General features: G+C 33.2%; 190 protein-coding genes, 18 pseudogenes, 1 riboswitch and 1 other annotated feature (2 of these 210 running past the window's edge). Of the genes and pseudogenes, 166 read left to right on the forward strand and 42 right to left on the reverse strand.

What is annotated here, in order from left to right; translation table 11 throughout:
* Together ACSG5Z_RS04450 and ACSG5Z_RS04455 are read left to right on the forward strand one after the other, a co-directional pair.
* Positions 1 to 902 carry the 3' portion of a C45 family autoproteolytic acyltransferase/hydrolase gene (locus tag ACSG5Z_RS04450; RefSeq protein WP_060488746.1) on the forward strand. 205 nt of this gene lie to the left of the window's left edge, so the window shows 902 of its 1,107 coding nt (coding positions 206-1,107); the start codon falls outside the window, past its left edge; the stop codon is at positions 900 to 902.
* 66 nt (positions 903 to 968) lie between these two features.
* Complete coding sequence (locus ACSG5Z_RS04455) at positions 969 to 1,232, forward strand: hypothetical protein (protein WP_435710758.1); 264 nt, start codon at positions 969 to 971, stop codon at positions 1,230 to 1,232.
* A 103-nt stretch (positions 1,233 to 1,335) separates the two neighbouring features.
* On the opposite strand, the gene ACSG5Z_RS04460 is transcribed toward ACSG5Z_RS04455, so the two are convergent.
* Positions 1,336 to 2,238, reverse strand: coding sequence for a LysR family transcriptional regulator (locus ACSG5Z_RS04460; RefSeq protein ID WP_435710759.1), 903 nt, complete (start codon positions 2,236 to 2,238; stop codon positions 1,336 to 1,338).
* Positions 2,239 to 2,501: 263 nt separating this feature from the next.
* Here ACSG5Z_RS04460 and ACSG5Z_RS04465 point away from each other — a divergent pair, with 263 nt between their 5' ends.
* From ACSG5Z_RS04465 to ACSG5Z_RS04485, 5 genes are all read left to right on the forward strand, one after another.
* Positions 2,502 to 3,188, forward strand: a complete 687-nt coding sequence (locus ACSG5Z_RS04465; RefSeq protein WP_435710760.1) for an MOSC domain-containing protein — start codon at positions 2,502 to 2,504, stop codon at positions 3,186 to 3,188.
* Positions 3,189 to 3,449: 261 nt separating this feature from the next.
* Positions 3,450 to 4,334 (forward strand): GNAT family N-acetyltransferase, encoded by an 885-nt coding sequence (locus ACSG5Z_RS04470; RefSeq protein WP_435710761.1) that lies wholly within the window; start codon positions 3,450 to 3,452, stop codon positions 4,332 to 4,334.
* Positions 4,335 to 4,367: 33 nt separating this feature from the next.
* A complete protein-coding gene (locus ACSG5Z_RS04475) occupies positions 4,368 to 4,964 on the forward strand; it encodes a DUF1349 domain-containing protein (RefSeq protein WP_435710762.1) in 597 nt (198 codons plus the stop codon).
* Between the two features lie 222 nt (positions 4,965 to 5,186).
* Positions 5,187 to 6,941 (forward strand): ABC transporter ATP-binding protein, encoded by a 1,755-nt coding sequence (locus ACSG5Z_RS04480; protein WP_435710763.1) that lies wholly within the window; start codon positions 5,187 to 5,189, stop codon positions 6,939 to 6,941.
* Entirely contained in the window at positions 6,934 to 8,730 is a 1,797-nt protein-coding gene (locus tag ACSG5Z_RS04485) for an ABC transporter ATP-binding protein (RefSeq protein ID WP_435710764.1), read from the forward strand. The genes ACSG5Z_RS04480 and ACSG5Z_RS04485 overlap by 8 nt, the downstream gene beginning before the upstream one ends.
* 107 nt (positions 8,731 to 8,837) lie before the next feature.
* Here ACSG5Z_RS04485 and ACSG5Z_RS04490 read toward each other — a convergent pair whose 3' ends face one another.
* Entirely contained in the window at positions 8,838 to 9,098 is a 261-nt protein-coding gene (locus ACSG5Z_RS04490) for a hypothetical protein (RefSeq protein WP_435710765.1), read from the reverse strand.
* 241 nt (positions 9,099 to 9,339) lie between these two features.
* Between ACSG5Z_RS04490 and ACSG5Z_RS04495 the strand changes: the two genes are divergently transcribed.
* Entirely contained in the window at positions 9,340 to 10,077 is a 738-nt protein-coding gene (locus ACSG5Z_RS04495; protein ID WP_098095006.1) for an N-acetylmuramoyl-L-alanine amidase, read from the forward strand.
* Between the two features lie 228 nt (positions 10,078 to 10,305).
* Here ACSG5Z_RS04495 and ACSG5Z_RS04500 read toward each other — a convergent pair whose 3' ends face one another.
* Positions 10,306 to 10,890, reverse strand: coding sequence for a LysE family transporter (locus tag ACSG5Z_RS04500; RefSeq protein WP_088063349.1), 585 nt, complete (start codon positions 10,888 to 10,890; stop codon positions 10,306 to 10,308).
* Positions 10,891 to 10,949: 59 nt separating this feature from the next.
* Here ACSG5Z_RS04500 and ACSG5Z_RS04505 point away from each other — a divergent pair, with 59 nt between their 5' ends.
* The gene (locus ACSG5Z_RS04505; RefSeq protein WP_435710766.1) at positions 10,950 to 11,564 is read left to right on the forward strand and encodes a helix-turn-helix domain-containing protein; all 615 of its coding nucleotides are present in this window, start codon (positions 10,950 to 10,952) and stop codon (positions 11,562 to 11,564) included.
* Positions 11,565 to 11,971: 407 nt separating this feature from the next.
* Here ACSG5Z_RS04505 and ACSG5Z_RS04510 read toward each other — a convergent pair whose 3' ends face one another.
* Positions 11,972 to 12,667, reverse strand: coding sequence for a BclA C-terminal domain-containing protein (locus tag ACSG5Z_RS04510; protein ID WP_435710767.1), 696 nt, complete (start codon positions 12,665 to 12,667; stop codon positions 11,972 to 11,974).
* Between the two features lie 210 nt (positions 12,668 to 12,877).
* Here ACSG5Z_RS04510 and ACSG5Z_RS04515 point away from each other — a divergent pair, with 210 nt between their 5' ends.
* Positions 12,878 to 13,816 (forward strand): DUF4183 domain-containing protein, encoded by a 939-nt coding sequence (locus ACSG5Z_RS04515; RefSeq protein WP_435710768.1) that lies wholly within the window; start codon positions 12,878 to 12,880, stop codon positions 13,814 to 13,816.
* Between the two features lie 65 nt (positions 13,817 to 13,881).
* Here the strand turns inward: ACSG5Z_RS04515 and ACSG5Z_RS04520 are convergent.
* Positions 13,882 to 14,159: pseudogene (locus ACSG5Z_RS04520) on the reverse strand (DUF4183 domain-containing protein).
* A gap of 485 nt (positions 14,160 to 14,644) precedes the next feature.
* Between ACSG5Z_RS04520 and ACSG5Z_RS04525 the strand changes: the two are divergent.
* Positions 14,645 to 14,947 (forward strand): annotated as a pseudogene (locus ACSG5Z_RS04525) (exosporium glycoprotein BclB-related protein); the annotation flags it as partial.
* 637 nt (positions 14,948 to 15,584) lie between these two features.
* Here ACSG5Z_RS04525 and ACSG5Z_RS04530 read toward each other — a convergent pair.
* Positions 15,585 to 16,217, reverse strand: a complete 633-nt coding sequence (locus ACSG5Z_RS04530; RefSeq protein ID WP_435710769.1) for a cupin domain-containing protein — start codon at positions 16,215 to 16,217, stop codon at positions 15,585 to 15,587.
* A gap of 225 nt (positions 16,218 to 16,442) precedes the next feature.
* Here ACSG5Z_RS04530 and ACSG5Z_RS04535 point away from each other — a divergent pair, with 225 nt between their 5' ends.
* The 3 genes from ACSG5Z_RS04535 (at position 16,443) to ACSG5Z_RS04545 (ending at position 20,298) form a co-directional block, all read left to right on the forward strand.
* Positions 16,443 to 17,975, forward strand: coding sequence for an SMI1/KNR4 family protein (locus ACSG5Z_RS04535; protein ID WP_435710770.1), 1,533 nt, complete (start codon positions 16,443 to 16,445; stop codon positions 17,973 to 17,975).
* A gap of 165 nt (positions 17,976 to 18,140) precedes the next feature.
* Positions 18,141 to 19,451: a phytoene desaturase family protein gene (locus tag ACSG5Z_RS04540; protein WP_435710771.1), complete on the forward strand. Its 1,311-nt coding sequence runs from the start codon at positions 18,141 to 18,143 to the stop codon at positions 19,449 to 19,451.
* Entirely contained in the window at positions 19,429 to 20,298 is an 870-nt protein-coding gene (locus ACSG5Z_RS04545) for a sigma-70 family RNA polymerase sigma factor (protein ID WP_435710772.1), read from the forward strand. The genes ACSG5Z_RS04540 and ACSG5Z_RS04545 overlap by 23 nt, the downstream gene beginning before the upstream one ends.
* A gap of 35 nt (positions 20,299 to 20,333) precedes the next feature.
* Here ACSG5Z_RS04545 and ACSG5Z_RS04550 read toward each other — a convergent pair whose 3' ends face one another.
* Entirely contained in the window at positions 20,334 to 20,492 is a 159-nt protein-coding gene (locus tag ACSG5Z_RS04550) for a hypothetical protein (RefSeq protein ID WP_001100983.1), read from the reverse strand.
* Positions 20,493 to 20,793: 301 nt separating this feature from the next.
* On the opposite strand from ACSG5Z_RS04550, the gene ACSG5Z_RS04555 reads away from it, so the two are divergent.
* The 3 genes from ACSG5Z_RS04555 to ACSG5Z_RS04565 all read left to right on the forward strand — a co-directional run bounded on the left by ACSG5Z_RS04555 (position 20,794) and on the right by ACSG5Z_RS04565 (position 23,672).
* The gene (locus tag ACSG5Z_RS04555) at positions 20,794 to 21,387 is read left to right on the forward strand and encodes an O-methyltransferase (RefSeq protein ID WP_435710773.1); all 594 of its coding nucleotides are present in this window, start codon (positions 20,794 to 20,796) and stop codon (positions 21,385 to 21,387) included.
* 314 nt (positions 21,388 to 21,701) lie between these two features.
* A complete protein-coding gene (locus ACSG5Z_RS04560; protein WP_000137411.1) occupies positions 21,702 to 22,814 on the forward strand; it encodes a toxic anion resistance protein in 1,113 nt (370 codons plus the stop codon).
* 24 nt (positions 22,815 to 22,838) lie between these two features.
* Positions 22,839 to 23,672: a DUF3974 domain-containing protein gene (locus ACSG5Z_RS04565; protein ID WP_000008384.1), complete on the forward strand. Its 834-nt coding sequence runs from the start codon at positions 22,839 to 22,841 to the stop codon at positions 23,670 to 23,672.
* Positions 23,673 to 23,729: 57 nt separating this feature from the next.
* Here ACSG5Z_RS04565 and ACSG5Z_RS04570 read toward each other — a convergent pair whose 3' ends face one another.
* Positions 23,730 to 25,289: a glycoside hydrolase family 10-like protein gene (locus tag ACSG5Z_RS04570; protein ID WP_435711255.1), complete on the reverse strand. Its 1,560-nt coding sequence runs from the start codon at positions 25,287 to 25,289 to the stop codon at positions 23,730 to 23,732.
* A 226-nt stretch (positions 25,290 to 25,515) separates the two neighbouring features.
* On the opposite strand from ACSG5Z_RS04570, the gene ACSG5Z_RS04575 reads away from it, so the two are divergent.
* The 10 genes from ACSG5Z_RS04575 (at position 25,516) to ACSG5Z_RS04620 (ending at position 35,130) form a co-directional block, all read left to right on the forward strand.
* Entirely contained in the window at positions 25,516 to 25,821 is a 306-nt protein-coding gene (locus ACSG5Z_RS04575; protein WP_435710774.1) for a PTS sugar transporter subunit IIB, read from the forward strand.
* Between the two features lie 11 nt (positions 25,822 to 25,832).
* A complete protein-coding gene (locus tag ACSG5Z_RS04580) occupies positions 25,833 to 27,116 on the forward strand; it encodes a PTS sugar transporter subunit IIC (RefSeq protein ID WP_435710775.1) in 1,284 nt (427 codons plus the stop codon).
* Between the two features lie 78 nt (positions 27,117 to 27,194).
* On the forward strand, positions 27,195 to 27,461 hold the full coding sequence (locus ACSG5Z_RS04585; protein ID WP_060488784.1) for a hypothetical protein: 267 nt from the start codon (positions 27,195 to 27,197) through the stop codon (positions 27,459 to 27,461).
* Between the two features lie 22 nt (positions 27,462 to 27,483).
* Positions 27,484 to 28,632: an anhydro-N-acetylmuramic acid kinase AnmK gene (anmK, locus tag ACSG5Z_RS04590; protein WP_262800843.1), complete on the forward strand. Its 1,149-nt coding sequence runs from the start codon at positions 27,484 to 27,486 to the stop codon at positions 28,630 to 28,632.
* An 18-nt stretch (positions 28,633 to 28,650) separates the two neighbouring features.
* Entirely contained in the window at positions 28,651 to 29,550 is a 900-nt protein-coding gene (locus tag ACSG5Z_RS04595) for a BadF/BadG/BcrA/BcrD ATPase family protein (protein ID WP_060488788.1), read from the forward strand.
* 134 nt (positions 29,551 to 29,684) lie between these two features.
* Positions 29,685 to 30,233 carry a glycerol-3-phosphate 1-O-acyltransferase PlsY gene (gene plsY, locus ACSG5Z_RS04600; protein WP_435710776.1) on the forward strand — a complete coding sequence of 183 codons (549 nt, stop codon included), beginning with the start codon at positions 29,685 to 29,687 and terminating at the stop codon, positions 30,231 to 30,233.
* A gap of 69 nt (positions 30,234 to 30,302) precedes the next feature.
* Positions 30,303 to 31,886, forward strand: a complete 1,584-nt coding sequence (locus ACSG5Z_RS04605; RefSeq protein ID WP_435710777.1) for an aminotransferase class V-fold PLP-dependent enzyme — start codon at positions 30,303 to 30,305, stop codon at positions 31,884 to 31,886.
* A gap of 86 nt (positions 31,887 to 31,972) precedes the next feature.
* Positions 31,973 to 32,974, forward strand: coding sequence for a bifunctional threonine ammonia-lyase/L-serine ammonia-lyase TdcB (gene tdcB / locus ACSG5Z_RS04610; RefSeq protein WP_435710778.1), 1,002 nt, complete (start codon positions 31,973 to 31,975; stop codon positions 32,972 to 32,974).
* Positions 32,975 to 33,215: 241 nt separating this feature from the next.
* Entirely contained in the window at positions 33,216 to 33,686 is a 471-nt protein-coding gene (locus ACSG5Z_RS04615) for a MarR family transcriptional regulator (RefSeq protein WP_060488795.1), read from the forward strand.
* Between the two features lie 208 nt (positions 33,687 to 33,894).
* Entirely contained in the window at positions 33,895 to 35,130 is a 1,236-nt protein-coding gene (locus ACSG5Z_RS04620) for an MFS transporter (RefSeq protein ID WP_435710779.1), read from the forward strand.
* Between the two features lie 273 nt (positions 35,131 to 35,403).
* On the opposite strand, the gene ACSG5Z_RS04625 is transcribed toward ACSG5Z_RS04620, so the two are convergent.
* On the reverse strand, positions 35,404 to 35,733 hold the full coding sequence (locus tag ACSG5Z_RS04625; RefSeq protein ID WP_435710780.1) for a YkvA family protein: 330 nt from the start codon (positions 35,731 to 35,733) through the stop codon (positions 35,404 to 35,406).
* 233 nt (positions 35,734 to 35,966) lie between these two features.
* Here ACSG5Z_RS04625 and ACSG5Z_RS04630 point away from each other — a divergent pair, with 233 nt between their 5' ends.
* Positions 35,967 to 36,653 carry an MBL fold metallo-hydrolase gene (locus ACSG5Z_RS04630; RefSeq protein ID WP_435710781.1) on the forward strand — a complete coding sequence of 229 codons (687 nt, stop codon included), beginning with the start codon at positions 35,967 to 35,969 and terminating at the stop codon, positions 36,651 to 36,653.
* 87 nt (positions 36,654 to 36,740) lie between these two features.
* Here ACSG5Z_RS04630 and ACSG5Z_RS04635 read toward each other — a convergent pair.
* A pseudogene (locus ACSG5Z_RS04635) lies at positions 36,741 to 36,923 on the reverse strand (hypothetical protein); the annotation flags it as partial.
* Between the two features lie 50 nt (positions 36,924 to 36,973).
* On the opposite strand from ACSG5Z_RS04635, the pseudogene ACSG5Z_RS04640 reads away from it, so the two are divergent.
* The 4 genes and pseudogenes from ACSG5Z_RS04640 (at position 36,974) to ACSG5Z_RS04655 (ending at position 39,543) form a co-directional block, all read left to right on the forward strand.
* Positions 36,974 to 37,242 (forward strand): annotated as a pseudogene (locus tag ACSG5Z_RS04640) (hypothetical protein).
* A 73-nt stretch (positions 37,243 to 37,315) separates the two neighbouring features.
* On the forward strand, positions 37,316 to 38,668 hold the full coding sequence (locus ACSG5Z_RS04645; protein WP_098146848.1) for a DEAD/DEAH box helicase: 1,353 nt from the start codon (positions 37,316 to 37,318) through the stop codon (positions 38,666 to 38,668).
* A 331-nt stretch (positions 38,669 to 38,999) separates the two neighbouring features.
* Positions 39,000 to 39,218 (forward strand): hypothetical protein, encoded by a 219-nt coding sequence (locus ACSG5Z_RS04650; RefSeq protein WP_088609928.1) that lies wholly within the window; start codon positions 39,000 to 39,002, stop codon positions 39,216 to 39,218.
* Between the two features lie 118 nt (positions 39,219 to 39,336).
* Positions 39,337 to 39,543, forward strand: coding sequence for a hypothetical protein (locus tag ACSG5Z_RS04655; RefSeq protein WP_435710782.1), 207 nt, complete (start codon positions 39,337 to 39,339; stop codon positions 39,541 to 39,543).
* Positions 39,544 to 40,499: 956 nt separating this feature from the next.
* Here the strand turns inward: ACSG5Z_RS04655 and exsF are convergent.
* Both exsF and ACSG5Z_RS04665 read right to left on the reverse strand, forming a co-directional pair.
* A complete protein-coding gene (gene exsF / locus ACSG5Z_RS04660) occupies positions 40,500 to 41,003 on the reverse strand; it encodes an exosporium protein ExsF (RefSeq protein WP_088609915.1) in 504 nt (167 codons plus the stop codon).
* 1,587 nt (positions 41,004 to 42,590) lie between these two features.
* A complete protein-coding gene (locus ACSG5Z_RS04665) occupies positions 42,591 to 42,767 on the reverse strand; it encodes a hypothetical protein (RefSeq protein WP_262751708.1) in 177 nt (58 codons plus the stop codon).
* 263 nt (positions 42,768 to 43,030) lie between these two features.
* Between ACSG5Z_RS04665 and ACSG5Z_RS04670 the strand changes: the two are divergent.
* The 4 genes and pseudogenes from ACSG5Z_RS04670 to ACSG5Z_RS04685 all read left to right on the forward strand — a co-directional run.
* A pseudogene (locus tag ACSG5Z_RS04670) lies at positions 43,031 to 43,114 on the forward strand (ABC transporter ATP-binding protein); the annotation flags it as partial.
* A gap of 98 nt (positions 43,115 to 43,212) precedes the next feature.
* Positions 43,213 to 43,923 (forward strand): class I SAM-dependent methyltransferase, encoded by a 711-nt coding sequence (locus ACSG5Z_RS04675; protein ID WP_137015542.1) that lies wholly within the window; start codon positions 43,213 to 43,215, stop codon positions 43,921 to 43,923.
* A 120-nt stretch (positions 43,924 to 44,043) separates the two neighbouring features.
* Positions 44,044 to 44,451 carry a VOC family protein gene (locus tag ACSG5Z_RS04680; RefSeq protein ID WP_088609911.1) on the forward strand — a complete coding sequence of 136 codons (408 nt, stop codon included), beginning with the start codon at positions 44,044 to 44,046 and terminating at the stop codon, positions 44,449 to 44,451.
* Positions 44,452 to 44,752: 301 nt separating this feature from the next.
* Positions 44,753 to 45,535: a class I SAM-dependent methyltransferase gene (locus ACSG5Z_RS04685; RefSeq protein ID WP_327970826.1), complete on the forward strand. Its 783-nt coding sequence runs from the start codon at positions 44,753 to 44,755 to the stop codon at positions 45,533 to 45,535.
* 176 nt (positions 45,536 to 45,711) lie between these two features.
* On the opposite strand, the gene ACSG5Z_RS04690 is transcribed toward ACSG5Z_RS04685, so the two are convergent.
* On the reverse strand, positions 45,712 to 47,397 hold the full coding sequence (locus ACSG5Z_RS04690) for an alpha-keto acid decarboxylase family protein (RefSeq protein ID WP_087986177.1): 1,686 nt from the start codon (positions 47,395 to 47,397) through the stop codon (positions 45,712 to 45,714).
* Positions 47,398 to 47,504: 107 nt separating this feature from the next.
* Between ACSG5Z_RS04690 and ACSG5Z_RS04695 the strand changes: the two genes are divergently transcribed.
* From ACSG5Z_RS04695 to spoIISB, 5 genes are all read left to right on the forward strand, one after another.
* Complete coding sequence (locus ACSG5Z_RS04695) at positions 47,505 to 47,987, forward strand: MarR family winged helix-turn-helix transcriptional regulator (RefSeq protein WP_435710783.1); 483 nt, start codon at positions 47,505 to 47,507, stop codon at positions 47,985 to 47,987.
* Positions 47,988 to 48,154: 167 nt separating this feature from the next.
* Positions 48,155 to 48,892, forward strand: a complete 738-nt coding sequence (gpmA, locus tag ACSG5Z_RS04700) for a 2,3-diphosphoglycerate-dependent phosphoglycerate mutase (protein WP_087986175.1) — start codon at positions 48,155 to 48,157, stop codon at positions 48,890 to 48,892.
* Positions 48,893 to 49,080: 188 nt separating this feature from the next.
* The gene (locus ACSG5Z_RS04705; RefSeq protein ID WP_435711256.1) at positions 49,081 to 49,818 is read left to right on the forward strand and encodes a type II toxin-antitoxin system SpoIISA family toxin; all 738 of its coding nucleotides are present in this window, start codon (positions 49,081 to 49,083) and stop codon (positions 49,816 to 49,818) included.
* A 112-nt stretch (positions 49,819 to 49,930) separates the two neighbouring features.
* Positions 49,931 to 50,056 (forward strand): hypothetical protein, encoded by a 126-nt coding sequence (locus ACSG5Z_RS04710; RefSeq protein WP_000588712.1) that lies wholly within the window; start codon positions 49,931 to 49,933, stop codon positions 50,054 to 50,056.
* A gap of 75 nt (positions 50,057 to 50,131) precedes the next feature.
* Positions 50,132 to 50,308 (forward strand): stage II sporulation protein SB, encoded by a 177-nt coding sequence (gene spoIISB, locus ACSG5Z_RS04715; RefSeq protein WP_046959435.1) that lies wholly within the window; start codon positions 50,132 to 50,134, stop codon positions 50,306 to 50,308.
* Between the two features lie 18 nt (positions 50,309 to 50,326).
* Here the strand turns inward: spoIISB and ACSG5Z_RS04720 are convergent.
* Positions 50,327 to 50,691: pseudogene (locus ACSG5Z_RS04720) on the reverse strand (YxeA family protein).
* 216 nt (positions 50,692 to 50,907) lie between these two features.
* Between ACSG5Z_RS04720 and pepD the strand changes: the two are divergent.
* Positions 50,908 to 52,377 (forward strand): beta-Ala-His dipeptidase, encoded by a 1,470-nt coding sequence (gene pepD / locus ACSG5Z_RS04725; protein ID WP_435710785.1) that lies wholly within the window; start codon positions 50,908 to 50,910, stop codon positions 52,375 to 52,377.
* Between the two features lie 585 nt (positions 52,378 to 52,962).
* Here the strand turns inward: pepD and ACSG5Z_RS04730 are convergent.
* Entirely contained in the window at positions 52,963 to 53,433 is a 471-nt protein-coding gene (locus ACSG5Z_RS04730; protein ID WP_098146841.1) for a DUF5065 family protein, read from the reverse strand.
* Positions 53,434 to 53,886: 453 nt separating this feature from the next.
* Here ACSG5Z_RS04730 and ACSG5Z_RS04735 point away from each other — a divergent pair, with 453 nt between their 5' ends.
* The 14 genes and pseudogenes from ACSG5Z_RS04735 to ACSG5Z_RS04800 all read left to right on the forward strand — a co-directional run bounded on the left by ACSG5Z_RS04735 (position 53,887) and on the right by ACSG5Z_RS04800 (position 93,403).
* A complete protein-coding gene (locus ACSG5Z_RS04735; protein WP_435710787.1) occupies positions 53,887 to 54,546 on the forward strand; it encodes a CatB-related O-acetyltransferase in 660 nt (219 codons plus the stop codon).
* 316 nt (positions 54,547 to 54,862) lie between these two features.
* Positions 54,863 to 56,176: a D-alanyl-D-alanine carboxypeptidase family protein gene (locus ACSG5Z_RS04740; RefSeq protein ID WP_435710788.1), complete on the forward strand. Its 1,314-nt coding sequence runs from the start codon at positions 54,863 to 54,865 to the stop codon at positions 56,174 to 56,176.
* Between the two features lie 503 nt (positions 56,177 to 56,679).
* The gene (locus ACSG5Z_RS04745; RefSeq protein ID WP_327970830.1) at positions 56,680 to 57,828 is read left to right on the forward strand and encodes an acyltransferase family protein; all 1,149 of its coding nucleotides are present in this window, start codon (positions 56,680 to 56,682) and stop codon (positions 57,826 to 57,828) included.
* Positions 57,829 to 58,184: 356 nt separating this feature from the next.
* On the forward strand, positions 58,185 to 58,775 hold the full coding sequence (locus ACSG5Z_RS04750; RefSeq protein ID WP_435710790.1) for an SGNH/GDSL hydrolase family protein: 591 nt from the start codon (positions 58,185 to 58,187) through the stop codon (positions 58,773 to 58,775).
* Between the two features lie 1,102 nt (positions 58,776 to 59,877).
* Positions 59,878 to 61,131 (forward strand): MFS transporter, encoded by a 1,254-nt coding sequence (locus tag ACSG5Z_RS04755; protein WP_000848289.1) that lies wholly within the window; start codon positions 59,878 to 59,880, stop codon positions 61,129 to 61,131.
* 13 nt (positions 61,132 to 61,144) lie between these two features.
* Complete coding sequence (locus ACSG5Z_RS04760) at positions 61,145 to 65,701, forward strand: non-ribosomal peptide synthetase (protein ID WP_435710793.1); 4,557 nt, start codon at positions 61,145 to 61,147, stop codon at positions 65,699 to 65,701.
* A gap of 2 nt (positions 65,702 to 65,703) precedes the next feature.
* Entirely contained in the window at positions 65,704 to 72,174 is a 6,471-nt protein-coding gene (locus ACSG5Z_RS04765) for a non-ribosomal peptide synthetase (RefSeq protein ID WP_435710795.1), read from the forward strand.
* Positions 72,171 to 87,053 (forward strand): non-ribosomal peptide synthetase, encoded by a 14,883-nt coding sequence (locus tag ACSG5Z_RS04770; RefSeq protein ID WP_435710797.1) that lies wholly within the window; start codon positions 72,171 to 72,173, stop codon positions 87,051 to 87,053. The genes ACSG5Z_RS04765 and ACSG5Z_RS04770 overlap by 4 nt, the downstream gene beginning before the upstream one ends.
* 362 nt (positions 87,054 to 87,415) lie before the next feature.
* The gene (locus ACSG5Z_RS04775; protein ID WP_097857222.1) at positions 87,416 to 88,120 is read left to right on the forward strand and encodes a 4'-phosphopantetheinyl transferase family protein; all 705 of its coding nucleotides are present in this window, start codon (positions 87,416 to 87,418) and stop codon (positions 88,118 to 88,120) included.
* Positions 88,107 to 88,829, forward strand: coding sequence for a thioesterase II family protein (locus ACSG5Z_RS04780; protein ID WP_060488842.1), 723 nt, complete (start codon positions 88,107 to 88,109; stop codon positions 88,827 to 88,829). The genes ACSG5Z_RS04775 and ACSG5Z_RS04780 overlap by 14 nt, the downstream gene beginning before the upstream one ends.
* A 189-nt stretch (positions 88,830 to 89,018) precedes the next feature.
* Positions 89,019 to 89,090 (forward strand): annotated as a pseudogene (locus ACSG5Z_RS04785) (SDR family oxidoreductase); the annotation flags it as partial.
* Positions 89,091 to 89,483: 393 nt separating this feature from the next.
* Positions 89,484 to 91,451 (forward strand): penicillin-binding transpeptidase domain-containing protein, encoded by a 1,968-nt coding sequence (locus ACSG5Z_RS04790; protein WP_435710800.1) that lies wholly within the window; start codon positions 89,484 to 89,486, stop codon positions 91,449 to 91,451.
* A gap of 601 nt (positions 91,452 to 92,052) precedes the next feature.
* Positions 92,053 to 92,586 (forward strand): RNA polymerase sigma factor, encoded by a 534-nt coding sequence (locus ACSG5Z_RS04795; protein ID WP_060488847.1) that lies wholly within the window; start codon positions 92,053 to 92,055, stop codon positions 92,584 to 92,586.
* A complete protein-coding gene (locus ACSG5Z_RS04800) occupies positions 92,576 to 93,403 on the forward strand; it encodes an SH3 domain-containing protein (protein ID WP_435710802.1) in 828 nt (275 codons plus the stop codon). The genes ACSG5Z_RS04795 and ACSG5Z_RS04800 overlap by 11 nt, the downstream gene beginning before the upstream one ends.
* A 46-nt stretch (positions 93,404 to 93,449) precedes the next feature.
* On the opposite strand, the gene ACSG5Z_RS04805 is transcribed toward ACSG5Z_RS04800, so the two are convergent.
* A complete protein-coding gene (locus ACSG5Z_RS04805; protein WP_435710804.1) occupies positions 93,450 to 95,171 on the reverse strand; it encodes a peptidoglycan D,D-transpeptidase FtsI family protein in 1,722 nt (573 codons plus the stop codon).
* Between the two features lie 349 nt (positions 95,172 to 95,520).
* Between ACSG5Z_RS04805 and ACSG5Z_RS04810 the strand changes: the two genes are divergently transcribed.
* Both ACSG5Z_RS04810 and bla read left to right on the forward strand, forming a co-directional pair.
* Positions 95,521 to 97,650 (forward strand): peptidoglycan D,D-transpeptidase FtsI family protein, encoded by a 2,130-nt coding sequence (locus ACSG5Z_RS04810; RefSeq protein ID WP_435710806.1) that lies wholly within the window; start codon positions 95,521 to 95,523, stop codon positions 97,648 to 97,650.
* A gap of 230 nt (positions 97,651 to 97,880) precedes the next feature.
* Positions 97,881 to 98,807: a class A beta-lactamase Bla1 gene (gene bla, locus ACSG5Z_RS04815; RefSeq protein ID WP_435711257.1), complete on the forward strand. Its 927-nt coding sequence runs from the start codon at positions 97,881 to 97,883 to the stop codon at positions 98,805 to 98,807.
* Positions 98,808 to 98,975: 168 nt separating this feature from the next.
* Here bla and ACSG5Z_RS04820 read toward each other — a convergent pair whose 3' ends face one another.
* Positions 98,976 to 99,965, reverse strand: coding sequence for a LacI family DNA-binding transcriptional regulator (locus ACSG5Z_RS04820; protein WP_106101782.1), 990 nt, complete (start codon positions 99,963 to 99,965; stop codon positions 98,976 to 98,978).
* A gap of 98 nt (positions 99,966 to 100,063) precedes the next feature.
* Here ACSG5Z_RS04820 and ACSG5Z_RS04825 point away from each other — a divergent pair, with 98 nt between their 5' ends.
* From ACSG5Z_RS04825 to ACSG5Z_RS04910, 18 genes and pseudogenes are all read left to right on the forward strand, one after another.
* On the forward strand, positions 100,064 to 101,389 hold the full coding sequence (locus ACSG5Z_RS04825) for a DegT/DnrJ/EryC1/StrS aminotransferase family protein (RefSeq protein WP_435710808.1): 1,326 nt from the start codon (positions 100,064 to 100,066) through the stop codon (positions 101,387 to 101,389).
* Positions 101,376 to 102,236 (forward strand): HAD-IIB family hydrolase, encoded by an 861-nt coding sequence (locus ACSG5Z_RS04830; RefSeq protein WP_435710810.1) that lies wholly within the window; start codon positions 101,376 to 101,378, stop codon positions 102,234 to 102,236. Before ACSG5Z_RS04825 ends, ACSG5Z_RS04830 begins: the two co-directional genes overlap by 14 nt.
* Positions 102,237 to 102,253: 17 nt before the next feature.
* Positions 102,254 to 103,303: a Gfo/Idh/MocA family protein gene (locus tag ACSG5Z_RS04835; RefSeq protein WP_435710811.1), complete on the forward strand. Its 1,050-nt coding sequence runs from the start codon at positions 102,254 to 102,256 to the stop codon at positions 103,301 to 103,303.
* Positions 103,304 to 103,377: 74 nt separating this feature from the next.
* The gene (locus tag ACSG5Z_RS04840) at positions 103,378 to 104,580 is read left to right on the forward strand and encodes an MFS transporter (protein WP_435710812.1); all 1,203 of its coding nucleotides are present in this window, start codon (positions 103,378 to 103,380) and stop codon (positions 104,578 to 104,580) included.
* A 39-nt stretch (positions 104,581 to 104,619) separates the two neighbouring features.
* A complete protein-coding gene (locus tag ACSG5Z_RS04845) occupies positions 104,620 to 105,201 on the forward strand; it encodes a TetR/AcrR family transcriptional regulator (protein ID WP_435711258.1) in 582 nt (193 codons plus the stop codon).
* An 8-nt stretch (positions 105,202 to 105,209) separates the two neighbouring features.
* Positions 105,210 to 105,854: an HXXEE domain-containing protein gene (locus ACSG5Z_RS04850; protein WP_087986153.1), complete on the forward strand. Its 645-nt coding sequence runs from the start codon at positions 105,210 to 105,212 to the stop codon at positions 105,852 to 105,854.
* Positions 105,855 to 106,388: 534 nt separating this feature from the next.
* The gene (locus ACSG5Z_RS04855) at positions 106,389 to 107,888 is read left to right on the forward strand and encodes a spore germination protein (protein ID WP_000802287.1); all 1,500 of its coding nucleotides are present in this window, start codon (positions 106,389 to 106,391) and stop codon (positions 107,886 to 107,888) included.
* Between the two features lie 20 nt (positions 107,889 to 107,908).
* Positions 107,909 to 108,991 carry a GerAB/ArcD/ProY family transporter gene (locus tag ACSG5Z_RS04860; RefSeq protein ID WP_097890995.1) on the forward strand — a complete coding sequence of 361 codons (1,083 nt, stop codon included), beginning with the start codon at positions 107,909 to 107,911 and terminating at the stop codon, positions 108,989 to 108,991.
* A pseudogene (locus ACSG5Z_RS04865) lies at positions 108,952 to 110,072 on the forward strand (Ger(x)C family spore germination protein). The gene ACSG5Z_RS04860 and the pseudogene ACSG5Z_RS04865 overlap by 40 nt, the downstream one beginning before the upstream one ends.
* Before the next feature lie 612 nt (positions 110,073 to 110,684).
* A pseudogene (locus ACSG5Z_RS04870) lies at positions 110,685 to 110,962 on the forward strand (IS4 family transposase); the annotation flags it as partial.
* Positions 110,963 to 111,133: 171 nt separating this feature from the next.
* Complete coding sequence (locus ACSG5Z_RS04875; RefSeq protein ID WP_435710814.1) at positions 111,134 to 112,804, forward strand: M4 family metallopeptidase; 1,671 nt, start codon at positions 111,134 to 111,136, stop codon at positions 112,802 to 112,804.
* Between the two features lie 630 nt (positions 112,805 to 113,434).
* Positions 113,435 to 114,634: an FAD/NAD(P)-binding oxidoreductase gene (locus ACSG5Z_RS04880; protein WP_327960893.1), complete on the forward strand. Its 1,200-nt coding sequence runs from the start codon at positions 113,435 to 113,437 to the stop codon at positions 114,632 to 114,634.
* 66 nt (positions 114,635 to 114,700) lie between these two features.
* Positions 114,701 to 116,137 (forward strand): MBL fold metallo-hydrolase, encoded by a 1,437-nt coding sequence (locus ACSG5Z_RS04885; RefSeq protein ID WP_435710816.1) that lies wholly within the window; start codon positions 114,701 to 114,703, stop codon positions 116,135 to 116,137.
* A gap of 115 nt (positions 116,138 to 116,252) precedes the next feature.
* Positions 116,253 to 116,516: pseudogene (locus tag ACSG5Z_RS04890) on the forward strand (metallophosphoesterase); the annotation flags it as partial.
* A gap of 207 nt (positions 116,517 to 116,723) precedes the next feature.
* Positions 116,724 to 116,975, forward strand: a complete 252-nt coding sequence (locus ACSG5Z_RS04895) for a hypothetical protein (RefSeq protein ID WP_000548621.1) — start codon at positions 116,724 to 116,726, stop codon at positions 116,973 to 116,975.
* 177 nt (positions 116,976 to 117,152) lie between these two features.
* Positions 117,153 to 117,878, forward strand: coding sequence for an ABC transporter ATP-binding protein (locus ACSG5Z_RS04900; RefSeq protein ID WP_048546950.1), 726 nt, complete (start codon positions 117,153 to 117,155; stop codon positions 117,876 to 117,878).
* Positions 117,875 to 118,894, forward strand: a complete 1,020-nt coding sequence (locus tag ACSG5Z_RS04905; RefSeq protein WP_435710822.1) for an ABC transporter permease — start codon at positions 117,875 to 117,877, stop codon at positions 118,892 to 118,894. Before ACSG5Z_RS04900 ends, ACSG5Z_RS04905 begins: the two co-directional genes overlap by 4 nt.
* A 24-nt stretch (positions 118,895 to 118,918) precedes the next feature.
* Positions 118,919 to 119,572 carry a TetR/AcrR family transcriptional regulator gene (locus ACSG5Z_RS04910; protein ID WP_060488911.1) on the forward strand — a complete coding sequence of 218 codons (654 nt, stop codon included), beginning with the start codon at positions 118,919 to 118,921 and terminating at the stop codon, positions 119,570 to 119,572.
* Positions 119,573 to 119,771: 199 nt separating this feature from the next.
* Here the strand turns inward: ACSG5Z_RS04910 and ACSG5Z_RS04915 are convergent, their stop codons facing one another.
* Together ACSG5Z_RS04915 and ACSG5Z_RS04920 are read right to left on the reverse strand one after the other, a co-directional pair.
* Entirely contained in the window at positions 119,772 to 120,071 is a 300-nt protein-coding gene (locus ACSG5Z_RS04915; protein ID WP_435710824.1) for a WGxxGxxG family protein, read from the reverse strand.
* A gap of 172 nt (positions 120,072 to 120,243) precedes the next feature.
* Positions 120,244 to 120,759: a DUF3231 family protein gene (locus ACSG5Z_RS04920; protein WP_000538613.1), complete on the reverse strand. Its 516-nt coding sequence runs from the start codon at positions 120,757 to 120,759 to the stop codon at positions 120,244 to 120,246.
* Positions 120,760 to 121,224: 465 nt separating this feature from the next.
* Here ACSG5Z_RS04920 and ACSG5Z_RS04925 point away from each other — a divergent pair, with 465 nt between their 5' ends.
* From ACSG5Z_RS04925 to ACSG5Z_RS04985, 13 genes are all read left to right on the forward strand, one after another.
* The gene (locus tag ACSG5Z_RS04925) at positions 121,225 to 122,193 is read left to right on the forward strand and encodes a YbgA family protein (RefSeq protein ID WP_087986147.1); all 969 of its coding nucleotides are present in this window, start codon (positions 121,225 to 121,227) and stop codon (positions 122,191 to 122,193) included.
* A gap of 216 nt (positions 122,194 to 122,409) precedes the next feature.
* Positions 122,410 to 123,555: an acyl-CoA dehydrogenase gene (locus tag ACSG5Z_RS04930; protein WP_000397260.1), complete on the forward strand. Its 1,146-nt coding sequence runs from the start codon at positions 122,410 to 122,412 to the stop codon at positions 123,553 to 123,555.
* A gap of 15 nt (positions 123,556 to 123,570) precedes the next feature.
* Positions 123,571 to 124,908, forward strand: coding sequence for an acetyl-CoA carboxylase biotin carboxylase subunit (locus ACSG5Z_RS04935; RefSeq protein WP_000486754.1), 1,338 nt, complete (start codon positions 123,571 to 123,573; stop codon positions 124,906 to 124,908).
* Positions 124,909 to 124,934: 26 nt separating this feature from the next.
* Positions 124,935 to 125,150, forward strand: a complete 216-nt coding sequence (locus ACSG5Z_RS04940) for an acetyl-CoA carboxylase biotin carboxyl carrier protein subunit (protein WP_435710828.1) — start codon at positions 124,935 to 124,937, stop codon at positions 125,148 to 125,150.
* A 21-nt stretch (positions 125,151 to 125,171) separates the two neighbouring features.
* Positions 125,172 to 126,083, forward strand: coding sequence for a hydroxymethylglutaryl-CoA lyase (gene mvaB, locus ACSG5Z_RS04945; protein ID WP_088063513.1), 912 nt, complete (start codon positions 125,172 to 125,174; stop codon positions 126,081 to 126,083).
* Between the two features lie 4 nt (positions 126,084 to 126,087).
* Positions 126,088 to 126,876, forward strand: a complete 789-nt coding sequence (locus ACSG5Z_RS04950; protein WP_048546966.1) for an enoyl-CoA hydratase — start codon at positions 126,088 to 126,090, stop codon at positions 126,874 to 126,876.
* A 2-nt stretch (positions 126,877 to 126,878) separates the two neighbouring features.
* On the forward strand, positions 126,879 to 128,420 hold the full coding sequence (locus ACSG5Z_RS04955) for an acyl-CoA carboxylase subunit beta (RefSeq protein WP_075306983.1): 1,542 nt from the start codon (positions 126,879 to 126,881) through the stop codon (positions 128,418 to 128,420).
* Between the two features lie 49 nt (positions 128,421 to 128,469).
* Positions 128,470 to 130,410, forward strand: a complete 1,941-nt coding sequence (locus ACSG5Z_RS04960; RefSeq protein ID WP_435710831.1) for an AMP-binding protein — start codon at positions 128,470 to 128,472, stop codon at positions 130,408 to 130,410.
* A 169-nt stretch (positions 130,411 to 130,579) separates the two neighbouring features.
* On the forward strand, positions 130,580 to 130,909 hold the full coding sequence (gene exsK / locus ACSG5Z_RS04965) for an exosporium protein ExsK (RefSeq protein WP_000535707.1): 330 nt from the start codon (positions 130,580 to 130,582) through the stop codon (positions 130,907 to 130,909).
* 120 nt (positions 130,910 to 131,029) lie between these two features.
* Positions 131,030 to 131,569 (forward strand): GNAT family N-acetyltransferase, encoded by a 540-nt coding sequence (locus ACSG5Z_RS04970; protein WP_060488925.1) that lies wholly within the window; start codon positions 131,030 to 131,032, stop codon positions 131,567 to 131,569.
* Between the two features lie 51 nt (positions 131,570 to 131,620).
* Entirely contained in the window at positions 131,621 to 132,181 is a 561-nt protein-coding gene (locus ACSG5Z_RS04975; protein ID WP_435710834.1) for a nucleoside/nucleotide kinase family protein, read from the forward strand.
* Entirely contained in the window at positions 132,174 to 132,914 is a 741-nt protein-coding gene (locus ACSG5Z_RS04980) for an alpha/beta fold hydrolase (RefSeq protein WP_435710835.1), read from the forward strand. Before ACSG5Z_RS04975 ends, ACSG5Z_RS04980 begins: the two co-directional genes overlap by 8 nt.
* 6 nt (positions 132,915 to 132,920) lie before the next feature.
* Positions 132,921 to 133,379 (forward strand): DinB family protein, encoded by a 459-nt coding sequence (locus ACSG5Z_RS04985; protein ID WP_060488931.1) that lies wholly within the window; start codon positions 132,921 to 132,923, stop codon positions 133,377 to 133,379.
* 58 nt (positions 133,380 to 133,437) lie between these two features.
* Here ACSG5Z_RS04985 and ACSG5Z_RS04990 read toward each other — a convergent pair whose 3' ends face one another.
* The 3 genes from ACSG5Z_RS04990 to ACSG5Z_RS05000 form a co-directional block, all read right to left on the reverse strand.
* Positions 133,438 to 134,454 (reverse strand): D-alanyl-D-alanine carboxypeptidase family protein, encoded by a 1,017-nt coding sequence (locus ACSG5Z_RS04990; protein ID WP_435710837.1) that lies wholly within the window; start codon positions 134,452 to 134,454, stop codon positions 133,438 to 133,440.
* Between the two features lie 180 nt (positions 134,455 to 134,634).
* Entirely contained in the window at positions 134,635 to 135,792 is a 1,158-nt protein-coding gene (locus tag ACSG5Z_RS04995; protein ID WP_060488935.1) for a sensor histidine kinase, read from the reverse strand.
* Positions 135,782 to 136,477: a response regulator transcription factor gene (locus tag ACSG5Z_RS05000; RefSeq protein ID WP_087986134.1), complete on the reverse strand. Its 696-nt coding sequence runs from the start codon at positions 136,475 to 136,477 to the stop codon at positions 135,782 to 135,784. The genes ACSG5Z_RS04995 and ACSG5Z_RS05000 overlap by 11 nt, the downstream gene beginning before the upstream one ends.
* 192 nt (positions 136,478 to 136,669) lie before the next feature.
* Here ACSG5Z_RS05000 and yqeK point away from each other — a divergent pair, with 192 nt between their 5' ends.
* The 7 genes from yqeK (at position 136,670) to ACSG5Z_RS05035 (ending at position 143,656) form a co-directional block, all read left to right on the forward strand.
* Positions 136,670 to 137,278 (forward strand): bis(5'-nucleosyl)-tetraphosphatase (symmetrical) YqeK, encoded by a 609-nt coding sequence (yqeK, locus tag ACSG5Z_RS05005; RefSeq protein ID WP_147788180.1) that lies wholly within the window; start codon positions 136,670 to 136,672, stop codon positions 137,276 to 137,278.
* Between the two features lie 13 nt (positions 137,279 to 137,291).
* Entirely contained in the window at positions 137,292 to 137,939 is a 648-nt protein-coding gene (locus ACSG5Z_RS05010; protein ID WP_149213283.1) for a DUF3885 domain-containing protein, read from the forward strand.
* Positions 137,940 to 137,965: 26 nt separating this feature from the next.
* Positions 137,966 to 138,703, forward strand: coding sequence for a 5'-methylthioadenosine/S-adenosylhomocysteine nucleosidase (gene mtnN, locus ACSG5Z_RS05015; protein WP_137015065.1), 738 nt, complete (start codon positions 137,966 to 137,968; stop codon positions 138,701 to 138,703).
* Positions 138,704 to 138,718: 15 nt separating this feature from the next.
* Positions 138,719 to 139,354 (forward strand): SDR family oxidoreductase, encoded by a 636-nt coding sequence (locus tag ACSG5Z_RS05020; protein ID WP_098133522.1) that lies wholly within the window; start codon positions 138,719 to 138,721, stop codon positions 139,352 to 139,354.
* Positions 139,355 to 139,443: 89 nt separating this feature from the next.
* Positions 139,444 to 140,292 carry a GNAT family N-acetyltransferase gene (locus ACSG5Z_RS05025; protein WP_435710841.1) on the forward strand — a complete coding sequence of 283 codons (849 nt, stop codon included), beginning with the start codon at positions 139,444 to 139,446 and terminating at the stop codon, positions 140,290 to 140,292.
* Between the two features lie 108 nt (positions 140,293 to 140,400).
* Positions 140,401 to 140,775: a hypothetical protein gene (locus ACSG5Z_RS05030; protein WP_087986129.1), complete on the forward strand. Its 375-nt coding sequence runs from the start codon at positions 140,401 to 140,403 to the stop codon at positions 140,773 to 140,775.
* A gap of 208 nt (positions 140,776 to 140,983) precedes the next feature.
* Positions 140,984 to 143,656: a M4 family metallopeptidase gene (locus tag ACSG5Z_RS05035; protein ID WP_435710842.1), complete on the forward strand. Its 2,673-nt coding sequence runs from the start codon at positions 140,984 to 140,986 to the stop codon at positions 143,654 to 143,656.
* A 291-nt stretch (positions 143,657 to 143,947) separates the two neighbouring features.
* Here the strand turns inward: ACSG5Z_RS05035 and ACSG5Z_RS05040 are convergent, their stop codons facing one another.
* Positions 143,948 to 145,174, reverse strand: a complete 1,227-nt coding sequence (locus ACSG5Z_RS05040; protein WP_435710844.1) for an AraC family transcriptional regulator — start codon at positions 145,172 to 145,174, stop codon at positions 143,948 to 143,950.
* A gap of 574 nt (positions 145,175 to 145,748) precedes the next feature.
* On the opposite strand from ACSG5Z_RS05040, the gene ACSG5Z_RS05045 reads away from it, so the two are divergent.
* The 7 genes and pseudogenes from ACSG5Z_RS05045 (at position 145,749) to ACSG5Z_RS05075 (ending at position 156,218) form a co-directional block, all read left to right on the forward strand.
* Positions 145,749 to 147,410 carry a SpaA isopeptide-forming pilin-related protein gene (locus ACSG5Z_RS05045; RefSeq protein ID WP_435710846.1) on the forward strand — a complete coding sequence of 554 codons (1,662 nt, stop codon included), beginning with the start codon at positions 145,749 to 145,751 and terminating at the stop codon, positions 147,408 to 147,410.
* A 92-nt stretch (positions 147,411 to 147,502) separates the two neighbouring features.
* A complete protein-coding gene (locus ACSG5Z_RS05050) occupies positions 147,503 to 148,306 on the forward strand; it encodes a class C sortase (protein ID WP_435710848.1) in 804 nt (267 codons plus the stop codon).
* A 153-nt stretch (positions 148,307 to 148,459) separates the two neighbouring features.
* Complete coding sequence (locus tag ACSG5Z_RS05055; RefSeq protein ID WP_435710850.1) at positions 148,460 to 150,694, forward strand: SpaA isopeptide-forming pilin-related protein; 2,235 nt, start codon at positions 148,460 to 148,462, stop codon at positions 150,692 to 150,694.
* A gap of 185 nt (positions 150,695 to 150,879) precedes the next feature.
* On the forward strand, positions 150,880 to 151,440 hold the full coding sequence (locus tag ACSG5Z_RS05060; RefSeq protein WP_435710852.1) for a class I SAM-dependent methyltransferase: 561 nt from the start codon (positions 150,880 to 150,882) through the stop codon (positions 151,438 to 151,440).
* A 270-nt stretch (positions 151,441 to 151,710) separates the two neighbouring features.
* Positions 151,711 to 152,190, forward strand: a complete 480-nt coding sequence (locus ACSG5Z_RS05065) for an SRPBCC family protein (protein WP_435710854.1) — start codon at positions 151,711 to 151,713, stop codon at positions 152,188 to 152,190.
* Positions 152,191 to 152,269: 79 nt separating this feature from the next.
* Positions 152,270 to 155,449 carry an ATP-binding cassette domain-containing protein gene (locus ACSG5Z_RS05070; protein ID WP_435710856.1) on the forward strand — a complete coding sequence of 1,060 codons (3,180 nt, stop codon included), beginning with the start codon at positions 152,270 to 152,272 and terminating at the stop codon, positions 155,447 to 155,449.
* 170 nt (positions 155,450 to 155,619) lie between these two features.
* A pseudogene (locus ACSG5Z_RS05075) lies at positions 155,620 to 156,218 on the forward strand (MerR family transcriptional regulator).
* Between the two features lie 201 nt (positions 156,219 to 156,419).
* Here ACSG5Z_RS05075 and ACSG5Z_RS05080 read toward each other — a convergent pair.
* Positions 156,420 to 157,646, reverse strand: a complete 1,227-nt coding sequence (locus ACSG5Z_RS05080; protein WP_435710857.1) for an MFS transporter — start codon at positions 157,644 to 157,646, stop codon at positions 156,420 to 156,422.
* 134 nt (positions 157,647 to 157,780) lie between these two features.
* Here ACSG5Z_RS05080 and ACSG5Z_RS05085 point away from each other — a divergent pair, with 134 nt between their 5' ends.
* The 5 genes and pseudogenes from ACSG5Z_RS05085 to ACSG5Z_RS05105 all read left to right on the forward strand — a co-directional run bounded on the left by ACSG5Z_RS05085 (position 157,781) and on the right by ACSG5Z_RS05105 (position 161,059).
* Positions 157,781 to 158,335: a D-glycero-alpha-D-manno-heptose-1,7-bisphosphate 7-phosphatase gene (locus ACSG5Z_RS05085; RefSeq protein WP_435710858.1), complete on the forward strand. Its 555-nt coding sequence runs from the start codon at positions 157,781 to 157,783 to the stop codon at positions 158,333 to 158,335.
* Positions 158,336 to 158,384: 49 nt separating this feature from the next.
* On the forward strand, positions 158,385 to 158,960 hold the full coding sequence (locus tag ACSG5Z_RS05090) for an NUDIX hydrolase (protein ID WP_435710860.1): 576 nt from the start codon (positions 158,385 to 158,387) through the stop codon (positions 158,958 to 158,960).
* Between the two features lie 66 nt (positions 158,961 to 159,026).
* A pseudogene (locus ACSG5Z_RS05095) lies at positions 159,027 to 159,189 on the forward strand (winged helix-turn-helix transcriptional regulator); the annotation flags it as partial.
* A gap of 116 nt (positions 159,190 to 159,305) precedes the next feature.
* Complete coding sequence (locus tag ACSG5Z_RS05100; protein WP_097857252.1) at positions 159,306 to 160,058, forward strand: class I SAM-dependent methyltransferase; 753 nt, start codon at positions 159,306 to 159,308, stop codon at positions 160,056 to 160,058.
* A gap of 206 nt (positions 160,059 to 160,264) precedes the next feature.
* Positions 160,265 to 161,059, forward strand: coding sequence for a VOC family protein (locus ACSG5Z_RS05105; protein ID WP_097857253.1), 795 nt, complete (start codon positions 160,265 to 160,267; stop codon positions 161,057 to 161,059).
* A gap of 102 nt (positions 161,060 to 161,161) precedes the next feature.
* Here the strand turns inward: ACSG5Z_RS05105 and ACSG5Z_RS05110 are convergent, their stop codons facing one another.
* Complete coding sequence (locus ACSG5Z_RS05110) at positions 161,162 to 162,109, reverse strand: phosphotransferase enzyme family protein (RefSeq protein WP_435710862.1); 948 nt, start codon at positions 162,107 to 162,109, stop codon at positions 161,162 to 161,164.
* A 192-nt stretch (positions 162,110 to 162,301) separates the two neighbouring features.
* Between ACSG5Z_RS05110 and ACSG5Z_RS05115 the strand changes: the two genes are divergently transcribed.
* On the forward strand, positions 162,302 to 163,396 hold the full coding sequence (locus ACSG5Z_RS05115) for a helix-turn-helix domain-containing protein (protein ID WP_435710864.1): 1,095 nt from the start codon (positions 162,302 to 162,304) through the stop codon (positions 163,394 to 163,396).
* Positions 163,397 to 163,410: 14 nt separating this feature from the next.
* On the opposite strand, the gene ACSG5Z_RS05120 is transcribed toward ACSG5Z_RS05115, so the two are convergent.
* A complete protein-coding gene (locus ACSG5Z_RS05120; protein WP_435710866.1) occupies positions 163,411 to 165,102 on the reverse strand; it encodes a M3 family oligoendopeptidase in 1,692 nt (563 codons plus the stop codon).
* A 190-nt stretch (positions 165,103 to 165,292) separates the two neighbouring features.
* Here ACSG5Z_RS05120 and ACSG5Z_RS05125 point away from each other — a divergent pair, with 190 nt between their 5' ends.
* The 9 genes and pseudogenes from ACSG5Z_RS05125 to ACSG5Z_RS05165 all read left to right on the forward strand — a co-directional run bounded on the left by ACSG5Z_RS05125 (position 165,293) and on the right by ACSG5Z_RS05165 (position 173,543).
* Positions 165,293 to 166,687, forward strand: a complete 1,395-nt coding sequence (locus ACSG5Z_RS05125; RefSeq protein ID WP_435710868.1) for an aminotransferase-like domain-containing protein — start codon at positions 165,293 to 165,295, stop codon at positions 166,685 to 166,687.
* Between the two features lie 85 nt (positions 166,688 to 166,772).
* Positions 166,773 to 167,087 (forward strand): annotated as a pseudogene (locus ACSG5Z_RS05130) (helix-turn-helix domain-containing protein); the annotation flags it as partial.
* 63 nt (positions 167,088 to 167,150) lie between these two features.
* The gene (locus ACSG5Z_RS05135; RefSeq protein WP_435710870.1) at positions 167,151 to 168,113 is read left to right on the forward strand and encodes a helix-turn-helix transcriptional regulator; all 963 of its coding nucleotides are present in this window, start codon (positions 167,151 to 167,153) and stop codon (positions 168,111 to 168,113) included.
* A gap of 74 nt (positions 168,114 to 168,187) precedes the next feature.
* A complete protein-coding gene (locus ACSG5Z_RS05140) occupies positions 168,188 to 168,820 on the forward strand; it encodes a type 1 glutamine amidotransferase family protein (RefSeq protein ID WP_435710871.1) in 633 nt (210 codons plus the stop codon).
* A gap of 368 nt (positions 168,821 to 169,188) precedes the next feature.
* Positions 169,189 to 169,392, forward strand: coding sequence for a hypothetical protein (locus ACSG5Z_RS05145; RefSeq protein WP_000538966.1), 204 nt, complete (start codon positions 169,189 to 169,191; stop codon positions 169,390 to 169,392).
* A gap of 490 nt (positions 169,393 to 169,882) precedes the next feature.
* Entirely contained in the window at positions 169,883 to 170,050 is a 168-nt protein-coding gene (locus tag ACSG5Z_RS05150) for a hypothetical protein (RefSeq protein WP_087985878.1), read from the forward strand.
* A gap of 213 nt (positions 170,051 to 170,263) precedes the next feature.
* Positions 170,264 to 170,761: a DUF421 domain-containing protein gene (locus ACSG5Z_RS05155; RefSeq protein WP_435710873.1), complete on the forward strand. Its 498-nt coding sequence runs from the start codon at positions 170,264 to 170,266 to the stop codon at positions 170,759 to 170,761.
* A gap of 238 nt (positions 170,762 to 170,999) precedes the next feature.
* A complete protein-coding gene (locus ACSG5Z_RS05160) occupies positions 171,000 to 171,629 on the forward strand; it encodes a class I SAM-dependent methyltransferase (RefSeq protein ID WP_435710875.1) in 630 nt (209 codons plus the stop codon).
* A 435-nt stretch (positions 171,630 to 172,064) separates the two neighbouring features.
* Positions 172,065 to 173,543, forward strand: a complete 1,479-nt coding sequence (locus tag ACSG5Z_RS05165) for a UDP-N-acetylmuramoyl-L-alanyl-D-glutamate--2,6-diaminopimelate ligase (protein WP_435710877.1) — start codon at positions 172,065 to 172,067, stop codon at positions 173,541 to 173,543.
* 155 nt (positions 173,544 to 173,698) lie between these two features.
* Here the strand turns inward: ACSG5Z_RS05165 and ACSG5Z_RS05170 are convergent, their stop codons facing one another.
* On the reverse strand, positions 173,699 to 174,400 hold the full coding sequence (locus tag ACSG5Z_RS05170) for a class I SAM-dependent methyltransferase (protein ID WP_435710879.1): 702 nt from the start codon (positions 174,398 to 174,400) through the stop codon (positions 173,699 to 173,701).
* Between the two features lie 231 nt (positions 174,401 to 174,631).
* Between ACSG5Z_RS05170 and ACSG5Z_RS05175 the strand changes: the two genes are divergently transcribed.
* Complete coding sequence (locus tag ACSG5Z_RS05175; RefSeq protein ID WP_033694550.1) at positions 174,632 to 174,802, forward strand: DUF2197 domain-containing protein; 171 nt, start codon at positions 174,632 to 174,634, stop codon at positions 174,800 to 174,802.
* Between the two features lie 66 nt (positions 174,803 to 174,868).
* Positions 174,869 to 175,126: a binding site (T-box leader), on the forward strand.
* A gap of 83 nt (positions 175,127 to 175,209) precedes the next feature.
* Positions 175,210 to 176,757 (forward strand): annotated as a pseudogene (gene lysS, locus ACSG5Z_RS05180) (lysine--tRNA ligase).
* Between the two features lie 51 nt (positions 176,758 to 176,808).
* Here the strand turns inward: lysS and ACSG5Z_RS05185 are convergent.
* Complete coding sequence (locus tag ACSG5Z_RS05185; RefSeq protein ID WP_435710882.1) at positions 176,809 to 177,237, reverse strand: cell wall hydrolase; 429 nt, start codon at positions 177,235 to 177,237, stop codon at positions 176,809 to 176,811.
* Between the two features lie 157 nt (positions 177,238 to 177,394).
* Here ACSG5Z_RS05185 and ACSG5Z_RS05190 point away from each other — a divergent pair, with 157 nt between their 5' ends.
* From ACSG5Z_RS05190 to ACSG5Z_RS05200, 3 genes are all read left to right on the forward strand, one after another.
* Positions 177,395 to 178,309, forward strand: coding sequence for an acetamidase/formamidase family protein (locus ACSG5Z_RS05190; RefSeq protein WP_435710884.1), 915 nt, complete (start codon positions 177,395 to 177,397; stop codon positions 178,307 to 178,309).
* 126 nt (positions 178,310 to 178,435) lie between these two features.
* Complete coding sequence (locus ACSG5Z_RS05195; protein WP_098857019.1) at positions 178,436 to 179,143, forward strand: response regulator transcription factor; 708 nt, start codon at positions 178,436 to 178,438, stop codon at positions 179,141 to 179,143.
* Positions 179,140 to 180,123, forward strand: a complete 984-nt coding sequence (locus tag ACSG5Z_RS05200; RefSeq protein WP_435710886.1) for a sensor histidine kinase — start codon at positions 179,140 to 179,142, stop codon at positions 180,121 to 180,123. The genes ACSG5Z_RS05195 and ACSG5Z_RS05200 overlap by 4 nt, the downstream gene beginning before the upstream one ends.
* 464 nt (positions 180,124 to 180,587) lie before the next feature.
* Here ACSG5Z_RS05200 and ACSG5Z_RS05205 read toward each other — a convergent pair whose 3' ends face one another.
* The gene (locus tag ACSG5Z_RS05205; RefSeq protein WP_327970866.1) at positions 180,588 to 181,214 is read right to left on the reverse strand and encodes a DUF6518 family protein; all 627 of its coding nucleotides are present in this window, start codon (positions 181,212 to 181,214) and stop codon (positions 180,588 to 180,590) included.
* Positions 181,215 to 181,780: 566 nt separating this feature from the next.
* Between ACSG5Z_RS05205 and abc-f the strand changes: the two genes are divergently transcribed.
* The 6 genes from abc-f (at position 181,781) to ACSG5Z_RS05235 (ending at position 188,671) form a co-directional block, all read left to right on the forward strand.
* A complete protein-coding gene (gene abc-f / locus ACSG5Z_RS05210) occupies positions 181,781 to 183,409 on the forward strand; it encodes a ribosomal protection-like ABC-F family protein (protein WP_435710888.1) in 1,629 nt (542 codons plus the stop codon).
* A gap of 20 nt (positions 183,410 to 183,429) precedes the next feature.
* Positions 183,430 to 184,023, forward strand: coding sequence for a GNAT family N-acetyltransferase (locus ACSG5Z_RS05215; protein WP_088092556.1), 594 nt, complete (start codon positions 183,430 to 183,432; stop codon positions 184,021 to 184,023).
* 417 nt (positions 184,024 to 184,440) lie between these two features.
* The gene (locus ACSG5Z_RS05220; protein ID WP_076537848.1) at positions 184,441 to 184,983 is read left to right on the forward strand and encodes a DUF3267 domain-containing protein; all 543 of its coding nucleotides are present in this window, start codon (positions 184,441 to 184,443) and stop codon (positions 184,981 to 184,983) included.
* A gap of 268 nt (positions 184,984 to 185,251) precedes the next feature.
* A complete protein-coding gene (locus ACSG5Z_RS05225; protein WP_060488493.1) occupies positions 185,252 to 186,022 on the forward strand; it encodes an ABC transporter ATP-binding protein in 771 nt (256 codons plus the stop codon).
* Positions 185,997 to 187,931, forward strand: a complete 1,935-nt coding sequence (locus ACSG5Z_RS05230) for an ABC transporter permease (RefSeq protein ID WP_435710892.1) — start codon at positions 185,997 to 185,999, stop codon at positions 187,929 to 187,931. Before ACSG5Z_RS05225 ends, ACSG5Z_RS05230 begins: the two co-directional genes overlap by 26 nt.
* A gap of 68 nt (positions 187,932 to 187,999) precedes the next feature.
* Positions 188,000 to 188,671, forward strand: coding sequence for a lipoprotein BA_5634 family protein (locus tag ACSG5Z_RS05235; RefSeq protein ID WP_435710894.1), 672 nt, complete (start codon positions 188,000 to 188,002; stop codon positions 188,669 to 188,671).
* Positions 188,672 to 188,779: 108 nt separating this feature from the next.
* Here the strand turns inward: ACSG5Z_RS05235 and ACSG5Z_RS05240 are convergent, their stop codons facing one another.
* Entirely contained in the window at positions 188,780 to 189,121 is a 342-nt protein-coding gene (locus ACSG5Z_RS05240) for a DUF3914 domain-containing protein (RefSeq protein WP_060488496.1), read from the reverse strand.
* A gap of 271 nt (positions 189,122 to 189,392) precedes the next feature.
* Between ACSG5Z_RS05240 and ACSG5Z_RS05245 the strand changes: the two genes are divergently transcribed.
* From ACSG5Z_RS05245 to ACSG5Z_RS05290, 10 genes are all read left to right on the forward strand, one after another.
* Positions 189,393 to 190,634: an esterase/lipase family protein gene (locus ACSG5Z_RS05245; RefSeq protein ID WP_435710896.1), complete on the forward strand. Its 1,242-nt coding sequence runs from the start codon at positions 189,393 to 189,395 to the stop codon at positions 190,632 to 190,634.
* 87 nt (positions 190,635 to 190,721) lie between these two features.
* On the forward strand, positions 190,722 to 191,765 hold the full coding sequence (locus tag ACSG5Z_RS05250) for a homoserine dehydrogenase (protein ID WP_435710898.1): 1,044 nt from the start codon (positions 190,722 to 190,724) through the stop codon (positions 191,763 to 191,765).
* Positions 191,766 to 191,925: 160 nt separating this feature from the next.
* Positions 191,926 to 193,374 (forward strand): MocR-like pyridoxine biosynthesis transcription factor PdxR, encoded by a 1,449-nt coding sequence (gene pdxR, locus ACSG5Z_RS05255; RefSeq protein WP_046959518.1) that lies wholly within the window; start codon positions 191,926 to 191,928, stop codon positions 193,372 to 193,374.
* A 4-nt stretch (positions 193,375 to 193,378) separates the two neighbouring features.
* Positions 193,379 to 194,293: a D-alanine--D-alanine ligase gene (gene ddlB, locus ACSG5Z_RS05260; protein ID WP_227557193.1), complete on the forward strand. Its 915-nt coding sequence runs from the start codon at positions 193,379 to 193,381 to the stop codon at positions 194,291 to 194,293.
* Positions 194,294 to 194,365: 72 nt separating this feature from the next.
* Positions 194,366 to 194,471: riboswitch (TPP riboswitch) on the forward strand.
* 122 nt (positions 194,472 to 194,593) lie between these two features.
* On the forward strand, positions 194,594 to 195,283 hold the full coding sequence (gene tenA, locus ACSG5Z_RS05265; RefSeq protein WP_147788020.1) for a thiaminase II: 690 nt from the start codon (positions 194,594 to 194,596) through the stop codon (positions 195,281 to 195,283).
* Between the two features lie 294 nt (positions 195,284 to 195,577).
* On the forward strand, positions 195,578 to 195,910 hold the full coding sequence (locus tag ACSG5Z_RS05270) for a heterocycloanthracin/sonorensin family bacteriocin (protein ID WP_088122212.1): 333 nt from the start codon (positions 195,578 to 195,580) through the stop codon (positions 195,908 to 195,910).
* Between the two features lie 368 nt (positions 195,911 to 196,278).
* Positions 196,279 to 196,758: a homoserine dehydrogenase gene (locus tag ACSG5Z_RS05275; RefSeq protein WP_189337236.1), complete on the forward strand. Its 480-nt coding sequence runs from the start codon at positions 196,279 to 196,281 to the stop codon at positions 196,756 to 196,758.
* A 254-nt stretch (positions 196,759 to 197,012) separates the two neighbouring features.
* Positions 197,013 to 197,138, forward strand: a complete 126-nt coding sequence (locus ACSG5Z_RS05280; protein WP_435710902.1) for a hypothetical protein — start codon at positions 197,013 to 197,015, stop codon at positions 197,136 to 197,138.
* Between the two features lie 619 nt (positions 197,139 to 197,757).
* The gene (locus ACSG5Z_RS05285; protein WP_170958655.1) at positions 197,758 to 197,934 is read left to right on the forward strand and encodes a DUF6877 family protein; all 177 of its coding nucleotides are present in this window, start codon (positions 197,758 to 197,760) and stop codon (positions 197,932 to 197,934) included.
* Positions 197,931 to 198,140, forward strand: a complete 210-nt coding sequence (locus tag ACSG5Z_RS05290) for a hypothetical protein (protein WP_052760572.1) — start codon at positions 197,931 to 197,933, stop codon at positions 198,138 to 198,140. Before ACSG5Z_RS05285 ends, ACSG5Z_RS05290 begins: the two co-directional genes overlap by 4 nt.
* A 498-nt stretch (positions 198,141 to 198,638) precedes the next feature.
* On the opposite strand, the gene ACSG5Z_RS05295 is transcribed toward ACSG5Z_RS05290, so the two are convergent.
* Complete coding sequence (locus ACSG5Z_RS05295; RefSeq protein ID WP_001123250.1) at positions 198,639 to 198,923, reverse strand: DUF4183 domain-containing protein; 285 nt, start codon at positions 198,921 to 198,923, stop codon at positions 198,639 to 198,641.
* Between the two features lie 210 nt (positions 198,924 to 199,133).
* Between ACSG5Z_RS05295 and ACSG5Z_RS05300 the strand changes: the two genes are divergently transcribed.
* The 9 genes and pseudogenes from ACSG5Z_RS05300 (at position 199,134) to ACSG5Z_RS05340 (ending at position 203,943) form a co-directional block, all read left to right on the forward strand.
* Positions 199,134 to 199,343, forward strand: coding sequence for a hypothetical protein (locus tag ACSG5Z_RS05300; protein WP_142315659.1), 210 nt, complete (start codon positions 199,134 to 199,136; stop codon positions 199,341 to 199,343).
* A 385-nt stretch (positions 199,344 to 199,728) separates the two neighbouring features.
* Entirely contained in the window at positions 199,729 to 200,325 is a 597-nt protein-coding gene (locus ACSG5Z_RS05305; RefSeq protein ID WP_088008789.1) for an ABC transporter permease, read from the forward strand.
* A gap of 405 nt (positions 200,326 to 200,730) precedes the next feature.
* Positions 200,731 to 200,883: a hypothetical protein gene (locus tag ACSG5Z_RS05310; RefSeq protein WP_189337235.1), complete on the forward strand. Its 153-nt coding sequence runs from the start codon at positions 200,731 to 200,733 to the stop codon at positions 200,881 to 200,883.
* A gap of 221 nt (positions 200,884 to 201,104) precedes the next feature.
* Complete coding sequence (locus ACSG5Z_RS05315; protein ID WP_098082210.1) at positions 201,105 to 201,299, forward strand: hypothetical protein; 195 nt, start codon at positions 201,105 to 201,107, stop codon at positions 201,297 to 201,299.
* A gap of 66 nt (positions 201,300 to 201,365) precedes the next feature.
* Entirely contained in the window at positions 201,366 to 201,470 is a 105-nt protein-coding gene (locus ACSG5Z_RS05320) for an IDEAL domain-containing protein (RefSeq protein WP_316250723.1), read from the forward strand.
* A 15-nt stretch (positions 201,471 to 201,485) separates the two neighbouring features.
* Positions 201,486 to 201,773 carry an AbrB/MazE/SpoVT family DNA-binding domain-containing protein gene (locus tag ACSG5Z_RS05325; protein WP_215563353.1) on the forward strand — a complete coding sequence of 96 codons (288 nt, stop codon included), beginning with the start codon at positions 201,486 to 201,488 and terminating at the stop codon, positions 201,771 to 201,773.
* Positions 201,755 to 202,054 carry a hypothetical protein gene (locus ACSG5Z_RS05330; protein WP_435710907.1) on the forward strand — a complete coding sequence of 100 codons (300 nt, stop codon included), beginning with the start codon at positions 201,755 to 201,757 and terminating at the stop codon, positions 202,052 to 202,054. Before ACSG5Z_RS05325 ends, ACSG5Z_RS05330 begins: the two co-directional genes overlap by 19 nt.
* Positions 202,055 to 202,774: 720 nt before the next feature.
* Positions 202,775 to 202,903, forward strand: a pseudogene (locus ACSG5Z_RS05335) (DUF1064 domain-containing protein); the annotation flags it as partial.
* Positions 202,904 to 203,643: 740 nt separating this feature from the next.
* Positions 203,644 to 203,943: a hypothetical protein gene (locus ACSG5Z_RS05340; protein ID WP_000060546.1), complete on the forward strand. Its 300-nt coding sequence runs from the start codon at positions 203,644 to 203,646 to the stop codon at positions 203,941 to 203,943.
* A gap of 109 nt (positions 203,944 to 204,052) precedes the next feature.
* On the opposite strand, the gene ACSG5Z_RS05345 is transcribed toward ACSG5Z_RS05340, so the two are convergent.
* The 4 genes from ACSG5Z_RS05345 to ACSG5Z_RS05360 form a co-directional block, all read right to left on the reverse strand.
* Positions 204,053 to 204,508, reverse strand: coding sequence for a MarR family winged helix-turn-helix transcriptional regulator (locus ACSG5Z_RS05345; RefSeq protein ID WP_000053894.1), 456 nt, complete (start codon positions 204,506 to 204,508; stop codon positions 204,053 to 204,055).
* A gap of 373 nt (positions 204,509 to 204,881) precedes the next feature.
* Positions 204,882 to 206,198: a BclA C-terminal domain-containing protein gene (locus ACSG5Z_RS05350; protein WP_435710909.1), complete on the reverse strand. Its 1,317-nt coding sequence runs from the start codon at positions 206,196 to 206,198 to the stop codon at positions 204,882 to 204,884.
* A gap of 1,146 nt (positions 206,199 to 207,344) precedes the next feature.
* Entirely contained in the window at positions 207,345 to 207,644 is a 300-nt protein-coding gene (locus ACSG5Z_RS05355) for a hypothetical protein (protein ID WP_097917075.1), read from the reverse strand.
* Between the two features lie 80 nt (positions 207,645 to 207,724).
* A complete protein-coding gene (locus ACSG5Z_RS05360; RefSeq protein ID WP_000807684.1) occupies positions 207,725 to 207,946 on the reverse strand; it encodes a hypothetical protein in 222 nt (73 codons plus the stop codon).
* A gap of 138 nt (positions 207,947 to 208,084) precedes the next feature.
* Here ACSG5Z_RS05360 and ACSG5Z_RS05365 point away from each other — a divergent pair, with 138 nt between their 5' ends.
* On the forward strand, positions 208,085 to 208,264 hold the full coding sequence (locus ACSG5Z_RS05365) for a hypothetical protein (protein ID WP_097890171.1): 180 nt from the start codon (positions 208,085 to 208,087) through the stop codon (positions 208,262 to 208,264).
* Positions 208,265 to 208,675: 411 nt separating this feature from the next.
* Here the strand turns inward: ACSG5Z_RS05365 and ACSG5Z_RS05370 are convergent, their stop codons facing one another.
* Together ACSG5Z_RS05370 and ACSG5Z_RS05375 are read right to left on the reverse strand one after the other, a co-directional pair.
* Positions 208,676 to 209,206 carry a GNAT family N-acetyltransferase gene (locus ACSG5Z_RS05370; RefSeq protein ID WP_097917074.1) on the reverse strand — a complete coding sequence of 177 codons (531 nt, stop codon included), beginning with the start codon at positions 209,204 to 209,206 and terminating at the stop codon, positions 208,676 to 208,678.
* Between the two features lie 611 nt (positions 209,207 to 209,817).
* Complete coding sequence (locus ACSG5Z_RS05375) at positions 209,818 to 210,543, reverse strand: glycosyltransferase family 2 protein (RefSeq protein ID WP_435710913.1); 726 nt, start codon at positions 210,541 to 210,543, stop codon at positions 209,818 to 209,820.
* A gap of 1,506 nt (positions 210,544 to 212,049) precedes the next feature.
* Between ACSG5Z_RS05375 and ACSG5Z_RS05380 the strand changes: the two genes are divergently transcribed.
* The 3 genes and pseudogenes from ACSG5Z_RS05380 to ACSG5Z_RS05390 all read left to right on the forward strand — a co-directional run bounded on the left by ACSG5Z_RS05380 (position 212,050) and on the right by ACSG5Z_RS05390 (position 214,672).
* Positions 212,050 to 213,384: an exosporium glycoprotein BclB-related protein gene (locus ACSG5Z_RS05380; RefSeq protein ID WP_435710915.1), complete on the forward strand. Its 1,335-nt coding sequence runs from the start codon at positions 212,050 to 212,052 to the stop codon at positions 213,382 to 213,384.
* A 334-nt stretch (positions 213,385 to 213,718) separates the two neighbouring features.
* Entirely contained in the window at positions 213,719 to 214,093 is a 375-nt protein-coding gene (locus tag ACSG5Z_RS05385; RefSeq protein ID WP_435710917.1) for an ArpU family phage packaging/lysis transcriptional regulator, read from the forward strand.
* 396 nt (positions 214,094 to 214,489) lie between these two features.
* Positions 214,490 to 214,672, forward strand: a pseudogene (locus ACSG5Z_RS05390) (hypothetical protein).
* Between the two features lie 305 nt (positions 214,673 to 214,977).
* On the opposite strand, the gene ACSG5Z_RS05395 reads toward ACSG5Z_RS05390, so the two are convergent.
* Positions 214,978 to 215,115: a DUF3956 domain-containing protein gene (locus tag ACSG5Z_RS05395; protein ID WP_000376554.1), complete on the reverse strand. Its 138-nt coding sequence runs from the start codon at positions 215,113 to 215,115 to the stop codon at positions 214,978 to 214,980.
* A 552-nt stretch (positions 215,116 to 215,667) separates the two neighbouring features.
* On the opposite strand from ACSG5Z_RS05395, the gene ACSG5Z_RS05400 reads away from it, so the two are divergent.
* On the forward strand, positions 215,668 to 216,345 hold the full coding sequence (locus tag ACSG5Z_RS05400) for a hypothetical protein (protein WP_435710921.1): 678 nt from the start codon (positions 215,668 to 215,670) through the stop codon (positions 216,343 to 216,345).
* A 39-nt stretch (positions 216,346 to 216,384) separates the two neighbouring features.
* Here the strand turns inward: ACSG5Z_RS05400 and ACSG5Z_RS05405 are convergent, their stop codons facing one another.
* Complete coding sequence (locus ACSG5Z_RS05405; RefSeq protein WP_435710923.1) at positions 216,385 to 216,834, reverse strand: hypothetical protein; 450 nt, start codon at positions 216,832 to 216,834, stop codon at positions 216,385 to 216,387.
* Between the two features lie 250 nt (positions 216,835 to 217,084).
* Here ACSG5Z_RS05405 and ACSG5Z_RS05410 point away from each other — a divergent pair.
* From ACSG5Z_RS05410 to ACSG5Z_RS05430, 5 genes and pseudogenes are all read left to right on the forward strand, one after another.
* Positions 217,085 to 217,345 (forward strand): annotated as a pseudogene (locus ACSG5Z_RS05410) (thiaminase II/PqqC family protein); the annotation flags it as partial.
* 304 nt (positions 217,346 to 217,649) lie between these two features.
* Entirely contained in the window at positions 217,650 to 220,037 is a 2,388-nt protein-coding gene (locus ACSG5Z_RS05415; protein ID WP_435710925.1) for an RNaseH domain-containing protein, read from the forward strand.
* Positions 220,038 to 220,246: 209 nt separating this feature from the next.
* Positions 220,247 to 221,020, forward strand: coding sequence for a DUF3959 family protein (locus ACSG5Z_RS05420; RefSeq protein WP_435710926.1), 774 nt, complete (start codon positions 220,247 to 220,249; stop codon positions 221,018 to 221,020).
* Between the two features lie 128 nt (positions 221,021 to 221,148).
* Positions 221,149 to 221,565, forward strand: coding sequence for a DUF3995 domain-containing protein (locus tag ACSG5Z_RS05425; RefSeq protein WP_060486846.1), 417 nt, complete (start codon positions 221,149 to 221,151; stop codon positions 221,563 to 221,565).
* 139 nt (positions 221,566 to 221,704) lie between these two features.
* On the forward strand, positions 221,705 to 221,908 hold the full coding sequence (locus tag ACSG5Z_RS05430; RefSeq protein WP_000878362.1) for a hypothetical protein: 204 nt from the start codon (positions 221,705 to 221,707) through the stop codon (positions 221,906 to 221,908).
* A 248-nt stretch (positions 221,909 to 222,156) separates the two neighbouring features.
* On the opposite strand, the gene ACSG5Z_RS05435 is transcribed toward ACSG5Z_RS05430, so the two are convergent.
* Positions 222,157 to 222,369 carry a hypothetical protein gene (locus tag ACSG5Z_RS05435; protein ID WP_048547123.1) on the reverse strand — a complete coding sequence of 71 codons (213 nt, stop codon included), beginning with the start codon at positions 222,367 to 222,369 and terminating at the stop codon, positions 222,157 to 222,159.
* A gap of 230 nt (positions 222,370 to 222,599) precedes the next feature.
* On the opposite strand from ACSG5Z_RS05435, the gene ACSG5Z_RS05440 reads away from it, so the two are divergent.
* The 6 genes from ACSG5Z_RS05440 (at position 222,600) to ACSG5Z_RS05465 (ending at position 227,950) form a co-directional block, all read left to right on the forward strand.
* Complete coding sequence (locus ACSG5Z_RS05440) at positions 222,600 to 223,604, forward strand: DUF1835 domain-containing protein (RefSeq protein ID WP_435710930.1); 1,005 nt, start codon at positions 222,600 to 222,602, stop codon at positions 223,602 to 223,604.
* A 149-nt stretch (positions 223,605 to 223,753) separates the two neighbouring features.
* The gene (locus tag ACSG5Z_RS05445; RefSeq protein ID WP_048547127.1) at positions 223,754 to 224,158 is read left to right on the forward strand and encodes a hypothetical protein; all 405 of its coding nucleotides are present in this window, start codon (positions 223,754 to 223,756) and stop codon (positions 224,156 to 224,158) included.
* A gap of 158 nt (positions 224,159 to 224,316) precedes the next feature.
* Positions 224,317 to 225,552, forward strand: coding sequence for a cytochrome P450 (cypA, locus tag ACSG5Z_RS05450; RefSeq protein ID WP_435710932.1), 1,236 nt, complete (start codon positions 224,317 to 224,319; stop codon positions 225,550 to 225,552).
* Positions 225,553 to 225,818: 266 nt separating this feature from the next.
* Positions 225,819 to 227,102, forward strand: coding sequence for an MFS transporter (locus tag ACSG5Z_RS05455; RefSeq protein ID WP_060486842.1), 1,284 nt, complete (start codon positions 225,819 to 225,821; stop codon positions 227,100 to 227,102).
* Positions 227,092 to 227,721, forward strand: coding sequence for a Vat family streptogramin A O-acetyltransferase (locus ACSG5Z_RS05460; RefSeq protein WP_060486841.1), 630 nt, complete (start codon positions 227,092 to 227,094; stop codon positions 227,719 to 227,721). Before ACSG5Z_RS05455 ends, ACSG5Z_RS05460 begins: the two co-directional genes overlap by 11 nt.
* Positions 227,722 to 227,794: 73 nt before the next feature.
* The gene (locus tag ACSG5Z_RS05465; protein WP_000046089.1) at positions 227,795 to 227,950 is read left to right on the forward strand and encodes a DUF1540 domain-containing protein; all 156 of its coding nucleotides are present in this window, start codon (positions 227,795 to 227,797) and stop codon (positions 227,948 to 227,950) included.
* A 104-nt stretch (positions 227,951 to 228,054) separates the two neighbouring features.
* On the opposite strand, the gene ACSG5Z_RS05470 is transcribed toward ACSG5Z_RS05465, so the two are convergent.
* A complete protein-coding gene (locus ACSG5Z_RS05470; protein WP_050567910.1) occupies positions 228,055 to 228,459 on the reverse strand; it encodes a PadR family transcriptional regulator in 405 nt (134 codons plus the stop codon).
* A 218-nt stretch (positions 228,460 to 228,677) separates the two neighbouring features.
* Positions 228,678 to 229,199, reverse strand: a complete 522-nt coding sequence (locus ACSG5Z_RS05475; protein WP_137015392.1) for a DinB family protein — start codon at positions 229,197 to 229,199, stop codon at positions 228,678 to 228,680.
* Between the two features lie 257 nt (positions 229,200 to 229,456).
* Between ACSG5Z_RS05475 and ACSG5Z_RS05480 the strand changes: the two genes are divergently transcribed.
* Together ACSG5Z_RS05480 and ACSG5Z_RS05485 are read left to right on the forward strand one after the other, a co-directional pair.
* Complete coding sequence (locus ACSG5Z_RS05480) at positions 229,457 to 229,759, forward strand: hypothetical protein (RefSeq protein ID WP_097857578.1); 303 nt, start codon at positions 229,457 to 229,459, stop codon at positions 229,757 to 229,759.
* 93 nt (positions 229,760 to 229,852) lie between these two features.
* Positions 229,853 to 230,686 (forward strand): annotated as a pseudogene (locus ACSG5Z_RS05485) (cytochrome P450) (its annotated part continues 33 nt past the right edge of the window); the annotation flags it as partial.

A 230,686-nucleotide genomic window follows, 5' to 3' on the forward strand; every position in this document is an offset into this window, starting at 1 on the left:
TTTGTGAAGTGTTGAAAATTCCTGCTAGAAATCTGATGTATTATTATCAAACACTATTAAAAGCAGGATGTAGTCATTGTGTCGTATTACCTAAAAAGACAGATTCAAAGCACACATATGTATTAAGAAATTATGATTTGTCACCAAAAATAGATGATATGCGTTTTTGCTCAACACATGTTGAAGGTGCATATGTGCATAGTGGCTTTTCTACTTTTTATTTCGGTCGAACAGAAGGAGTTAACGAGCATGGGTTATCTGTTACATTTTCAGCATGTGGTCAACCAGTAGGGAATATTGAAGGCTTACGAAAGCCAGTGTTAAGTGGTTTACAATGCTTTGCGGTAATTCGAGTATTATTGGAGAAATGTAAAAATGTGCAGGAGGCGATATCAATAGTTGATGAAATGCCAATTGCAAGTAATATTAATCTAATTGTAGCAGATCCTTTAGACGCAGCACGTATTGAAATATTTGACGGTTTTAAATCAATAACCACAATTGATGAGGAAAACCAAGATTTTATCGTATCAACAAATCATGCAATTAGTTTATCTGTTCAAAAATTGAATAATAGAAGATTAGAACAATCTACAAACAGATATTACACATTGTATGAACATTTAAATCGAAATGAACAAGTGAGCATGGATTCTTTAAAAGAATTAGTAGAAAGAGAGTATCCTACTGGGCTGACAGTACATAATTATGAAGAATGGTTTGGAACTTTACATTCTGTCTTATTTGATTTGCATAATCGTACAATGAATATTTGCTTCGGATCTCCACTATTCAACGACTGGTACTCATTGAAAGTTGGAGGAAGTCTTTCATTTTCTCAGGTAAATGTGAAATTTAATAATAAAACGTATACTGACTTTTGGAGAGAAGAACGCTATTAATTGATTCAAGAAGAATAAATGAGATAAAATGGTAATAGTAAGGTGTATGTACGGGAGGGATTGCCATTGCTAAAAGTAATGTTACCGATTGTTCTTATCTTATTTGTTGCCGTTTCAATGTATATTACTAATGAAAAAAGAAAAAAAGCAGGAGTAAAAGGATTGAAGAGTGCGTTAACTTCAATTTGTTTCTTTACACTAGCAATCTTAAATTTGCTTGCATATTGGTTTAACTTTGGCGGTATTTTTATTTGGTTAATTTCAATTGTTTTATTACTAGTCGGGGCATATTTTACGAAATATATTCCAATATCTAAAAAGGTACATTGAAATTTATTTGAGTTTAAAAGTTATGTTGTATTTTGTTTTGAAAAGAGATTATTCTACTAGAGCGTTGTGAAACGATTTCAATAGGATAATCTCTTTTGTTTGTTTAGCTTTGTAAAGAATGTACTGTTCTTTTTAGTTGCTCAATAAACTCTCGAGTTGCAGCACACATATATTTATCTTTTCTATAAATAAGGCCAATTTCTATTGTAGGAGTAGGATTTTCTATTTTAATAGCTCGAATGTTTTTATTTTGTAAAAAGTCTATATACGGTTTTGGTAACACTGTAATTCCCATTCCTTTTGAAACCATTTGGATTAAAGATTCCATCGTACTAATTTCTAAAATTGGTTTTGGTTTAAAGTTAAATTTTTGACAATGAGATGTAATTAGTTCGGTTAAAAAGAAATTTTTAGGTAAAAGAATTAAAGGGTAGTTCTGTAATTCAGCAATAGATACATGATTACGTTCAACTAATTGATGATTGGTTGGTACGACTAATGTAAGTTCACTTTTGTATAGAGAGGTAGAAATAATCTCCTTATCTTGCACCGGGAGAAATGTAATGCCAATATCTAGTTCATTTTGTAATAATTTTTCACGAATATCTCCGGTGCGAAGCCCTAATACAGAAAGTTCTATATTGGGATATAAATGATTAAAATTTAAAATAGCTGGTGGTAGTAAATAATTTACGACGGTTAACAAAGAGCCTATTGTTAAGGAACCTTGCTGTAATCCGTTTAAGTCTTGAATAGCGGAACGAGCTTGTTCAACTTCATGAAAAATGGTTTTACTATGTAATAATAAAATCCTTCCTGCGTCAGTTAAAGATATTTTTTTACCAATGCGATCGAAAAGCGGCAGTCCTATTTCATGTTCTAATGCACGTATTTGCTGACTTAGAGAAGGTTGTGAAATATTTAGTTTCTCAGCTGCTTTTGTGAAATGCAATTCTTTTGAAACAGCTAAAAAATATTCAAGTTGTCTTAATTCGATTGGAATCACCTCAAGTTTAATGATAGGTTATACCTATCATTATTATATAAATAATTGGATTGAACAATGATTTTGTTGAGCTTATAATCACTTTATTAGAGAGGGATTGAAAAGTTTTTGAAGTAAGGATAGATAAGTATCGGAGCAAGGATATTTGAGTGGTTATTACATTTGCTGACCTTTTGTCATTTTAAATGAAAAATAGACAGAGAGTTTGAAAGTATACATTAATCTATTGAAAAATTGTGGGGTAAGTAAGAGGAGCGATTAAGATGAATAAAGTATATGAGGTACTATCTTTAAATATAGGGTTACCAAAAGAGGTTACATACGGCGGAAAGGTAATTCATACAGGTATAAATAAGAAGCAAGTAAGGGAACCGGTGTTTTTATCCTTTTTAAAATTTAATGGAGATGGGCAAGCGGACTTAGTTCATCATGGTGGAGTAGATAAAGCAGTTTGTGTGTATTCTGGAGAACATTATAGATACTGGGAAAAAGAGTTGAATCAAGCCCTTGTATATGGAGCATTCGGAGAAAATATAACAATTAATTGTCTGTGTGAAGAGGATGTTTGTATTGGTGATACATTTCAAATTGGAGAAGCAATTGTACAAGTAACACAGCCAAGACAACCTTGTTTTAAATTAGCTAAGAAATACAATATTCCAAAGTTACCACTTTATTTTCAAGAAACAGGATATACAGGATTTTATTTTCGTGTATTAAAAGAAGGATGGGTATCACCTGTTGATACGTTAAAGTTAATAAAGTCTGATCCAAAAGGTGTTACAGTAGCATTTGCTAATCGTATTATGCATAAGGAAAAACAAAATATGGAAGGGCTAAAAAGGATCTTAGAAGTACATGCACTTTCTACAAGTTGGAGAAATACATTTGAAAAGCGAATGAGAGGAGGAGAAATTAATACGAGGGAGAGACTAGAAGGAAAAAAATAATAAAAAATATTTTTTTATAAATGGTGCATTTCTATGAGTAAAAACGAAGTAGAAAGCACTATTTTTATATAATAAACTTATTAATATTCAAAAATCTTAATATTGTTTTATTCGACTTATTTTCGAATAGTCAAAACATAAAATTAATTAGACTCTTTTTTTATATTTTATGATAGTATATTGATTGGTAAGACCTATTACATTAAGAGCAGGTTATATAACTAAATCTAATTTGATGGAATTAACGTATGGAGGGACAACATGGGGAATGTAGAAATTTTCGAAAAATTTCTTTTGGAAGAACCAAAAAGAGAGCAGTTATTTCCTTTATTTGAAGAAGTGTTTGGAATTACAATTCAAACATTGAATGATTTTTCAGAGAGAGGTTATTGGGATGATACATACAAAGCTTTATCATTTTTACATGACGATAAAGCGATTGCAAATGTTGCGGTATTTTCGCTACCATTGCTAGTAAATGGTGAAAGAATAAATGCAGCCGGCATTCAATCGGTAATGACTCACCCTGATTTTCGTAGACAAGGACTCATGACACAATTAATAAGTAAAATGATAGAAGAAATTGATAAGAAATGTGAATGTACATTATTATTTACGGAAAAACCTGAACTATATGCATCATTTGGGTTTAAAGTTGTGCAGGAGTATTTGATGACTATTCTATATGATAAAAAGAATAATAATGACTCCTTACTTAGAAAGTTAGATTATTATATGGAAGAGGATAGAAAGTTAATACATGAAACTATTGATAGTAGCCAAAGACTTTCAAATAATTTTTCAACATTAAACTTCCGTCCTTCGTTTTATTTGAATATGTATGATTTGGGATGGAATGAGAAATTGTATTATTCAGAGAAACTAGATGCTCTAATTGTGTATGAAGTAGATAATGAAAAGTTGAAATTATATGGAGTATTTGCACCAGTAATTCCAGTTTTAGATGAAATATGCGGAGAAATCGCTGAAAGATTTACAGAAATCGAATTTTACTTCTCACCAGATCAATTAGGGATTGAGGATGTACAATTTACAGAATTACAGTCTAATAAGTATTTAATGGTTCGAAGTAATAAAGAGTTAGATTTTAAAGGTTATAAATTCCCTGTATTAGCGGAGTTTTAAATGTTTGTATAAAGGCTTTATTATGGAGGAACTATGAATATATCGTATATACCTAAACATGTTGAGCAGCTCACTATAATGAATGTCCCTGAATATTATAAAATTAATGACAACCGGTCGTTTATTGTCCGTTCGAAAGCAGAAACAGATTTCTGGCTTAAAACACATTATGGTTTTGAAGTAATGAATGGTCATGTATTTTATAATGAAATGATGACAGACTTTCAAGCTGAAGTTCAATTGTGTATGAATCCAAATTCAAAATACGATCAAGCAGGTCTTTTTGTTATGATTTCGGAAAAGTGTTGGTTGAAAACTTCATTAGAGTATATTCCAGATGGCCCTTCTCATTTAGGAGCTGTCGTAACGAATAATGGATATTCTGATTGGTCAACACAAGACTTTCCAACAGAATTAGCTACCCAACAACTTCGTTTTCGAATTGTTCGTAAACATGGCGATTATATAATATATGTAAAAAATAGCTGTCAATGGGAACAAATAAGAATTGCTCATTTGATGGAGGATATAGGGAATGTGCCTGTTAAAATAGGTTTTTACACGTGTAGTCCTTCTAAAAACAATGGATTTGAGACTGAGTTTTTAGATTTTACAATTGAAGAGATATAGAGGAAAAACCGTATTCTTTCTACTTAAGAATACGGTTTTTCTATTTGCGTAATATAAAGCACATTTATTGACCGGAAAGTCATTAATGCTTATCATTTAATAATGTTAAATATTAATTTGCATAATATAATAGAAGTACTGGAAAAATCAAAAATTATATAGCTTAAGTAAGGAGGGTATGAATTATTAAATGGTAATTTCATAGGAAAAAGGAGATTAAGTATGAAATCATTTCGCAAATTATTACATTATTTAAAACCATACATGTTCTTCGCTATTATTGGACCACTATTTATGGTACTTGAGGTTGCGATGGACTTAATTCAACCGACTATTATGCAACATATTATTGATGTTGGGATAGCAAATCGTGATTTGAATTATGTAATAAAAATGGGGCTTCTTATGATAGGAGCTGCAGCACTCGGTTTAGTTGGAGGACTTGGGTGTATGATGTATTCTACAAAAGCAGCTGTTAATTTCGCTACAGACATACGAAAAGATGTATTTGCGAAAGTAGAAACATTTTCTAGTGAAAATCGTGATTCATTTGGAACTGGGAAATTATTAACGATTGTGACAAATGATATTACTTCTATTCAATCGGCGATGACGATGACATTACGTGTACTTGTTCGTGGTCCTTTGTTATTTATCGGAAGTATAATAATTGTTTTTGTAACAGCACGCGAGTTATTTCCTATATTACTTGTGGTTGTTCCAATTTTATTACTTGCGATTATATTCATTGCAAGTAAAGCGAGCGGAACGTTCAAAAAAGTGCAAGAAGCATTAGATAAAGTGAATACAAAGCTACAAGAAAATTTATCTGGAGTACGTGTTATTAAAGCGTATGTAAGACAAAAATATGAAATTACTCAGTTTGGAACTGTTAATACAAATTTAACGAAGATAAATATTCGAGCGGTGCAGCTTATTTCCATAATGATGCCAATCATTATGTTAGTTGTAAGCGGCGGGATTGTCGCAACATTATGGATTGGTGGAGAAAAAGTATTTGATGGAACGCTTCAAGTAGGAGCTATTTTAGCGTTTATAAACTATTTGAATATTATTTTAATGTCACTTATGTCTATAAGTATGGTATTTATGCAAATCGCGCGAGCATTTCCATCTGCGGATCGTGTACAGCAAGTTTTAAATACTGAGGTTGATATTATGAGTGAAACAAATGCGTTTGTACCTAAGCAAATCGAGGGAGAAATTGACTTTAAAAATGTTAGTTATAGTTACACGAAAAATAATGAATATGTTTTAAAAGATATTTCATTTAACATATGTAAAGGTGAAAAAGTAGGAATTATCGGTTCTACAGGAAGTGGTAAATCTACTTTAGCAAAACTGTTACCGCGTTTATACGATGTTGATCAAGGGGAAGTATGCATTGATGGAATAAATGTTAGAGCATACGATTTACAAAAACTTCGTGCTTCAATCGGGTTTGTACCTCAAAAGGCATTGTTGTTTTCAGGTAGCATAGAAGAGAACTTACGTTATGGTAAAGAAGATGCAACGAATGACGAACTGGAAGTAGCGGCTTCATCAGCTTGTGCGACTGAGTTTATTAACAAGTTGGAAGATTCATATCAATATCATTTAACACAAGGTGCGACGAATTTATCAGGTGGACAAAAACAACGTGTATCAATTGCAAGGGCACTTGTGAGAAAGCCATCCATTCTTATATTAGATGATTCTACATCAGCAGTTGATGCGAATTCGGAATCTAACATTCAATCGGCATTAAGAACAGAATATAAAGGAACAACAACATTATTAATCGCCTCTAAAATCTCATCTATAATAGATGCTGATAAAATTCTTGTTTTAGATAACGGTGAATTAGTTGGCGATGGTACACATGAAGAATTGTTAGAACAATGTGAGGTATATCAAGAAATCTATCTTTCCCAAGGTGGCAATTTACATAAAGAAGGTGGGAAAGAACATGCGTAATTTTCAAGGGCAATTTGCTAATAAAGGTGGGCGTAACGCGCCTAAAATGGGTGAAGCTAGAAACACTAAAGGAACTGTATTGCGAGTATGGAACTATATGGGGTATCAAAAGGCTGCTCTTACGTTCGTTATATTTTTAGTATTTATTACGACGTTACTTGGATTATTAGGTCCTTATTTAATGGGAGTAATTATAGATCAATATATTGTACCGAAAGATTTAAGTGGTACGGCGAGAATGTGTTTGTTACTTATCGCGATTTACGGTGTAACAGTATTGTTAACTTGGCTACAAACATTTGTCATGGTTAACGTTGCATTAAAAACAATACAAAAAATACGACAAGATATTTTTGAGAAAATCCAAACGCTTTCTTTACGGTTCTTTGATGTACGTTCTCAAGGGGATTTAATGAGCCGTGTTACAAATGATATAGATAATTTGAATCAAGCGTTGACGCAAAGTGTTGTACAAATTATTTCATCAGCATTAACCTTTATAGGTGTAACGATTGCGATGTTCGCATTAGATTGGATTTTAGCGATTGTTACTTTAATTACAGTACCTATTATGTTTTTCGTTACAAAAAAACTAGTTACTTATAGTGGTAAAAACTTTGCAAAGCGTCAACGAGATTTAGGAGAATTAAATGGTTTTATTGAGGAAGCTATAACAGGAGCGGATGTTACAACGTTATATGGGAAAGAAAAAGAAACCGTACAAAATTTCAATGAAATTAATGAACAATTAAGAGTTTCAGCTACGAAGGCGGATACATTTTCAGCTTTTATTTTTCCAAGTATGAACTTTATAAATAACTTAGGTATGGGGCTTGTAATTGGGACTGGTTCAGTTATGGTTTTAAATGGAATGACAACAGTAGGTGTCATTGCGGCTTTTATTAATTATTCTCGTCAATTCTCAAGACCACTCAGTCAATTCGCAACTTTAATGAATACAATTCAAGCGGCAGTTGCTGGTGGAGAACGTGTCTTTGAAATTATGGATGAAGTACCAGAAATTCAAAATAAAAAAGATGCATGCATTGTACAAAATTTACAAGGGCATGTTGCACTCGAGAATGTTTCATTTGGTTATGAGGAAAATAAAACGATTTTAAAAGAAGTGAGTCTTAAGGCACAGCCAGGGAAGACAATTGCTTTAGTTGGTCCAACTGGATCGGGCAAAACAACAATCATTAATTTGCTAACTCGCTTTTACGATATACAGCAAGGGCAAATTCATATCGATGGAAAAGATATAAAAGATTATGATATTAATTCGTTGCGGAGTAAAATAGGAGTAGTTTTACAAGATACGTACTTATTTGCTGGGACGATTATGGATAATATTCGTTATGGTCGATTAGATGCTAGTGATGATGAAGTAATCAATGCAGCTAAGGCAGCATCTGCACATTCTTTTATTAAACATTTACCGAATCAATATGAAACAAAAATTGCTTCAGAAGGATCGAATTTAAGTCAAGGACAAAAACAACTTCTTGCGATTGCGCGGGCGATTTTAGCAGATGCAGATATATTAATTCTCGACGAAGCAACATCAAATATTGATACGAGAACAGAATTGCAAATTCAAGAAGGACTAAATAATTTAATGAAAGGTCGAACAAGTTTTGTAATCGCTCATCGACTGAAAACGATTGAAAAAGCAGATCAAATTCTTGTTATAAAAGATGGAAGTATTTTGGAAAGAGGGAATCATGAATCTCTTATGGAAGATAGAGGGTTTTACTTTGATCTGTATACGAGTCAGTTTAAAATTTAATAAAAACTTTAATAAGGTGCGGTTTCTCCAGGAAGGAGCAACCGCATTTTTATATTTGTAAAGATAATTAAAAATATAGAGTTGGATTTTTTAAGATACATGAATTGTTAGCAAAAACTAGCAACTTCAGTGACAGGTGGAAGAAATAATTTACGTGGCATTGTAATAATCTCAAGAGCCATCTGAGCTGAATAGAGAAGTATTGGAGTTAATTCTAAAGCGTGAGTTAATAATAATATAAAGCTTGTTAGGATTGCAAAGCTCCCCCAAAAGAAATTTTTTGAAATGTTACGGAAATCTTTTATTAAGGAAAAGAAAGAAACAAATGCTGTAACAAAGAGAATCAAAAATTTATATTTATCAGCCATTAAACCCCTCCTAAAGAACAGTAGCTTATATTATAACGTATTTTTATATATTATAATAAAAAGATTTTTAAATAAATAGTTTTTATTTATGAGTCCTTTGTTTTAGAAAATAGATAATCTAGAATTAAAAATTTAAAAATAGATTAGTGCCCTTATTATTGTTTGCTGGAGCTTTACTGGATATTTGACCGGACAATAAGACGAGCTTTGAATATATTAATAAAAAAGGGGATGTTAAACAATGGCTAGATATAGTTTACATGGAGGTCACAATAGTATTGTACAGGGTGCAAATTATGGGAATCGGAAAGAACATATTATGGATCGCCAAGTTAAGGATGCAGTTGTTGCTAAATTAAGAGCATTAGGGCATACAGTTTATGATGATACTGATGAAGTAGGGACAACACAAGCGCAAAATTTAAATAACATTGTATCTAAAACAAACTCACATGATGTAGACTTAGTAGTTTCATTTCATTTAAACTCATATGATACGAATGCTAATGGTGTTGAAGTACTGTATTATGACCAACAAGCTTTATCAGCAAAGATAGCAGCGCAACTTTCAAAAGATATTGGCTGGTCAAATCGTGGCGCGAAGGAGCGAAAAGACCTTTATGTATTAGCGAATACGAAAGCACCTGCAATCTTAATTGAACTTGGATTTATCGATAATGAAGCAGATATGTCAAAATGGAATCCAGATAAGATTGCAAATTCAATTGTTTATGCGTTAACGGGGCAATCTGGTGGGACAACTCCGCCATCGAAAAAAAATATCATTCAATCAGGAGCTTTTTCACCGCATGAAACCCCCGATGTAATGGGAGCATTAACGTCACTAAAAATGACAGCTAACTTCATCTTACAATCGGATGGTCTAACATATTTTATCTCTGAACCAACTTCAGATGCGCAACTTAAAGGAATGACGGATTACCTTGATCGTAAAGGCTGGTGGTATGAAGTTAAGTAAAGATTTTAGTTTAGTGGAACAGAATATTTAAAAATCAATAGTCAAAAAAGAGGATTACTTATAATGAGTAATCCTCTTTTTATTTTATCTCGTATGAATAAGAGTAGATATAGAAGATTACCGCCTTAAAACTAAATAAGTAATGCATGTAAGCGGGAGGTTCATTTGGTATATCAGCTATATTTGTAAATCATACTTTTAAACAGAAATAAAATTTAGAGTTTGAATTTAATTGATTACAATTGAAAACGCACTAAAAACTAATAAAACGGCCATAATGATGTTAAAAGATTTAGTATGTTTTAATAAAAGTTTTTGGAACATGGAACCAAATAAGCTCCAACTAAATGTACTCATTAACCCGACTACACCTAGAAATAATGAGAAGAGTAGAAAACTTGAATATGAATTATAGTAAGGGAGAATAAAAGTTGACACTACAGTCAGGCCGAATAGTATCCCTTTAGGGTTAACAAACTGAAGAAAAATCCCCACTGTAAATAAGTTTTTATTATGTTTTTCATCGGAATCTGTACTAGTTTTACTAGTGAGTATTTTAAAAGCTAAATATAGCATATATGCTACACCTAAGATTTTTAAAGGGAATTCGATTATGGGTAGGATATTAATTAGTACAATATTAAAGAAGCTACATAAGGAGGTGAGGATGAAAAACCCGAAAGCTACTCCAAAACAAAATTGCATACTCCTTTTTAAACCATGTTGATTAGCGTATGTCATAGCTAAAAAATTGTTAGGACCGGGTGTGAAGCTACTTATAAAAACAAATAACAAAAAAGAAAATATAGGCATTTCAAAACCCCCTAATTATTTAGTGTATGTTATAATGACCGAAAAGAACAATATAACGTGTGCTCTTTATTATACATAACGGTCGTTATATTGTATATAGTGTAGGGGTGTTTCTTATGGAAGAAATTCAACTTATTTTGGCGAAAAATTTAAAAACAATACGAGAGAAAGAAAAAATGAGTTTGGAAAAGGTCTCGCAATTAACAGGTGTGAGTAAAACGATGATTGGACAAATTGAACGAGGGGAGTCAAGTCCAACATTAACAACGATATGGAAAATTGCTAATGGTTTGAAAGTGTCTTTTACTTCTTTAATCAATAATCCGCAACCAGATACGAAAGTTATTTTACGAAATGATGTTCAAGTATTATCAGAAGACAATGGGAAATATAAAGTGTATCCTTCTTTTCCTTTTCAAGATGATAGGAACTTTGAAATCTATACGGTTGAAATTGAAACAGAAGGAAAATTAAGTTCGGAAGGCCATAAAGAAGGGACCGAAGAATTTATAACGGTGTTTGAAGGGAAATTGATAATTGAAATAAATGATTGTCAATATACATTAAATAGCGGAGATGCAATTCGCTTTAAGGCGGATAGACCGCACTCTTATCATAATTCTGGAAGTACGCTAACTCGGTTAAGTATGACCATTTATTATCCAGCTGCATAAACTTACACTTGCATCAAGAATATAAAGAAATGTGTGTTGATAAACCATCTATAAGAGATGGTTTTATTTTTTAAAATTCATAAAAAAAGACACTCGTTTGAGTGTCGACATAGTATTGCTCTCGCGTATAGGATTGGAGTATGTTTCTCAAATACGTTTTGAGATGGTTCGCATTTTGGGAAACTGTCTTCTTATTCAATGTAACATTGGCAGGGAGAAGTGTAAATTGATAATGTATATACGGAAAATTTAGTATAGATGGTTATTACTATGAGTATAGTACAAATTGTTTTTATTGCTTAATCACTGTCGTGAAATTATTGAAATATTATTAGCTTTAGGAATGACGTAATAGTTACTACTTTAGCAGCTAAGAATGTTTATTATAAAAAAGAATGAATCATTTATTAATCGATTCGTATAATTGTTAAAGAGGCACCTGTTGAACCACCTCCAACTAAATTAACTATGGATAATACGCCGAATATTTGAAGGGAAATTGTATTACCAGCAATTAAATTGGTTATTAAATTATTATTATAGTTTGAAGTTGATATTGCGGGTGAAAAAATAGATCCGGGAAGTGGAGTCGAAGAGTTTAATAGTAGCCTTGTACCAGCAAGCAGAGAAGTTGTTGTATTAATTTGATAGGTTAAATAATATCTTCCAGTAACAGGAATTGTATATATATCATTTGTAGCGTTCACTGTAAAATTACCGAGACTTTGGTTATTAGAAAGTGGAATATTAGTTCCACCTAATATGACTGAGATGGGACCACCTAATGTATTATTAGCGAACATAGAGTTTGTTGTAATAATGGGTCCAATAATGCCTGTGGGTCCAGTAATGCCTGTGGGTCCAGTAATACCTGTGGGTCCAGTAATACCTGTGGGTCCAGTAATACCTGTGGGTCCAGTAATGCCTGTGGGTCCAGTAATACCTGTGGGTCCAGTAATGCCTGTGGGTCCAGTAATGCCTGTAGGACCGGTATTACCTGTGGGCCCAGTAGGACCTGTCAGTCTGTATGGAAGAATAATTTCAAGAGCCAGTGATAATAGTTCTTTTTTCATTTTTTCATCCTTATCTTGAATATAAATCACCTCATTTTTAAATTAGAACGTAACCGATTTAGTATTTTGAAATGGAACTATCATTTTATTATATTAATACTACTAGTTATAGCAACGGTAAAAAGTTTACTATATGTAAAAATCATTTGAGAATGAAAAAAGTAGTTATGAAATTCTTCTAAAATGATAGATGTATTATTTTGTTAAGTAGTAAACAAAAATGTGGAACGAGGTATTAAAGTGAAGCGAGAAAATAAATTATCAATAAATAAAGCTATGATAGAACCTGAAAACATTGGACCTACGTTTCCAGTTCTTCCCCCAATTTATATTCCAACGGGCCCAACGGGAATGACCGGTCCGACGGGTCCAACTGGTTTAACAGGATCACCGGGAGTAACAGGTCCAACTGGTTTAACAGGATCACCGGGAGTAACAGGTCCAACTGGTTTAACAGGATCACCGGGAGTAACAGGCCCGACGGGTTTAACGGGATCACCGGGAGTAACAGGCCCGACCGGTTTAACAGGATCACCGGGAGTAACAGGCCCGACGGGTTTAACGGGATCACCGGGAGTAACAGGCCCGACGGGTTTAACGGGATCACCGGGAGTAACAGGCCCGACGGGTTTAACGGGATCACCGGGAGTAACAGGTGCGACGGGTTTAACGGGATCACCGGGAGTAACAGGCCCGACGGGTTTAACGGGATCACCGGGAGTAACAGGTGCGACGGGTTTAACGGGATCACCGGGAGTAACAGGTCCAACTGGTTTAACAGGATCACCGGGAGTAACAGGCCCGACGGGTTTAACGGGATCACCGGGAGTAACAGGTCCAACTGGTTTAACAGGATCACCGGGAATAACAGGTGCGACTGGTTTAACAGGGGCAACGGGTCCAACTGGAGTTATTGGACCAATAACAACAACTAATTTATTATTTTACACTTTTGCAGATGGAGAGAGGCTTATATATACAGATTCAGATGGGATAGCTCTATATGGAACAACTCACATATTATCTCCTGATGAGGTTTCATATATTAATTTGTTTATTAATGGAATACTTCAGCCACAACCATTTTATCAGGTCAGTACAGGTCAGCTAACTTTATTGGATGATCAACCACCTTCGCAAGGTTCATCAATTATTTTGCAATTTATTATTATTAATTAAAAAAGACAGATTCTTAAATTAATAAAAAGAATCTGTCTTTTTGTTCTACATTAAAATAATTAACATTAAGTGACGATAAATTCGATTGTGATTGGAATTCCGCCGTCTAATGCATCTCCGCCAGGAATTGTAATAGCACCAGTTGGTCCAGTAGTAACACTGGAATTCACACTAGGTTGAAGAATGCCGTTTACATATAAGTTGTAATACGTAAAAGTGCAGTAGTACCGGCATCATTTAAACAAGCCGTTGCAGCAATTGCAAAAGCTACACCTGTTCCTGTTCCAGCTCCTAGTGTAGATGTAAATCTTCTAGATGCCATAAATGGTTGGATGATTGGCAATTAATTCTCACTCCCTAAATTATTTTTTGAACGAAGTATAGAATAACTTGTCCAATATATTGTATGAAAGTTTTTGATAATAGAAACGGCTTCACAATAATAGAGGGCACATAATTTTAGTAAAGGTATCATTGTTACTTATCTGAAAAGGTGGTGTTGTTACTTGTTGGTTATATGCTAATGTTTAGTTTTTATATTGAAATAAAAATGTGCTTTTGAACCTAAGAGATAAACGTGGAAAAATAAAATAAACTCTTAAGTTTAGGTGTTTAATCTAAGCAGTCAATTATTAAAAACATATAATTAATATGTGAGTCATGAACATAATTAAATAACGTTTTAAAGTTTAATTATCATTCATGTTTCCTATTTTAAGTGAATGAAACCTATGCACAATTTTTTAGCTCTTATAGTAGGAAAACACTCAAATATAAAATAAGTAAGAAGGAAATAAATGTCACATAATAATTGTTTTGGTCACAATAATTACGTCATTAGCAGGTTTCTTTAGTGCAACAGCTGCATTAGCTCCATTATCACCTGTTCAAGTGCAGATACAAATATTAACTGCACCTGCAGCAAGTAATACGTTTACAGTACAGGGCGCACCTCTATTATTAGCACCAGCATTTGCTGTAATAGCGATTGGTGCTACAGCATCGGGAATCATACCTGAAGCTATCCCAGTAGCTGCTGGAGATAAAATACTGTTATATGTTTCATTAACAGCAGCAAGTCCAATAGCTGCAGTAGCTGGATTTGTAAGTGCAGGTATTAATATCGTCTAACTTGTTACAATGGTTGTTTGAAATTTAAACTGACATTTGTATATAGCCCTTCCTAATTTTATTAGGAAGGGCTATATTTTATGGAAAGATTGGTGATAAATCAATTGAGAAATTACTCTTTGTTAAGTTGGTATAAAAAAATCAAAATTTATAATTTGTACTCTATTGTTTATGGAGTAAGTTATATCGTTTAAAAAATTACCAATAAACAAAAAAGATGAATTCTATTAAGAACAGAATTCATCCATTAAATAAACAGTGTACAAGGGAAAAAAGGTATTTATCGTGAGCGTTGAAATATTATTGTTCAAATTAGTAATAAACTATTTGTTTTTATTACAGTTGCATCCTTTTTTCTTTACATAGCCTTGCTCGGCTAAATCTCTTTGTGATTGGGAATTGGAAGATTGAGAATTCGAAGACTGAGAGGATGCTGATGAACTACTATTTTTATTATTAGAGTAGTTTTTTCGATAGTTATAATTACTCATAGTACTATCACCTCCAATTAAATATATAAATATTATATGTATGTACTCTATTAATTGTTACGAAAAAAATAGAAATGGAGATATACAATAAAAAATCTCCTGCGTATTTTCCGCGGAGATGAATAATTGTCTTTTCAGTATTTAAATTAATATCCCCAGTAAAGAGGGAAATAATATGAATCTTGGTAATATAAATTTTGTTGTGGATTAGGAGACTGAGTTGTTGGGTTTATCGTGCTGCGATTCTGATTACAGTTTGCTGGAGGACCAATTACTGTAGTGGATTGAATAGGGGATATTGCTTGTTTCCATTGTTGTTCATCGAGACAGTAAGTATGAGCCATCATATTAGCGGGGGTTAATCTTAAAATATCAGAACCAAAAATAACTTCTGGGGTTGGGGCATCGAAAATAGCTAATAAATGAGTACCATCTGCTGTAGCAATTTCATAATGCCACCACGCTTGTGGAATGTTGGCAACTTGCCCTGGTTTTATCGGTAAGTTTAATATTTGGTTTGTAAAAGGATTAAGTAAGGAAACAACAGCAGATCCTGAAATACAGTAAACAAGTTCAGCTGCATTTTGATGAATATGTGGCTCTACAACATTTCCTGTACTTAAATAGATATCTAATAAAGAAGTATTTTCTAAAGTATTTAATTGTTTTATGCTAAGTACGTTTATATAATTTTGGGCATCTTTCTTAAAAAAATTACTTTTATTTAAATCATGGGTGAAATTGGTTGAGGGGGAAGTGTAGTCGATATTAGAAGTCATTTGTATTACCCGCCTTTCTTATATTTTCATGCAATTTGAATTTAGGATATGAGTCTAGTTATTGAAATGTGAAAGCGTTGCTGCCCTTGGTTTGTAAAGTGATAAAAATGTTCATTTGAATGCACTATAATTACAAGAGTTTCATTGCGAAAAAAGGCGCTATTAATTACAATTAATGTAAAAGATAGCGCTTTTTTAATTTGGAGTACAAGGGGAGTGCAGAAAATGAACCATACTATTTTAAAAGAGTTGGAAGTTGAATTAAAAAATTACTTTCAACCGTTTTTGAATGCACCTGCAACAATAGAAGAAATTCAATATGCCGAAAGTGAAATGGGAATTGCGTTTCCAGATGAATTACGTAATCTTTATCTTGCACATAACGGTGAGGATAAATCAGGACCAGGGTTGTTTTTTGGTTTGCCATTTCTCTCGTTAGATGAAGTTTTGGATGAGTGGAGAATATGGAAAAGAATTGAAGAGGATGATTTTTTTAATTTTGATGCATTTTCAATACCAACAGAATATATTAAGGAAAGATATGTGAATCACAATTGGATACCTATTAGTAAAGATTATGGCGGTAACAATTTAGGAATAGATGTTGATCCGGATGAAAAGGGGAAAGTGGGACAAGTTATTAATTTTGGACGAGATGAAGAAGTGAAATATGTAATTGCAAATAGAATTTCAGATTTGTTACTATTTATTTTACAAACGCTAAAAAATAAAAATTTCACCATTCATCAAGAGGAAGATTATTTATATTGGAGTTATGGTGCTAATGATAATATACATTTTTTAGACGCTTTATTTAATATTGAATTACCTGTTTTACAGCCCCAATTTATATTTCAATCTGAAAATAACGTTAAAGATTGGTACGATAGTTTAGATGAGAATTGGAGATATATAGTGGGTGCATCTGAACGTGCAGACAGGTTTATTAGAGAGAAGAGATTATATTTAGGTGGAAAAGGGTTAGTAGATATTAGTCCATTACAGATGTGTACAGAAGTGAGAGAACTAATTTTATCCGGAAATGAAATTCGAGATTTAGCAGGATTAGAACGAATGAATTCTTTAAAGAAGTTATATTTAGTTAATAATCCGGTTCAAGATTTAACGCCAATCATACATCTAAAACACTTACAAGAAATGAATATAAAGAATACGAAGATAAATAATTTATCGGAACTTGTAGAAATGTCATCATTAAAAAAATTAAATATTACACATACTAGTATTCAAGATTTTTCGTTGCTACCGCAGTTTCAAAAATTAGAATCGCTTTCTGTACATATTTCAAATCGTGAGCAGCTCTATGCGATTTCGAAAGTAGATAATTTAAAGCATTTATATATTTTAGGTTTAGAGAATGTTAGTGAATTGGATTTGCTTGTTTTACAAAATTTAAATAAGTTAATCACAATTGAATTTGAAAATAGCATCATTGCTAATTTAAATTGTTTTCAACACAATGCGTCAATTCAAAATATAAAATTGACAGATACAAAGGTAAAGGATGGAGCGGCATTAGGTAAAATGAATGGGCTAAAGGAATTAGAATTAGATGGCGCAACAATTGATAACCTTGAAACGATTTGTTGTTCGCATTCATTAGAAATATTTACAGGAACGTTTGAACAATTTTTTATGTTAAAAGACTCGTTTGATAGAAATATAGATTTTTCAAAAATAATTGGAGGAATGAGTGAAGAAGAAAGTGAAATTTGGCACCAGCATGTAATTGATTAGAAAATAACATTATTATGTAAATAAGTTTGTTTGTAGAAGGTGAAACTGTTTGACAGTTGATACTGCAATAAAGTGGTTAGGTGAAATAAATTATGTGTAACTGAATGTCACATCCCCCCTTAATCGTTCGTCTTGTATGTAGAACGTATAAGGAGGGATTTTATTATGAAAAATTTTGATGTAGCAATTGTTGGTGGTGGGCTTGCTGGATTAACAGCATCTATATATTTAGCGAAAGCTGGAAGGAAAGTTATTGTATTAGAAAAGTCCAGTCACTTCGGCGGCCGAGGGATGACTATAAATAAAAACGGCATTTGTATGAATCTTGGTGCACATGCTTTATATAGAGGTGGAGAAGCGTTTATAACTTTTAATGAGCTAGGAGTAAACCTTCCAGGTGGAATCCCATCTACAAAAGCACATGGAATATGGAAAGGGGATATTTATAACATTCCAACAGATTTTCGCTCCATTTTATCAACACCGTTACTTTCATGGTCTGCAAAAGTACAGTTCGCTCGTCTTATGATTCATTTAGGAAACTTAGATGTAGGAAAAGTTCCGAAAATGAGCCTAACTACATGGGCAGAAAATGAAATTAAAGATCCAATGGTTCGAAATATATTTTATGCATTATGCCGAACGACAACATATACGTATGCTCCTACAATACAATTAGCATCTTCTGTACTAAAGCAAATACAGCTTTCTATGAAAGAAGGAGTACTTTATGTAGATGGTGGTTGGGAGACGATAATAACAAATTTAAGAGGAATAGCGAATACTAGTGGTGTACAATTTCTGGCTAAAAAGCATGTTTTAAAAATAGAGCATTGTGAAGGAAAACAAAGAATACATTGTTTTGACGATGAAGTATTTGAAGCAGGGGCAGTTATTGTAACAACTCCACCGAAAGAGGCATGTAAAATTATAAAAGGTACAGAAGGAACAAGTTTGCAAAAATGGAGTGAACAATCTATACAAGTGACTGTGGCAGCGTTAGATATCGGTTTAAAACAATTACCGAATCCTTTACATCATTTTGCATTGGGATTAGATCAACCTATATTTTTCACGAATCAATCGAGAGCAGCTAAATTAAGTGAAGATGGATCAATTGTAGTGAGTCTAATTAAATACCATAACCCTGTACTAGAACTGAATCATATTCAAGAAGAGAAAGAACAGTTAGAAAATATGATGGAGTTGTTACATCCGAATTGGAAAAGAGAAGTTGTTGCACAGCAATATTTACCGAAAATAACGGTAGTATATGATTTTCCTCATATTGACCGTGTTGAAAAACCAGGCCCTAACATACCTGGAATGCCAGGTGTTTATGTTGCAGGAGATTGGGCTGGGCATGATGAAATATTAGCTGATGCTGCGGTGGCAAGCGGAAAACGTGCAGCGTTACACATATTAAAGCAATCTGAAAGTGAGGCAGTTCATCATGGAAACGGAGCAATTATATGAAACGTATCAATCATTATTATTTTCGTTAGCATATAGAATCCTTGGGAGTGTTATGGATGCTGAAGATATCGTCCATGACGTATTTATATCACTTAATAATATGGAGGACGTTCAAACTATAGAAAATATGAGAGCCTATTTATGTAAAATGGTAACAAATCGCTCAATTGACAAATTACGTTCGGCAGCACATAAACGGAACGTATATGTTGGAATGTGGTTGCCAGAGCCATTTGTGGAAGAGGTTGATGATCCATCAGAGTCATTTGTAATGAAAGAATCAATTTCTACGGCATATTTATTACTTTTACAACAACTGTCTGAGGTAGAGAGAGTTGTTTTCATATTAAGAGAGGTTTTCAGTTATGAATACGAAGAAATCGCTTTAATTGTAGATAAGAGTAGTGCGAACTGCCGAAAAATCTTTCAACGTGCAAGGAAAAGTATTTTGGATAAGCCGAAGCAGTCAACATTAAGTACGAAGAAGATGGCTGCCTATGTGGAGAAATTTGTATCATCTTTGCAGTGTGGGGATGCGCAAGGCATGTTAGAAGTATTAAAAACAGATACAATATTAAAAGCTGATGGTGGTGGTAAAACTACAACTGCAATCCATCCAATCTATTCTGCAGATAGAATTATACGTTTATTCTTTGGAATTAGGAAGAAGTTCCCGGAAGAGTACAATGTTGATTATAAGATGGTAAATGGAGGCCCAGGTGTTATTGTTAAAGTAAATAATAAAGTGACTTATGTGCTTTCATTTACATTTGAGAATGAGAAAATCTCAAACATTTATATGATGGTTAATCCTGAAAAACTTATGCACTTAAATGTAATGGTATAAAAAAAGACGCATTTCTTTAGAAGTGCGTCTTTTTTTTATTTCTCTAACATTTCAAGAGGTACATCTTTTTCGCCTGCTACCTCAAATTTAATTTCCCCATCTTCTTCATAAATACGTGAAATAATCGGTATAGTAATCATTAATTTTTTATGCTGTTTTCGTTTTCGAGCAGCATCTAAGCTAATCACGTTCATTGTAAGCATCCTTTCTTCTAGAAATATATAAACAAAAGAAAATGCGTCCGGAAAGGGCGCTTAATTGAATTTGAAATACCGATTCATTTAATTGGGGTTTATATGATTTAACAACTGCAATTGAATTAAAAATAGTATGAATGGAATAATTGCACGTAGAAATTAACTTTACCAAAAAACGAAACAATATGCTATAAAAAATTCAAATCTTTGTCATATAACGAGAAAAAGGATTTCGTTTCGCATATAATGAAAGTAGACGGGCAGCAAGAGCTTTTTCATCATATTGCTTGGAAAGGCGATGAAAAGAATGGATACGTTAGATTCATTATTATTTCAACTTGAACAATATGGAGAAGAGCATGATCGAAACAAAAAAACACGGGAAGAAAAATTACGGAATATTTCTCGTGAGATGGGGCAATTTTTATCAATTTTAGTAAAAGGATGTAGCGCAAAAAGCATTTTAGAAATTGGAACTTCTAATGGTTATTCTACATTGTGGTTAGCTAGCGCGGTAGAAGAAACAAATGGAAATGTAACAACTGTAGAGCTTTCTTCAGAACGAGTTGGAGAGGCACTAGTCAATTTTGAAAAGGCAAACCTTTTACAAAGGATTGATGTTCATAATCAAGAAGCAGGGGCATTTTTAGATGTGCAACTAGATTATTCATTTGATTTTATTTTCCTAGATTCAGAGCGGACGCAATACATGTGGTGGCTTGAGCATATAAAACGCATTTTACAACCAAAGGGTTTTCTTGTTGTTGATAACGCAACCTCTCATGCAAGTGAATTAGCCGAGTTTAGAAAAATGATTGAAGAAGATGAAATGTTTGAAACGGTGTTATTGGCATTTCAAAATGGAGCATTTGTAGCGCTTAAGAAGAGTTAGGATTGAGCGTAATATAATTATCACATTGAAAAAGGATGTATGTCAAAAGATTGAGTACAGTAGGATGGGAAGGACGTAATTTATATACGTAACATACGAAGAATCCGCCTTCAGCATGTTGTTCTCTAGGTCTTAAGTCTGAGGAAAATAATGTTGAGAACAGGTATACTTATACTAAGAAACAGGGAATGACTGCATAAACAGGCATTTCTAAAAAAATCGATTTCAAGCAGTTAGAATGTATATGAAATACGATATAATAGATGAAATATAGTGCATATAAATTCGCACATATAAATAAAGGAGCGATTTTGTTGACTGAACTCGAGAAAAAAGAACCTGTATCCATTGTGAAAGATAATAATGTAGAAGTAGTAGTAGATACAGTTATAAAAGATCAAGAATTAGAGGAACTGAATAAAGAAGCTGATCTTTATGTACAAAAATTAAATAGCGAGCAAAATACGGATTTATCAAAAGTATTGTCACAGCTAGGAGATTTAGGGGATAAAGAGCAACAAGCAGCAGGACAAACGTTATCAGCATTAAAACGTCCTGTAACAGCGATGATGAATGGCAAGAATGAAGAAATTCCAAATACATTGTTAGAATTACGCAAAGTGGTATCAGAGCTTGATCCGAATTCATTAAAAGCAAGTGGTATGAAGAAAATTATGTTTAAAGTATTCAAGAAAAATCCACTTGAAACATACGTGCATAAATATCAATCTATAGATAAGCAAATTGAAGAGATTATAAGATCCCTTCTAATTGGTCGTGACAACTTACAAGAAGATACAGTTGGTCTTGAAATGCTTAAAGAACAATCGCACGATAAAATTCACGCTCTTGATAAACAAGTATACTTAGGAAGAAAACTCGCTGGTATGCTGGAAGCTGAGAAACAAAATCCAGAACGTCAAAGAGATATTCCATTAATTAACGATGCATTAGAAAAAATTCTAGTACGTACACGAAATATGCAGCAAGCGAAAAGTGTACTATTACAATCTATCGCATCTGTAGACATTATTAAGAAAAATAATGAAAAGTTAACAGAGGCAATTCGTAATGCAATTACGATGACGCAAAACGTTGTAACAGTTTCAGCTGCTATCCAGCTAGCGTTAACAAATCAGCGTAAAACAATTGATGCAGTGAATGCGACAAATGAAGCAATTGAATCAATGGTATTAAGTAACTCACAAGCATTAAAACAAAATACAGAAGAGACAACAAAACTTCTTGAAAATCCTGCTATTAGCATGGATAAATTACGTGAATCATTCCAAAATGTATTTGCTGCGATTGAAGCTTCTGAGAAATCATCAGAACGTATTATCGAGTCAAGTAAGAAGTTTGTAGTTGAATTAGACACATTTAATGATGAAATGAAACAAAAACTCATTCAGCGTCCAAGGAAATAACAGACTTTAAGAGGAGGTGAAAAAATGAGTTTCATTCAAACAGTATTAGTACTATTGGGTACATTGCTTTTAATCGCATTTACTGTCGTTGTTTTAGTTGTATATTTCGGACGTAAACTGTATTTTTCATGGACGAAACCATATAAAAGAGCACATGATTCTTTAGATAAGTTATCGAATAAATCATTACCGTTTCTACAAGAATTTACACAACACCCACTCTTTTATCGCTGGATTCGTACGGAAGGAAAGAAAGAACAATATACATTAAACACTCTTTTCTGTGCATCGGGTCAACGTACGAGAGAGCAAGTATTCTCAATGTTACCGAAAGAAAAACAGAAAAAAGTACATGTAATGGCAAAAACAACGAAAAAACTTACAAATGAAGATATTGATGTAGCGGCGATGAAAGTAAAAGATTTTTTAAGACAAGAAACGCAGCAAACAGTAAAACCATCAGACCTTTCATTTTATAAATTGTATTTTTATGATCGATATCCAGATGCATTAAATACAATTCAAACGTATAAACGCTCAATAAACCCTTCATTACAAAGAACGGTTGATGAAATTACAATTTCAGTATTAAATGCCTTGCCGTATTATCAGGAGCAACGTATGTTTGAACAACAACATAAACTTGAAACGTTCTTAATGAAAGATTTAACAGCGATGCTATCGTTAGTCGTACAATTACCACCTTCACAACGACCAGAAAAAGAAGAAGAATTAAAAATCTACTTGCAAAATTTCCAAAAAGAAATGGAAGTAGTCGAGCGAGATATTCGTGACTCGATTGATCACGATTTGAATGTGAAGATGAGAGCAGCGACTGAGAAGTTTAAAAATAAATAAATGAAAAGCGCCTTAAAGCTATAGTGCTTAGCTTTTAAGGCGTTTTTTTATTAGTTGTTATTTTGCTTTAACGGTTGTATGACTAGAAGCAACACTTTCATTATGCAATCGATCAACTGCAGTTACTACATATGTGTAGGTTTCTCCAGAAATAGCTGTTTTATCTACATAAATCTCTCCAAGTTTTGTTTTCCTTACAGTAGTAAGTAAATGTTTTGGATTTTGTATATCTACTTCATTTTTGCCATTCACACGGTAAATGGCGTAATAAGCAGAGTCATTCTCTCTATTATCAATGATACCTACTGCAATACCTTCATCTCTTGGAATAGCACCTTTTAAAGTCGGTTGTTTAGGTGGATCATGATCAAGCCAAGGCATAGGTGGGATTAATGCAGGATGTTTATATATGTCGTTTGTGAGTCTATCTTTAATGCCTAGAGGATTGTTATTAATATCTTTTAAGCTGAAATGCATACTACCTTTTATCTCAGGAGATAACCGGTTTAATGTAATTTGTCTTGGATATTCTTCAGGATCAGACCAAGCGGGGACAGAATTATTATTAATTTTATAGGCTGCCTGACCGATGTATAGGTGAATCGGTTTATTATGTGTTTCTTTTACCCACCAATCTACTAATATGTCATATGCAGCTGGTGTGAAATCAATATTCCAATATATTTGCGGTGTAATGTAATCAATATAACCTTTTTGTATCCATTCACGTGTATCAGCATAAAGGTCATCATAGTTTCTTTGGCCTGCAGTTGTGTTAGAGCCAGTTGGATCGTCAGCTATATTTCGCCATACGCCGAACGGACTTATGCCAAACTTTACGTATGATTTTTCTTGTTTTATAGCAGTATTTAAACCTTTGACAAGTTCATTTACATTGTCACGTCGCCAATCTTCTATATTTGTAAATTTACCGTTATTATATGCTTCGTACGTTTTTTGATCGGGGAATTGTTCGCCCGCTACTTTATATGGATAAAAATAATCATCCATATGCAACGCATCAATATCGTAATTTTGTACGATTTCTAAAGCACCTTCAGTTATAAACTTTTTCACTTCTGGAATACCAGGGTTGTAATATAATTTCTCGCCATAAGGTACAACCCAATCCGGATGTTGTTTTGCAGGGTGATTATTCGATAATCGATTTATATCGGTGTGATTCATCGTTATTCGATATGGATTAATCCATGCGTGGAATTCTATATTTCTTTTATGTGCTTCTTCAATCATAAATGCGAGTGGATCATATCCAGGGTCTTTTCCTTGTGTCCCCGTAATGTATTCAGACCAAGGACCGTAATTTGAAGGATAAAAAGCATCAGCAGTTGGTTTAATTTGTACAACGACTGCATTCATACCAGTGTTTTTTACATCGTCTAATAATCTAATAAATTCTTGCTTCTGATTTCCGACGGGTAAGCCAGTTTTAGAGGGCCAATCAATATTAAGAACAGATGCGATCCATACAGCACGTAATTCATATTTTTTATACGTAGTATTTACTTCAGCATAAGTAGAGTGAGGAGAAATGAAAGAGAAAGGAATAAAAAAGATGACGATACAACATATCACTAATAAACGTTTCATGATTATTTATACGCCTCCCTATTATATGGTTAGCTAATATGATATCCGAGGTGAGGTTGTACTTACAATTGAGAAAAATAAATATTGAAACATTAATTTAATAGGAAAAATATTTTTACTGAAATTCACTTTCAATATAACTAAATTCTTTTACTTCTTCATATGCTTGTTAGTAAAGTGAAACTTCCTTTCATCCGAAGGGGATAATTTATAAGTATAGGAGGATTAATAAATGAAGGTTTTATTCGTTTGTTCTGGAGGGATGTCCAGTGCAATTGTTGTAAACGCTTTAAAAAAAGAGGCGGAGAAAAAAGGTGTAAACATGGAAGTCCATGCCATTGGAACAAGTGAGATAGGGGAAGAAGTAAAGAATGGCTGGGACGTTGTAATGGTTGCACCTCAAGTAAGACATAGATTTGACTCTGTTAAAAAATTCGCAGAAGAGGAATCTATCCCGTGCGGTATCATACCGCCACAAGCATACACGCCGCTTGGCGGACCGACTTTATTAAAAACTGTAAATGATTTAATTAGTTAGGGGGAAGCGTTATGAATAAATTTGTCACGTTTCTTGATAGAAACTTATCTGGACCGATGGCAAGGCTTTCTGAACAGAGGCATTTACAAGCAATCCGTGATGGAGTTATTTCAGCGTTACCATTTATTATTGTAGGAAGTTTCTTTTTAATCGTAGCATTTCCACCATTACCGAAAGATAGTTTCATATCTGTTTGGGCATTAAAAAATCAAACAAGTATATTAATACCATATCGTTTAACGATGTTTATTATGTCTTTATATATAGCATTTGGAATAGGATATAATTTAGCGAAAAGTTATAAGCTAGATGCTTTATCAGGAGCACAGCTTGCAGTATGTTCATTACTATTAACATTAACGCCTGAATTAATTGATAAAAAAGGGTTTATGCTTCCGATGACAAATCTCGGGGGTCATGGATTATTCGTGACAATGATTGTTTCTATTTTATCAGTTGAGATATTAAGATTTTGTAAGACGAAAAATGTAATGATTAAAATGCCAGAACAAGTACCGCCGTCTGTTTCACGTTCGTTTGAAGCACTTATACCTGCTGCATTCGTTATTATTTTAATGAGTTTAGTAACTGTCGTTTTTAGTATTGATTTACATCATGTAGTTGATAAATTAGCGGCACCGTTAGTAAAAGCTGGTGATAGTTACTTCGGTGTAATCATTCCAGTATTTTTAATTACATTTTTTTGGTCATTCGGAATCCATGGTGTGTCGGTTGTTGGAACTGTTGCCCGGCCATTATGGGAAGTATATTTAGGGAAAAATGGTGAAGCAGTTGCTAGTGGCGCAAATCAGTTACCATTCATTTCACCAGAACCATTATACCAATGGTTTATATGGATTGGTGGTTCGGGCGCAACGCTAGGACTTGTATTAGCCATGATAGTATTTGGTAGATCGAAATATTCGAAAGCATTATCGAGAAGTTGTATTGTACCTGGTATTTTTAATATTAATGAACCTGTTATTTTTGGATTGCCAATCGTACTAAACCCAATATTAATTATCCCATTTATCATTACACCACTAGTAACAGCAACTATTGCATACTCAGCAACTGCGATGGGGTTTGTTACACCAACACATATAATGCCTCCATGGACATTACCAGCTCCAATTGGTGCATATTTAGCAACAGGTGGGGATTGGAGAGCGATTGTACTCGTATTTATAAACATAACAATATCATTCCTTATTTATTTACCATTCTTTAAAATGTACGATAAAAACATGCTTGAAATTGAGAAAAATGGTGATAGGGAATCTGTTAATCCGTAAGTTTTATATTTTATTTTTGAGTGATAGGCATTTTGTCTATCACTTCTTTCACATGAAGTCCGGAGAGGGTGAAATGGAATGAATATAAAATTTAGTTATAAAGGTGTATTTTTATTATTATTTGGAGTGATATGTGCAAATTTACTTTTTGTACCTTTATTAAGAATGCTAGATTTATCACAAATGCATAGTATATGGCTCGTTACAAGCATTGCGGCAAGTATTTTGCTTACAGTAGTTGTTTCTTTCATTGATGGATCGTTCGCATCGAAAGCTCAGTTGTTTTATAGATTTATATTATTTTCGATCGGTTGTACGTTTGTAACTTACATGATTGTTTTTTAGTAAATAGGAGGTCATGCATGTTATGTATATTGCAGGGATAATGTCCGGTACTTCGTTAGACGGAATAGATGTAGCACTCGTTCATATAGAAAGGAGTGGTGTAGGCTCTAAAGTTGAACTCATCCATTTTACTACTGTGTCATTTTATAATGATATGAAAAATGAGATCCAGCAGGCATTATCAATAGAAAATTCAAATGTACAACTCATATGCAGTTTAAATTTCAAACTCGGTTTATGCTTCGCAGGTGCAGTAAAGGAAGTTTGTAAAGAGGTCAATTTTCCTTTGAAACAATTAGATTTAATAGGTTCTCATGGACAAACGATTTATCATCAGCCAAAGCAAGATGGTAATATGATTCCTTCCACATTGCAAATTGGAGAACCAGCAGTTATAGCATATGAAACGAATACGACGGTTATTTCTAATTTTCGAACGATGGATATCGCAGCAGGGGGACAAGGTGCACCACTTGTACCATATTCGGAAATCATTTTGTATCGTCATCAAACTAAAAATAGACTACTACAAAATATTGGCGGGATCGGTAATGTTACCGTAATACCAAGTCACCTAAGTGATAAAAGCGTTATAGCTTTTGATACTGGTCCAGGTAATATGGTAATGGATGAAGTATGTCAAAGGCTATTTCAGTTGTCATATGATCAAAATGGTAAGATTGCAAAACAGGGAGTAGTTGTAGATGAAATTTTGACATATTGTATGAATCATCCATTTTTGAAAATGAATCCACCGAAATCAACTGGTAGAGAACAGTTTGGAGAAGAATTTGTCAGTGAGTTGTTGAAGCAGTATGAAAAGCATAGTAAAGAAAATATATTGACGACTGTCACGATGTTTACAGCAAGTTCAATCGTTCATCAGTATAAGGAGTTTATTCTGCCGTATTATGAAATCGATGAGGTGATTTTAGGCGGTGGTGGCAGTTATAATCGTACACTTGTTGAAATGATACGGTATGGATTGAAGGATGAAAAATGCGCCATATTCATTCAAGAAGATATAGGCTATTCTTCAGAGGCGAAAGAAGCAATCGCCTTTGCCATTTTAGCAAACGAAACGTATCATCGTAATCCGAGTAATGTGCCAAGTGCAACAGGTGCAAAGCAATCTGTTGTTTTAGGGAATATAACATTCCCTCCAATTTGAAGAGAATGAGGCGAACATATGAAATATATGATTGGAGTAGACGGCGGGGGAACAAAGACAGAAGCAATTGCATTTAATCAAGACGGAAGTGAACTTGAAAGGGCTACGAGTGGTTTTGGAAATATATTAATAGACTTTGAAGAAGCACTTTTTCATATTATGGAAGCGATTGATCAATGCCAGAGAGGGTTATTAAATGGGAATTGCGTTTGTATTTGTTTAGGATTAGCGGGCGTAAGTGGAGCAAATACGAATGAATTAACATTACGTCTAAAAAAGAAGTACGGAACACAAATTGAAGTTTTTAATGACGCAATGATTGCTCATGCAGCTGCTTTAAAAGGAAAGGATGGAATTTTAACAATTGGCGGTACAGGGGCGATTTGTTTAGGAAAGAAAGGAGAAGTGTACGAGTATAGCGGTGGATGGGGACATATTTTAGGAGATGAAGGAAGCGGATATTGGATTGCGTTACAAGGTTTAAAGAGAATGGCAAATCAATTTGATCAAGGAGTTCCACTTTGCCCATTAAGCTTAAGAATTCAAGAAGAGTTTCAACTTTTGACATCGTCTCATATAAAAAGACTAGTATATAGTTTTTCAAAAGATAAAGTTGCAGCAATCACACCATTCATTATTGAGGAAGCGAGAAATGGGAATGATGATGCACATGAAATTATGGTGCAAGCGGCTACGGAATTAACGAGAATTACGGTGAATATTTACAATAAGATGCAGTTTGATTTATCAACTTCAATTGCAGTAAGTGGCAGTATATTACGTTTCGTTCCTGAAATATATGCTGAATTTAAGAAATGCTGCGAGAAAAGTATGGGAGAAGTTATATTTGTATCACCATCAGAACTAGCAGTGAAAGGAACCTATTACTTAATGAAGAATTTATATTTTAATAAATAGCGGTATGAGAATTTTTGTATGATTTGTAAAAATATGATGTTAAAATGTATAAAGGGATGTAAAGTAAGAAAAGTACAATATACATAGTCATTGAATATTGTATAAGTACTCCCATGTAGAAAGTGAATGATTACATGATTAATAGTATACAATTTTTGTATTTGGTGGCTTCTTATTTATTTGGAAACATATTGACCGCTTATATAGTGACGAAATGGAAACATAATATTGATATTCGGCAGGAAGGAAGCGGCAATCCTGGCGCAAGAAATATGGGGCGCGTATATGGAAAAGGTTATTTCGTCGCTACATTTTTAGGTGATGCGATCAAAGGGGCAATCGTAGTTTCTATTGCAAAATACCTTTTTGAAGATTCTACATTTGTAATGTTAGCTTTACTGGCTGTTTTACTTGGACATATTTACCCGATTGTATTTAAAGGCAAGGGTGGAAAAGGGATTTCAACATTTATTGGAGGATTAATTGCATTTGATTATTTGATAGCGCTTACCCTTGTTGCTGTTTTCATTATATTTTATTTAATCTTTAAAGGATTTACTAAGCCAGGACTAATTACAATCGCTTGTTTACCAGTGTGCATGATTTTGTATTCTTACTCTATTGTTACGACTATTTTAAGTGCACTTATCATTGTACTTATTTTATATGTAAATCGAGAATGAAATGAACTTTTTATAAGTGGAGTTAATCTCCACTTATAATTTTTATTAAATACATAAAGGAGAGAAGGTATGGGGTTAATTTATAAAGTTGCTGATCAAGCTTGGGAATTTGAAAGTATACATAAGTTGAATTATAAAACATTTGTAGAAGAAATTCCGCAACATGAAGAAACGAAAGAGCGTGTTCGTATAGATCGTTTCCATGAAGAAAATACATATTTAATTTGTTTAGATGACGATAAGTTAGTAGGTATGGTTACTTTGCGAGGAAAACGACCATTCTCGTTAGACAATAAAATTCCAAATCTAGATTATTATTTGCAAGAACATGGAGAAAACGTATATGAAATTCGTTTACTTTCAGTAGAACGTGAATATAGAAATGGAAGAGCGTTGTTAGGTTTAATCCGCTTTTTACATCGTTATTTGCTTCTAAATGGATATGAATTGGCACTCATTTCTGCTACAACACGTGAACTACCTTTATATGAGCAAATGGGATTCAAATCTTTCCATACGTTAGTTGGTACAGAAGAAGCAGCCTTCCAACCAATGTATGTTACCCCTGCTATGTTTGAAGCATCGAGTGTTGGGGGAATTATGACGAAAGAATATACGTTTTTACCTGGTCCAGTAGATATTGAAGAAAATGTTCGAAAGGCATTTTCTACTAAGCCTATTTCGCATCGTTCTAAGTTATTTCAAGTGACGATGGACAATGTGAAAAAACGGTTACTTCACATGACAAAAGCTATGCATGTACAACTTATGTTAGGAACAGGGACGTTAGCAAATGATGCCATTGCTTTACAGTTACGTTCTTTAAAAGGGAAAGGACTAGTATTAACAAATGGGGAATTTGGTAATAGATTAGTTGGACATGCATCACGCGCGCAATTACATTTTGATATGTATAAAAAAGAAATGGGAGAACCGTTTATTTATACCGAATTAGAAAAAATAATGGGAACTGGAAATTATGAATGGCTTTGGTTTGTTCACCATGAAACATCAACTGGAATGTTAAATGATTTAGACAAGCTAAATGTTTTAAGTAAAAAGTATAATGTGAAGCTATGTGTAGATTGTATCAGTTCGATTGGAGCAATACCGATAGACTTGAAGGATGTATATTTTGCAAGCGGTGTTAGCGGAAAGGCAATTAAATCGTTTACTGGATTATCTTTCGTTTTTTATAATCATAATGTGAAAGTAAACGAGACATTACCGGCCTATATGGACGTTGGTATGTACGAAGAAAATGAAAGTATTCCATATTCTCATTCATGGAATTTAATTTATGCACTGCAAGAAGCATTAAAGAGATTTGAAGATGCAAAAGCATTTGAAAAAATAAACGAGACGTATGCATATATTGAACAAGCTATTACTAATATGGGTTTAAATCTTGTTTCACCTAAAGAACATGCCGCGCAAATTATAGTTACCATTCAATTAAATGAAAATCAGTCTTCTAAGGTGATTGGCGATGCGTTAGCGTTACAAGGATACATTGTTCATTATGAGTCATCGTATTTACAAAAGAATAATTGGATTCAAATTGCATGTTTAAATGATTATAAAGAACGCGATACAAAGAGGATGTTAAATTGTTTGCAAATGTGTATATTACAGAGTGGGGTACATATATAAAGACTTTTTCTTAATATAGATGGTTTCGTATAAAGGAGTTGCTACATACGAAAACTTAGGAATAGACCATTGGAAGAGGTGTTAGTATGATAACTAAAAAACTACCGTTACATATAGACGATATTAAAAAAGCCCAAACCATTTTAGACAGAAATGCTCGTAAAACGCCACTTGTAAAATCTTTTTATTTGACTAGTAAAACAGGCGGAGAAATTCACTTGAAATTAGAAAATATGCAATTAACGGGTTCTTTTAAATTTCGTGGTGCGTTTAATAAAATGTCACAGTTGACAGATCAAGAAAAAGAGAGAGGAGTAATTGCTTGTTCCGCTGGTAATCATGCGCAAGGAGTTGCTTTATCTGCTCATTTACTTGGTATTAAGAGTAAAATTGTGATGCCAATTTCTGCCCCTCAGGCGAAAGTTGAAGCAACTAGAGGATATGGATCAGATGTGATTTTATACGGTGAAACTTTTGATGATGCGAAGGCAAAATGTGAGGAGATAATAAGGGAAACAGGTGAAACATACTTACATCCATATGATAATGTAGAGGTAATGGCTGGTCAAGGTACAATTGGTTTGGATATTCTTGATGATATGTGGGATGTTGATACTGTCATTGTACCAATTGGCGGAGGTGGAATTATTTCTGGAATTGCTGTTGCATTAAAATCATTTAATCCATCCATTAATATTATTGGTGTCCAAGCAGACAATGTTCATGGGATGAAGGCATCTTATGACAAAGGTACGATTGTAGAACATTATGAGGCACCCACTATAGCAGATGGTTGCGCAGTTAAAATACCAGGCGATTTAACTTTTGAAGTAGTAAAAGAATTAGTAGATGATATTGTAACAGTATCAGAAGGTGAATTAGAAGTAGCGATGAAAGACTTATTACAACGTGGTAAAGCTGTTGTAGAAGGGGCTGGCGCATTAGCTACTGCTGCTCTACTTGCAGGGAAAGTGGATCCATATATTAAAGGGAAAAAGGTAGTCGCGGTTATATCTGGTGGAAACGTAGACTTGCAGCGCATTTCCAGTGTTTGTGAGCAATTTTTTGTAGCCAATGAAGTGAAATAGTATTTAAAAAACATAAATTTTATGAAAGAAGAGCTAAGAAAACTAGTCTTAGCTCTTACTTTTTGTCTAATGTGTAGTACAAGTTTTAATACACATGCCTTATTTTCCGTATAGTGAATTATTTTATTTAAGCGTCTATTTTCATTGATAACTCAAATAATTATATCAATATTGTCGAAACGGAAACAGAAATTTAATATAATGGTCTTAACGTATGAATGAGCGGTTAGGAGGATAGACCATGAATAAGGAAGAACAGGTCATGAACGGTTTCAGGGAATTATATAATAAGATGGTTTGGCTTAATAAGGATAAGATGGAAGTAGGTCTTAAAGGTTTTAAGTCTTCTGAAGTACATTGCATTGAATATATTGAAAACAATGCAGATTCTAACGTGACACAACTTGCAGAGGCTTTTTATGTGACTCGCGGTGCAATAAGTAGAATGACTAAGAAGCTCATAAAAAAAGGCCTTATCGAAAGTTACCAGAAATCAGAGAATAAAAAAGAAATCTATTTTAGGCTTACTGAACAAGGGAAAGAAATATATAAAATTCACGAAGAGTTGCACAAGGAGTTTCAAGAGCGGGATAAAGCTGTATTTGAGCAAGTAACCGAGTCAGAATTCGACAGTATAATTAGCTTCGTGGAAAAGTATAGTAGGCATTTGGATGCAGAAATAAAGAAACAAGGTATACATATTAAGTCGTAATAAAGTTGAAGCATTCGGGCATTAACGGGTAGTTAATCCCGAAAACGAACTTAATTGCTCGTTAATCCGGGATACATTTAAATAATAAAAAGGTAGCCTGCTCACAGTAAGGCTACCTTTTTATTATCGTATTTTTGTTGACTAATCAACAAAAAGGAGTTATTATTTTGTTGACTAAGCAACAAAATATTTTAAGAGGAGAAGTTAAATGTCTATATTTAGATCACAAAGTGAAAGTGAAACTGAAAAAAATATTGATAAACATGCTTTAATATTCGGCCTTATTTCTGTATTTCTTTGTGGAATAGGTTTCAGTATCATACTGCCTGTTGTTCCATTCTTAGTGCAGCCTTATATAAGTAGTACAGAAGAACAAGCTCTAGTTGTTACCCTACTGACCTCTGTTTATGCGGTTTGCGTATTTTTCGCTGCTCCTGTACTCGGAGCTTTGAGCGATAAATATGGCCGTCGTCCATTACTTTTAATATGCCTTTTCGGTTCTGCAATTGGGTACTTAGTTTTTGGTATAGGAGGGGCTTTATGGGTACTATTTGCTGGACGTATAATAGAAGGAATAACAGGCGGGAGCATCAGTACAATTTTTGCATATTTTGCAGATATCATTCCCTCAGAACAGAGAACGAAGTATTTTGGGTGGGTGAGTGCAGTGGTAGGTGCAGGAAACATTATCGGACCAACTCTTGGGGGATTACTTGCAAAGTTTGGTCATTCTGTACCTTTATATTTCGGAGCGTTCATAACTTTGTTAAATGTTTTATATGGAATCAAATATATGCCTGAGAGTCTTGACAAAAATAATAGGTTAAAAGAGATTAATGTTGTAAGTTTAAATCCTTTTGCACAGCTGGCAAACATACTTTCCATGAAAAACTTAAAATGGTTACTCATCTCAGCGTTTTTACTTTGGATACCTAACGGATCTTTACAAGCAATTTTCACACAATTTACGATGGATACTTTTAGCTGGAAGCCTGCACTAATCGGACTTATGTTTTCAATTATGGGCTTTCAAGATATCATTTCACAAGCTTTTATAATGCCAAAACTTTTGATCAAGCTTACTGATAAACAAATAGCAATACTTGGGATGGTTTCGGAGATTATTGGCTACAGTTTTATTGCAGCATCGGCTTTGTTTTCCTTATATCCTCTTCTTATCATTGGAATGTTAATGTTTGGCTTTGGTGATTCAATTTTCGGACCTTCATTTAATGGGATGCTCTCTAAGTCTGTTGATTCTAGTGAACAAGGAAGGATTCAAGGTGGTAGCCAATCTATTCAAGCTTTGGCAAGAATGATTGGGCCAATTATTGGAGGACAAATCTATGTATCACTTGGTCATGCCGCACCTGCTATTATGGGGATGATGCTTATAGTAGTGGCAATAGCAGTTTTGTATAGGGGGACGCATGTAACTGTATAAACTATCTCCACTAATATGGTCTTTCTTTATATAAGGATGTCTCTACGGGAATCTTTCCTGAATAAATTGAATAACAGATAAATATAAGAACAAATAATAGGGTGTCAGAACTTAGAAACAAGTACTGGCCCCTATTTGTTTACGGCTTGAGAGCTAAGAGAAATTAAGAATTTATTCTGTAATGCTCTCATGATGAAGGTTAAATAGAACTATCAATAATTAAAGTTAGCTTTTTTGAAAGTAAAAACCTAGGTAAATGACTAGATAGTTTCATTATGCTCGTGCTGAAGTAAATAATGACTCCATTTTTACTTTGCTCTTCTCACGAATTTCAGCATCTGCATGACGCATTACAAATTTATGCGCTATAGCGATTGCTAAAACATCATCTAATAAGCCAATCCCAATAATAGCAGCTATATCTGGAATGAAGTCGATTGTTAATACGTAATAGGATAAAGCGGCTAATATTATAAATTTCGCTTTAGTAGGTAACCCTTTTTTTCTCATTGTGTAGTATAAAATAATACTTTCATATACGCTAGATTTCCCAAGGTTTGTTGAGCTTTTTTTGAATTTTTTCCAAAGGGTCTGTTTCTCCATATAAACACTCCTTTTACAAAAACATAGATTTTTTAAAAGGATAGACAAAGAAGTAGTGAAATAATCAATTTTATTGTATATTTCCATAAAAATAGGAAATTACCTGTTCAAAATAATAGAATGTTGGTTATGTAACGACTTACAGTGTTTTGTTACATAAGTATGTACAGTAAAATGTATGTGGAGGATTTATTTATTATTAAAAATTGAATACCGGGTATGGGGGAAGAAAAATGAAGATAATAGAACTACCAATTGAATTTGAATTTAACGGGGCAAAACAATGTATTTATCCGAGCTTACTTATATTAAACAAGGAATTAACTTTAGTAGATACAGGTTATATAAACTTTTTACCTTTAATTGAAGATGCAATTGTAAAACATGGGTATGAGATGAAAAACTTAAAAAATATAATTATTACTCATTATGATGACGATCATATAGGATCTTTATATGATTTCAAAGTGAAATATCCTCACATTAATATTATTGCTAGTGAAATAGAATCTAACTACATTAGTGGTGAAATAAAATCGGAGAGACTAGTTCAAGCTGAAGAAATGTTAGAACATATGCCAATTGAAGAGAAAGAATTTGGTGAGTGGTTTATACAACAATTAAAAAATATAAGACATGTTTCCGTCGATGAAAAAGTATATGATGGTCAAATGATTTTGAATGATACATGTCAAATTGTAGCGACACCAGGACATACTTCGGGGCATATTTCATTATATTTTCCAAATTTAAACTGTGTAATTACAGGGGATGCGGCCGTTCAAGATAATTGTGAATTAGAAATAGCTAATCCGAATTTTTGCTTAGATTTAGAAAAAGCGGAAGAGTCTTTAAAGAGAATTAAAAACCTTAAAGCAGCAACGTATTATTGTTATCATGGAGGAAAACTCATTATATAAAATAATAAAAAACCGATCTTTCTTATATTGAAAAGATCGGTTTTTTAATTCATAGATTCCGCAATTCTAATCAAATCATTAACATTGTAGTTCAATCCCTTCTGTTACATATGACCGCATTAATTTTTTATCATTTTTGAGTAAAGCTTGTTTGAATTCACTTATTACATCTGTTTGAGATTTCGCCATTATAATTGTGGTGGATTGAAAATATAGTAAGAAAAATAAGCAAAAAATTTTTATGAATGTAGTAGTTAATTTTATTATCATTTAACTATCTTTCCAAAAATTTGAAATGTATATGTATAGGAGGGGAGAAGATGAATTTATTGCTTGATATAATAATGGATATAATTTTATTTTATCCTCGAAATGATATGAAATTAAAACATCATATTGCAAAATTAAGTGAATTTGAGTGGTTTCGAAGGCTACATGAAGATACAAAGTATACAAGATTAATTCGGAGTAATAGAAAAATTAAAAACTTCATTTTGTCTACTACTAACATGAAGCGTTAATAAATTCCGAGAAAAAACAAAGAAAATTTGTCCAACTAGTACACGATGAATATAAAAAAAGAAGATAAGAATTTTTTTATTTTTCATATTTGGCGAAACAAATGGTACAATGAAAGCTAATGTGAAAAATAAGGAAAAGAAGTGGTCTATTTGAAAAACTTTTTAGAATTAGGAATTAGTGAAACTTTTAATCATACATTACGTGAAAATGGAATTACAGAAGCAACACCAATTCAAGAGCAGGCAATTCCAGTTATTATGTCAGGTAAAGATATTATTGGGCAGGCGAAAACAGGAACGGGTAAAACGTTAGCATTCGTGTTACCGATTTTAGAAAAAATCGATCCAGAGTGTAGTGATGTTCAGGCTTTAATTGTTGCACCAACAAGGGAACTAGCACTGCAAATTACAACTGAAATTAAAAAAATGCTTGTTCAAAGAGAAGATATTAATGTACTAGCGATTTATGGCGGGCAAGATGTAGCACAACAATTGAGAAAATTAAAAGGCAATACACATATTGTTGTTGCGACACCAGGACGATTATTAGATCATATACGTCGTGAAACAATTGATTTAAGTAATCTTTCAACAATTGTACTAGATGAAGCGGATCAAATGCTTTATTTCGGTTTCTTATACGATATTGAAGATATTTTAGATGAGACACCTGATAGTAAACAAACGATGTTATTCTCAGCAACGATGCCAAAAGATATTAAAAAATTGGCGAAACGTTATATGGATGAGCCGCAAATGATTCAAGTACAAAGTGAAGAAGTAACGGTAAATACAATTGAGCAGCGTGTCATTGAGACGACAGATCGTGCAAAGCCAGATGCACTTCGTTTTGTTATGGATCGTGATCAACCATTTTTAGCTGTTATTTTCTGTCGTACAAAGGTTAGAGCAAGTAAGCTTTATGATAATTTAAAAGGACTAGGTTATAATTGTGCTGAACTTCATGGTGATATACCTCAAGCGAAACGTGAAAGAGTCATGAAGAGTTTCCGCGAAGCTAAAATTCAGTACTTAATTGCGACTGATGTAGCAGCTCGTGGACTTGATGTAGATGGTGTAACGCACGTATTTAACTTTGATATCCCTGAAGATGTGGAAAGTTATATTCACCGCATTGGCCGAACAGGACGTGCAGGTGGATCAGGTCTTGCAATTACGTTCGTTGCAGCGAAAGATGAAAAACATTTAGAAGAAATTGAAAAAACGCTTGGTGCACCATTGCAAAGAGAAATAATCGAACAACCGAAGATAAAACGTGTAGATGAAAATGGAAAACCGGTACCAAAGCCGGCTCCAAAGAAATCAGATCAATATCGTCAAAGAGATAGCCGTGAAGGTTCGAGAAGTGGTTCAAGAGGTGGCTCAAGAAGTGATTCAAGAAATAGTTCGAGAAACGATAACAATCGATCATTTAATAAGCCAAGTAATAAGAAAAGTAGTACAAAACAAGGTCAGCAAAGACGTGGCCGTTAAATAGTTATAATTGTAAAAGAGTCGAAAAATATTGCGGCTCTTTTTTTATTTGTATACAACAAGGATGATGGCAAGAAAAAAACAAAAATTTCATTTACCGTATTTAAAAGTGATAAAGGAAATTTTATAGTCCAAAACCAGTAGAGCAAGGGTATTACTACCATGTCCCAATTCAAGAACAAGTGTAACTTATGTATGAAGAATATTTAACCGAAAAAAATTGAGGGAAAGCAATTTGTACTAGCGACCCTGATGATGATACGGATTATGAAAAATCAATTCGTATAACAATACGAAGACATCTTTTACTAACAAAGAATTGGAAGATTTGGTGAAAGAAATTCGTAACATATTCAAACGGTACTGGAATGTAATGTTGCAGCAAAAAGAGAACGGAACTTATTATGTCTACTATTTAGGTAGAACACTTTTGTTGAAAGAAAAGGTATTGAAGCGAGCGAATATTTTTATTATACATTCCGCAATTATTGAAATGGAACAAGAGAAGTTTATGAAGGATTTAACTCATATTGGCAGATGGAAAAAATAAGGGCGGGCGAAGATTGAGCTTTCTTATTTACAAATTTTAAATTAACAACCATTTTCGAACATTGGCCGAACGAGAAAATTATTGTTGCTGAAATGGAAAGTAAAGCAAGTTATCTGTATTGGCAGAAAGTTCAGAACGAAAATGTGTAACAATGTTGATAGCGGAATTTATGAAGTTTGTAAAGTGCGAGAATGAAGATGTTTTTGACATCAAGCGTATGTACAGTGCAGGGTTTCAAGAAAATGTGAAATTATCGCAACCTCCATTTTGCTTGCATGGGCGAGCAAATGTAGCTGGCATGTGGGGTACGATCGTTTGGAACTGAAAAACTCATTTGTTCGTTTTGTTCGATGGAGAAATTGAAAAGCACAACTGTCATCATTTTTGGGAAATTGCTTATTACGATGATGAGGGTAATGTGGTTCGAAGCTACCATAAGGGGGAATATGCGGTATAAGAAAAAAGGACTAGCAGTCGTATCTGCTGTCCTTTAATAGGAGAAAAATTATTCTGGATTAGAACTACGAATAACCAGAAAACGCGCTTTAAATCAGTGTTGTCAAAGATGTAATAATCTATGCAACAAAAAGCTTAGTCGGAATTCAAAACACCAAAATGGCTTGCATTGGTAACAGGCTCAAAACTAGTATATGTAAAATGAAAAATCTTATACAAAAAGCAGACAACAATTTTGGTTGTCTGCCAGTGTGTTCAATGAGTTAGCTAATTGTGATAATTTGCATCCCCATTATGAGAAGAGTGAAGCTGCTAGTTCAAACAGCTTGTTGGTATTATTATCGATTTCATAAAAAATATACAGAGAAAGCAGATAAGTGAAGAACCTACCTGCTTCTGCTGTAACAAAAGAAAGAAGTATTAGCCGTGGACACGGCGGCTTGAAAATAGTATGTATTTTTATTTCAAAAATATTCAAGGGGTGAAGAAACATGGGATGTTTAATAAAAGGGGTTTGTGAAATTAATCAGCTAATTAGTAAAACAAAAGAGAAAAACAATGAGCAAATATAACAATAAAAGGATAAATGTTCAAAAGAGCGATGAGTATAAAGTAAAACAAAATAGTTATATTAAAGCTTTATTTTCATGAAAAATAAAGCACACATATAAGTGTGCTCTTATGAACGCTTTAGATTAGTATGACTAGATAGTCACCATACAATAAAATATGCTTGTTTGATATAAATGTGTGTTAAATCTATAACATATATTTTGGGGTGTATAAGGAATATTAAATGTTAATTTGCCAAGCATATTGTTTTTATTAACGAATTTGTGCAACTGTTAAAGCGGCAGAACGAATATCTACTGTACCAATTACTTCAACCGGTACAATTTGAATTAAATCACCAGGGTTTAAGTTTATTAGAATGACACCGCTGGATACATCTACTTGACCAGTGCCAATGATATTAGAACGGACTGCGGTTCCAGATCCTGCAATAATATTAGTTGATGAGTTTAGTGTCAAGAAAAAGCGCGCTGCTTCCGGGGCTACTGGAACGTTATCGAGGCTGATTGTTAATGTATAACTGATTTGATAAATACCAGCTACTTGAATTCTAATTCCAGTTCCAGTACTAATTGTATCATTTATTACAGGGACAGTAATATTAGGGTTTGGGCCCGTACTAGGTAATAGTAATGGCGTGAATAGTGTTGCAAATTGAGGTGAAGTAGCATTGAAAGCAAAACCGAGAGCTGGTAGCGTACTAGGGGCTTGTGCTCCACAATTAAAGTTTGTGTGCTTACGACAAGATGAACGCATATTTTCACTCCTTTCTTTCATTTAGATCGCATGAGTAATAATCTCACGATTTGGACAAGCGTAATACAATATATGAAAATTTATAGTGAATAGTGCAGAGTTGTACTGTTATGGATAAAACTAACTGTCTGTTGTACAAAAGGAAACACTATGCTTACAGAAATAGTTTGTAACCTAAATTTGAAAAATAGTATGAACAGGGTTAAAAATGTTATTCAGAAATAAAAGGAAAAAAATAAAAAAGAGCACGCATATAAGCATGCTCTTTAACAAGAAAGGTAGATTTCTATGAGGGACGCCTCCATACAATAATGTATGCTTGTCCGGTTAAAAGTTGAAAAAAATTTATCAAAAAGTTATTTAGTAATAGATAAAAAGAGCGCCTTGTGAGATAGACGCTCATTGACTAGGACTTATATAGTAAAAAAGGTTCACATCATATTGTATGTATATGTTTAAAGGTTGTGCATTGTTGAAACAAAATCTTTATTTGGTTTTTAAACATAAAAGGAGTGTTCTCGATTAGTAAAGTAGAATCGAATTTTTATAACTGAATTATAGTACTCAAGTTAATTGCTTTGTTATGAATCCTATAATAACTAGAAGAACAAAAGGATTGCTTAAAATTGCAAAAATACCAAATGAAATGTAGTTCCGAATGTTTTTGGGAATGATTATTGCCAAGACGATTGTGATAAAAAGGTGAAGATATATTAGATAATCTATAAACGCTAAATAAATTAAAGCAAGTAGAGGTAATAAAATTGAAATAATGTAAAAATACAGTTCCATTTGGCACCCTTCCGAGAAAAAATTAATTATAGTTTACCATCGTTCGTGATGAATTTAAATGGCGAAAGATTAAACAAAAATGCTATTTTGTGCATGCGAAAAAAGGAGTGCTTTATTAGGGCACTCCCATTCACTAATAAATACCCAGTCTCATTAAAATATATGTGAATTTTAACTAATAATGATTATAAAAATTTTATTTTGTTATAAATAAAAAGGCGGTTGTTTCCGCAACCACCTTTTTAATAAATCAGAGCAACTTTTTCAGAAATAAAATATGCAATAGCCTGAAAACATTTACAACAATCCCATTTTTATAATTCGAGTGACGAGCTCAATTTATAAGAAAAGACTGATTAAATTATATAAAATGTTGTTTGAAAATGTCACAAATAAAAGAGCACCTTCGAACGGTGCTCTTTCTCGGAGTGAATTGTGTCAAAAACTTTCTAAAACAGAATTGAAAAGTAGATTACTCAAGCTTTGAGTCATGAGTAATAGTCCTCAAATATAAGAATGATTTTCTATGTATAGTATGAATCACCATGTATATAGGTGATAAAAAGTAAAAAAGAAGCTAGCAAAAGCTAACTGCTCGCCTCTCGACCAAGAGAGCAAGAGTGGGAAGAATTTAAAACTACCTTTTAAATTCTTCTATAGTATCTGAAAGTATTTAGAATTTTATTCGTGTAAAACATAAAAAGGCAGCTAACAAAAGCTAGCCGCTAAGCCCTAGGGTATGAAAGGAATAAGAAACTGTATTTGTTAACCTAATGTTTAGTTTTATTCAGGTGATTACGTTACATGTTTGATGATATAGTCTTTTATTAGTAAAAAAGCTGCAAGGAGAAACATTACGTCAATCGAGAACCAAAACATATCTTTTTGAGGTTTTTTAAACTCTGATATTATGGAAAATATTAAAAATAAGGCAACAGCTATTACAATACAGAGTTTAATTATATCAGACATTTATAGCACTCCTAACATTTAATATTTTTTATTATTTAGTTATTTCCATGTTGAGGGATTTTAAAAGTGTTTTATGAAAATTCAAACAAAATGATCCTTTTATAAGAAATCGAGGTTAGGAGAATAGAGGATAACATAAAGCTTTTAGGTGATGATGGGATGTGAGGGATGGAGTTTAAAGAAAGTAAGGTCAATGTTTATATCGATGAAGGATATGTGATGGAATTGCTTTCGACAAGAGAACAGGTTAAAGAAGTGATTGACTACAATTAGGTAAGTTTAGGAACGATGATTTAAAAGCGCGAGAAGAGAAGTTGTTAAAATGGTTAGCTATACTTGGATTTTAAAGGTAAAAACTCCTACTAAATGTAGGGGTTTTTCTTTGTATGAAAGTTCTAAAAGATATATAATAATTTTCTGATTATTTAAAAATGGAGGAGTACAAATGAAAAATGAAACGTTGCACACGCAAGAAGATATTATTAAAATGCTTGATTCATTATTAAGACCAGCAGAGCCATTTTGGAATGAATTTTATGAGAATAGGGAAAAGGATGTTCCGTTTTTTGAAAATGTTCCAGATGAGAATCTAGTTTCGTATATAGAAACAGGATGGGTTTCCAAAGGGAAAGTGTTGGAACTTGGATGTGGTCCAGGAAGAAATGCAATTTATTTAGCGAATGAAGGATTTGAAGTAACAGCAGTGGATTTATCGATAGAGGGCATTAATTGGGCGAAAGAGAGAGCGTTAGCAAAAGGAATAGAAATCGATTTTATTTGTGATTCGATTTTTAATTTAGATTGTCAAAATGATTTTGATTTTGTGTACGATTCAGGCTGTTTACATCATATTCCACCACATAGAAGGATACATTATGTGGATTTAATTAAAAAATCATTGAAACCGTGTGGTTATTTTGGATTAACATGTTTTGCAGCAGGCGATTTAGATGAGCGAAATGGATCAGAAATAACGGATTGGGACGTATATAGAGGGTGGAGTTTACAAGGTGGACTTGCATATTCTGAAGAAAAATTAAGAGAGATATTTAAAGAATTTGAAGTGATTGAAATTAGAAAGATGAAGCAAATTGACCAACCAAATACTATGTTTGGAGAATCATTTCTTTGGACAGCATTATTTAAGAAGAAATAAACAGGGATTTAATTGACAAACTCATCTTTTTTATAGACAATACATTTATAAGAATGTACGTTCGGTTCTGGCTGGCCGATGTATGTTTTACATAAATACATAACAAGGGGCGGTCTCTATATGAATAAAACAAATCAAAAAATCACTACGTTTTTAATGTTCGAAGGTAAAGCTGAGGAAGCAATGAACTTTTACACATCGCTATTCGATCAATCAGAAATTGTAAGTATCTCTCGTTACGATGAAAATGGACCTGGTAAAGAGGGTTCTGTAATTCATGCAACTTTTACGTTAAATGGTCAAGAATTCATGTGCATTGATAGTTATGTAAAGCATGGTTTTACATTTACACCATCTATGTCTCTTTATGTAAATTGTGAGACAGAAGAAGAAATTGAAGCGGTCTTTCATAAGTTAGCGCAGGATGGATCTGTACTAATGCCTTTAGGTTCTTATCCATTTAGTAAAAAATTTGGCTGGTTAAATGATAAATATGGTGTGTCTTGGCAGTTAACGCTTGCGGAATAAAAAATGTAATTTATTTGTTTAATGGGTTTAGTTCAGAGGGTGAAAATTTAAATAATATATAAAAAGGTGTTCCAACCGTCAACAGGTTTGGAATGCCTTTTTATATGTAATTGATTTGCTTAAATGAATTTATATTTTTTCTATTTAGAATATTTTATTTTTCTTACTACTTTTTATCTGTTAATATAAATATAGAAAAATATGTATTAATTATTGGTTAGGTTAATAGAAAAAGGAAAGCATAAATAGTAAATGATCTTACACTTAAAATGTAACAAGATAGCTAGGGGGAATAGTTATAATGGATACAACTCAACAAAACAGTAATGCATGGGATAAAAAGGTTGAAGAAGGTTCTAGATATACGCAACCTGTAAGTAGCGAGGTTATTGAAAGAAGTAAATCAGGCGAATGGGAAATCACAGTCACCACAGAAAAATCAGTTCCTAGAGATTGGTTTCCAAAGTCATTAGAGGGATTAAAGATACTGTGCTTAGCATCAGGTGGAGGGCAACAAGCACCGGTTCTAGCTGCTGCTGGGGCGGATGTAACAGTTACTGATATATCAAGAAAGCAGTTGGAACAAGATAAAAAGGTGGCAGAACGGGATGGGTTAACTTTAAAAACAGTTCAAGGAGATATGTCAGACCTTAGTGATTTTGAAGATGAATATTTTGATATTGTCGTAAATCCCGTTTCTAATTTGTTTGTAAAAGATGTTCATCTTGTATGGAATGAGGTATCAAGGGTACTAAAGAATAGAGGTATTCTTATTTCAGGATTTACAAATCCGTTACTATGGATTTTTGATGACAATCAAGAGCAAAAGGGTATACTTGATGTTAAACATTCAATACCATCATCAACACTAGATTATTTACCAGAGAATGAAGTTCAAGAGTATGTGAATTCTAATCAAACAATAGAATATGCACATACTCTTGAAGACCAAATTCAAGGTCAAGTTGAAGCTGGTTTAGTTATTACTGGTTTTTTTGAGGATGATTTTGGTGGAACTAGAATATTAGATAAGTATATTAAAACTTTTATTGCTACAAGAGCTGTAAAGTTAAAGCTAGATTGAAAGTTTTTGCTTGTTATACTGGGGTTAGTTGAAGAATGGTCTTAAAAATAGTGAAAGTTCAATATATATCAAAAAGGATGGCACTTGCCATCCTTTTCCTTGTGTATTTTGAGTATATAAACAAGTTTCATATCTCTTAGTTGAAGTTGTCATTATTTATAGTTACTCTTTTCTTTTTAAGAATTTTGCTTGCCGAATCTTTCACCGAGTTTAGCTAACAATTCAGGCTGATCCCCTTGACTCATTACAACTTCAATAAAGATAAGTTGATTCTTATTTAAAATTATATTAGTTAAGACTTCTGCTAACTCTGTTTCATTTTCCACTTTACATGTTAGGCTTTTTTCTTCTAATCCGAATGTGTTTGCTAATTTCGTGTAATCCCACATTTGTATGTCATTATACGGTTGATTTTCGCCGTGAATTGCACGTTCAACAGTGTATCCATTGTTATTAATTAAAAATATAATCGGTTTTAAATTTTGACGAAGTATAGTCGATAACTCTTGAACAGTTAATTGGAAAGAACCATCACCAATAATTAAAATATTACGTCGCGATAAATCAGCGAGCTGTGTACCGAGTAGAGCAGGTAATGTATAACCAATTGATCCCCATAATGGTTGTGCTACATATGTAGTGTTATTTGGTAAAGGGATAGCAGCACTACCGAAGAAAGGTGTTCCTTGCTCAGCAATTAAAACATCGTTTTCTTGTAAGAAATGGTATATTTGTTGCCAAAAACGTTTTTGTGTAACCATTTGAGCTTTTGGATTGAACTCTTCTGTCATAGATAGTAATTCTGAAATAAAGGGCTTAATTTCAAGTGTTTCCTCGTTGCGATGTTCGATTAAATCACTTAACTGTTGTAAAACATCTTTCATTACAACGGGTCCATATTTTTTATCTATAATTTTCACAGTGTAGGGATGGATTTCTATAACTTGCTCTTTCATAAAGCCTTGTGTAAAGCCACCAGTAATAGTATCAGTTAATTTCACGCCAATACTAATAATACAGTCAGATTCATCAATTCTTTTTCGTAAGTATGGAGAACTAACATCACCAGTATAAATTCCTATAAATTGAGGGTGTTGTTCAGGGAATATTCCTTTTCCCATACTTAATGTTGCGATAGGAAACCCAGTTTTTTCTACGAATTGATGCAAATATTCTTCCGCATGAAAACGAGCCACTTCAAAATCAGCTAAAATGACTGGTTTTTTGGCACTGTTTATTTTTGAAGTCGCATGTAGAAGCATTTTATCCAACGCATCTTTATTACTTAGAACTGGTTTATGTAAAATTGGTTCTGTAGGTTTATTAATTGGTTTATTATACACATCAATCGGTAATTGAATATGAACAGGGCGTTTCTCACTCCAACATGCACGTAACACACGATCGATTTCTTCAGCGGCATGCTCAGGTGTTAATTTTGATTGTGCCACCGTGATTTCTCTATACATATTGGAAAAATGATCGAACTTTCCATCACCTAACGTATGATGAACGAGTGCTCCATTTTCCATTACTGTTGTTGGTGGTGTCCCCGTGATTTTTATAACAGGTACGTTTTCTGCGTATGACCCAGCAACACCGTTAAGGGCGCTTAATTCTCCAACGCCAAAGGTGGTAATAAGAGCTGCAATTCCTTTTATACGAGCATATCCATCAGCAGTATATGCCGCATTTAATTCATTACAATTACCAATCCACTTTAGCTTTTCATGTGCTAGTACGTCATCTAAAAAAGCCAAATTATAATCACCAGGAACACCAAATATATGCTCAATTCCTAATTCGCTTAGTCGATCTAATAAATATGTACTTACAGTATATTGCGATTTCAAATGAATCATCTCCTAATTGTGCAATGTATATTTCAATAAATTAAAGAAGTTCTGATGTGTTCGTTAAAATATTCAATACTAGATTGTGTTATAATTTACATACAGGGGGAAAGTAGATGACACAACATAAAGAAGAACAGATGAATGAAGCATTAGCATTATTTTACTTTGCATATAAAACATTTACTGAAAAGCCAGATGAAATTATAAAAGAGTATGGCATACAACGAGTACATCACCGAATTTTATTTTTTATCGCACGATTTCCAGGGATAAGTGTAAATGAGTTATTATCACTGTTAGAAATAAGTAAACAAGCTCTTCACGGACCACTACGACAACTTGTGGAAAAAGGCTTAATTGAGAGTAATGAAGCTACACATGATCGCCGTGTGAAACAGTTATCTTTAACAGAAATAGGTGTAGAGTTAGAGAAAAAATTGAGCGATGTTCAAAGACAACAGATGAGTGATATTTTTTCAAAATTTGGTGAATCGTGTGAAGAAAATTGGCATCAAGTTATGAATGAAATGGCAAATAGTCGATCAGGTTTTGATGCTTGGATATCAAAACGAGCAGTTGTAATCGATCAGAAATAATAAGAAATATATCTGTTTTTATAGTTTGAAAAAGAACAAATTTTATCCATACATTTGGCAACTATGGATTGGTCATAGAGTGAATGGATAAAAAGATACATTACTAGATACTTTATACGTGTACGCAATGGAACAATAAAATTCACATTTCCGAGAGGGGAATTATTATGATAAAACTTGTACTTATTCGTCACGGACAAAGTTTATGGAATCTTGAAAATCGCTTTACAGGATGGACAGATGTAGATTTATCAGAGAATGGATTAAGTGAAGCGAGAGAAGCAGGAGCGATATTAAAGAAAAATGGATATACTTTTGATGTCGCGTGTACGTCTGTATTAAAACGAGCAATCCGGACGTTATGGATTGTACTTCATGAGATGGATCTTGCTTGGGTGCCAGTACATAAATCTTGGAAGCTAAATGAAAGACATTACGGTGCATTGCAAGGGTTGAATAAAGATGAAACTGCGAAAAAGTATGGTGAGGAGCAAGTTCATATTTGGAGAAGAAGTATTGATGTAAGACCACCTGCTCTTACTGAGGATGATCCTAGATATGAAATGAATGATCCAAAATATAAAGCACTTAAAAAAGGTGAGTTTCCATTGACTGAATGTTTAGTGGATACGGAGAAAAGAGTACTTGATTATTGGCATTCAGAAATCGCGCCATCATTAAAAAGTGGTGAAAAGGTAATTATTTCATCACACGGTAATACGATTCGTTCGCTAGTGAAATACTTAGATAACCTTTCAAGCGATGGTGTTGTTTCATTAAATATTCCAACGAGCATTCCACTCGTTTATGAATTAGACGATGATTTACGTCCGATTCGTCATTATTACTTAAGTATGGACGGAGAAGTACCAAAAGGGGAAATTCCGAAACATATTTCTTTTTAACATGAAAATTTGAAACGCATGCTTGTCTACATATACAATGTAGATTCATGATAAAAGACGTGGTACCTTCTAATGTATATGCGATATTGCTAAATTTAGAAGCTTGTCCACGTCTTTTGTCATAAAGAGGGCTGCTTGTGCATGTAATGATATCGTGAGTAGTTTTTGAATGGAGGGTGATGTCATTGGTGATCTCTAACATTCGAATCGGCTTATTTATTTTAGCAATCGTTTTTCTCGTTCTTGTGTTCTTTTACTGGAGAAACGAAGAGTTGTACGAGGAGAAAAAGCAACGTATTAGAAAGACTTGGTATGGGTTGTTTATAATATCAGTCACCGTGTATTTCATGATAAAAGGAATTGATTTAACCCTCTGGAAAAACCTTTTAATGTTCACTGCAATGGTTATTTTCGTTGATATCGCATTTATTTTAACACCTAATATTTCCGAAATATGGGGAGCGAAATTTAGCGATATTGGCAAGACTGTTCAATCGATAAAACGGTCTTTAATTGCTTCTAAAGCAAGAGGGGAAATATATACAACAATTATTCAAAATGTCAATCCAGCAATGTTCGGTACAATGGAATGGCATACGGAAGAAGAGTATACAAAAAGCTTAAACGCATTTTTAGATTCGTATGGGGAAAAGATTGGTGCGAAAATTGTTGTATTTGAAGCGGCAAAGGAATTAAATACTAACTTTCGCGGTATCCGTTCTCAATTTAGTATTATCGTTCCGTTTGAATACATTGAGCAGTTGAATGGGCAGAAAGCGGTACAAGTAGAAAATGTCGGCATTATACCAGCAAAAACTGTGAGTGATGTTTTCATTGTTATTGATGGGAAGAAAAATAATCTGCAAGATCGAGATTTTGAAAATGTATATAATTTAACAATACATCATAGTTATTTTAGTAAATAAGGACAGGATTTTCTTCTGTCCTTTTCACTTATACATAAAGGTAAAGCGAATTTAGACAAACTTGTATAAAATCGGACAATCATTCCTACACTAGCACGTAGAGGTGATTGTAGTGATAAAAGATTATGACAATGATTTTTTTAAAGAAGATAATGAAGATACAACAGATTTCTCGTTAATAAAAGGAGATACATTACAGCAAGTAGAAGAGTTAGAAGAAGAATTAAAAAGAAAATGATACGTGTACACGCTGTCTACATTTGCGATATAATATAAATAGAAGATTGTATCTTTTTGAAAAGGGGGAGAAGAGATGGCTGAAATAAATGTACAAAAGTCTTCATTTTTTAAAGAAAAAAAAGAAGAACCAAATACAGATTTCTCTCTTGTGAAAGGTGCATTAACAGAAAATATAAATCGTTTAGAGAAATTGATGAATAATAGCGGTTCAAAATATATACGAGTGAAAAAAACAAAAGAAAATGCATAGTGCATTTTCTTTTGTTTTTTATTTAGCATTTAACTTTTCTTTTACTTTTGCAGGTAAATCAGCTTCCTGAACCTCTTCATATGACTTCACTTCAATTGATGATATTTCATTTTTACTCTTATCATCTTGATCTACATAAAGACATAAAAATGCATTTTCATTTAATTTATGTTCGTTTGATGCTTTCTTACTCCGTCTTCGTCATAAGCAGGCAGTGTGTAGTTTCTTAAGTTTTTACCTTCAACTTTTTCGATAGTTCCTTCGCCTTGTATCTGTACGTAATATACATCTTTACCAATTCGATTTAATGATGCTCTTTCACATCCAATAGTAAAACTAGAAAATAATAAACATAGTGTAATAATCGCTAAAAACCTTTTCATTTTCTTTATCTCCTTCAATTTGTTTCTTTACACAGTATACGGCTATTATAAAATGAGAAAAATCGATTTAGATTACAACACCCTTACAATGTTGTAAGGGTGTTGTCCATAAAATGAACAGTATTTTAAAAAGTTAAAAGAAAGGTAAAATAATGAATCATGGTATAATGATAAAAGACTTACATATTATTTTGTCATTTTGAGAGGAGCTTAAAAATGTATTCTACTTTAGAACAATTAACAAAGCATCCTGTATTTTATCATTTTGCAGAAATTTCAAAGATTCCTAGAGGATCGGGTAATGAAAAGGAAATTAGTGATTATTTAGTGGGCTTTGCAAAAGAGCGTAATTTAGAAGTGATTCAAGATGAAGCAATGAATGTCATTATTAAAAAAGAAGCAACTGCTGGCTATGAAAATGTACCAGCTATTATCATTCAAGGTCATATGGATATGGTGTGTGAAAAAAATCAAGCAACCGTACATGATTTTGAAAAAGATCCAATTGAATTACGAATCATTGGGGACATGTTATATGCAAATCAAACGACTTTAGGTGCTGATAATGGTATTGCAGTTGCGTATGCAATGGCTTTATTAGATTCAAAAGATATTCCGCATCCAGTACTTGAAGTAGTTATTACTACTGAAGAAGAAACAACAATGGGTGGAGCTTTCGCTGTTGATGCAAATCACTTTGATGGTAAGATTTTTATAAATATTGATTCTGAAGAAGATCATAAGTTACTTGTAAGTAGCGCAGGTGGTGCGAAAGCTGTTGAAACAATTCCAGTAATATGGGATGAAGCGCCAGCTAATACGGATGCATACCGTCTATATGTTGGTGGTCTAAAAGGCGGACATTCTGGTATGGAAATTGATAAACAGCGTGGTAATGCAAACAAAGTATTAGGACGAGTATTACGTGATTTATCAGCAAATATTCAATTTGGTATAAGTGAAGTTCACGGCGGATTAAAAACAAATGCAATTCCGCGTGAAAGTGTAGCTACAATTGTATTACGTACAGAAGATGTAGAGAAAGTAGAAGAGAAACTAGAATCTTGGACTACAGTATTACAAGAAGAAATGCGTGCTGTTGATCCAGATGTTCATGTTACAATTACAAAATTGGATGAAAAAGTAGAAAAAGTATTTGCTAAAGAGACACAAAAGCAACTTATTTCATCATTATTCTTAATTCCAAACGGCATTCAAAGTATGAGCATGGATATTAAAGGTCTTGTAGAAAGTTCAACAAATTTAGGCGTTATTGAAACGTTGCAAAATGAAATTAAATTACGTAACGAAGTGAGAAGTTCTGTAAGTAGTTTAAAACAACATGTTGCAGATGAGATTAAATGTATTGCCGAATTAATTGGTGCAACATTTGAAATAGAGTCAGAGTATCCAGAATGGCCATACAATCCGAATTCACAAATTCGTAATTTATTTGAAAAAGTACATCAAGAAAAATACAATAAAGATGTTGAAATCTTTGCTGTACATGCAGGAATCGAATGTAGTGTATTCGTTCAAAAGATGCCTGAATTAGATGCAATTTCATTCGGTCCAGATATATTTAATGTTCACACTCCAGATGAACATATTAGTATTTCTTCTGTTGTGAATAACTGGGGCTTCTTCGTTGATGTAATGAAGGGTACGAAGGAATTGGCTAAATAATAGTAATGAAATGAAAAGTAGCCTATAAAACTTTATAGGCTACTTTTTGTATAGCGTTTTATTAGAAATTCATTTTTACGTTAGTATTTAATTCTTGCTTTTATTTCTCGAGGAGATTGTACCAAAGGCTGCTCCAGTTATTGCTCCGATTAAAGTCATAAAAATTGCACCCCATGCTGCAAATGACATCTTTACACCTCCAAATAATCAATTATTGTTTCTTAGACTTTTGAATAGAAATGCTAATTGCAACAACTATTAAGAAAATAAGAGGAGACCAAGAATAGAAAGACATGTAATATTCTCCTTCCAATACTAATTTTAAATATTTTTATAAACAAATTATCGTATGTTTAAAGAGTGAACAAATAAAATATGCACTATTGCATATTCTATTTGTAGAACTTAAAGAACTCGAAATAGTTATTGAATAAAAATGCTAATTTATAAAGAGAGTAAGCATTTTTTTAACCTTAAAAAGGGCAAATAATTAAAAAGCTCCTCTATCTAATATAAGGTAGAGGAGCTTTTAAAATGGTTTTTGTCCAATAAAAATAGTATCAAATATTTTTTGATGAGATTTAATTATTTTGAGATTTTAAAGCTGCCTCCATAATAATAATTTTCTCCAAGTTTCATAACAGCTACATATGTTCCAGGATTATAAGCCTTAGTAATAGGTGTTACAAATCTACCATAATTATGTTTCAAACCCGAGTCATAAATGGTTTTATATCTATGCAAGTTTATTTCATCATTTTCATTTCCACTCAATTGATATATTTTTACAATACCAGTATCTTTACCACCAGTAAATATAGTAACATCGAATGTATCTCCATGTTTTAAGTCACCAACTGCTAACTCTTCTATAAAATCTGCATTATGATGTAATAAAAAATAGCTTTGCCACCGCCAATTATCTGAATATCGTGATTCTTTTTGTGTAAGTTGCGATTCAGCAGACACAGGTGGGAGTGTAGCAATTGTATTCGAAAATAAAAATCCTCCAACAGTTAATGCTCCAATAATTGTTGATTGCCTTAAAAGTTTCATGTTCTAAACCTCCTATTTACTTAAGGATTCAGAAATCGTTTTTGTGAAAAACTAGCTGTGAAATCTAATGGATGATAATATCTTCTATAAGCATATTAACATTTATTGATTTATCAGACAAATTAAAATGTAATAGGACTATATCGAGGAAGTTACGGCTAATGCAGGAAAGAAGTTAGATGTATAGTTAAGAAATCTTTATCATATGTAATTGGGATTTGTTATTTGAAAACTCGATTGTTTTAATGTTAAATTTCAATTCACACTCTAAGTTTCAGTACATAATTTTACAATTTGACTTATGTAATTTATCACGTTATGATTTTTTTATTATAAAAGAAAGGCTTGAATATAATGATTCGTCGTTTGAGAAAGCTAAAAAATGTAGCAGTCGTATTAAGCTTCTAAGTGAATTACAAAGATCTACAATACTTAGAAGCGAGGAATAAAGTTATGAAGCATCCATTATATAATCATTGGTCAGAAACGAAGTATTTAAAAGATATAGTAACAAATCCACTCATTGAGGTAGGAGAGTACTCCTATTATTCAGGTTATTACGGTCATCAAAATTTTGAAGATGGCTGTGTAAGGTATTTGTGGGGGGATGCTAAGTCCCAAGCACTGTTCAATCCAATTGAACAGATGGGATGGCATCTTGATAAACTCATTATTGGGAATTATGTTTGTATTGCAAGTGGAGTAGTCATTTTAATGGGTGGTAATCATAATCATCACTCCGAATGGATTACAGTATATCCATTCGCTGAGCAAATTGAACATTCATATGAACCGAAGGGCGATACAGTCATTAAAAGTGATGCTTGGATTGGAATGAATGCAATAATAATGCCTGGCGTTACTATTGGTGAAGGAGCAATTGTTGCTGCAGGATCTGTCGTAAGTAAAGATGTTCCGCCGTATACAATAGTTGGTGGAAATCCTGCTAAGGAAATAAAGAAACGATTCACTGATATAGAGATAAATATATTAATGGAAATGCGTTGGTTTGATTGGGATAGGAAATTGATTGAGAAGGCAATCCCGCTGTTATCTAGTCCATCCATCGAACCATTATTTGCTTTTTATAAAAATCAAGTGAAAAATAAATAAATCAGTTAGAAAAACTACATCCAGTATAGGATGTAGTTTTTTATTTTTTGTAAATGTGGAACAAATGTATTACTTATATTGTCTATTAAGTGTAATCCTAAAAAATATGAAAGTACGAATCATTTTGAAAAATACAAAGGTATTAAAAAGAGGGATATGTGTGGGAATACTATGTGTCAGTGTGTCTAAAAGGGTTTCTATATGAAAGTGGTCCTAATGTCTTATATGTATATAGAATTTGATAACGCTGTCTATTTTTTGAAGGGTTATGTTAGAACAACGTTTTTTGAGTACAAAAATATTGGAGGTAACAGAAGTGAAAGATATGTTTTGCAAGGGATTTATTACAATAGTAACAGTGCTTACACTATTTTGTAGCATGGTCGTTACATTTGGAAGAACATCAGCGGAAACAATTCCTGCTATAGACGTTGAAGCAGGATCAGCAATTTTAATAGAAGCAAATTCCGGAAAAATTTTATATGAAAAAAATGCAGATGAATCATTGGCAATTGCTAGTATGACAAAAATGATGAGCGAATACTTAGTTCATGAAGCGGTGGATAAAGGAAAACTTAAATGGGATCAAAAAGTTAAAATCTCTGAATATGCACATAAGATTTCGCAAGATCGTTCATTATCAAATGTTCCATTAGAAAGTGGTGGCTCTTATACGGTAAAAGAGTTATATGAGGCAATGGCAATTTACTCTGCAAATGGTGCAACAATTGCTTTAGTTGAACAGATTGCTGGTAAAGAGATCAATTTTGTAAAAATGATGAACGATAAGTCGAAAGAGTTTGGAATGAAAGATTATAAGTTTGTAAACTCTACAGGCTTAACAAATCAAGATTTAAAAGGATATCACCTAGAAGGGACGACTCTAGACGAGAAAAATAAAATGTCTGCAAGGGATTGTGCAATTTTAGCACAACGTCTTATTCAAGATTTTCCCCAAATATTAAATACTGCAAAAATTCCTAAAAAAACATTCCAAGAGGGTGGTAAATATCCAATTGATATGGCGAACTTTAACTGGATGTTAAAAGGTTTAATTAGGCAATATGAAGGTGTAGATGGTTTGAAAACAGGAACGACTCCAGAAGCGGGAGATTGTTTCACTGGTACAGTAGAAAGAAACGGTATGCGCCTAATTTCTGTAGTGATAAAAGCAAAATCTCATACGGCACGTTTTGATGAAACAAAGAAATTATACGATTATGGATTTGCGAATTTTGAAGTGAAGAATGTCTACGGAAAAGATTCAGTAGTAAAAGGACATGAAACAGTTCGAGTGGCAAATGCAAAAGACAAAGATGTAGTAGTTCAAACGAAGCAAGCTGTTTCACTTCCAATGCCGAAGGGCAACAAAGACATTTATAAAAAAGAATTTAAAGTATTGAATACGGAACAAGAAGCGCCTATTAAAAAAGGTGTAACAATTAGTAAGATGATTATCTCGCCTAAAGATAGTACAGATCCTGGGTTCTTATCAGGTAAATCATTACAAGTAGACCTTGTAACAAAATCTGATATAGAACAAGCGAATTGGTTTACACGTTTTATGCGTAACATAGGATCTTTTTTTAGCGGTATGTGGGATAGTACGGTTGATATAGTAAAAAGCTAATTTTATAGTTTCAAACAAACAGTTTCAAAGTATTATAGATTTTTATGTGGACGGCTTGGAATTAAAGATTGCATTGATTTACAAATTTGGTCCTCCGGAATTTTTGGTATTGCTATTAAGCTAAAATAAATTTGTATCTATATAATCAAAAAGGATGGCGTTTATTATGAATCTTTCGATTTAAAGGATTTTGGTGCAAGGTTAGTTTAATAAAGTTACATGATGAAAAACCACCCATTATTCCATCAAATGACAATAATAAAATAATATCCGGTAAGTATTACTGTAATTAGATTTTATCCCGCATTAACGGGCAGTAAGACCCCCACTGATTAAAGTTTCACTTTATAAAAATTTAATAAAATCTTTTCTTTGTATTAAATATTTTGTTTTAAATTATGTATATAAAGAAATGGAGGTCAAATTAACTTTGTACTGCTTATATTAGGAATTTAAAGAAACAATATGTACAATTCTCCCACTACATTTGCATAGTGGCCTTTATGAAAAGAAAAATCTACAATTTACAAGGAGAACATTTTATGAGTAAGAGAATAAAAGAATTAGATTCCATACGAGGGTTAGCGGCACTTACTGTGGTATTTGGACATTTTTGTTTAATGCTACCATCGTTGCCTAATTCTATTAAATTTTCCCCGCTTAGGTTTTTATGGGCGGGTGGGGAAGCTGTTATCGTTTTTTATGTACTAAGTGGTTTTGTGTTATCTATGGCACTTTATCATTCAAAAACAAATTATTGGGGATATTTAATTAAGAGATTTGTAAGAATCTATATTCCTTATTATTTTTGGATAATCGTTACCTTTGTTTTATTTATTTTATTTTCGCCATATGAAGTGGTAGGACTACGGGATTGGTTCTATGATAGGTGGCAAGGGTCTATAACAAAATTAGATATTATAAACCACTTTGTGCTTCTTAATAACTTTTTTACGGAAAATTATAATCCAGTTATTTGGTCATTGGCTCAAGAAATGCGTATATCTATTGTGTTTCCTTTGTTATTCCTTCTTTTTTATAAACTGAATTGGAAGAAAACGATACTATTTGCTTTGAGCTTTTCTTTAATTAGTGTTTTTCTTAATATGTTGCATATTGGGAAAGCTGAAGGATTTTATAATGGTTATGCCGATACACTGCATTTTACATCTATGTTTATGGTTGGAATGTTACTTTTTAAGCATCAGGAAAAACTTATCTACTCATATAGGAATATGAAAAAATTTAAAAAAGGATTTCTTATTGCCTTAGGAATTATTCTATATTTATATTCCATTTTAATTTATGGTTTTTCCCGTAATGATACTACTTTCTTATTAAAAGATTGGGGTGTCGTAATGGGGGTTAGTATATTTATTATAATGGTTATGAGTAACCTAAAAGTAAAAATACTTTTAAATAAGAGTGTGTTTGTATACTTAGGAGAAATTTCATACAGTATCTATTTGTGTCATTTTCCAATCATGATGGTACTATTTAAACTTTTGTATACAAAGATACCTATCTTTTTCCTTCTTACTTTGTGCATTACAATGACACTACTTTTTTCTATAGTTTCGTATCATTTAATCGAAAAGAAATGTATCAACTGGGCAAAACAAAGAACTTCAAATTTTTTGAAAAAAGTATAATACCTAGAGGGATTATATCCCGCTATTTGCCGGACAGTAAGATCCCTTCACTTCAAAATTCAGCGAGAGCAAAGAAGTTAGGTGGGAAATTAACTGTCCGTAAAAGCCCAATTGGTTCAACTAATAATCAGTGAGGGATGAAGAAAACCTCTACTGATTAAAGTTTAACTTCATTTCTTTAGTAAATATATGAATATGACCGGTTCCTAAGTATACTTAGGAATCGGTCAATTTTGGATTCTAAATGTAAATATAATAAAGTGGAATATAATTGAAATCAAAAACATTTAGAAAGAACAATTACATTGTGAGCTAATGTATAGTATAGATATGAATAATAAAAAGGGGGAATAGATATGTGGAAGCGATTTGTCTCGATTGGTGATAGTTTTACGAAGGGGATAGGGGATGAAGTTGAGGGAATTGCATTAAAAAGCTGGGTAGATCATTTGGTTCAACTGTGTGAAAAAGATATAGAATATGCCAATTTTGCAAAGCGTGGGTTAGTAACTAAAGAAATTCGCTCGCAGCAATTGGAAAAGGCATTAACTTTTAATCCAGATTTGGTTAGTCTCATTGCAGGGGCAAACGATGTTTTAAAAGGACGTTGGAATCATGATGCATATAAGAACGATATGGAATTTATGATAGATACATTAAGTAAAGCAGGGGCGGATATTATTATAGCAAACCTTCCCGATTTTACAGTTAGGCTTCCTTTTGCTTCTGAAAAAAAACAAGTAATAAAAGAACAATTATTAGAGGCAAATGAAGTTATTCATTCACTGAGCAGAGAGTATAAGCTTCATCATGTTGATTTTTGGAATCATCATTTAGTTAATGACAATACGCTTTGGTCTAAGGATTTAATTCATCCAAACTCAAAAGGATATGTAAAAGTTGCTGAATTGATTTTTAGTAGTTTGCCTGTACAGAAGACAAAATAATTGTTTGCAATTTAACAAATATGATATTAATTGTATTAAGCTATGTTTTTTAATAAATAGAAAGAACTAAAAATTTAGCAAATAAAGTGTATCTACGATATATTTCTACAGTAGTGAACAAATGCAGTATCACAAGAAAAGATCACCTACGGAAATAGGTGATCTTTAAACATTCTTATACCTAAATTAATATATTATATTACTAAATAAATTCGTACTACATAAAAATTAAGTTCTTTTATAGAAAAACTGATGTTACATTACCTTAAAATATATTATATTTTATAAGAGATTCATAACGATATTATATAATAACATAGTCAAATCATATTTTGGGGATTTATCCCGATTGCGTATAATGTGTAATTTTTTTGAAGCAGTAATGTCCAATAAGTTAAATAGGTAGTAAATGTAAAAAAATCAATACTATATATTATTCAATCTTTGTTATGAGTGCATTAGTAATTGTTAGTATTATATTTTTAATATCTATTTTAGTTATTGAGATTAATTTGAATAGAAAATATGTAGGATAGGGAAAGGTACATATACTTTATTGTATATGTACCTTTTTATTTAGTAGGATTTATAGTCTCTATAAACTATTATGTTAATAAAATTAAAAAACTTAATTCTTAATATTCTTATGGTTAAAGCTATCTATAAAATGAAAATATAACTAAATAATAGTTTGTTATAATTTGTGGATTTGGTTTTTTATCCGAATTTTCTGATTCAAATATTTCAACTTTATGAATATAGTAGGTGAAATATTTGTGTGATAGTATTTGAGATAGAAAAAAGCCAACTTTAAAAAGGATGTGAATTGAATGTGCAACAACTGTAAATGGTTATATTAAGTTAATGTTTAACTGTTTTTAGTGTAAGGTAAAGGGCTATTTTGTAAAAGTTGATATAAAGACGAAGAAATAGGTGCACTTAAATTTATCTGACTATTTAAAATACGCTAAACCTTGAGATTAGTCTAGGTTTTGACGAAGTTAAATTCTAGGTGAAATCTTTATAATGATTAATTAGGTTTAATAAAGGGGTACCTTATACACAAAGGTGTTTATATTAGTAACCTAAGGAGCTTGCTTTTATGAAAACTATTGATTCAAAAGGCCTATTAGGAAATAGGGTTTATTTACAAGTTTTCTCTGCCTATTCATTGCTTATGCTTGGTGTTTTTATTGATATGTTAGCGATTATGACTATAGTTGGGTTTGAATGGGAAGTAGATCCTACTATGATTGGATTGATTCCTGTTGCATATGCACTTCCAGGAATTATTTTTGGCTCATGGGCGGGTGTTATTGCAGATCGTTTTAGAAAAATTCCAATTATGATGTTCTGTAATCTAATGGTTGGTCTAATAACGATTGCTCTTTTATTTGTACAAGATATCCACTGGCTCTTAGTGGCATTAATGATTCGTTCCATTTTTATTGTTTTCTATTATCCTGCACAGCAAACACTAACAAGACAGATTGTCTCTCCGGATTTGCTTACTAAAGCAGTAAGTATCAACGGAATAGTAGAGCAGGGTACCAAAATAGTGGGCCCACTTATAGGGGGCATGTTGCTGAGTTGGTTTCAACCAGAGTTCTGCCTCATTATAAGAGCTATAAGTTGTTTATTAGCTACCTTAGTTCTGATACCCACAATAAAATTTAAAGAAACTATATCGAAAGAATTTGTTGAAAAGCAAAAACAAAGTACTTGGACCGCTTGGGTACAAGGGTGGGGTTATGTGTTATCTAATCGGATAATATTATCAACTATGATTTTCGTTACAATAGCCATGGCAGTATTACAATTAGTAGACTCACAATTCCCAACTTTATTTAAGAGCTTATTCCCACATGATAAAAGTAAAATGGGATATATCATTTCTATTATTGGTCTTGGCGGAATACTTGGTGCATTACTAACTCAGAAATTAAAACAATTTCAATATGGCTGGGTAGTATGTGGAGGTATGGTTTTAATGGGAATTGGTTTTGGGGGGATTGGTTTGATAACGCCCGGTACGGTCTTCGTTTTGGCCTATTTAATTAGTTTTATCGCTGGTATTGGAAGTGGGCTGATGCTTGTATCTAATCAAGTCATTTTACAAATAGAATCCGATCAAGATCAAGTAGGAAGAGTATTTGGTATTCAAAGCAGTTTAACAAACGCAGTTTTAATTATTTCTCCTGCTATGAGTGGTCCATTAGTACATTTGTTCGGAGTAACTCAACTCTATGTTTATGGAGGGATTGGGCTTGTTATCATTGGAGTAATTGGAGTTTCACTGCAGAAATATTTATGGGCTAAACATAAACACGAACCTATAAGAGCAAATAATTTTTGAAGGGAAGATTTTTATGACCAATGAGGAATGTTATTCATTAAGCCATCCGCAGCGAAGAATATGGTATACAGAAGTTATTCATTCTGATAAAGGAATATGTAATTTAAGATTTTTATTTAAACTTCATCGAAAAATGAATTATTCAAAATTAAACCAAGTTGTGAATCGAGTCATTAGTGAAAATGATGGTCTGTGCATTAGGTTAAAAGAAAATGGGCATCAGGAACCGAAACAATATTTTATTAAACATGAAGAACAAGAATTTGAGTTTTTTGATTTCAGTAATGTGGAGAATACAAATTTGCTTGAGGAATGGATTGAGCAGAAAACAAAAGAAACGTTTACATTATTTAATTCAAATTTATACTATTTCGCTTTAATAAAATTAAACGATAACGAATGTGCAGTCTTTGGAAATGTTCATCATATTATTATGGATGGTTTATCAATTCAAATATTTACTGAGCAGATTGCAAAATATTATTATGAAATGTATAACGAGAATGAGGAAGGTGAAAGTGAAAATTCATATGTTCAATTTCTGACTAATGAACAAACATACTTGAATAGTAGTCGCTTTCAAAAAGATCAAAAATTCTGGTTAGAGGAATTTAAAACACTGCCATCTGTGACTGGATTGAAGCCCTATAATACGTACCAAGCTAGTACCAAAGCATCACGTGAGACATTTATATTAACGGAGCATTTGAAGAGAAAGATAGAGAAATTTTCTGAAGATTACAAAATTAGTTTATATACTTTTTTTGTTGCTGCTTTCTCGTTGTCCATGTATCGGTGGACCTCCTCGCTTGATATTGGTTTAGGAATGGCTTACGGCAATCGTATGACTAAAATGGAGCGAAAATTGATTGGAATGATGGTGAGTACAGTTCCTTTAAGAATGGATATTGATCCGGAAGAAGAAGTACTTTCATTTATTAGTAGGGTATCCAGAAAACAAAGCAAATTATTGAGACACCAGAAATATCCATTTGATTTGTTATTAAAGCAGATTAATAAAGAGAATAATAGTAATGTGAGACTTTTCGGAACTACGATTGATTATAGGGATCGTGATGAAAGTGGTGACTCACTATGGATTCCAAACCATGAAGAGGTACAAGATTTTGCAGTGCATATTGAAAATCTAATTGATATTGACTCTTTACATGTACATATTGATTATCGTGAGGAGCTATTTTCTAAGGAAGAGATAAAACGTTTTTTTAACGTGATGTTAGCGATAATGGAAAACACTTTTGAAAAACCAAAGCAGAAGGTAGCTGAAATCGAAATCATTTCTGATGAAGATAAAAGAAGAAGTTTAGTTGAGTTCAACAATCCTAAGCTGGATTTCCCATCTCAAGTAACTATTCATGAATTGTTCGAACAGCAAGCGTTGAACTATCCACGCGATATTGCAGTTACGTATGGAAAAGAAAAAGTTACTTATAGAGAGCTTAATGAACGCGCAAATCAGTTAGCTCATTATTTGCAGAAAAAGGGAGTAAGACCTGATACTTTAGTGGGACTGTGCGTTGAACGTTCCCTCGAAATGATTGTAGGTATTTTAGGGATTTTGAAGGCTGGTGGGGCTTATGTTCCACTTGATTCAACATATCCAGAGCAACGACTTCAATATATTTTAGAAGATGCTAGCATTCAGTTATTCGTAACGCAAGAAAGTTTAAAAGAATTGAAATGTTTACCAGAAAATGTTGAGTCGATTTGCCTGGATCGTGATCAAGATGAGATTGGGAAAGAAAGTAAGACTTTACCGGTTTCTGATGTCAGTTCCCAAAATTTAGCATACGTGATCTATACTTCGGGATCAACGGGGAATCCAAAGGGTGTTATGATAGAGCATCACAATGTCATTCGGTTATTTAAATCAACGGATTGTTGGTATCAGTTTAATGAAAAAGATACTTGGACGCTTTTTCATTCTTATGCATTTGATTTCTCAGTATGGGAAATTTGGGGAGCATTATTATATGGTGGAAAATTAGTTGTTGTTCCGTACTGGATTAGTCGATCACCTAAGGATTTTTATCAATTATTGGTGGAGGAAGAAGTCACAGTTCTAAATCAGACACCTTCCGCATTTCGACAATTAATACAAGTGTGTGAACAAGAAGATATGAATAAAAATTTGCAACTGCGTTATGTCATATTTGGCGGAGAAGCGTTAGAACCTACTAGCTTATTACCGTGGTTTCAAAGGTATGGGGATAAAAAACCACAGTTAATTAATATGTATGGAATTACAGAAACTACCGTTCATGTTACATACTATCCAATTACTCTAGAAGATGTGCAGCATGCTTCAAGAAGTAATATTGGCAAGCGGATTCCCGATTTAGAAGTGTATATACTGGACGCTTATCAACAACCTGTTCCTATAGGTGTTGATGGTGAACTTTATATTGGTGGGGCAGGACTGGCACGTGGGTATTTAAAGAGACCTGAATTAACAGCAGAGCGTTTTATATCTCATCCATTTAGTAGTGATCCGAAAGCGAGATTATACCGGACAGGAGACTTAGCGAGGTATTTGCCAGATGGAAATCTGGATTATCGTGGAAGAATTGATCATCAGGTTAAAATACGTGGTTTCCGAATTGAGATTGGGGAGATTGAGTCTACTTTACATACATATGCATCTGTAAAAGAGGCAGTTGTAATAGTAAGAGAAGATCAGCCAGGCGATAAAAGATTAGTAGCATATGTTGTAGGAGATGGAAATGTAGATGCGTGGAGAGAGTATCTTAAAGCGAAACTACCAAGTTATATGGTTCCTTCGGGATTTGTGGTGATGGAAGCTATTCCACTTACAGCTAACGGTAAAGTTGATCGTGAGGCCTTACCTATGCCGGAGGAAAAGCAGATTAATAGTGAATCTGTTGGCCCTCGGAATAGTAACGAACAGACACTGACTACCATTTGGAAGCAAGTATTAGGTGTTAAAAAGGTGGGAATCTATGATAATTTCTTTGAAATTGGTGGCGACTCGATTCTCAGTATTCAAATCATATCTCAAGCAAGTCAAGTGGGGTTAAAACTTACTCCAAAGCAAATGTTTGAATGCCCAACTATCGCTGAGCTGGCACAAGTGGCTATAAAAACGCAGGGAGTACAAGCGGAGCAGGGAATTGTGATAGGTGATGTGTCTCTTACTCCAATTCAGTGTTGGTTCTTCGAGCAAGAACATCCACATCTGGAGCATTGGAATCAATCAATGCTATTAAGAGTAAAAGAAAGATTGGATGTGAAGTTACTAGAGGGAGCGATATTAAATTTACTCAAACATCATGATGCTTTACGTTTCCGGTACAAACAGTTACCAAACGGAACGTGGAGGCAGAGAAATGAAGGGACTGATGAGCTGTCAGTACTCCATGTTGTAAAACGGAATCAAGTTAATGAAAAAGAGTGGAATACAATAATACAAGAAGAGATGAACATTAATCAAGCTAGTTTCAATCTAGTTACTGGTCCGTTAATGAGAGTAGTGTACTTTGAGGATAACTTGACTGGAAATGATCGAATATTCTGGGTGATTCATCATTTAGTAGTAGATGGAGTATCATGGAGGATTCTATTGGAAGATTTACAGACGGTATATAACCAGGTGAAACAAGGTCAAGAAGTTCGCTTATCTGCGAAAAGTACTTCTTTTAAAGAATGGTCTGAACGACTCCAGACGTACAGTGATTCGGGTATTTCGAAAGAAGTACAAGATTATTGGAATGAACAAGTAGAAAAAGAAACGATGAAAATTCCAATGGACTATCCAATACAAAAAACAACAGAAGAATCGATTGATCAAGTGACAGGGACTTTAGGAATAGAAGAAACACATGAATTGTTACACGAAGTTCCAGTAACTCATAAGACAAGGATTGATGAGGTACTATTAACGGCATTAGGACAAGCTATCGTCGATTGTACAAATCAGCAAACGGTTTCTATTCATCTAGAAGGACACGGAAGAGAAGAGGTAATTGAAGGTATTGATTTATCAAGGACAGTGGGCTGGTTCACGAGTATTTATCCCGTTCATCTCAATTTTCAAGGAACTCAAACACCTATTGAAGGGTTAAAGGCTGTCAAAGAACAATTGCGTCGAATTCCGAATCGTGGAGTTGACTATGGTATTTTACGTTACTTGAATAAAGGATTACTTCCGTTTTATCAGCAAAAGCCTTCAATAAGTTTTAACTATTTGGGCCAATTTGATCAGGTTTTCTCAAGGGAATCTTTGTTTATGCAAGAGACAGGATTTACATTTTTAGATCATGCTCCAGATTCCAAACCATCTCATCTAATTGATGTTATTGGAATGGTGAAAGATGAAAAGTTACATTTTGTTTGGTTGTATAGTAGAGAACAGTTTTCTAAATTAAAAATTCAATTGATAGCAGATGGTATGTTGAGGCATCTTCGTCAACTTATAAATAAACCAACAACAGAGTCCGCTTTTATGGTATCAGATTTTGCTGATGCAGAGGATCTTACGGAAGAAAGCTTGAGCAAAGTATTACTTAAATTAACAAAGAAGAGGGTGTAAAAATGGGAGACGTTATTGATATATATGGTTTATCACCTTTGCAAAAAGGAATACTGTTTCATACTTTATACGATCAAGATGATGAACATTCATTTTCCTATATTGTACAAGTAGGTTTCTTGCTCGGGGGGCAATTGGATATTGCTACTTTTGAAAAGGCCTGGGAATATGTTATTCATCGACATGAGGTTTTACGTTCAGTATTTGTTTGGGAGGAAGTAGAAAAACCACTACAAGCGGTTTACCAACGTCTTCCTTTTACTATTCATCAAGAGGATTGGAGCGCCCATTCACACAAGGAAAGGGCGAAGAAATTACAACAGTTTTTAAATGCAGATCGTAGAAAAGGATTTTTATTAGATGAAGCACCATTGATGAGAGTCACTGCGATTAAAGAGGCAAATGAGGAAACGAGGATTATTTGGACACATCATCATATTTTGCTAGATGGATGGAGTGTGTCATTGGTCTTTAGTGAAGTGATGGAAGTTTATCTCAAGATGATAAGGGGAGAATTATTGAATCTTCCTAAATCTCTTCCTTATAAAAAATATATCCAGTGGATAAATAAACAAGATCGAAGTCAAGCAGAGGAATTTTGGAAAGAAGAATTAAAAGGGTTCTATGCACCTACTCCATTAGCAATGGAAAGAAAGAACCAAGGACAAGAGAAGGGCTATGGAGAGTGTGTTTATCAAGTATCTGAGGAACTTACTGAGAATTTACAAGAGTGGGTACGAAATAGTCGATTAACGTTGAATACGTTAGTACAAGGTGCATGGGCTTATTTGATGAGTAGGTATAGCGGTGAAAGTGACATCGTATTTGGCGTAACTAGCTCTGGACGTCCTACTGATTTAATGGGAGCAGAGAATATGGTGGGGTTATTTATTAACACCTTACCTACTAGAATTCGATTAACGGATAATACATCAGTAGTAGATTGGCTTCGTAAAATACAAATGAAAGAAATGGAACGAAGACAATATGAGTATAATTCGTTGATAGATATTCAAGGATGGAGTGAGGTTCCACGAAATAGTTCCTTGTTTCATACCTTGTATGTGTTTGAAAATTATCCAATTCAAGGTGAGAGAAATGAAGATTTAAGATTATTAGATGTTAAAAGCGCGGAACAAACCAATTATCCTTTAACACTCATTGTAATGCCCGGTAAGAAAATTACTTTAAAGTTAATGTATGATCGAAGCTATTTTAATGAAGGAACAATAAATCGGATTCAGAATCACTTATTGCAAATATTAATTCAGATGACGAAGAGCCTAGATTCAAAACTCTTTGAAATTACTCATTTAACAGCGGAAGAACAGATACTGTTACTAGAGGAATGGAATCATACTCAAGTAAATTATTCGGCTGAAGGCATGATTCATACGATATTTGAGGAGCAAGTAAAAAAAACACCGGAAGCAATTGCGGCTATTTACGAAAATGAACAAATTACCTATAAAGAGTTAGAGAAGCGTGCGAATCAACTAGCTCATTATTTACAAAAGCATGGTGTAGGACCAGAGTCTCTAGTTGGGGTATATATGGGACGTTCATTACAAATGATGATAGCGTTATTAGGGATTCTAAAATCAGGAGCAGCGTATGTTCCACTTGACCCTACTTATCCAGAGAGTCGGCTTCGATATATATTAGAGGATGCTGGAATCGAAGTACTAGTGACGGAAGAGAATTCTAAAAATTTGTTTGTATCTGAAAATATTGAAACGATTTGTATGAATAAAGATTACACTGCAATTGAAAAAGAAAAATCAACCCCATGTATAAGTGGTGTAACAGGAGAAAGTTTAGCGTATGTTATGTATACTTCAGGATCTACAGGGAATCCAAAGGGAGTAATGATTGAGCATCATTCAGTAATCAATTATCTAGAATGGATGCAACATAAATATCCACTTTCTGAAAAGGATGTGGTCTTGCAGAAAACGCCATTCTCATTTGATGTCTCTGTTTGGGAGTTGTTTTGGGGTATTCACGTTGGTGCAAGTGTATCTTTCCTACCTCCAGGTGGAGAAAAAGATCCTTCTATTATAGCTGAAGTGATTAAAAAACATCAGGTTACTATAGTTCAATTTGTACCTTCGATGTTATCTGTTTTCTTAGATCACTTCAATCATATTGAATTGAACATGAATTGTTCGTCCGTACGCCATGTATTTTCTGGTGGAGAAGAACTAAGTTCAGGGTTAGTTAGACGATTTCAACAGAAATGGAATTATAGTGGACAAGTGAAATTAACCAACTTTTATGGACCAACTGAAGCCACTATTTATGTGAATGCATTTGATATTCAGCCTAATGAAGAATTTGTTTCTATTGGGCAGCCGATACAGAACACGCAATTATATGTATTAGACCAAAATCAACGCTTGCAATCAATAGGAATTGAGGGTGAGTTATATATTGGTGGTGCTGGTTTAGCACGTGGATACTTAAATCGTCCGAATCTTACTGCTGAAAAATTTGTTTCACATCCATTCCGATTGGGGGAACGACTATATCGAACGGGAGATTCAGTAAGATATCTAACTGATGGAAATATAGAATTTATAGGTCGAATGGACCATCAAGTCAAAATGCGTGGTTTTAGGATTGAATTAGGAGAAATTGAAGCAACTTTAGAAAAATGTTCGTTTATTAAAGAGGCTGTTGTATTAGTTAGAGAGGATCGTCCAGGTGATCAACGATTGGTTGCATATGTAATAAGCGATGGAAATACCGAGGAGTGGAGAGAGTATTTACAAAACCAATTACCAAATCATATGATTCCAGCACACTTTGTAGAGTTAGAACACTTCCCGCTTACTCCGAATGGGAAAATTGATCGAAAGGCCTTGCCAGCACCTGATGATCAAGCTATTGGAGATTTAAATGTTCTACCTCGGACGCCATCGGAAGAGCTTATTGCCTCGGTTTGGGGTCAAGTGTTAGGGGTGGGGAATATTGGTATTCAGGATTCCTTTTTTGAACGTGGTGGACACTCACTACTTGCTACTCAAATTGTCTCTCGATTGCAAGAATTGTTCCAAATCAAAATTCCCTTACGTGAACTTTTCAAGCACGATACAGTGGCAGCGTTGGCGAAACGAGTAGATCAGTTACGAAAAGAAGATAAAAAACGAGAGATTGCCCCTCTTGTACCTATGAAACGGGAAGAAGCTATTCCACTTTCCTATGCGCAGAAACGTCTATGGTTTATTGATCAATTAATGCCAAATAGTGCTATGTACAATATTCATGCAGCGTGTCGCTTAACAGGTAAATGGTCAATTGAAGCATTGGAGGCCGGATGGAATCAATTGTTGGAGCGTCATGAATCATTACGAACGATAATTCTAGAACAAGAGGGTGAACCTTTTCAACAGGTTCAATCTCATGTATTCGGACATATCCCTCAAACGAATCTAACAGATCTCTCTTTGGAAGATAGGGAAAGAGAAATGAAACGGCTCATTCAAAACGAAGCTGAGGAACCATTTTATTTTGGACAAGGTCCTCTAATTCGAACACGCATATTGAAAGTGGACAGTGAAGAGTGGATTCTCATTTGTACGATGCATCATATTATTTCAGATGGATGGTCAATGGGAATCTTACTTGAAGAATGGATGGCTTTTTATGAAGGAGCATTAAGCGGCAAACCGGTGGAATTGAAGGAGTTATCTATCCAATATGCAGATTTTGTCATGTGGCAGAAGGAATGGCAAAAAGAAGAGAATTTGAATCAGCACCTTCAATATTGGAAGGAAGAATTGTCTGGGGAACTACCGGTTTTACAATTACCGATGGATCGTCCTCGACCTGCAGTTCAAACCCATCGTGGTGCAAGTCAGTCTTTAATAGTGGCGAATTCCCTACAGGAAAAGCTCAAAGATTTAAGTCTGCAAGAAGGGTGCACTTTATTTATGACATTGATGGCAGCGTATCAAAGCTTCCTTTCTCGTTATACAGGACAGGACGACATCATAGTTGGAAGCCCGATTGCTAATCGAAATGTGAAAGAGATTGAGGGATTAATAGGTCTCTTTGCAAATACGTTAGTTTATCGAGCTGATTTCAGTGAAAACCCGACGTTCCAAGAACTTTTGTCGCAGGTAAGAAAAAAAGCACTAAAAGCATACGAGTATCAGGATATTCCATTTGAGAAAGTGGTAGAATCCGTAAAGCCGGAACGGAATACAAGTCATTCACCAATATTCCAAACCATGTTTACTTTACAGAATACGAAACAAGAGTTTCTTCAGCTATCTGAAAGACAAATGGAACTCATGGAAAACCATGTTTCTGTTGCAAAATTTGATTTGAGTTTATTTGCTTCTGAGACGGAAGAAGGATTATCACTAACCTTTGAATATAATACTGATTTGTTTAATGATACAACCATTGAACGTATGGTAAGTCATTTTGAACATTGGCTAAATCAAATTGCCTCTTATCCAAAATGTTTATTATCAGAATTGAATATGTTATCGAAAATAGAATATAAGCAACTACTAGAGGAATGGAATGAATTAGCTGTTATTGATATAGAAGATAGCATGATTCATACAATGTTTGAAGAACAAGTGGAAAAAACACCAGAAGCAATTGCAGTAGTGTGCGAAGATGAAGAACTAACATATCGAGAGTTGGACGAACGCTCGAATCAGTTGGCACATTATTTACAAAAAAATGGTGTTACATGCGAATCATTAGTTGGGATTTGTGTTACACGTTCATCCGAGATGATTGTCGGTCTCTTAGGAATTATGAAGGCAGGAGGAGCATATGTCCCAATTGATCCAGCATATCCGGAAAGTCGACTGCAGTACATTTTAGAAGATGCTCAAATAAAGGTACTGGTGACACAGGAAAAGTTACAACAAAAAATGGTTATACCTACATTCGTCAACGTCATTTGTATTGATCGTAATCGATCAGAAATAGAACAAGAAGTTACTACGGTATGCACGAGTGAAGTGACGGGCGATAACTTAGCCTATATTATCTATACTTCAGGCTCCACTGGAAATCCAAAGGGAGTAATGATTGAGCACAGGAATACAGTAACAATGATTCATTGGGCGCATCACACGTATTCCCGAAAGGCATTAGCGGGAGTATTAGCTTCAACTTCACTATCTTTTGATTTATCCGTTTTTGAAGTATTTGTTCCCTTAACGATGGGGGGGAAGGTGATTGTCGCTGAAAATGCTCTACATCTAGACAAGTTGTCTACCAAAGGTGTGACTTTGGTTAATACTGTGCCATCGGCAGCAAAGGAACTGGTTCGAGCAAAGACAATTCCTTCTTCAGTAAAGGTAATGAATTTGGCTGGAGAACCGTTACCAGATCCGCTTGTTCAAGATTTATACGAGAGAAGTACGATTGAGAAGGTATACAACTTATATGGACCGTCTGAAGATACTACGTATTCCACGTATATGGAATTAGAAAAGGGTGTCATGCATAGGGTACCACCAATTGGTAAACCAATCTTCAATACAGAAGTATATGTACTAAGTGCTGAACAAAAAATGGTTCCAATTGGTGTAGTTGGTGAGCTGTACATTGGTGGATCAGGGTTAGCACGTGGATATTTAAAACGCCCTGACTTAACGAAAAATCGATTTATACCGCATCCGTTTAAAGAAAACGAGCGAGTATACCGGACTGGAGATCTAGTAAGGTATTTGCCAGATGGAAATTTGGAGTATGTTGGACGAATTGATCATCAGGTGAAAATTCGTGGGTTCCGGATTGAACTAGGAGAAATTGAAGCGGTATTACAAAAGCATACATTAGTTAACGAAGCTATTGTGATGGTGCGGGAAGATTATCCTGGCGATCCACATTTGATTGCCTATGTTGTAGGAGACGGGGATGCTCAAAAGTGGCGTGATTATCTCAAGGACCAACTACCAAATTATATGATTCCATCCTATTTTGTTGGATTAAATGCATTTCCACTCACTCCTAATGGGAAAATTGATAGGAAGGTTTTACCAACACCAGAGAAACAGGAGATAGCAAGTGGTTATATTGCTCCTCGTACGTCTACGGAAAAAACAATTGTTTCGATATGGCATGAAGTTTTAGGTATGGAAAACATCGGAATTCAGGATTCGTTTTTTGAAATTGGTGGACATTCATTACTTGCTACGCAAGCCGTTTCTAATCTTAAAGAGGCTTTTGGAATCGAGATACCATTGCATGATTTATTTATGTTTCATACGGTGCAGCAATTGGCAGAACAGATTGATCAATTGCTCGATAACAAAAATCAAGAAATGCAGAATGATAGTAAGGAGAATGTAAGTCTTCAAGACTATATTCAAAAAGAAGCAGAAGTGAGTAATGATGAAGAATTACTGGAACTGCTTAAGCAATTAGAAGAGTTATCAGAGGAAGAAGCACAAGGGATATTCGAGAGTAATTTGATTGAGGAAGGGGTAAAAAAATGAGAAGTGATTTACTTGCAAAGCTGAGTTCACTTTCTCCTGAGAAGAGAGCATGGCTTCAGAAGCAAATGCAAAAAAAGGAGAATAAAGAAGCACTCCCGTTGTCTTATGCGCAACAACGTTTGTGGTTTATGGACAGATTTAATCCAAACAGTTCTTTATATAATATTCCAACGGTATGGCATCTAAAAGGAAATTGGATACCTGAAGCATTAGAAAAGGGATTCAATCGACTCATTGAACGCCATGAATCATTACGAACTGTTTTTAAAGAAGTAGGAGAACAACCTGTGCAACAAATTGTCGAATTCCTCCCTAGAGCATTACCTGTAAGAGATTACTCTCAACTTCCTCTAGAAGTAAAAGAAAAAGAGGTAGATAGTTTAATTGCGAGAGAAGCGCAAGAACCATTTGATTTAATGAATGGTCCTTTAATTCGTAATCAGCTTGTTCAATTAGAGAAGGATGAATGGTTATTACTGTGTACGATGCATCATATTATTTCTGATGCGTGGTCCATTGGTATATTCATGAATGAATTACTTGCTTTCTATGAAGAAGAAACGGGCGGAAATCCTGCTAAATTAAGCTCATTATCCATTCAATATGCAGACTTTGCGAAGTGGCAAAAGGAGTGGTTGCAAGGTGATGTGCTAAATCGTCAGCTTACGTATTGGCAGGAAGAATTGTCTGGTGAGCTTCCTATCTTACAACTGCCAGTGGATCGACCTCGACCGGTTAAGCAGACTTACTCTGGGGCTACGCATCACGTAATTTTCCCTTATAAATTGCTTAGTCAATTGAAGGATATAAGCCGACAAGAAGGATCTACTTTATTTATGACTTTAATGGCTGCATACCAGAGCTTTCTTGCTCGTTATACGGGACAAAAAGATATTCTAGTTGGTAGTCCGATTGCAAATCGGAACCACAAGGGAGTAGAAGGATTAATTGGTTTCTTTGTTAATACGTTGGTTTACCGATCAGATTTGAGTGGCACCCCTACTTTTCGGGAGATTTTGAGCCAAACAAAGAAAAAGGCGTTAAAAGCTTACGAATATCAAGATATACCATTTGAAAAAGTGGTAGAAGCTGTGCAACCTGAACGAAGCATGAGTCATTCGCCTATCTTTCAGACCATGTTTACGCTACAGAATATAAAACAAGAACGACTAGATTTGTCTGGTAAAAGTATTGAAATGGTAGAAAGTAATATGTCTATTGCTAAATTTGATTTGAGCTTAACTGCCTATGAAGTGGAAGAAGGTCTATTTGTCTCATTTGAATACAATACGGATTTATTTGATAGTAGTACCATTGCACGTATGGCAGGCCATTTTGAGAACTGGCTAAATGAAATCACGTATCATCCAGATGAATCATATACAAAGCTGTCAATGTTATCGGACACTGAGCAAAAACAACTCCTAGAAGAATGGAATGATACGGACGTAGTTTATGGTCATGATTGTATGATTCATGAGCTATTTGAGCAGCAAGTTTCACGGACACCTGATGCAGTGGCGGTAGTTTATGAGGGTGGAAAGCTAACGTATCAAGAACTCGATGAAAAATCGAACCAATTGGCACATTTTCTACAAAAACGAGGTATCGGACCTGAATCATTAGTCGGTATATGTATTGAACGTTCTCCTGATATGATTATTGGTCTCTTTGGGATTTTGAAAGCAGGTGGGGCTTATGTCCCACTGGACCCAAGTTACCCCGAAAACCGCCTGAGATACATTTTGGAGAATTCACAAATTCAAGTGCTGTTAACAAAAGAGGCACTACAGGACTGGTTACCTAAAGGTATTCAAGCAATTTGTTTAGACCGGGATCGAGTAATGATTTCTAAAGAGAGTAATTTAGCTCCAGTGAGTGGAGTGACAGCAAATAACTTAGCTTATATCATATATACTTCGGGTTCGACGGGAAATCCAAAGGGAGTAATGATTGAACATCATTCCGTTATAAACCGCTTACAGTGGATGCAGAAAAAATATCCATTATCCGAGGAGGATACAATCCTACAAAAGACACCGTTTTCGTTTGATGTTTCTGTCTGGGAATTGTTTTGGTGGTCATTTGTAGGGGCGCAGGTTTGTTTGCTTCCACCAGGAGGAGAGAAAGATCCTGCGGTGATTGAGGAATACATTGAACGATATCGTGTGTCCACCATGCACTTTGTTCCGTCGATGTTATCTACTTTCTTAGATTATATGGAACTATATAATTCGAAAAGGGATCTATCGTCTTTAATTCAAGTTTTTACTAGTGGAGAAGCGTTAAACACTGAGCAGGTTCGACGATTTAAGGGGATCTTTTACAATGTTCAACAAACAAAGTTAATTAACTTGTATGGTCCTACTGAAGCGACTGTGGATGTGACTTATTATGATTGTGATTTAGAAAAAGAACCAATGCTTATTCCGATTGGTCGTCCGATTGATAATACAGAGTTGTATGTGTTAGATCAATATCAACAAGTGGTCCCGATTGGTGTGGCAGGGGAACTTTACCTTGGGGGAGTAGGATTGGCACGTGGCTACTTCAATCGACCAGATTTAACTACTGAACGTTTTATTTCGCACCCCTTTAAGAATGGGGAACGATTATATCGAACGGGTGACCTGGTGAGATATATGAATGATCGTAACTTAGAATATATTGGAAGAATAGATAATCAAGTCAAAATTAGAGGATTCCGAATTGAATTGGGAGAAATTGAAGCAGCTTTACATGATCACCCATCTGTAAAAGAGGCTGTTGTGTTGGTGAGGGAAGATCGACCAGGAGATAAGCAGTTAGTAGCGTATGTAGTGGGTGAAGGGGATACTGGAGAGTGGCGTAAATATCTTAAGAAGCAATTGCCACATTATATGGTTCCAGCATACTTCTTCAAAATTGAAGGGATGCCACTCACTCCAAATGGTAAAGTGAATCGGAAAGCCTTATTGGAATTGGAAGAACAGTTCATAAGTGAAGATATTACTTCATCACGAACACCAGTGGAGGAGCTCATCGTTTCCGTATGGAGCCAAGTGTTAGGAATAAAAAATATTAGTGTACAGGATTCCTTTTTTGAAATCGGTGGTCACTCACTATTAGCTACTCAAGTAGTTTCACGTTTACAGGAAATCTTTCAAATCGAATTACCAGTACGTGAACTATTTGAATGTACGACGGTGGAGTCACTGGCAAAGCGAGTAGATCAGTTACGTAAAGGAGATAGAAAACGAGAGATTCCGCCACTAATACCGATGGAACGAGGAGAAACTATTCCACTATCTTATGCTCAACAACGCTTATGGTTTATTGATCAATTTACACCTAATAGTGCCCTTTACAATATGCCAATGGTATGTCGCCTTACAGGGAATTGGCTACTTGAAGCATTGGAAATGGGATGGAATCAACTAATAGAACGTCATGAATCACTGCGGACGGTCTTTCACGAAGTGAACGGTCAACCCGTACAGCAAATTAAACCGTATGCTTTTCAATCAATTCCGAAAACGGATTTAACTATGCTTTCTTCTGAAGACCGAGAAGAAGAGGTTAAACGTTTCATTCAACAAGAAACAGAAGTGCCATTTGATTTAACAGAGGGGCCGTTAATCAGGACAAGTATTTTGCACGTGGGAGAGGAAGAATGGATACTCCTTTGTACTTTACATCATATCATTTCAGATGGATGGTCAATGGGAATCCTACTTGAAGAATGGATGGCATTTTATGAGGAAGCAACGGATGGAAAGGTAGCGGAACTTGAACCATTACCGGTTCAATATGCCGACTTTGCTCAGTGGCAAAAAGGATGGCTAAAGGAGGAAGTGCTTGATCAACAACTCCAATATTGGAGGGAAGAATTGTCTGGGGAGCTTCCTGTACTCCAACTTCCTATGGATCGCCCGCGTCCTGCAATACAAACTCATCACGGGTCCACATACACTCTGGTTCTGCCAAGCACGCTACATGATAAATTGAATGAACTTAGTCGAAAAGAAGGGGCTACACTCTTCATGACGCTTTTAGCTGCATATCAAAGTTTTCTATCTCGTTATACGGGACAAGAAGATATTCTGGTCGGAAGCCCAATTGCGAATCGGAATTATAGAGAAATTGAAGGACTAATTGGTTTCTTCGTTAACACGCTAGTTTATCGAGCTAATTTGAGTGGTAGACCGACATTTCAAGATGTACTGTATCAGGTTCGTCAAAAGGCATTGAAGGCGTATGAATATCAAGATATTCCATTTGAAAAAATTGTAGAAGTTGTGCAACCGGAGCGAAGTACAAGTCATTCGCCAATCTTCCAGACTATGTTCATCTTGCAAAATATGAAACAAGAGTTTCCGGTGTTATCTAGTAGAAGTATTGAAATGATAGAAAGCCATAGTCCAATTGCAAAGTTTGATTTAAGTGTAATGGCAGTTGAGACGGAAGAGGGATTACTTTTTACTTTTGAGTACAATAAGGATTTATTCAATGCTACTACTATTGAACGGATGGCAGGACACTTTGAGAAATGGCTACATGAAGTTTCTCATCGCCCACAAAATCCGTTGCATGGCCTGAGCATGCTATCGGAATACGAGCGTACTTTGTTATTAGAAACATGGAATGACACTGTAATGGAAATGTCTCATCAGGGTCTTATTTGCGACAGATTTGAGGAGCAAGTAGCGAGGCGTCCTGATGCGATTGCGGTAGTCGATCAAACAAAACAGTGGACTTATGGTGAACTGGATACACAAGCAAATCAGTTGGCAAATGTTTTACAGCGAAAGGGAGTAGCCCCAGAGTCAGTGGTGGGAGTTTATCTTCCGAGGTCAGCTGAGCTAATGGCAAGTTTACTAGGCATTTTAAAAGCTGGTGGAGCTTATGTTGTTTTAGATCCGTTGTATCCAAAATCAAGGTTAGAATACATGATTGAAGATGCAGGAATTCAATTTGTAGTGACGGCGGAAGGACAAGAAGGACATTTTGCACACGTCGAAATGGTGAGGTTAGAAGAATTAACGGTGGAAAGCGTAATCGCACCTACACGTCAGATAAATCCAGAGAACTTAGCCTATATTGTCTATACCTCTGGTTCTACAGGAAAACCGAAGGGTGTCATGGTTGAACATCGCTCATTAATGAATATGGTTTCTTGGCATCAAGAAGTTTATCGTATTTCAGCAGAGGATCGTGCGACTCAGATTGCAGGTGTTGCTTTTGATTCGGCTGTTCAGGAGATTTGGCCGTATCTAACTGCTGGTGCAGCACTCTACTTGTCAACAGAGGAACTGAGAATTAATCCAGAAGCACTAAGGGATTGGCTCATTGATTCACGAATAACAGCTAGCTTTGCACCTACACCTATTCTGGAAAGACTCTTGAAATTATCTTGGCCAGATAAAACGGATCTTCGTTTTATCATTACTGGTGGGGATCAATTAACGCAGTATCCATCTAACGATATTCCTTTTGCGGTAATTAATCAGTATGGTCCATCGGAAAATACAGTCGTTACCACAGATTGTTATGTACCTGTAGGAGTGACAACAGGTACGCCATCGATTGGTCGACCGATTGCGAATACAGAAGTTTATGTATTAGATTCTCATCTTCAGCTAGTACCAATTGGTGTAATTGGAGATCTCTATATTGGAGGGAAGAGTCTTGCACGTGGATATGCTAATCGTCCGGATCTTACAAAGGAAAAATTTATTCCACATCCTTTCAAGTCAGGAGAACGTCTCTATTACACAGGAGACAAAGCAAGTTATCTTTCTGATGGTAATCTCCAGTTCCATGGACGTATAGATGACCAAGTGAAAATTCGTGGTTTCCGAATTGAATTGGGAGAAATAGAAGCTGTTTTGCAGGCGCATTCTTCTGTGAAAGAAGCAGTTGTATTGGTACGAGAGGATAATCAAGGCGATAAGAGATTAGTAGCTTATGTAGTTGGTGAAGGAAGTGTCCATGAATGGCGAGAATATCTACAAACACATTTACCTAATTACATGGTTCCAACAAACTTTATTGAGATGGAATTTTTACCACTTACACCGAATGGAAAACTTGATTTGAAGGCATTGCCTATACTTAGTGAACAATCCGAAGAAAATACTGTTTACCCACGAAATCCGCTGGAAGAACTTATCGCTTCAGTGTGGAGTCAGGTGCTAGGAATAGGAGACATTGGTGTTCAGGATTCTTTCTTTGAGCTTGGTGGTCACTCTCTACTTGCTACACAAGTGGTCTCACGCTTACAGGAAGTCTTTCAAATCAAATTGCCAGTACGTGAACTGTTCGAATATTCAACGGTCGAGGCATTATCGAAACGAATCGATCAGTTACGTAAGGGGAGCGAAAAACGAGAAATTCCACCACTGGTGCCGATGGAACGAGGAAATAATATTCCACTATCTTATGCCCAACAGCGCTTATGGTTTATTGATCAATTTGCACCTAATAGTGCACTTTATAATATGCCAATGGCATGCCGCCTTACAGGGAGTTGGTTACCTGAGGCATTGGAGTTGGGATGGAATCAGTTGATAGAGCGTCATGAATCTTTGCGGACTGTATTTTATGAAGAGGATGGCCATCCTGTGCAGCAGATTCAACCGTATATTTTCCGTCCGCTTCTGCAAATGGACTTAACTAAGCTTTCATTAGAGGAGCGAGAAAGAAAGTTGGAGCAATGGATTCAAACTGAAGTAGAATCTCCATTTGATTTAGAACAAGGGCCGTTATTCCGTGGGAAACTCATAAGAATTTCAGAAGAAGAATGGGTTCTTCTGTGTAATATGCATCATATTATCTCGGATGGATGGTCGATGGAAATCTTGCTTCAAGAATGGATGGCATTTTATGAGAATACGATTGGTGAGAAACAAGCAGAGCTGGAACCACTACCAGTTCAATATGCCGATTTTGCTCAGTGGCAAAGAGAATGGTTGAAAGATGAAGTACTAAATCAACAGCTTGCATATTGGAAGGAAGAATTATCTGGTGAGTTACCAGTCTTAATGTTGCCAATGGATCGTCCGCGTCCGCCAGTGCAAACCCACCATGGATTAACTCATAGTGTTTTGTTGTCACGCTCATTACTGGATAAATTAAACGAACTAAGTCGTCAAGAAGGGGCCACACTTTTCATGACCTTATTGGCATCGTATCAAAGTTTCCTTGCTCGTTATACGGGACAAACGGATATTATTGTTGGCAGCCCAATTGCAAATCGAAATTATCGAGAAATTGAGGGGCTGATTGGTTTCTTTGTCAACACCTTGGTTTATCGAGCTGATTTAAGTAATGCACCGGCATTTCAAGAGTTGTTGTCCCAAGTGCGGATAAAAGCATTGAAGGCGTATGAGTATCAAGATGTTCCGTTTGAGAAAATTGTAGAGGTTATCCAACCTGAACGAAATACAAGCTATTCTCCAATTTTCCAAACCATGTTTACTTTGCAAAATATGGGACAAGAGCTACCAGAACTACATGGAAGAAATATAGAAGTAATGGAAAGTAACGCTCCAATCGCTAAGTTTGATTTAAGTTTAACTGCTGCAGAAGTGGAAGAGGGTTTATTACTTACTTTTGTTTATAGGACTGATTTATTTGACAGCTTAACTATTGAATCTATGGCCGAACATTTTGGAAACTGGTTGAATGTAATCGTGAAAAATCCGGATAAATCATTAGCTAAGTTGCCTATATTATCAGGATTACAGCAAAAACAGTTGGAAGAGTGGAATAATGATGCTGTAGCATATCCACAGGAAAGTACGATTCATCAGCTGTTTGAAGAGCAAGTAAATCGTACACCTGACGCGATAGCAGTGGTAGATGAAAAACAGCAGTTAACGTATCGAGAGCTCAATGAAAAAGCTAATCAATTGGCCCACTATCTTCAGCAATGCGGGATTGGGAATGAATCATTGGTTGGACTTTGTTTTGAGCGTTCAGTTGAGATGATTGTTAGTATTATGGGAGCTTGGAAGGCTGGAGCAGCATATGTTCCATTGGACCCATCATATCCAGAAAGTCGTCTAAGATATATTTTGGAGGACACTGGAATTCAAGTATTAGTTACGAATGAGTCATTAGAAGACTGGATACCTAAAGAGGTCAAGATAGTTTGTCTAGATAGAGATCAAACAATGATTTTACAAGAAAGCATTCTTTCACCAAAATGTGAAGTAACAGGAGAAAATTTAGCGTATGTTATTTATACTTCGGGATCGACGGGGAACCCAAAGGGTGTCTTGATACAGCATCATTCTGTAATAAACTTGTCGCATGGCTTACAAAAAGAGGTTTTCGAACATGAGATACCATCTAACATGCATGTCGGTTTAAATGCGTCAATTGCCTTTGATGCATCTATTCAGCAATTACAAATGCTGTTATATGGTTCAAGTTTGTATATTATTCCGAATGAAGTACGAAGTGATCCGGAGAAATTTGTAGCTTATATTAGGGAGAACAAGTTAGAAATCTTTGATATAACACCTTCATTACTTCAATTACTTTTAGATGTCGGATTGTTAGAAACGTGCGATGGCGTTCATGTTCCAAGTAAGGTACTGGTTGGTGGCGAAGCGATTATGCCTTCATTATGGGAACAGCTAGTAGAGACTGATAAAATGGAGTTTTATAATGTATATGGTCCTACAGAATGTACGGTTGATGCAACATGCTATCATATCAAAAAAGATAGTAAGAGAGTAACGATTGGGCGTCCGTTGCCTAACGTTCAAACTTATGTATTAGATAGAAATAGGTTGCCAGTTCCAGTTGGTGTGATGGGTGAACTTTATATAGGAGGAGCAGGTCTAGCAAGGGGATACTTGAATCGTCCAGAATTAACGTCCGAGCGATTTATTTCACATCCATTCAAAGAAGGCGAGAGGTTATATAGAACAGGCGATCTTGTGAGATATCTTTCTGACGGAAATATAGACTACTTAGGAAGAATGGATAATCAAGTGAAGATTAGAGGATTTCGAATCGAACTTGGGGAGATTGAGTCGACTTTACAGGAGCATGACTTGGTAAAAGAGGCAGTTGTAATGGTTAGGGAAAATCAGTCGGGAGATAAGAGGCTGGTAGCTTATGTAGTGGGCGAAGGCAGTTTAGAAGAATGGCGAGAGTATCTTAAAACAAAACTGCCAATCCATATGATACCTTCCTATTTTGTCGAAATGAAAGAATTACCGCTAACCATAAATGGAAAGATTGATCGGAAATCGTTACCTATACCAGATTATCAAGGAGCACAAGAAGGATACGTGGCCCCAAGAAATGAACGTGAACATAAGCTTTCTATCATTTGGGAACGTGTGCTGGGTTCAAAACGTATTGGTATGAATGATAACTTTTTTGAAATTGGTGGAGATTCAATTCTTAGCATTCAGATTGTCTCTCGTGCGAAGCAAGTTGGTTTACAATTGACACCAAAACAAATATTTGAACACCAAACGATTGCTGAGTTGGCGCAAGTAGTCAAAGAAGAACAAGGTGTACAAGCTGAACAGGGAATTATAACTGGAGAGACGATACTTACACCTATTCAGCAAAGGTTTTTTGCACAAAATCATCCTAACCCACATCATTGGAATCAATCCATGTTCTTTAGAACGAAAGAGAAATTGGACATAGGATCACTGGAAAAGGCAGCGGGTAACCTTCTACTTCATCATGATGCCCTGCGTTTAAGATGTGAACGTTTACCTAATGGGGTTTGGAAACAGTGGAATGAAGGAATAGAAGAGCAATTGATGCTTACTGTCATTTCATTAGACGAAGTGCCGGAAGCTGATTGGCATCAGGTTATTCAAAAAGAGATTAATATTGCACAAGAAAGTTTGAATTTACATGATGGTCCGTTAATGAGAATGGTGTATTTTGATGAAGGTGAGCACGCTGGCCGATTATTTTGGACAATTCATCATTTAGCCGTGGATGGTGTTTCTTGGCGAATTTTATTGGAAGATTTGCAAACAGCGTATACGCAAGCAGTCCAAGGGCAGAAAATTCAATTACCTATGAAGAGTACATCTTTTAAAGAATGGTCGGAGAAATTACATCATTACGCTGAATCTGGAATATCACAAGAAGTGCTACATTACTGGGAGGAGCAGGCTGAACAAGACGTAGTTAAATTGCCGGTAGATGGTACTATAAGTAATCCAGTAAGCGCAGTAACTGAGGAAATTACTGTGGTGTTAAATGAGAATGAGACCCGTATGTTATTGCAAGAAACTTTAAGCACTCACCGTGTCCAAATCAATGAAGTATTATTAGCAGCATTAGTACAAGCTACGGCAGCATGTACGGGGCAGCCGATATTGAGCGTAGATTTAGAGGGACATGGTCGAGAAGAGATTATTGAAGATGTTGATTTATCGAGAACTGTGGGATGGTTTACAAGTATTTACCCAGTTCATTTAAATATTACTAGTGCTAATACGCCAATTGCAGCATTAAAAGCAGTTAAAGAACAAGTTCGCAAAATTCCTAATAAGGGTGTTGATTATGGGGTGTTGCGTTACATGAACGCAACAATGTGTGAGCAATTAAGCTCCCAATATACACCGTCTATTAGTTTTAACTATCTTGGACAATTTGACCAAATGTTTTCTAGCGATGCAATGTTTATTCCGGAGAACGAATTTAAGCGTTTAGATCATGCTGCCGGTTCCAAGCGATCGCATGTAATTGATGTAATTGGGGTTGTAACGGATGGAAAACTTCAGTTCACTTGGGTATACAATGTTGGACAATTTGCCAAATCAACGATTCAAAGTATTGCACAGAATATGCTATATCAACTGAGTACATTGATTCAATTTTCAGATAGAGAATCTGCACTGACCATTTCGGATTTTGCAATGGCTAATCTTAGCCAAGAAGGTTTGACAAATGTACTAAACAAAATGCATCGCGGAAAGAACAATCAGATTACCGATTTATATCCACTATCACCTTTGCAAGAAGGTATGATTTTCCACACATTGCATGACCAAGGGGATGAACATGTTGCACCGTATATAGTGCAATTGAGTTTTATGATTCGAGGAAAAATGAATATTCCTACATTTGAGCAGGCGTGGAAATCTGTAATTCAGCGGCATGAAATTTTTCGTACAGCATTTGTATGGGACGAAATTGAAGAACCTGTACAAGTGGTGTATGAAAATATCCCATTTAAAGTGAACAAAGAAGACTGGCGTACAATGACAAGTGAAGAGATCGAGGAAAAAAGAAAAGTCTTTTTGGCATTAGATCGAAAACAAGCCTTCCAATTTGATGAAGCACCATTGATGCGGGTAACAGTCATTCAAGAAGGTGAGGAAGAATATCGGATTGTTTGGACCCATCACCATATTTTACTGGATGGATGGAGTTTACCATTAGTATTTAATGAATTACTTACAGTTTATCAGAAGAGAATGAATGGAGAAGCTGTGAAGTTACCTAAGTCCTCACCATATAAGAAATATATCCAATGGTTAAGAGGGCAAGATAAGGAGCGGGCGGAACAATTCTGGAGAGAGAAGCTAAAAGGTTTTACTGCGCCAACTTTGCTGGGCTTAGAAAGTAAAGAGGAAGAAAAAGGTTACACAGAGAAGGTTACGTATTTATCAGAAGAGCAGACTCAAGCGTTACAAGGATGGGCGAAACGCAATAAACTTACTTTGAGTACAGTAATTCAAGGTGCATGGGCATATCTCATGAGCCGATATAGTGGAGAAAATGACATTGTTTTTGGTGTAACAAGCTCAGGGCGTTCTACGGAGATTATTGATGTTGAAAACATCGTAGGTCCTTTCATTACAACGTCACCGACGCGAATTCAATTGATGGATGATATAAAAGTAATAGATTGGTTGCAGAAGATACAAGAGGAAGAGATAGAAAGAAGACAATATGAGTATGCTTCTTTGACAGAGATTCAGGGGTGGAGTGAAGTTCCTAGAGGAACACCGCTGTTCAATAGTTTATATGTGTTTGAAAATTATCCGGTGAAAGAGGAGTCTTCAGGAAATCTGGAAATTGGTGAATTGGAAGGAGTAGAACAAACCCACTACCCATTAGGGTTGGCTGTAGTTCCAGGACTCCAGTTATCGTTAAAGTTAATGTATGACCGTAGTAAGTTTAATAAATTAACTATTAAAAGAATGTTGGGTCATTTACGCCAAGTATTAATGCAAATGCTCAAAAACATTGATCAAACTCTGTCGGAACTTGTATATATTACGGAAGCTGAACAAAAGCAAGTTTTGGACGAATGGAATGATAATACAATACCCTATCCACGTGAGAATGTAATTCATCAACTATTCGAAGAGCAAGTGAATCGTACACCAGATGCGGTGGCAGTAGTGGATGAAAAACAGCAACTAACGTATCGGGAGCTGAATGAAAGAGCTAATCAATTGGCCCATCATCTACAGAAATATGGAATTGGAACAGAGTCATTAGTTGGCCTTTGCTTTGAGCGTTCAGTTGAGATGGTTGTTGGTCTCATGGGAATTTGGAAGGCTGGAGCAGCCTATGTTCCGTTGGATCCATTGAATCCGGAAAGCCGCCTGCAATATATTTTAGAAGACACAGGAATTAAAGTGTTAGTTACGAATGAGGTATTACTAGGATGGATACCTAAAGAAATCAAGACAGTTTGCCTAGGTAGGGACCAAGCAATGCTTTCTCAAGAAAGCAAACTTTCACCAATATGTGAGGTAACAGGGGAAAACTTAGCGTATGTTATCTATACTTCTGGTTCGACAGGGAATCCAAAGGGGGCTTTAGTACAGCACCATTCTGTAATAAACCTATCATATGGTTTACAAAAAGAAGTTTTCTCACATGAGATACCTAGTAATATGCGCGTCGGTTTGAATGCGTCAATTGCCTTTGATGTATCTATTCAGCAATTACAAATGTTGCTTTATGGTTCAAGTTTATATATTATCCCAAGTGAAGTTCGCACTAATCCGGAACAATTTGTGTCCTATATTAGGGAGAATAAATTGGAAATGTTTGATATGACACCTTCATTACTTCAATTACTTATAGATGGAGGATTGCTAGAAATAAGTGCTGATGTTCATGTACCAAGTAAGATATTAGTCGGTGGTGAAGCAATCATGCCGTCATTATGGGAACAGCTAGTAGAGACCGGAAAAATTGATTTTTATAACGTATACGGTCCTACAGAATGTACAGTTGATGCAACATGCTATCATATCAAAAAAGATAGTAAGAGAGTAACGATTGGGCGTCCGTTGCCGAACGTTAAAACTTATGTATTGGATAAAAATATGTTACCTGTTCCCGTTGGTGTAACAGGTGAGCTATATATTGGTGGTGCAGGTATAGCGAGAGGATACTTGAATCGCCCAGAATTAACAGCAGAGCGATTCATCCGTCATCCATTTAATGAAGAAGAGCGTTTATATCGTACGGGAGATTTGGTTCGTTATTTACCTGATGGTAATTTAGATTACTTGAGAAGAATTGATAATCAAGTGAAAATTAGGGGCTTTCGTATTGAACTTGAAGAGATTGAAGCGAATCTAAAGAGGCATCCATTGGTAAAAGAAGCAGTAGTTTTGGTAACAGAGGATAAATTAGGAGAGCAGAGATTGGTTGCTTACGTAGTTGGAGATGGTAGTATGCATGATTGGCGTGAATATCTCAAGACACAAGTACCGAATTATATGGTTCCCGCACGCTTTATTAAGGTAGACGAGATTCCTCTTACAACGAATGGCAAAGTTGATCGAAAGGCATTGAACAATTTAACTATTCAAAGAGAAAATAACTTCTCTACACCAATCATTCCAAGGGATGAAATTGAATATCAGTTGATTAAAATCTGGCAGGATGTCTTACAGATAGAAGATGTCTATGTAAATGATGATTTCTTTAATAGAGGAGGACACTCTCTCCTTGTAATTAAATTAGTTTCAAAAATTAGGGAGAAGTTTGGAAAAGAAATTAAGGTGTCTACATTGATTAAGAATCCAACAGTGGAAGGAATCGCATGCCTTATTCGTGATAAGCATGATATGACGAAATCAGTAGCAGCGCTAGTTCCACTACAAGAATCAGAAAAAAGACCTTTCTTCTGCGTTCATCCGTTTATGGGGAATGTATTCTGTTACATTCAACTAGCAAGATTACTTAAGAACCATTGTTCATTTTACGGTTTACAGAATCCTCTTATAGAAAAGGGAGAAATTGACGAGTTGACCTTGCCGGAACTAATTCAACTTTACATTGAAGAAATAAAACATGTTCAGCCAGAAGGCCCATATCGTCTTGGAGGATGGTCTTTAGGCGGTGCAATTGCTTATGAAATCGCAACTGTACTAAAGAATCAAGGTGAGGAAGTTGAGTTGTTGGTACTCATGGATACAAAAGTACCTTCAAAGCAGGACTATAAAACGAGTGAGGATATGCTCTCATATATATATGAGCATTTCATTCCTAGAGATCTTACTGAGCAGGAAGGAGACCTTGTCCATAAACAAGATATGCTAGTGGAGCAATTAATTATGGAAGGAGTACTCCCGCCTGATGCAGATCTTATCAATTTGAAGCAAGTTATCAATGCACATAGGAAATGCCTGAACATAATGGCAGAGCATGATTTAATACCATACTCTGGAGAACTTCTCTACTTTAGTGCTGAGGAAGGAAAAGAGTTGTTTACAGATTGGGGACCTTTATTAAAAGGAAGAGTAAATAGATATTCAGTCCCTGGATTACATGAAGAAATAGTGGGTTCCCCTGCAGTTGAAAAAATAGCTATGTATCTATTAAAGGAATTTGAAGGAATAAAAGAGAGATCCATTTTATTAACGGAAAATTAGAGAGTACAAAAGATGCAACGCTATGAACGAAAAGGGCAGCCCAATACCTGCATATCAAGTGTAGGGAATAATGAATATATTAAGAGCATTACTTTTTTAGGGGATAATGTAAAAAGAAATTGGTAGAGACATAGAAATCTTAATGAGTTACCCATAGTAAGATGTAAATGCTCTGAAATCTTTGTAATAGAAGCGAATACCTGATGATATTACTGAGGAAAGGTGCATATTTTCATTGATATGTAAATATGCACCTTTCCTATTGTATATGCAATTTAATAAAGTGAATTTGAATTTCTGTAACGTTCATATATGAAGTAATTCTTAAAAAAAGGAAGTGATTTATCATACAAATTCAAGCTGTGAAAATACCAAAGAATATTGAAAGTCATTTGTTTAAGCAACTTAGTAACTTAGTTTCAAATGAGAAGAAAGAACGAATGAAGCGTTTATTAAATTCATGCGACATTAATAGGACCCTGATAGGAGATTTACTAATCCGATCTCTAATCTGCCAAAAGTATAAAATTAATAATGAAGAAATTAGATTTATATATAATGAGTATGGAAAACCTTTTGTTGAAAATTTTTCTGACTTTCATTTTAATTTGTCACATTCAGGAGAATGGGTGGTTTGTACTACTGCTAATTTTAATGTGGGTATTGATATAGAAAAAGTTTCAGAAATAGAGGCTTTTAAATTAGCACATGAATTTTTTTCAGAGGAAGAATTTTATGAAATATCTAATATGAATTCTGATGAACAAATTAATTATTTTTATGATTTATGGACATTAAAAGAAAGTTATATAAAAACGATTGGAAAAGGGCTTTATACCCCGTTAAATTCATTCTCTATAAAAAAAGAGTCACGAACTTTAATTACATACAAGAATATACCTAAAAACTTTTACTTTAAACAATATAACATTGATCCAAATTATAAGATATCTGCTTGTGCAACAAGGAATGAATTTCCGCAAGAGATAATAATTAAAGACATTTATACAATTTGCCAAAATATATACAAATTTGAAAGTAAGGAGAAAATCAATGCAGAAGACTAAACTTTTTTGCTTTCCACATGCTGGGGGATCTGCGTTTAGTTACGCAAAATGGAAAAATTACTTTAATCCATATATTGAGGTAGTCCCGATAGAGTTAGCTGGTAGAGGATATAGAATTGAAGAAAGTTTGCACCAAAGTATGGAAGAGGTGGTGAATGATGTCTATAATAATATCGTTATGCAGATAGATGATTCGCCATATATTTTATTTGGGCATAGTATGGGAAGTTTGATTGCCTATGAAGTAGCTAGAAAAATACAAGATTCTAAAAATGTATTGCCTAAATTTCTTGTTTTGTCCGGTAGAAATCATCCAAATAGTAAAATAAAAAATATTCGACATAATCTTTCTAATGAACAATTTAAAAGAGAAGTTATTGCAATGGGAGGTACACCATCTGGGGTACTTGAATCAGAAGAATTAATAGAGATTTTTCTACCTATTCTAAGAGCAGATTTTAAAATTGTCGAGACATATATTCATGACAATAATACACAACCATGTGATATTGATTTTCTTATATTTAATGCGGAAAAGGATGAGTATACTACATATGATCAAGTAATAAAATGGAAGCAATACACAAGTAAAACGTGTACTTTTCATTCTTTTGAAGGTAATCATTTCTTTCTAGATGAAAATATTGAAGAAATAGCAAATAGTATTATAAGAAAGTTAGATTCTAAAAGATTATCAAATAGTTTTTAGAGATTTTCTAACTATACTCATGGCTAAGAAACAAAAATATTAAAGATGAAAAATACAGGCATTGCTGAAATACCTTTGAACAAAGGCAAGGCAGTTTAAACGAACTGTTTAAAGGTAGGTGTTGATGGAATTTTAAGTGAAATATATGAAGTAACTTTAGTTTAAGTTGACTTTACCTGAAGGTGAAGCTTTCTTTCTTCATCAGACAGTCGTTGGATAACTGATGAGTTAATCGATGCAAGTAGCGGATCTTGCTTATAATGCTAATTGTAAGTACTATGTACTTTAAAAGCCCAAATCATCAGGTTAAGAAAAATAAATCTATCATTTTCTACTGTAGAATCCTTACTATAAGGATTCTATTTTTGTATCAAAAATCTATAAAGATAATATCGACGAAAACGAATTAAAAGGTATTTTAAATGAATTTTTTAAAACAACACTAATACTTATAACGTTCGCTAAATATATTCGCTCCTTATGTTTGCAAGAAGCTTACAAACTTTCCTCTTCCAATGCAACTTAAGCGTAAATGAAATTTTTTGTAAATGTGGAACAATCTCATTACTTACACTGTCTATTAAGCGTTACAACATTTTTTATTTAATATATCAAGAAAGGAATAAATATTTTTAACAAAGGGAGAAGATTGAATTGAAAAAATTATGGATGCTGGTTTTCTTTTGTTTTGCAGTTATGTTGGTAGGGTGTAATAAAAACGAACCGCCAAAACAAACATTTGAAGAATATATCAATTTATGGAATGATAAAAAATTTGCAAATATGTATGATCATTTATCAGAGCGTGCCAAAAAAACGATTTCTAAAAAGGATTTCACAGAGAAATATCAAAAAATCTATGAGGGTATTGGAGTTAAGAATTTAAAAATTAAAACGAAAGGAGAGAATGCTAAAGATAAAGAGCTTTTTCTTTTTGAAGTTAAGATGGATACGGATGGAGGAACAGTTTCATTTATCCATGAAGCAAAACTCGTGAGAGAAAAGGAATCTTGGAAAATAGATTGGACACCAGATTTCATTTTTCCAGCTATGAAAAAAGATTACAAAGTACGTATGCAAATAGAACAAGGAAAACGCGGAGAAATATATGATCGAAATGGGAAAGCTCTTGCAACGAATGGTAAAGCGACTGAGGTTGGAATTATTCCAGAGAAACTAGGCGAAACGGCAGCGCAAACAAAAGAAATAGTAGCACAATTACTTGATATGTCTATAGAAGAGGTCGATCAGAAGCTTACAGCGAAATGGATAAAACCAGACTCCTTTGTACCAATTGGTATTTTAAAAGAGGGAACTAGACAGAATGATTATATTGAATTAGAAGGAGTTGCATCTCGCCCAGTAAATATTCGGACGTATCCATTAGGAGAAGCGGCGGCACACTTAACTGGTTATATAGGAAAGGTGAATGCAGAGGAGTTAAAATCGCTTCAAAAAAAAGGGTATCAAGCAGATGATTTAGTAGGTAAGACAGGTTTAGAGAAAGTGTTAGAGAATAAATTGCGTGGCGAAAAAGGTGGACGCGTATTTATAGAAGATGAGAATGGAAAAGAGATTAAAAATGTAGCAAAAAAAGAAGCAAAAGAAGGGGAAAACGTTACGTTAACAATTGATGCTGCAATTCAAGAAAAAATCTTTAATGAGATGAAAAATGAAGCAGGATCTAGTGCAGCGGTCAATCCTAAAACAGGTGAAACTATTGCACTTGTAAGTAGCCCTGCTTATAATCCAAATACAATAGTTAGAGGAGCATCAAAAGCCCAACGAGAAGCATGGAATAACGACTCGAAACTACCAATGATGAATCGTTTCACACAAGCATTTGTACCAGGTTCCGTATTTAAAACGATTACTGGTGCAATTGGTTTGGAAACAAACACTATAAACCCTAAGGAAGAATTTAAAATTCAAGGATTAAAGTGGGCAAAAGATTCATCTTGGGGAAATTATTATGTAACACGTGTGAAGGAAGCTAGTCCAATTGATTTTGATAAGGCAATGAAGTACTCTGATAATATTTATTTTGCTCAACAAGCTTTGAAAATGGGAAAAGATCAGTATGTAAATGAATTTAAGAAATACGGATTTCATGAAAAATTACCAATCGAATACGAATTTCCTATTTCAATCATTGCAAGAGATGGGATAAAAAATGATATTCAACTAGCAGACACGGGATATGGACAAGGACAAGTATTAATGACACCACTTCATTTAGCATTAACATATGCACCGATTGTGAATGAAGGGGATATTCCGTCGCCTCATCTTTTAAAAGAAGCAAAAGTAGCGGGGAATTGGAAAGAAAATGTGGTTTCTAAAAAGAATCAAGAGATATTAAAGAGCGCATTAATAAAAGTCATTAATGACCCTGATGGCGCGGGGAGAATTGCTAAGGTTGATGGTATAACTCTTGCTGGTAAAACCGGTACAGCAGAACTGAAGGAGTCGAAGGAAGCAGACGGAAAAGAACTTGGATGGTTTGCAGCTTTTGATGCAAATGCGCCCGACATGATCGTTACCATGATGATCGAAGATGTAAAAGGAAGAGGGGGGAGTAACGTTCCAGGTGAAAAAGTAAAACATGTTTTTCAGAAATAATAAGTAACTATAAGGTGAAATCTTTTACTACATTCATTGTTTGCTTCACACGAGGGTATAAATTGAGCAATACAAAGAACAATTAAGTTTCGAAAAAGCATTCTCCTTAATCGAGAATGCTTTTTTGTTGTGGCTGAATAAAAATAATAACCCATCTTTGTTTTCATTTTTGAAAGGTTGGTATTGCTAATAGTAAATAGAAGAGTAAAACAAATTGAAAGGGACAAGTGAGGGGGATTTTAAAATTTAACAAAACGGTTATTTAGTAAAGCATAAATAGAGCACACAAATAAGTATGCTCTAAGAAAAAAGGTGATACAAGTGGAGTGTTGCGTGAAATGCACAAATAATAATCAGATTTTTTATGAGTGTATTTTTAACATTGTATGCTTTACTTGTTTTTAGGAGCCTGTCATGTAAAAGAATGTATAGATAATTATTTTATGAAAGTAATCGCACACCTTTACATTTTTAGGAGGATTTTTCTATCAAAAAAAGATAAACAATGGAACAAATGAAACTTGTATCTTGTCTATATATTGAAACCATAATAAAAGTGAGGGTAGTTTTATCTTTATTCAAATAAGTTCGAGGTGTGGAAATGGAAGAGACGTTTATTGAAAAGTGTATTCATGATGAGCTTGACTATGTTATAAAAGACTATTGGCAAGATGTATGGAATTATTCATTTATTATTACGAAAGATCCACACTTATCAGATGATATCACGCAAGATGTGTTTATAAAGGTATTTAAAAATTGGAATTCATTTCGAAAGGAGTCATCTATTAAAACGTGGATATTAAAAATTACAAGAAATACAGCAATAAACTATTTGAAATCCTCCTATTTTAAAAGGATATCATTAGTAGGTTTTTTTAGTGACGATAAGCAATCTCCATCGGCAGAACGAGAGTTTTTCAAGCAAGAGGAAATGAATGAAGTGTGGGATGTTGTCTTAAAACTACCTAAAAAACACCGTGAAATAATAATTTTAGACGCAAAATATGAATTATCTTATGAAGAAATGGCTGAAACACTGGGAGTATCCATTGGAACTGTTAAATCTAGATTAAGCCGAGCGAGAAGTAAGGTTTCAAAATTAATAGGGGAGGGTAGTAGTGATGAACAATAAAAAAAATCCTGACTGGTATAGTAAATTAAAAAAAGGTCCAATAGAGAATCGTAAAGATGAAGAAGAATTTATTTTTAAAATAAAGCAGTCTATATATGAAAATAATGAAGTGAATTCTGTAAAATATAAAAGACCGTTTCGTAAAAAAGCTCTGCCAATTATAGTTGTTTTTGTTTGTACAATGTTATTTGTTATCGTTCAACAACCATGGCTTGATGATAATAAATCACCGGTCCAAAGTAGTACACAAATTAAGCCTAAAACTAAAGATGAGTCTGCTCAAGATCCAACATTAAAACAATTTATGAATGAATTATATCAAAGTACAAATTCAAAAAATGAAAATGACTTGTATAGAGCGTTAAATGATGAAGTTCTATTTAAAGAGAAGAGTTATAAGAAGGATGAATTGAAATTTGATGAAGATATTTTTCATGAGTTGCAAGTTGCTCTTACCATGGGGGGAGAATTTACAAATGATACAAAGCAAGCATACAAAGTACCAAGTGGATTGACAGAAAGTAACGAACCAAAGCAAGCGCATTATGTATATGCAACTGTTACTGGAAATAAAACGAAAATTTTAGCTGAACCAAAGCGAGAATCACAAGTTTTATATGAAGTATCTAATGAAATGGTAAAAGCTTGGATTCCAGAAAAAGTGCAGAATAATGGATATATAAAAGTATCGACAATTAGCGGTAATGCTGGATATGTACAAAAAGAGTATGTTTTAACTGATATTAAATATTCTTTCATGTTCGAAAAGGATCATGAAGGTAAATGGAAAATAACGAATATAGATTCTATATGGTAAAGAGGAAGGTTCACTTTAATGAACCTTCCTCTATGTTTTTATTCTCTTATTGAAGAGTATTCCAGTACTCTAAAATTTCTGATGTAACGAGAGCAGCAATGTTTTTTTCTGAATTACTACCAGGAATAACGACAGAAACGGCAATTTGTGGATCTTCGGTAGGAGCATATGCAATGAAAAGAGAATGGTTTATCATTCTTTCTTGCTCATTCGGAGCACCTGTTATGCCTGTTTTACCTGCGACATGAAAGGGTAAGTTTTTAATTTCCTCTATATTTTGGCTCATCCCACCTTGCACGACACTCCAAAATTTCACCGGGTAACGATTTGAACTTTCTAAAATTGGTTTAAACTTTTTTGTTTCCTTACCATTTTGATCAATAATAGCACTTACGATTTGAGGTTTATATTTATCACCTTTACTTGCTAAAGTTGCTGCATATTGAGCAAGTTGAAGAGGAGTGTGTACTTCATTTCCTCCCCAAGAGGCATTTAATAAGGCGGAGATACCATTTTCAAACTTGTTTGTTGGATGAAATTCATATTGTCCGTCTTCTTCAAAAGGTAAATCAATCCCAGTTTTAGAACGAAGGCCGAATTGCTTTAAATACTCTGTCCATATATGTGCAACTTTTTCTATATTCCCATTATTTTGGTTGAATAAGGGTAGAGCTACTTTTGCTGTCATAAATGTGTTAGATGAATTAATGATAGCCTGCCTCGGTGTAATCTCACCTGTTGGCGTTCCAGGTGCATTCGTAATGTTATTTTGATTATCATATTGAAAAGTACCTTTATCTAAATAAGTATCTTCAGGTTGAAAAAGCTTTTCGTTTAATCCAATTAAAATAGTAAGTGGCTTTATAGTTGAGGCCATATTTACATAAGATTCACCATACTTTAATTTTTGAATTGCTTTATTTTGCGAAAGTGATTTGATGTTTTCTTTTTTAGATGATACTTGTTCATATAATGTATTTGGATCAAACACTGTTGAGTTGGCCATAGTTAAAATTGCGCCAGTTTTCACATCGGTTACCACAACATAACCAGCATTAACATCAGTTATTTTCTTGATTTGAGATCTTAATGCTTCCTCTGTTTTTTGCTGCAACTTAGAGTCTAAAGCTAGCCAGATATCTTTTCCTTTTTGTACTTTTTGAATGTTCCATAAGAACTTTTTATTATTCATTTTAAAAATAAGAGTTTTTCCGGGTTTTCCTTTTAAATCATTTTCATATTGCAGCTCAATCCCGCTTTTTCCAACGGGTACATTAAGGTCATTTTCTACATACCCAATTACCTGTGAACCAATTTCACGTTTAGGATAATATCGAATCACTTCATCTTTGATTATTACATTATTGGGTTTGTTTTTGTTTATGAATGCAAGTTCATTCTCAGTTATGTCAGAGTATAACGGTATATCATTCATAGTCTGCTTTTTACAAGATTGTTGTAATTGAGATTTTATGTCCTCTGTAGAAATGTCATGTTGAAACTCGCTTGAAAATTGATTGAAAAAAGCTAATGTGTTTGCTGTATCTTGTTTCGATAGCTTCTCATCATTAAAAGTGCAATATAAAGACTTAACTTTCTTATTTGTAGCTAGTATTACACCATTTCGATCAAGTATTTGTCCTCTTTCGGCCGAAGAAGTTTCGATAGTAATTGAAAAGAAATGGCTTTTTAACAAAATTATTAATATCAAACCTACAATAGAAAGAATCGCTATAAATCTCCATCTTTTTATTTTTGTATGTAACATAAAACCCTCCCTTTTTAGCTTATTTCATCTTATAGTTAATTATTTTTTTTGTAAATGTGGAACAACTTTATTATTTAGATTGTCTATTAAGTATTACAGCATGAAGAAAGGAATAATCAGTATGAAAAGTTTTTAGCAAATCTATGTGTAAGTTTTATATGGGCCAGTATATAGTTTAGCATTTCTAATGCTAGCGACAAAAAATAGAGAGAAAATAGGAAAGGAGAGTTATGAATTACGTAGCTAAACGAAAAGGTATGAATGCTAACAAGGATTTAGCAAAAAAGTCGAAACGATATTTATAACCGGCCATCGGTATGTAACATATAAGGAATTAAATGGAGGATTTATGGGGAATCAAAAAGGAAAGAACAAGACGTATATATCTATTCGATTAAATATAATGTTCCTTTGCATATTTTTACTATTCTCAGCTATTATTGTTCAGCTAGGAAAGGTGCAAATCGTAGAGGGAGAGGCTTATAAGAATCAAATAGAAAGCAGTCAAAATGCAACAACTAGCATTCCAGTTCCACGTGGACAAATACTAGATCGAGAAGGGAAAACAGTTGTTAATAATAAATCTCTTCGCACAATTACGTATACAAGGGTAAAGGGAATTACTAATGAAGATATTTTAAAAACAGCAAAAGACTTAGCGAAAGTGCTTGAAATGCCTGAACAAGATATAAATAAATTAACAGACATCGATAAAAAAGATTTTTGGATGCAGTTGAATAGGAAACGTGCGGAGACAATGATTACTAAAAAAGATATAGAAAAGTTAAAAGATAAGGGAATAGAGGGAAAAGAGTTAGATAAAAAAATAGAAGACTTAAGACGAAGTCGTGTTACAGAATTAGAATTGGCAGAATTAACAGCACAAGATTTAAAGGTGTTAGCTATTAAAAGTAAAATGAGTTCAGGTTATCAACTAACACCACAAATTATAAAAAAAGATGTAACAGATCAAGAGTATGCGCGAATAAGTGAAAATCTTGCGGAGTTTCCGGGGATAGATGCAACAGTTGATTGGGAACGCAATTATGTAAATGGTAATTTATTTCGTTCCGTGTTAGGTAATATTACGAGTAGTGAAGAAGGATTACCGAAAGAAAACTTAGATTCTTATTTGGTACGTGGATATAACCGTAATGATCGTGTAGGAAAAAGTTATATTGAACAAAGATATGAAGATGTCTTGCACGGTGCAAAAGAAGAAGGGAAAAACATTACTGATAAATCAGGAAACATTATAAACACAGAGATAATATCTAAAGGAAAAAGTGGTAATAGTTTAACATTAACGATTGATATGGAATTACAAAAGAAAGTGGAAGAAAGTATAGAGAAAAATTTGAGAGCGTTTAAGAGTTCAGAGCCACTGTTGGACCGAGCTTTTGTCGTCATGACGAATCCAAATAACGGACAGATTCTATCTATGGCAGGCAAAAAGATTGTAGAAAAAGAAGGGAAATTAGAGATTGAGGATTTGGCATTAGGTAACATGACAACTTCGTATGAGCTAGGGTCAGCTGTAAAAGGTGCAACTTTATTAACTGGATATGAGACAGGGGCAATACAGCCAGGAGATCAATTTTATGATGCACCTATGAAATTTAAAGGTACACAAGCTAAGAAATCGTGGAATGTATCCGGATTTGGTAATATTAATGATTTACGAGCGCTACAAGTATCTTCGAATGTATACATGTTCCAGACAGCTTTAAAAATTGCGGGAGTTAATTACGTACCAAATGGTTCGTTGGATATAAAACAAGGAGCATTTGATACGATGCGCTATTATTTTAAACAATTTGGATTAGGAGTTCCAACAGGTATAGATTTACCGAATGAAATAATTGGACAAACTAGAAAAGTAGATAGTCAGCCTGGGTTTTTACTAGATTTTTCTATCGGGCAGTATGATACGTATACACCGTTGCAATTGGCGCAATATATTTCAACGATTGCTAATGGCGGTTATAGAATGCAACCTCAAATTGTACAAGAAATACGAGAGCAATCAATAAAAGAAGAAGTTGGCAAAGTTATTCGTTCTATAGAGCCTGTCGTATTAAATCGGATTGATATGAAGACAGAACATATTGATCGAATAAAAGAAGGGTTTAGATGGGTATTCCAAGAAGGTGATGGAACTGGCGTGAAGTATTTCAAAAATGCTTCATATAAACCAGCAGGAAAGACAGGGACAGCTCAAACTGTATATGGTGGAGATGATCCAATTGGTAGAAATGCGAAAGGGGAACGTATGGAATGCTACAACTTAACGTTAGTTGGATATGCTCCATATGATAATCCAGAAGTAGCATTTTCTGTAGTAGTTCCATGGCTTCATAACGATAAAAGTGGAATTAATTCTATAATTGGAAAAGAAGTTTTAGATGTATACTTTGATTTGAAACAGCAACGTATACAGGGTGGAGCTCCTAGTACAGGTATTTCTAAGCAAAATTAGTAAGATTTTAGTACTTTTCTCAGGGAAGAGACCCTGTTTATATAAAGGTATTTATAAGTAAAAAAATGAGATGTGAAATAAGAGATAGCGGCGCTCGTAGCTGCTATCTCTTATTTTGTTAATATCTTGGCTACTAGTTAAAAATTTTTAAATTTATGGAACAAACTTGTTTCTTAGATGGTCTATTATGTGTACGTATAAAAACAGATGTTGAAAATTTGAAAGGAATGATGATTTTGAAAAATAAGAAGATGCTAAAAATAGGTATATGCGTTGGTATATTAGGTTTAAGTCTTACAAGCTTAGAAGCTTTTAAAGGAGGGCCATTGCAAGTTGAGGCGAAAGAAAAGACAGGACAAGTGAAGCATAAACATCAGGCGACGTATAAAGAGTTCTCTCAACTTGAGAAAAAATTCGATGCACGATTAGGTGTATATGCGATTGATACTGGTACAAATCAAACAATCTCTTATCGACCTAACGAAAGGTTTGCCTTTGCATCAACATACAAGGCGTTAGCGGCAGGGGTATTACTACAGCAAAACTCTACTGAGAAATTAAATGAAGTTATTACTTATACGAAAGAAGACTTAGTGGATTATTCACCTGTTACCGAGAAACATGTAGATACTGGAATGACACTAGGAGAAATTGCTGAGGCTGCTGTTCGTAACAGTGATAATACTGCAGGGAACATTTTATTTAACAAAATAGGCGGACCAAAAGGATATGAAAAAGCGCTTAGACAGATGGGCGATCGGGTTACTATGTCTGATCGCTTTGAAACAGAATTAAACGAGGCTATTCCAGGAGACATTCGTGATACTAGTACAGCGAAAGCAATTGCTACGAATCTGAAAGCCTTTACGGTCGGAAATGTGCTTCCGGTTCATAAACGTAACATTCTTACAGGGTGGATGAAAGGAAATGCTACAGGAGACAAACTTATTCGTGCAGGCGTACCAACTGATTGGATAGTTGCAGATAAATCCGGTGCTGGAAGTTATGGGACACGAAATGATATTGCTATCGTTTGCCCGCCAAATAGAGCACCAATTATTATCGCAATTTTATCTAGTAAAGATGAGAAAGAAGCTACTTATGATAATCAACTCATTGCAGAGGCAACTGAAGTTATAGTTAAGGCTCTTAAGTGATAATCTCTCAATTCTTTATGTAATAAAATATGAACTTGGAAAGTGATTCTTTTTAATGTGAAAAGCATTTTGATGGATTATTTTAATTTGATATAAAAAGAGGACGCATTATTATTTACGTCCTCTTTTTATTTATTAGATAAATTTAAGCAGAAACTTTTGTTTTAATTATGTCGATTCACGGATAATTAAGTTTGTAGGATATTCAATAATTTTACGTTTAATAGATTCATCTGTATTTATATATAGTAGAATCTCGTTAACGGTACGTTTACTCAGTTCAACAATTGGAATATCAATGGTACTGATTGTTGGAGTTGTAACTGTACAAATTAATTGATTATCATAACCACAAACAGCTAAGTCAGTTGGAATAGAATACCCTTTTATAGTAGCTCCTTTAATGACTCCAGCAGCAACTTGATCATTTCCAGTAAATAATGCAGTAGGTCTATCCTTTAATTTATCTAATTTCTGAAAAATTCTAAATCCATCTTCAATAGTAATTGCATCTCCAAACAGCCAATTTTTATTGAATGGTAATTGCTTTTCTTTTAAGGCATGCAAATATCCTTGTTGGCGTTTTAATTGTGCTTGACTATTAAGAGAATCAAAACAAAAGCCAATTTTTTTATGATCTTTGTTTATTAAATGTTTAACAGCTTTGTATCCAGCCTCAAATTCATCGTAACAAATTATTGGAATAGGTGCATTTTCCTCATACTCATTACAAAGTAATATGGGCCCATATGCTAAATAATGCTCAATATTTTCCCAACTATTTTCTAGGGATGCGAGAATTACACCATCTACAGCTTTATTCTTTAGTAATGAAAGTAATTCTAGTTCTATTTTTTTCTCATAAAAAGTCTGATAAATTAGCAATTTGTAATTGTGTTTTAATAATTCTTTAGAAATTTCTCTAGCCAATTTTCCGAAAAAGGGATGATCTATATTTGGAATTGATAGAGCAATGGTTTGTGTCTTATTTATCCTAAGATTCCTAGCAATAGAACTAGGAGTATAGTTAAATTCTTTCATTACTTTTATTATTTTCTCACGTTTTTCTGGATTTACATAAGGATGATTATTTAGAACTCTTGAAACCGTAGCATTTGATACATTACATAATTTAGCTATTTCGTTAATTGTTACCATAGAGAAACCCTCCGTAAAAAATATGTTGACATGTAATCGATAACATAAAATATAGTCTACTCATGATTTTCAAAATAATTTCTTAGAGGTGATTTAACGTGAAAACTCTTACTACAATTTCTGGACATAGTAAAGACAATTTAGCTTTATTAAAGTGCCTACAGGGGGAGACAAAAGAAAAAGAATTTGAAATTAGTAATATATTGCCGAATCACAAGATGAAAGAGAAATTATTTAGAGAAAATAAATTGAAAATAGATATTAATATAGAAAAAGATATTTTCAATTATAGCAGAAAAAATATACAGAAAATAGAATTTATGCCAGTTAATCGGTTGATTTCGCAAGATGAGGTTGAGAAAATTATAGGAGTTTTAAAAGATGTCTTACCGACAGGTCAATTTACAAGTGGACCATTTTCAAAAAAGCTAGAAGAAGTAATCGGAAATTATTTAAATAAAAAGTTTGTAATTGCAACAAGTAGTGGTACGGATGCCCTTATGGTGTCATTGTTATCTATTGGTATTCAGCCGGGAGATGAAGTAATTATGCCAGCTAATAGTTTTGCTGCTACTGAAAATGCCGTGTTAGCAGTCGGAGCAAAACCTATATTTGTAGATATAGATCAGCAGAGTTATTGTATTGATCCATCTAAAATAGAAGAAGCTATAACCAAAAAAACTAAATGCATTTTACCTGTACATTTGTATGGTAAACAATGTGAAATGAAAAAAATTCGTGAAATTGCGGATCTATATCAATTAACAGTTATTGAAGATGCATGTCAAGCTATTGGTTCTTCAAATCTTGGAGAATATGGAGATATAATTGTCCTTAGTTTTAATCCATATAAGAATTTTGGTGTATGTGGTAAGGCAGGTGCAATAGTTACTAATAATGAAACTCTTGCAATTCGTTGCAATCAATATAGTTATCATGGATTTGAGATTGATAAAAAAAATAAAAAGGTATTAGACTTTGGATTCAATTCTAAAATTGATAATTTGCAAGCAGCTATTGGTTTGGAAAGAATTAAGTACTTATCATATAACAATTTAAAAAGAGCGTATTTAGCTCAACGATATATACGTGATTTAAAGGAATTAGAGGATAGAGAATTAATTAAGCTACCTATGATGACAGAAGATAATGTCTGGCACCTTTTTCCGATTAGAGTTGAAAATGGAAGAAGAGACGAGTTGAAAAATAAATTGTACCAAATGTATAACATTGAAACAGATATTTATTATCCGGTATTATCTCATAAACAAAATACTAAGTGGATAAAGGAAAATGATTTGCAAAACAATATATTAAATACAGAGCAAGTTCATAAAGGAATATTACATTTACCTTTACACCCAAATATGATGTTAGAAGAGCAAAATTTCGTTTTGGAGGGATTATTCAATGTCAATAAGTAATGAAGTTTTAAAGTCTTTAAATTTTGAAAGACTACCACAGGTTAAAAAGCCTAAATATGTAGTGTTCTGTGATTTTGATGAAACTTATTATCCTCATAACATGGATGATTCTAAAAGAAGCAATATGAAATTGTTAGAAAAGTATTTGTATGAACAAGGAAGTAAAGAGGATTTAGTAATTGGTTGGGTAACGGGAAGTAGTTTAGAATCCATTGTTGAAAAAATGAAAAAGGGTGGTATTCAGTATTTCCCTCATTTTGTGGCGAGTGGATTAGGTACAGAAATAACGTACTTTGATAGTAATGGGACTACTATAGATGATCAAATTTGGGAGGAGAGAATTATAGGGGGTGGTTTTGATTCTTCAAAGATTGAAAGAATTCTTAAATTGCTAGAATCAAAATATGAAATTTTTTTAAGACCTCAGACACAATTAGGAAGTTCTAAGTACAAATTTAATTTTTATTATGAAGAGCAAAATGAATTTATTGATGCAAAGAATTTAGAAAAGATAGAAGAAATCGGAGAAATATTCCAAGTGGGAGTTAATATTAACAAATGTAATCCACTAGCTGGTGATCCAGAAAATTGCTATGATGTAGATTTTATTCCACTTGGAACAGGTAAAGATGAGATAGTGAAATTTATTTTAGACAAGTACGAACTAGATAAAACAAATGCCATTGCTTTTGGAGATAGTGGGAATGATTTAAGAATGCTACAAGCTGTAAGACATGGTTATTTAGTAGAAAATGCAACAGAAGAAGCCAAAAACACACACTCAATGTTAGCTGAAGGTGAATACTCGATTGGAATTTTAAATACTCTAAAGCACATTATTAATTAAAAGGGGATGTTCATATAATGAATATTGGGATTATAGGTGCAGGAAGTATTGCAAGAGCTCATTCTAGAGCATTATCAACTGTTGATAGTTGTAAATTAGTTGGAGTGTATGATGTTAATAATGAGAATGCCCAAAAGTTGGTAGGGAATTTTGGTGGGAAGGTTTTTAATAGCTATGAAGAGTTACTTGAAGTAGTTGATGGGGTAATAATATCTTCACCGAATTTTTGTCATAGATCTCAAGCTGTTCAAGCGTTATTAAAAAACAAACATGTGTTATGTGAAAAGCCAATGGCAATTTCTTGTGAAGAAGCAAAATACATGATGACAATAGCAAAAAATACTAATTTAGTCGCTTCAATGGGGTTTAACTATCGCCACCTATCTTATGTTAAGGCTTTAAAACAATTAATTCAAAATGAAGAATTAGGGGAAATAGTAGTGGTAAGATTGCATTTTAAAAAGAATAGCGCTTTTAGGAGAACTTCGTTTACTTGGCGAGATGATTTTCAAAGTAATAGAACTAGCGGGGCCTTGGGAGATTTAGGAATTCATCTAATAGATTTATTATGGTTTTTATTTGAGAGTGATTTTAGAGAGGATACTGTTCGAACTAAAATTAAAACAAATGTTAAGGAAAAAGAAAGTAAACCAGTTTTTGTTGATGACTATGCTGAGGTTTATGGCCAATTGAAAAATAAGGTTTTTGTTAATATTACAACATCTAAAAGTTCATTTCTTGACGATTGTGGTTTTAGTATAGAGGTAATAGGTGCGAAGAAAGAATATAAGTATTCTTCTAAAGAGCCAAATAAATATATACTCTTTGATGGATTGGAAAAACATGAAATCCCGTTACCATTACCTTTACTAGTCGATCCAGAAAACGAGATTTTTGAATGGTCTGATTCTTTTAGAAGTGAAATTATAGAATGGGCTAAGGCTGCGGAAGGTGGACCAAATAAGTCTGTAGCAACATTTGAAGATGGATTTCGTTCACAAGTAATATTGGATATGTTTTTTGATAAAAGCAGTAGTAATAAAGAACGATCTGTAGCAACTATTTAGTTTTATGGTAAAAACAGGGGTTTAAAACTTTTACTTAAATCCCTGTTTTTATTTTGGATTGGAGTTGAGAAAAAGTGCGGTTAATATTTTATTATGGTTGCTTGTTTTATTTTATTGTAGGAATAATACATGTTTGCATAGGTAGTTTAATTCCTTCATTAATACAATATTATGGAAGAACCCCTGATCAATTAGGTGTTTTAATATTTTTTCAATTTACGGGTTTTTTATTTGGTGTTCTAAGTTCACCCATACTAGTAAGAAAGTATCATTATTTTAAAACAATAACATTAGGTGTTTTAGTAATGTCCATCGTCCTAGGAGGTTTTATATATATTAAAGAATGGGCATATTTAGCCGTTATTTGCTTTGTATTAGGCTATGGAGCAGGTTTGTTAGAAACTACGGTGGGTTCCTTTATTATTTCAGCAGAAAGGAATAGTGCTGCTAAATTTAGTATTCTCGAAGTATGGTTTGGGGTTGGGGCGCTAGGATTTCCGTTACTAGTTAATTATATTACAAAATTTTATGAATGGTATTTTATTCTTTATGGGATATTACTATTCTTTATTTTTACACTATTTGTTTGGTACATGCTTGGACGTACAAAATTTCTAAATTTTTCTCCTCAAAAAAATGAAAAGGGAGGAGCATCCCTTTCCTCATTCACTCTTAAATTTAAAAGTGAAAAGATTAAAGTTATAGTATTTATTTCACTTTTTGCATTCTTATATGCAGGCATAGAAACCAATCTTGCAAATTTTTTATCTACAATAATGATTCTTACCAATAATGAATTAATCAGTTCAGTAAGTATATCTTGTTTTTGGCTAGCCATAGTTATAGGAAGAATACTTGTAGGTAAGTTTGCTCATAAATTTAATTATTGGACATACATTACATCTAGTTGCTTTACATTAGTGATTCTATTATTTCTATTCCCCTTTGTTCAAGGTACAGGTATGTATTTGTTTATCATCTTCATTATTGGTTTAGTTATAGCGGGTGTTTTTCCAATAACATTAATCTTAGCTTCCCGTATTATGGAAAATAATATTGATGAAGTGACTAGTTTATTTATTGCATCGGCCAGTTTAGGGGGGGCACTAGTATCTTTTCTAATTAGCTGGAGTCTGTCCTTAAATACTATAAAGGTTACTTTTGGGATATTTTCACTTTTCGCATTTAGTTTAGGTTGTATTATTTTAAAAATGAGAAAAACTTCCACTTACAGTAATGAAAGTGCCAAAAAAGTAGAAAATATGAAAAATTTATAGAAAAATTTTTATAATGTGAAAAAGATAATTATATTTGGAATTTCCAAAAAGATTGATAAAGTTAAAATTTCTGTAAATACAACATTGGAGTTCATTAAAGACGAAGGCTTCGAAAGTGTAACAATAAGAAAAATTGCGGCATTGTCGGATACAAATATTGCGCTTGTAAATTACCATTTTGGCTCAAAAGAAAAGTTGATAAGTGAGACAATTAAAGTCTTATTAATTAGCTTTCAAGGCACTTTTTCTATTTTAGATGATATTAAAGTGCCAGCGAAAGAAAGATTAAAAATATTTTTACTTGATTATGTACTAGTAATTCGGCAATACCCTGAGTTAGTTAGGAAAATTATTGCAATGGGAACTACGGTATTTACATCTCAATACGAATATGGTGATTTTTTGAAGAGGCTCGGTTTTTGTAAAGTGAAGAATATTTTAAGCGAAATAACAAATGAAACGGATCAGGAAATTTTAATGATGATGATAGTGCAAATATTCGGATCCATTTTTCTCCCAGAATTAATGATGCTAATTCTTGAATCAGGGGCAGATATAAGAATACTGCCTGTAGAAAAACAAATTGATTTCCTATTTGAACGCTATTTTTATAAAAATTAAGATAGTGGGTGATAGAGATGATTAGTTTCTTTAGAAAGCGTTGGTGTGATGTAGGGTTAGCTATGGCAATTGTTGTCGTAGGTTGTTTAGTCGCGAATTTTGGAGAAATGAGTGAAATAAAAGTACTGTTAGCGTTAAGTTTTGTAGCCATTTTAGTGCATCAATTTGAAGAGTATCGTTGGCCAGGTTATTTCGCTGGTCTGTTTAATGTAGTTATATTTAAAAGTGATATACCAGATCGCTATCCATTAAATACGCAATCTGCTATGGTAATAAATATTTTGATTGCGTATGTTTTTTATTTACTTCCGGTTTTCTTTCCAAATATTATATGGCTTGGGTTGGGACCTATTTTAATGGGATTTTTTCAATTCATATGGCATGGTATTTTTGCGAATATAAAAGCTAAAACAATATACAACCCAGGATTAGGTGCGGTTGTATTACTACATGTACCAATTGGTTATGCATATATGAGATATGTTCTTTTACACAATTTAGCTACAAATTTGGATTGGATATTAGGGCTAATCTATTTTCTAGTAGCTACCTATTTTTTAATTATAAAAGGAAATATGTTACTGAAAAGTAAGGAGACAATTCATTACTTTTCTAAAAAGCAATTAGGTCCGTACAATGATGCGTTAAAGTGATTCAGAAGGAATTTTGGATGCTGAAGAGAGTACAAGTGAATTAAAAAAGAAAGGTGCATAGGCGCCTTTCTTTTTTTGAAAGAGATTTTTGTATTTTGGGGTAGCGTCATATTGCATCAAGCTAAAATTTTATAGCACCCCAAAACGAATTTTCTGCTAACTTGTAACAAAAAAGCTTACCTTACCGTTTTGTGTTAATTCTGAATTCTTAAGTTGATAGGCATGTACAGTGAACCCTATTAAGATTCTTTTTTCTGTCTCGGCTATCGTTTTAAAAAATTTCTTCGAGCAATGACATTTGGCTGGCTTGAACTTTCCGAAATGCTGGATATACCATCTAATCCACATCATAATTTCGTTTATAATCATTCCTTATTTTTACTTTAAGTACATTTTTTAACTGTTTTTGGTTAAGTTATTTCCAAAGGCATTATTTTCAATGAGCATATTTACATATAACTATCCCTAATTTTAAAATTAGAAATTTCCTAAAAACTATATATAGTTTCTTTTTGAAAGGAAGGGTATTATCAATTGAAACCACATGAAAAAGTACCTATTCACTCTATAAAATCTTTGCAGGAATTAATGCAATTGCTAAAAAAATCTAAAGATTTTATAACATTGGAGATCGCTTCAAAGAATTCCGCTATAGTCATTTCATATTTTAGAACATTAATCGATATAAATATATTTCATGAAGAGGTTTTAACTTATATAAAAGAGAGGAGCTTCGATTCGTTACAAGATATTCAGTCTATCTTACCCTTTGAAAATTCAAAAGTAACAAATCAAATGAAAGATATTCAGGATAGTATTTTAAACGGCTATATACTTATTCAGTTCGATACAGATAAATTAAATGGCTTGTTAATAAATGTGTCAAAGAAAGAAAAAAGAGATATTACAAAAGCTGAAATTGAATACAATATCGTGGGTCCACAAATCGCATTTGTTGAAGATTTAGATGTAAACTTAAATTTAGTACGTAGAAAGCTTCCAACACCTTATTTACAAATGAAGGAATTGAAGGTAGGATCTCTCTCTAACACAACCGTTGCAATTGTATTTATTGAGGGAATTGTAAATGATCAAAATCTACAAGAAATTATAAAACGAGTGAGTCAAATAAAAACAGACCATGTTTTAGATAGTACTTATTTGATTCAATTAATTGCTGACAATCCTAATTCCATATTCCCTCAATTTTTGAATACAGAACGTCCAGACCGTGTAGCAGCTGTATTGGCAGAAGGGAAAATTGCACTTTTTGTAGATGGCTCACCTTATGCTATCACCCTGCCAACAACATTAATTGACTTTTTTTCTACGACAGAAGATTACACCATGCCTTGGATTATTGCCTCCTTTTTTCGACTGTTAAGGCTTTTTGCTTTTATGTTTTCTGTTTTAACGACTCCATTATATGTTTCGATATTAACATATCATTACGAGCTTATTCCAAAAGAGCTTCTTGAAACGTTAATCATATCGAGAAGTAAAGTACCTTTTCCTCCATTAATTGAAGCACTTTTTTTAGAAATAACGATTGAATTGCTGAGAGAAGCGGGGGCACGTTTACCAACTAAAGTGGGTTTAACTGTCGGTATAGTAGGTGGTATTGTAATTGGCCAAGCATCGGTAGAGGCAAGTCTTACAAGTAATGTACTAATTATCATTGTTGCACTTTCAGCTCTTAGTTCATTTACAGCACCAATATATAGAATTGGTAATACAATTCGAGTAATTCGTTTTCCTTTTATAATGGCTGCACACCTGTTGGGCTTATTAGGAATTGTTTTAACAAGTTCTTTCCTTTTAGCACGCTTATTACGTACAGAATCATTAAGTCGTCCTTATTTGTTCCCTTTTTATCCTACACGCCCTACAGATTGGAAAGACAGCATTATACGTATGCCAATCTCAGCGATGTTCCGACGTCCGATTTTTTCAAGATCTAAACAGCGTTTTCGTTTTAATCCAGAAGAGGTAGAGAAAAATAAAATCTTATCACGAAATGATTTTGATGATTGAATTTAGCATGGAGGAGCATTATGAAACAGATCCCGATTGAGTATCAAGTATCTCCATATATGGTGTTTTTTTCGATTATTACTATACAGATGGGGGTTGGTATGCTTGGTTTTGAAAGGATTGGTGCAAAGTTAGTTGGAAATGATGCGTGGATTAGTACGCTACTTTTTGGAATATCTGTTAATCTTATGATTTGGATTATATATCAGATTTTAAATCAGGGTAATGGAGACATCATTGCAATCAATCAAAACGTATTTGGAAAATGGGTTGGTGGATTGTTCAACTTCATTTTTTTATCCTATATTGTATTGTTAGGTGCAACAACACTACATACTTATATCGAAGTAGTACATGTTTGGATGTTTCCTTCAATTTCATCTTGGGTTATAGCGGGGGCTTTTTTAGGCTTATGTTATTACATTGTGACTGGAGGGTTTCGTGTAGTTGTCGGAATTGGCTTCTTTGGAATCGTTATCCCAAGCATTCTAATCTTTACATTTTTTTATCCTTTGCAGTATGCAGATTTCCGGAATTTATTTCCAATTGCACAGCATTCATTCCTAGAAATTATGAAAGGAATGAAAGGAAATATGTTTAGTTTTTTTGGATTTGAAATGTTATTGTTGTACTACCCATTTATTAGAAAGGCAAAAAAGTCTCAAAAATATGCGCATTATGCAAATTTAGTAACGACTATTGTCTACACATACCTTATGATTTTAACTCTTGCGTTTTTTAGTGAAAAACAACTCGCGAACGCGATCTGGGCATATTTAAGCATGATTAAAATTATACAATTTCCCTTTATAGAGCGGTTTGAATACATTATTGTTTCTGTTTGGGCTTTTTTTATATTACCTAATGTTTCCTTTACATTATGGGGAGTAAGTCGTGGTATAAAAGAGGCACTGGGAATAAAGCAAAAATATGTTTTGCCAGTTATCATCGTATTCATCTTTGTTTTATCATTTTTCTTGAATAACCGTAATAAAATTAACTTATTAAATACTTGGACAGGTCAAATTGGCTTTGTATATATATATGTATACCTACCTGTACTATGGCTAATTCAAACCGCCAAAATAAAGTTAAGGAGATAAACATGAAGAGATGGATACTTTTCCTTATATTAAGTGTCTTCTTAATAGGTTGTGCTAAAACAAAAATTGTGGATGACATTGATTTAGTTCAAGTTGCGGCATATGATACTGAAGCAGAAGGTAAGCTAAAAGGAACCTTTGCGATTTCAGCTTATAAAGGAGGCGGAGAAGGTGAAACAAAAATCTATTCAGCATCAGGCCAGACTGGTAGAGAAGTTCTTGCAAGGGCATCCGAAAAATCTTCTGGACCTCTAGAGTTGGGTCAATTGCGTGTTATTATATTTAATGAAAAAATAATTGAAAAGGGAATGCAGGAAATTTTAGAGACTTTGAACCGAAATCCTAGTGTAGGAAATGCAATTTATTTAGCAATTACAAATGTAAAAGGGGAATCACTATTAAAGGGGAACTATTCTAAAGAAAAAGAAATTGCTTCCTATCTATCCTCTTTACTGGAGCAAAATATGAACAATGGGACGCAACCAAAAACAAACTTTTTTATGTTTTTAAATCAACTTGATGATGATGCGAGGGATTCCTATTTGCCGATGATATCTAAAAAGGGGAACGTGTTGGAGTTAAATGGAATAGCACTTTTTAAAAGATGTAAAATGGTTGATAAAGTTAACCCTAAAGATTTATTTGTATTTAAATTGTTGACAGATAAATTTAAACAAGGTACTTACCAATTCAAACTACCTAGTTCTTCAAATACTTACGCCACGATAGAGAATATAAAAGCTAGAACAAAATATAAGATGGAGGGGAATAGTAAGCATCCATTCGTAAATGCTCATATTCAAGTTAAAGCTGAAATTCAAGAATTTACAAAAACCAAAAATCTAGATAATCCTAAAGAAATAAAAAAATTAGAAAAAATTATGGAAACAGAAATAGAAAAAAAGCAACTACATTGATAAAGAGATTTATTAAAAAAGGCACAGATCCTATAGGACTTAGAAAGCTCGGTAGAACTCACGTAAGAAAATGGAACAGTCAAGAATGGGAAGAATCCTATAAACATTTACGTTTTCGTGTAACAGCTGATGTAAAAGTAACCCAATCCGGTGTTACAGAATAAATAAATCAAATAAGATATGGAAAATTTCAATGAAAAAATATGGTCTCGCAGGAGATTAGGGAGAAGAGAAACTTCTTTGAAAGGTCAGGTTATTTTTTAGTTAATGAAGTATGCATTGGTATCTTGCTATTAGATATGCAATAGGCATATTTTGTTTATTTTAATCTCCTCTATGATAATATATAATCTGTATATTTATATTAAACGAATAATAGGGATGATTAATGAAGAAACAGTCTCAATATATGTATCATTTAATTATTAGCATAATATCACTTTTAGCTATACTATTTTTGTTTTTTGGAAACTATAAAAGTACTATTTTTAAGTACTCACTTATCTCTATATGTTTAATTAATATGATAATAAATCTCCTTTCTTATTATAAAAAAAGAAATAATTAGTTCTCCATAAAATTAAAAAAAACGCTGTTCTTTCTTTAAATCATAGGAAAGGATGGCGTTTTTTGTGTCTGTTTCTGTGTTTGACGAATTACAACTATCTGCTCAAGAAATTCAAGGTTTTTTTCTCTAAATGCCTTACGGAATCTTGCTAGAGATGTTGATTTTGTTCAACGAACCAGTAAATACCAAGCAAAAGATTTAATTGCTTTATGTGTATGGACAACTGACAACCATCTTACTTTTTTCTTCTATCATGTTTCAAATATGGCAATTACTTCTTATTTAAAAAGAAACGAGAACTGAGTGAATATAAGGCCATATATATGATTAAAGATTATTTTCTTCTTCTTTTCCAAGCTATACAGAAAGATACCCAAGAGCTATCAAAGATTCTAATTCGCCAGTTCAGCCTCCTACAGCAAAACGGGCGAAAAATCTCATCGACACGAAAAGAAAATAGCCTCTACTCTAATTGATGTTGTATGAGCATAGCTTGATAGCGATGGGTTAGTACCCTTATAAGTAATTTATATCTTAATAAATTAATAAATTAATAATATGCAATTATTCATATTTATACAAAAAAACCAAAAATAATTGTATATTAAATTTTGCAATTATATCTTTTAAATTACTCATATTGAAGGGGGAAAACGAATGAAAAAAACGGTTATTACATTGCTTGCTGCGGGAACAATGTTAGGTGCTCCTTTTTCAACTGCGTTTGCAGAAGAACAAGTCTCTCAACAAGAAGCAATGGATAAAATGGAGGTACTACAAAAAAATTGGAATGAGGAACAAGGAAGTCCATCATTTCTTTCAGGTGATTTATCTGATAAAAAGGTAGAGACTCAAAAAGCGGTAAAAGAGTTTCTTGAAGAAAATAAAGAATTATTTAAAATAAATCCACAAAAAGATTTAACACTTAAAGAAGTGAAATCAGATGATTTAGGTATGAAACATTATGTTTATACACGATCTATAAATAAAATACCTGTTGACGGTGCACAATTTATTGTACATACAGATAAAGAGGGGAAAGTAACAACGGTCAATGGAGATGTCCATCCAGCTGCAGAGGAGAGTTTAAAGGGGAATACAAAAGCAAAGATTACAAAGGAAACAGCACTTTCAAATGCTTGGAAACATATTAAACTTACAAAAATTGATACGCTAGTAAAAATGGACGGGAATGCATTAGATCAGATAAAAGAAAACTTAGAGTCTACTAATGAAACAGCAGATTTAGTTGTATATGAAAAAGATGGAACATACTATTTAACGTTTAAAGTGAAACTACAATTTATTAAACCTTATGGTGCTAACTGGCACATCTATGTTAATGCGGAAGATGGAACAATTGTAGATTCATATAATGCAGTTACAGATGCAGATAGTGCTCATAAAGGCTACGGATATGGGGTATTAGGTGATAAAAAAGAATTGAATACAACTTTTAGTAGTGTAAAGGGAAAATACTACTTAAAAGACATAACAAAACCTATGAATGGTGGCTACATTGAAACATTTACAGTTAATCATAGTGATGAAGATTATCCAATAAATTATCGTCTATTTGATGAGGATAATGCTTGGACAAGTAAAGATCAAGGGCCAGCAGTTGATGCCCATTATCATGCAGGAAAAGTCTATGATTATTATAAAAACGTTCATAATCGTAATAGTATTGATGGAAAAGGTAAAACAATTCGCTCGGCTGTGAATTATGGAGTTAACGTAAATAACGCATTTTGGAATGGCCAGCAAATGATATATGGGGATGGAGATGGTCGCAGATTTATTCCGCTTTCTGGTTCTCTTGATGTTGTGGCACATGAATTAACTCATGCTGTTACAGAGTATTCTGCTGATCTTCGTTACGTAAATCAATCAGGTGCATTAAATGAATCTTTCTCTGATGTTTTTGGCTATTTTGTTGATCCTACCAATTGGGATGTAGGAGATGCTGTGTTTACACCTGGTGTTTCTGGGGACGCACTGCGAAGCTTATCAAATCCTGAGAAATATGGACAGCCTGCTCATATGAGAAACTATCAATATCTTCCAGAAACTGAAGAAGGAGATAATGGTGGAGTGCATATAAATAGCGGTATTCCGAATAAGGCTGGATATCTGACAATTAATTCTATTGGTAAAGAAAAGGCAGAAAAAATCTATTATCGTGCGTTAACAACATATTTGACTCCAACTAGCGACTTTAAACAAGCTCGTACTGCTTTATTACAATCTGCGGCTGATTATGATGGTTATGATAGTGTAACGTATAAAGCTATAGAAAATGCTTGGAATCAGGTCGGTGTAAAATAATTTAATTTAGTTACTATAGGCTAAGAATTATAGCAATTAAAACTAAAAAAAGAAAAGAACACACTTGTATAATGCAAAAAGGTGTGTTCTTTTTCGTTGTTTTTTGTATTGTTTAAGAACTAGAGTCCAAATTTGGTTATTTTTAAAATTAATCAATACAGTAATACTTATGCATTTATTATATTTAAAAGAGCTATTTCATTGAAAATAATAGATAATTCTACTTTACTAATAAGGTTTACTTCTCCTTTTTCAACATCAGCATATATTATCTTTGGTAACCTCAATAATTTCACTCAATTGAATATGAGTCGGAGCTAATTCCCATGTAATTAGTAATTCTTTCACATGAATACCTAGCGCGTTATAAAAACCTCCCGTATTTAACTAACAATTCCTCTATCTGATTAAATAAAAGTAAGATTGAATAAAGGCTAAGATTGAAAAATATAAAAGATGGAAGTAGCATAGGGGATTTACGCATAAAGTAAAATTGATGGTAAAGTTAACAAAATTTTCATTTAAGTCAGATAAAAAGGTGGTGTTTTTAACTTATAATAATGTTAATACAATGAAAATACGGCTGCGAATTAGTTGTTTTAAAAATCAAATTTAGATGGGAAGAGGATAATGAAGACCAGAGATAGTTATAAAATTATTGTAATTGGTGCTGGGACTGCAGGAATATCTTCTACTGCACATTTGTTACGAAATGTACCCCTATTGAAAGAAGATATAGCAATTATTGATCCATCAAAAAAACATTATTTCCAACCACTATGGAGTTTAGTGGGGGGAGGAATTGTTTCAAAGGAAAGTACGATGCGTGATCAAGAAGTGCTTATTCCAAAAGGTGCAACGTGGATTCCTAAAAGTGTCGTTAAGTTGTTTCCGAAAGAGAATAAGTTACTTTTAGATGATGGATTGCTGCTTGAGTATGAAATTCTTATTGTAGCAGCCGGTATACAAATAAATTGGGATGGTATTAAAGGCTTGAAGGAGTCTATTGGGACTAATGGGGTTTGTAGCAATTACTCTTATAAATATGTTGATTCTACTTGGAGAGAAATTGAAAAATTTAAAGGAGGAAATGCAGTTTTTACCCACCCAAACACTCCTATTAAATGCGGTGGTGCTCCACAAAAGATTATGTATTTAGCAGAAGAGTATTTTTCTAATAGCGGTGTAAGAAACAAAAGTGAAGTAATGTTTTATACGGCGAACGCTAATATATTTCAGGTTCCACGTTATGCTAATACATTAGAACAAGTACTAGAAAGAAAGCAAATTATAACGAATTATAATAAAAACTTAGTAGAAATTATTGCCGAAAAAAGAGAAGCAATTTTTGAAGATACGCAAACACTGAAAAGAGAAACTGTACCATACAGTATGATCCATGTTGTTCCACCAATGGGGCCACCTAATTTTATTAAAGAGAGTGAGATAAGTGATTCTCAGGGGTGGGTAGAAATAAGCCCTTATACTTTGCAGCATGTACAGTATAAGAATATTTTCGGACTTGGAGATTGTACCAATTTACCCACCTCTAAAACTGGAGCGGCAATTCGAAAACAAATACCTGTCTTAAAACAAAATATTATGGACGTACTTAACGGAAGAGACTTGCATGCTAAATATGATGGATATACATCCTGTCCGATTGTTACAGGTTATAAAAGTCTTATACTCGCTGAATTTAACTATGAACATGAGCCTCAAGAAACATTTCCGTTTAATCAAGCGAAAGAACGATATAGTATGTTTTTACTTAAAAGATATATGTTGCCCTATATGTATTGGAATTTTATGTTGAAAGGGATGCTATAGGAGAAGATAGAAAGCAGTTATAAAAATTGAAAAGTAATTTGAAATAACTATTTGGAGGGAATAGCTATGCTTTTAAAATATTTTTATGATGAAAAATTAGCACATGCTTCCTATTTGGTCGGTTGTCAGAAGGAAGGCGTAGCAATTGTAATTGATCCAGGTCGCTATATAGAACAATATATAGAATTTGCTAAGAAAGAGGGAATGGAAGTAATTGCTGCGGCTGAAACTCACATTCATGCAGATTTTCTTTCTGGGTCTAGAGAACTTTCTAATCTTTATCATGCAAAGTTATATGTATCTGATGAAGGAAATTGTGATTGGAAATATCAATATTTTAACGAAGGTCGATACAAATTGGTTAGAGAGGGCACAGAGTTTAAAATAGGTCATATAAAATTTAATGTAATTCACACCCCAGGGCATACGCCTGAAAGTATTTCTTTTTTAGTAACTGATACAAGTCAAAATAATTATACGAATGATAAGCCAATGGGAATATTCACAGGTGATTTTATATTTGTAGGAGATATAGGAAGACCGGATTTATTAGAAACTGCTGTAGGTATGAAAAATACTGCAAAAATAGGAGCGAAACAATTATTTAATTCTATACAAAAAATAAAAATACTCCCTGATTATTTGCAAATATGGCCATCACATGGTGCAGGAAGCGCATGTGGAAAAGCATTAGGAGCAATTCCAACTTCTACATTAGGTTATGAAAAGATGTTCAATTGGGCATTTCAGTGTAATGAAGAAAGTGATTTTGTATCGACTTTATTGAGGGGACAGCCAGAGCCTCCAAAGTATTTTTCATTAATGAAGAATTTAAATAAGTCTGGTCCTCCAATTCGTAAGAAGAGAGAAGTTATTGCTATTGATACAGTAGAAAAACTTCAAGAAGTTATGACAAGCGTTCAGCAAATAGTTGATATAAGGGATGTAGAGAGTTTTGCTTCTGGTCACATCGAGAAATCAATTAACATACCTTATAACAATTCCTTTACAACTTGGTGTGGATGGTTACTAGATTATAAAACAGAAACTTTAATCATTCTAGATGAGGAAAAGGTTAGAGTGGAGGAAGTTATTAGAGACTTTGAATCTATTGGGCTAGATAATATTATTGCTTTTGTACCTGTAAAGGTAATACAAAGATTTAATAGATTAGAAAGTTACAAAGAAGACACATCAATCGAATTATATCCGCATATAAAAGGTGGAAGTGTTAAGGTAATCGACGTGCGTAGTAAAAAAGAGTGGGAGGAAGGACATCTTCATGATGCAATACATATCCCTTTAGGAAATCTATTTAAGCAGCTAGATTGTATACCAAAAGATTGCCCAATAGTTTTACAATGTCGAACCGGATTGCGTTCCGCTATAGCAGCTAGTATTTTACAAAGAGCAGGTATAAAGGAAGTAGTGAATTTAAAGGGAGGATTTCTTGCATGGAAAAAAGAAGGGCTTCCTTATATAACATGTAATCGCAATGTGTAGGGAAATAATTTTTATTAATTTATCCGATAAGGAAAATTGCGGATTACATAGGAGTATATCTATATATAGAAGCAATACAGTTAGATAGTGGATTAAAATAGGAGAAATAGATGATTTATTCTATAGACCTGAATTTATTCAGAATTATGCTGATGAGCAAATAGATATAGTTTTATCAGGACACGCTAATGGTGGACAATTTAGGTTACCATTTATCAGCAAATTAGTGGCTCCAAATCAAGGTGTTTTACCTAAATATACAACCAGTTTATATGAAAAACAAAATACGTCTATGGTAGTAAGTATAGGATTAGGCAATAGTATCATTCCGCAAAGAATTTTTAATAGGCCAGAACTTGTAGTCGTACAGTTAAATTGAACTGTACGACTTTTTGTACAGAAAAAATAGGCCATATGCATTTTATACAAGTTAACATTACAGTTTTGTTAAAAATTTTCTACGTTACATAAAGTAACAAAATTTGACCCGGAGAGTTTGTTATAGTGTAAATAATCAAAAAATTAAAAATTAGTCGAGTGAAAAGTGTGATAAGCAATTCAGTAAAAAACTTAAAGGGGTGTACACATGCATAAAGAATATGAAATTGAAGAGTATACGGCGATTGAGGAACAAATACATTATTATTGTAAATGTTTATTAGTAAGTCATCCTGATCAAATTATAAAGTATTTAGAAAAAAGGTTAGAAAAATATGCAGAAACATTACAATATGCACATTTATATCCTGATACAGTTATTTTACCGTTACAGCAATTAGTTATCGAATATTCTTTAGATGTTGCTAGAATTAGAAAATATATGAATTTAAAAACGTAAAATGAAATATATAATTTAAATGAAGCAGAGTCGACTTTAAGAAATGAAATTCTAATGTCGACTCTGTTTCATTGTTTAAGATTGAAAATACATACTAATCAATGAAGTTTGACATATAATTACGCAAGAGTAAAATGAAAGTGAGTACTCACTCATTTTGAAAAGGGGGAAGAATACATGCAGCAACCTGCTATTATTTTACGAACCGTGTCAAAAAGTTTTTGGAAAAAAGAAGTTTTACACAATCTTTCATTGCAAGTTGAAAAAGCAGAGATATTTGGTTTAGTTGGGCCTTCAGGTTCAGGGAAAACGACTCTTATTAAATTGATTGCAGGTATTAATGAGGCAACGAAAGGTGAAGTGCTTGTATACAACACGAACATGCCTAATTTAAATGAAATGAAAAGAATTGGTTATATGGCTCAGGCTGATGCATTATATGAAGAACTATCAGCATATGAAAATGCAGATTTTATTGCAACGATGTATGGATTAAAAGGAAAACATAAAAAAGAAAGAATCGAAGAGGTTTTTGACCTTGTACAATTATCAAAACATATAAGACAGCAAGTGCAGCATTTTTCAGGTGGGATGAAGAAGCGTTTATCATTAGCGATAGCACTCCTTCATGAACCTGAAATATTAATTTTAGATGAGCCAACAGTGGGGATAGATCCACTTCTTAGAAAAACAATCTGGGAAAAATTTTATGATTTGAAAAAGAAAGGCACAACTATTATTGTAACGACGCACATTATGGATGAAGCTGAGTTTTGTGAGCGTTTAGGGTTGATTAGAGAAGGAAAGCTAGTTGCGACTGGAACACCTGAAGAATTGAAAAAACGGGTATCATCAGGACGGATTGAAGATGTCTTTTTGTTGGAAGAGGTGGCCCTATCATGAGAGTTACTGGTGTAATCATTCGTATTATTCGCCAATTTTTTCGAGATAAACGTTCGTTAGCGATGATGTTTGGGGCACCAATGTTATTACTTTGGTTATTGTCTCTAGTGTTTACACAAAAAGACTATGTACCGCATATTGCTGTAGTTGATGTGCCTGCTCCTATTGTAAAAACAATGAAAACTCAAGAAGCCTCAATTTATGAATACGGCAAAGAGAAAGCAATTTCAGAGTTAGAACAGCAAAAGGTAGATGCAGTAATTTATTTAGAGAATGGGAAAATGAATGTTTTATTAGAAGGAAGTGATTCATCAAAAAATCGTGCTGTACTTCAAGTTTTACAAAAGAGTTCAGAAAAGAATGATGTATCAGTTATGAAGCCTGAAGTAAATTACTTACATGGCTCTAAAGACTTTACAATGTTTGATGGGCTTGGCCCCGTATTGATTGGTTTCTTTACATTTTTCTTTGTATTTATATTATCTGGAGTTTCCTTTGTTAGAGAACGTTTAAGTGGTACATTAGAGAGGTTATTGTCCACTCCAGTGAGAAGATGGGAAATAGTTGTAGGATATATTATTGGTTTTGGAATCTTTGCATTTATACAATCAATTATAATCGTGAATTTTTCAGTTTATATTTTAGACTTGTATGTAGCTGGCTCCATATGGCTAACGCTACTTATTACATGTATGCTTTCTTTAACAGCACTAACTTTAGGGACATTTTTATCAGCATACGCAAATAATGAATTTCAAATGATTCAATTTATACCGTTTGTCATTGTGCCACAAATTTTCTTTTCTGGGTTGTTTCCAATTGAATCTATGAATAAGTGGCTACAAATGTTAGGGAAATTATTTCCGCTCACATATGGAGCTGACGCAATGAGACAAGTGATGATTCGAAATCAAGGATTTAAAGAGATTGCGTTAGATCTAACTGTATTACTACTTTTTTCTCTATTATTTGCAATAGGGAATGTATTTGCATTAAAGAAACATCGGAAAATATAATGATGATACAAAGGGGCATTATAGATGAAGAAGGATTGGTTGGATGAATTAATTGCCGCAACTAATACGGATAAACGAAATGAACGTCAAATGCGTATTTTAGAGGCAGCTGTTGATATGTTTGGAGAAAAAGGATATGCATCAACTTCTACAAGTGAAATTGCAAAGCGTGCTGGTGTAGCGGAAGGAACAATCTTCCGCTACTATAAAACGAAAAAAGATTTATTGTTAGCAGTTGTCATGCCAACATTAACAAAGTTTGCTGCACCATTTTTCGTACAAGCCTTTGCAAAGGAAATATTTAAATCGAAGTATGAATCATATGAGGGACTTTTACGAGTTGTCATTCATAATAGATTTGAATTTGCTCAAAAGCACTTTCCTATGATTAAAATATTAATTCAAGAAGTACCATTTCAACCAGAGCTAAAAAATGAAATACAACAATTAGTAGAAACGGAACTGTTTTCACATTTCAAAAAGTTGATTGTGAAGTTTCAAGATAAAGGAGAAATTATTGAGATACCACCATCTTCTGTATTACGTCTTACTTTATCAGCTGTATTAGGTTTACTATTAACACGATTTTTATTATTGCCTGAAGAAAAATGGGATGATGAAGTGGAAATTGAAAATACGATTCAATTTATATTGTATGGATTAACGCCACGAATCTAACTATAACAATATTTTAGGGGTTTGATTTTTGGTATTTAAATAAATGTAATTTAATATGTTTAATCATAAGTAAAAATATGTTGATGTGTGAATTACATATACTATTTTTAAGCAAATAATAAATCGCCTTTAAAAAGGCGATTTATATTCATTATACAATTTTGATAAATAAGTACTTGTTTACGAAAAACATTCTAAATTAACGTACTTCTTTGTCTCTTCTTCTAAGACCTAATAATCCTGCTAGACCTAATAAACCCAGCCAAGCCCAATTATTATTTCTATCACGATTATTATTTAAATCATTTGTCGTATTTACATTTCGAGTTCTCACATCATTATTAACTCTGTTCAAGTTATTGTCATTAACTCGAGTTGACATATCAGTGTTATTAACTCTATTCATATGATTTCCATCGTATTCAGCTTGGGCAGATGTGCCTAAAAACATAATAGATAGTGCTAAAACACTTAAAATAGATGACAATTTTTTCTTCATAAATTTCCCCTCCTTTCTTATGTATTAATTTCTCCATTGCTTTTGTACATTATTCGTATCACAGTATCTAAATCATAAAGTTAAAATTATTAGAACTATCTTTAATCTCCATTATTAAAAGGACAGGTAAATACAACGAAGCGGTTAATAAAAGTTAACCGCTTACGCCATGTTAAGCTTGATCAGATTGAAGAACATGTAAAGGAGGAGGAATAATCCAGCCTTTTTTCTTATTTAACCGTAGTAAAGTAGCACCTGCTTGTGCCTTTTTCATATGGAATTGTCCAAACATCATTCCTACGTCTTCTCGAAGTGATTGTCCCATCGCTTGGCTACATGCTACTAGTCCAGCAGCAAGATCCATAGAAACTTTAGCTGCAATTTCTGCGTCATTAATACGAGCACCAGGAGGGATTGTTTCAATAGATGCAACTGGACGCTCTGGAGGTGCTGGTGGTAATGCCACACCGTTTGATTTTAACAAGTTTTTTAGTTCTTCAACTTCTGATTGGATATCATTTTCTATAAGATTTTCTAAAAACTTTTTTAAGTCCTCGTCTCCAGTATGATTGACAAGAACTTGGTAACCAGCAATTGCACCTTGTGCCCCTGCAAGATAACTCCAAATTGCAAAGACTTCTCCGTAATGCATTGGTTCATTTTGGGGATTACCACTTAATACTCCCATTTTAATATGCCTCCTTAAACTGAATGGATTTTTTGAAATGTTTTTTACCAAAGAAAAAATGCTTCTGAAAATGTTCCGTAATAAAGAAAGTAGGTTTCTAAAATTCATTTGGAACACCCTAACTACAAGTAATACTTTCTCAGTCTATAATGTACAAATATAAAGAATATATTCCAAATAACTTGGGATTAAAATTCGTATTAAGACTTATTTTAATTTAAATGTAAAGAGGAGAGGAAAGAATCTGTAACTATGCTAGTAAAGATGGATTGTGTTTAGACAAAAATGTATTAACAAGTTTGTACAAGAACTTGTTAATACATATACGAAATAGATTTGAATTGTAGTTGATATAGCATTAAATTTATAGTTATTATAAAAATAATCAATATAAACAGACTTTGCTTAAGATACTAATATCAGTACAATTTATATTGTATGGATTGATACCATGGAGGTAATGAAATGCGGCAATTTGCAAAACCAACAATAGTTGTAAGTAAATGTTTAGAATTTGATGCCTGTCGTTATAATGCAGAGATGATACCAGATGTAACAATACGAAATTTGCAGCCATTTGTTACATTTATACCTGTTTGTCCAGAAGTCGAGATCGGATTGGGGACTCCTCGTGAAACGATACGAATTGTAGAAGAAAATGGTGTGAATAGGCTTGTACAACCGTCGACACGAGAAGATGTAACTGAAAAAATGGAGCAATTTTCATATGTCTTTTTACAAACGATATCTGATGTGGATGGTTTTATTTTAAAGAATCGTTCGCCGAGTTGTGGTACGCGTGATGTGAAAATTTATTCTGGTTTTGAAAAAGCACCAGCAAAAGGAAAGGGATCTGGCTTATTTGGCGGAGCAGTAATAAAAAATTTTTCGCATCTTCCAATTGAAGAAGAGGGTAGATTGTCGAATTTTATTATTAGAGAACATTTCTTTACAAGGCTGTTTACAATCGCGCATTACAAAATGATTAAACATACTAAAAACATAAAAGAACTCGTATCATTTCAATCAGACTATAAGTATTTATTTATGGCATATAATCAGGTAAAACAAAAGGAATTGGGGCGTATTATTGCAAATCAAAAAAATGAAACGATTGAAGTGGTATTTGAAAACTATGAGAAGACTTTATATGAATTATTTATGCGCACACCCCGCTATACATCGAATGTAAATGTATGTGAGCATATTTTTGGATATTTTAAAACTAAGCTGAAAAAACAAGAAAAAGATCATTTTTTAGATTTGATACAAAAGTATATAGAAAAGAAAGTCCCGCTTAGTAGCTTACTTGCAATTTTAAAATCATGGGCCATTCGATTTGACGAAAAGTATTTATTAAGACAAACATATTTTGAACCTTACCCTGAAGCTTTAGTAGAAATTTCTGATTCGGGAAAAGGTAGAGATTATTAAACAATAAATTACATAATTCGACAAAAAAACTCCTATGTTGTTGTAGAACAATGTAGGAATTTTTTTGTGCATTAGTACAGAATCTGTTTTAAAATTAAGTTATGACAGAATTATAGCAATTATCTAACTAATATTCGTGTCTTTTAATTCGTAATGTTTGTAGTAGAAACTCGCACGCTGTCGAAACTCAATATTCGATAAGGGGTGTGTAGCGGAATGGAATTTACTCTAACTCGCGAAAAACAAATGATTAAAGAAATGGTACGTGACTTTGCTGAAAAGGAAATCGCACCGAAAGCTGTATATTATGACAAAACTGCGGAATTTCCATATGAAACATTTCAAAAAATGGGCGAACTAGGATTATTAGGAATCCCATTCCCTGAAGAGTATGGAGGTTCAGGTGGCGATACTGTATCGTACGCGTTAGCAGTTGAAGAAATTGGTCGTGCTTGTGGTGGGACAGGATTAAGTTACGCTGCAACAATTTCATTAGGTGCTTCTCCAATTTATTATTTCGGTACAGAAGAACAAAAACAGAAATATTTAATTCCAATGGCATCAGGTAAAACTTTAGGTGCTTTCGGATTAACTGAGCCGAACGCTGGATCTGATGCAGGTGGTACACAAACGAAAGCTGTATTAGATGGAGACGAGTATGTTATTAGTGGTGAAAAGTGTTGGATTACAAATGCAGAGTATGCAAATACAATTATTGTAACCGCTATCAACGGTGTTGAAGATAATGGTAGAAAGCGTATTTCGGCATTTATCGTACCGACTACAAGTGAAGGATTAACGATTTCAAGTCCTTACGATAAGATGGGTGTTCGTGCTTCTAATACATGTGAAATCGTACTTGATGGTGTACGTGTACCGAAAGAAAATATTCTTGGTGATGTAAATAAAGGATTTAAACAATTCTTATATACACTTGATGGAGGACGTATTTCAATCGCAGCATTAGCAGTAGGTATTGCACAATCTGCATTTGAACGTGCGCTGCAATATGCGAAAGAACGTCAACAATTTGGAAAGTCAATCTCTAATTTCCAAGCGATTCAATTTAAATTAGCTGATATGGCGACTGAAGTAGAACTTGCACGTAATTTAGTACATAAAGCAGCTTGGTTAAAAGATAATGATAAACCTTTCGGTAAAGAAGCGGCTATGGCAAAGTTATTTGCATCTGAGGCTGCTAGTCGTATTGCAAATCAAGCGGTACAAATTCACGGTGGATACGGCTATATGCGTGAATATGAAGTGGAACGACATATTCGTGATGCAAAACTATTAGAAATTGGTGAAGGAACTTCTGAAATTCAACGTCTCGTAATTGCAAGACATTTAGGATGTAGATAAAAAGGAGGAATCACTATGTTTCAAAAAATATTAATTGCTAATCGCGGGGAAATCGCAGTTCGTATTATGAAAACTTGTCAAAAACTTGGTATTCGCACTGTTGCTATTTATTCTGAGGCTGATGAAAATGCCCTACATGTAAAAATGGCAAATGAAGCTTACTTAGTAGGCGGACCGCGTGTCCAAGAAAGCTATTTAAACCTTGAAAAAATTATTGAAATAGCTAAGAAGACAAATGCTGAAGCAATCCATCCGGGATATGGATTATTATCAGAGAATCCGTCTTTTCCGGTTCGCTGTAGAGAAGAAGGGATTGTATTTATCGGTCCATCAGAAGAAATCATAACGAAAATGGGAAGTAAAATCGAGTCTCGTATTGCAATGCAAGCTGCAGATGTCCCAGTAGTTCCAGGTATTACTACAAATATTGAAACTGCTGAAGAAGCCATTGAAATTGCAAAACAAATTGGTTATCCATTAATGCTGAAGGCATCCGCAGGCGGCGGAGGCATTGGAATGCAGTTGATGGAAACTGAGCAAACGCTCACCAAAGCATTTGAAAGTAACAAAACAAGAGCACAAAACTTCTTCGGTAACGGAGAAATGTATTTAGAGCGCTATATTGCAGATGCACATCATATTGAAATTCAGCTTTTAGCAGATACACATGGTAACACAGTGTATTTATGGGAGCGTGAATGTTCCGTGCAGCGCCGAAATCAGAAAGTAATTGAAGAAGCACCTTCACCATTTTTAGATGAAGGTACGCGCAAGGCGATGGGAGAAGTTGCTGTACAAGCTGCCAAAGCTCTAGGCTATACAAATGCAGGTACAGTTGAGTTTCTTGTAGATGATCAGAAGAACTTTTATTTCTTAGAGATGAATACGAGATTACAAGTAGAGCATCCAGTTACAGAAGAAATTACTGGTTTAGATCTTGTAGAACAACAACTTCTAATTGCATACGGTGAGAAACTATCATTTACACAAGATGATGTAAAACGTAGTGGTCATGCCATTGAGGCACGTATTTATGCAGAGGATCCGAAAACTTTCTTCCCATCACCTGGGAAAATTACAGATTTAACGCTTCCATCAAATGTACGTATTGATCACTTTTTGGAGAATCAAGTCACGATTACACCTTTCTACGATCCAATGATTGCGAAAGTTATTGCTCATGGTGAAACTCGTGAAGAAGCAATTTCAAAATTACATGATGCTTTAGAAGAATTAAAAGTAGAAGGTATTAAAACGAACACGCCAATGCTACTTCAAGTATTGGAAGACGATGTGTTCAAAAGTGGTATTTATACAACGGGTTTTGTAACGAAACAACTTGTTAAAAAATAAGATTTAACAATATTAAGGGGGAAAAAATGATGACGAAGGTATATGCATCGATGGCAGGAAATGTATGGAAGATTTTTGTAGGAGTAGGAGATACAGTAGAGGAAGAGCAGGATGTCGTCATTTTGGAATCTATGAAAATGGAAATTCCAATCATTTCAGAAGAAGCTGGCACAGTTATGAAAATTAATGTGCAAGAAGGCGATTTTGTAAATGAAGGAGATGTATTACTAGAAATTGAATAGGGAGATATAGGGGGAAGCGAATTGAAACTACCTAATTTTGCTGTCATTAAAGAAGTCGGGCCACGTGATGGCTTACAAAATGAAAAAAAGATTGTTGGCACAAAAGATAAAGTAAAATGGATTCAACTACTTACAGAGGCGGGATTATCGTACGTTGAAGTTTCCTCATTCGTTCACCCTAAATGGGTCCCTGCATTAGCAGATGCAAATGATGTGTTTTCTGAGCTGAAAAGGGATCCCAATGTTACTTATGCAGCGCTTGTTCCAAATCAAAATGGTTTGGAACGAGCTTTTTTGCAAAATGTAGATGAGGTGAATGTTTTTTTATCAGCAAGTGAATCTCATAATAAAAGTAATATTAATAAATCAATTAAAGAAGCATTAGTTGTAATTGAAGATATAACAAAACAGGCATTATTCGAAGGAAAAAAGGTAAGAGGCTATGTTTCTACTGTATTTGGATGTCCTTATGAAGGGGATATAAGTGCCACAGCAGTTGACGAATTATGTAATCAACTATTTTCATACGGCATTTATGAAGTATCTCTTGGTGACACGATTGGTGTAGCGAATCCACTACAAGTAGAGCGAGTATTAGAGCATTTATTAAAGAAATATGATGCTTCGCAGTTTGCAATGCACTTCCATAATACGTATGGAATGGCTCTGGCGAATGTAGTTAAGTCATTAGAATATGGTATTACAACATTTGATAGTTCTTGTGGTGGTCTTGGTGGATGTCCATATGCACCAGGAGCATCAGGCAATGTTGCAACCGATGACTTAGTTCATATGCTCCATAAGTTAGGGGTCCAAACGAATATTGATGAAGAGAAGTTATTGAAAGCGAGTCAATTCATTCAAAGTAAATTAAATATTCAATTACCGAGTCATGTGTATAGAGCGCTTCAACATAAAACGATAAGTAGGTGAGAAGATGCTACAACTACAAAACATTTCAGTTAATTATGTAACACCTCACGTTGTAAAGATTTCGTTATATCGTGAAAGACAAGCAAACTCATTATCTTTAGCGTTATTAGAAGAGTTACAAAACATATTAACTCAAATAAGTGAAGAGTCCAATACTCGTGTAGTTATTTTAACAGGTGCTGGTGAAAAAGCGTTTTGTGCTGGTGCTGATTTAAAAGAACGTGCTGGTATGAATGAGGAACAAGTTCGCCATGCTGTTAGTATGATTCGCACTACTATGGAGATGGTTGAACAATTACCACAGCCAGTTATTGCTGCCATAAACGGAATCGCCCTTGGTGGCGGTACGGAATTAAGTTTAGCTTGTGATTTTAGAATTGCGGCTGAATCTGCAAGTCTTGGTCTTACTGAAACTACACTTGCAATTATACCAGGAGCAGGTGGTACGCAGCGTTTACCAAGATTAATTGGTGTTGGTAGAGCGAAAGAATTAATTTATACAGGCAGACGTATTTCAGCGCAAGAAGCAAAAGAATATGGTTTAGTAGAATTTGTTGTACCAGCTCATTTACTTGAAGAGAAAGCGATTGAAATAGCAGAGAAAATTGCTAGTAATGGTCCTATTGCTGTTCGATTAGCAAAAGAAGCAATTTCAAACGGTATTCAAGTTGATTTACATACCGGATTACAAATGGAAAAACAAGCGTATGAAGGTGTAATCCATACGAAAGATAGATTAGAAGGATTACAAGCATTCAAGGAAAAACGCACACCAATGTATAAGGGGGAGTAAATATGTTAGACCAAAAACAACAATCGAATACATTTGAAGAACGAGTTGAAGCGATTAAACAAGGCGGCGCACCAAAGTATCATGAACAAAACAAAGCAAAAGGAAAACTATTCGTTCGAGATCGCTTAGCTCTTTTATTTGATAATGGTGAATATGTAGAAGATGCATTATTTGCAAATTGTGAACAAACAGGATTACCTGCTGATGGTGTTATAACGGCAACGGGTAAAATACATGGTCGTACTGCATGCGTAATGGCAAATGATTCAACGGTAAAGGCTGGATCATGGGGCGCACGTACAGTTGAAAAGATTTTACGTATTCAAGAAACGGCAGAAAAATTACGTGTTCCGTTATTTTATTTAGTTGACTCTGCTGGAGCGCGTATTACAGATCAAGTAGAAATGTTCCCAGGGCGCCGCGGTGCAGGAAGAATCTTCTACAATCAAGTGAAATTATCAGGTAAAGTTCCTCAAGTATGCTTATTATTTGGACCTTCGGCAGCTGGTGGCGCATATATTCCAGCCTTTTGTGACATTGTTATGATGGTAGAAGGGAATGCATCTATGTACTTAGGTTCTCCTCGTATGGCGGAGATGGTTATCGGCGAGAAGGTAACTTTAGAGGAGATGGGCGGAGCTCGTATGCATTGCTCTGTATCAGGATGCGGAGATGTTTTATGTAAAACAGAAGAAGATGCGATTACACAAGCAAGACAATACATTTCATATTTTCCAAACAACTACTTAGAGAAGACTCCATTGGTTACACCTCAAGAACCGAAACAATTCGAAAAAACGTTAGAACAAATCATTCCAGAAAATCAAAATGCTCCTTTCAATATGAAAGATCTCATTAATAGAGTTATTGATGAAGGTTCTTTCTATGAAGTAAAAAAATTATTTGCTCAAGAACTAATTACAGGCTTGGCACGTATTGATGGTAAGCCAGTTGGTATTATTGCGAATCAACCGCGTATGAAAGGCGGCGTATTATTCCACGATTCAGCGGATAAAGCAGCGAAATTTATTAATTTATGTGATGCATATCATATTCCGTTGTTATTCCTTGCAGATGTACCTGGATTTATGATTGGTACAAAAGTAGAGCGTGCTGGTATTATTCGTCATGGTGCAAAGATGATTTCTGCAATGAGTGAAGCAACTGTACCGAAAATTTCTATCGTTGTTCGTAAAGCATACGGTGCTGGTTTATATGCAATGGCAGGTCCAGCCTTTGAACCAGATTGCTGCCTAGCATTACCGACAGCTTCTATTGCAGTAATGGGTCCAGAAGCGGCAGTTAATGCTGTATATGCAAATAAGATTGCAGCTTTACCAGAAGAAGAGCGTGATAGCTTCATTGCTGAAAAACGCGAAGAGTATAAGAAAGATATTGATATTTACCATTTGGCATCAGAGATGGTCATTGATGGTATTGTTCATCCAAACAATTTAAGAGAAGAGTTAAAAGGACGATTCGAAATGTATATGAGTAAATATCAAGTATTTACAGATCGTAAACATCCTGTTTATCCAGTTTAAAAGCCCTATTTAGGGCTTTCTTGCTCAAAAAGTCAAGGAGGGGAAAACATTGAAACAAGCAGTTTGGTTTCCAACAGAAGAATATAAAGAAAAAACGCGTTTATATGGTTGGATGAAATCATTGGGCTATGAAGATTATGAAACGTTTTATAATAAATCTATTGAAGAAACAGATTGGTTTTGGGGAGAAGCTGAGAAAGCGGTTGGCTATCAATGGATGAGGCCTTATACAGAAGTGCTAGATTTAGAAAATGGTACGCCGTTTGCACAGTGGTATAATGGTGGAACATGTAACGTTGTAGAATCGGTTTTATCACGCTGGCTTGCGGATGATGAAACAAGAATGCAACCAGCACTACAGTATGAGGGAGAAAATGGAACTTCAAAATCATTTACATATGAAGATCTTGACAACTGGGTAAGTCGCGTTGCAAACGGTTTGAAACATGCGGGTATTGAAAAAGGTGACCGTGTAACAATTTATATGCCGATGATTCCAGAAACAGTTGTTGCAATGCTAGCTGTTATGAAAATCGGAGCAATTATTTCACCAATATTCTCAGGATTTGCGTCTGATGCAGTCATGACTCGTGTACAAGCGGCAGGGTCAAAAATGATTATTACTGCAGATGGTTTTTCACGCCGAGGTAAAGTTGTTTCATTAAAAGACGAAGTAGATAAAGCTTGCGAACATTGTCCAACTGTTGAAAAAGTTGTTATTGTTCGTCATGCAGGAAATGATTTTACACCACATAATTATGATTTCCCATGGAGTGCGCTAGAAAAAGAAAAACCATTTACGCATGCTGAAGAGATGAATAGTGATGATCCGTTAATGCTCATTTATACATCAGGTACAACTGGGAAACCGAAAGGAACAGTACATACACATGCTGGTTTCCCTTTGAAATCTGCATTTGATGCAGGATTTGGAATGAACATCAAACAAGGTGACCGCGTATTATGGGTAACTGATATGGGCTGGATGATGGGACCGTTTTTATTATTCGGCTCTCTCATTAATGGAGCAACGATGGTTATGTACGAAGGTGTTCCAGATTTCCCAGAAGCAGATCGTTTATGGGAGACCGTTGATAAATATGAAATTACACATCTCGGTATATCACCAACATTAATTCGTGCGTTAATGGCAAAGGGTGATGAGTATGTAAATAAACATTCGCTCAAGAGTTTAGAAGTATTCGCATCAACAGGTGAACCTTGGAATCCAGATCCTTGGATGTGGCTATTTGAAACAGTCGGAAAAAATAATGTACCAATTTGTAACTATTCAGGCGGAACTGAAATTTCTGGTGGGATTTTCGGAAACGTCCTTATTAAACCAATTGCACCGATTAGTTTTAACGCATCTTTACCAGGAATGGCAGCGGTTGTGCTCGATGATCAAGGCAATCCAATTCGTGATGAAGTTGGAGAATTATGTTTAGAGAAACCTTGGGTTGGTATGACGAAAAGTTTCTGGGAAGACGATGAGCGTTATGTGAACACGTATTGGTCACGTTTTGAAAACAAATGGGTTCATGGTGACTGGGTGATTTATGATGGTGAGCAATATATTATTACAGGACGCTCAGATGATACGTTAAACATTGCTGGAAAACGCATTGGACCTGCTGAATATGAATCTATTCTTGTGAAGCATAATGATGTCATAGAAGCTGCTGCGATTGGTGTACCAGATGATGTAAAAGGTGAAGTTTGTCATTGTTTTGTAGTATTAAGAGACAATGTAACATTCTCAGGAGAATTAAAGAAAGAATTAATGAGTTTAGTAAACTCTCATATTGGAAAAGCATTATGTCCAAAAGATATTCACGTTGTAGAAGATTTACCGAAAACGCGTAATTCTAAAGTAATGCGACGTGTCATTAAAGCTGCTTATTTAGGGAAAGAACTAGGTGATTTATCATCACTTGTAAACCCTGAAGTAGTGCCATTTATTCAGGGATTGCAGTCTAGTAAATTATAAAATTAAAGCATGTATAATGTGAACTGACCTCTAATAATTAGAGGTCAGTTTTTATGTATACAGGATAGTTTAGTACATGTGTTTGTTTTTTCTTTTCTATGTTTTTGCCTCGTACACTTTGAAGCTAGTGGACATACTATATTAATAGAAATGACTAGGGGGTGAGATTTTGGGATCTCGTTATAGTAATTCTAGAAAAAAGTGTTCATGTAAACAGTGTTCATGTAAACAGGATGATTGTTGGGATGTTTTTGAAGAGTGTAAAAAAGAACATGAAGAGCAAAATAAGGCATGTGACTGTTGCTGTGTACAAGGAATTAGAGATGAGCTGAGAAAGTTAGTAAACAGATCAGTGCGTATTACAACAGGAAGTAATAATTATGCAGGAACTGTTTCTTCAGTCACTTGTGATGTTGTAAAGCTTGCTAATAGTGCTGGGGTAGTTACAGTAATTATTTCAGTTTGTAAAATTGAAGCGATTGAACCATTGTTAACATAAGAAACATGGCATAATTGGGCTATGTTTTTTGTAAAGCCATTCTTATGAATGGCTTTATTTTCATTTCGTATAAAAGGAGAATATATTTTATATATAGAAATAAGTTTGAGGATATATAGAATGGTGTATGAAAGGAGAATGAAGTTGATTAAATTAGAACCTTTTAAACGATTCGATTTCAAACAATTAATAAACTGGATTGATTCCGAAGAATTTTTAATACAGTGGTCAGGAAATGCATTTACATATCCCCTAAATGAAGAACAATTAGAAAAATATATAGAAAGTGAAAATACACTTGCATTCAAAGTAATAGATGAAGAGACTCAAGAAGTAGTTGGTCATATTTCACTTGGGCAAATAGACAATATAAATAAATCTGCAAGGATTGGTAAAGTACTAGTTGGTGATACGAAAATGAGAGGGCGTTCTATTGGGAAGCATATGATGAAAGCAGTACTTCATATTGCATTTGATGAATTAAAACTACATAGAGTAACGCTTGGTGTTTATGATTTTAATACATTGGCTATTTCATGTTATGAAAAAATAGGATTTGTAAAAGAAGGTTTATTAAGAGAGTCAAAAAAAGTAGGAGAAACATACTGGAATTTATGGGAAATGAGTATGTTAGAATATGAATGGAGCGATAAAAAATAATAGTTTTCTATAATTGTGTTATGTTAACTAGAAGGGGTATGGTGGGAAATTATGAATAAAAAAACGAAAATCATTACAGTTGCAGCTGTTTCAGGAGGAGGTAAAACTACTGTTACAGAAAGATTAAGTCAAAAGTTAACAAATTCAAAAGCATTGTATTTTGATAGCTATAACTTTGATAACTGTCCTGCTGATATTTGTAAATGGATTAATGATGGAGCAAATTATGATGAATGGGTACTTACGCCATTAATTCATGATATTCAGCACCTTAAACGAGAGGGTAATGTAGATTATATTATTGTAGATTATCCTTTTGCATACTTAAATAGTGAAATGCGAGAATTTATTGATGCAACTATATTTATCGATACCCCGTTAGATATTGCGATGGCTAGAAGAATTTTGCGAGATTTTAAAGAAGATACAATAGATGAAATACATAATGATTTGAAACATTACATGACACTTGCGAGAAAAGCATATTTAGAGGCAATTCATACTGTTAAGCCGAATTCGGATATTGTATTGGATGGCTCTTTATCTGTAAGTAAAATAATTAATCATGCTGTAGAGGAACTTGGCCTGAGAGAAGTAATTGCCAATGATTAAATGTATAGAGGAATATGTACAAGTTGAAGATTTTAAAATGTATACGAAAAAGTTCCAAGGAAAGAAGTTGCAGCCAGTTATTATAATGGAAGCAGGTTATGGCGATTATTCAAAGACATGGGATCATATTGCTGAGGGATTGACGGAATATGGGACGGTGCTCACATATGATCGAGCTGGATTGGGGAAAAGTGGAAATCGTTCCAAGCGACGTATTAGTTCTGAAATGGTAAAAGATTTAAGAAGTTGCTTAGCGCAACTACAATTGAAACCACCTTATATTTTTGTAGGACATTCTTTTGGCGGTATAAATGTACGTTTATTTGCTACTTCTTATCCCAAAGATATGTTGGGAATAGTTTTGGTTGATTCGACACCGGAAAATTATAAAGAAGATTTTCTGCCAATCATGTCTCCAGAATTTCAAGAAGCTTACTATAAACAGTTTGTATATGAAAGTTCTTATGAAGAGTTTACATTTAGTTTAAGTGAAGTAGATAAACATTGTAAATCAATGAATGATATTCCACTTGTCGTGTTAGCTGCGGGTAAAAAAGTTTTTTATTCGCCAGATGCACAAATGAAATGGTTACAATTGCAAGAAGAATTATTACGATTATCATACAATCATAAATTTGTAATTGCAGAAAAAAGCGGTCACTATATTCAAAAAGATGAACCATATTATGTAATAGATGCGGTTAAGTGGATTGTTGAGGTAGGGGAGAGATAAATATATATGTACACGTTATTTCAATACAATTGGCAAGTAAGGGATGATTGGTTTAAGTGGTGTGAACAACTTTCAGAGGAAGAATTACTCCGCAAGCGTGTAGGTGGTGTTGGGAGTGTTTTAGAAACATTATTCCATATTGTCGATGTTGAGTACAGCTGGATTAGTGCGCTTCAAGGAAAAGAAGATAATGAACCGCAGTTTAAAGATTATCAATCCATCCAAAAAGTGAAAGCGTTATCTGATGTATATAAACGAGAATTAGAAGATTTTTTACAAGAATGGTCATCTACCGTAGAATGTAAGATATTAAAAGCTTCATGGACAGATAAAACATATACATACGGTGAAGTTTTAAGACATGTAATTGTGCATGAAATTCACCATATTGGTCAGCTATCTATATGGGCGAGAGAATTAAATCTTCAGCCTGTTTCAGCGAATTTAATTGGAAGAGGATTATAAATTTAGAAACCGGCTTGCACTGTAAATGCAAGCCGGTTTTTATATAAAAGAAGATTTCCTAGTTGAAATCCTCGGGTTTTTTCTGACGTATATGTAAAAACATTAAAATTGTAATGATGAAGAAAATCAACAATGTTTGTATGATCAAATTTTTAAATTGAAGCAAAACTGTCCACGATGTAACAGCATCTTTAAAAGCTTGGAGTGCAGAGTACGAGGAAGGATCAAAACCGTACTGTAGTAACTTTTTTGTTTCAATAAAAGTACTGTTTTCTTCATTGGAGTCTAATATTACGGAAATAAGTCTAGTATCTCCTCGTTTTGCTGTACTGACAAAACTATAATTACCATTAGTTGAAAAACTAGTTTGTAAGCCGTCAACACCTTGGAGTTTAATGTTTTTATTAAGAGAATAAATCATTTTATTTGTGTTGAAAACTTTTGAGTCTTTGAAGGTAAATTGGTAAGAGGTTAGTTTCGTAACATTCAATACATCTGGAAAGTCTTTTACTAATTGTGTCGCTAGTTTAGCTACGTCTATAGCTGTTGTAGTTGATTGTTTATTTGTATCGTTATTCATTCCAGTAGCATTTAAAAACGGGGATGGTTGTGATAACTTTAGTTGTTTTGCTTTCTCATTCATTAAAAGTGTAAAGTTATCTTCGTTTCCAGCAATGTGTTCTGCAAGGGCAAGTGCGGAACGATTATTCCCTGTCAAAAACAATGCATGAAGTAAATCACGAACTGTCGTTTTATCTTTCGAAGTTACTTGTATAGGACTCGTTTCTGCTCGGAAAACTTCGTTACTTATTTTTACTAATTCATCTAACTGTATTTTTCCTTCATTCAGTTGTTCCAGTGTGATATACTCTGTCATTAATTTAGATAAAGTAGCTGATTGTATAGGAGTTTCTTCATTTTTTTTATAAACAACTTCACTTGAATTAGCATCTATTAAAATAGCTGATTTAGCTTGAATAATTGGACCATTTACATAGAGGTAAAAATATAAAACGATAAGTGCTGTAATAACAAAAGATAAGAATAAAATTGTGAACTTTTTCAAGAATTGCATAAGCGATCCTCCTACTATGACATCAATAATACTATTGTAAAAAGGAATGCTTAATTAGGAAGAAAGAAAAGGTAAAGAATTTCTAAAGAATTATAAAGGATTATTAAATTTGGATTTTAATGGAAAATAAAAGATCCAATTTCTTATATGGTAAGAAATTGGACCTAAAATTAAGTTGTATTAACATTTATATGGTTGTAGTTTTACAGTGAAAGTTGTTTTTTTATCATCACTATATACTTCAATTGTTCCTTTATGCAATTCCACAATACTTTTTGCAATTGCCAATCCGAGTCCAGATCCACCAGTGTTCGTAGAGCGAGATTTTTCAACGCGATAAAAACGTTCAAAAATATGAGGTAAATCCGTACTAGGAATAGGTTGGCCGTAATTTGTTATATCTATAGTAATCATATTATTGCTTTCATAGGCAGCAAGGTCGATATATCCACCGTCGTTTCCATAAGCGATAGCATTTATAATAAGATTTTCAAACACTCGTACTAATTTGTCTCCATCAGCTAATACCATGAGTTTTTGAGATGGGAAAGAAGGTCGACATTCTATATTAGCTTCTTGAACTTGTATGCGGAATTGAACAGTTAATTGCCCAAGTAGCTCTACAATATCAATGGGAACAGAATATAAACTTAACTCTTTATTTTGAACACGTGTATATTCAAACAAATCATTCATTAATGCGTTAAGACGGGTTACTTTATCGTAAATGACTTGTATATAATGGCGTAATTCCACTTCATCTCTATAATTATCATGGTGGATTAAATTTACGTATCCAACTATAGAGGTAAGAGGAGTACGTAAATCATGCGATACATTTGTAATAAGTTCACTTTTTGCTTGTTCCGCCTGTCTTTCTTCATCAATCGAAACTTTCAATTGTTCAACAATGTGATTAACTCCACTTGCTAACTCTTCCAGATAATTATGATTTACGATAGAGACTTTATGATTGAAGTTTCCATTTGCAATATAACGAATTTCTTCTATCATTTTTTTAATACAAGTTTCATAATAAATCTTTCTTTCATGACGATAAAAAATGTATAGGTAGGATGAGAAAATAGAAAATAAAAACAAATAAGATACAATCATCATCCATAGAGATTCCTTTATTCCTTTATATTTTTCATATCCAAAAATTCTAATGAATTCTTTTCCGAGCTCGCTTAACGTAAGTGAACTTTCAATTACACTTGTAACAAGGCGATATATAATTAATTCAGTAATAGGAGTAAGTGTGATGGCTAACATAAACCAAAAAATTAACTTCCATTTTGGGATATCTTTTAATATATCAAATGCTTCATTTCTCAATTTTATAGCCTACTCCCCAAACAGTATGAATAAACTTCTCTCCATTCATTCCTGTTTCAAGTTTATCTCGTAAATTACTAATGTGAACCATTACAGTTTTATTTGAACCATAACCATCTTCGTTCCATACGCGTTCAAAAATTTCTTCGGAACTAAATACTCTTCCGGTATTACTCGCAAGTAAATATAAAATATCAAATTCAATAGATGTAAGTTTAATATATTCTCCATTTACTTTAACAGTATGATTATGTTTGTGTATTTCAGCAGAACGAATACGAATAATACCATCTTCATTTTTGGAGGAAGTGGCATTTTGGAAAGATGATCTTCGTAACAAAGCTTTCACTCTAGCTACTAATTCTAATGGATTGAATGGCTTAATCATATAATCATCTGCACCTGTCATAAGACCTAATATTTTATCCATATCTTCTGCTTTTGCACTCAGCATAAGAATAGGTACAGTATTATTCTCACGAACTTCCTGGCAAACTTCTAATCCATTGCGTTTTGGCATCATAATATCCAAAACCATAAGGTCAACATCATATGTAGAAATCATTTGCAATGCCTCATCGCCATCGTATGCTTTATAAATGTTATAGCCTTCATTTCGCAAATAAACAGCAAGTAACTCAACAATTTCTTTATCATCATCAATAATTAATATGTTTTTATTCATTATGTAGTTCCTTTCCTTACAAATCATTAACATTATTATAATATCAAACATTTATGTATTTTGTAGCAATGATTCACCATAAAATTTCATGTAACGTATAAAAAAGGGATTAAAACATTCATAACGAATACAAATAAAAAGGATATTTAAATACAGCGTTATATTGAAAGTTAGGAAGAAAGGTGACTTGAGATGTTATATAAGGATATATATTCATTTACTCCAACTGGAAAAATTGAAAATGATATAAAATCATTTCTATTAAAATACAATAAAGAACTTACTTATAAACATTCAATTCGGGTGGCAAAAGAAGCCCGTAAAATTGCGATTACGTATCATGTAAATGAAGAAAAGGCAGCGATTGCAGGATATTTACATGATATTAGTGCAATCTTTCCAAATGAAGATCGGGTTGCAGTTGCTGAAGAATTTGGAATAGAGATATTACAAGAAGAACGAGAATTTCCAATGATTATTCATCAAAAGTTATCGAAAGTAATTGCAAAAGAGATATTTAAAGTGGATGATGAAGAAATCTTAAATGCAATTTGCTGCCATACTACACTACGTAAACTTGCAACGAAAATGGATTTAGTGTTATTTGTTGCTGATAAAATAGAATGGGATCAAAATGGAGCACCACCATATTTAGTAGAAGTAAAAAAAGAATTAGAAAAATCTTTAGAACATGCTGCTTTTGCATATATTTCATATTTGTGGGACAGAAAAGACACGTTGAAAGTTATACATCCATGGCTAGAAGATGCATATTGGCAGTTAAAAGAAATTGTAGAGTAGAAAGGAATTAAGAATGCAATTAAAAGAATATATGAATGAAACATTCCCTGGAGTTACATTAGTACCACATATATACTTTCAATGGGAAAATCATTTGCATTTTCATTTTGGGAAAGGGAAAGACCTATTTGTAGAAAGAACCGACGATGTAAATAGGGAATACTTCACTCAGCTTTATACATATAATAAATACTTATTTGAAGATATATTTTCAAAAGAAGATGAAGTTTTTTTAGTAACAAATGTTTATCGATTTAAAAAGGAAAATGTGAAAAATCCGCAGAAAATTAATATATATAGACGTTTTATTCATAATAGAGATTTAAAGTATCATATAAGGCAAGAAACAATACCTTTTTTATTTGAAGAAGAAGAAGCTGACTTGTATTGTACTTATCAATTTTCATTAAAATGTTTTGCTTGTGATATAAAGTATACACCGCTTATTCAAGCTGCAAATCATGAAGATTTTCTAGGTCTTTATCCTCGTTTTGGACGCAAAAAAGAAATTTCTTATCCAGATGTATTTCTCATAAATGCAACAAAAGATATTATCATGTTTATTTACGATGATAGAGGATGTGAAGTAATTGCGAAGAATAAAGAAACAATACGAAATTTATATGAGAAATATAAAGAGTGGATTCCAGATTATGAATGAGAAAGTATAGATAAAGTATTTACATGATAACAATAGGGGAAGTGAAGCATGTAATGAAACGTATTGCAATCGTATCCGCATGGGAACCAGAACTTACGTATTTGCATCAATATTATCCAAGTGAACGTATTGAAAAACGAGCAGCTTGGGAATTTCATTTTCATTATATTAATAATATGGAAGTTATCTCCGTAATAACTGGAGTTGGGAAAGTAAGTTGTGCTAGTTGTGTGCAATTATTAATTAGTGAGTTTCAGCCAGATGAGTTGTTTATGACAGGAATATGCGGAAGTCTATCAAATAAGGTGAAAAATGGACATATTGTAGTAGCCCTTAATGCAATACAACACGACGTTACTGCTGCTGGTTCAGGGGAAGATATTTTTAATTTATATAATGGTAGGACAGCACCTATTGAAACAACAAAGTCACTTGTAAGAAGAATAAAAAAGATACGATCTTATGATCCGATTCATTATGGTACATTTTTATCTGGAGATCAACGTATCCGTAGTTCAGAAATGAGATATTTACTCCATACTGTATATGGAGCATTAGCGGTTGATCAAGAAGTGGCAGCTTTTGCTTATGTGTGTCAAATCAATAACAAACCTTTTCTTAGTTTAAAAGCTGCATCAGATCAAGCAAATGATAAAACGAAAGAGGAACAAAAAATCTTTAAAATGTTAGCGTGTGAACGAGCGTGCGAGCATTTAATTGCTTTTTTACGTGTACATGAGATTAATGTAGTAAATAATAGATAGTAAGAGGGGTTAATATTGGAAAGTACAAATAAAATAGCTATTCTGGGTGCAAACGGAAACGCAGGGAAATTCCTTGTAAACGAAGCGTTAGAAAAGGGATATCAAGTAAAAATATTAACAAGAAATTCTAATAATATCAAAATAACAAATGAAAATTTAGAGATTATTAATGGAGATGCACGTGATTTTGTTTCAATACGCAAATTACTTAAAGGGTGTCGAGCTGTAATTAATGCGGTAGGTCAACCGAAAAATGAATCTTATATTTTTAGCACAGTAACGAAGCATATTTTAGAAGCAATGAAAGAATTTGAAATAAAAAGATATATACTAATTTCTGGAGGTTCTTTAGATGTTACAGGAGATCAAAAGGGAATTGTAAATAAAATAGGAGCTACCTTGTTTAAAGTATTTTTATCAAAGATGATGCAAGATAAATATAAAGAATTGCAAACTATTCAAGGTAGTGATGTAGATTGGACAATTGTTAGATTACCATTTGTTATGGAAGGGAAGAGCATTGGAAATATAAAAGAGAGTTTAGTAGATATGCCAGGAATCAAAATTCAAAATAGTGATATTGCACCATTTGTTATAAAACAAATTAACAGTGAGAGATATGTAGGGAAGTGCCCGTTTATTTCAAATTAAATGTTAAAGAATGATGGGTAGAGTGAAACTAGTACATTTTACGTATTTGAATGCTAAGTTTAACACGAGTAAGTGGGGGAGAATTTTATATGATTCAATACAAAAGATGCAGTGAAGTAAGTATAGATTTAGTGTATGAAGCTTTTAAAGATGGATTTTCAGATTACATGATTAAAATGGAAGTTTCAAAAGAAGATTTTATAAAAAGGTTTTTGGGACCAGAAGGGAATTCACTAAAACATTCCTTTCTTGCTTTAGACGGTAACAAATCTGTTGGTGTAATACTTGGCGGGATAAAGGATTATGAAAACATAAAAACAATGCGTTGTGGAACATTAGCGGTTCATCCTAATTACCGCGGTATTGGTGTGAGTCAAAAATTATTTGAACTGCATAAGGAAGAGGCGCTTCAAAATGAGTGTAAGCAACTTTTTCTTGAAGTCATTGTAGGCAATGACCGAGCGATTCATTTTTATACGAAATTAGGCTATGAAAAAGTGTACGATCTATCTTATTATAATTTAAAAGATATGACTAAAATAATAAATAAAGATTGTAAGGGAATTGAAGTAAAACAATTAGAATTTCCAGCTTTTAAAGTTGAAATTCAGAAATGGTTACACTTCCATATAAATTGGCAAAATGATATAGATTATATCGGAAAAACAAACAATACATTTTATGGTGCATATGTCGATAATGATTTAAAAGGTTCTATATGTATGAATGAACAAGGTAAAATTAGTTTTCTTTTCGTAGACAAAGACTATAGAAATCGTGGTATTGGATCAAAATTATTACAAGTAGCAACAGAAAACTTAAATGTATCAAGTTTATCAATTGGGTTTCCAAACAACAATTTACTGGAAGGGTTTTTAAAGAAAACTGGATTTGAAAAGAATTCATTAGCACAATATGAAATGTATGTATTATTATAAAAAGCGAAAGGAGTCATTCTTTCGCTTTTTATTTTTGTGCTATATTGATATTTCACTTTGTATAATATTCTTTTTTTATGTAGAATAGATAGGATGGGAGGGGATGAAATGAATAATGGATTAAAGTTTAAGATTTTTGAATTGCATTGTTTCGTTCAAAAGACTTATTCTGATATTAAAATAGCATGTGATATTGCTATTTATCAAGAAAACACTTCTAAATATTTAATTTCATTAGGATTTCTAAATAAATCATATATGACTTATTTAGAAGCAAAAAGATTTTATCGTGAAAATGAAGAACTTATAAGTGTAGAATTTGATAATTTCTTTCATACATATGATAAATTAGAACAAGAATTAAAAAAAGTTATTTCAACTGAAGATAAGAATCCTTCATTGCTACATAGCAGATTTGATCAGTTTCAGCAAAAAGTTGAAAATATAAATGACCTAATAAAAGTATTGCAAAACGCTCGTTAAAGAATACTTTTTCTTTTTCATATAGAAAGTATGCATTAAAAACATATTAGGGATATGACATATTGAAGAGGTGACTTTTGTTGATGACAGAAGTCATCTTTTTATAATACGGTTTTGCGTAATGTGATGTACTTTTTATTTTTTCTATTTTTGATAGGAATACATTTAAGCAGTTTCATATTTTAGGAAATTATACGAGGAAAATAAAATGAAGAATAAAAAAGAAATAGCTATAGTTGTATTAACAACAGGATTAGTTTTAACAAGTGTAGCACCATACGGAGTAGTTTATGCAGAAGAAACGGGTCAAATGCAAGTTGATATTCAAGAGGGTTCGTTCCGTACAGGTGAACTTACACAACCATCACAAAAGACGCCAGAGAATGTAGTGAAAGATGCACTTAAGGAAAAAACCGAGCATGCTTTGTCTCCAAAACAAGTTAGTGGGGACAAAGGGGTAGATTACAACGTTGTTCAAAAACGTGCTTCTTATGATGGGACTACACTTGTACGTATGCAACAAATATATGAAGGTAAAGAAGTATATGGACACCAATTGACTGCTCATGTAGATAAAAAAGGTATTATTAAAAGTATTTCAGGAGAAAGTGCACAAAATTTAACACAAGAAGATTTAAAGAATGCTAGTAATTTATCAAAAGAAGAAGCAAAACAATATATTTATACGAAGTACGGGAACGATATTAAATTTATTTCTGAGCCAGAAGTTAAGGAAGTTATTTTTGTTAATGAAAATCATGGACAGGCTACCAATGCATATCAAGTTACATTTGCCGCTGCAACACCAAACTATGTATCTGGAACTTATTTAGTGAATGCTCATAATGGTGATATGTTGAAAAATATGGTGCAAGAGTCAGATTTAAAAGTAAGTGAAGAGCATGTTGAAGCTATTAAGGAGAGTAAAAAAAGCAATTTTAAATCATTAACCGGAACTGGAAAAGATGATTTAGGAATAACTCGTACATTCGGTATTTCTGAACAAAGTAATGGGAAATATGCGCTTGCAGATTACACAAGAGGGCAAGGAATTGAGACATATGATGTGAATTATAGAGATATTAGTTTTGAAGAAAAATATTATCCTGGTATATTAGCAACTAGCACATCAACAACATTTAATGATCCAAAGGCGGTAAGTGCCCATTTCTTAGCAACAAAGGTATATGATTTTTATAAAGATAAATATAAGCGTAATAGTTTTGATAATAAGGGGAACAAAGTAGTATCAGTTGTACATGCATGGGATTCTGGAGAAACAGATGATCCTAAAAATTGGAGTAATGCATTTAGTGCTAATGTTAACAATGATAGTATGCTTATATATGGTGATTCAATGGTTAGAGCGTTTGACATAGCGGGCCATGAATTTACGCATGCGGTTACATCTAGCGAATCTAATCTTGAATTTTCCGGAGAATCTGGAGCAATTAACGAGGCGTTATCTGATATTATGGGAACGGCTATTGAGAAATATATAAATAATGGAGAATTTAATTGGACAATAGGAGAACAAAGCGGCTCAGTTCTACGTAATATGAAAAATCCATCTTCAATCAATTTTTTTGATGGAGTACCGTATCCAGATGATTATAGCAAATACAGTAATTTAAACGGAGAAGATAATGAGGGCGTTCATTTCAACTCAAGTATTATTAATAAAGTCGCGTATTTAATTGCACAAGGTGGCACTCATAACGGTGTAACTGTAAATGGTATTGGTGAAGATAAAATGTTTGATATTTTCTATTATGCAAATACTGATGAATTGAACATGACTTCTAATTTCTCTGAATTAAGATTAGCGTGTCTTAAAGTTGCAACAAATAAATATGGAGCGAACTCAATTGAGGTTGAAGCGGTCCAAAACGCTTTTGATGCAGCAAAAATTAAAGGGACAGTGAAAGAAAACGAAAAAACTGCAGAAAACCAAGTCCCTGAATTAACTGTACCGCTTACAATTACACTGCGTGTTGGTGATACGTTTGACCCGATGAGTAATGTAAAAGCTGTTGATAAAGAAGAGGGTGATTTAACAAATAAAGTAAAACATAAAGGCGATGTAGATACTTCTAAACTAGGTACATACATTGTGAACTACTCGGTCGTTGACTCTCAAGGGGGGAATGCAACGGCTACACAGACTGTAATTGTAAAGGGAAATGGAGAAGCATTAGATTTAAACCCTACATTAACAGTGCCTACTGCAGCGACAATTCATGTAGGAGATTCATTCGATCCAATGGCAAAAGTATTAGCTATTGATAAAGAAGACGGTGATCTTACTTCTAAAGTAAAACTTAATGGTGAAGTAGATACCTCTAAAGCCGGTACTTACGTATTAACGTACACAGTTACAGATTCTAAAGGTCATAAAGTAACTGCGGAACAAACTGTAACGGTCAAAGTTAGAGATGAAGTTAAAAATGAAATACCAATACTAAAAGTACCTACTACAACTACAATTACTGAAGGAGACCAATTCAATCCAATGGCAAAAGTATTAGCTACTGATAAAGAAGACGGTGATCTTACTTCTAAAGTAGCATATGAAGGTATTGGAGATACCACTAAAGCTGGTACTTTTGAAATAATATATAGTGTCACAGATTCTGTAGGTAATGAGGTACATACAATACAAAAAGTATTGGTGACGGATAAAGATACTAGAAAAGCTAAAGGCGTTGCTAATAACAGTAATATCCCGAACAACAGTAATACCGATAAAAAAGAATCTACATATAAAGAGCTTCCCAACACAGGTGCCAGTACAACTAACAGTGCAACAATGGGCATATGGATGGTTATTGCAGGTACAGTACTCGCATTGGTTCGCAAATTTAGAAAGATACAAAAATAATAGTAGGGATTATTTCTCACACAATAATTATTAGATGAATTTTTTACTTAATAAGATTTTAGTATTTAAGTAGTGTATTTGGCTTCTATAAAACTTTTTGCTTGGACGCTATTTTGCCTACAGGCCTACATTACATATAAAGCACGTTACTATTCTCATTCAAATAAAAGAATAGTAACGTGTTTTTTGATTTAAAAATAGCCTAGATTCAAAAGGTCATGAGTGTGGAAGTAATTCTAATCTGCCATTGATAAGTTACTAAAAACACTTTGTTTTAATGAAAGTTTAACTCTATATGACAACATGAGATTTTCGGTATTTACCAGGTGTTTCGTTAGTGAATTTTTTGAAAATTTTAGTAAAATAGCTTTGATCACTAAAGTTGAGCGAAGCACATATGTCTGATAAGGGATAGGTTGTGAAAGTTAATAATTTTTTTGCTTCTTCGATTCGTTCACGTTGAATGTACTCAATTAATGAAATACCGACTTCTTTTTTGAATAATATAGATAAATAATCTGAATTTACGTTTGCAAATTTAGCAAGTTGTTTAACTGATATTTGATTGTAAATATTTTCAAAAATATAGTTTTTGCAAATAGCGATAGTCTTTGAGTATTTCTTTGCTTTTTGTGCTTTTACACGGTCTGCAAAAGTACAGAAAACATTTCTTAATAAATCCCAAACAGATTCTGTGTCTTTTAAATCCTCTGTCTTTTGGATGTGTAGATCGTAAATCTTGTAAGCAATCCCGGAAGGAAGTCCTCCTTTTATAGCATATCTAGTAGCAAGTGTGATGGATGAAATACAAATGTTTTTATGACGTCTTAATTGATGGAATGAAGATAAGGATGAAAGAGTCTCTTGTTGGAATTCGTAATAATATTTGAGTACGCTTTCTTTATCCCCGTTTTCTATAGCTCCAAGTAGTTGGTTCTCTATATACAAATTATGACAGATAGATTCGTTTTTTTGCATTGAAATATATACGTCCTCGTTTAAGATATTGCTATGATTTACATGAAATGAGTCACTGTTATTTGAAGAGGTACGTACATCTGATTTTTTTTTGTAGAGAATATTATAGAACAATATTGCTATATTTACAAAGAAATTTTGATCTTTGACTGACAATGAAAAATAATAATCTCTTGTTCGTTTATAATTCGAAATAAAATTAAGGTTACTATCCGTTTTACTTGTAGAAAAATTTACATGTGTCAAGGGCCCAATAATAACAGTACCGTTCACCATATAATGACTCTTTATGTGAATTAAAATGAAGTGCCCTAAATATTGGTGAGATCTGAAGATGGGCGAATTATTTGAATCATTTTTTTGAAAAAGCACATGTAACTGTTCTATTTTTGATTTATAGAACGAATGTGATTCATCTTTTAATGTAAATTCTAAAAGAATATTTTTGTTACAATCTAAAAAACAAACTGGAATTTCAAAAGATTGGAAAAACAGATTACAAATGTACTCTATCTCAACTAGACTGAGCTTTTTATTCATATTATTCCTCCTTACAGTTGTGTGTAATAGTTGAATGTTTATATATTCCTTTTTTTCATAAGTAGAAACGGAAAAACTTTATCTATAAAAATTATAAACTTCTAAGAATAATACCATAATTTAACATGATTAGCATATATTATTTGAATATACAGGTAATAGTTTTAGGGAGTAACGTAAAATATGAATTGTCATACTTATTCGTTGTTCATTGTTTATATGTATCAAAAATGATTAAGATTGGATTTTAAATAGGGATAGGAAGGGAGAGATTAATGAATTGAAGTTAAGTTAAGTAATTAATGAAAATTTGCGATAGAAGTTAATATGTAACGATTTTTGAAGTAGAGATATAAGTGCAATTCAGGGGAAAAACTACATATATCATACGGAGAGACAACGTAATAATAGAAAATAAGAAGAGTGAATAAGTGATTGTAAACAATGGATTGTTGGACGACTATGTTTTAGGTTACTCGTTTAAATCTGGTACTTGGCACACTATTACTTTTAAGAGGGTAATAGTAATAAAGAGATTTTTAAAATGATAGAAGTAGTAAAGGGGATAAGAGAAATGAAAAAAATATTTAGTGTGCTTTTAGTATTTTTCTTAACATTTTCTACATGGTCTAGTGTATTAGTAAAGGCAGCTTCACCATCCAAAGGTACTTTAACGATTCATAAATATGAACAAGAAAAAGATGGCGCACCGGGGCTAGAAGGTGATGGCTCTGCAAATCAAGAGGTACCAACAAATGCGAAACCGTTAAAAGGTGTAACGTTTGAAGTGAAAAGGGTTGCGTCGTTTGAAAAAATTTCAAACGATGGGAAAATCGTGAAAGAAGATGTGAAGCCTGTAATGGGAGCAACTCCAACTCAAGTAGTAACAGATGATAACGGACAAGCTGTATTAAAAGATCTTCCGCTAGGACGTTATGAAGTGAAAGAAGTGGCAGGACCTCCGCATGTTAACCTAAATCCAAATACGTATACAGTGGATATTCCATTAACGAATAAAGAGGGTAAGGTACTAAACTATGATGTTCATATGTATCCGAAAAATGAGATTAAACGTGGTGTAGTTGATTTGGTAAAAACTGGTGCAAATGAAAAAGCATTAGCAGGTGCAGTATTCTCTTTATTAAAAAAAGATGGTACAGAAGTGAAAAAAGAATTAGCAACAGATGGTAATGGGCATATTCGTGTGCAAGGATTAGAGTATGGGGAATACTATTTCCAAGAGACAAAAGCGCCGAAAGGGTATGTACTAGATCCGACTAAACACGAGTTTTTTATAAAGACCTCCGGAACTATTAACGAAGATGGAACAATTACTTCTGGTACAGTAGTTAAAGTAGAAGTGCAAAACTATGAAGAACCAAATATTGATAAAAAGATTAACGGGAATTTGGAAGCGTTACCAATCAATCCGTTAACTAATTACAATTATGATATCAAAACATTAATTCCAGAAGACATTAAAGAATACAAAAAATATGTAGTAACAGATACTTTAGACGATCGTTTAATGATTCAAGGAAAACCAGTCGTAAAAATTGATGGAGCGGAAGTAAATGCAAGCATTGTAAAGGTAGCTGTAGAAGGCCAAAAAGTAACAGCCACAGTAAAAGATTTCACAAAGTTAGATGGTAAAAAAGAATTTCATTTACAAATTAAATCACAAGTAAAAGAAGGAGTACTATCTGGTTCGGAAATTTTAAACACAGCAAAAATTGATTTTATAAATAAAAATGATGTAATTGGAGAAAAGGAATCTAAACCTGTAGTTGTTGTTCCGACAACTGGAATTATCGAGTTAACAAAAGTTGATGGTGCTGATAAGAAGAAATTAAAAGGTGCGGAGTTTGTACTTAAAGATAAAAATGGAAAAATAGTTGTTGTGGCAGGTAAAGAAGTCACAGGTGTATCAGATGAAAATGGTGTTATTAAATGGACTAACATTCCGTATGGAGACTATCAAATTTTTGAAACGAAAGCACCAATTTATACAAAAGAAGATGGTATAACAGCTTCATATCAATTATTAAAGGACCCTATTGATGTAAAGATTAGCGAAAATAATCAAACGGTTAAATTATCGATTGAAAATAATAAAAGTGGATGGATTCTTCCTGTAACGGGTGGTATCGGAACGACTCTATTTACTGTACTAGGTCTTACGTTAATGGCTACAGCGGCATTTGTTTTCTTTAGAAAAAAGTTTGCTAATAATTAAGGTTTTAGGAACATGTAACCAAGTGATGTGAAAAGGGGAGAAGCAAAATGCTTCCCTCTTTTCAATATTTTAGTATATACAGAGGTGGAAATATGAAACGAAATCTTGTTTTAGGAGGTATTTTTTTATTTGGATTAGCTATTTTTTTATATCCTACTATTAGTAATTGGTTGGCGACTCGTGCACATTATTCTGAGATTAGCTCCTACGATAAGAAGATCAAAGTACTACAAAAGAAAGAAGTTGAACGTAGGGAAAAAGAAGCAACCGAATATAATAAACAAGTTCAAACTTCCATGAAAACATTTGCAGATCCATTTTCTGAAGAAAAAAATAATCATCAAGCGTATGCCGATGCGTTAAATTTAGGTGATGTAATGGGGTATATTGAAATATCGAAAATTAATATAAAACTGCCAATCTATCAAGGGACCTCTGAGGAAGTATTGAGTCGCGGGGTAGGTCATTTAGATTATTCTTCACTTCCAGTAGGTGGAGAAAATACGCACACTATTTTAACAGGGCATCGTGGTTTACCATCATCAAAATTATTTACAGATTTAGATAAGTTGAGTGAAGGAGATCTTTTTTATATTCATTCTTTAGACAAAATTCTTGCTTATAAAGTAAATCAAATTAAAGTAGTGTTACCACACGAAACGGACGATTTAAAAATTGTGGAAAATAAAGATTATATAACATTAATTACATGTACGCCTTATGGAGTAAACACAAATAGATTACTGGTTCGAGGTGAGCGTGTGGAGTTTAACGAGAAAGAAAAACAAAAAATGGGTAAAGAGATATTTATGTTTAATAAGTGGACCGTAGTAATCTTAATCCTATTATTATGTGTGTTACTAGTCGCAATTTATAAGAAAAAATTAACTCGATAGAATGAATTTATTTATCCTGTATTAATGGGCAGTGGGACCGAAAATCCAGAGATAAGTAAAGAAGGTATATAGGGGATGAAGTAAATCCTCACTGAAAAAAGTTTCACTTTATTCGACTGTAGAAAAAATACGGTAAAGGTGGGAACAAAGGAATTGAGGTTACAATTAAAGTTGGTAAGTATTCATTTTATGGTTTTGTTAATGTTATGTGTAAGTTTTGGCGTATATGCACCAAAAGAAGCATATGGATCCACGACTAACTTAGAAGGTCTAGGGGATATATCGCGTTATAATGCTGTTGTCTTTGGTAACCATATAGCAGTAGGTGGAGACATTGAAGGAGCAATTGCAGTTCAAGGTGATATGGATGCATCTGGTTATACAATTGTAGGTGCAGCAGCGGGAACATCTAATATAGTTGGGGAAAAATGGGATGATGAGGGATATCCATCCTTGTTATTGTCTGGAAAATTTAAAAAATCAAGAGAGGAATCTTTTATCATTCAAAACGGAATAGTCGTAATGACAAAAGAGAGTGATCCAGATCGTATCATACAATCTTCTTATGATCGTATCGTTTATAAAGAAAAACTAGAAATTGACGCGAAATTTAATGAATTTCACAACATAGTGAACCAAGTCAGTAAAAATGCAGGTCAATATAAAACGAATACCCCAATTCCAAATATGAGTTATGGAATCGGAAAAGATATAAACAATCCTAATATTTATGTTTCATCAGAACTGGTAGGGAAAATCAATTTAGATATAAGAGATGTCTTTTTACCTAATGCTAAAGGAAAAGATTTTATCGTTATGTATTCGGATGCAATAGAGGTTACATTTAAAAATGGTGCTATCTTATATGACACGAACAATATTGGTAGGGCTACAGATATAATTCCTACATCACAACCCTATTCTCTTAATTCACCGTTCACTGAGTTATACGGGAAGGTGATTTGGGTTTTTCCTAATGCAAAAAAGATCACAACAGAGGGATATGGTGTCGTTGGGAGTGTGTTTGCTCCAAATGCTGTATTAGAAACAAAAGGCGGTTCAATTAATGGACAAGCATTTGTCGGTGCAGTACAACAAACTGGTGGATTTGAATTTCACAATTTCAAATTTAATTGGCAACATTGGAACAAGCCTAGTACAGGAAAAGTAAAGATAAAAAAAGTAGATAGTAATAATGATAATAAAGAATTGATGGGGGCAAAGTTTCATATTGAAGATTCAAATAAAAAAGTAGTTGGTGAGTTAGTAACAGATGAAAAAGGGGAAGCGATATCAAAAGAATTACCAATAGGTAACTATACTCTTGTGGAAACAGAAGCGCCTAAAGGTTACGAATTATTAAAAGATAAAATAGCTGTAAAAATAGAAAAAGATGCAGTAGTAGAAATTAAAATAGGAAATAAGAAATTACCAGATCCGATGGGGAAAATGAAGCTAGTGAAAGTAGATACGGGAGATAAAAATAAAAAGCTAGCAGGAGCAAAGTTTCATATTGAAGATTCAAATAAAAAAGTAGTTGGTGAGTTAGTAACAGATGGACAAGGAGAAGCGATATCAAAGGAATTACCAATAGGTAACTATACCCTAGTGGAAGTAGAAGCACCTAAAGGTTATGACTTATTAAAAGATAAAATAGCTGTAAAAGTAGAAAAAGATGTAGTAGTAGAAAGTAAAATAGGGAATAAGAAATTACCAGATCCAATGGGGAAAATGAAGTTAGTAAAAGTAGATACGAGCGATAAAAATAAAAAGCTAGCAGGGGCAAAGTTTCATATTGAAGATTCAAATAAAAAAGTAGTTGGTGAGTTAGTAACAGATGAAAAAGGAGAAGCGATATCAAAAGAATTGCCAATAGGTAACTATACCCTAGTGGAAGTAGAAGCACCTAAAGGTTATGACTTATTAAAAGATAAAATAGCTGTAAAAATAGAAAAAGATACAGTAGTAGAAATTAAAATAGGGAATAAGAAATTACCAGATCCGACTGGGCAATTTGAAATTGAGAAAGTTGATGATAAGGATATTAATTTAAAACTAAAAGGTGCTGTATTTCAAGTATTAGATAAAGAAGGTAAAGAAGTTACTAGATTAACAACGGATGAAAAAGGAAAGGTGATTTCCAACCAGTTAGTACTTGGAAAGTATATGATTAAAGAAATAAAAGCGCCAAACGGTTATATGTTACTTAGAGATCCAATAGAAATAGAAATTACAGAAGCGGTAAGGACACAAAAACTAACAGTGAAAAATGTGAAAAATAATTGGGTAATTCCTAATACTGGTGGCAGCGGAACAACAAGTTTTTACGTGATTGGTTTTGTGCTAATGTTTGGTGTGTTATGCTTATATAAGAAAAATCGTATATAAATAGTATAAAAACAGTTGTGTATTATGAACTGATTCCATAAAGTTAGAAAATCGTTTGGTTAGAAAAATTTCCAGCATGAGTTCGGTATTGTACTGGATTCATGCTATTAAATTTGTTGAAGAAGGAAGGATAATAGTAAACATAGAATATATTAATAAATCAAAATGTTTATGAGGTGAAAGTGATGGCAACAAAACAAGATGAAATTAAAGTAGTAGTCGGCGCTGGCGTGTTTAATAATAATCCAGGTTGGATTCAAACACAAGAAGATGAACTTAACTTATTAGACAAAGCTACGTGGGAAGAAAGATTTGAATACAACTCTATTTCAGCTATTTTAGCTGAGCATGTATGGGAACACCTTACTTTTGAAGAAGGTATAAGAGCAGCTGAAATTTGTTATGAATTTTTAAAGCCAGGAGGGCATATTCGTTGTGGTGTTCCTGATGCATTTTTCCGAGATGAAGCATACCAAAACATAGTTCAAATAGGCGGACCTGGCCCGAAAGATCATCCAACAGCAAGTCATAAAATTGTTCATAATTATAAAACATTAACGGAAATGTTTAAATTTGCTGGATTTGAGGTAGTTTTACTTGAATATTGTGATGAAAATGGTCAGTTTTATTACAACGAATGGGATGCAAACGACGGTGTTATTTTCCGTTCGAAAAGGTATGATTCTAGAAATAAAGGTGAGAAGCTTGGTTTTCCATCTTTAATTGTTGATGCGATTAAGCGGTAAGTCATTCAATAAAAGCAAGGGTTAATACTATAATTTCATGAGTCGCAAATGCGGCTTTTTTTATTGGTGCGTAAGTCTATATTTAATAAGGAAACGGATATACATGATAATTATTTTTCAACATTATATAACTCGACTTGGAAAATATTTAAGTTTTTCTCATTACCATTAACTTTAAATTAATACTTCGTTGACATAAAGATTTATTTTATATTTATATTCGTGTAAAATAGAGTGAGAACATACATTCTGTATAAAGGGGCAATCAATATGATAGCTGAAATTGGGAAACTAACTAATGGGTATATTGTAAAATTTGAACGCCGATTTCCAAATACAATAGAGGAAGTTTGGTCTGTTTTAACAGAAAACAGTAAGCTTAAAAAATGGATGTCTAATTTACAAATTGAAAGTCTTAAAACGGGTGGAATAATAAAGTTCGACATGATGGACGGTTCATTTATAAATATTGATATTTTAGAGTGTCAAGTAAATTCAGTACTTGAATTTACTTGGGATAAAGATCGTGTCCGATTTGAAATACATAAAGAAGAAAGTGGGACTCTTTTACTTCTTAAAGAGTACATTCATGTATTAACTGATCATACACCGAAAGATATAGCTGGTTGGCATATTTGCTTATATCTTTTTTCTTCCGTACTAGAAGGAAAAGAAAAAGAATTTTCTAAAGATGAATGGCAACAATGGTTTGAAACATATAAGGATAAGATCCTTGAAGTGAGAGGGTAATTGTATAAAAAGTTATATTCATTATGTAATTATTACACTGTAAAAATGATTTTAAAGAAAAATAAGAATAGAGGTTAATATGAAAGTAAATCAATTAATTGCTAATAACATAAATAAATTAGATACAGTGATTCCATTTAATAAGTCGTTTGGAATCGCTGGGTTATCAGGCTCAGGTAAAACAACCTTTTGTCAAACGATTGGTGAAGAATCAAAAAAACGATTAGTTTCTTTATTGCCAAAGGCTGAATATCAATATTTATTTCCTAACATTATGCAAACGAATTTTAGTGCTATTAAGATAGAAGATATGCCTTTAGTTCTTTTTCTAGGAAAATCATCGATTTCTTCCAATCCACGTTCAACAATCGGTACACATACTGGTGTTTTCACAGAGGTACGTGAAAAACTTGCTGATGTATTTCATCTTTCACCTGAGGTTTTTTCATTCAATAACCAGTTAGGCTGGTGTACTGGCTGTAAAGGCCGAGGTACTACTAAAAATATTGAGTGTAAAAAATGTAAGGGAAAACGTTATAGCGAAGAAATCGAACAACATAAGATAGATTTATTTGCTAAACCACATACAATTTCAAATATTAATGATTTAAGTGTTGAGTCTATTCTTTCGTTAGCGGAAGAGTTAAAAATTAGTGAAGCAAAGCAACATATACTGCAAAATATAATTAATATGAACATTGGTTATTTAACATTAAATCGAATTATGGGTACGTTGTCAGGTGGAGAGTTAACAAGACTATATTTGGCTGAATTTATGGCAGTAAGCGAAAATGCTGTAATTATTATTGATGAGATTTCAGTTGGACTTGATCATGAAACATTATTACAAATATTAGAAGAGATTAAGCAGTTAGGGTGTAAAAATCAAATTTGGCTCATTGATCATTCAGATACTGTACTGGATACAACAGATGAGCAATTGTTCTTTGGACCTGGTAGCGGAAAATATGGTGGACAAATTGTGAAAGAATCGCCAAGACCAAAACCAATACTGTCGGATCTAAATAAAGAAGTACCAACAGAATACTATACATTCCATGAATTATATTGCCGTAATATCCAAATGGCGGAGTTTCAAATCCCTAAAAATAGGCTTGTAACGGTTACTGGAGAATCTGGATGCGGGAAATCTACACTTGTCAATGAATGTTTAGCTACAGATTTCTTGAAACGATATCCAAAAGATAAATTAGTTATGGTAGGACAAGATCGAAATCAATCCATTACAAGTCGATCAACTGTAGCCACTTTCCTAGATATTAAAAAGAAACTCACAAAGTATAGCGAAGAAATTGATGATATTTTTGAGCGTTCGATTGAGGATATTATAGATGAACTTCCAAATGAAGATATTGCGTATAAACGCTTGAGTCTACTAATTAAACTAGGACTTGGTTATTTAACGTTAGAACGAAAAACACAAACATTATCAACAGGTGAGTTTCAATGTGTTCATTTAGTTTCGGAGTTATTTGCAAACACAAGAAATCCACATACATTATTTATTTTTGATGAGCCTTCAAAAGGTTTATCACAAAATATTTTAAACCAATTTATAGATAGTGTTAGAGGGATATTACAAGATGAATCAGTCTCTATCATCATGATTGAACATAATAGTTATATGTTAGAAAGCTCTGATTATATTGTAGATTTCGGAAAAAGACAGCTTGAATCTATAAAACATCTTGATGTAGTAAGTCATGAAGATTATTATCGTCAAAAAAGCAGTGTGAATAATGCTGAGCAAATACATATTTCTTCAGCACTTAAGCATAAAGAAGGCGTTCACTATTTAGAAGAAAATCATATTAACTATTTTAAAAATGCCGAAAACATTTATAAGGGTGGTATTTTAAAAAGTTTATCATCAATGGCTCGTTTAATTTATGGTGAATTTCAATCTGATACAATTGCACCTGTTATTGCTATTGATCTTGAAAGACATTTATATAGTCAATATAGTTTCTTATATGAGATTGGTGGACTAATTAATCATATTGTAGCCGCTCATCCAACTAATAAAGATACGAGAAGTTTTGATTTCTATTCCCAGGACAATCACTGTCCATCTTGTGCTGGACGTCTTCAAATTGAAGTTTTCGATAAAGATATTACAATTCAAGATAAAAACGTTCCATTTTGGGATGGCTTATTCGATCCGGAAATCATGAAAGTATTAAAATTTTATCAATATGAAAAAATAGAATTTTTATTTGAAGAAATTAAAAATGAGCTTGGTCACGATTTATCAAAGAGCTATAACGATATGTCAGAAGAAGAAAAGCATACGTTTTGGTACGGATATTTTGAAAAATCATTTTATGATAAAAAAGGAAAGACACGCAGAACATGGGTAGGATTTAATACAATTATTGGTGGATATATTGTTATTTCAAAAGCAGCTATTAAAGAAGAAATTAAGTCTTCTAAAGAAATGATGACATGTCCAATTTGTGAGGGGACGGTTTTAAAGCATCATAAACCGCTTAAATTTGGTAACTTTGATATTCGTGAAATTATCAATCAACAAGTTGATGAAGTGTTGAAAGTATTCGGTGATTTACCTGTACTTCATAAATTAAAGTCTATAGTTGGTGGCGATATGAGATTGACAGAAGATGTTTCTTTATTGCCAAGAAAAACACAAGTTGCACTGAAAATGTTTGAATTAGAACAGGCAAGCTTTTCAAACTATGAAATGGTGTTACAAAATGTTTTACCATTCTGGGACGAAATAAAAGGAAATATTGAATCCATTCGTGTTAATAATCAAGTAACTGTATGTGATTTCCCTAATGTTTATGAAACAAGAGAAAACATTATAGATAAGTATTTCACAAATGGTAAATATAAAAAACTTACGTATGTATACGAAGCGTTTGGATACAAAAAGTTAGTTACCCAAATCAATAAAATTAGAAAAAGTAATCCATGTCCATTTTGTAAAGGAAAGAAAGTTATAAATGAAGATAATTTACATGATGGTGTCTTTAAATTAACAATCCCATGTGTAACTTGTAATGCAACTGGTATTAATGACGAAGGGTTAAAAGAAGTTGTTGAAGGCGTGGATGTACAAACATGGTTAACTGGAAAAGTTAGTGATGTTGTGGATGAAAGCTTATTAACAGAAGCAGTTGCGCAAATACCAATTTTTAATCGTATTCGCGAATTGGATAAACGAGATATGATGGCGGTTTATGAATGTTTGGAGATAAATAATCAAATAAATTAGTTATAGTGGTTGAATGATTGATTATAAAAGCGAAAATATACAGTTTTAATTATATAAATATAATATATTAAATTGTTATTTAAATCATTAAAAATAGTTGACTCTTACATAATGTCATTGTTTAAGATAAATTTGAGCTTCGAAGTAGATGTGAATTTTAGGAGGAAATCATGTTTAAAATAGGAGATTTTTCAAAGTTATCTTCCATTAGCATTCGTATGTTGAGGCACTACGATAAAGTGGAATTATTACAACCAGTAAAAGTCGATGTGCAAAGTGGATATCGATACTATTCAGCGGCCCAATTAAAGAAAGTAAATCAAATTCAAATGTTAAAAGATATGGGGTTTAATATTACTATTATTAAAGAAATTGTAGAGAGTGATAACATGGAAGTAATAAAATCACAATTTGAAAATCGTAGTGCTCAAATAAAGGATGAAATGGATGGCCTCCAAAAACAATTACGTCTTCTTGAAGCCTCAATGAAATCGATGAGAGAGGATGTAGTTGAGATGAACTATCATGTTTCAATAAAAGAAATTCCAGAAAGAAATGTAGCTAGTGTTAGAAAGATTATTCCATCTTATAATCGCGAAGGGGATTTATGGGGTATATTAATGCAAGAAATACAAATGAAAGATATTAGTATTGCCCATCCGAAGGTTACGAATTAGCTGGCCCGATGTTTAATATTTATCATGTGACCCCAGCGATGGAATCGGATCCTAATAAGTGGGTTACAGAAGTTTGTTATCCAGTTAGATGATGATAAAGAAAAAAGGCATTATGTATATGCCTTTTTTCTTTATCTATTGATCTGTAAATATCTAGACAAATTACTTGTTAATTCGATTTTTCAACTACTAGCACAATTTGATTTACAAATCTAAAAAATTAGCGGATTGTAATGCATCTTTTAGTTCCTCGAATTCAATTAACCAATCAAACATAATTATTTTTCCTTCCATCATAGTTTGCGTATTGGACTATAAAGTGCAATAAAAACTTCAAGTAACTTCGTGAAAGCAGCTAAAGCAAATACAAGTACTGGATTATAGGCTGAAATAATACCTCCTACTAATGCCCCGAGTGGCATAGCTAATCGTGTAAGTACGCGCGAAAATCCTAAAACCCTTCCTTGCATATTTGATGGAATGGTTTCCTGGCGAACTGTAGCTACAATTGTATTCCATGCAATATTGCAAATCATTGCAATACCGAAAGCAATACCGGGAGCAAGCCAATATGTACTCCAAAGCGCGAAAGTTAAGCCAATTACTCCAACAAATAATAGTAAAGGAATTAGAATGCCACGTTGCATTCTTTTTTCTAAAGGAACTACAATCAAGCTGCCTAAAAGACCACCTATGCCAATTAATGAATAATTAAAGCCGCTTTGTTCTGGCGTAAGTTGCAATGTGGATAGTAAATAATACATGAACACACCTAAAACCGCACTTGCTCCAAAGTTTCCTATCATAGCTTGAAAAGATAAAGCTAAATTTAAGCGATCATTTTTGAGCCATTTAAATCCATTAACTAAATCAGCTAGTACATTTTGAAGTGCATTTTTATCTTCGCATTTCTTGTTTACGGTTTTCATAGACGGTAATAATATCACAGCAACTAATGTTGCAATAAATGAAAGAACATTAATCCAAAGCACTTGAAAGCCGCCAATAAAAGAAATGAAAATCCCAGCTATCATTGGACCAAATAAACTAGCCAATTGATTGACCATTTGATAGAAAGAATTAGCCTTTGTTAATGATGCACCTGCAATATGTGGAATGACTGTAACAGTTGTTACATCAAAAAGCATGGACATAACTGCTAAGATAAAAGTAATTACGTATAAATGCCAGATTTCTAATAGATGTAATGCGTGTAGAATTGGTACAAGACTTACTAAAATAATATTTGTAATATCCGCTATCCAAAGTAACTTTTTTCGATCGTATCGATCAATTATTACACCAACTAAAGGGCCGAATAAAACAATTGGCAATACATTAATAGCAAATAAAGAACTCATAATTACAGCTGAACCGGTTAATTGATAGGCAATCCAAGGCAATGCAAAAGTATATAGTGAATCCCCAATTCGTGAAATGAGTAAACCAAAAATGAAAATCTTGTATTCTTTAGAGAAAGTTGTCTTAATGGTAAGCCTGTGTTCTAGTATAAATTTCACAACTGTTTGAACCACCTTTATTATAGAGGAATTTGAAAATCATCCGTCCAATACTTGTTATATATAGAATTCTGTAATTTTTAGATGAATCCTACTTTTTAGAGGTATTTTTAAACTTTAAGGAGGAAATAAAAATGAAGGCAGTATTTTTAGATAGAGATGGAACAATTGGAGGGACAGGTGGAGGAGTTCACCCGAATGAATTTACATTATTTGATTTTGCACCTAAAGCAATTCAAAGGTTAAATAACTTAGGATTAAAAGTGTTTTTATATACAAATCAAACTAGAATTGGAAGGGGATATTTTACCGAAAAAGAACTGTTTAAAGGATTTCAAAAGATGCAACAAATTTTAAAAGATGAAGGTGTATATATAGATGGAATGTACTATTGTCCACATAAAATGAATAGTAGTTGCGACTGCCAAAAACCGAATATAGGTTTACTTTTAAAAGCAGCAGAAAAACATGATTTATGCTTAAAAGAATGTTTTCTTATTGGAGATACAGGGAGTACAGATATGTTTGCAGCTGAAAGTGCTAATATGAAAAAGATTTTAGTGAGAACAGGATGGGGAGAAAGTTCATTAACAAAGTATAGAAATTTGTGGGAAGAAGTGGTATATGATTATATAGCGCAAAATCTAGTTGATGCTGTGAATTGGATTGAAGATCATTTAAATACATAATAAAATTATAGTAAACTATCTTATTCAAAGATTCTTAGGAGGTAGAATATTGATACATATAAATAAGAATGTAAGAACATCTGGTGCGTATGTAATGTATAAAAATTTATTTGTTTTTCAGGTTGGACCAACGAGTAAAGGAGATACATTAGGTGTAGTAAGGCTTGGAGGACATAAAGAAGATGAAGAAACAGCAGTAGAAACCGCTAAAAGAGAAGTGAGAGAAGAAGCTACTATTGATATTACTATTTTGAGTTCACCAAGTACATACTACAAACAGAATTGGAATGCACAATCAAAGAAAATAAAAGTAGAAAATGAAATCGATCCAATATTAATTATTGATAGTCCAGATGAAACTTTATCTATTATGTATATGGCATATTCAGAAAATGAACCAACTCCATCTTCTGAAACGAACGGGCTCTTATTACTTTCAGTAAGTAATATTAGACTTATTTGTAGTAAGGCAATCACACTAAACGATTATATTAAGCAAGGTGGAATAGCCATATTGAAAGAAAAAATGGATAAAGAATTAATCTTACAACCTTTTCCGCAACTTTTGTTTTTAGCAGAACTTTTAAAAGAGGACCCTGTATTACTTCAGCAGTTTCTAAATTAGGATTATAAATCCACATTTATAAGGGGCTTTTTAATCCTAGATATATCTCAAGGAACTTAAGTGGGATTGGAACGAGATCAATTAATAACCGGGAAATTCCTCAAGAAATAGCACCTAAAGTGGAATATAGCTTATCTAAACATGGAAAATCAGTAAGCGCTGTTTTGGGTAGTTTGTGTGGTAGTGGGAAAGGAGGCATTTAGAATGTACAAATAGTAATAGATTATAAAAACGTTATGTAAACTAAATGTGGTGTTTGGAATGTTTTTCTGGAATTTTATATTTTGTAATATATAATTAACTAATAAGTTTGTGATTACATATCACTAAAGGGGAAAACAAAAAATGAACGAATTAGAGTACAAAAACTTTTATGATAAAGTAGGAAGATTAAATGGATGGGATTTTAGTAAAATAAAATGTGAAACTGTAGGAGATTCATGGGACTTTTATAGAGAGGTAAAAGAAAGATGCAAGCCATCACATATTTTACTAGATGTTGGTACAGGCGGAGGAGAAAATGTACTTCATATAGCATCTTCGGCTAAATTGTTAGTTGGAATAGATAATTCTAACGGAATGATTGAAAAAGCACATTCCAATTTGAGAAAATCGGATGTACAAAATGTTGAGTTTCTTCAAATGGATTCTGCAGCTTTAACGTTTCCGCATGCGCATTTTGATATTGCTTCTAGTTGTCACGCACCGTTTATAGCATCCGAATTAGCAAAAGTAATGAAAAAAGGTGCTTTGTTTTTAACACAACAAGTTAGTGAACATGATAAATTGAACTTGAAAGAGGCATTTGGAAGAGGACAATGCTTTGGTGAAGGAGATGGAACTTTAAAAGAAAAGTATATGGGTGAACTTAGTAGTGCAGGATTTGAACTCGTGCAAGTACGTGAATATAATATTACTGATTATTACAGTTCGCCTGAAGATCTTATTTTTTTGTTAAAACATACACCTATTATTCCTAGATTTGGAGAAGAAGAAGAGGATTTTACTATTTTACAAAAATTCATTGATGCAAATAGTTCTGAAAAAGGGATCGGTACGAATTCAAAAAGGTTTATGATTATTGCTGTAAAATCATGATGTGTTGTATTGTAAAAGCTGCTTTTCGTTTAAGGAAAGGCAGCTTTTTTGTATGGAAACAATACTATATCAACAATGAAAGAAGTTAACATATTCATACTAAAGTTGTAGTTTTTATTTGAAAAATCCATCCTTCCGTTTGATTCTATCTATTTATAAATGTAATACAATACGAATAGATAATAAGAAACAAGGGGGTATGCAACGTGATTACACATATATCAGATATTAAACTACAAACGGTTTCCATAAAAGGGGTAAAACAAGTATATAAGGACATATTATCTTTTCCAATAAAAAAAGAAACGGCATCTTTTATTCAATTTGAAGTAACACCATACACTACAATTAGTTTTCAAGAAGTATACGAACTAATCGCACCTGCACATTTCGCTTTTGAGATTCCATATTCAAAATTCCATGAAACAGCAAAATGGCTAAAACAGTCTGGATTACTTATTGCGAAATGGAAAGATGGTCATACAATTGATGAAGAGAGCGGTCGATTCAACTTATATTTCAGAGATGGAGATGGAAACCTTCTCGAAATTATCGCACATAGTTATGTTAAAGAAGGTGTATTAGTACCGCATTCGCCTTTAAACATTTTATATGTAAGAGAAATCGGACTTCCCGTTAAAAGTGTACCTGTATTTACAGAATGGTTGAAATCAAATCTAAATATGAAAACGATGGAAGATGGGGATATTTTCAACTTTGTTATAGGGGGCACAGCATATATTGTTGCAACATGGTGGCAACGACCTTGGATCCCAATTGCGATGAAAGCTTTACCACCGGAAGTACACGTATCTTTCGGAACACCGAATCCTGCATTTTTACAGCAAATTCAAATTAATTTTAAGAGAAATAGTGTACCATTTCAATGTAAACATAATGAAGTATCATTTATTGAGCAAGGATATGCATTTTCAATTGTGCATACACCACATTTTCCTTCCGATATTCCTAGTAAATTAAACTTACCACTTTCTATTTAAGGATAGAAAGTGGTAAGTTTTTTATCTTTTCGTGGAGAAAGGTTTTAGTATAATTACACTGAGTTTATAGAGGAGTATACTTGTAGTTAAACAACAGCATTTTTAAACATTGATATAGGTATATTTATTTTCGATCTTCATCCTATAAAGGTTCATTATTCGTACTTGGTCCTCAGTTAATTCTTCTTTATCCCAATACATATGCATTAAGCTATATTCAAAAAGCTCCTTTAATTTTATAAACAATGGAAACCTGTCTATCATCTCTTTTGGTAGTTCATTTTCCTCTTGATACCCGGCAAATAGTGCTTTTGTAATAGAATGTTCATAGTCTGCTATATTCCCATTTCCAGCAAATGAATATTCTATCGCACTATAAATAGGAACGGCTAAATCAAATATGTAAAAATGTTTTTCACAGTCTTGAAAATCAATCATTGTTAAGTTTGAATTGTTTTCAACTAAAATGTTTTCTAACCATAAATCACCGTGAATTAAGCCGTAATTGGAAGTGGATTTTTGTAGCTCTTTTATAGAAATTAAAACGTCAGATGCAATTTTTCTTATAGTAGTTTCTTCTTTAGGGATATACTTAAGAAAATTATATTCTTCATTTTCATACCAATCGTTTATATGTTTAACCGGCTTAATCTGTTCAAAGCTTTTAGAAATACGATGTAATTTTCCAATTTGTTTACCAAGCCTTTTAAATATTTTAGAATTCCATTCGTACCTTGGTAAATGTATACCAGGCGCAGCTTTATATAATACGGCAAAAATCTCTTTGTCTAATGTTAATTTTTCTACTAAATTTCCATTAAGAGAATGTATGATTGAAGGAACTGCTAAACCATTTTTATATAAAAAGTTCGTATATGTAACTTCTTCTAACTGTTCTTCATATGTTTTATAGTTTGTAATTCTAATGTAGTATGTACCTTGTTCAGTAAGACATTGATACATTTCATTCGTTATAGGTTTAATGTTAATAAAATTTAATGGATATCGTTCATTTATGAATTGAAGTATTTCTTTTTCTAGCTCGTTCATTGTAACGTCCTTTCCAAACTTTAATTTTTTACTAGAGAACGAAAAGATTCTTAATTTACAATATTCGTGTTTTATTTTTGATTTCCTTTAAAACGAAGCATGAAGTAATGAATGGATCATGTTATAAAACACAAAAAATATCAAAAGAAAGTAATGAACATCTTTTATAATGCTTAATAAGGGGGGAAGTAAATGAATGAACATATACAGAAGATGATTGATTGGATTGAGAGCAATTTAAAAGAAGAAATTTCATTAAATGAATTATCGCGTTATATGGGTTATTCTCCGTATTACTGTTCTTTTAGATTTCACCAAGTAACAGGCATTAGTATTAGGCGCTATATTCTTTTAAGGAGACTGTATTTATCTGCGGAGGATCTGAAGAATGATAGAAAGATAATAGATATTGCATTAGATTATGATTATTCTTCGCAAGAGGCTTACAGTAGAGCTTTCAAAAATGTTTTTGGAATAAATCCAAGAGAATTTAAGCTTAACAACATGCCTATTCAATCATTTGTTAAACTCAATATAAATAAAGAAGGGGAGTTTAAAATGAATATTTCTAGAAAATTTGAGGTTGAGCAGTTACGTAGCAATAATAATGAGTTGTTTGATAAAGATGTATTAAACATATTGAATGGTCAAATGATGTATGAAGAATTTAAAGCTGAAAAGCTAATGGGTGAGTCTGATTACGCTCCGTTTAACGAAGCAATGTGTGTAAACACGGCTACTACACGAGTTTTTAATGAAGAGTTTATTAATATAAGAGCAGAAGGACACAACAGTTCAGTAGAAAGTTATACAAAAAAGGTTATAGATCCGTTAGAAAATCTTTTTACGAAAAAGTATAAATGTATTGTTTTATGGTTCGGTGAAGATATGTTTTGCCAAATGAATCTACTTACTTTACTTTCATACCTTGAACAGTCTTGCTATGAAGGGAAAGTATACTTAAATAACTTCAGAGAAGATGAATTTAAAGTAAATCAAATTGAACTTGAATTGGGGAATTATTCTTCTATATACAATGAAGTATTAGTAAACCATAAAAAAACATCCTATAAAGTACCACCTGTAATGTATCAGGCTATAGACTTATATTTAGAAATGCTAAAAGAAGATAATATCGTAATGAAATTCATCTCTAAAAATCAAGGTTTATCAAATCATGAATTATTAATAAAGTTGTTTCAAATTTTTCCAACAATCGGATATGGTGATTCTCAGTACATAGAATTAATAAATAAAATAAAGAAGAAAGCTGAACCTAAAATATAGGAACAGCTTCCTTCTTATAATTGTTTAAGTGACTCTAATTCGCCCTCTACAAATAACATTAGTTCTTTAATTGTTTCGCCAGAAAAATCAAAACGAATGCCAGCCGCTTCATATATCTCCGGTAAAGATTTAGAGCTACCTAATGATAAAGCTTTTTTATAATTTTCTATTGCTTGTTTAGGGTTTTCTTTATATTGTTTATACATTTGTAGTGCACCAAGTTGTGCGATAGCGTATTCGATGTAATAGAATGGTAATTCAAATATGTGTAGTACAGGTAACCAGCTAGTTGCAATCCAATTTTCATACCCTTCAATATTTACGACGTTCGATTGGTATGTTTTATGTAATTCTAAATACTTTTCATTTCTTTCTTTAGCAGTATGATTAGGATTTTCATACATCCAATGTTGAAATTGATCAACGATAAGCATTTGTGGTAAGTACTTAACAATATCTTTAAAGAAATCTAATTTTGCTTTTACAAATTCTTCTGTATTTTCATAAAATGTATCCCAATACTCCATCGAAAATAATTCCATTGTCATGCTAGCGAGTTCAGCTGATTCAGAAGGGATTTCTAAATATTTTTGTAGCTCTAGCTGATTCATACACTCATTATGAATACTATGACCCATTTCATGAAGGAAAGTAGTAACGTCATAATGTGTATGATTGAGATTCATGAAAATAAAAGATAGTTGCGAAGCAGGTAAGTATTCACAAAATCCTCCAGGTCCTTTTCCTTTACGACTTTCTAAATCTAAGCAATTATTTTTATGCATACGGCTTAATAATGCAGAAAATTCCGGGTCTAGTTTGTGTAAAATGCGAGAACCTTTTTCGACTAAATCACTCGCATCTTCGATAGGTTTTAATACTTTTTGATTTGGTGCGGTTGCTTTTAAATCCCATGGACGAAGACTATCTACTTGAAGTTCAGATTTTTTCTCATTAAATATTTTATCGATAAGTGGTACTACGTATTCACGAATAGATTCAGCGAGCTCATAGCAATCTTCAGGTGTATAATCAAAACGTTCATGTTTTTTAAACATATAATCACGATAATTATGTAATTGAATGTTTTTCGCTTTTTGGTGACGGATTACGATTAATTCATTTAATATACTTTGTAATTTATCTTCAACAGATAAGAATGTTTCAGAAATGAGTGTTTTTGCTTCTTTTCGAATATGACGATCCGGATCTTGTAAGTAAGACTGTAGTTCAGTAATTGTTTTTTCTTCACCATCCCATAGTGCAGTTAAACCACCTGTAATTTCGAAGTACTCGGTTACTAGTTTGTCTTCGTCTACTTCTAAATCAATGTTCTTTTCACAAAATAAAGTCTGCGCATTCATTATTTTTTTATCTAGTAAGCTATACGTTTTTGGATCAAGTTCCATTCGAAAAGGAGACTCTAAATATTTATTATCAAATGAATTTTGATAACGTTTCAAAAGAGGTCGTACATATTGTTGATCATATTCAAAAGTATCTTTTATTTTTTTATTATTTGTATTACATTGAAAGGCGATATAGTGTGATCTTAATTGTTCTTCGATTTCCCAAATGACTGTAGATTGTTTTATTAACCAGTTTTCAAGCTCTAGTTTTGAAGCAATCACTTCATTTTTTAAAGTAGAAAGAGCCTTTTCTAATTCTAGAACGTTACTAATATCAATCGTATTTAAGCGCTGCATAACATATCCCTCACTTTTTATTTATTCATGGAGATATTCTACTTATTAATTGTAATTTCCTTGTTAAGAGAAGGAAATTACAATTAATGTTAAAGTTTAACGTGGTAGAAAGGATGTATTTACTTTTGCTTTATAGAGAGCGTATGAGAATGAGGGGTCTTTTTAAGTGCTTTAATAAGGGAGTGAAATAATGTATAAGTATTTAAATATTTTTAATGATATAGAAAAAATGATTCAACATGGAGATATAAAAGAAGGAAAGAAACTACCGTCTATTCGGACACTCGTTACGAAATATGAATGCAATAAGGCAACAGTTATACGAGCGCTACATGAATTAGAAAAGCGTCATATTATTTATTCCGTCCCTCAGAGTGGATACTACGTTGTTCGAAAATCAGGGAGTTTTGTAGAAAATGACGAGATAATTGATTTTGCTTCCTCAGCACCAGATCCAGATGTTTTTCCATATTTAGATTTTCAACATTGTATTAATAAAGCCATTGATACATATAAAAATGACTTGTTCGTATATGGGACGCCAAAAGGTTTACCATCTTTAATTCCGATTATTCAAAAACAACTGGCAAACTATCAAGTCTTCACTAAAGAAGAGAATATTTTTATAACGTCAGGTGTACAGCAGGCGCTAGTAATATTAACTTCTATACCATTTCCAAATGAAAGTGAAACGATATTAATTGAACAACCAACATATCATCTATATATTGAATATCTAGAAATAAACAAAATTCCTGTAATCGGTATTAAACGTACGAATGAAGGTATTGACTTAAATGAATTGGAACGCATTTTTCGAACAGGTAAAATAAAATTCTTTTATACAATACCAAGATATCATCATCCACTTGGAACTTCTTACTCTAAAGATGAGAAAGAAAAAATCGTGCTACTGGCTAAGAAATATAATGTATTTATAGTGGAAGATGATTATTTAGCAGATTTAGAAATGGATTCAAAAGCAGATCCGTTATATAACTTGGATAATTGTAATCATGTAATATATTTAAAAAGTTATTCGAAGATTATTTTTCCAGGTTTACGGGTTGGAGTTGCGGTCATTCCGCCATCCATTGCAAATGATTTCCATAAATATAAAAAGATTTTAGATATTGATAGCCCAATGATATCTCAAGCTGCTTTAGAAATTTATATAAAGAGTGGCATGTTTGAACGTCATAAAAATAAAATTAAATCTTCCTATCACGATAGATCTAAAAAATTAGCAGAAACACTAGAAAGAACTCATAGTGAAAACCCACTTTTATTCACATATAAAAAGCATAATACAATTGGAATTCATACTTGTTTAAAATTACATAAAACGAGTATTTCAGAAATGTTTTTCCAAAGACTAAGTGAAAAACAAATAAGTATTGATACAATTGATAAAAATTATGTGAGAGGTTTTCCGAAAGAAAGACTATTAAAGTTAAACGTATCGAATGTAAAGGAAGATAGGATTGAAGAAGGAATTCGTAAAATAATGGAGGAAATCAAACAAGTAGAACGTATAACCTTTCAATTTAAAAAAGAAAAAAATGAAAAAGGAGGTTTGTTGTGAGGCGCAAAATAATTCTCTTGTTTGTGTGTATCGCTATAATAATTGAAGCTATTGTTGTTACTAAATATTATAATAAAGATGATAATTAAAATCCTTCAAAGATACATGGCTAGATTTATCAGAAGATAATCCCTACAGCCAATTCTTAATTACGGTTATGGCGGGTGTAAACCAATTAGAACGTGATCTTATCCGTATGCGGCAGCGTGAAGGGATTGAACTGGCTAAGAAAGAAGGAAAGTTTAAAGGTCGGTTAAAGAAGTACCATAAAAATCATGCAGGAATGAATTATGCAGTAAAGCTTTATAAAGAGGTAGATATGACTGTAAATCAAATTTGTGAAATTACAAATGTGTTTATGGCCTCATTATATAGAAAGCTATCGGAAAGGAACAGTTGATGAGTTATACTAAAAATCAGAAATATATAATAGGGGATAAATTCCATAGAGAGGTGGAATTACATGCCTAAAATTGATAATATGTTAGCGATTCTATGGATGCTTCGCTCAGGTAAAAAAATTACTGCGAAACAAATTTCAGAAAAGTTAGAGATGAATATAAGGACTGTGTATCGTTATATTGATACAATTTCAACAAGTGGTGTACCTATAATTTCAGAACCAGGACATAACGGTGGATACACTTTATTGAACAATTTTATTGAGGTTCCTCTTTTTTTTGATTTGGAAGAGCAAACTTCACTATTTCACGCTGCTGTTTTTGCAGAAGAAGCCGGATATTATGGAGGTAAAGCATTAAATAGGGCCATTTCAAAACTAAGTAAATACTCAAATCAAGAGCAGGAAGCAAAGATAAACCAACATTTAAGTAGTCTAGAAGTAATCAGTCGATTTAGTTCACTCTCTATGGAACATTTTTTGAAGGAATTGGAGCAGGCCGTAACTGACGGGTACTCAATAAAAATCCTCTACTATAAAAGTGGCAAAAAGCAATTAAATTATAGATTGGTCGATCCGTACAGAATTATCTATTGGAATAATAAGTGGTATGTGATTGGATTTTGTCATCTTAGGAATGATATCCGTAGTTTTAGAGTAGATCGAATTGAAAGTTTAATGCTAACCGAAAATAAGTTTAACCGGCCAGAAAATTTTTCAGCACGTGACTTTTTTATAAAAAATCTTCTTCCAACTATAGAAGATAAAGAAGGAATTATTTCTTTGGTTATTAGTGGGGATAAAAGTGTATTGGCTGATATTTGCCAACATTGGTTTTTAGGACATTATTTACAAGAGCGGACTTCAAATCAAGCAGTTTTTCTTCTTGAAAAAGATATGATACATACATATGTACCTTATTTACTTTTACCGTACAATAAATCTATTAAAGTTATTGAGCCAATAAGTCTTAAGAAAAGACTTATTGAAGTACTGTCGGAATTAATAAAATTTCATGAAGTATGATAACTTCCCTGACGTTAACTGTCAGGGGAGTTATATTATAATATCCATATCAATTGTGATTGGAGTGATATGGGATGCAAACAAAAAAAGTTTTTCTATATGTATTTAATACAATGTCGGACTGGGAATATGGATATTTAATTACCGAACTAAACTCAGGAAGATATTTTAAAAAAGATTTAGTACCTTTAAAAGTAATTACAGTAGGAGCTAATAAAGAAATGATTACTACTATGGGGGGACTGAGCATAAAACCAGATATTTCCCTTGATGAATGTACTTTTGAGAGTAAAGATCTTTTAATTTTACCAGGAGGGACTACTTGGAGTGAAGAAATTCATCAGCCTATCTTGGAAAGAATTGGCCAAGCTTTAAAGTCTGGCACTATTGTTGCTGCAATTTGTGGTGCAACTGAGGCCCTTGCCAATATGGGATACTTAGATACTAGAAAGCATACAAGTAATAATTTAGAATACACTAAAATAGTATGTCCTAACTATAAAGGAGAAAAGTTCTATGAGTTGGGATCTGCGGTATCTGATGCGAATTTAGTTACTGCATCAGGAATAGCTCCTCTGGAATTTGCGATGGAAGTACTGAAAAAATTAGATGTATTTGCACCAGATACATTACATGCATGGTATAACCTAAATAAGACTCATAAACCTGAATACTTCTTCCAGTTAATGAATTCAATAAATAGATGAGCTTAAAAAGTAACTTAGCAGATTTATATTTGTTTAAATAATTACCATGCTCTAGACAATGTCAAAGCATGGTTTTTGAATATAACTTAAAAATGGTTATGGAGTAATGAAAATTCCTTAACGTTGTAAATTCGTATTTTCCTGACGTTACCTCTATAAAAGGAAATATGATAGTAATCTTATATTGGAAGTGATAGAACTTAGTTATAAAAACTAGAAGAAAATTGTTACGTTAATACTTTTTAGAGCACTCAATTGTTGAGTGCTCATTTTGTTTAGGACATAATTGTTTTAAATGGAAATAAACTACCAATAGGTGATATCCTTAAGGTATAGTATTTACTTTGAATAGGAGGTTGATGGAGTCTATGGGGGTACGTATAGTGGATGATTTACAGCAATTATCATTGTTACTTATGTTTTTAAGTACATTTATATTTTACAGATACTTAAAGAAAGTGAAACGAGAGAGGAAATTGACTGGTTTTGAATGGACAATGTATTTTGTCACTCAATTTGCGACATTAATTTGGGCATTCACTTATTTTATTAAACACTTAGCTGAATCGTAATTTCTATTCATTTCAACTAGTTTACTGTTATCTATTAGGAATATAAATATAGTCCGTATCTAAATCAATGACAACATCGCTCATGATGTATTCTCTTAGTAACTTTGGGATTCTTTCATAGTGGTACCTTACACAAAATAAGCTTAGAAGCTCTTCGTTAGATAACTCTTCATTTTTAACATTTATATACAGGACGCATTCAATGTTTTAAGGAATTAAGTCAAGGAATAATTACTCCTTTAAAAGTATTTGTCTCATATGAATAATGAACAAAACGAACAGATACTTGTCACATAGCCTACATATGTTTCGACACTAATATGATAACAGAGCGCGGAGTAACATGTACGAGAATTTTTTTATAGGTACATCGGGTATGTAAACCAGGCAGGGGTTTTGCTTTTTCATTATGTACAAAAAGTATATTATCTTTCTTAATGTAGATATTAAGTAAAGTATTTAATATCATGTACATAAAAGGCGGGGTAATATGGATGAAAATAAGAAAAATGAAGAATTGATTAAATTTAAGAAACAATGGTTTAATGAAGATAATCAACCAGTAGCTGGTATAGAGTTAGCTTTACCGCCCGATATAGGCAGCATGTTAGACTTGAAATCAGTTGATGATGAAAGTGGAGAAAGTAATAATGAATAAGTTTAATCTATACGCATCCATTTGGGTGCTTTTGTTTTTTTGACAATAGAAGATGGATTATCAAATCCTTATTGAAAAAAGATTGATCTAAATAGATCCATTTTTTATATATGTAACTTTTAATTTTCACAAAAAAGTTTAATTAAAGTTCATTTAGAATGCTATATAAAATGGGAATGCTAATAACATTTACCATTAAAGGATTGGACTATTATGCATATTATTTTTGAAAGTATTATTTTAATTTTTACTGGGATTCTTGCATTAAAAATGACGGGTAGTACATCTGTTAGCCAAATGACGAGAGCTGAAATCATTATAGTAGTATCAATAGCACGTATTATTGTAGAGCCTGTATTAAGTAGGAAAGTAGTCCCATCTATATTTGCAGCTGTAATATTTGCAAGCGTACTTCTTATCATTCATTTCTTTGAACTGAAATCAAGGAAGGTGGAACAATTCCTAAATGGCAGTAGCTTTGTAATTGTTGAAAACGGAGAGATTATTAAAGCGAACTTGATGAAGGCAAAAATGTCTGAACAACAACTTTATATGCAATTAAGAGAAAAAGGAATTCATGATTTAAAGAGTTTGCAGCAAGTTACAGCTGAGCCGAATGGACGTATTGGTTATCTATTAATAGAGAAAGCTCAACCGATAACTTTAGAAATGTTAGAAAAAATATTAGATCAGCACAATACAAAAAGATAATTTCTCCTGAGAAAAGCTAATACCACAACAAAAGTATTGGCTTTTTTATTTTTCTACAAAAACATATGGGTTGATAAAAAAGAGTGAGTTTTACACCAATCTTTATAATAGATATAGGCTTATTATTATGCTATATTCAATGGAGCTATAGTGACTGTGGTGAAAAAAGCAGCTTTAAAATGAATATGGCTTTCATCTGATATTAAACATGAGATAAGAATAAGGAGATAGAAATATAATGGGATTTTGGGAATCAAGCTTTATTGAGAAGCAAACGATGTGGGGGTTTGAACCTACAGAATCTGCAATTTTGACAAAAGATTTTTTTGTGGAAAACAATGTTAAAGACATATTAGTTCCGGGTATTGGATATGGGAGAAACGCAAAGGTATTTATCGAAAATGGTATAAATGTAACAGGCATTGAAATTTCGAAAACAGCGATCGATTTAGCAAGAGAAAACGGACTAGAAGATGTTAGTATGTATCACGGTTCGGTAAACAAAATGCCTTTTGATAATAAACTATATGATGGGATATTTAGTCATGCACTTCTTCATTTGTTGAATGAGCAGGAAAGAGAGAAATTTATTAAAGATTGTTATTATCAGTTAAAACCAGGTGGATATATGGTTTTAACAACTGTCTCTAATAAAGCTCCCATGTACGGAAAAGGAAAACAGTTGGATAAAGATTATTACGAGATAATGGAAGGCATAAAAATGTTCTTCTATGATTCTGAATCTATAAAACAAGATTTTAATAAATATGGATTAGTACAAGTTTCGGAAATTGATGAACCAAATAAGAACATAGCAAATAAACCTTCAATCAATTTCTTAATGATAAAATGCAAGAAAGAACTATAAATAAAGTGAAACTTTAATCAGTGGGGGGGTTCTCCATCCCCCACTGATTATTAGTTGAACCAATCGGACTTTAATGGGCAGCCCGCCCCCCACCTAACTTCTTTGCTTTCGCTGAATTTTGAGGTGGGGGTCTTACTGCCCATTAAAGCGGGATAAAAGTTATTAACAATTACTAAAGATGTTTATATATTGATTATGCACAAATAAAAAGGACAAGCATATAATAGAAATACCTATTAACTTTAAGTAACCTTAACTTTCTTTAATAGGATATCTCAAAATCCCCAAAAAGAGCACTTGCGGAAACAAGTGCTCTTTTATTTTTTTTGTTTATTGAAGATGATTAAATTTCGTCCGACTAATATGGAATTTTAAACCATTATTTTATATAAAGTGGTAAAATAAGTAGGGGGAATTTGTAAGGGGGCGAGGGATTTGAAACTAAAAGAGCTGGCAGATTTGTTATTGATTAAAGAAACCATTGGAGATATGAATGTAGAAATTACGGGATTAGAAATGGATTCTAGAAAAATAACTAGTGGAAATTTATTTATATGTGTATCAGGTATTGATGGTTTTCTTGAAGATCGACATCAATTTGTTGAAAATGCAGTGAAAAATGGCGCTGTGGCGTTAATTGTAGAAAGAGATGTAAATATTGAAATACCTAAAATAATTGTTAAAGATGCAAGATACGCTATGGCAGTTATTGCGTCACATTTCTATGGTTACCCATCTAATAAAATGAAGCTAATTGGAATTACAGGAACAAATGGTAAAACAACTACTTCCTATTTACTTGAAAAGATTTTGAGTGATTATGGATTTCAAACAGGGCTTATGGGGAATAACGGAGTGAAAGTTGGTTCGAAATGGTATCCTACTGATATTAATACGCAAGAACCACCGATACTTCAGCGGAATTTGCAAACGATGAAAAATCATAATACAGATTATTGTGTTATGGAAGTTACCTCACAGGGTTTACATATGGAAAGAGTTAAAGGGTGTAACTTTAAAACCGCTGTTTTTACAAATTTAACGCAAGATCATTTGGATTACCACGGAACATTTCAGGAATATAAGCACGTAAAAGGTCTTCTTTTTTCAAGATTAGGAAATGATTTTTCTACTATAGATCAAAAAATTGCTATTTTGAATGCAGATGATCCATCGGTAGAATACTTTAAAAAAGTTACTTCTGCTGAAGTGATTACATATGGGATAAATAACGGTGCAGATGTTCAAGCGAAGAGCATAACTTTAAGTTCAAAAGGAATTCAGTTTTTAGTTTCTTCCTTTAATGGAGAAATAGAAATCAATCTAAATCTAGTAGGCCGCTTTAATGTCTATAATGCATTAGCAGCAATAACAGCTGCATTGGTTGAAGGTATTCCGCTTACAAACATTAGTGACAGCTTATGTAACTTAAAGAGCATTGAAGGTAGAATGGAAATTATAGACGAAAACCAAGATTTCCTTGTAATAGTGGACTACGCTCATACACCGGATGCGTTAGAAAATGTCCTCTCTACAATTAGCGAGTTTTCAAAAGGTAAAATCATTACTGTTTTCGGTTGCGGTGGAGATAGAGACGCAAAAAAACGATCTATAATGGGTGGAATTGCTGGAAGTTATAGCGATTTTGTTTTTATTACTTCTGACAATCCACGTTCGGAAGACCCGCAGGCAATAATGAAAGATATTGAAAAAGGATTTTCACAGAATAATAATTTGAATTATAAAGTAGAAGTAGATCGTGAACTGGCTATAAAACATGCAATAAACATGGCATCTTCTAATGATATTGTTTTGATTGCAGGGAAAGGGCATGAAACGTATCAAATTTTAAAGGATTCGACTATTCATTTTGAGGATAAAGAAAAAGCTCGACAAGCAATTATTGATAAATGAATGAATTCAATTAATAGCTGAATAGTATTTCTAATAAAAATAATGTTTTAGATGAAGCTAAAACTAATAACGAAGCAATTTTATGAAGAATTTATAATTGAAAGGTAAGGGTGTTTCTATGAATATATGAGGGAAAAACCTTACCTTTTATAGTTTTATTTCTGAAAAACAAATGTTATAGCATTTGTTTTTAATTGAATTTCTCTTTCGTTTCGGACTATATTATAAGCTAATTCTTTTATTTCAATTTTTATTTCTTGCCATTCCTTATAAATACTTTTTAATAGATATATCATATGTTCAGTAGGAAGGTTAATTTCAATTAAAGCATCTAATTTTTCTTTCGTATGTAAGTCAAATTCTTGTATGTTCGAGTTAATAATGAAACAATTGATACCACCAGTCTTTGTACCTTTTTTTATAGAATGGAGCACGTTTTTTAAATCTTTTTCTGATTTAACATGCTCTAAACTTGATACTGCAACGATATAATCAAAAGTATTAGGGGCAATATAGTAGTTTTCAATAGCTGCTTTTTCTGTTTTTATAACTTCAAATACATCATGTTCTTTGCTATAAGCTTGTAATTTTGTTAAAGCGGAATCGAGTAAGTCCACACATGTAACAGTGCCGCTAGTATTTTGTATCTTTTGTGCAATGGGAATACTGTTTCTTCCGACACCAGAGCCGAGATCAAGTACTTGTAAGTTATTTTGTCCTTCAAAGTACTCCATTAAGTCCATAACTGTTTTAACCGGTTTGTAAAGCCAAGAGCCAGTTTCAAATAGTTTGTATTGTTCATAGCAAAGGTCATGATATTTCCTTTCTTCGTTTCTTATGTAATCGATACGGTTCATATAGTTTCAGCTCCAATATTTTCATTCCAACATGGCCCTTCAGCTAAACTTGCTTTTGCATCTAAAACTAATTCTATATTACTGATCAATATTTTCACCTCACTTTATAAGATATTTATATAATTCGATATGAATAGAGGTAAACCTTTTAATCAGAAGATATTAAGATTTGTACTATAGAAAACTGATTTTCTCAAGTGATTAAAAAAATGTATAAACATGGAGAGGAAAATGCATATGATGTTTTATGAAATTGTTTGCTTTTCTTGTAAAAATATATTTCGTGTTTACGAAGGTAGTGAAAAATATAAGCGATTTAAAGAGAAACCAAAAGGGGTATATTGTTGTGATGAGTGTAGTCACAAAATTCAATTAGAAGCGATAAAACATTTTTTTAGATAGTTATTTCGTTCGGAAAAGTTTGACAATAAAAGTATTATAAATTATCATATGAAAAAACTAATATATAAAATAGCATGGAAGAGACGAGTAGTTAAGAAAAGGATACGTACAGAGAGCTCTGGTAGCTGAGAAAGAGCGGTATACATCTTGACGAAAAAAGACTTGGAGCTGCGCAAGGAACTAGTTTGTTTAGGGATGGTGCGACGGGTTCTCCCGTTATAGAGATAGGGTATACGCATATTTTGCCGTACCTGAAGAGGTTAATATGGCGACGTATTAACAAACTGAGGTGGTACCGCGAAGTTAACAACTCTCGTCCTCAAGATGAATAATCTTGGGGGTGGGAGTTTTTTTATTGCATAAAACTGAAAATGTGAAAACAAAAAAACAATTGAGGTGAGTAATATATGCATTGGGCGTATGAAGTAGCACATGAATTAATAAGGAAACATCCAAACAAAGAAACTTTTGTTTGCGCATCTGGAATCAGTCCATCTGGATCTGTTCATATCGGAAACTTTCGCGAAATAATAACGACTTATTTCGTTGTAAGAGCACTTCAAGATTTAGGCAAAAAGACTCGTTTTATATTTTCATGGGATGATTATGATAGGTTTAGAAAAGTCCCTAAAAATATTGATCCATCTTTTGCAAAATATATTGGTATGCCATACTGTGATATTCCAGATCCATATGGTTGTCATAACTCCTATGCAGAGCATTTTGAAAAAGAGTTTGAGAAATCGCTTCAAGTATTTGGGGTTGAAGTGGAATTCATATATCAACATGCTGAATATAGAAGTGGAAGATATAACAAAAACATATTAGAGGCTTTATATAAAAGAAATATATGATATTTTAATGAGTTTTAAAACAGGAGAGTGTAGTGAAGAAGAGCGAGAGAGCTTTTATCCAGTTACATTATATTGTGAGAAATGCGGGAAAGATGCAACAACGATTACACATTTTGATGAAGTATTAAAAACAGTACGATATAAATGTGAATGCGGAAATCAAACTGAATTATCGGTATTAAATACAAATAAAATGAAACTGAATTGGAAAATCGATTGGCCGATGAGATGGATGATAGAGGATGTTATTTTTGAACCGGGCGGAAGAGATCATTCTTCGGAAACGGGTAGTTATAATGTATCAAAGGAAATTGCAATGAAAATATTCAATCGTGAAGCTCCTCATTATGTTGCTTATGATTTCATTGGAATTAAAGGGAATCATGAAAAAATGTCAAGTTCTTCAGGGAATAGTATTACACCTAATGATTTGTTAAAAGTGTATTTACCAGAAGTGATTCTTTTTATGTTTGCTAAATATAGACCAAACGCAGCTTTTCATATCGGCCTTGATGAAGATGTGATTCGCAATTATACAGAGTATGAACGATTAAAAGATAGTTATGAAAATAAAACGCTCAAAAATGAAGATTTATTTGATGCAATTAAACTCTCTAAAGTTGATAGCGGGTTTAAAGAGTATCCAAAGTTTAATCAAGTTGCTGGAACGTTACCGCTATTAAATTTTGATTCATCTATTTTACAAGGTATATTAGAAAAAACAGATAGGAATTATGCATTAGAGGATATGATAGCGATAAGCAAACGTGCAGAGTATTGGGTTAGAAACTTTCAAACTGAATAATTAATTGCTGTAAATCAAGAGAGAAATATAGAGTTTTACAACACATTAGATGAAAAGCAGAAAGAGTGGCTAGTAGAAGCTTGCACCATACTTCGTTCTAACAAAGATTACTCTCACTTAATGGAACAATTGTATTCGATTTGTCATGATGAAAATAAAAAAATAATGAAAGAAAATCAAAAACGATTATTTATTATTATATATAAGCTCATTATAAATCAGTCTAGCGGCCCGCGCATACCGTTATTAATACATGTAGTAGGATTGAAAAATCCATCATATTATTAGATTTCTAAAAAATAAAGGGAACGCAAGTACTCAGCTAAGTACTTGCGTTACACATTTTACTACCGTGAATACATTTTCGGACATTCATCACCACGTGGTTCATAAAAACAATGACTTTTAAACTGTCCTACAAACGGCTGATTATACCATTCAGGTGGACAAGCACCAACTGGACGGAAATACCAAAGAGCCCATCGTGCTGGCCAGCGCCATTCACCTTGTAAAACTTTTCTTGCAATTTCTTTTTCTGAATCACGAGCACGCTGATAAAAATATCCGTATTGTACGGCTTCAAATCCCCCGGGGCTTTGATATATTGCATCACGTACAGATCGAAGTTGTTTAAAATCTAAGCAATCACAAAATACACGATTTACTACTACGCAACCGACAAGTTGTTCACCTTGTCGACCTTCTCCTTCAGCTTCAGCACGAATTAAACGAGCTAGTAAATCAACATCACTTTCGTTATATGGAATAAGGGGCATAGTGCTACCACCTTTCTTTACCTGTTATAGTAAAGAGTGTATGTATGAAAATAAGCTAGGTGCTTTTTCACGTGCAAATATCATCAAATATGAAGAGGAGCTTGTATGAAAAAAGCTAATTAGTAATTGTAGACCAATATAAAAGGGGAGAGATAAAATGTATCGCATTCATAAAGAACATATTATACACGCAATGTCACCAGATAATAAGCCATGTATGGAAGTAGAAATTGGGAGTCGTCTTGTATTTGAAACATATGATTGCTTTGAAAATCAAATTGATTCTGAAGATGTTGCGTTTCAAGAATTAGATTGGAACCGAATTAATCCAGCGACTGGACCTGTATATATCATTGGTGCAGAACCTGGTGATATATTAGCCGTAACGATTGAAAAAATTAAAATTGCAGAGCAAGGCGTTTTAACTACAGGTACAAATCTTGGTGTAATGGGTGAAGAGCTAAATGAAAATACAGTGAAAATTGTTCCGATACATAATGAACATGTTTTATTTTCAAATGAACTGCAAATCCCGATTAATCCAATGATTGGTGTAATTGGTACTGCGCCGAAAGAAGAGAGCATTTCATGTGGCACACCGCATGATCACGGCGGGAATATGGATTGTAAAGAGATAAAAGAAGGGACAACATTATTATTACCTGTAAATGTTCCTGGTGCTCTATTAGCATTAGGCGATTTACACGCAGCGATGGGTGATGGTGAAATTGGTGTTAGTGGAGTAGAGGTTGCTGGTGAAGTGACGGTAACTGTTCAGATTATAAAAGGAAAGAAATGGCCACTACCAATGGCTATCCAAAATGAAAAATTAATGACGATTGCTTCAGAAAAATTGTTAGATGATGCAGCGAATCGCGCTGTACGTAATATGGTGACATTTTTACATGAAGAATTAGAAATGTCTAAAGCTGATGCAACACTTTTATTATCAGCTGCAGGCGATTTAAGAGTTTGCCAAGTTGTAGATCCACTGAAAACAGCACGAATGGAACTAGGTATGGACTATGTGGAGAAGCTAGGTTTAAATTTGAGTAAATTTCATATTAAATAAGAATAATAGAAGAAGGATGCTGTTGTATAAAGGTATCCTTTTTTGATTTACGAATTATATAAAAACAGGTAGTATTTATTTTATATTATTGTAAATAAGATTGTGGATCGAAAAAGGAGTTAACAAATGGTTAAAATTATGATTGTAGAAGACGATATGAAAATTGCAGAACTATTATCAACACATGTTGCGAAATACGGGTATGAAGGAATTATTGTATCGGATTTTCAAAATGTATTAGACATTTTTTTAGAAGAACAACCAGAGTTAGTTTTATTAGATATTAATTTACCGAGTTTTGATGGGTACTATTGGTGTCGTCAAATTCGTGGAGTTTCTACATGTCCGATACTATTTATTTCAGCCCGTGAAGGCACGATGGATCAAGTTATGGCACTAGAAAACGGTGGCGATGATTTTATTTCAAAGCCATTCCATTACGAAGTTGTAATGGCTAAAATTCGTAGTCATTTAAGACGTGCTTACGGAGATTATGCACCGAAAGTAGAAGAACGGATGGTTGAGCAACAAGGTCTTTGTTTATATCCTGAAAGGCTTGTATTGAAATTGCGTAATCAAGAGATTGATATAACGAGAAACGAAGCCATTTTATTAGAAATGTTAATGAAAAATTATCCGCGTGTTGTGGGTAGAGAAGTGTTGTTAAATAAATTATGGGATAGCGAATCTTATGTTGATGATAATACTTTAAGCGTAAATACAACTCGTGTGCGTAAAAAGTTAAAAACATTACAGATTGAAGATGCAATTGAAACGATTCGTAGTGTTGGTTATAGATTGCATATAACTTGGGATAATGGTATAGAGAAATGATAAAATTATTTATTCGTGATCATATACCGCTCATTTGTTTTACAGTAATCCAGCTACTAGTCATATTTCTTGTATATTGGTTTGATGGGCATAACCATATTGCAACGGCATTATATGCAATGTTTTTAGGTGTCTTTTTTATGGTAGGCTATTTAGTATTTCGTTACTTTACTCATCGTACGTTCTATGAACGATTAGCAAATCCGTTGCATTCTTTGGATGATTCTGTTCAAAAATCAGATTTTGCAGTTTTATCTACTGCGCTTCAGGACTTACTTGAGGTGCAATATCGACATTATCAAAATCAGCTGCAAATACAAGAGAGAAAAAATAATGATCATTTAACCTTTATGAACCAGTGGATACATCAAATGAAAACACCTTTATCTGTAATAGAATTAATTACACAAGATGAAGTCGATCCACGGTTTGAAAGTATTAACGAGGAAACAGATAGGCTGAAAAAGGGATTAGAGATGGCTCTGTATGTCGCACGTTTAGAGGCATTTACACAAGATTTTTATGTAGAAAAAGTACAGCTACATAAAATAGTGAATGATTCTGTGCATGAACATAAACGCTTCTTTATCCGGAATTTTGTATACCCAGAGCTTAAAATTGATAAGGACATTATTGTAGAAAGTGATGCAAAATGGTTACAATTTTTAATTGGACAAATACTATCGAACGCGATCAAATATTCATCTGGTAGTCGAGAGAAGATTAAAGTAAATGCTTGTAAGGAAGGTAATAACGTTATACTTGAAATTGTCGATAGTGGTGTGGGGATGCCGAAGCAAGATTTACCTAGAGTATTTAAACCTTTCTTTACAGGGGAAAATGGCAGAAATTTTAAAGAATCAACTGGAATGGGGCTATATCTTGTATATGAAATTACGAAACAATTAGGACATAGTGTAGAAATCCATTCAGAAGTTGGTAAAGGTACCGTTGTACGAATTATATTTTTTAATGTGTAAATAAGTGATCTAGGCTAAAGAACTGTGGAGATAAGTTTTTTAGCCTTATTTTATCCCGCTTTAATGGGCAGTAAGACCCCCACCTCAAAATTCAGCGAAAGCAAAGAAGTTAGGTCGGGCTGCTCATTAAAGTCCGATTGGTTCAACTAATAATCAGTGGGGGATGAAGAAAAACCCCGTTGATTAAAATTTCACTTTATATCGATTATATGAAGTAGTAAAAGGTCATCTTAGTATGTATAATGACACGCTAATAAATACGATTGTTAAATTAGAAGTATTTAATAAAAAGCTGATAAATAGTTTTTGTAAGAAAAAAGCCACCCCTTTGAAAGAGATAGCTTCATGAATCCATCCTATGAGTAAGAGTATCAACACTAATAAGTATAATGTTCGAATTCTTGATATGTTTTGTGGATTATAATAGAATTAGTCTTTTGTTTTTTCATGATACAGTATTGTAATTAAGTAAACAAACTTAATAATTTATATCCAATTAATCCTAAAATAATGATAGGAATCATCATTAAGAAAGAAGAAATTCGATTAGCATTAGAGCGTTCTAATACAAGAATCAAGATAATGCCGACTATCACTTCGGTATATCCAACAGGTAACATGTGACTATAGTCTTCAAAATGTAAAAGAATGTGAAGTCCATCCGTTACAAAAACTCCACTAATAAGCGCGCTACCGAATTTATGAAGTGGATTTGTAGTATCTTTCCATAGAAAACCTGCAATTCCAAAGATAGTTCCTCCTATAAATGCACATACAATCCATACAGATATAAAATAAATAGAGTGAGCTACATTTTCAATAACTATTGCATAACCATAATAGCCTAATACCATACCGAGTAGTGCAAGGATACCAGAAAGTATAGCTGTACGCTTAGAATAACTAAAGCTAGCCACAAAAAAGGATGGAACTAACCAAACGCTTCCTAGATTAGCTAATGAATTCCAATGTCCTGGAAGTATACCTTGCCCTAATTTAGTTAGTATACCAACAATTATCCCTACTATAATCGGGATGAGAAAAATCCTTAAAAACATATTTAACTTTGTGATTTTTAATGTCCTGTCCATAAATTCAATCCTTACATTAATATTTTCTACAAACATATAATAGCTTATTACAAGGGAGTAATCAATAAAAATTTATCGAAAAACAATAAGTGATTATTGGATAACGAATAAAATATAATTAATTATAAATTTATATAAAAACTATATAAGAAGTAGTGCGTAGAAGTTTATTATTAGGGAAATCTAAAGGAAGTAGTACAACAAGCGTAATTTATGATTGTTTAATATGATGTTAAGAAATGATAAATTGCCTTGGAAGAAAGCGATCTTTATTCCAGCACATATAATTGCATTTACTCATACAGTACTATCATGGTACAATATGGTTACTAACGACGGAAAGGAATGATGGGTGGACGATGATTAACTAATCTTATTTTTAAATGTTGAAATTCAATAAATTTCAATTTATAAAAAATAGGATTAGTCTGCCCAATTTCCATACAACGGTATTGCTATTTATGTTGCGCAATAGCTTATTTGGGTATAAATAATGTAATGACTAATCCTGCCAAATTTATTTGGGAGGATTTTTTTATTCTCCCTTAACGAAAGGGATCGGTATTATGAAAGAAATTTTAAAATTAAATGATGTTTATGTTGATATAAAGGAAAATACTTTGTTAGAGAAAATGAATTTGACAGTAAAACAAGGGGATGTTATCGGATTAATCGGTAAAAATGGTGCTGGTAAATCAACGTTACTTCAATTAATAAATGGTAAAATTGAGCCATCAAAAGGCATTGTTGAATGGCAGCAAATGAATATGACAACCGCATATGTAGAACAAGAAATAGAATCTTTTGTTAGTAACGATGTGATTGCAAAAGAAGCAGAACTTTTTGCGAAATGGGGCGTGCCAACGAACGATTTTCATATGTTAAGTGGTGGTGAAAAGCTGAAAGTTCGGTTAGCAAAAGGATTTGCCGAAAATCCTAATGTCTTAATATTAGACGAACCGACAAATCATTTAGATGAGATGAGTACGGAATTTCTCATTAAGCAAATTAAAAATATGAAAGGTACAGTTATCGTCGTATCGCATGATCGATACTTTTTAGATGTTGTCGCAACTAGAATATGGTCGATTGAGGATAAGAAATTAATTGACCATAGCGGTAATTATACGAGTTATATGAAAGCACGTGAGCATAAAAGAATGACGCAGCAACGTGAATATGAAAAACAACAAAAAAAGATAGAACAAGTAGAAAATCATATAAAAGAATTAAGTTCATGGTCACAAAAGGCACATGCGCAGTCTACAAAACAAGAAGGAGTTAAAGAATTTTATCGTGTAAAAGCGAAGCGAATGGATGCGCAAGTGAAGTCAAAACGAAAACGTCTTGAAAAAGAGCTGGAGAAAACGAAAGTAGAACGTGTGAAAGAGGAATATTCAGTTGAATTCTCTATTCAAGCGAGTAAAAAAGTAGGAAAACGTTTCTTAGAAGTAAAACAATTGCGGAAAGAATTTAATAGCCGAACATTATTTGAAAACGTTAATTTTACAATTCAGCACGGTGAGAAGATTGCAATTATTGGACCAAACGGTAGCGGGAAAACAACATTACTGAAGATGATTATGGGAACAGAAACTGTTGAAGGAGAAGTATGGATTTCACCTTCAGCAAACATCGGTTATTTAACACAAGAAGTATTTGATTTACCACTTGATAAAACACCAGAAGATTTATTTTATAAAGAGACATTTGAAGAACGAGGAAAAGTCCAAAATTTAATGAAACATCTAGGATTTGAATCTTCCCAATGGAAAGAGCCGATTGAATATATGAGTATGGGGGAACGAGTGAAATGTAAGCTCATGGCTTATATTTTAGATGAAAAAGATGTACTTATTTTAGATGAACCGACGAATCACCTTGATCTACCTTCGCGTGAACAGCTTGAAAATACATTAGCTGAGTATAATGGAACACTCGTTATCGTTTCTCACGATCGATATTTTCTGGAGAAAACAACTAACACAAAACTCGTGTTTTTAAACAATACGATACAAAAACAGCTAGAAGAACCTACGAAAACAAGGGATGAAATTGAAGAGCTACGTTTAACGTTAGAAACAGAAAGACAAGAAGTATTAGGGAAATTAAGCTTTTTAACTTCTAAAGACAAAGAATATAAAGAACTAGATGAACGGTTTATGGAACTTACGAAGCAGATTAAGGCGCTTTAACGTAAGGAAGGGGGATTAAGGTGGGAGAAGAGAGTTTGACTAAGTTATTTAGAATAGATTGTGGTGATATATACCTACAAGAGTTTACGGTCAAAGATGCAGAGAGTATTTATAAAATAGCAAATCAACCGGAAATAGAAAAGTTTTTACCAGACTGGAAATCAACGAAAGAACAAAGGGTTAATTGGGTTGTAAATTATGAAATACCTGAAAATAAAGCGTTTCTTAATGCAGTGAGAACTACGACTAACATAGATGATCACATATTAAGACTAGGAATATTTAAGAAAACCACAAATGAATTTATTGGATGGTGCTGCACAGGCATGAAAGATGAACTCCCTGCACCGAACAGAGAAATTATGTATGCTGTTTCAAGTGAATATTATAATAATGGTTATGCAACGCAAGCGACAAAAGGCTTAATCGGTTATTTATTTGAAAATACAAATGTGGATGTCCTTAACGCAATTGCTTTAATTAAAAATGTGCCATCAAATAAAGTTATTGAAAAATGCGGGTTTACTTATTTGGGTCAACAGATGATAGAAAATCAAATTTATAATCATTATGTATTGAGTAAATCCGGATGGATAAAAAATAGTGCTCTTTAAAGGGAGCGATAATGCAAAAAAAGCTTAGAGCTAAAACTCTAAGCTTTTTTTGCATTCTAAAGTACTAGTTAACCATACTAAAGTGTAGATTCTGGATGTATTTTTCACCAAAAACAAATGCAGTAAGTTGTACATGCGAGAACTATTTCATAACATTATATCTAAAAGGTATTTGGGGGATTTTGTCGAATGTATATGTCTATGAAAACATTAATTTCTTACTCAAATCATCCTAAACATGAACCACTTTAGGCTTAAATAGAAGAATGTACGGCAAACGCGAAGGCAAGCGAAGGTTTGCATTTTATATTAGCGGTTGAGTGTTAGTGGATTTCAAATTTTCGGAATATGGAATAGTTTAAATGAGGGAGGGGAGAGCATATTATCATTTGGTTTCGTCACTTACCACAAATAAGTATGGATTTGTCAGAATGGACTCCTTTTATACAAAATGATTGGCACCGAAAACATTATATGAAGTTTGTATATGTACTTCAAATCATTATTTTTCTAATACCGTATTATTTTGGAGCAAGTTTTACTCATATTAATATTTTTTATCTCATCATCATAGGTATTTTTGTTTTCATTGTTCATGAATGTCTACATATTATTGTTATAAATAAAAAAGGTGATATTAGCTTGACGTGTAGTGGAATATTTTTTTGGCTAAATACAAATGCAATCTTATCCAAAACGAGATTTTGGATCTTTATGAGCTTGCCTATTATTGTACTATCGGTCGTTCCTGCTATTGTATCATTGTATGTATCAGGAAATATTAAATCAATTTTATTATTTGTATGTTGGATAAACACAATCATTTCTGCTTCAGATATATATAATTCATTATTAATTGCGATTAAACCGAAGAACTCAATTTTTTGTAGAGGTTATTATAAAGTGGAAGACAATAAAAAAGGGTATCTCAAAAACATTTCAACTAAAGGCATTAGATAAAAATATAACTTTGGGAAGGAAAAGACCGATAAAGCAATCGGTCTTTTCTTGTTTTTATAATAAAGATTTGATATACAATTGTATTTCCTGCCACTATACAATTATTATAAGATAGTTATGCGTTAATTTTAGTTTGAAAATAGTTTTATTATCAGTTTTTTTAGAAATCTTACAAGCGTGTAAGATAAATGAAAGATGAATCAATATGAGCTATAAGACAATTCATTTACACTCTATTGTGAGAAGTGCAAATGAAGGGAGAATAGAAATGGAAATTTTACATGCGAAAAATATTAGTAAAGTATATAAAGGGAAAATACCTTTTAAAGCATTAGTAGATATTGATTTATCAATTCAAGAAGGTGAATTTATAGGGATTATGGGGCCATCAGGTAGCGGGAAAACTACGCTATTAAATATGGTATCTACTATTGATTCTCCGTCCTCAGGTGAAATTTTAATAAATGGTATAAATCCTTTCCAGTTATCATCAGAAGATTTAGCTTTATTCCGTAGGAAACAATTAGGATTTGTTTTTCAATCATTTAATTTACTTAGCACGCTTACAGTGAAGGAAAATATCGTATTGCCGATGACATTAGATGGCGTTTCTGTGCAAGAAATGAACAAACGCGTACAAGAAATCGCAGAGAAATTAAATATTACAGATATATTGAATAAAAGAACGTTTGAAATATCAGGAGGCCAAGCTCAAAGAACAGCAATTGCTCGTGCAATTGTTCATAAGCCGCAATTATTACTTGCAGATGAACCAACAGGGAATTTAGATTCTAAATCTTCAAATGATGTAATGGAGATGTTAGATACTCTAAATAAGGAAGAAAAAGCTACGATGATGTTAGTGACTCATGATCCGTATGCAGCGAGTTTTTGCAGCCGAGTAATTTTTATTAAAGATGGTCAACTATATAACGAAATTTATCGTGGTGAAAGCAGGCAAGCATTTTATCAAAAGATTATGGATGTCCTTTCTTTGTTAGGAGGGAAAAGGCATGACTTTTCGTCAATTCGCATTTAATAATATTTTTCGTAATAAGCGTACATATGCTGCCCATTTTTTAAGTAGTGCATTTTCTATAATGATTTTCTTTACATATGCCCTTTTATTATTCCATCCTGATTTACAGGGGGAGTTGAAATCGACAAGTAAAACAATAAGTACATTTGGTACATTAGGATTTGAAGTTTCTCAAGGTTTGATTTTTGTCTTTTCATTCTTCTTCATTCTATATTCAGTGAGTTCGTTTTTAAAAACGCGTAAGAAAGAATTTGGCATTTTAATGATGCAAGGTATGTCAATGAGACAGCTTAAGAAGTTATTGCTAATTGAAAATATGTTAATTGGACTTGGTTCGATTTGTATTGGGATTCTTATCGGCCTCGTATTTTCTAAACTAGTTTTATTAATAAGTGCCAGTGTATTAATGATTAGTAACGGCTTACCTTTTTATATGCCAGTGAAGGCGGTATTATTAACTGGCATCACGTTTCTATTCTTATTTTTAATTGTTTCGCTAGTTACTTTTAAAATGATAAAAGTAACAGAACTTGTGGAACTTATTCAAGCAGGGGAAAAGCCAAAGCCTGAACCGAAATCGTCAATTTTATTATCAATTTTTTCTTTATTTAGTATAGGATATGGCTATATTTTAGTATTTCGCTTTATCCCAAGTTATAGTTTTATTACGCTCGGAATGGGTGTGCTCCTAGTAATTATAGGGACGTACTTTTTATATACACAGTGTAGCGTTTATATATTGCATCTTGTGAAAAGGAGTGAATCTTTCTTTTTAAAGAGAACCAATATATTAACATTTTCAGAATTAATATACCGTATGAAAGATAATGCAACAATGTTTTTTATAGTATCTATTATTTCAGCAGTTGCTTTTACAGCAATTGGCACGACAGCAGCTCTTGGAAACAAAGATTTGGTAAGGATGACAAACCCGTATACATTTCTGTATACAGCTCCTGATAAAAATAAAATAACGGATAAACATCTCTCGATTATAAAAAAACATCTTGCTGATTCTAATATTCCATATCGAATGGCTTCCACTTCAGATATTTATACAGAAAGTAATGTAAATGTAATGAAGTTAAGTGAATATAACGAACTTGCGAGAGCACTCGGGTATCAACAAGAAACGATTGAAAAAGAAGATGAAATGTTATTAATCCCTGGTATGGTATCACAAAAACAAGAATTTAAAAATGGTGATTATAAAAAGAATATTGAAGTCATTCAAGGAGATTGGACAAAGACATTTCATGTGAAAAAAACTGTAGAAAATTTAGTTTTACCACATGATACGAAAGGGGTATATATTGCTATTCAAGATCATGTGTATGATGAAATTCCGCTTAATAGTAATCTAGATTTTGAAAATATTATTCAATATCGAACTTATGGATTTGTTGTAGATGATTGGATAAAAACAAAAGAGATTTCAAACCAATTAAGTGACATATTCGATCAAGATCCTAGAGACATACATTTTGAATTTAGAGCACTAACTATAGAGTTGTTAAGTGCAAAACAAACGAATGGGCTATTACTTATGGCAAGTGTTTTAGTTGGAATCGTCTTCTTTACTTTCGCTGCTAGTTTTATTTATTTCCGGTTATATACTGATTTGGACCGCGATCAGCAGCAATATAAGATGATTTCGAAAATGGGATTAAGTAAACGAGAGTTGAAAAAAGTTGTAACAAGACAATTAGTATTAATGTTCTTCTTACCGATTATCGTTGCAGTGATTCATACTGTGGTCGCTTATATGGCATTACAACAATTAGTCGATTTTTCTATTATGAATAGCTCTATCATAATTTTAATTTCATTTATATGTATACAAGTTTTATATTTCTTTATCACTCGTTGGCGATATTTACAAAAGCTTTATAAAACTATGGAACAGTAGAGAATATCAGTAAGTAAGATTGCAGAAAAGCATGTAAAAAAACAATGTGAGTTATGAAAGGAACTGTGATGAAAAAAATACCATCAATTTTCATATTAAGTATATTAATTTTAATGAGTTTCAGTGCATGTGCTAAAAATGAAAAATCATTTCCAGCTAACGGCGTATTAATCATTGGAGATGAGAATCATACTTCAACAATTATAAATCGTTATAAGGGAAACACGAAAGAACATGAAGCTTTTTCAGTGAAAACAGGTAGATTTGATCAAAATAGGGTTCTGATAATAAATGAATCTACTGCACAAGCGATGATTAATGCAAAGATTTTTCGTAAACGTGATCAAGCATCTCTTTCCAAAACGTTAGATACGTTGCCGAATTTTCCAAAAGAAAGTTCCTTATTATTTATAAATGAAGAAGAAAAGAATATAAAAAGTATTGAAATAGAAGGAAGCAAGATACCTGTTACATATGGTAGTGATGCTTGGCTTGGCAATAAATGTGACTATGGAGCACTATGGTATATCATTGTGGCGAAAAATAGTGTGTATAAAGAAATAAAGGCAAATGAAACGAATATGCAACTTCTACACTTGAAAAAGTCATTAGGTGATGAAAATCCTAAAATATCGACAGATAATACGTTGATTAATGAAAAAGTAAAAGTAAGAAAGTTAATTGAAAGTTTTAAAGGGGGAGTATCAGTTCAGTTTGTAACGATTGGAGGCAAATCTTAAAAAAGAGTTCAAGGTTGATAGAAATATTATCAACTTTGAACTCTTTTTAGTTTATTCCACTATTTGTGAGGAGTGGAGCTTGATTTATTGACCATTCATATAACAAAATTACATTACTTCGTTTAATCGACTCTCGTTTGTTTCTTCAATCGCATTTGAATTTTGAACCGAATTATTTTGAGCTTCTTTTTCTTTACGAACTTTTTGTAGCATTTCAAGGATGATCCATAAAGGAACGCCTTTATCCTTTAACATCTTCCATAAATCTAATTCGTTAAATTTATGCTCAGGTTGTTTCATTTCTTTTTCAGATGAACGAATATCAAATTTGATAGGATCATTTGATTTTTTATCTTCAAGTTTAGTAGAAGAGATAGTATTATGCTCAAGAGTAGTAGGAGTTAACTTAGTAGATTGAGATAGTGTATGAGTATTTAATCCGATTTGCATATCGTTTTACCTCCTTTTCATGTAATGAAGATAGTTTTTTCATAATGTTATAGATTAGTTTAATATAAGGAAACTATATTTAATTATAAATTTAAATAATCAGATTTACAAGTTTTATTGCAAAAGTGAATACTTACTTGAATTAATATTTATCAACATTTCTGTATGTTTTCTATATATACAATGTATATAAAATACTTTACATTATGTTTAAGTTAAGAACTCATTTTTAATAGAAATATGTAAACTTTGTATTAAGGGAGGAGAAAGAATGGGGAAGTTATTTTTAAAAATATGTTTTTTTGCATTAGTGGCTGTTTGTTCGTTTACAGCGAAAATAATCTACGCTGAAGAGAAACAACAAAATAATTATCCTATCGTATTAGTAAATGGATTTGCTGGGTGGGGTAGAGAGGAAATGTTAGGGGTTAAATATTGGGGTGGTGTTCATGATATACAAGAAGATTTAAAAAGAAGTGGCTATACAGTACATACTGCTGCTGTTGGACCTGTTTCTAGTAACTGGGATCGTGCATGTGAATTATATGCGCAAATTAACGGTGCTACAGTAGACTACGGTGCCGCACATGCTGAGAAACATGGACATAATCGTTTTGGTAGAACTTATAGTGGTTTTGCACCGAATTGGAGTGAAACAAATAAAGTTCATTTAGTTGGGCATAGCATGGGCGGACAAACGATTAGAACATTAGTACAGCTATTAAAAGAAGGTAGTTTTGAAGAAAAAAATCATGTGAAAAATCATCCGAACACGAATATATCACCACTATTTGAGGGCAAGAAATCATATGTTCATAGTGTGACAACATTAGCAACTCCTCACAATGGCACGACACTTGCGGATGGTAGTCTTCTACTACCGTTCGTTAAAGATTTACTCATTGCAGCAGCAAGTTTTGGAGGGAATAATAATTTATCGTTATATGATTTTAAATTGGATCAATGGGGTATAAAAAAGAATATTGGAGAGTCTTTTTTCCAATATACTGATCGTATTGTAAATAGTTCACTTTGGAAAGATACAAAAGATATAAGTCAATGGGATTTAAGTACAGATGGTGCAAAGGAGCTTAATAATTGGGTAAAAACGCAATCAGATGTGTATTACTTATCATATAGTGGTCATGCATCACAAGCGGCACCTATAACAGGTTTACATCTACCTCATATAACGATGAATAAGGTGTTAATGGGTAATGCGTTTTTCTTAGGTTCCTATGCAAGATATGAAGAAAATCGACCATTAATTGATACTTCTTGGTGGCAAAATGACGGTGTAGTAAATACAAATTCTATGGTCGCGCCCTCATCTAATGCTATTGTAAATAGTAATGAGCATTTACAGATTGGGAAATGGAATCATATTGAAACAAAAGCAAATTGGGACCATCTCGATATGGTAGGACTTAGTGTTTCAGATACGTTAGGTTTTTCTAGCATTCAAGAGTTTTATAGAACAATTGCAGAAAAATTATCAAGATTACCGAAATAGGTAATAATAAAGCGCTCTCGATGGAATTCGAGGGCGCTTTATATTATATTGAAAGAGGGATATGGTAGAAAAATATGGGGGGATATTATGAAAGTTCAAGTTGTATTATCAGGATATGGGACAGTAGGAAGAGAGTTTATAAAATTATTAAATGAAAAATATTTATATATAAATGAATCATATGGAATAGATTTAGTGGTAAGCGCTGTATTAGGTAGAAATGTTGCAATACATAATGAGGATGGATTATCTATTCATCACTTATTAATGTATGGGGGCGGTAGCGCTGCAATTGAAGAATACATTGAACATCATCCAGAGGAACGAGCAACAACTAGCATAAGTGGAACTGTTTTAGTAGAATCAACAGTTACAAACCTTAAAGATGGAAATCCAGGAAAACAATATATAAAACAAGCGATTGAGAAACATATGGATATTGTAGCAATTTCAAAAGGCGCGCTCGTTACAAACTGGAGAGAACTAAATGAAGCAGCAAAAATCGCAAATGTACGAATTCGATATAGTGGTGCAACTGCGGCGGCATTACCGACACTTGATATTGGTCAATTTAGTTTAGCTGGTTGCCATATTGAAAAAATAGAAGGAATATTAAACGGGACTACAAATTATATCCTTTCGAAAATGAATGAGGAAGATATTACGTTTGAAGAAGCACTGAAAGAAGCGCAAAGTAAAGGAATTGCTGAAACGAACCCCATATTAGATGTAAGTGGTTCTGATAGTGCGTGTAAATTGTTACTTTTGACAAACAGTTTAATGGGAACAGAAAATACGCTTACTGATATACATATAAAAGGAATCGAACATGTTACAAAAAAACAAATTCGAAATGCTAAAGAACAAAATAAATATATTAAATTAATAGCTTCAGCATATAAGGATAAGGATGGTAAAGTGGCTCTTCATGTGGAACCGTACGAAATAGATAAAGATCATCCGCTAGCAAAAGTAAATGGAACAGAAAAAGGAATTACGTTCTTTACAGATACGATGGGGCAAGTTACTACAATTGGTGGTGCTTCCAATCCACGCGGAGCCGCAGCAGCAGCTTTAAAAGATGTAATTAACTTATACCGCAAAGATTTATCCCTTAGTAATAGGCAGTAAAATGCCTGTTACTAAGGGATAATAATCAGTGGGTGATAATCAGCCCCATTGATTAAAGTTCCACTTTATAAGACCGTACCGCCCTTTATAAAAAATACATATGTAGTGGACCTTTTGAGAATGAAATAAATATGCAAAAATGATTGCAGGGGGTAAGGAATTGTTTAAAGATTTTAAAGTTGTGAAAGATCGTCCCGTTTATATTCAATTGAAAGATTATTTAAAAAAGATGATTATGAAAGGTCATTTGCTCGGGGATCAAAAAATCCCTTCAACTAGGGAACTAAGTGAATTACTAAGTGTGAGCAGAAATACTGTACTCGCTGCTTATGCGGATTTAGAGCAAGAAGGACTCATTTATGCAGTTAAAGGGAAAGGGAATTTTGTAGCGAAGGTTGATATATCGAACACTTCGTCTGTTGAAATAGATTGGAAACATAAACTTAATACAGTTACCTTATTAGCGGATGAATTAGATTTAATGAAACATGGTGTTCGCTGGGAAAAAGGAATGATTGTTTTTAATAGCATTGCTCCGGACGAAAAGCTATTTGATGTGGAAAATTTCAAAAGAGCTTTTCTTACTCGTATGTCCATTGAAGGGGATGTCGTATTAAACTACGGATACGCAAAAGGTTATAGACCTTTAATGAATTATCTACTTCATTATATGGAAATGAAAGGTGTAGATATTTCGAACAAAGATATTTTAATTACAAATGGATTTACAGAAGGATTAGACATCGTGCTATCCTCGTTATCGAAGAAATCAGGGCGGGTTATTTGTGAGAATCCAACTCACCATGCTGCATTGAAGCTTTTCCGTTTACATGGACTTGAAGTTCACGGAATTAATATGAATGAAGATGGCATCGATACGAACGAAGTAGAAAAAAGTTTGCGTGAAAAAGAGTTTGATTTCGCATATTTAATTCCTTCCTATCATAATCCAACCGGTATTGTTACGAGTTCGGAGAAAAGAACGGAACTGATGAGATTATTCTCCAAATATAAGGTTCCTATTATAGAAGATGGATTTAATGAAGAGCTACGTTATTCAGGTTCACACTTAGCACCATTATTAACTTTTGCTGGCGCTGGTAATAATGTAATTTATATTAGTAGCTTTTCAAAGGTACTTTTCCCTGGTTTACGTGTAGGCTGGATCATCGCCGATAAAGAACTGATTCATCATTTAGAAAGTGTAAAAAGAGCAAGAACGATTCACACATCTACGTTAGATCAAGCTGTTCTATTTCAATATTTACATGAAGGATATTTTGAAAAATATTTAAAAAAGGCAAGATCAGTTTATAAGAAGAAATATGAATTAGCTGTTGGGGCGTGTAACGAGTACATTCCGTTTCAAAGAATGACCGGTGATGGTGGACTTCATTTATTTATAGAGTTAGAAGAAAAAATTCATGCCCGCACACTTTTACAAAAGTGTTATGAGCAAGGGGTTACATTTTCTCCTGGAGATGTTTTTTATTCTGATGGAGGAGGAGCGACTACTTTTCGATTAGGATTTTCACGTCTGAAAGAAGAAGAAATAGTTCGTGGAATCAAAATAATCGGTGATACAATAAAAACTGAAATTTGGAGTTGAGGAAATGAGAATTGGCGTTATTATGGGGGGAGTATCCTCTGAAAAACAAGTATCAATTATGACTGGAAATGAAATGATTGCAAATTTAGATAAAAATAAATATGAAATCGTACCAATTACGTTAAATGAAAAAATGGATTTAATCGAAAAAGCGAAAGACATTGATTTTGCGCTGCTTGCATTACACGGAAAATATGGAGAAGATGGGACGGTTCAAGGCACGCTTGAAAGTTTAGGTATTCCATATAGCGGGAGCAATATGTTATCTAGCGGTATATGTATGGACAAAAATATTTCGAAAAAGATTTTACGCTATGAAGGTATAGAAACACCCGATTGGATTGAACTTACAAAAATGGCGGATCTAAATCTTGATGAATTAGAGAAGTTAGGATTTCCGTTAGTGGTAAAACCAAACTCTGGTGGATCAAGTGTTGGGGTAAAGATTGTATATAATAAAGATGAATTAATTTCAATGCTGGAAACTGTGTTTGAATGGGATTCTGAAGTAGTAATAGAGAAGTATATAAAAGGTGATGAGATTACATGTTCAATTTTTGATGGAAAACAGTTACCTATTATTTCAATCCGACATGCAGCTGAGTTCTTTGATTACAATGCAAAATATGATGATGTTAGTACAATTGAAGAAGTTATCGAACTTCCAGGAGAATTGAAGGAACGTGTAAACAAAGCGTCACTGGCTTGTTATAAAGCATTGAAATGCAGCGTTTATGCAAGGGTGGATATGATGGTAAAGGACGGAATTCCATATGTAATGGAGGTTAATACATTACCGGGGATGACACAAGCAAGTTTACTACCGAAAAGTGCAGATGCAGCTGGTATTCATTATAGTAAACTATTAGATATGATTATTGAAACTTCATTAAAAGCAAGAAAAGAAGAAGGATTTTAAGAAGCGCTATCATGAATACTTTTGACAGTAACATGAAGTATGTTATGATGAATACAATACGAAAATTAAATATTTATCCACTAGGGGGGCCTATTATAGGCTGAGATCAAATGAGAATTTGAGACTCTTAGTACCTGATCTGGTTAATACTAGCGTAGGGAAGTGGGAAGACATTACTATTTTATGAATAAATACTGTCAATTTCACTTTCTTTACGTTTGTAAAGAAAGTTTTTTTATTTTACAGATTTAATAACTGTGGGTAAATACTTAAATTTTATACTTTATTGGAGGGATTTAAATGACATTTTCACAATCATTACGTCAAGAAGTAGATTCAATTTGGGAAGCTAGTTTTCATCACCCTTTTGTAAAACAACTTGGTGAAGGAACGTTAGATTTAGCTAGTTTTCGCTATTACGTACTTCAAGATTCATATTATTTGAGTCACTTCGCTAGAGTACAAACTTTAGGAGCTGCAAAGGCTCTAGAATTAGAAACGACAGCTCGTATGGCACATCATGCTCAAAATACATACGAGGCGGAATTATCTTTACATGAGAACTTTGCGAAGAAACTAGGGATAACACAAGAAGAGAAAGATAATTTTATCCCTGCTCCAACTGCATACGCTTATACTTCACATATGTATCGTGCTGCGTATGAAGGACATTTAGGCGATATCATTGCAGCAATTTTACCTTGCTATTGGTTGTATTATGAAATTGGTGAGCGTTTAAAAGAGTGTCAGCCAGAAGAGCCAATTTATAATGAATGGATTTCTGCTTACGGATCTGATTGGTTCCGTACATTAGTTGAAGAGCAAATTACACGATTAGATACTATCGCTGAAAAAGTGACAGAGTCTGACCGTAAGCGAATGAAACAGCATTTTATTATTAGCAGTCAATATGAATATTCATTTTGGGAAATGGCTTATACATTAGAAAGGTGGCCAGTGAGTACAGAAGTAGAAGATGTCATTGGATAATGAGTAGGGGTATTGCTATACATAGGTATGGATAATACTTATGTATATGATTTCACAAAAGAAGTATCGCAAAAAGACGCATCAATCTAAGTGCGTCTTTTTTCAATTTATAAAAATGAGCCTATGGGAAAAATAACCTAAAAATAGGTGTATGAACAAGGTGCATTATCTAGTGATAGGTCATATTTTGTAGGGGTACGTATTGAACTTAGTTTATAGCGCTATTTCTACTTAGATTTAACGAACAGAAATATAGGAAAGCATTGGAAAAGTTGAAGTTTATAAACGGAGGTAATGAAAATGAATAAGTTTCAACAAGAACTACAAGCGTTAAGCCTTAATGATTACCAATCTGGAAATATTGTGTATTGGGACCAACAAAACCAATATCCATATTACTATATTGAAGATGCTGCTCGTCGCTGTGGCGGTTGTGGTCGTTGTGGAGGTTGTGCAGGTCGCTGTGGTGGATTTCGTTGTGGTGGATTCCGTTGTATTGGTTGCTTCGGTTGTTTTGGTTGTGGCGGCTGTGGCGGCTGTGGTAGTTGTGGTAATTGTTCTAATTGTTTTAGTGGTTTTAATGGTACCACTGATACAACTGGTACTATTGTAACATATGAATATTGATAAGAGAAAAAAGGAATCCAATAGTGAAGTATTATATAATTTTTATTAAAGAATTTAATAAAAACACATGTAGCATTCAAGTGAAAGAATGATATTTAGATTTTTAGTTGTAAATCAAGATAAGATATATAAAGCAATGACTAGACTTAAAACCTAATCATTGCTTTTTTATATTTTTACCATCAAATAAGGAATCTGTTGCTTCTAGTTAGTGGGTAGCGAAAGTAATTATTACAACTATGTAAGATTAATGTAATGTTAATCGATAGTAAATGAAGATACTTGAGTGTATTTTAAATAAGATTTAAAAGTACTGTTTATTTTTAAAATATTGAGGTAAGTAAAATTCTATTAGGAAGTGTATTAAAATGATTGAACTTAAATCTATTATTCATTCGTACAAACTAAAGAGAAAAATAGCAAGTGATTTATACGGAAACAGAGATGAATTGACACTGTTATTAAATGAATTTAATAAAATGAAACACACAGTAACATGTGAAAAAAAGAAAAATAATATATTATCTCGTTTACAATTAATTTATCAACATATGAAATTAGATAAACGGTATCCTCTTCCAATTACTTTTAATAGTAAATTATTGGATCGATTAGAAAAAGAATCTCTTCATTCTATTGAGGAAGGTATAGCATGTCTACAATTAATGTTAGATATGAATTATGAGAAAATAAAACAATATGGATCGAGTACAAGTAGGTCATTTGTTCCATTATCGCAGTCTTCCATTTGTCTTGCTGATTGTATTTGCATAACTGGATTTGTATTAGGATTACTAGGTGCAATTACATTTTGGGGATTAGTTTTATCTGTATGTTCAATTACATAAAGGTTGATATTTGCAAGAAGGGCACCGACTTAAGGTGTTCTTTTTTAGTTTTATTGTAAAATTATTGTAAATGATAAATATTACATCATTCTTATCGCAACAAAGTAGTTCAGCCCCTAACGGTATGCGTCAAGGTGCTGAAATTTGAGAACCCTTCTTTAATAGATAAATATGATTATCAATCTCTTGCATTATAACACTAGGTTAATTAAATGAGAAACTTAATATTTATATGTAGTTATATAAGTGAGAATGTGAACAAATTTGAATGGGTTATTGTGATTCTAGAGATTGTAAAGCCATACATGGATGAAAAAGATTTTGAGCAAGTAATGTTTAAAACTGTAGTTCTTATGCAAGAGGAAATGGATATTAAATAAAATTGTTATTTCATTGTAAGTAAAAAGAGCACACATATAAGCATGCTCTTCGATAAGAAAGGTAGATCCCTATGAGCGGAGAGACTACATACAATATCGTATGTTCGTTTCTTTTAAATGTGAAGAAAAAGTCAACAAAAGGTCAACGTAAAGTCAATGAAAATTCAATAAAAATACTATTTGGTAAGTACATGTAAAAAAGAGCGCCTTGTAAAGGCACACTTTGTAAAGTTTTTTTCTACTGTCGTGTTTTTTTTATAGAGTTGAAAGCTATTATCCCACTTATAAAACTAGGCAGTAGACTCCAAAAGAAGAACCCCTATCGACCAGTTACTAGGGTGACAGTTAAGAAAAGGAGTGGTACTAAAATAATCATTATAAAAGATATTCTTTGATATGGATTTATATAAAAACGCCCCTTTATAGATATATAGTAGTGTATTTATATTTACAATTCAGTAGCTTTGAAAGTTCATTATTTTTAGTAAAGATTTCACTTGGTCACAAATAAAAGAGCAGCTAGCAAAAGCTAACTGCTTTTATAAGAAAATCGGAGAAAGATAACCATGTGTCTAAAGTATTGACGGAATTTTGAGTTTTATTCAGGAGAGAGAAAGAAATGACATATTTAGAGCAAATAAATAAGCTTTCTTCACAATTACCTTTAGTAGTTCTTCAAGATATTCATAATCATGTAAGAGATTGGTTGGCAAGTGGTGGAGAAGAAAATGATTCGTATATTGGTCAGAAATTACGATTTGCAGAAAATTATCTAAAGGCGAGAGGGACAGAATGAAATGCAAACATAAGTGGATTGACATGGAAGATGGAACAAATGACAAGTTCTGTGTGAAATGTAGCCAAAAGGTGAAACAAATGCAAATTGCATTACCTATAAGTATTTCTATTAGCGTTAGTGCAGCTTTACCAATGGCGAGGGAGAAAATGACTATAAACTCATATGGGAGTTTACAAGAATTTTATAAAGATGAAGGAGTTTAATAAAGAAAGAGGATTCGGAATTCAACCCTTGGGAAATGCAACAAAATAGTTATTTTAATAAAAGAAACCCCGATTGTTTGCGGGGCTTCTAAGGGTAATCGTCAAGTAATGAGGTAATCGACTAATTAACCATATCATGAGTTTTTTTGTAAATGTGTCCGAATAGATAAGGTCATCATTTTGAACAAAAACGCTATTTTATAAAAAAAGAGAAGCGCTTAATCAAGACGCTCCTCTTAATGCCAATATACAATAACTATTCCATTATAATGTATAAGCGTAAAATATTTAACAATTAGCTATGTGGTAAAAATTTCATTTTGTATTAGTTTAAAACTAAAAAAGAGCACCATATAAGTGCTCTTTTCAAGAGTGAGTATAAATACCAATCATCCTATAATAGTATATGCACCGCATTATGTAGTTGCTACTAAAATTAACTTCATTTTTTAAAATTAGAGGTTTCTTTTAATGAAACCTCCAAAAAGATAACTAAATTTACGTTATTGTAAATTCGATTGCGATAGGAGTTCCTCCATCTAGGACAGCTCCTCCTACAATAGTAGCAGCTGTAGTAGTCACACCAGTAATAGTATCCCCTGTTTGAATAACACCATTAATATAAAGTGTTAAAAAAGCATAAGAAGCAGGGAATGTTGTTACAGCACCAGTGTCATCAGTGAAGTCTGTGTTAGCAAAAGTTAAATCTGCTCCAGCGACAGTCCCTGTTGCTGCTGTACTTACAAATCGTCTTCCAGCTATAAAGGGCTTAACGATAGGCATTTATGTTCACCTCTTTTTTGAGAATAAACTCAGACAAGTTTTTTGAAAGTCTTGTCCTGTATTTTATTCTATGTTGTGCTTCTTTTAAAAGATACGGCTTGTATACTAGTAAAAAAGTATAATTATTATGTGTTTAATAGATGCTGTATAAATTTAAACAAAATAATTCGTTTATAAGTAAGTAGATCGAACGGAGGGGAACCGTATCGTATGAATCAATTGTCATTTTTTAAAGACATCGTTGAAAAGGAGATGCGTAGACTTGTGGTGAAGGAGCTGAAAAACTACAAAGCATTGTGCGTCCGGATGAAAAATCAAGAAGAACAGGCTCGAGCGGGGGGCATTGTTCTTTTTCCTAAAATGAAAGGTGACGAAAAGAATCATGAGATACGTTTTAAACAAATTGAACGGACGTTGTAACATGCTCTTGATGAAGAGGAACGTAAGATAATTGAAATGAAGTACTTAGGGAATCGAAAGGTTAAAGATTCGTTTGTGTACAACGAATTAATGATAAAGCGTGATCCGTTTTATCAGAAGAAAAAAAGTGATATTCAGTTGATAGCTACAGCTGTGGAGATTATATAAACTTAGTTTTGAGGTATCGGAAATGGGATTCTAGTATTTTGTTATGTTGTATAGATTGGTTAAGATGAGGTTGTTCTGCTTTACATGTTATATTATTTCCCTGTCCTGCCAATTGGTAGGGTTTTTTAATTCAATTAAAAATAATAATAGCTCGTCCAAACCTTTTAAATCTATCTTACATAGTATGTAGTAATAAATTTAAAAGGGGGAAACTAGTATGTCTTATTCCTACTATGATCATTGTAAGGATAACAAAAAGAAATATCATGATTGTCATAAAAGTAGTAAGAGTTATGACAAATGTGATAAAAAACATGATGAAAAGCCTTGGGTTAATGTAAAAGTGAATTGTTGTTCTGATGATTACCAATACAATCTTGTAAGAGCATCTGCTTTTAGAGCTGTGAGCACAGTTAATCAGAATGTGCCAGCAAATACTTTTGTAAAAGTCTTATTCCAAAATGAACAATTTGATTTAGCAAATGAATATAACCCTGCAACATCCATTTTTATACCAAAGACAAGAGGTGTTTATTCTGTTATTGGAACAATTGCGTTCATTCCTAATAATCTAAACACAAACTATAGAGCACGGGTAGAAATTCGAGTTAATGGAAATCCGGCAATTGCAATAGATAATGATTTTTTTGGTCCAATAAACTTTGCTAATGTTGTTGCCGTTTCATCAATAATTCAATTGAATGCTGGGGATGTAGTCGAGGTTTTTGCACAAAGTAGCGTAGCTGGAGTTATCTCTACTGTAGAAAATAGTACGCATTTTGAAGCTGCAAGATTTCCGTCTCCAACAGAATAAGTGATATGAAATCCATCAGTAATTTTATCTAAGTAAAGTCACTAATTTATATTTGACCTGCATAAATGCAGGTCTTTTTTTCGATAAAAAGGGGACGTTTCCGGGGATTTCTCAAAACAGAATCAATATTACTCTATATCTATACAGTTCTTTGAAAGAAGAATAGTGTGGGGATAGCGTAGCCCTTTTATCAAAACGTTACCGGAGAACGGGCAAGGGCGGTAAGAATCCGCAAGAAGGACGAAAAGACCAATTGAATTTATATATTCAGCCACGATGTGTGAGTGTCGTGGCTTTTGTGTTTCTTATTGAGCCCGGTGTATTTGCTGGGGTGATTGGTGACATAAACGTTTGATATACAGGAGCTCTCTTTTTATTGAACAAAATGGGGGAGGGTTGTTATAAATGATAGGGCTTAATCCACTCCATGAATGGTGGAAGATGAGTAGTTACACAAAATGGTGTCACTACTTCTGGTTGATGCCATTAATTGTAGTGTTTCTCGGAATAGCTTGGGTAGTTTTAACAATCGTTGATTCTGTTTTATTTAAGAAATAGGAATGATGCCGAATGATAAGACCAATATCAATTATCATAGACGCTGCCATGATCTGGTTGGCGTCTTGTTTGTTGTTAAGGAAAGATAAGGGGTGAGGTAGACTTGCAAATTGGAATATTATTAGTGTAAAACAAAAAAACATAGGCTAGTAAACAAGCTGTTTTCACCTTTTATTCATAGAATATGATGAATTCTATTTTTAGAGGAGGGAATCATATCTATGGGATGTAACAATAATTTTGAACATTCTCGAGATTGTAATAGATTTTGGGATGATTTAGTATTTTGCGGATGCGGTCGTAGACGCAGAAGAAACGATTTTAACGACTGTCATTGTAGACGTGACTGCGATTGTGATGAGTGTCGTCGCAGACGTAATCATGACCGTGATCGTGATGATCGTCGAGATTGGTAAAGTCTTTTAAAAGAGTGCATATCTTTATAGCACTCTTTTTTATTAAGATTTTTAATACTTAATAATTTGAAAGGCGCAGTTGAAATTGATCAGTTAATTAAATATAACCTCATCGATTACGCGCTAGACACAAGAAACGAAGAACTGTTCAGTAAGTTGATTGCGAATTAAGGGGGAGAAGAAGCCATGAAAAACACTGGTATCGTAAGAAAAATAGATGAACTTGGTCGTGTAGTGATTCCAAAAGAATTACGTAGAACATTAGGGCTGCATGAAGGTACGGAATTAGAAATCCATGTAGACGGTAAAAACGTTGTTCTTGCAAAGCATGAGAAGGTTTGTGTAGTAACCGGTGAAGCATCCGATGCAAACATTGAGCTGTTCGATGGACAAGTCGTTGTCAGTCAGAAAGGGGCTAAGTTACTGATTGATTCCATTTTTCGTGAAGGTGAGAAATGGGGGTGGTTGGGTTGAGCTATCTCCTTTACAAATTCAAACTCACCACCATTTTCGCACATTGGCCAAACGAAGAATTTGTAGTAGCGGAAATGGAAAGTAAAGCAAGGTTCCTTTACTGGCAGAAGTTTAGAACAAAGTTTCTAACGATGCCGATGGTTGAATTCATGAAGTTTGTAAAGTGCGAGAACGAAGGTGTTTTTGATATCAAGCGCATGTACAGTGCGGAAAAAGCTTTCAAGAAAATGCAGAATTACCGCAATCTTCATTTTGCTTACATGGGTATGCGAGTAACGTAGCTGGCATGTGGGGTATGATCGTTGGGAACTGGAAAACTCATTTCTTCGTTTTGTTCGATGGAGAAATTGAAAAGCACAACTGTCATCCTTTTCGGGAAATTGCTTACTACGATGATGAGGGTAACGTCGTTCGAAATTATCAAAAAGGAAAGTATGTAGTACAAGAAAAAAGGACTAGCAGTCGTACCTGCTGTCCTTTATAGGAGAAAAATTATTCTGGATTAGAACTACGAATAACCAGAAAACGCGCTTTAAAACAGTGTTGTCAAAGATGTAATAATCTATGCAACAAAAAAGCTTAGTCGGAATTCAAAACACCAAATGGCTTGCATTGGTAACAGGCTCAAAAGTAGTATATGTAAAATGAAAAATTCTATACAAAAAGCAGACAACATTTTCGGTTGTCTGCCAGTTAGTCGAATGAGTTAGCTAATTGTGATAAATTGCATTCCCATTACGAGAAGAGTGAAGCTGCTAGTTCAAACAGCTTGTTGGTATTATTTTCGATATTAAAAAAAATATACAGGAAAAGCAGATAAGTTAAGAACCTACCTGCTTCTGCTGTAATAAAAGAAAGAAGTATTAGCCGTGGATACGGCGGCTTGAAAATAGTATGTATTTTTATTGAAAAAATATTCAAGGGGTGAAGATACTTGGAATGTTTGATAAACGGTGTCTATGAAATTACTGAGTTAATCAGTAAAGCAAAAGAGAAAAACAATGAGTAAATATAACAATAAAAAGGTAAGACTAGACGGCCATGTATTTGATAGTAAAGCAGAAGCGGATTATTACTCCGGGTTAAAAATACGTCAAGCTGCAGGTGAAATTACAAGCTTTGAATTGCAATGAAAAATTAAGTAACTTTAAAAAATGAGATATGTATCGGAGTCTTTTCATGTACAAAAGAATAAGAGATTTCTTCTGAACATTTAAAAGGAATCTCTTATTCGTAATCGGTAAATTAGGTTTTAGAAAAACGAAAAGATTTTGTATGAAAAATAAATAAAAGAATCCGTTCGTTACAAACGGATTCTTCCCACAAGGTCTGCAAGAAATTCAAGGTAACTGGACCAGAGCAACCTGTGAAATTCCTTTTGATAATACTGTATGCAAATGAATCAAAATGGTTAATGGAAACTAAACAAAATCTTATTTTAAAGCTAAAGAATGCCTTGTAGAGCGCTCCTTATAGCTAATTATGAATGTTTATGTTCAATCTTAGATTTCTTGCTTGGAGGAATAAAATGCTCTTAAACAAAGTTTAGATAGACAATCGAGCCCATAATTACAATATAAAATACCGCACAAAAGAAGATTAAAATGTATTTTAATGTCTTGTTCATATTAGTACCGTCCTAAAAGAGGGTTATTTGGATTTTAATATCGTATGTAAAAAAAGGTGCATTTATACAAGGGAAGGGTAGCTAGCAAAAGTAAAACAAAATCTTTATTTAAAAACTAAAGTGCGCTTTTTAAAGCGTTCCTTAAGAAAAATAAAAAAGAATACCTCATGATACTGTATGTATTTCTTTTAGGAATGTGAGGATTTAAAACAAAATCGTTATTTGAGAGAAAGGAGAATGGAAATGTCCTTAGTGGGGAATTTGAAAGAACTCCAAGAAAAAGTCATTGATGAAAAGGTATTGGAATTTGCAGAGGAAATGGAATACGTAATAATCGAAAGTGCTGCAATTGGATATTCAGGTTATAGATATCAAATTCATAAAGAAAATCCAGACAAGCATATTCTGCACTCAAAACCATTCACGGAAAAGTTACAAGAATTAATGGATGGTGTGAAAGTTGAATTTAAGGTAGAAGAAAAGAAAAACATTTTAGGTGGATCTTATTACGAACATTACATCCGTTTTAGTTGGAATGACTAATTTCTTAATAAAAACGCTATTTTAAATAAAAGAACAGCTAGTGAAATCTAACTGCTCAGTTCTTTGAAAAATAAGAATTAAAATTTGTGTTTAAAATGGTTTACATCAATTAACGAAATTGCTGTAGAGAGATTAATAAATCTTTATGAATACGCAATAATGTTTGAACATCATCTTCTTGAAGTTGTTGTAGTGCTAATTCCATTGCCTTGTAGGAAGTAGAGTTTTCAATGGATTTTTTCGATGCTTCTTGTCCTTGGTTTGTTACCTTTAATTTTATTTCTCTACGATCTTCATCTGATTGTTTTCGCTCGATGAGCTGTAGATTAACTAATTCATCTACATTCACACTCACTGTACTTTTAGGAACTGAAAGACGTTCTGAAATCTCTTTAAGAGTAACATTAGGGAGTGCATAAATTGTATTTAAGATACCCATTTGTTGTACTGTTAATCCTAAACTGGAGGCGTTTTGATGTGTGAACTTTATAATTTCTTTGTTTATTGTTACAAATGATTGGACAACTTCTCCTGCTTGTTTGAAACTTTGATTTTTTAAACTCATAATAATCGTCCCTTTTCTTTTTTAATTTAGTTTAACATAGAATAGTTCACCAATGAACTATTTATCTCTAAAGTAATTTAGAAAAGAAATCAATACACGTTATTAATAGAAAACTTAATAAAAATTTCATTTTGTCACAAATAAAAGAGCAGTTAGCCCAGTCTAACTGCTCGATACAAAGGTAATAATCTAGATGCATAGATATTATATGCTGAATTATTGATTTTATTCAAGGAGGAATAAAGTAAAGATTTTTTAGGAAATAGGAGTAGGAACAAAATAGAAGAGCAGCTAGCAAAAGCTAACTGCTTGTTGAAAAAAGAATCCATCCCAGGTTATTTACTGGCAGAGTTTCAAGAAATAAATGATTAAATTAATTTAATTTTTCAATTACAATCGAAGCATTTATATTTGTTTGTGTTCCACCCGCCAAAGTCTGCAAAGTAACCGCAGCAGCGGAAGTATGATTATTAAGGGTAATAATATCACCTGCTGCTAAAGTGAGAATTGTTTGCCCATTGTTTTGTTGAGTACCTGCACCTGATCCATAAATGGAGTTGGTAACGGGAGCCCCATTTAAAAAGAGGGCAAATTGATTAGGTTCAACTCCTGATACAGAAAAAGAAATTTTATAATCTCCAGCATTAATAACTGTCATTTGAGAAGTTCCGAGCGTATGAGTAAAACCGGATGTGATTCTACCGTGTGAATTAAAAAGAATAGGTGCTTCTAAGGCAACAACTTGAGCTGCTGTATTGAAAACATAAGCATACTGGGATAAGCCAGATACTGTAAGACCGGCAGGCCCAGTAGGTCCGGTAGCTCCAGCGGTTCCTGGTAATCCAGTAGGCCCAGGAATGCCTTGGATGCCTTGGATACCTTGAAGCCCAGTTGGGCCAGTCGGGCCGATAGGTCCAATAAGTCCTGGATTACCTTGAATACCTTGGATACCCTGAATTCCAGTTGCCCCAGTTATTCCAGTGGGTCCAATAGGACCAATAGGCCCTGGATCACCTTGAATCCCCTGAATCCCTTGACTTCCTTGAGGTCCAGTGGGGCCAGGAATGCCTTGGATACCTTGGATACCTTGAAGTCCGGTTGGTCCTGGTGACCCAGTTGGTCCAGTGGGGCCAGTCACTCCGGTTGGTCCTGGTGGTCCCCCGGAAGGTCCAGTCGGGCCCGTTGGTCCTGGCGGTCCCCCGGAAGGGCCGGTAGGTCCAACAGCTCCAGAAGGTCCAGTTGGACCTACAGAACCAGGAATGCCAGGAATCCCTTGAGGTCCGGTCGGGCCAGGAATCCCTTGAATGCCTTGAATGCCAGGAATCCCTTGAATACCAGGAATCCCTTGAATTCCAGTGACCCCCGTTATTCCAGTGGGTCCAATAGGGCCTTGAATGCCAGGAATGCCTTGGATGCCTTGGATACCTTGAATTCCAGAAGGTCCAGTTGGACCAATAGATCCAGAAATCCCAGGAATCCCTTGAGGTCCAGAAATACCTTGAGGTCCAGTAGGTCCCAGGTTACCTTGAATTCCAGTAGGTCCGGTAGGTCCCCGAGGTCCACTTGAAGGTCCGGTAGCTCCAGTAGGTCCCGAAGGTCCCGAAGGTCCAGTAGCACCGGTTAACCCAGTAGGCCCTATTTGAGGTAAAGGAAAGGGTATGTGACAACAATGCTTTTTAAATTTACTCATTTTTACACCTCCCTTATAAATTAACTATCAATTTATATTTATACTTTAACAACTTATGAGTAAACAGACACAGGGGTGTAAGGAAAAAACCTATGAAAATTACATAATAGGTTTTAAGAGCAAGCCTCTATTTTAAATTCCATACCAAAAAGAGCACCATATATAAGTGCTCTTCTGACCAAGACTTATTGTAAACCTATGACTTGTGAGTGTTCTCGAAATTAAGATATAATTCAAAAATTATTTAGTGCAGGGGATATTAAAAAAGAGCGCTTCGGAAAGCGCCCTTCTGTAACGACTATCCATTCTAAAAAGAAATGATGCAATATATCATATGAAATTATGTGAATTTAGTTGTGTGTATTTTGTATAAAAATTTCATTTTGTAGAAATAAGGAAACTAAAAAGAGCACCATGCATCAGTGCTCTTTAAGATAGGAGGTAACACTTTGAGCTGGATGGTTAGGTTAAAAATATATGATGTAGAAAAGGAATAAGACCTAAATTTTATTATTAACTCAATATAAAAGAGCAATTAGCTTTTGCTAATTGCTCGGCCCAAGGTAATAGACATAGAGTAGGTATTAGTAAAATTGGCTATTCACGAGCCTGTTTACAGTGTAACCAAGATTATTAAATGTATTCCCTCTTTAAAAATCTATTCAAACAGTGTTATTTAAAGAGGGAGTGGAGTAATGAAAAAGAATACTTTTCCTTTAAACATGAAATGATTTTTTAATTCTCAGTATTATATGAGTGCTAAGACAAAAATGTGTAATTAAAAGAGCAGCTAGCAAAAGCTAACCGCTCGGCTCTCGACCAAGAAAGCTAGAGTGGGAAGAACTTAAAGCTAACTTTATAAAGTCTTATATAGTATCGGGAAAATTTAGATTTTTATTCGTGTAAAACATAAAAAGAGCCGCTAACAAAAGTTAGCCGCTAAGCCCTCGGGTATGAAGGGAATTTAGAAACTGTATTTTTATTATTAACGGAATGTTGAATTTTATTCGGTTGAGCCTAAAAAAAAGAACTATATATTAGTGTCCTACAGACCTAGTCTCTTATAGTAACAGTTACTGGCGTTATGTGTAAGAACTACACGTTTATCTTGAAAATAATGATTATTATTCACATATAAATTCACAATTAAAGCACAATCGCATCAATACGCTCACAGTTAACTACAGTGATATCTCCGCTTTCATCTATAAATGTAGCAAGGCCGAATCTATTATGGAATCCTACAAATATAGAAGCTTTTAATATTGTGCCGTTAACTAACAGCTGTTTTATTTTTTTTCCTAAGTAAAATGTTTCTAAAAGATAACAAATATTTTTAGAACTCTCTTTTGGGGTTGGGATAAAAGAAATTCGGTTATTTGGAAGAGATGTTAGATTAGGATTGAATACTTTGGGAGTAATAGCATAGTTGATGAAAACTGACATTTTTCCGGCTCCTCTATTTTATAATTTATATTGAAATATGCTGTATGAAATAGGGCTTTTTTCAAAGCCCCATCTTTACTCTACTCAGCTTCAATTCTAAGCGCTTGAATATCACGACAGTCCAAAACAATTATAGAGCCAGGTTCTGTTGTGTTGTCTACAAATGTTACACAAAAATTATCTGGATTAAAGTTAGTAAAAATAAGATCCTCTAGTGTTGTTCCTGTAAGGAAAACATCTACTTCTGTACCTAACTGTAATCTTTCTAATTGTTCACATACACATTTTGTATGCTCAGCCATATAAAAACCTCCTTTCCTCGATTTACTATTAAAATATGTATAAATTAAATAGAATGATTGGAGTAATAGCTTAATAATACTAATTATTTTGCTAGTTAATATGTTTATAAAATAATACTTTGAATAGAAAGCGAGGTTTTGAAAAAGGAAGATAACGTAAAGCTTTTAGGTGATGATGGGATGTTAGGGATGGAGTACAAGGAAAGACAAATTCATGTATTTAACACAGAGGGCAATGTGATGGAATTACTTTCAACAAAAGAACAGGTTCAAGAGGCTATCGATTTTCTTGAAGAATGTAAAAAGGAAATGAAGTAAAAGTTCAATAGAGTAGATCGAACGGAGGGAAACCGTATCGTATAAATCAAGAGGGGATTCCAGATAAGGAAATCAGCATTACGTATGAGTGTAGCTTTACCTATGTTGGAAAACTCAAGAAGAAGTGGGAACGTGAAGGGAAATGGACGGGGTCAACTGATATGAGAAAAATCAAAAAAGTCTAGTGTTTCTCCAAGCACTCAAGCATAAGCCGTATGGAAAGCAAGTATTGCGCAAATCGGGTATTTGCAAGTGCATTATATAACGTTTATCTGGTGGGTAGTTTGGATCGCAGTAATCTTTACGCAGGTTTTACATGATATTGAAGTTTTTGATAAAGACCAAATTTGAATTTTGTATAAAAATTAAAGAAGCCTATACTTAAATATAGTATAGGCTGAGTGATTAAAATTAATCGGTTATTAATTTCGAATAAATATTTAAATCAATAAGCTTTCCAGCTGATTTTTCGCTTTTTCTTAGAGTCCCTTCAAAAGTGAATTGTAATTTTTGTAATACTTTTATAGAGTTCACATTTTTAGGTTCAACTTTTGCTTCGACACGATTTAGTTTCAGATGTGTAAAAGCGTAATCTAATAGAGCAGAAATCGCTTCAGGAGCATAACCTTTGCCCAAAAATGTTTTCGAAATATCATAACCAATCTCTGTTTTTGAGTTTTCGAAATCTAAGAAATTATAGCCACATGAACCGATAATTTGATTAGATTCTTTTTCAATAATAGTAAAACGGAGAGCTTTGTTATTTTGAGCAAGTTCATTGAGAAAATGAATCATATCTTTTGCTTGGTTTTTATCAGTGAAATTGCTTATATTCATGAATTTTGTAACGTCACGATTAGACCATATTTTAAGCATGCTTAATGAATCAGATTCCTTCATTTGTCTTAAATGTAATCTTTGTGCTTGTAATTCTGTAATCAATACTTTTACCTCCATTATGTTGTTGTGATGGGTAGATTAAAAATATTGATATCTGCGCATAATTCAGTCTCTTCTGGATTAGTTAACTTCCATTATATAAGAAATTACTAAATTGAACAAAAGTGTTATTTTATAGTAATGCAAAAAGAGTACATATCGAATATGTACTCTTGAAAAAAGGAAGTGTATATAAGTGATGAAACAATATACTATAACATATGCTTGTCTCATTTAAAAGTGCAAGGAATATAATAAAATAGTTATTTGAAATAGAAAGGGGCATGAAAAGAAATGAAAGAGAAATTTGTTGAAGAAATGACACTTGCAGAAATATGGGAATAAATTGAAAAAGATGGTGGGATTCAGATTCATTCTGAAAGCTAAAAATGAACAAAATTCTTATTTTATGCATAAGAAAAAAGACAACATCCGAAAGGGGTGTTGTCTCAACAAATGTAAAATTCTATGAAAGAAAAGAGGAGATACAATAATATATGCTTGTCCAATTTAAATGTGAAAAGATTTTAACAAAAACACTATTTTAATAAGGAATGGCTCTTACTTAAAAGTAAAGAACGTATGGAAAGTTTCAAAATGTTTTTGATGGATTACTAGTTAGGAAAATATAAATCTGGAAATAAAGCTTGATATTCTGGGAGTAATCGAAGATCAATAGTTGAAGTTGCAAAGAATAGATATTTTTTTTCTAATTCATCAAGCGTTGCTAGGTGATGAGTACCTAAGCCATGCTGGATGCTATGTCTAGAAAGAGTCGGACCAATTTGTAATTTTCGATTTTTCATAGCTTTATTCCATGGGCTGTAAAAGAATTTTAAAACGAAAGCAGGATACATGTAAACGGTAAATGGATGAAACGACCAATGTCGCCCCGCCGAATAGTTACCTTGCGAGTAATTGTGGAGGAATCTGCCACCGTAGTATGGGGCAGGTGGAGTAGGATGGATTATTATCCCATGGTAACGCTGTTTGACAAGGGGAATGCCGTATCTCGGATTGGTATAACCGTGAAAAGGTTCATCCACCATTAGAATAGTCCTAATGGAATACATGTTTTTCCCTAAAGTAGCAAGAGAAGTGAAAAAGGCTTCCTTATCAACACAGCAAAGAAATTCAGTGGTATTTAAAACCATTTTCCATCCCGTAATTTCTTTTTCTATTTCCATTACTTCTTGATCAACTAATAAGGCATCAAACTCTAATACTTTTGAATCTCGGATTTCCCAATGAGGTGCAAATAATTTGCATATTTCAACCGAACGATCAGTAGATCCACGATTAATAAGAATGCCATGATCAAATAGTTTTGTGTGGTGCATTAACCACCAGGGGAGTAAATACTCTTCATTGTAAAAATGTGAAATTAAAGTTGTACTAATTAGAAACACCTCCGTTTAACAATGGATAAAATCTTTTTTGTTTTATTATAATATGTTGCTTATCCTAATAATTCTTAGGTATTAATTTAAATGAGTTTAAAACCCAAAAAGATATGTAAAAAAATTGTGTAAACACATTTAAATAAAAATTTCATTTTGTATTAATTTAGAACATAAAAAAGAGCACTTAATAAAGTGCTCTCGTGACGAGGCTCATTTTGTAAAGACTATTTCAATTTATAAAGAAAGGAACACATAATATTTTATGAAGTTATTTTCGATTAAGTGTGTATCTTTTATACAAAATTTTACTTTATAGGAAATGAAAAAGAGCACATATTTATAGTGCTCTAAAGTTAGGAGGTAACTCTGTCTTTGAACAAAATGAGCTACGTTGTAGATATATGTAATAAATAGAATGATAAGAACAAAAAAATAGCTAGCAAAAGCTAGCTACTTAGCCCCAGGGAAGGGAGAGGAGCGATCAATTAGGTCTAAGTTTGGAATAAGGGTTTTAGATTTTAAGACCTAACCTAAATATAGTATGGATTTTATTTGAGCTATTATGCATATAACTGGTTCCTCTTAAAAGAATGATCAACAAAAAAACAGCTAGCAAAAGCTAACTGCTCCAATCTTAAAGAAATATTAACTGAAATGTCTTAGAAGTTTCTGTATTTAAAGTATGTATCAAAATTTAAAGTATATTTAGTGTATTAAAAAAGGGGACTTCAAAAAATTCCTTTTCTCGGAGTAAATAATCAATGATATTATTTAAGGTTTAAAGAAATTTTATTGGAAATTGGTCAAAAAAGTATACAGATTTCATATAAAATTTTTGAAATAAAAAAGAGCACCATTATATGGTACTCTTCTATGAATCAGTACACCATTCAAATATTGTTAATGTTTGTGAGTCATGAACAATTAAATGGTTTGAAAAGTAAGGATTCAAGATAATGTATGTAAGATGAGTATAAGTTGTTACAAAGAAATAAAAATTAGTCGGCAAAAGCAAAATGATTAGCTCTTAATGGAAAATACAATGCATTATTAGAAACTCATGATACAAACAACTAGGTTGTGAGGGTTAAACTTTTTCAAAAAACTTCATTTGATATTACTCTAGAATGGAATTATTGAACTTATAAATTAATATGTCTTTTCATTTATTGATAAAATAAACACGTTGATAGGAGTAATAATGTATTCCTTTAAAAATATGCGTTTTTATTAGGAAATTAATCTAAGCACTAGATAAATAGATGCGTATACTTATATTATGTGAGTTGTGAAAGTAATTAAACTGAATTTTTATAGTTTAATTATTAGTAACTATTTTTATTCTAAGGAAAATGAATATTCAAAAATATTCAACACTATTACAATTGAGTGTTTCTTAGTATAAGAGTATTCTCTCAAAATTATTAAATAAGGAGGAAATAAATGAAACATAATGATTGTTTTGATCATAATAACTGCAATCCGATTGTTTTTTCAGCAGATTGTTGTAAAAATCCACAGTCAGTTCCTATTACTAGGGAACAATTAAGTCAATTAATTGCTTTACTAAACTCATTAGTATCAGCTATTTCAGCATTTTTTGCAAATCCAAGTGATGCAAACAGAGTAGCGTTATTCAATTTGTTTAATCAATTTTTAATTTTCTTAAATTCCTTATTACCTTCCCCAGAAGTTAATTTTTTGAAACAATTAACTCAAAGTATTTTAGTTTTATTACAATCTCCAGCTCCTAATTTAGGACAATTGTCTACATTATTGCAACAATTTTATAGCGCCCTTGCACAATTCTTCTTCGCTTTAGATCTTATCCCTATATCCTGCAACTCAAATGTTGATTCTGCCACTTTACAACTTCTTTTTAATTTATTAATTCAATTAATCAATGCTACGCCAGGGGCGACAGGTCCAACAGGCCCAACAGGTCCAACGGGTCCTGGAGGTGGAGTAACAGGTCCAACAGGCCCAACAGGTCCTGGAGGTGGAGCAACAGGTCCAACGGGAGCAACAGGTCCAACGGGAGCAACAGGTCCAACAGGCCTAACAGGTCCAACGGGAGCAACAGGTCTAACAGGAGCAACAGGTCTAACAGGAGCAACAGGTCTAACAGGAGCAACAGGTCTAACAGGAGCAACAGGTCCAACAGGAGCAACAGGTCCAACAGGAGCAACAGGAGCAACAGGAGCAACAGGAGCAACAGGTCCAACAGGCCTAACAGGAGCAACAGGTCTAACAGGAGCAACGGGAGCTGGAGCAGTTATTCCGTTTGCATCAGGTGGACCAGTAGCATTAGCAACTGTTTTAGGTGGGTTAGCAAACACAGGAGCACTTCTTGGATTTGGAAGTTCATTCTTCCCTGTAATTGTCCCACCTGGTGGTCCAATTACTATAGGTCCTGTACCTCCAGTATTTGATTTTGCATTTGTAGCCCCTCGCGCAGGTACAATTACTTCGTTAGCAGGGTTCTTTAGTGTAACTGTAGCGGTTGCTTTAGCATTAGGAAGCATACAAATTCAAATGCAGTTGTACAGCGCACCAGCAGCAAGTAATACTTTCACTCCAGTAGGTGTACCATTACTATTAACACCAGCATTTAGTGGTCTAATTGCTATCGGTGCTACTTCAAGTGGCATTGTCGGAGAAGCAATTGCGGTCGCTCCACAAGATAAGATATTACTTGTTGTTTCATCAACTACACCTGGTTTTGATATAGCTACTGCTATTACAGGCTTTGCAAGTGCAGGTATAACATTCGTATAATCACTTGTAAGTTTTGTAGTTGAAAATTTTGATATAAAAAAGAGATTGTCAAAAAAGTATCCACAGATTAACTTTTGAAGACAGTCTCTTTTTTTAATTGTTTTTATACTTTATGCCTGGTGAAAACCATTAAATATGCTTAGAGAATCTGGTGAGATTTTGTTAAATTAAATGATCACTGCTAGTAAATTACATAATAATAGACGTAAAAAATCAAGGTTTACGGCAGATTGTGGATTACAAACTAATTTCATACACATATAAAGGTATATATCTAAAATATTTAAAGTTTTAGCCTTATATATGTAAGGATTGAGACGTAGGAGGATTATATTTGGACCAATTATCATTTTTCAAGCATATAGAGGAGAAAGAAATCCGCCCTTTCGTGATAGAAGAGTTGCGGAAATACAGAGTGTTACGTATTAGATTCCAAAATCAGCAAGAAAGAACGGAATTGGGAGCAGAATGGCTGTTTCCTGAGTTAAAGCAAGTGGACAAACATGAGTTGAAGTATAGACAGTTAAAACGAGCTTTTGAGGAAGCTCTCGATGAGGATGAACAAAGGATTCTTGAAATGAAGTATATGAGCATTAAAGAATTGAATGATGATTATATTTATACTGTTCTTGGTATGAAACGAGGAAAGTTTTATAGAAAACGAAAATCTGGAATCGTTAATTTGGCTACAGCATTAGGTATGATATAAAAAATAATAGAATTTTTTGGGCACTGTTTTGGGCACTAAATCGGGTACCTTTTTACATTCAAATCAGCGATACGATATTCCTACAATTACTTGTTCTTTGAAAAGAGCATAAAGTGGGGATAACGTATCTATGCGCTCATAATCAATGATCATAGCCCCTTTATCAAAACGTTACTCGGTCGGAATAGACGGAGAATAAAAAAGAAGAAAAGACCAATTGAATTTATATATTCAGCCACGTTGCGTAAGTGTCGTGGCTTTTGTGTTGCTTATTGAGTCTGGTAATGTTGCTTGTCTAATTGATTGCATAATGTATTAATATAGCAAATAATTAAGTTTTTTAAGGTGTTTGTTATAGAGGAATCACGAAATCAATTCAGAGGGGGCAGGTACATTATGTTTTGACTAGGGTGTTTTGTAGGATTTGTTGTAGGATCATTCATTACTTGTGGGTTATTCTATTTTGGTTTTAGAGCTGAAGAAAATAAAAAGGCAGAATTACATAGAAGAAGTTTAGATGAATCGGTAAGGAAGGAAATGGAGCAACTGATGGAATTGTGCAGAAGAAAGGATGAATAACCATTTAACAGGAGGTTGATTATGTGTTTGATTTCTAAACGTGATCATCACTAGTATTAGACAACGTAATTAAAATAACATGTGTTTGTGTGGGGATAGCAGTTATCTACGCTACTTTAAAAGCGAGAAAAACAGAAACAAAGACAACTAATTAAAACTGTAGTAGATAATATGGAGAAGGGATTAAATAAATAGTAATTATCGTAGGCGCTGCCATGAACTTGGTTAGCGTTTTTTGTTATTAAGGAAAGATAGCGAGAAAATAAAAAAGAGAGCTAATGCCCTCTTTTTTATTGGTACGGTAATTAATCGCAGATTGGTATTCCAAGCACTCTTAAAGCTAATGCTACTTGAAGAGAAATCTCTAATCTAGCAATTTCGATACCAGCTACCGAAAGAACTAAAAAAGGTTGTCCGTTTACAAACACAACGCAACTATCCATGGTTACGCCTCCTTTCTAACAATCTACTATAGTATATGAAGGAAACGTTAATATGTAATAGTTGAACTGATGGATTTAATAGAATTAATAGATTAACCTATTTAAACAAAACAAACGAACACAACGAACCAAAATAAAGAAGCAAGAATCAAATGATTCCTGCTAGGTGAAGTGATGTTATTAATATTCCAATAGCACTAACAAACTCCGGCGAAATGTAAAGGTATGATTTAAATTCGTGTGGTGTTTTGATTTTTAGTTTCATGATTCGTCTCCTTTTGAATTTGTTGTTTGTCTTACAAGGTTATATACAAGCCGAAAGGAAATTCGTAACAAATAAATGAGAAATAATTGTTATAAGATTCATTTAGTTATAAGCATAAGAAGTGAAACCCTGGAAATATAGAAATTCGAACGTGAGGTGGCAGGGCTTTTATGTCTCTTACCGAGTCAAGTATGTATTTGCTAGGTTCAAAAGAAATATAAATTTTCATATATCATTATAATGGAAACGAAATTTATAATGGAATAAAATGGTTTGGTAATTACTTTGTGGAAGGAGAATTTTATTTGACCAGTATAACCCCGGGAGAATCAGCAATCGTAGTTGCTTTTATAACAAGTATTAGTACCCTATTTGTTATGTATTTTAATAATAAAAAACAAGATAATCGTTGGTATGCGGAATTTTTCTTGAAAATGAAGGTAGAAGCTTTAAATGATTTTCTTCAAAAATCATCAGTAGCAATGAAAAGTATTGAATATTTTTGCTCTGAAAAAGGCAGTTTTGAATTGGAGAAGACCCTAAATTTGAAAGAAAAGGCCCCCCATCATCAACCGCCAAAGCGAGATTACACTACAGTGTATGTAACTGAAGAATCAAAACAGAAATTCATCAAATTAACCAATGAAAAGGCGAGACTATTAGAAGAACATTTTTGGAAGTTAGATAAATCATATAAAGTAATAGCAATATATTTAACTAAAGAAGAGAAAGAAATATTAGAGAAATTTATTGAAGAAATGCGGAGATATGAGCATTATATATCAGGGAATATAAAAACCTTTGGAAATGGTGAAGATATTCGCCTGTCGGAAAACTTTATTCATTATTCAGTTACTATATATAAAGAAGGTTTTAAGAAGATAAAGACATATGAAACTGACGTAGAAAAAGTGTTAATTAGTCACTTAATCCCTGAAAAAGTAAAGAAGTTAGTAAAAAGGTAATAAAAAGCACCCATTCAGGTGCTTTTTATTACCTTTGTTTCAATAGCTTCTAGAGTTATTAGATGTAGTAAGAACCCAAAAGATAGCGAATAGAACTCCTCCAATGATTAGAAGCGTCAACAATAAGGACATCCCAATAATTAAAAATGTTAATCCAGCAACACCTAGTAGAAAACCAAATAAATATGTTGCTATAGAAACCCATGGTGCAAATTCATCTGCTTCCGTTTGAGAAAAATGAATTTGCGAACTGCCTAATATAAAGCAAATAATCTCTGTAATTAGGCTTCCAAACATACCATGAATATGGTTAACAGGATGTAAAAAGTAATATGAGAATAATTCACTAAAATTACCAGGTAATATGCCGATGCTAGAAAGACTGGCTTTCATGAAAATGATGCCGGCAATAAATAATCCAAGAAATACATAAATATTTCTAGTATACCTACATAATTCTATAAAATGATCCCACACTCTATATAGCATTATAGTGTCACCTCCTTTGTTTTTTATAGGAGAATCAAACTATAGGAGAATACCAACGTGGAATTGTAGGGTATTTACTGGTCATTGACATAGAACATGTACGGGAGTCTTCCAAAAATAAGGGATATATACCCTTATAAAGGGTATATGGGGAGTGGAGAAAATGATTGAATTACTACTCGTTCCAGCAGCAGGTTTAACAGTGGCATTATTCGGTGAAAAGTTCAAAAGTAAAAATGATGATAAACGAAAAATTGATGAATGTTTAAAAGAGCGTCAGCCAGAAGAGCCAATTTAAAATGATTGGCTTTCTACTTGTGAATCTGATTGGTTCCGTACATTAGTTGAAGAGCAAATTACACGGTTAGATACGATCGCTGAAAAAGTGACAGAGTCTGACCGCAAGCGAAAGAAACAGCATTTTATTAGCAGTCAATATGAATATTTATTTTGGGAAATGGCTTATACATTAGAAAAGTGGTCAGTGAATACAGAAGTGAAAAATGTAATAGTGATAAAGAAAAGAGGTATTGCTATACATATGTATGGGCAATACCTCTTTTTATACTCTTTTGTAAAATTATTGTAAATCTCAAATACAATACGCAATTTATATTGTATAATTCGAATGTAATGTATTTAGGATGTATAAGGAGGGCTATGTATGATAATTGCTTTTAACTTTTATAAGAGTCATTTCATTAATACGTTAATCGGATAAGTAGTATTTGTTATTCTTTTAAATAATTAGATTATTTGATAATACTTTAGTTTTTTTTTGATCAAGAAAAATGAAGAAAGGAAGTAATCATTTTATGGAAAAATTAAAGTTGTTAACATTTGAAAATATAGTAGAACCTCTTTTAAATGAAAGCGTATCATTTATATATTTTCCTATTGAATGGCTTGATATTGTAGAGATACATTATAAGACATTTTTATTAACAAGTAAGTTGAAACGGTTGAATGAAAGATTATATGATATGTTTTCTGATATATTATTTATTCAGCATAATCCATATGTATTAAATGAAAATACACCATGGATTGTATGTAAAGAACCTATTAGAAAAGAACAACTTGATTATATTTTTCAAAGTTGGTATGAGATTATTCATGATTGGAAACCTAATAAATTAATAGAATCGCCAAAATATGAATGGCATTACGATTTAATTTCTAATTTAACAGTACTACATGATAATGAAATATATTCTAAGTGGGTGCCTGCTTTAATTTCACATATTTTTTGTGAACAACCTGTACGATTAGAGAATATCAACGAAGAAGATATGTATTTTTCTCCTCTTAGATCACAAAATATTTGTGAGGCAATGTCAGAGCCTATTAAAGATGAAAAAACTCAAGATTATTTCGCCTATGTATATCGGTATGAATGTATCACGCGCGGAGGCGAAAATATTCCGTTATTAAATGTTTCAATAGGAATTCGGAGGTTTTATCAAGAATATAACCATCCAGATATTCCTTTGCTTTTGAGAAGAAAACGAGGCATGATTTTAATTTCTACTCCAGAATTTGCATCGAATAATAAAAAGGTTCGGTTTGTAAAACTAAAAGTACAGCAAGCTACAAACGGTATAAAGTGGATAAAGATATTTAGAAATTTAAAAGATGATTTTCATATAGGGGGAGAAGTTGAATTAGAGCATATCCTTCAATATCCGAAAGATTATATGCTAGGAGAAAATCTTAGGGTGTTACTTCCATACAATGAGAGAATATATAAAGTTCAAGGTACTAAAATAAAACCTGGTATAAAAGTAAAGGAAAGAGAGTATTTATTTAAAGGGTTTCAGCAAAAATTCACTGATTTCACATTACTACCAGAATGTAAGAAACTAGCAACAAATAATGAAAATGAATTATTCCCTTTAATTGCACCAAAAGGATTAGAGACTATAACGTTAGAAATATGGTCTGAAAAAATATCGTTGGAAGTTGAACAAGCGTTATTTGAAAGTGAAATTGTGTTAGCTCAAATCGATGAGTCGTTATATGTATTAAATGCAGATTCTCCAGTATTGTTAAAAATAGTAAGATATAATATTGAAAAAGTATTACAAAATCCATATAAAATGCAATATTGTCAGAAATACAAATCAAATTTAGTAGAGGATGTTATGAAAGCGGTTTATGCTACTGCAGGTGAGCGCAATGATGCGACATTGGCGTTAATCGCAATGGAAAATTGTGATGGGCGTGAAAAAATTGATCCAAAGCAAATCGTTAGAGAAGGGTTTGCACGAACTAACCGTATTTCAGCATTTATTAATTTATTTATAGGGCAAAGTGTAACCCGTAAAACAATTATTAATTGTATCCTTACTTTATTAGAACAAAAAGGATTTTTGAAACGTAGTTGGAATAAGATAAATTTACCTTGTACATATGTTAATTTATCAATTGAACGAATATCGAAATTTGATTTCTTACCTATTATTTCACAAATAAAAGGAAAAGAAATTTCATATAAATTATATGGGAATACAGATTGGCAAACGATTGATCGTTTATTATTAAATATAAATAAACATAATGCCTTTTTACCGCAGCCTTCAAAAAGAAATGATATGGGAATTCAATTTAAACAATTTGTTTCTGAAACATTAACAGAAATTTTACAACATGCAAAAGAGGAAAATGAGCAAGTATATTTTATTATTGATGCGAATTTAAGAAAATATTGGATAAAAGAGTTACAAAATAAAAAAATTGATATAGATATTTTACCGGAGATTGTTCCTGATGCGCTAAAGGTCCCTAATTTAAACATTATAAGAATAAATACATCTTTTGATACACCAAAATACGGTGTGATAGAACGTGATGATGTTCCTGAAGGTACAAGTTTATATGTAGATCAAAAAGGGATGTATTATAGCATTGGCGAGTATTCACAAAATGGTAGTGAAACATTGCAGCGATACATACTTGAAATATTAACGCTAGGTGTAAAACCTGTAGAAAGGAATTATATCGCTAAAATGGTACACTATATGTGCTGTAATTCAAGTATGCTTCAGGAAAAAAATATACATATGCCGTATTCTATGCATATGGCGAAAGTAATAAAGAGCTATAGGACTGATATAGATGCAAGAGAGTTTAAAGAGTTTGATGATGAATTGGATGTAGATATAATGAAAATAGAAAAGAAAGATTCAATTATTTTGCTTTAAATAATAGTAGACAAATCCTGCTCGTTATATTGATCAGGATTTGTCATTTTTTCATGTAAATAAGGATATCCTTTGTCATGTATCTTTTCTTTTATGTATTTACTTTATTTACATACAGGATTAAGATATTTTTTAGAAATACAAAATCTACATCATATGGAAAAGCAATATGAATTGATTCAAAAGAAATTTGAAAGGAATGAGGAATTGTGAAGAAATTAGATGTGTTATTAATGCTATTAAGCGGCCTCTTTCCAGTTGCAGGAATTATGAAGCAAATCCCACTAGAACAATCTTTATATATCGGAGGCCTTTTATTTTTTACTAGTTTCGGTAGCTATTTTGCGAAAAAAATATATTCACGTATATGTAGTTGGATAGCGTATGCGCCATTTATAACACTGCTGTTAGTCATTTGGCATCAAGATATTTCAACAAGTTCAATAATAGGGAATGCGAAAATCGCCGCTTGTATCGCTTTAATTCCATGTTTATTCCGTTTTCGTACATATGGACTTACTTTCGGTTTATTCTCATTATGGGCCGCTTTACTTTGGGATATTAAAGAAGTACAGTCGTTAATCATACTTGAACGTATGTCGAGTTTAATGACAAGTCATTACTTATATCTTCTACTGTTAGTTGGAGGACTTATATTAGGTGGATTACTTGCGATGTTATTACATCGTAAAGAGCAGGATGATAATAAAGAAAATATAAATCTATTTCAACAAAAAAAGAAGCGCAAAAAATTATCATTTAAGATTCCACTTCCTAGATTACCGAAATTAAAGATCAAATTATTTAAGTTTGGTGGAAAAGTATCAAAACGAAATACGCCAGAAAAAATACGTGAGCATAATTACGAAGAACCAGCTCAAGCTGCAACATATGAAATGAGAGAGCAAATAGATCCATATAAAGAAGGTATTGCTCAAGGACAAACGAGGATGGAACGTCGTAGAAATAGGTATAATGCATAAGATATTTGAGTAACCCTTTAATGATTTATCATTGAAGGGTTTTTTATGTAATTATATATAGATTGCTAATGAGGAATTTATAGCATACCCTAAAGTTAAGGACTTAAATAAAATAATGGGAGGACAAAATGCTTATTATTACATATATTTCTGTCTGTATATTATTTTTAGTTAGCTTTTTACATGTTTACTGGGCTTTCGGAGGTAAGTGGGCGACAAATAGTGTCATTCCAACAAAAGCTGGAGAAAAGGCGTTTACACCAAGTGTAGGAATGACATTGTTCATTGCTTTATTATTAAGTATGGCGGCAATAATTTTATTACAACAAACAAATGTTGTTCATTTCGAAGTTCCTAATATTATCGTTCAATTGGGCTCCTGGATTTGTATGATTGTTTTTTTTATAAGAGTAATTGGTGAGTTTCATTATTTTGGAATCTTTAAGCGAAAAAAAGATACGTATTTTGCTAAAATGGATACTGTTTTATATATACCACTTTGTGCATTTTTATCTTTATCGTTCTTACTAGCAATTATAACGTGAACATAAAATAGTAACTGCTTTTTCTAAAATAAATAAACGTGAATTAGCAAGGAGTAAAAGTGAGAAATCTAGTAGTAAATAAAAAGGATGTAAGCGTCTTCTTATCGAAATATAGATTATTATGAAAGGCGGTGACACTATGAAGTATGTTAAAGTCTGTATGAATGGCGGAAGTGAACACAAATTCTCGATGACTTTAGATCGGTTTGAAGAACTTATTACTACAGAGAATGGACTATTAGAAAATAAATTAGTTAGTATTGAAAATGTAATGATTAATCCTACTAATATATCTTCTGTAGTTGAAAAAATTGGTGTACCGGCTAAGTTTATGGAAGCTTAAAAATCGGTACATAAAAAACATCCATAGGGATGTTTTTTTATGTATAAATATAATAATTATACAATTAATAAATGAGCAGAATTTTTAGCAATACGTATACATTTGATGTTTAATAGATGCACAATAAAATAAGTACAAGCATATATTACATTGTAGGACAAGACCTTCGTGTCCTACTTAATACTCAGAAAAAACCTCTATCACATGAGAGCATCCGATTGCAGGGTGCTCTTTTTTTATCCGGCTCTTTAACTTTCAATTTTAAACATATCTTTGATGCTCATAAATATTAAAAATAAAATAATAGCAAAAATTAAGTTAGATAAATAGAAATCTTGATGAAATAGTAATTCAAAGATGACATCGAAAACATATAATAAGGCGATAGTAGGTAATATACAAATAAATATAAATCTCCAATTTTTCAAATAATGTTTATAAGTAGTAATCGCTTTCTCCATACATATAGCTCCTATATTTTTTTATTTTCTATATAATTATACATTTAAATAAAAGGATTTACAAAGGAATATTTAGTAATTAAGAATTGTAGGAGAGATTTTGTTGAAAATGTGGATAGCTGTAGCAATCTGAATAATAAATGCTTTTACTTAAAAAAAACTTTAAAAGAATGATACTAAAATGATACACTATAATATACGTTATTTATGAAACGAATAGAGGGATTTGTATGATAGATAAAATCAAAAATGTTGTAGAGGATATGTACGAAGATGAAGCAAAACATTTACTTCAAAGTATTCTTATTCAGTTGAATTTATTAGAAGAAAACTATAGTGAAGATGCAATTAAAAATTTGATGGATATTCCTAAGCAACTAACGAGTAATACATCATATATAAGAAATGTAAAAGAAAGCACACACGTACATATTGCGTTTGATGATTCAACAGCTGGATGTTTAAAATATATGCTTAGTCAAGAAGAACAATTGGAAGAGAGGGTTGTCGCTTTTTCTGAATTCTTTTCAATTGGGCCGATAAACAAGCTACATATGAATGAGGGACAACTTGCAAGACAGAAATGGTTAGTAAACAATTTAACTGCTTATGATAATTATTTTGAAGAAGAGTATTTACCAAGGTTTTTAGAAACTATGGAAGAACTACACACTATTCCTATTGAAACACCTATTACAATTTGGAAAGCTAATAACGCACATGAACATGTAGGCCTATGTTTTGTAATGGCGCAATTAAAAGATAAGAAAAACATTCGCGTTATTAATACGTCTGAAGCAAGTAAAGAAATATTAAAAAAAGAGTATGCTATTCGTGGAACTGGAGAGTTAGCACCTGAAAGTTTAGCTCTAATTCAAAAAAGTTTTGTAGAATTGCCATATTTAACTGTAGAGAAACGTATGCAGTTTGAACATGAGTGGAACAGTCTATCGAAAAGTACGGAATTTTTAAGAGTTTGGACAGACAATGAAGTGCGTTCTGTACAAGAAGATTATTTTGATCAATTTATTATTGAATGTGCGAAAAGTATAGGTGCTGATCGAGAATTCCTAAAAGCCCCTAGGGTAATTGGTGAAGCACTTGGTCATGTAGAGCAGTTAGTTGGCGATACGTTTTTAGAATATCGCTTAAAGGAATTAATTAAACAAGAAGTATTTGAATTTGAAGGTTCGTTAGATGAAATGCGTTTTTATAGTGTGAAATTAAGAAAATAATACATCTATTCCGATTATGAAGAAGCTCGTATTTTTAAAATACGAGCTTTATTTTTTTGTTGAATTTAGGCTATACATAAGCTTCCTATAGGAGGCAAATCACATATGAATGTTAAAGGTACTGAATGAAAAGTAGGTGATTTGTTAATATGTATAACCAGCAAAATTATCCATATGATCAAGGGGTGTATTATAATCCACAAAACTACGGGTATGAATCTGTAAATGAAGTGAGAGATATGGAACAAGAAGATTATAGACCAGATGATGCGGAAGATGCTCCAACGTCACCACCACCGTCACAAGCACCGTCGTTACCGTCTACATTTGCTTCTCCAGCTCAAGCAGGGAATATGAAATCATGGATGTGTAACTGTCTAGGAAGATGGGGCTACTTACGTTTGCATCGTCCTGGACCTTTCGGAAGAGACTTATGGTTCTTCCCGACTGAAGTGAGGAGAAATGGGGTTTCAGGTTACACTTGGCAAGGTGGTCGCCGTCGTAAAGTAAGTTATCGCTATCAACAAATTAGTAATTTCATGTGTTTTGCGTAAAGAAGAGTGAGAGAGTAGAAGGATTTTACTCTCTCACTCTTTATTTTTCAATATACGAAGTAAGATTTCGAATGAAAATTTACAATTTTCGCGTTTTTATTAGAGTATAATGCATATGTTGGTTGGTTTTCAAAAACAAATGAGAGTGAGGGAATACAATGTCAATGAAAAATAAAGTTGGGCTAAGAATAGAGGATGGTATTAATTTAGCTTCAGCTCAGTTTAAAGAAAATGCGTATGAAATTTATAAAGAATCTAGAAAAGTGCAACCTATCTTATTTGTGAATAAAACTGAATTAGGTGCAGAGTGGCTTATTACAAGATATGAAGATGCTTTGCCACTATTAAAAGATAATCGCTTAAAAAAAGATCCGGCCAATGTATTTTCTCAAGATACATTGAATGTCTTTCTTACTGTTGATAATAGTGATTATTTAACGACGCACATGCTAAATTCAGATCCACCTAACCACAATCGTTTACGATCACTCGTACAAAAAGCTTTTACACCGAAGATGATCACGCAATTGGAAGGAAGAATACAGGATATTGCAGATGATTTGTTAAATGAAGTCGAGCGAAAAAGTTCATTAAATCTTGTTGATGATTACTCTTTTCCTTTACCGATTATTGTAATAAGTGAAATGCTAGGCATTCCGAAAGAGGATCAAGCGAAATTTAGAATTTGGTCTCATGCTGTTATTGCTTATCCAGAAACGCCAGAAGAAATAAAAGAAACCGAAAAGCAACTATCTGAGTTTATTACATATCTCCAATATTTAGTTGATATCAAAAGACAAGAACCAAAAGAGGACTTGGTAAGTGCTTTAATACTTGCAGAGAGTGAAGGGCATAAACTTAGCGCTCGGGAACTATATTCAATGATAATGTTACTAATTGTGGCGGGACACGAAACAACTGTAAATTTAATTACAAATACGGTATTAGCGCTTCTTGAAAATCCGAATCAATTACAGTTATTAAAAGAAAATCCCAAATTAATTGATGCAGCTATTGAGGAAGGGTTACGATATTATTCTCCAGTTGAGGTTACAACTTCAAGATGGGCGGATGAACCTTTTCAAATCCATGACCAAACAATCCAAAAAGGAGATATGGTTGTCATTGCATTAGCTTCTGCAAACCGTGATGAAAATGTATTTGAAAACCCAGAAGTATTCGATATTACTCGGGAAAATAATCGCCATATTGCCTTTGGTCATGGTAGCCATTTCTGCTTAGGAGCTCCACTTGCTAAGTTAGAAGCAAAGATTGCCATTACTACTTTATTTAATCGAATGCCTGAACTACAAATAAAAGGGAACCGTGAAGACATTAAATGGCAAGGTAATTATTTAATGCGTTCTTTAGAGGAATTACCATTAACATTCTAGAATATTTATTGTAGACATGCATACATACAAAATGATTTACATAGAGTATGTATGTGTTATTTAAATTCGAAACGGAAGGGTGAAAACATCCCAATGATCAACTAATTCTATTTGTAAGAGATCTTCGTTAAAAAACGAAATATTCTTCTGAATAGGATTAGTCTGTGCATTTATAGAAAAGGGATGTATTTCGCTCTGCGAATATATAGTCTTTTTATATGATTTGTGCTGCCTCCTGTTCAGAACATGAAATAGGGGGCTTTTTTATGTCGACAAATGTAGTAACGAAACAAAACAATGGGGTATCACAAGTATTAAAAAATCGGTTTGTGCAAGGAATTCTTGCATCAGCACTATTTTTACAAATTGGAATATGGGTTCGGAACTTTGCGGTATTACTATATGTAATGGAAATGACGAAAGGTGATGCTTTTGCTATTTCAATGATTTCGGTTGCTGAGTTTGCTCCAATTTTCATCTTTTCCTTTATAGGTGGAACCTTTGCTGATAGGTGGAAGCCAAAGAAGACAATGATATGGTGTGAAACGTTAAGTTCCATTTCAGTATTCGCTGTATTAATTACACTTATGTTTGGAACATGGAAAATCGTGTTTTTTGTCACGCTTATTTCTGCAATCCTTTCGCAGTTTTCTCAACCATCAGGTATGAAATTGTTTAAACAGCATTTATCAACGGAACAAATCCAATTAGCGATGTCTATATATCAAACAATATTTGCGATTTTTATGGTGTTAGGACCGATTCTTGGAACATTTATCTTTCATAGTTTTGGAATTTATATTTCAATCATCATAACAGGTATCGCTTTTTTACTGGCAGCAGCTGTGTTGTTATTTCTTCCGAAAGATCTTGAGAATAAAAATGAGAAAAAAGAAATCACGTTGTTACAGGAAATGCTAGACGGTATTAAATACGTAAAAAAGAAAAAAGCATTAACTTTGTTAGGGCTTTGTTTTATGGCAGCAGGACTAGGTATAGGATTGATTCAGCCATTAGGTATATTTATTGTGACTGAGCAGTTAGGGTTATCAAAAGAGAGTTTGCAATGGTTACTAACAGTAAATGGCGCGGGTATGATTGTTGGCGGCGCTTTAGCGATGGTATTTGCGAAAAATGTTGCTCCGCAAAAGATGTTAATTGTAGGGATGCTCGGTCAGGCGATCGGCATTGGTATTATTGGCTATTCGACGAGCTTATGGGTGACACTTACAGCACAACTTTTTAGTGGGTTAGCTCTTCCATGTATCCAAATAGGTATTAATACGCTCATTATTCAAAATAGCGATACTGATTTTATCGGTCGTGTAAATGGCATTTTAAGTCCACTATTTACCGGTTCAATGGTAGTAACGATGAGTATTGCTGGTTCATTAAAAGAGGTGTTCTCATTAAGTACGATGTATGAGGGCACAGCTTTACTATTTATAATTGGATTATTATTTATTTTACCTATATACAATTTAAAGCCAGTAATAGCGGTAGAAAGTGAAATAAATGGTAAAGGAAGTGCTGTGCAACATGAATCCTAATCCAAATGTTAAATATCCTATTGAAGGAAATCAAAATGTCCATTTTATAAAAAATACAATAACGAAACCTAATATACTTGTTGGTGACTATTCTTATTATGATGCGAAAGATGGAGAAACATTTGAAGATCGAGTATTACATCATTATGAATTTCTTGGAGATCATCTTACTATTGGAAAGTTTTGTTGTATTGCAAATGGAGTTACCTTTATTATGAACGGAGCGAATCATCGGATGGATGGATTTTCGGCATATCCATTTAATATATTTGGAAATGGGTGGGAGAAGTATACACCTAATTTGTCTGATTTACCTTACAAAGGGGATACAGTTATAGGAAATGACGTATGGATTGGTATGGATGCAACGATTATGCCCGGAATAAAAATAGGAGATGGTGCAATCATTGCAGCAAAATCTGTTGTGACTAGAGACGTCGCACCATATACTATTGTTGGCGGAAACCCTGCAAATAAAATAAAGGAACGATTTACAAATACAATAGTAGAAGAGTTATTGCAAATTCAATGGTGGCATTTTGACATTGAAAAAATAACAGAAAATATAGATGCTATTGTACAAGGAAATATTGAACCATTAAGAAAGCTAAAAAGGTAATAAAAAATGCATGATAAAGAGTATCATACCTCCGAATTTTGTTAATGATAATAGAACAAGGAGGTGTGATACTATGGCACAAGACGTTTTATGTGAAGTAAACAACTGTAAATTTTGGGCTAACGGCAATAAATGTAGTGCAGATGCAATTTATGTAGTAAGTCATAAAGGGAAACATGCATCAACTACGGAAGAAACAGATTGCAAAACTTTCGATCCAGAAGTATAAATTTTTTAAAGGGTAGCCAAATCGTGGTTGCCCTTTTATTAATTATAGTATTGATAATAAATCTCATTTTCATTCATTATTTTTAACTTTTCTTTTTATTTTTTTCATATTTTCTTCATAAGTGATGTAATCCAGAGCAATTCATGTTCAATACGTGATTTACTAAATTCAATGACTTCTGTAATAAAAGATGAGCTAACATGTAAAGATTGAATAGCAGTAAGCTGTTTATGTAGTACGTCTTGGCGTATTGTTAAAATTTCTTTTCTAGCTTCGTAATCAAGTTTTTCAAATAGCGCGATACGCACAAGGAATTCAGCGTTATTTGTCGCAATCTTTTCGGGAAACTCTCTTAACATTTCATAAAAAATTTCTTCTCCTGTTTCAGTTATGTCGTACATATTTCGATTCGGCTTTCCGACTTGTTTATGTATTTGTTTAATTATAGCCCCCATATTTTCGAAGCGCCGAAGAGCGGGATACAGTGTATTATGGGGTTCAGCCGAGATACGTGTAAAAACGGGTTATAAGCTGTAATATATTTCTATTATTTGTTTTTTAGTTAAAAATATCTACCTCATGATTAACAAAAAGCTGATTACCTATGCGCTATAAATGAACTGCCCCCAATTGTTAAACAAAACCTAGCAATTGGGGGCAGTTCATAGTTATCATTTGACTCTTCTAGTGACTTTCTCAAGTAAAGCCCCCTTTGGTTGAATAAGATTTATTTATTCATTCCCATCAATCGCTTAATTGTTCTTATTTGTCCACGATGATTAATTTCGTCTTCCATAACGTGAAACCACAAGTAGTAATTATTATAAGACACACCATTATCCCACTTGTTTTCCTCGAATAACCAGCTATCTTGTTTTGATTTCAGATATGTTAGTGTATTTTCTCTAACTTGTGATAATTCATTCAAATAATAATCTAAAGATTGCTTTTTTATTCCTTCCCTTGCTTTGTCTCCAAGTTCTAAAGAAATTCGCCACTTTAGATATTCACTTTCAGTTAAATCTCTTTTTTCAAACGAGGTAACTTGATGAACAAACTCCATCGCTGCAATATGTGATAAGAGAGAACCAATAGTGTTTGAACTACCGTTTGGTAAGAAATCTAAATCACTTTGGTTTAAATTGGAGATTTCGCTCAATGTAACATCTCTTGTATGTTCAAGCATTGTTACAAGCTCTCCAATCTTATTTGAATAGTTTTCTCTTGAAATTATTCTATAATCTATCATATATATCTCTCCAATTCATGCTAAGCATAAGTTTACCAATAAAATAAAAAAAACAAAGTCTGAAAATTCATGTAAAATAATGATATAATTTAATTGAATATAAAGAAAAAGGAAACCTGTTTTTATCAGTGTTACCTTATCCAAGACTAAATTTTACCCATACATCATTTTTTTGATGTAGCTCTTGAAGATAAAAACTATTTAATTTTCAAGGAACAGTTATTAACTTAAAACTTATTATACGAGGAGGGTGTATCATGAAAAAAATATGCTTTGTATTAATTGTCGACGCTGGTATAAATTATGGTTCAATATTTTCTCTACCATTTTTAAGGAATCAGGATGATTTGAAGGAATATTTTTCTAAGTATTATGATGTTTCAATTAATTATATTAGGGATAAAAACTCAGTTGACTATTTGGTAGTTCCCAAACCGTGTCCACCTTTTGATAATGAAAATAATCTTCCAATAATTGAAGTACCAACAATCTTATTTATGGAAAAGGATTTTGAAAAAATAAAGACTTATATAGACAATTATTTTTCTAATAACTCATAAAGAAAATAAAAGTACAGTAAAAAGAAGTCCGATAAAAAACGAGTAGCGTAGAATATTTCTATTAATCATTCGTTTTTTATTATATTTACATATCAGTCTATCGCAAATGAACTTGTACAACATATCGGGAAATATAGTGAGGTTAATATCGCTGAAGAGTTTGCTGCACCTTTACCTGTTACCGTCATATCCGATTTATTAGGAGTGCCAACAACTGACCGTAAAAAAAATAAAGAATGCTCTGATATTTTATTTATGCCATATAGTAAAGAAAAATTTAACGATTTGGATGTAGAAAAAGGAATTGCGTTAAATGAATTTAAAACGTACCTGCTTCCAATTGTTCAAGAGAAAAGATATCATTTAACCGACGATATTATTTCAGATTTAATACGAGCTGAATATGAAGGCGAAAGATTAACAGATGAAGAAATTGTTACTTTTTCTTTAGGTTTATTAGCGGCAGGCAATGAAACAACTACTGATTTAATTATTAATAGCTTTTATTGCTTTTTAGTGGATTCACCTGGAACATATAAAGAATTAAGAGAAGAACCTAAATTAATTTCAAAGGCAATTGAGGAAGTATTGCGCTATCGATTTCCCGTTACATTAGCTAGGAGGATTACAGAGGATACAAATATATTTGGGCCTTTTATGAAAAAGGATCAAATGATTGTTGCGTGGGTAAGTGCAGCAAATTTAGATGAGAAAAAGTTTTCGCAAGCCTCTAAATTTAATATACACCGAATAGGAAATGAAAAGCATTTAACATTTGGTAAAGGTGCTCACTTTTGCTTAGGAGCACCACTTGCACGTTTAGAAGCTGAGATTGCATTAAGAACTTTCATAAATGCTTTTGAAAAAATAGAGTTATCTCCATTGTTCAATTTAGAAAAATGTCTATTGGAAAATGAACAAACGTTA

It is taken from the genome of Bacillus pretiosus, assembly GCF_051294775.1.
Lineage (GTDB): Bacteria > Bacillota > Bacilli > Bacillales > Bacillaceae_G > Bacillus_A > Bacillus_A wiedmannii.

Coding starts and splice junctions, on each gene's coding strand:
- ACSG5Z_RS05060 (WP_435710852.1), top strand. CDS start 150,880: ATGGCAACAAAACAAGATGAAATTAAAGTAGTAGTCGGCGCTGGCGTG.
- ACSG5Z_RS04750 (WP_435710790.1), top strand. CDS start 58,185: ATGTGGAAGCGATTTGTCTCGATTGGTGATAGTTTTACGAAGGGGATA.
- ACSG5Z_RS05305 (WP_088008789.1), top strand. CDS start 199,729: ATGTCTTATTCCTACTATGATCATTGTAAGGATAACAAAAAGAAATAT.
- ACSG5Z_RS04805 (WP_435710804.1), bottom strand. CDS start 95,171: ATGTTACATACAAAAATAAAAAGATGGAGATTTATAGCGATTCTTTCT.
- ACSG5Z_RS04535 (WP_435710770.1), top strand. CDS start 16,443: ATGAACCATACTATTTTAAAAGAGTTGGAAGTTGAATTAAAAAATTAC.
- tdcB (WP_435710778.1), top strand. CDS start 31,973: ATGATAACTAAAAAACTACCGTTACATATAGACGATATTAAAAAAGCC.
- ACSG5Z_RS04745 (WP_327970830.1), top strand. CDS start 56,680: ATGAAAAGAAAAATCTACAATTTACAAGGAGAACATTTTATGAGTAAG.
- ACSG5Z_RS05205 (WP_327970866.1), bottom strand. CDS start 181,214: ATGGACAGGACATTAAAAATCACAAAGTTAAATATGTTTTTAAGGATT.
- ACSG5Z_RS05085 (WP_435710858.1), top strand. CDS start 157,781: ATGAAGGCAGTATTTTTAGATAGAGATGGAACAATTGGAGGGACAGGT.
- ACSG5Z_RS04675 (WP_137015542.1), top strand. CDS start 43,213: ATGAAAAATGAAACGTTGCACACGCAAGAAGATATTATTAAAATGCTT.
- ACSG5Z_RS05475 (WP_137015392.1), bottom strand. CDS start 229,199: ATGATAGATTATAGAATAATTTCAAGAGAAAACTATTCAAATAAGATT.
- ACSG5Z_RS05380 (WP_435710915.1), top strand. CDS start 212,050: ATGAAACATAATGATTGTTTTGATCATAATAACTGCAATCCGATTGTT.
- ACSG5Z_RS04935 (WP_000486754.1), top strand. CDS start 123,571: ATGTTTCAAAAAATATTAATTGCTAATCGCGGGGAAATCGCAGTTCGT.
- abc-f (WP_435710888.1), top strand. CDS start 181,781: ATGAAAGAAATTTTAAAATTAAATGATGTTTATGTTGATATAAAGGAA.
- ACSG5Z_RS04690 (WP_087986177.1), bottom strand. CDS start 47,397: ATGATTCATTTGAAATCGCAATATACTGTAAGTACATATTTATTAGAT.
- ACSG5Z_RS05295 (WP_001123250.1), bottom strand. CDS start 198,923: ATGCCTATCGTTAAGCCCTTTATAGCTGGAAGACGATTTGTAAGTACA.
- ACSG5Z_RS04985 (WP_060488931.1), top strand. CDS start 132,921: ATGTACACGTTATTTCAATACAATTGGCAAGTAAGGGATGATTGGTTT.
- ACSG5Z_RS04615 (WP_060488795.1), top strand. CDS start 33,216: ATGAATAAGGAAGAACAGGTCATGAACGGTTTCAGGGAATTATATAAT.
- ACSG5Z_RS04900 (WP_048546950.1), top strand. CDS start 117,153: ATGCAGCAACCTGCTATTATTTTACGAACCGTGTCAAAAAGTTTTTGG.
- ACSG5Z_RS04545 (WP_435710772.1), top strand. CDS start 19,429: ATGGAAACGGAGCAATTATATGAAACGTATCAATCATTATTATTTTCG.
- ACSG5Z_RS04970 (WP_060488925.1), top strand. CDS start 131,030: ATGGTGTATGAAAGGAGAATGAAGTTGATTAAATTAGAACCTTTTAAA.
- ACSG5Z_RS04800 (WP_435710802.1), top strand. CDS start 92,576: ATGAACAATAAAAAAAATCCTGACTGGTATAGTAAATTAAAAAAAGGT.
- ACSG5Z_RS05310 (WP_189337235.1), top strand. CDS start 200,731: ATGATAGGGCTTAATCCACTCCATGAATGGTGGAAGATGAGTAGTTAC.
- ACSG5Z_RS04820 (WP_106101782.1), bottom strand. CDS start 99,965: ATGGTAACAATTAACGAAATAGCTAAATTATGTAATGTATCAAATGCT.
- ACSG5Z_RS05240 (WP_060488496.1), bottom strand. CDS start 189,121: ATGCAAATCGGATTAAATACTCATACACTATCTCAATCTACTAAGTTA.
- ACSG5Z_RS04955 (WP_075306983.1), top strand. CDS start 126,879: ATGTTAGACCAAAAACAACAATCGAATACATTTGAAGAACGAGTTGAA.
- ACSG5Z_RS04915 (WP_435710824.1), bottom strand. CDS start 120,071: ATGAAGAAAAAATTGTCATCTATTTTAAGTGTTTTAGCACTATCTATT.
- ACSG5Z_RS04830 (WP_435710810.1), top strand. CDS start 101,376: ATGTCAATAAGTAATGAAGTTTTAAAGTCTTTAAATTTTGAAAGACTA.
- ACSG5Z_RS04470 (WP_435710761.1), top strand. CDS start 3,450: ATGGGGAATGTAGAAATTTTCGAAAAATTTCTTTTGGAAGAACCAAAA.
- ACSG5Z_RS04540 (WP_435710771.1), top strand. CDS start 18,141: ATGAAAAATTTTGATGTAGCAATTGTTGGTGGTGGGCTTGCTGGATTA.
- ACSG5Z_RS05155 (WP_435710873.1), top strand. CDS start 170,264: ATGCATATTATTTTTGAAAGTATTATTTTAATTTTTACTGGGATTCTT.
- ACSG5Z_RS04530 (WP_435710769.1), bottom strand. CDS start 16,217: ATGACTTCTAATATCGACTACACTTCCCCCTCAACCAATTTCACCCAT.
- ACSG5Z_RS04485 (WP_435710764.1), top strand. CDS start 6,934: ATGCGTAATTTTCAAGGGCAATTTGCTAATAAAGGTGGGCGTAACGCG.
- ACSG5Z_RS04780 (WP_060488842.1), top strand. CDS start 88,107: ATGCAGAAGACTAAACTTTTTTGCTTTCCACATGCTGGGGGATCTGCG.
- ACSG5Z_RS04620 (WP_435710779.1), top strand. CDS start 33,895: ATGTCTATATTTAGATCACAAAGTGAAAGTGAAACTGAAAAAAATATT.
- ddlB (WP_227557193.1), top strand. CDS start 193,379: ATGAGAATTGGCGTTATTATGGGGGGAGTATCCTCTGAAAAACAAGTA.
- ACSG5Z_RS04835 (WP_435710811.1), top strand. CDS start 102,254: ATGAATATTGGGATTATAGGTGCAGGAAGTATTGCAAGAGCTCATTCT.
- ACSG5Z_RS05125 (WP_435710868.1), top strand. CDS start 165,293: ATGTATAAGTATTTAAATATTTTTAATGATATAGAAAAAATGATTCAA.
- ACSG5Z_RS05435 (WP_048547123.1), bottom strand. CDS start 222,369: ATGGAGAAAGCGATTACTACTTATAAACATTATTTGAAAAATTGGAGA.
- ACSG5Z_RS05040 (WP_435710844.1), bottom strand. CDS start 145,174: ATGAATAAAAAGCTCAGTCTAGTTGAGATAGAGTACATTTGTAATCTG.
- ACSG5Z_RS05065 (WP_435710854.1), top strand. CDS start 151,711: ATGATAGCTGAAATTGGGAAACTAACTAATGGGTATATTGTAAAATTT.
- ACSG5Z_RS05405 (WP_435710923.1), bottom strand. CDS start 216,834: ATGCTATATAGAGTGTGGGATCATTTTATAGAATTATGTAGGTATACT.
- ACSG5Z_RS04580 (WP_435710775.1), top strand. CDS start 25,833: ATGAATAAATTTGTCACGTTTCTTGATAGAAACTTATCTGGACCGATG.
- ACSG5Z_RS05145 (WP_000538966.1), top strand. CDS start 169,189: ATGGGGGTACGTATAGTGGATGATTTACAGCAATTATCATTGTTACTT.
- ACSG5Z_RS05250 (WP_435710898.1), top strand. CDS start 190,722: ATGAAAGTTCAAGTTGTATTATCAGGATATGGGACAGTAGGAAGAGAG.
- ACSG5Z_RS05325 (WP_215563353.1), top strand. CDS start 201,486: ATGAAAAACACTGGTATCGTAAGAAAAATAGATGAACTTGGTCGTGTA.
- ACSG5Z_RS04770 (WP_435710797.1), top strand. CDS start 72,171: ATGAGAAGTGATTTACTTGCAAAGCTGAGTTCACTTTCTCCTGAGAAG.
- ACSG5Z_RS05360 (WP_000807684.1), bottom strand. CDS start 207,946: ATGGCTGAGCATACAAAATGTGTATGTGAACAATTAGAAAGATTACAG.
- ACSG5Z_RS04905 (WP_435710822.1), top strand. CDS start 117,875: ATGAGAGTTACTGGTGTAATCATTCGTATTATTCGCCAATTTTTTCGA.
- ACSG5Z_RS04930 (WP_000397260.1), top strand. CDS start 122,410: ATGGAATTTACTCTAACTCGCGAAAAACAAATGATTAAAGAAATGGTA.
- cypA (WP_435710932.1), top strand. CDS start 224,317: ATGTCAATGAAAAATAAAGTTGGGCTAAGAATAGAGGATGGTATTAAT.
- ACSG5Z_RS04585 (WP_060488784.1), top strand. CDS start 27,195: ATGAATATAAAATTTAGTTATAAAGGTGTATTTTTATTATTATTTGGA.
- ACSG5Z_RS04475 (WP_435710762.1), top strand. CDS start 4,368: ATGAATATATCGTATATACCTAAACATGTTGAGCAGCTCACTATAATG.
- ACSG5Z_RS05285 (WP_170958655.1), top strand. CDS start 197,758: ATGACATATTTAGAGCAAATAAATAAGCTTTCTTCACAATTACCTTTA.
- ACSG5Z_RS05245 (WP_435710896.1), top strand. CDS start 189,393: ATGGGGAAGTTATTTTTAAAAATATGTTTTTTTGCATTAGTGGCTGTT.
- bla (WP_435711257.1), top strand. CDS start 97,881: ATGATTTTGAAAAATAAGAAGATGCTAAAAATAGGTATATGCGTTGGT.
- ACSG5Z_RS05050 (WP_435710848.1), top strand. CDS start 147,503: ATGAAACGAAATCTTGTTTTAGGAGGTATTTTTTTATTTGGATTAGCT.
- ACSG5Z_RS04550 (WP_001100983.1), bottom strand. CDS start 20,492: ATGAACGTGATTAGCTTAGATGCTGCTCGAAAACGAAAACAGCATAAA.
- tenA (WP_147788020.1), top strand. CDS start 194,594: ATGACATTTTCACAATCATTACGTCAAGAAGTAGATTCAATTTGGGAA.
- ACSG5Z_RS04910 (WP_060488911.1), top strand. CDS start 118,919: ATGAAGAAGGATTGGTTGGATGAATTAATTGCCGCAACTAATACGGAT.
- ACSG5Z_RS04975 (WP_435710834.1), top strand. CDS start 131,621: ATGAATAAAAAAACGAAAATCATTACAGTTGCAGCTGTTTCAGGAGGA.
- ACSG5Z_RS05200 (WP_435710886.1), top strand. CDS start 179,140: ATGATAAAATTATTTATTCGTGATCATATACCGCTCATTTGTTTTACA.
- ACSG5Z_RS04495 (WP_098095006.1), top strand. CDS start 9,340: ATGGCTAGATATAGTTTACATGGAGGTCACAATAGTATTGTACAGGGT.
- ACSG5Z_RS04860 (WP_097890995.1), top strand. CDS start 107,909: ATGAAACAGATCCCGATTGAGTATCAAGTATCTCCATATATGGTGTTT.
- ACSG5Z_RS04765 (WP_435710795.1), top strand. CDS start 65,704: ATGGGAGACGTTATTGATATATATGGTTTATCACCTTTGCAAAAAGGA.
- pepD (WP_435710785.1), top strand. CDS start 50,908: ATGTATTCTACTTTAGAACAATTAACAAAGCATCCTGTATTTTATCAT.
- ACSG5Z_RS04575 (WP_435710774.1), top strand. CDS start 25,516: ATGAAGGTTTTATTCGTTTGTTCTGGAGGGATGTCCAGTGCAATTGTT.
- ACSG5Z_RS05070 (WP_435710856.1), top strand. CDS start 152,270: ATGAAAGTAAATCAATTAATTGCTAATAACATAAATAAATTAGATACA.
- ACSG5Z_RS05340 (WP_000060546.1), top strand. CDS start 203,644: ATGTCCTTAGTGGGGAATTTGAAAGAACTCCAAGAAAAAGTCATTGAT.
- ACSG5Z_RS05395 (WP_000376554.1), bottom strand. CDS start 215,115: ATGGATAGTTGCGTTGTGTTTGTAAACGGACAACCTTTTTTAGTTCTT.
- ACSG5Z_RS04680 (WP_088609911.1), top strand. CDS start 44,044: ATGAATAAAACAAATCAAAAAATCACTACGTTTTTAATGTTCGAAGGT.
- ACSG5Z_RS04760 (WP_435710793.1), top strand. CDS start 61,145: ATGACCAATGAGGAATGTTATTCATTAAGCCATCCGCAGCGAAGAATA.
- spoIISB (WP_046959435.1), top strand. CDS start 50,132: ATGGCTGAAATAAATGTACAAAAGTCTTCATTTTTTAAAGAAAAAAAA.
- anmK (WP_262800843.1), top strand. CDS start 27,484: ATGTATATTGCAGGGATAATGTCCGGTACTTCGTTAGACGGAATAGAT.
- ACSG5Z_RS05195 (WP_098857019.1), top strand. CDS start 178,436: ATGGTTAAAATTATGATTGTAGAAGACGATATGAAAATTGCAGAACTA.
- ACSG5Z_RS04980 (WP_435710835.1), top strand. CDS start 132,174: ATGATTAAATGTATAGAGGAATATGTACAAGTTGAAGATTTTAAAATG.
- ACSG5Z_RS04695 (WP_435710783.1), top strand. CDS start 47,505: ATGACACAACATAAAGAAGAACAGATGAATGAAGCATTAGCATTATTT.
- plsY (WP_435710776.1), top strand. CDS start 29,685: ATGATTAATAGTATACAATTTTTGTATTTGGTGGCTTCTTATTTATTT.
- ACSG5Z_RS04730 (WP_098146841.1), bottom strand. CDS start 53,433: ATGAAACTTTTAAGGCAATCAACAATTATTGGAGCATTAACTGTTGGA.
- ACSG5Z_RS05430 (WP_000878362.1), top strand. CDS start 221,705: ATGAAGTATGTTAAAGTCTGTATGAATGGCGGAAGTGAACACAAATTC.
- ACSG5Z_RS04665 (WP_262751708.1), bottom strand. CDS start 42,767: ATGTCTGATATAATTAAACTCTGTATTGTAATAGCTGTTGCCTTATTT.
- ACSG5Z_RS05160 (WP_435710875.1), top strand. CDS start 171,000: ATGGGATTTTGGGAATCAAGCTTTATTGAGAAGCAAACGATGTGGGGG.
- ACSG5Z_RS05170 (WP_435710879.1), bottom strand. CDS start 174,400: ATGAACCGTATCGATTACATAAGAAACGAAGAAAGGAAATATCATGAC.
- ACSG5Z_RS04895 (WP_000548621.1), top strand. CDS start 116,724: ATGCATAAAGAATATGAAATTGAAGAGTATACGGCGATTGAGGAACAA.
- ACSG5Z_RS05440 (WP_435710930.1), top strand. CDS start 222,600: ATGATAGATAAAATCAAAAATGTTGTAGAGGATATGTACGAAGATGAA.
- ACSG5Z_RS05120 (WP_435710866.1), bottom strand. CDS start 165,102: ATGCAGCGCTTAAATACGATTGATATTAGTAACGTTCTAGAATTAGAA.
- ACSG5Z_RS04555 (WP_435710773.1), top strand. CDS start 20,794: ATGAAAAGAATGGATACGTTAGATTCATTATTATTTCAACTTGAACAA.
- ACSG5Z_RS04605 (WP_435710777.1), top strand. CDS start 30,303: ATGGGGTTAATTTATAAAGTTGCTGATCAAGCTTGGGAATTTGAAAGT.
- ACSG5Z_RS04875 (WP_435710814.1), top strand. CDS start 111,134: ATGAAAAAAACGGTTATTACATTGCTTGCTGCGGGAACAATGTTAGGT.
- ACSG5Z_RS04685 (WP_327970826.1), top strand. CDS start 44,753: ATGGATACAACTCAACAAAACAGTAATGCATGGGATAAAAAGGTTGAA.
- ACSG5Z_RS04950 (WP_048546966.1), top strand. CDS start 126,088: ATGCTACAACTACAAAACATTTCAGTTAATTATGTAACACCTCACGTT.
- ACSG5Z_RS05185 (WP_435710882.1), bottom strand. CDS start 177,237: ATGCCCCTTATTCCATATAACGAAAGTGATGTTGATTTACTAGCTCGT.
- ACSG5Z_RS05100 (WP_097857252.1), top strand. CDS start 159,306: ATGAACGAATTAGAGTACAAAAACTTTTATGATAAAGTAGGAAGATTA.
- ACSG5Z_RS05270 (WP_088122212.1), top strand. CDS start 195,578: ATGAAAATGAATAAGTTTCAACAAGAACTACAAGCGTTAAGCCTTAAT.
- ACSG5Z_RS04565 (WP_000008384.1), top strand. CDS start 22,839: ATGAGTTTCATTCAAACAGTATTAGTACTATTGGGTACATTGCTTTTA.
- ACSG5Z_RS05225 (WP_060488493.1), top strand. CDS start 185,252: ATGGAAATTTTACATGCGAAAAATATTAGTAAAGTATATAAAGGGAAA.
- ACSG5Z_RS04990 (WP_435710837.1), bottom strand. CDS start 134,454: ATGCAATTCTTGAAAAAGTTCACAATTTTATTCTTATCTTTTGTTATT.
- ACSG5Z_RS04630 (WP_435710781.1), top strand. CDS start 35,967: ATGAAGATAATAGAACTACCAATTGAATTTGAATTTAACGGGGCAAAA.
- ACSG5Z_RS05425 (WP_060486846.1), top strand. CDS start 221,149: ATGCTTATTATTACATATATTTCTGTCTGTATATTATTTTTAGTTAGC.
- ACSG5Z_RS05460 (WP_060486841.1), top strand. CDS start 227,092: ATGAATCCTAATCCAAATGTTAAATATCCTATTGAAGGAAATCAAAAT.
- ACSG5Z_RS05445 (WP_048547127.1), top strand. CDS start 223,754: ATGTATAACCAGCAAAATTATCCATATGATCAAGGGGTGTATTATAAT.
- ACSG5Z_RS05110 (WP_435710862.1), bottom strand. CDS start 162,109: ATGAACGAGCTAGAAAAAGAAATACTTCAATTCATAAATGAACGATAT.
- ACSG5Z_RS05345 (WP_000053894.1), bottom strand. CDS start 204,508: ATGAGTTTAAAAAATCAAAGTTTCAAACAAGCAGGAGAAGTTGTCCAA.
- ACSG5Z_RS05415 (WP_435710925.1), top strand. CDS start 217,650: ATGGAAAAATTAAAGTTGTTAACATTTGAAAATATAGTAGAACCTCTT.
- ACSG5Z_RS05035 (WP_435710842.1), top strand. CDS start 140,984: ATGAAGAATAAAAAAGAAATAGCTATAGTTGTATTAACAACAGGATTA.
- exsF (WP_088609915.1), bottom strand. CDS start 41,003: ATGCGTTCATCTTGTCGTAAGCACACAAACTTTAATTGTGGAGCACAA.
- ACSG5Z_RS05010 (WP_149213283.1), top strand. CDS start 137,292: ATGCAATTAAAAGAATATATGAATGAAACATTCCCTGGAGTTACATTA.
- ACSG5Z_RS04880 (WP_327960893.1), top strand. CDS start 113,435: ATGAAGACCAGAGATAGTTATAAAATTATTGTAATTGGTGCTGGGACT.
- ACSG5Z_RS05480 (WP_097857578.1), top strand. CDS start 229,457: ATGAAAAAAATATGCTTTGTATTAATTGTCGACGCTGGTATAAATTAT.
- ACSG5Z_RS04810 (WP_435710806.1), top strand. CDS start 95,521: ATGGGGAATCAAAAAGGAAAGAACAAGACGTATATATCTATTCGATTA.
- ACSG5Z_RS04490 (WP_435710765.1), bottom strand. CDS start 9,098: ATGGCTGATAAATATAAATTTTTGATTCTCTTTGTTACAGCATTTGTT.
- ACSG5Z_RS05150 (WP_087985878.1), top strand. CDS start 169,883: ATGGATGAAAATAAGAAAAATGAAGAATTGATTAAATTTAAGAAACAA.
- ACSG5Z_RS05000 (WP_087986134.1), bottom strand. CDS start 136,477: ATGAATAAAAACATATTAATTATTGATGATGATAAAGAAATTGTTGAG.
- ACSG5Z_RS05045 (WP_435710846.1), top strand. CDS start 145,749: ATGAAAAAAATATTTAGTGTGCTTTTAGTATTTTTCTTAACATTTTCT.
- ACSG5Z_RS04920 (WP_000538613.1), bottom strand. CDS start 120,759: ATGGGAGTATTAAGTGGTAATCCCCAAAATGAACCAATGCATTACGGA.
- ACSG5Z_RS05220 (WP_076537848.1), top strand. CDS start 184,441: ATGGATTTGTCAGAATGGACTCCTTTTATACAAAATGATTGGCACCGA.
- ACSG5Z_RS04795 (WP_060488847.1), top strand. CDS start 92,053: ATGGAAGAGACGTTTATTGAAAAGTGTATTCATGATGAGCTTGACTAT.
- ACSG5Z_RS04925 (WP_087986147.1), top strand. CDS start 121,225: ATGCGGCAATTTGCAAAACCAACAATAGTTGTAAGTAAATGTTTAGAA.
- ACSG5Z_RS05235 (WP_435710894.1), top strand. CDS start 188,000: ATGAAAAAAATACCATCAATTTTCATATTAAGTATATTAATTTTAATG.
- ACSG5Z_RS05025 (WP_435710841.1), top strand. CDS start 139,444: ATGATTCAATACAAAAGATGCAGTGAAGTAAGTATAGATTTAGTGTAT.
- ACSG5Z_RS04480 (WP_435710763.1), top strand. CDS start 5,187: ATGAAATCATTTCGCAAATTATTACATTATTTAAAACCATACATGTTC.
- yqeK (WP_147788180.1), top strand. CDS start 136,670: ATGTTATATAAGGATATATATTCATTTACTCCAACTGGAAAAATTGAA.
- gpmA (WP_087986175.1), top strand. CDS start 48,155: ATGATAAAACTTGTACTTATTCGTCACGGACAAAGTTTATGGAATCTT.
- ACSG5Z_RS04755 (WP_000848289.1), top strand. CDS start 59,878: ATGAAAACTATTGATTCAAAAGGCCTATTAGGAAATAGGGTTTATTTA.
- ACSG5Z_RS05230 (WP_435710892.1), top strand. CDS start 185,997: ATGACTTTTCGTCAATTCGCATTTAATAATATTTTTCGTAATAAGCGT.
- ACSG5Z_RS04500 (WP_088063349.1), bottom strand. CDS start 10,890: ATGCCTATATTTTCTTTTTTGTTATTTGTTTTTATAAGTAGCTTCACA.
- ACSG5Z_RS05330 (WP_435710907.1), top strand. CDS start 201,755: ATGGGGGTGGTTGGGTTGAGCTATCTCCTTTACAAATTCAAACTCACC.
- ACSG5Z_RS05290 (WP_052760572.1), top strand. CDS start 197,931: ATGAAATGCAAACATAAGTGGATTGACATGGAAGATGGAACAAATGAC.
- ACSG5Z_RS05175 (WP_033694550.1), top strand. CDS start 174,632: ATGCATATGATGTTTTATGAAATTGTTTGCTTTTCTTGTAAAAATATA.
- ACSG5Z_RS04465 (WP_435710760.1), top strand. CDS start 2,502: ATGAATAAAGTATATGAGGTACTATCTTTAAATATAGGGTTACCAAAA.
- ACSG5Z_RS05465 (WP_000046089.1), top strand. CDS start 227,795: ATGGCACAAGACGTTTTATGTGAAGTAAACAACTGTAAATTTTGGGCT.
- ACSG5Z_RS05375 (WP_435710913.1), bottom strand. CDS start 210,543: ATGCACCACACAAAACTATTTGATCATGGCATTCTTATTAATCGTGGA.
- ACSG5Z_RS04595 (WP_060488788.1), top strand. CDS start 28,651: ATGAAATATATGATTGGAGTAGACGGCGGGGGAACAAAGACAGAAGCA.
- ACSG5Z_RS05030 (WP_087986129.1), top strand. CDS start 140,401: ATGAATAATGGATTAAAGTTTAAGATTTTTGAATTGCATTGTTTCGTT.
- ACSG5Z_RS05300 (WP_142315659.1), top strand. CDS start 199,134: ATGAATCAATTGTCATTTTTTAAAGACATCGTTGAAAAGGAGATGCGT.
- ACSG5Z_RS05350 (WP_435710909.1), bottom strand. CDS start 206,198: ATGAGTAAATTTAAAAAGCATTGTTGTCACATACCCTTTCCTTTACCT.
- ACSG5Z_RS05140 (WP_435710871.1), top strand. CDS start 168,188: ATGCAAACAAAAAAAGTTTTTCTATATGTATTTAATACAATGTCGGAC.
- ACSG5Z_RS04625 (WP_435710780.1), bottom strand. CDS start 35,733: ATGGAGAAACAGACCCTTTGGAAAAAATTCAAAAAAAGCTCAACAAAC.
- ACSG5Z_RS05190 (WP_435710884.1), top strand. CDS start 177,395: ATGTATCGCATTCATAAAGAACATATTATACACGCAATGTCACCAGAT.
- ACSG5Z_RS04735 (WP_435710787.1), top strand. CDS start 53,887: ATGAAGCATCCATTATATAATCATTGGTCAGAAACGAAGTATTTAAAA.
- ACSG5Z_RS05135 (WP_435710870.1), top strand. CDS start 167,151: ATGCCTAAAATTGATAATATGTTAGCGATTCTATGGATGCTTCGCTCA.
- ACSG5Z_RS04940 (WP_435710828.1), top strand. CDS start 124,935: ATGATGACGAAGGTATATGCATCGATGGCAGGAAATGTATGGAAGATT.
- ACSG5Z_RS05315 (WP_098082210.1), top strand. CDS start 201,105: ATGGGATGTAACAATAATTTTGAACATTCTCGAGATTGTAATAGATTT.
- ACSG5Z_RS05275 (WP_189337236.1), top strand. CDS start 196,279: ATGATTGAACTTAAATCTATTATTCATTCGTACAAACTAAAGAGAAAA.
- ACSG5Z_RS05355 (WP_097917075.1), bottom strand. CDS start 207,644: ATGTCAGTTTTCATCAACTATGCTATTACTCCCAAAGTATTCAATCCT.
- ACSG5Z_RS05115 (WP_435710864.1), top strand. CDS start 162,302: ATGAATGAACATATACAGAAGATGATTGATTGGATTGAGAGCAATTTA.
- ACSG5Z_RS04885 (WP_435710816.1), top strand. CDS start 114,701: ATGCTTTTAAAATATTTTTATGATGAAAAATTAGCACATGCTTCCTAT.
- ACSG5Z_RS05455 (WP_060486842.1), top strand. CDS start 225,819: ATGTCGACAAATGTAGTAACGAAACAAAACAATGGGGTATCACAAGTA.